At 58.9% G+C, this 168,216-nt stretch carries 153 protein-coding genes, 1 tRNA gene and 3 pseudogenes (1 of these 157 running past the window's edge); 83 read left to right on the top strand and 74 right to left on the bottom strand.

Features of this window, described 5'->3' with window-relative positions:
* The first annotated feature begins 160 nt into the window (after window positions 1-160).
* Together SR908_RS16720 and SR908_RS16715 are read left to right on the top strand one after the other, a co-directional pair.
* Window positions 161-1,432: an ATP-binding protein gene (locus tag SR908_RS16720; RefSeq protein WP_097023744.1), complete on the top strand. Its 1,272-nt coding sequence runs from the start codon at window positions 161-163 to the stop codon at window positions 1,430-1,432.
* A 17-nt stretch (window positions 1,433-1,449) separates the two neighbouring features.
* Window positions 1,450-1,989, top strand: a complete 540-nt coding sequence (locus SR908_RS16715; RefSeq protein ID WP_040243412.1) for a response regulator transcription factor — start codon at window positions 1,450-1,452, stop codon at window positions 1,987-1,989.
* Between the two features lie 12 nt (window positions 1,990-2,001).
* On the opposite strand, the gene SR908_RS16710 is transcribed toward SR908_RS16715, so the two are convergent.
* Complete coding sequence (locus SR908_RS16710) at window positions 2,002-2,778, bottom strand: 3-hydroxybutyrate dehydrogenase (RefSeq protein WP_246923658.1); 777 nt, start codon at window positions 2,776-2,778, stop codon at window positions 2,002-2,004.
* A 151-nt stretch (window positions 2,779-2,929) separates the two neighbouring features.
* Between SR908_RS16710 and SR908_RS16705 the strand changes: the two genes are divergently transcribed.
* From SR908_RS16705 to SR908_RS16695, 3 genes are all read left to right on the top strand, one after another.
* Window positions 2,930-3,772: an inositol monophosphatase family protein gene (locus SR908_RS16705; protein ID WP_246923655.1), complete on the top strand. Its 843-nt coding sequence runs from the start codon at window positions 2,930-2,932 to the stop codon at window positions 3,770-3,772.
* A 112-nt stretch (window positions 3,773-3,884) separates the two neighbouring features.
* Window positions 3,885-4,157 (top strand): GrxA family glutaredoxin, encoded by a 273-nt coding sequence (locus SR908_RS16700; RefSeq protein ID WP_246923652.1) that lies wholly within the window; start codon window positions 3,885-3,887, stop codon window positions 4,155-4,157.
* A gap of 159 nt (window positions 4,158-4,316) precedes the next feature.
* On the top strand, window positions 4,317-5,078 hold the full coding sequence (locus SR908_RS16695; protein ID WP_246923649.1) for a VOC family protein: 762 nt from the start codon (window positions 4,317-4,319) through the stop codon (window positions 5,076-5,078).
* Here SR908_RS16695 and SR908_RS16690 read toward each other — a convergent pair.
* Window positions 5,075-6,421, bottom strand: a complete 1,347-nt coding sequence (locus SR908_RS16690; RefSeq protein ID WP_246923647.1) for an MFS transporter — start codon at window positions 6,419-6,421, stop codon at window positions 5,075-5,077. The genes SR908_RS16695 and SR908_RS16690 overlap by 4 nt on opposite strands.
* Before the next feature lie 482 nt (window positions 6,422-6,903).
* Between SR908_RS16690 and SR908_RS16685 the strand changes: the two genes are divergently transcribed.
* From SR908_RS16685 to SR908_RS16665, 5 genes are all read left to right on the top strand, one after another.
* A complete protein-coding gene (locus tag SR908_RS16685) occupies window positions 6,904-8,853 on the top strand; it encodes an acetoacetate--CoA ligase (protein WP_246923644.1) in 1,950 nt (649 codons plus the stop codon).
* An 85-nt stretch (window positions 8,854-8,938) separates the two neighbouring features.
* Window positions 8,939-9,826, top strand: a complete 888-nt coding sequence (locus SR908_RS16680) for an acyltransferase (protein ID WP_246923641.1) — start codon at window positions 8,939-8,941, stop codon at window positions 9,824-9,826.
* Window positions 9,757-10,674 (top strand): LysM peptidoglycan-binding domain-containing protein, encoded by a 918-nt coding sequence (locus SR908_RS16675; protein WP_246923638.1) that lies wholly within the window; start codon window positions 9,757-9,759, stop codon window positions 10,672-10,674. The genes SR908_RS16680 and SR908_RS16675 overlap by 70 nt, the downstream gene beginning before the upstream one ends.
* Window positions 10,675-10,805: 131 nt before the next feature.
* Window positions 10,806-11,963 (top strand): glycosyltransferase family 4 protein, encoded by a 1,158-nt coding sequence (locus tag SR908_RS16670; RefSeq protein ID WP_246923635.1) that lies wholly within the window; start codon window positions 10,806-10,808, stop codon window positions 11,961-11,963.
* Window positions 11,935-12,501, top strand: a complete 567-nt coding sequence (locus tag SR908_RS16665) for a phosphatase PAP2 family protein (protein WP_097023752.1) — start codon at window positions 11,935-11,937, stop codon at window positions 12,499-12,501. Before SR908_RS16670 ends, SR908_RS16665 begins: the two co-directional genes overlap by 29 nt.
* Window positions 12,502-12,567: 66 nt before the next feature.
* On the opposite strand, the gene gcvT is transcribed toward SR908_RS16665, so the two are convergent.
* Both gcvT and SR908_RS16655 read right to left on the bottom strand, forming a co-directional pair.
* Window positions 12,568-13,683 (bottom strand): glycine cleavage system aminomethyltransferase GcvT, encoded by a 1,116-nt coding sequence (gene gcvT, locus SR908_RS16660; RefSeq protein WP_097023753.1) that lies wholly within the window; start codon window positions 13,681-13,683, stop codon window positions 12,568-12,570.
* 56 nt (window positions 13,684-13,739) lie between these two features.
* A complete protein-coding gene (locus tag SR908_RS16655; protein ID WP_097023754.1) occupies window positions 13,740-15,125 on the bottom strand; it encodes an alanine/glycine:cation symporter family protein in 1,386 nt (461 codons plus the stop codon).
* Window positions 15,126-15,624: 499 nt separating this feature from the next.
* On the opposite strand from SR908_RS16655, the gene gcvH reads away from it, so the two are divergent.
* Both gcvH and gcvP read left to right on the top strand, forming a co-directional pair.
* Complete coding sequence (gene gcvH / locus SR908_RS16650; RefSeq protein WP_246923632.1) at window positions 15,625-16,020, top strand: glycine cleavage system protein GcvH; 396 nt, start codon at window positions 15,625-15,627, stop codon at window positions 16,018-16,020.
* Between the two features lie 107 nt (window positions 16,021-16,127).
* Entirely contained in the window at window positions 16,128-19,028 is a 2,901-nt protein-coding gene (gene gcvP, locus SR908_RS16645; RefSeq protein ID WP_246923629.1) for an aminomethyl-transferring glycine dehydrogenase, read from the top strand.
* A 101-nt stretch (window positions 19,029-19,129) separates the two neighbouring features.
* Here the strand turns inward: gcvP and SR908_RS16640 are convergent, their stop codons facing one another.
* On the bottom strand, window positions 19,130-20,053 hold the full coding sequence (locus SR908_RS16640; protein WP_040243441.1) for a LysR family transcriptional regulator: 924 nt from the start codon (window positions 20,051-20,053) through the stop codon (window positions 19,130-19,132).
* Window positions 20,054-20,354: 301 nt separating this feature from the next.
* Here SR908_RS16640 and ppnN point away from each other — a divergent pair, with 301 nt between their 5' ends.
* Entirely contained in the window at window positions 20,355-21,719 is a 1,365-nt protein-coding gene (gene ppnN, locus SR908_RS16635) for a nucleotide 5'-monophosphate nucleosidase PpnN (protein WP_179000211.1), read from the top strand.
* A 193-nt stretch (window positions 21,720-21,912) separates the two neighbouring features.
* Window positions 21,913-23,046: an alkene reductase gene (locus tag SR908_RS16630; protein ID WP_246923626.1), complete on the top strand. Its 1,134-nt coding sequence runs from the start codon at window positions 21,913-21,915 to the stop codon at window positions 23,044-23,046.
* 107 nt (window positions 23,047-23,153) lie between these two features.
* Here the strand turns inward: SR908_RS16630 and SR908_RS16625 are convergent, their stop codons facing one another.
* The 12 genes from SR908_RS16625 to SR908_RS16570 all read right to left on the bottom strand — a co-directional run bounded on the left by SR908_RS16625 (window position 23,154) and on the right by SR908_RS16570 (window position 34,278).
* Window positions 23,154-23,534 carry a hypothetical protein gene (locus tag SR908_RS16625; protein ID WP_246923624.1) on the bottom strand — a complete coding sequence of 127 codons (381 nt, stop codon included), beginning with the start codon at window positions 23,532-23,534 and terminating at the stop codon, window positions 23,154-23,156.
* A complete protein-coding gene (locus SR908_RS16620) occupies window positions 23,531-23,992 on the bottom strand; it encodes a flavodoxin domain-containing protein (RefSeq protein ID WP_246923621.1) in 462 nt (153 codons plus the stop codon). The genes SR908_RS16625 and SR908_RS16620 overlap by 4 nt, the downstream gene beginning before the upstream one ends.
* A 163-nt stretch (window positions 23,993-24,155) precedes the next feature.
* Entirely contained in the window at window positions 24,156-24,464 is a 309-nt protein-coding gene (gene ihfA, locus SR908_RS16615) for an integration host factor subunit alpha (RefSeq protein WP_040243453.1), read from the bottom strand.
* A gap of 28 nt (window positions 24,465-24,492) precedes the next feature.
* Window positions 24,493-26,874: a phenylalanine--tRNA ligase subunit beta gene (gene pheT, locus SR908_RS16610; RefSeq protein WP_246923619.1), complete on the bottom strand. Its 2,382-nt coding sequence runs from the start codon at window positions 26,872-26,874 to the stop codon at window positions 24,493-24,495.
* Window positions 26,875-26,900: 26 nt separating this feature from the next.
* Window positions 26,901-27,920, bottom strand: coding sequence for a phenylalanine--tRNA ligase subunit alpha (pheS, locus tag SR908_RS16605; RefSeq protein WP_246923616.1), 1,020 nt, complete (start codon window positions 27,918-27,920; stop codon window positions 26,901-26,903).
* A 147-nt stretch (window positions 27,921-28,067) separates the two neighbouring features.
* A complete protein-coding gene (gene rplT, locus SR908_RS16600; protein WP_040243460.1) occupies window positions 28,068-28,421 on the bottom strand; it encodes a 50S ribosomal protein L20 in 354 nt (117 codons plus the stop codon).
* Window positions 28,422-28,473: 52 nt separating this feature from the next.
* The gene (gene rpmI / locus SR908_RS16595) at window positions 28,474-28,668 is read right to left on the bottom strand and encodes a 50S ribosomal protein L35 (protein ID WP_097023764.1); all 195 of its coding nucleotides are present in this window, start codon (window positions 28,666-28,668) and stop codon (window positions 28,474-28,476) included.
* An 82-nt stretch (window positions 28,669-28,750) separates the two neighbouring features.
* Window positions 28,751-29,290 (bottom strand): translation initiation factor IF-3, encoded by a 540-nt coding sequence (infC, locus tag SR908_RS16590; protein WP_257125275.1) that lies wholly within the window; start codon window positions 29,288-29,290, stop codon window positions 28,751-28,753.
* 37 nt (window positions 29,291-29,327) lie between these two features.
* Window positions 29,328-31,223, bottom strand: a complete 1,896-nt coding sequence (gene thrS / locus SR908_RS16585) for a threonine--tRNA ligase (protein ID WP_246923613.1) — start codon at window positions 31,221-31,223, stop codon at window positions 29,328-29,330.
* A gap of 269 nt (window positions 31,224-31,492) precedes the next feature.
* Complete coding sequence (locus tag SR908_RS16580) at window positions 31,493-32,374, bottom strand: OmpA family protein (protein ID WP_097023766.1); 882 nt, start codon at window positions 32,372-32,374, stop codon at window positions 31,493-31,495.
* A 260-nt stretch (window positions 32,375-32,634) separates the two neighbouring features.
* Window positions 32,635-33,789 carry an amidohydrolase gene (locus SR908_RS16575; RefSeq protein ID WP_097023767.1) on the bottom strand — a complete coding sequence of 385 codons (1,155 nt, stop codon included), beginning with the start codon at window positions 33,787-33,789 and terminating at the stop codon, window positions 32,635-32,637.
* 21 nt (window positions 33,790-33,810) lie between these two features.
* Window positions 33,811-34,278 (bottom strand): DUF2489 domain-containing protein, encoded by a 468-nt coding sequence (locus SR908_RS16570; RefSeq protein WP_246923609.1) that lies wholly within the window; start codon window positions 34,276-34,278, stop codon window positions 33,811-33,813.
* A 200-nt stretch (window positions 34,279-34,478) separates the two neighbouring features.
* On the opposite strand from SR908_RS16570, the gene SR908_RS16565 reads away from it, so the two are divergent.
* Window positions 34,479-35,924 (top strand): SLC13 family permease, encoded by a 1,446-nt coding sequence (locus tag SR908_RS16565; RefSeq protein ID WP_246923607.1) that lies wholly within the window; start codon window positions 34,479-34,481, stop codon window positions 35,922-35,924.
* A gap of 126 nt (window positions 35,925-36,050) precedes the next feature.
* Here SR908_RS16565 and SR908_RS16560 read toward each other — a convergent pair whose 3' ends face one another.
* Both SR908_RS16560 and SR908_RS16555 read right to left on the bottom strand, forming a co-directional pair.
* A complete protein-coding gene (locus tag SR908_RS16560) occupies window positions 36,051-36,779 on the bottom strand; it encodes an LrgB family protein (RefSeq protein WP_097023859.1) in 729 nt (242 codons plus the stop codon).
* Between the two features lie 2 nt (window positions 36,780-36,781).
* A complete protein-coding gene (locus SR908_RS16555) occupies window positions 36,782-37,165 on the bottom strand; it encodes a CidA/LrgA family protein (RefSeq protein WP_097023770.1) in 384 nt (127 codons plus the stop codon).
* A gap of 248 nt (window positions 37,166-37,413) precedes the next feature.
* On the opposite strand from SR908_RS16555, the gene SR908_RS16550 reads away from it, so the two are divergent.
* Together SR908_RS16550 and SR908_RS16545 are read left to right on the top strand one after the other, a co-directional pair.
* Window positions 37,414-37,490 (top strand) — tRNA-Pro (locus tag SR908_RS16550).
* A gap of 143 nt (window positions 37,491-37,633) precedes the next feature.
* Entirely contained in the window at window positions 37,634-37,837 is a 204-nt protein-coding gene (locus SR908_RS16545; protein ID WP_097023771.1) for a hypothetical protein, read from the top strand.
* 89 nt (window positions 37,838-37,926) lie between these two features.
* On the opposite strand, the gene SR908_RS16540 is transcribed toward SR908_RS16545, so the two are convergent.
* The 3 genes from SR908_RS16540 to SR908_RS16530 all read right to left on the bottom strand — a co-directional run bounded on the left by SR908_RS16540 (window position 37,927) and on the right by SR908_RS16530 (window position 39,254).
* Complete coding sequence (locus tag SR908_RS16540; RefSeq protein WP_257125250.1) at window positions 37,927-38,061, bottom strand: hypothetical protein; 135 nt, start codon at window positions 38,059-38,061, stop codon at window positions 37,927-37,929.
* 78 nt (window positions 38,062-38,139) lie between these two features.
* Window positions 38,140-38,571: a hypothetical protein gene (locus tag SR908_RS16535; protein WP_097023772.1), complete on the bottom strand. Its 432-nt coding sequence runs from the start codon at window positions 38,569-38,571 to the stop codon at window positions 38,140-38,142.
* Window positions 38,568-39,254 carry a TetR/AcrR family transcriptional regulator gene (locus SR908_RS16530; RefSeq protein WP_246923593.1) on the bottom strand — a complete coding sequence of 229 codons (687 nt, stop codon included), beginning with the start codon at window positions 39,252-39,254 and terminating at the stop codon, window positions 38,568-38,570. Before SR908_RS16530 ends, SR908_RS16535 begins: the two co-directional genes overlap by 4 nt.
* Before the next feature lie 248 nt (window positions 39,255-39,502).
* Here SR908_RS16530 and xdhA point away from each other — a divergent pair, with 248 nt between their 5' ends.
* The 12 genes and pseudogenes from xdhA (at window position 39,503) to SR908_RS16470 (ending at window position 53,906) form a co-directional block, all read left to right on the top strand.
* The gene (gene xdhA / locus SR908_RS16525; protein ID WP_246923589.1) at window positions 39,503-40,945 is read left to right on the top strand and encodes a xanthine dehydrogenase small subunit; all 1,443 of its coding nucleotides are present in this window, start codon (window positions 39,503-39,505) and stop codon (window positions 40,943-40,945) included.
* Complete coding sequence (xdhB, locus tag SR908_RS16520; protein WP_246923586.1) at window positions 40,929-43,328, top strand: xanthine dehydrogenase molybdopterin binding subunit; 2,400 nt, start codon at window positions 40,929-40,931, stop codon at window positions 43,326-43,328. The genes xdhA and xdhB overlap by 17 nt, the downstream gene beginning before the upstream one ends.
* Window positions 43,325-44,191, top strand: a complete 867-nt coding sequence (gene xdhC / locus SR908_RS16515) for a xanthine dehydrogenase accessory protein XdhC (RefSeq protein WP_246923583.1) — start codon at window positions 43,325-43,327, stop codon at window positions 44,189-44,191. Before xdhB ends, xdhC begins: the two co-directional genes overlap by 4 nt.
* A 53-nt stretch (window positions 44,192-44,244) precedes the next feature.
* Entirely contained in the window at window positions 44,245-45,603 is a 1,359-nt protein-coding gene (gene guaD / locus SR908_RS16510; protein ID WP_246923581.1) for a guanine deaminase, read from the top strand.
* Between the two features lie 138 nt (window positions 45,604-45,741).
* Window positions 45,742-47,124 (top strand): uracil-xanthine permease family protein, encoded by a 1,383-nt coding sequence (locus SR908_RS16505; protein ID WP_246923578.1) that lies wholly within the window; start codon window positions 45,742-45,744, stop codon window positions 47,122-47,124.
* A gap of 47 nt (window positions 47,125-47,171) precedes the next feature.
* Entirely contained in the window at window positions 47,172-48,398 is a 1,227-nt protein-coding gene (gene hpxO / locus SR908_RS16500) for an FAD-dependent urate hydroxylase HpxO (protein ID WP_246923575.1), read from the top strand.
* Window positions 48,399-48,496: 98 nt separating this feature from the next.
* On the top strand, window positions 48,497-49,102 hold the full coding sequence (locus SR908_RS16495; RefSeq protein WP_075368753.1) for a hypothetical protein: 606 nt from the start codon (window positions 48,497-48,499) through the stop codon (window positions 49,100-49,102).
* A 56-nt stretch (window positions 49,103-49,158) separates the two neighbouring features.
* Window positions 49,159-49,821, top strand: coding sequence for a response regulator (locus SR908_RS16490; protein WP_246923572.1), 663 nt, complete (start codon window positions 49,159-49,161; stop codon window positions 49,819-49,821).
* Entirely contained in the window at window positions 49,818-51,221 is a 1,404-nt protein-coding gene (locus SR908_RS16485) for an ATP-binding protein (protein ID WP_246923570.1), read from the top strand. Before SR908_RS16490 ends, SR908_RS16485 begins: the two co-directional genes overlap by 4 nt.
* A 154-nt stretch (window positions 51,222-51,375) precedes the next feature.
* Window positions 51,376-52,749 (top strand): MFS transporter, encoded by a 1,374-nt coding sequence (locus tag SR908_RS16480; protein ID WP_246923567.1) that lies wholly within the window; start codon window positions 51,376-51,378, stop codon window positions 52,747-52,749.
* 18 nt (window positions 52,750-52,767) lie between these two features.
* Window positions 52,768-53,139, top strand: a pseudogene (locus tag SR908_RS16475) (YkvA family protein); the annotation flags it as partial.
* A gap of 218 nt (window positions 53,140-53,357) precedes the next feature.
* Window positions 53,358-53,906, top strand: coding sequence for a cytochrome b/b6 domain-containing protein (locus SR908_RS16470; RefSeq protein WP_179000153.1), 549 nt, complete (start codon window positions 53,358-53,360; stop codon window positions 53,904-53,906).
* Window positions 53,907-54,217: 311 nt separating this feature from the next.
* On the opposite strand, the gene SR908_RS16465 is transcribed toward SR908_RS16470, so the two are convergent.
* Together SR908_RS16465 and SR908_RS16460 are read right to left on the bottom strand one after the other, a co-directional pair.
* Entirely contained in the window at window positions 54,218-55,870 is a 1,653-nt protein-coding gene (locus tag SR908_RS16465) for a phosphoethanolamine transferase (RefSeq protein ID WP_075368758.1), read from the bottom strand.
* 13 nt (window positions 55,871-55,883) lie between these two features.
* Window positions 55,884-56,624 carry a phosphatase PAP2 family protein gene (locus SR908_RS16460; protein WP_246923564.1) on the bottom strand — a complete coding sequence of 247 codons (741 nt, stop codon included), beginning with the start codon at window positions 56,622-56,624 and terminating at the stop codon, window positions 55,884-55,886.
* 159 nt (window positions 56,625-56,783) lie between these two features.
* On the opposite strand from SR908_RS16460, the gene SR908_RS16455 reads away from it, so the two are divergent.
* Genes SR908_RS16455 through SR908_RS16445 form a run of 3 tightly spaced genes read left to right on the top strand, consistent with a single transcriptional unit; the run spans window position 56,784 to window position 59,536 of the window.
* A complete protein-coding gene (locus tag SR908_RS16455; RefSeq protein WP_178999940.1) occupies window positions 56,784-57,542 on the top strand; it encodes a glycosyltransferase family 2 protein in 759 nt (252 codons plus the stop codon).
* Window positions 57,535-57,822, top strand: a complete 288-nt coding sequence (locus SR908_RS16450; protein WP_246923552.1) for a lipid-A-disaccharide synthase N-terminal domain-containing protein — start codon at window positions 57,535-57,537, stop codon at window positions 57,820-57,822. Before SR908_RS16455 ends, SR908_RS16450 begins: the two co-directional genes overlap by 8 nt.
* A gap of 4 nt (window positions 57,823-57,826) precedes the next feature.
* The gene (locus SR908_RS16445; protein ID WP_246923549.1) at window positions 57,827-59,536 is read left to right on the top strand and encodes an ArnT family glycosyltransferase; all 1,710 of its coding nucleotides are present in this window, start codon (window positions 57,827-57,829) and stop codon (window positions 59,534-59,536) included.
* A gap of 35 nt (window positions 59,537-59,571) precedes the next feature.
* Here SR908_RS16445 and SR908_RS16440 read toward each other — a convergent pair whose 3' ends face one another.
* Window positions 59,572-59,952: a hypothetical protein gene (locus SR908_RS16440; protein WP_246923546.1), complete on the bottom strand. Its 381-nt coding sequence runs from the start codon at window positions 59,950-59,952 to the stop codon at window positions 59,572-59,574.
* On the opposite strand from SR908_RS16440, the gene SR908_RS16785 reads away from it, so the two are divergent.
* Window positions 59,894-60,412 (top strand): phosphatase PAP2 family protein, encoded by a 519-nt coding sequence (locus SR908_RS16785; RefSeq protein WP_378075902.1) that lies wholly within the window; start codon window positions 59,894-59,896, stop codon window positions 60,410-60,412. The two genes, SR908_RS16440 and SR908_RS16785, sit on opposite strands and share 59 nt — an antisense overlap.
* A gap of 10 nt (window positions 60,413-60,422) precedes the next feature.
* Here the strand turns inward: SR908_RS16785 and SR908_RS16435 are convergent, their stop codons facing one another.
* Window positions 60,423-60,794: a diacylglycerol kinase gene (locus tag SR908_RS16435; RefSeq protein ID WP_178999936.1), complete on the bottom strand. Its 372-nt coding sequence runs from the start codon at window positions 60,792-60,794 to the stop codon at window positions 60,423-60,425.
* A 110-nt stretch (window positions 60,795-60,904) separates the two neighbouring features.
* Complete coding sequence (locus SR908_RS16430; RefSeq protein WP_246923543.1) at window positions 60,905-62,317, bottom strand: mannose-1-phosphate guanylyltransferase/mannose-6-phosphate isomerase; 1,413 nt, start codon at window positions 62,315-62,317, stop codon at window positions 60,905-60,907.
* A gap of 148 nt (window positions 62,318-62,465) precedes the next feature.
* On the opposite strand from SR908_RS16430, the gene SR908_RS16425 reads away from it, so the two are divergent.
* On the top strand, window positions 62,466-63,170 hold the full coding sequence (locus tag SR908_RS16425; RefSeq protein ID WP_246923541.1) for a protein kinase family protein: 705 nt from the start codon (window positions 62,466-62,468) through the stop codon (window positions 63,168-63,170).
* 28 nt (window positions 63,171-63,198) lie between these two features.
* Window positions 63,199-64,275, top strand: a complete 1,077-nt coding sequence (locus SR908_RS16420) for a glycosyltransferase (protein ID WP_246923538.1) — start codon at window positions 63,199-63,201, stop codon at window positions 64,273-64,275.
* Between the two features lie 9 nt (window positions 64,276-64,284).
* Here SR908_RS16420 and SR908_RS16415 read toward each other — a convergent pair whose 3' ends face one another.
* On the bottom strand, window positions 64,285-65,184 hold the full coding sequence (locus SR908_RS16415; protein ID WP_040243512.1) for a LysR substrate-binding domain-containing protein: 900 nt from the start codon (window positions 65,182-65,184) through the stop codon (window positions 64,285-64,287).
* Window positions 65,185-65,333: 149 nt separating this feature from the next.
* Between SR908_RS16415 and SR908_RS16410 the strand changes: the two genes are divergently transcribed.
* Window positions 65,334-66,281, top strand: a complete 948-nt coding sequence (locus tag SR908_RS16410; RefSeq protein WP_246923535.1) for a YeiH family protein — start codon at window positions 65,334-65,336, stop codon at window positions 66,279-66,281.
* Between the two features lie 51 nt (window positions 66,282-66,332).
* On the opposite strand, the gene SR908_RS16405 is transcribed toward SR908_RS16410, so the two are convergent.
* The 3 genes from SR908_RS16405 to SR908_RS16395 all read right to left on the bottom strand — a co-directional run bounded on the left by SR908_RS16405 (window position 66,333) and on the right by SR908_RS16395 (window position 69,268).
* Window positions 66,333-67,673, bottom strand: a complete 1,341-nt coding sequence (locus SR908_RS16405) for a UDP-glucose dehydrogenase family protein (protein ID WP_246923533.1) — start codon at window positions 67,671-67,673, stop codon at window positions 66,333-66,335.
* 62 nt (window positions 67,674-67,735) lie between these two features.
* Window positions 67,736-68,737 (bottom strand): NAD-dependent epimerase, encoded by a 1,002-nt coding sequence (locus SR908_RS16400; RefSeq protein ID WP_246923530.1) that lies wholly within the window; start codon window positions 68,735-68,737, stop codon window positions 67,736-67,738.
* A 75-nt stretch (window positions 68,738-68,812) separates the two neighbouring features.
* A complete protein-coding gene (locus SR908_RS16395) occupies window positions 68,813-69,268 on the bottom strand; it encodes a hypothetical protein (RefSeq protein WP_246923527.1) in 456 nt (151 codons plus the stop codon).
* Between SR908_RS16395 and SR908_RS16390 the strand changes: the two genes are divergently transcribed.
* Complete coding sequence (locus SR908_RS16390; protein ID WP_281505057.1) at window positions 69,267-69,398, top strand: hypothetical protein; 132 nt, start codon at window positions 69,267-69,269, stop codon at window positions 69,396-69,398. The genes SR908_RS16395 and SR908_RS16390 overlap by 2 nt on opposite strands.
* 68 nt (window positions 69,399-69,466) lie before the next feature.
* Here the strand turns inward: SR908_RS16390 and SR908_RS16385 are convergent, their stop codons facing one another.
* Window positions 69,467-70,441, bottom strand: coding sequence for a LysR family transcriptional regulator (locus SR908_RS16385; protein ID WP_246923525.1), 975 nt, complete (start codon window positions 70,439-70,441; stop codon window positions 69,467-69,469).
* A 162-nt stretch (window positions 70,442-70,603) separates the two neighbouring features.
* Between SR908_RS16385 and SR908_RS16380 the strand changes: the two genes are divergently transcribed.
* Complete coding sequence (locus SR908_RS16380) at window positions 70,604-71,737, top strand: iron-containing alcohol dehydrogenase (RefSeq protein ID WP_246923522.1); 1,134 nt, start codon at window positions 70,604-70,606, stop codon at window positions 71,735-71,737.
* Window positions 71,738-72,068: 331 nt separating this feature from the next.
* On the opposite strand, the gene merA is transcribed toward SR908_RS16380, so the two are convergent.
* The 5 genes from merA to merT form a co-directional block, all read right to left on the bottom strand.
* Window positions 72,069-73,718 (bottom strand): mercury(II) reductase, encoded by a 1,650-nt coding sequence (merA, locus tag SR908_RS16375; RefSeq protein ID WP_008957401.1) that lies wholly within the window; start codon window positions 73,716-73,718, stop codon window positions 72,069-72,071.
* Entirely contained in the window at window positions 73,711-73,956 is a 246-nt protein-coding gene (gene merF, locus SR908_RS16370; RefSeq protein ID WP_008957402.1) for a mercury resistance system transport protein MerF, read from the bottom strand. The genes merA and merF (SR908_RS16370) overlap by 8 nt, the downstream gene beginning before the upstream one ends.
* Window positions 73,957-74,029: 73 nt before the next feature.
* Window positions 74,030-74,287, bottom strand: a complete 258-nt coding sequence (merF, locus tag SR908_RS16365; RefSeq protein ID WP_008957403.1) for a mercury resistance system transport protein MerF — start codon at window positions 74,285-74,287, stop codon at window positions 74,030-74,032.
* A gap of 2 nt (window positions 74,288-74,289) precedes the next feature.
* The gene (merP, locus tag SR908_RS16360; RefSeq protein WP_006911918.1) at window positions 74,290-74,586 is read right to left on the bottom strand and encodes a mercury resistance system periplasmic binding protein MerP; all 297 of its coding nucleotides are present in this window, start codon (window positions 74,584-74,586) and stop codon (window positions 74,290-74,292) included.
* 13 nt (window positions 74,587-74,599) lie between these two features.
* Window positions 74,600-74,950 (bottom strand): mercuric ion transporter MerT, encoded by a 351-nt coding sequence (gene merT / locus SR908_RS16355; RefSeq protein WP_008957404.1) that lies wholly within the window; start codon window positions 74,948-74,950, stop codon window positions 74,600-74,602.
* 73 nt (window positions 74,951-75,023) lie between these two features.
* Between merT and merR the strand changes: the two genes are divergently transcribed.
* Both merR and SR908_RS16345 read left to right on the top strand, forming a co-directional pair.
* Window positions 75,024-75,470, top strand: coding sequence for an Hg(II)-responsive transcriptional regulator (gene merR / locus SR908_RS16350; RefSeq protein WP_246923520.1), 447 nt, complete (start codon window positions 75,024-75,026; stop codon window positions 75,468-75,470).
* A 78-nt stretch (window positions 75,471-75,548) separates the two neighbouring features.
* Window positions 75,549-76,850, top strand: a complete 1,302-nt coding sequence (locus tag SR908_RS16345) for an ISL3 family transposase (RefSeq protein WP_008957405.1) — start codon at window positions 75,549-75,551, stop codon at window positions 76,848-76,850.
* A 154-nt stretch (window positions 76,851-77,004) separates the two neighbouring features.
* On the opposite strand, the gene SR908_RS16340 is transcribed toward SR908_RS16345, so the two are convergent.
* A complete protein-coding gene (locus SR908_RS16340; protein ID WP_152478303.1) occupies window positions 77,005-77,637 on the bottom strand; it encodes a peroxiredoxin in 633 nt (210 codons plus the stop codon).
* A 221-nt stretch (window positions 77,638-77,858) separates the two neighbouring features.
* Between SR908_RS16340 and SR908_RS16335 the strand changes: the two genes are divergently transcribed.
* Window positions 77,859-78,581 carry a cytochrome c biogenesis CcdA family protein gene (locus tag SR908_RS16335; protein WP_224420028.1) on the top strand — a complete coding sequence of 241 codons (723 nt, stop codon included), beginning with the start codon at window positions 77,859-77,861 and terminating at the stop codon, window positions 78,579-78,581.
* 157 nt (window positions 78,582-78,738) lie between these two features.
* Here SR908_RS16335 and cadR read toward each other — a convergent pair whose 3' ends face one another.
* On the bottom strand, window positions 78,739-79,173 hold the full coding sequence (gene cadR, locus SR908_RS16330; protein WP_152478302.1) for a Cd(II)/Pb(II)-responsive transcriptional regulator: 435 nt from the start codon (window positions 79,171-79,173) through the stop codon (window positions 78,739-78,741).
* Window positions 79,174-79,271: 98 nt separating this feature from the next.
* On the opposite strand from cadR, the gene SR908_RS16325 reads away from it, so the two are divergent.
* The 10 genes and pseudogenes from SR908_RS16325 to SR908_RS16280 all read left to right on the top strand — a co-directional run bounded on the left by SR908_RS16325 (window position 79,272) and on the right by SR908_RS16280 (window position 89,439).
* Window positions 79,272-80,168, top strand: a complete 897-nt coding sequence (locus tag SR908_RS16325) for a cation transporter (RefSeq protein WP_152478301.1) — start codon at window positions 79,272-79,274, stop codon at window positions 80,166-80,168.
* 110 nt (window positions 80,169-80,278) lie between these two features.
* Window positions 80,279-81,040: a ZIP family metal transporter gene (locus SR908_RS16320; protein WP_224420027.1), complete on the top strand. Its 762-nt coding sequence runs from the start codon at window positions 80,279-80,281 to the stop codon at window positions 81,038-81,040.
* Between the two features lie 193 nt (window positions 81,041-81,233).
* Window positions 81,234-82,772, top strand: coding sequence for an apolipoprotein N-acyltransferase (lnt, locus tag SR908_RS16315; RefSeq protein ID WP_246923517.1), 1,539 nt, complete (start codon window positions 81,234-81,236; stop codon window positions 82,770-82,772).
* A gap of 53 nt (window positions 82,773-82,825) precedes the next feature.
* Window positions 82,826-83,347, top strand: coding sequence for a signal peptidase II (gene lspA / locus SR908_RS16310; protein ID WP_008930575.1), 522 nt, complete (start codon window positions 82,826-82,828; stop codon window positions 83,345-83,347).
* Between the two features lie 128 nt (window positions 83,348-83,475).
* Window positions 83,476-84,286 (top strand): annotated as a pseudogene (locus tag SR908_RS16305) (ISL3 family transposase); the annotation flags it as partial.
* Window positions 84,287-84,494: 208 nt separating this feature from the next.
* Window positions 84,495-85,472 (top strand): tripartite tricarboxylate transporter substrate binding protein, encoded by a 978-nt coding sequence (locus SR908_RS16300; protein WP_246923514.1) that lies wholly within the window; start codon window positions 84,495-84,497, stop codon window positions 85,470-85,472.
* Window positions 85,473-85,485: 13 nt separating this feature from the next.
* Window positions 85,486-85,953 (top strand): tripartite tricarboxylate transporter TctB family protein, encoded by a 468-nt coding sequence (locus SR908_RS16295; RefSeq protein ID WP_246923512.1) that lies wholly within the window; start codon window positions 85,486-85,488, stop codon window positions 85,951-85,953.
* A 3-nt stretch (window positions 85,954-85,956) separates the two neighbouring features.
* Window positions 85,957-87,465: a tripartite tricarboxylate transporter permease gene (locus SR908_RS16290; RefSeq protein WP_246923509.1), complete on the top strand. Its 1,509-nt coding sequence runs from the start codon at window positions 85,957-85,959 to the stop codon at window positions 87,463-87,465.
* The gene (locus SR908_RS16285; protein ID WP_246923506.1) at window positions 87,462-88,529 is read left to right on the top strand and encodes an Ldh family oxidoreductase; all 1,068 of its coding nucleotides are present in this window, start codon (window positions 87,462-87,464) and stop codon (window positions 88,527-88,529) included. Before SR908_RS16290 ends, SR908_RS16285 begins: the two co-directional genes overlap by 4 nt.
* Window position 88,530: 1 nt before the next feature.
* A complete protein-coding gene (locus SR908_RS16280) occupies window positions 88,531-89,439 on the top strand; it encodes an NAD(P)-dependent oxidoreductase (protein WP_261506413.1) in 909 nt (302 codons plus the stop codon).
* A gap of 58 nt (window positions 89,440-89,497) precedes the next feature.
* On the opposite strand, the gene SR908_RS16275 is transcribed toward SR908_RS16280, so the two are convergent.
* Together SR908_RS16275 and SR908_RS16270 are read right to left on the bottom strand one after the other, a co-directional pair.
* On the bottom strand, window positions 89,498-90,466 hold the full coding sequence (locus tag SR908_RS16275) for a GntR family transcriptional regulator (RefSeq protein WP_246923501.1): 969 nt from the start codon (window positions 90,464-90,466) through the stop codon (window positions 89,498-89,500).
* A gap of 78 nt (window positions 90,467-90,544) precedes the next feature.
* Window positions 90,545-92,074: a UxaA family hydrolase gene (locus SR908_RS16270; RefSeq protein WP_246923498.1), complete on the bottom strand. Its 1,530-nt coding sequence runs from the start codon at window positions 92,072-92,074 to the stop codon at window positions 90,545-90,547.
* A 315-nt stretch (window positions 92,075-92,389) separates the two neighbouring features.
* Between SR908_RS16270 and SR908_RS16265 the strand changes: the two genes are divergently transcribed.
* The 5 genes from SR908_RS16265 (at window position 92,390) to SR908_RS16245 (ending at window position 98,265) form a co-directional block, all read left to right on the top strand.
* Complete coding sequence (locus SR908_RS16265; RefSeq protein WP_246923497.1) at window positions 92,390-93,706, top strand: L-fuconate dehydratase; 1,317 nt, start codon at window positions 92,390-92,392, stop codon at window positions 93,704-93,706.
* A gap of 204 nt (window positions 93,707-93,910) precedes the next feature.
* Window positions 93,911-94,981 (top strand): TRAP transporter substrate-binding protein, encoded by a 1,071-nt coding sequence (locus tag SR908_RS16260; RefSeq protein ID WP_246923494.1) that lies wholly within the window; start codon window positions 93,911-93,913, stop codon window positions 94,979-94,981.
* 101 nt (window positions 94,982-95,082) lie between these two features.
* Window positions 95,083-95,565 carry a TRAP transporter small permease gene (locus tag SR908_RS16255; protein ID WP_246894552.1) on the top strand — a complete coding sequence of 161 codons (483 nt, stop codon included), beginning with the start codon at window positions 95,083-95,085 and terminating at the stop codon, window positions 95,563-95,565.
* Window positions 95,562-96,818, top strand: coding sequence for a TRAP transporter large permease (locus SR908_RS16250; RefSeq protein WP_246923492.1), 1,257 nt, complete (start codon window positions 95,562-95,564; stop codon window positions 96,816-96,818). The genes SR908_RS16255 and SR908_RS16250 overlap by 4 nt, the downstream gene beginning before the upstream one ends.
* A gap of 25 nt (window positions 96,819-96,843) precedes the next feature.
* Window positions 96,844-98,265, top strand: a complete 1,422-nt coding sequence (locus SR908_RS16245; protein WP_075370376.1) for an FAD-binding oxidoreductase — start codon at window positions 96,844-96,846, stop codon at window positions 98,263-98,265.
* A gap of 35 nt (window positions 98,266-98,300) precedes the next feature.
* Here SR908_RS16245 and SR908_RS16240 read toward each other — a convergent pair whose 3' ends face one another.
* Entirely contained in the window at window positions 98,301-99,056 is a 756-nt protein-coding gene (locus SR908_RS16240) for a FadR/GntR family transcriptional regulator (protein ID WP_075370375.1), read from the bottom strand.
* Window positions 99,057-99,217: 161 nt separating this feature from the next.
* Here SR908_RS16240 and SR908_RS16235 point away from each other — a divergent pair, with 161 nt between their 5' ends.
* The 8 genes from SR908_RS16235 to SR908_RS16200 all read left to right on the top strand — a co-directional run bounded on the left by SR908_RS16235 (window position 99,218) and on the right by SR908_RS16200 (window position 107,759).
* Complete coding sequence (locus tag SR908_RS16235; RefSeq protein ID WP_246923489.1) at window positions 99,218-99,958, top strand: SDR family oxidoreductase; 741 nt, start codon at window positions 99,218-99,220, stop codon at window positions 99,956-99,958.
* A 40-nt stretch (window positions 99,959-99,998) separates the two neighbouring features.
* The gene (locus SR908_RS16230) at window positions 99,999-100,841 is read left to right on the top strand and encodes a fumarylacetoacetate hydrolase family protein (protein ID WP_246923486.1); all 843 of its coding nucleotides are present in this window, start codon (window positions 99,999-100,001) and stop codon (window positions 100,839-100,841) included.
* Window positions 100,842-101,060: 219 nt separating this feature from the next.
* On the top strand, window positions 101,061-102,110 hold the full coding sequence (locus tag SR908_RS16225) for a zinc-binding alcohol dehydrogenase family protein (RefSeq protein ID WP_075370372.1): 1,050 nt from the start codon (window positions 101,061-101,063) through the stop codon (window positions 102,108-102,110).
* The gene (locus SR908_RS16220; protein ID WP_246923484.1) at window positions 102,107-103,747 is read left to right on the top strand and encodes a UxaA family hydrolase; all 1,641 of its coding nucleotides are present in this window, start codon (window positions 102,107-102,109) and stop codon (window positions 103,745-103,747) included. Before SR908_RS16225 ends, SR908_RS16220 begins: the two co-directional genes overlap by 4 nt.
* The gene (locus SR908_RS16215) at window positions 103,744-104,880 is read left to right on the top strand and encodes a mannitol dehydrogenase family protein (protein WP_246923481.1); all 1,137 of its coding nucleotides are present in this window, start codon (window positions 103,744-103,746) and stop codon (window positions 104,878-104,880) included. The genes SR908_RS16220 and SR908_RS16215 overlap by 4 nt, the downstream gene beginning before the upstream one ends.
* 38 nt (window positions 104,881-104,918) lie before the next feature.
* Entirely contained in the window at window positions 104,919-105,905 is a 987-nt protein-coding gene (locus SR908_RS16210) for a C4-dicarboxylate TRAP transporter substrate-binding protein (protein ID WP_075370369.1), read from the top strand.
* A gap of 90 nt (window positions 105,906-105,995) precedes the next feature.
* Window positions 105,996-106,463 carry a TRAP transporter small permease gene (locus SR908_RS16205; RefSeq protein ID WP_246923479.1) on the top strand — a complete coding sequence of 156 codons (468 nt, stop codon included), beginning with the start codon at window positions 105,996-105,998 and terminating at the stop codon, window positions 106,461-106,463.
* A 12-nt stretch (window positions 106,464-106,475) separates the two neighbouring features.
* On the top strand, window positions 106,476-107,759 hold the full coding sequence (locus SR908_RS16200) for a TRAP transporter large permease (protein ID WP_246923476.1): 1,284 nt from the start codon (window positions 106,476-106,478) through the stop codon (window positions 107,757-107,759).
* 53 nt (window positions 107,760-107,812) lie between these two features.
* On the opposite strand, the gene SR908_RS16195 is transcribed toward SR908_RS16200, so the two are convergent.
* The gene (locus SR908_RS16195) at window positions 107,813-109,003 is read right to left on the bottom strand and encodes an ROK family transcriptional regulator (protein ID WP_246923473.1); all 1,191 of its coding nucleotides are present in this window, start codon (window positions 109,001-109,003) and stop codon (window positions 107,813-107,815) included.
* Between the two features lie 305 nt (window positions 109,004-109,308).
* Between SR908_RS16195 and SR908_RS16190 the strand changes: the two genes are divergently transcribed.
* The 6 genes from SR908_RS16190 to SR908_RS16165 all read left to right on the top strand — a co-directional run bounded on the left by SR908_RS16190 (window position 109,309) and on the right by SR908_RS16165 (window position 118,107).
* Complete coding sequence (locus SR908_RS16190) at window positions 109,309-110,046, top strand: SDR family NAD(P)-dependent oxidoreductase (RefSeq protein ID WP_097023823.1); 738 nt, start codon at window positions 109,309-109,311, stop codon at window positions 110,044-110,046.
* Window positions 110,047-110,092: 46 nt separating this feature from the next.
* Window positions 110,093-111,499: a sugar porter family MFS transporter gene (locus tag SR908_RS16185; protein WP_246923470.1), complete on the top strand. Its 1,407-nt coding sequence runs from the start codon at window positions 110,093-110,095 to the stop codon at window positions 111,497-111,499.
* A 78-nt stretch (window positions 111,500-111,577) separates the two neighbouring features.
* Complete coding sequence (locus SR908_RS16180; protein ID WP_246923468.1) at window positions 111,578-112,468, top strand: SMP-30/gluconolactonase/LRE family protein; 891 nt, start codon at window positions 111,578-111,580, stop codon at window positions 112,466-112,468.
* A gap of 340 nt (window positions 112,469-112,808) precedes the next feature.
* Window positions 112,809-113,516 carry a FadR/GntR family transcriptional regulator gene (locus SR908_RS16175; RefSeq protein WP_322527402.1) on the top strand — a complete coding sequence of 236 codons (708 nt, stop codon included), beginning with the start codon at window positions 112,809-112,811 and terminating at the stop codon, window positions 113,514-113,516.
* A gap of 331 nt (window positions 113,517-113,847) precedes the next feature.
* Window positions 113,848-116,055, top strand: coding sequence for an alpha-galactosidase (locus tag SR908_RS16170; protein ID WP_246923465.1), 2,208 nt, complete (start codon window positions 113,848-113,850; stop codon window positions 116,053-116,055).
* A gap of 69 nt (window positions 116,056-116,124) precedes the next feature.
* Window positions 116,125-118,107 carry a beta-galactosidase gene (locus SR908_RS16165; protein ID WP_246923462.1) on the top strand — a complete coding sequence of 661 codons (1,983 nt, stop codon included), beginning with the start codon at window positions 116,125-116,127 and terminating at the stop codon, window positions 118,105-118,107.
* 94 nt (window positions 118,108-118,201) lie between these two features.
* Here SR908_RS16165 and SR908_RS16160 read toward each other — a convergent pair whose 3' ends face one another.
* The 5 genes from SR908_RS16160 to SR908_RS16140 all read right to left on the bottom strand — a co-directional run bounded on the left by SR908_RS16160 (window position 118,202) and on the right by SR908_RS16140 (window position 127,052).
* Window positions 118,202-119,794, bottom strand: a complete 1,593-nt coding sequence (locus tag SR908_RS16160; RefSeq protein WP_246923460.1) for a solute:sodium symporter family transporter — start codon at window positions 119,792-119,794, stop codon at window positions 118,202-118,204.
* A 396-nt stretch (window positions 119,795-120,190) separates the two neighbouring features.
* Window positions 120,191-122,311, bottom strand: a complete 2,121-nt coding sequence (locus SR908_RS16155) for a methyl-accepting chemotaxis protein (protein ID WP_246923457.1) — start codon at window positions 122,309-122,311, stop codon at window positions 120,191-120,193.
* 4 nt (window positions 122,312-122,315) lie between these two features.
* A complete protein-coding gene (locus tag SR908_RS16150) occupies window positions 122,316-123,569 on the bottom strand; it encodes an ABC transporter substrate-binding protein (RefSeq protein WP_246923455.1) in 1,254 nt (417 codons plus the stop codon).
* A gap of 180 nt (window positions 123,570-123,749) precedes the next feature.
* Window positions 123,750-124,994 (bottom strand): NAD(P)/FAD-dependent oxidoreductase, encoded by a 1,245-nt coding sequence (locus tag SR908_RS16145; protein WP_246923452.1) that lies wholly within the window; start codon window positions 124,992-124,994, stop codon window positions 123,750-123,752.
* A 48-nt stretch (window positions 124,995-125,042) separates the two neighbouring features.
* Entirely contained in the window at window positions 125,043-127,052 is a 2,010-nt protein-coding gene (locus SR908_RS16140) for a sensor domain-containing diguanylate cyclase (protein ID WP_246923449.1), read from the bottom strand.
* 186 nt (window positions 127,053-127,238) lie between these two features.
* Between SR908_RS16140 and mntA the strand changes: the two genes are divergently transcribed.
* The gene (mntA, locus tag SR908_RS16135) at window positions 127,239-127,652 is read left to right on the top strand and encodes a type VII toxin-antitoxin system MntA family adenylyltransferase antitoxin (protein ID WP_246923446.1); all 414 of its coding nucleotides are present in this window, start codon (window positions 127,239-127,241) and stop codon (window positions 127,650-127,652) included.
* Window positions 127,645-128,091 (top strand): type VII toxin-antitoxin system HepT family RNase toxin, encoded by a 447-nt coding sequence (gene hepT / locus SR908_RS16130; RefSeq protein ID WP_246923444.1) that lies wholly within the window; start codon window positions 127,645-127,647, stop codon window positions 128,089-128,091. The genes mntA and hepT overlap by 8 nt, the downstream gene beginning before the upstream one ends.
* Window positions 128,092-128,359: 268 nt before the next feature.
* On the opposite strand, the gene SR908_RS16125 is transcribed toward hepT, so the two are convergent.
* From SR908_RS16125 to SR908_RS16040, 18 genes are all read right to left on the bottom strand, one after another.
* Window positions 128,360-129,577: a hypothetical protein gene (locus tag SR908_RS16125; RefSeq protein WP_246923441.1), complete on the bottom strand. Its 1,218-nt coding sequence runs from the start codon at window positions 129,575-129,577 to the stop codon at window positions 128,360-128,362.
* A 9-nt stretch (window positions 129,578-129,586) separates the two neighbouring features.
* A complete protein-coding gene (locus SR908_RS16120) occupies window positions 129,587-130,225 on the bottom strand; it encodes an HAD-IB family hydrolase (protein WP_246923438.1) in 639 nt (212 codons plus the stop codon).
* On the bottom strand, window positions 130,222-130,977 hold the full coding sequence (locus tag SR908_RS16115; protein ID WP_246923436.1) for an SDR family oxidoreductase: 756 nt from the start codon (window positions 130,975-130,977) through the stop codon (window positions 130,222-130,224). Before SR908_RS16115 ends, SR908_RS16120 begins: the two co-directional genes overlap by 4 nt.
* Window positions 130,974-132,275 (bottom strand): FAD-binding oxidoreductase, encoded by a 1,302-nt coding sequence (locus SR908_RS16110; RefSeq protein ID WP_246923433.1) that lies wholly within the window; start codon window positions 132,273-132,275, stop codon window positions 130,974-130,976. The genes SR908_RS16115 and SR908_RS16110 overlap by 4 nt, the downstream gene beginning before the upstream one ends.
* The gene (locus tag SR908_RS16105) at window positions 132,272-133,243 is read right to left on the bottom strand and encodes a lysylphosphatidylglycerol synthase transmembrane domain-containing protein (RefSeq protein WP_246923429.1); all 972 of its coding nucleotides are present in this window, start codon (window positions 133,241-133,243) and stop codon (window positions 132,272-132,274) included. The genes SR908_RS16110 and SR908_RS16105 overlap by 4 nt, the downstream gene beginning before the upstream one ends.
* Window positions 133,240-134,112: a decaprenyl-phosphate phosphoribosyltransferase gene (locus SR908_RS16100; RefSeq protein ID WP_246923426.1), complete on the bottom strand. Its 873-nt coding sequence runs from the start codon at window positions 134,110-134,112 to the stop codon at window positions 133,240-133,242. Before SR908_RS16100 ends, SR908_RS16105 begins: the two co-directional genes overlap by 4 nt.
* A 185-nt stretch (window positions 134,113-134,297) precedes the next feature.
* Window positions 134,298-136,067 (bottom strand): asparagine synthetase B family protein, encoded by a 1,770-nt coding sequence (locus SR908_RS16095; protein WP_246923423.1) that lies wholly within the window; start codon window positions 136,065-136,067, stop codon window positions 134,298-134,300.
* 51 nt (window positions 136,068-136,118) lie between these two features.
* Entirely contained in the window at window positions 136,119-137,240 is a 1,122-nt protein-coding gene (gene galE, locus SR908_RS16090) for a UDP-glucose 4-epimerase GalE (RefSeq protein ID WP_246923660.1), read from the bottom strand.
* Window positions 137,240-138,385, bottom strand: coding sequence for a glycosyltransferase family 4 protein (locus tag SR908_RS16085; protein ID WP_246923421.1), 1,146 nt, complete (start codon window positions 138,383-138,385; stop codon window positions 137,240-137,242). The genes galE and SR908_RS16085 overlap by 1 nt, the downstream gene beginning before the upstream one ends.
* A gap of 168 nt (window positions 138,386-138,553) precedes the next feature.
* Window positions 138,554-139,588: a polysaccharide deacetylase family protein gene (locus SR908_RS16080; protein WP_246923418.1), complete on the bottom strand. Its 1,035-nt coding sequence runs from the start codon at window positions 139,586-139,588 to the stop codon at window positions 138,554-138,556.
* Complete coding sequence (locus tag SR908_RS16075) at window positions 139,585-140,733, bottom strand: glycosyltransferase (protein WP_246923414.1); 1,149 nt, start codon at window positions 140,731-140,733, stop codon at window positions 139,585-139,587. The genes SR908_RS16080 and SR908_RS16075 overlap by 4 nt, the downstream gene beginning before the upstream one ends.
* 53 nt (window positions 140,734-140,786) lie before the next feature.
* Entirely contained in the window at window positions 140,787-141,749 is a 963-nt protein-coding gene (locus tag SR908_RS16070) for an acyltransferase family protein (protein WP_246923412.1), read from the bottom strand.
* A gap of 54 nt (window positions 141,750-141,803) precedes the next feature.
* On the bottom strand, window positions 141,804-142,793 hold the full coding sequence (locus SR908_RS16065; protein ID WP_246923409.1) for a hypothetical protein: 990 nt from the start codon (window positions 142,791-142,793) through the stop codon (window positions 141,804-141,806).
* Window positions 142,794-142,829: 36 nt separating this feature from the next.
* Window positions 142,830-143,936 carry a glycosyltransferase gene (locus SR908_RS16060; protein WP_246923407.1) on the bottom strand — a complete coding sequence of 369 codons (1,107 nt, stop codon included), beginning with the start codon at window positions 143,934-143,936 and terminating at the stop codon, window positions 142,830-142,832.
* A complete protein-coding gene (locus SR908_RS16055) occupies window positions 143,933-145,357 on the bottom strand; it encodes an oligosaccharide flippase family protein (RefSeq protein ID WP_246923404.1) in 1,425 nt (474 codons plus the stop codon). The genes SR908_RS16060 and SR908_RS16055 overlap by 4 nt, the downstream gene beginning before the upstream one ends.
* 130 nt (window positions 145,358-145,487) lie before the next feature.
* A complete protein-coding gene (locus SR908_RS16050; protein ID WP_246923400.1) occupies window positions 145,488-147,692 on the bottom strand; it encodes a polysaccharide biosynthesis tyrosine autokinase in 2,205 nt (734 codons plus the stop codon).
* A gap of 90 nt (window positions 147,693-147,782) precedes the next feature.
* Complete coding sequence (locus SR908_RS16045; protein ID WP_246923396.1) at window positions 147,783-148,949, bottom strand: polysaccharide export protein; 1,167 nt, start codon at window positions 148,947-148,949, stop codon at window positions 147,783-147,785.
* A 476-nt stretch (window positions 148,950-149,425) separates the two neighbouring features.
* Window positions 149,426-150,778, bottom strand: a complete 1,353-nt coding sequence (locus SR908_RS16040) for an exopolysaccharide biosynthesis polyprenyl glycosylphosphotransferase (protein WP_246923394.1) — start codon at window positions 150,776-150,778, stop codon at window positions 149,426-149,428.
* Window positions 150,779-151,320: 542 nt separating this feature from the next.
* Here SR908_RS16040 and SR908_RS16035 point away from each other — a divergent pair.
* From SR908_RS16035 to SR908_RS16015, 5 genes are all read left to right on the top strand, one after another.
* Complete coding sequence (locus tag SR908_RS16035; protein WP_246923370.1) at window positions 151,321-153,306, top strand: right-handed parallel beta-helix repeat-containing protein; 1,986 nt, start codon at window positions 151,321-151,323, stop codon at window positions 153,304-153,306.
* A gap of 206 nt (window positions 153,307-153,512) precedes the next feature.
* Entirely contained in the window at window positions 153,513-154,811 is a 1,299-nt protein-coding gene (locus SR908_RS16030) for a DUF3100 domain-containing protein (RefSeq protein WP_246923367.1), read from the top strand.
* 28 nt (window positions 154,812-154,839) lie between these two features.
* The gene (locus tag SR908_RS16025; RefSeq protein ID WP_246923365.1) at window positions 154,840-156,009 is read left to right on the top strand and encodes a M20 aminoacylase family protein; all 1,170 of its coding nucleotides are present in this window, start codon (window positions 154,840-154,842) and stop codon (window positions 156,007-156,009) included.
* A gap of 172 nt (window positions 156,010-156,181) precedes the next feature.
* The gene (locus tag SR908_RS16020) at window positions 156,182-157,114 is read left to right on the top strand and encodes an NAD(P)-dependent oxidoreductase (protein ID WP_246923361.1); all 933 of its coding nucleotides are present in this window, start codon (window positions 156,182-156,184) and stop codon (window positions 157,112-157,114) included.
* Window positions 157,111-158,661 carry an aldehyde dehydrogenase family protein gene (locus SR908_RS16015; protein ID WP_246923359.1) on the top strand — a complete coding sequence of 517 codons (1,551 nt, stop codon included), beginning with the start codon at window positions 157,111-157,113 and terminating at the stop codon, window positions 158,659-158,661. Before SR908_RS16020 ends, SR908_RS16015 begins: the two co-directional genes overlap by 4 nt.
* A 42-nt stretch (window positions 158,662-158,703) precedes the next feature.
* Here the strand turns inward: SR908_RS16015 and SR908_RS16010 are convergent, their stop codons facing one another.
* Window positions 158,704-159,630: a LysR family transcriptional regulator gene (locus SR908_RS16010; protein WP_246923356.1), complete on the bottom strand. Its 927-nt coding sequence runs from the start codon at window positions 159,628-159,630 to the stop codon at window positions 158,704-158,706.
* Between the two features lie 286 nt (window positions 159,631-159,916).
* Here SR908_RS16010 and SR908_RS16005 point away from each other — a divergent pair, with 286 nt between their 5' ends.
* Window positions 159,917-160,207 (top strand): type II toxin-antitoxin system TacA family antitoxin, encoded by a 291-nt coding sequence (locus tag SR908_RS16005; protein WP_035412682.1) that lies wholly within the window; start codon window positions 159,917-159,919, stop codon window positions 160,205-160,207.
* On the top strand, window positions 160,159-160,707 hold the full coding sequence (locus SR908_RS16000) for a GNAT family N-acetyltransferase (protein WP_246923353.1): 549 nt from the start codon (window positions 160,159-160,161) through the stop codon (window positions 160,705-160,707). Before SR908_RS16005 ends, SR908_RS16000 begins: the two co-directional genes overlap by 49 nt.
* Window positions 160,708-160,819: 112 nt before the next feature.
* On the opposite strand, the gene SR908_RS15995 is transcribed toward SR908_RS16000, so the two are convergent.
* The 3 genes and pseudogenes from SR908_RS15995 to SR908_RS15985 form a co-directional block, all read right to left on the bottom strand.
* The gene (locus tag SR908_RS15995) at window positions 160,820-161,260 is read right to left on the bottom strand and encodes a low molecular weight protein-tyrosine-phosphatase (RefSeq protein WP_246923350.1); all 441 of its coding nucleotides are present in this window, start codon (window positions 161,258-161,260) and stop codon (window positions 160,820-160,822) included.
* Between the two features lie 179 nt (window positions 161,261-161,439).
* The gene (locus tag SR908_RS15990) at window positions 161,440-162,126 is read right to left on the bottom strand and encodes an Rpn family recombination-promoting nuclease/putative transposase (protein WP_322527375.1); all 687 of its coding nucleotides are present in this window, start codon (window positions 162,124-162,126) and stop codon (window positions 161,440-161,442) included.
* Window positions 162,127-162,301: 175 nt separating this feature from the next.
* A pseudogene (locus SR908_RS15985) lies at window positions 162,302-162,493 on the bottom strand (Rpn family recombination-promoting nuclease/putative transposase); the annotation flags it as partial.
* A gap of 273 nt (window positions 162,494-162,766) precedes the next feature.
* Here SR908_RS15985 and vapB (SR908_RS15980) point away from each other — a divergent pair.
* On the top strand, window positions 162,767-162,997 hold the full coding sequence (vapB, locus tag SR908_RS15980; protein WP_246926125.1) for a type II toxin-antitoxin system VapB family antitoxin: 231 nt from the start codon (window positions 162,767-162,769) through the stop codon (window positions 162,995-162,997).
* Complete coding sequence (gene vapC, locus SR908_RS15975) at window positions 162,997-163,407, top strand: type II toxin-antitoxin system tRNA(fMet)-specific endonuclease VapC (protein ID WP_075370570.1); 411 nt, start codon at window positions 162,997-162,999, stop codon at window positions 163,405-163,407. The genes vapB (SR908_RS15980) and vapC (SR908_RS15975) overlap by 1 nt, the downstream gene beginning before the upstream one ends.
* Before the next feature lie 96 nt (window positions 163,408-163,503).
* On the opposite strand, the gene SR908_RS15970 is transcribed toward vapC (SR908_RS15975), so the two are convergent.
* The 3 genes from SR908_RS15970 to SR908_RS15960 all read right to left on the bottom strand — a co-directional run bounded on the left by SR908_RS15970 (window position 163,504) and on the right by SR908_RS15960 (window position 166,824).
* On the bottom strand, window positions 163,504-164,484 hold the full coding sequence (locus SR908_RS15970) for an Rpn family recombination-promoting nuclease/putative transposase (protein ID WP_246926083.1): 981 nt from the start codon (window positions 164,482-164,484) through the stop codon (window positions 163,504-163,506).
* A gap of 158 nt (window positions 164,485-164,642) precedes the next feature.
* Window positions 164,643-165,617, bottom strand: coding sequence for a glycine betaine ABC transporter substrate-binding protein (locus SR908_RS15965; RefSeq protein ID WP_246926086.1), 975 nt, complete (start codon window positions 165,615-165,617; stop codon window positions 164,643-164,645).
* Between the two features lie 226 nt (window positions 165,618-165,843).
* A complete protein-coding gene (locus SR908_RS15960) occupies window positions 165,844-166,824 on the bottom strand; it encodes an Rpn family recombination-promoting nuclease/putative transposase (RefSeq protein WP_322527374.1) in 981 nt (326 codons plus the stop codon).
* Between the two features lie 273 nt (window positions 166,825-167,097).
* On the opposite strand from SR908_RS15960, the gene vapB (SR908_RS15955) reads away from it, so the two are divergent.
* A complete protein-coding gene (vapB, locus tag SR908_RS15955; protein ID WP_246926125.1) occupies window positions 167,098-167,328 on the top strand; it encodes a type II toxin-antitoxin system VapB family antitoxin in 231 nt (76 codons plus the stop codon).
* Window positions 167,328-167,738, top strand: coding sequence for a type II toxin-antitoxin system tRNA(fMet)-specific endonuclease VapC (gene vapC / locus SR908_RS15950; protein ID WP_322527373.1), 411 nt, complete (start codon window positions 167,328-167,330; stop codon window positions 167,736-167,738). Before vapB (SR908_RS15955) ends, vapC (SR908_RS15950) begins: the two co-directional genes overlap by 1 nt.
* A gap of 113 nt (window positions 167,739-167,851) precedes the next feature.
* Here the strand turns inward: vapC (SR908_RS15950) and SR908_RS15945 are convergent, their stop codons facing one another.
* On the bottom strand, window positions 167,852-168,216 hold the 3' end of the coding sequence (locus SR908_RS15945) for an ISL3 family transposase (protein WP_246925810.1). It continues 886 nt past the right edge of the window; 365 of the gene's 1,251 nt are visible here — the last part of the coding sequence; its start codon lies beyond the right edge, outside the window; its stop codon occupies window positions 167,852-167,854.

Raw genomic sequence — 168,216 nt, 5'->3', positions numbered from 1 at the left:
GCCGGCGCGAATGCAAGGGGTTTCATAAAGAGTAGAGATGACACTCTCTCGGCTTGTTATATCGTGAGTGCTGGGTGCGGCATTATTACCCTCCCCGTGTGGCTGTCGCTCTTCCGTCTATCGGTTATCATGCCATTCGTATCGCACGCCGGGAGCCTCCATGCATCAGCCCTTACCCCTATCTACCCCCAACCGCAATCTGGTGCGGTTGACCATCGTGCGCGGTATCACGTGGACTGGTTTTCTAGGGGCGATCATTTTCGGGATAGAAGTACTGAGCTTTCAGCTACATGTGCTGCCCGTCATCCTGGTCATCATTGCCATGGGGTTGGTTAACGTCGCCACTTGGTGGCGGCTGGGTCGCCCAAGGGCCGTGACTGACATCGAATATCTCGTGCATCTATTGATAGATGTGGTCGGCTTGAGCCTCTTGTTTTACTACACGGGCGGATCCACCAACCCCTTCATCACCTACTATCTCGTCCCGGTAACCATCGCCGCAGCAACACTCCCTTGGCGTTTCGCATGGGTCATCGCCGTTGCCTCCTTGGCCAGTTACACCACCATGATGCTGTTTTACGAGCCTGTCCCACAGTTAAGCAATGGATTCGTGGGCACAGGTATTCGCCTGCACATCATCGGTATGTGGCTGAACTTCAGCCTGTCCGCCGGTCTCGTGACATTCTTCATCTTCAAGATGGCACACGCATTGCGGCGACGCGACCTCACACTCTCACGTACCCGCGAGACGGCATTGCGCAATGAACAGGTGCTCGCCGTGGCCACACAGGCCGCCGGCACCGCCCACGAACTGGGCACGCCTTTGTCCACCATGGCAGTGCTACTCAGCGATATGCGAGAGGAAGTGCGCGACAACACCCTGCTCGTGGAGGACATCGATTTATTGCGACAACAAGTCGACACCTGCAAGGCGCGCCTACAAACACTCGTGGCCAATGCCGATAGACGGCGCTTGGCCAAGCCTGAGATCGCCGCAGCTGAAACGTGGCTACGCAATGTTCTGCAACGCTGGCTGGTATTGCGTCCCGACGTGAGCCATCGCATCGATATACAAGGTAAGCGTGGCACTCCTTATATCGCCACCGATACCACCCTCGAACAAGCGATCATGAACCTTCTCAACAACGCTGCCGACGCCAATCCCATGGATATTTCCATCTTGCTCGACTGGACACAGGATGACGTCATCATCGACATCCGCGACCATGGGCCTGGGGTCTCGATGAATATTGCCGACCAACTGGGCGAAACATTCATTTCGACCAAGAGCAAAGGCATGGGTATCGGCCTGTTTCTGACCCACGCCACGATCAACCGCTTCGGTGGCGGCGTCAGTCTCTACAATCACGAAGAAGGCGGCACGCTTACAGAGGTCAAGCTGCCACGAGCGACAGCAGGCGACCCTGCCTGAAAGCAACGGAGAACACCATGTCAGCAGATGCCGAACGGCTATTGATCATCGACGATGACGAACAGTTTTGCTTTGTCATGGCGCGCGCCATGCGACGGCGGGGATTCGAGGTCACGACCGCCATGACCGAAGAAGAAGCGCTGGCCAGCGTACGCCAGGCGCCACCGCACATGGCAACACTCGACCTGAAGCTCGAGTACTCCTCAGGACTTAAGCTGCTTCCTGAGCTGCTGGCACTTGCTCCATCATGTCGTGTGGTCGTGCTGACCGGTTATTCGAGCATCGCAACCGCAGTGGAAGCCATCAAACTGGGCGCCGTCAATTATCTATGCAAGCCAGCCGACGCCGACGAGATACTGACGTCGCTGGAGCGAGAAGGCGGTGATCCCGATATCGACATCGCTGACAGCCCGCCTTCAGTGAACCGGGTGACCTGGGAGCATATCCAGAAAGTGCTACAGGAGCACGATGGCAATATCTCTGCTACCGCACGTGCACTGGGTATGCACCGCCGAACGCTGCAGCGAAAACTGCAAAAGCGCCCCGTGAAGCGCTAGTCGACATATTCATTACTGCGCGGTCCATCCGAGATCCATGTTCCAGCATGCCCCGGTTACCGCGCCGGCCTGTTCCGACGCCAGATAGCTGACCAACGCCGCCACTTCGTCGGGCTCGATAAGGCGCTTGATGGCGGCGTTTTTCAACATGACCTCCTCGATCACCTGTTGCTCATCCATGCCATTGAGACGCGCCTGATCCGCGATCTGGCGTTCCACCAAAGGCGTGCGCACGTAGGCAGGGCAAAGAGCATTGACCGTGATGCCTGCCGCGCCACCTTCCAGCGCCGCCGTTCGCGTCAGCCCCACCAAACCATGCTTGGCACTGACATACCCCACTTTGCCCGGCGATGCGACGCTAGCATGGATCGATGCCATGTTAACGATCCGCCCCCACTGCCCCTGACGCATATAGGGCCATACCGCCTGCGTCAGCAAGAAAGGAGCCGTCAACATGAGATCGATGATCTGGCGCCATTTCGCTTCGGGGAAATCTTCCAGTGTCTCCACGTGCTGAATGCCCGCGTTATTGACCAGTATATCGACATGCCCAAAACGTTTGATGGCCTCCATCACCGAGCCACGGCAAGCCTCCGGGTCGGTGAGGTCTGCTTGGTAGAAGACGGCACCCGCAGCTTCTGCGATATCCACGCCTTGCGGATTGGCATCCACCGCCAAAACCTGCAATCCCTCTTGGCAAAACTGTTTGACCACCGCTTCGCCGATACCGCTGGAACTGCCGGTCACGATTGCGACACGCGGATGGCCCAGTGTGGAAGGGGCTGCCATGGCACTCTCCTCAATGACGAGACGAACTATGCTCAGCATAAGACGTGAGTTGCGAGGTATGCCAGCAAGGCGCATCACTTACGCCATTCAGCAGGCCTGTTAGACTAACGCCAAGATTGCAGGTAGCAACGCATTGACCCGAGGAGACCGCATGGAGCCTTCCCAACGGCTTGCCGAAGCCGAGCGTATTGCACGGCTAGCAGGAGAACGCATCGTGGCGGCGCGCGAGTCGCAAGCGTTTCAGCAACGCTACAAAAGCGGTGACGAACTCGTGACAGACGCCGATGTCGAAATTGATCGGATCATCGCTTCCGAGCTTGATGCTCATTTTCGAGACGATGCGCGTCTCACGGAGGAAATTTCTCCAGACCGCGATGTTCTCGAAGACAATGACGCCGTATGGATCGTCGACCCCATCGATGGCACGGTGAATTTTGCTTATGGACATCCCCATGTAGCGGTGTCCATCGCCTGGGCATCGGAGGGGAAGCTACGCCTGGGTGTCGTTCATGCCCCCTTCCTGGGAGAAACGTTCACGGCGCTACGCGGAGAAGGCGCCTGGCTGAACGGCGAACCCATTCAGACCAGCAATGCGAGTGAATTGTCACGCAGTCTGGTTGCTACGGGATTCCCCTATCGCCGCGATGCGCGTGCTCCCTTGTTTCGCCGTCTCGCCGGCGTGCTCACCAGTTGTCGCGACATACGCCGCAACGGTTCAGCCGCACTGGATCTATGCCACGTCGCTTGCGGCCGCCTCGATGCGTATTATGAAAGTGTCTCGCCTTGGGATTTTGCCGCTGGCTTGTTGATCGCGCGTGAAGCCGGCGCCAAGACGGGGCATCTCTATCAGTGTCCCGACCGTATTCCGTCCGAACTGTATGGGGAGAACATACTGGTAGGCTCACCGGGGATATACGGTGCGCTGCGCGATATCCTCTTGAAAGCCGATGAGGGTCGGCTCGACGAGATCGAGGCACAGATGGATTTGCCATAGAGCACTCCAATAGCATATGTAGCAAGACTCTATTGGCACCCTATGAGCCATTCCGAAACAATGACACCATCAATTTCATGGCATACAAATCCCTTAACTCAAGGAGAACCCTATGTTGGCAGTGATTTTCGGCCGCCCCGGCTGCCCTTTCTGCGTCCGTGCCAAGGAACTCGCTGAACAGATCAGCGAAGCGCGCGAAGACTTCGGCTTCCGTTATATCGACATCCACGAAGAAGGCATCACTCAAGCCGATATGGAAAAGACCATCGGCAAGCCTGTCGAAACGGTGCCGCAGATCTTCCTCGATCAGACCCATATCGGCGGCTTCACTGAGTTCGACCAACACGTTCGCGATAATGAACTGATTCCCGCGACACAGAGCTAACGATACTTTCAGCGCCAACCCCACCGTCACGGGCGTTGGCGTTGCCTCCCTTTACCATCCTTCCAGAAACACGCGACAAAGAACGTTGAATTCGCATCCGCCCACGCAATGAGAAAGCACTACACTGAGTGCATTGCGACAGGAGGCGAGGTGTTAGTCATGCAACGCGATGAATTCCTGCAGCAACTTTGGCTCGACTATATCCATTGCCATCCCGATATAGGAGCTTTATCGCTCTGGCCGCTCGACAACCGCGCCGAGTATTGCGTGCTGGTGACACTCAACCGTGCGCCTTACCAAGCACAGCACTTGCTTCCAGCGCTTTATCATTTCGGTTATCGACGCGTGGGTCGCCACGCCATGGCCGACCGAGGCATACTGGCCAATGTGCTAAGCCCAGGCAATGGCGATGCATGGATTGTGCTCATCGAACTGCAACTGGACACGCTGACACCAGCACCACGCCAGCATTTGGAAGCGCTCATCAGCCGGGCTCACCCACAAGACAGCCAGGGACAGAATCTTCTTTCTCGAGGCCGCCCTTGGCCAATGCCTGATTGGGCAACTTACCAACAACTGCATGAAGCCCACCCACTCGCTGCTTGGTTGGCAATCATGGGCCCTCGCATGCATCACATCGGCTTCGATTGTCAGCGGCTGGGACACGATATCGCTGAATATGCCGACATGATTGCCGACGCGGGGCTGAAGCCAGCAGATCAGACACTGCTTCCTATCTCTCCCCTGCTCGACCACCATTACTATGCCTGCTGTACACAGCGTGCCGTCTTCGCCGCCGGCGATGAACATCGCATCACTACCGGTGGCCTTGCACTCGTACAGAAGCGACTGTCAGGAACCCATGAGCGCGCAGCAGAACTCTTGTTGCCGCAGCACACGCGTTGCGAGCTCAGCGCCTAGAATCGTGCCTCTTCTTCCGCCTCAGGCTGTGGCTCACTATTGTCATACGCCGCCCAGTCATCTGCGTAGGACGGCTCGAAATCGAGCTCGAATTGCTGAGGCTCGAAACGTGGGTCCATCTCACTGAGATAATGCGTCGACTCCACCATGGGCACTGCCGCCACATAAGGCTCTTGCTCCACTTCCGGAGAACCCCCTTTATAGCTATAGAGCCTCACCATGACGAACATTGCCAAGGCCAGCGCGGCACCTCCCAAGAACAGCCACAGCCCATCCGGGCCAGACACTTCCATGATCACAGAAGCGCTATAAGGCCCGACGACAGAGCCAATGCCATACCAGATCAACAGCTTGGCATTGGCCTGAATGGTTTCTTCGGGCTCAAGCCAGTCGTTGGTGTGCGACAGGCTCAAGGAATAAAGCGTATGCAGCATCGCGGTATGAAAGCAGGCCACCACGAGCAACACCCAGAAATCGAACCGTGCCGCCACCGAAATCATGGCACCGGACACTGCCATCACCAAGGCCATACATAAGATTACTTTGCGGCGATCCAGACGGTCGGAGATACGCCCCAGCGTCCATTGGGCCACCAGTGCCACCAGGGTCGTAATCGCCATGAACTGTGCCGTTTGCGCGGTCGAAAGGCCAATCTCCTGTCCGTAGTAGGGCGTCATCGCAAAAAAGGACTGAACCATCAGCCCCGCCGTGAAGGCGCTGACCAGCCCGACCGGTGCGCGGCGATACAATTCTCGCAGCGAGATCTTGCTGGAAACCTCATGCGACGAACGCGTCGGCCCCTGAATCCGGTAAATCGACAACGGTACCAGCGACAGCGTAAACAGGATTGCCGAGACCGAAAACAGCACGAATGTCGCCGGGTCGGCGACATTGAGCAGCCACTGGCCGACGGCCAGGGACGAGGTGGAAATGACCAGGTACCAACCCAGCACCCGTCCCCGGTTATCATTCGTCGACTCACCCGAAACCCACGACTCCATGACCATCAGCAAGCCCGCAGTCGCCGCACCGCCGAATAGGCGCCACACCAACCATGCCCACGGATCCACCCATAACCCATGCAGCATCGCCGTCACCGCCAGCACGGCCGCACAAGCCGCAAAGACGCGAATATGCCCCACCGAGCGGATGCGCTTCTCGATCAGATAGCTTCCGATCACGAAACCCAACGAGAAGCTCGACATCAACAAGCCCGCCATCTGCGAGGGAAATCCCTCCAGCGACATACGCACCCCAAGCAAGGTCATGATTAGGCCATGGCCGAGCAGGAAACTGATTTCACTGAGAAATAGAATAGGTAGGGTTGCGGGCAAGCTGCGCAAATCGACCTCCTGGCGATAGTGGCGTATGAGTTCGGCATGCTCTTTGAGACACGCCCTGGCAATGTGTCGGACAAGCGCACTAGTCTAACTGTTAGCGGGCATGACGACATCCACTCCTCCCAGGATATCGCTGACCTCCGTCCAGCATAGAAGGTCAGATATGTCCTGTTCAGGGGATGAGAAAAACCATCCACAAAAACTGTGGATAACGCTGTGCATGAGAGGCGTCGAAGACACTACTCCGGCTTGTCGCTTCCCACCTCGCCTTGGATTGGTCAGATTTTCATCATCCCACTGTCATCATGACGCCGAGTGCACACGCCGCGCTATCACATTCCCCCTTTCGTCGAGTGGACAGCACGTTACCGACTTGTTTTTAATAACCGCATGGTGCAATGCCACATCGTCGCGCGGCGTCCCCATGCCGCCCCAGATGGCGTCGACCTGAAGGCAGGTGGCGGCATAGATGACTCGGAGGTCACATGACCACGCCCCTTTGGGAGCCGTCGACGACGGCCATACAAAGCACGCAAATGTATGCCCTGATGCAGCGCATCAACCGTGAGCATGGCACATCGCTAACGGACTACGAGGCACTGCATGCCTGGAGTGTCGAGCACCTGGACGCGTTCTGGGAGCTCCTCTGGGATGAATTCGACATCGTCGCTGAACGGCGTGGCGATGACGTGCTGGTGCGTCCCGATGCCATGCCCGGCGCGCGGTGGTTTCCGCAAGCACGCTTGAATTATGCCGCCAACATGTTGCGGCGGCGTGACGAACATCCCGCCTTGATTGTGCACGATGAACGTCTGCGACGGCGCGTCATCAGCTATGCCGAGTTATACGACAATGTCGCCAGGCTGGCCTACGCACTCAAGGCGAGCGGCGTCACGGAAGGTGATCGCGTGGCGGGCTTCGTACCCAATAGCGAACACGCCATCATCGCCTTGCTTGCGTCGGCCAGCCTCGGTGCAGTGTGGTCTTCTTGCTCGCCGGAATTCGGATTCAACGGCGTATTGGATCGCTTTGGGCAAATCGCCCCTAAAGTATTGATCGCCACCGATGGTTATACTTGGAACGGCAAGGCCATCGACACTCGAGAGCGCATCGCCGACATCGCCAATGCCATAGACTCGCTCAAGCATGTCGTAGTCTTCCCGTTCCTCGAAGACGCTCCGGCTCTCGATGGTATCCCTCGCGCCATCGCCTGGGCCGACTACCTGGATAACAACGCCAGCGAAATCGATTTCCAAGCACTGCCCTTCGAGCACCCGCTTTACATTCTCTACTCCTCGGGCACCACGGGTGTCCCCAAGTGCATCATCCACTCGGCAGGCGGCACCCTGTTGCAGCATCTTAAAGAGCACCGCCTGCATACCGATATCGACGCCGACGATGTCTTTTTCTATTACACGACCTGTGGCTGGATGATGTGGAACTGGCTTGTCTCCGGACTCGGCTCCGGCGCCACGCTGTTGCTCTACGATGGGTCACCGTTTGCGCCAAACCCCAACACTTTATGGCAAATCGCCAGCGATGAGGGCGTCACGGTTTTCGGCACCAGCGCAAAGTACCTCTCAGCCTGTGAAAAGGAAGGTTTGGCGCCCGGCAAGCAAGTGGACCTTTCACCGCTACGCGCATTGCTCTCCACTGGATCGGCCTTGCCCCATGAGTCATTCGATTACGTCTATGCCGAGATCAAGCGCGATCTCATGCTGGCCTCGATCTCCGGGGGAACGGATATCGTGTCCTGTTTTGCCCTGGGGTGTCCGATTCGCCCTGTCTACCGTGGCGAACTGCAATGTCGTGGACTCGGCATGGCCGTCGACGTTTTCGATGACCACGGACAAAGCGTCACCGGTAACAAGGGCGAACTCGTCTGTACACGCCCCTTTCCTTGCATGCCCACCGGCTTCTGGAACGATCCCGATGGAGAGCGTTATCGCGACGCTTACTTTTCGACCTTTCCAGGTATCTGGGCGCATGGTGACTATGCCGAACTGACATCCCACGGCGGTGTCATCATCCACGGGCGCTCGGATGCCGTTCTCAACCCCGGTGGCGTACGTATCGGCACCGCTGAAATCTACCGACAAGTCGAAAAGGTAGACGGCGTGCTCGAATCGCTCTGTATCGGCCAAGCCTGGCAGAACGACGTTCGCGTGGTACTTTTCGTCCGCATGCGCCCCCATGTCGTGCTCGACGAAGCCAAACGCGACGAAATCCGGCGCATGGTGCGCCCGCATACGACTCCACGGCACGTACCTGCCAAGATCATCGCTGTGGAAGATATTCCTCGCACGCTGTCGGGCAAGATCGTCGAAATCGCCGTGCGCAACGTCGTTCACGGCGAGCCCGTCAAGAATCGCGATGCGCTGGCCAACCCCGAAGCCCTTGAGCTTTTCGCCGATCTCCCTGCACTTGCCGAGTGACACACATGCCATCGCCGTGTCCGAGACTGGGCAGCTGCTACACGATCCAGTAGCATAAGTTGCCAAGTCATTGAAGGAGAACGGCATGGCGACCCTCAAGGGGCTGACAAGCGTGCTGTGGCTGATCGCCAATACGCTTTTCTGGAGCGTGCCGCTTTATCTGCTGACGCTCCTCAAGCTCGTGATGCCGACGCGGCGGTTACGCCTACGCGTATTAGCGGGACTCAACGCCATCGCCCTGGCCTGGATCGCCACCAATAATTGGTGGATTCGTCATTGGGTCAAGCCAAACATCACCGCGCACTTACCCGAGGGGCTGTCTCCCAGCCAGTGGTGGCTGGTCATCGCCAACCACCGCAGCTGGACGGATATCTTCGTCATGCAGTACGTGCTGTACGGACGGACCTCGATGCCCAAGTTCTTTCTCAAGCGTGAGCTGATTTTCATTCCCATCATCGGCCTCGCCTGGTGGGCGCTCGAGTTCCCCTTCATGCGCCGCTATGCACGCAGTGAGCTTACCCAGCGGCCAAAGTTGGCAGAACGCGATCGCCGCGCAACACAACGCATGTGCGAGCGCGCGCGGGAAATGCCGATGACGATCTACAATTTCGTCGAAGGCACGCGCTTCACCCCCGCCAAGCGCGACCGGCAAGCGAGTCCGTTTCGGCACCTGCTGCGCCCCAAGGCCGGCGGCACCGCGCAGGTAATACGTCTAATGGGTGATCGCCTGAGCGGCATTCTCGACGTCACGCTTCATTACCGCCATGCAACCCCCAACTTTTGGCACTTCCTATGTGGTCGTGAAACTCCCATACACATGGAGGCACGCCGACTCAACGTGCCCGCCTGGATGGGCAATGGCGACTATCATCTGGACCCGCATTACAAGGAACGCTTCCATTCATGGCTGAACGCGCTATGGGAGGAAAAGGATCATGCGCTCGCATCGTTTCCCTCCTCCTCTTTGTCCTGATACTCGCCGGCTGCGCTGGCGGGCCTGGCGCCGGTGGCTATCGTGGCGGCAATATCGCTGGCAACTGGGTCTCCATCCAACGCGGCGACACGCTAGGACAAATCGCCAAGCAGGCAGGTATCCCGTTGCTGCGTTTGCAACGCTTCAACCCGGGTATCGATGCCCGTCGACTGGCCATTGGTCAACGCATCCTGGTGCCGACCCAGCGCGAACGCGCGCCTGGGAGCGGCCCCTATCGCTACCAAGTGCGCCCGGGTGACACCTATTCGAGTATCGCCAAGCGCTTTGGCAGCACTGCGCAGCGCTTGCAAACGGCGAATCCCGAGTTTTCGGCCAACGCCCTGGATGTCGGCCAGTTAGTCAAGGTTCCGTTAGGAGGCTCTACATCGACCACCGCCTCAACGACCCAGTCCTCGTCGTCCAAGCCCGCGACGCGAAGTCGCACGCTGCCCGACCCAGGCGCGTTGCCCGGTAGCGCCCAGACATGGCACTGGCCACTCAAACAATATGAAATCGCACGTGCCTACGGCACCGATGCACGCGGCACCCTGCAGCCGATGTTGCTCTCGACCTCCGCCGACACCCAGGCACTTGCCGTGGCCGACGGCACCGTTCGCTTTGCCGATAGTATGCGTCAGCTTGGACGTGTGGTGATCATTCACCACCGCGACAACATGCAAAGCGTTTATGCCCTATGCGAGCGGCTACTCGTCGAAGATGGCGATGAGGTCAAACAAGGCACGCCCGTTTGCGATGTCGGTTACCGACACGATACAGGGCGTTATGACCTGCTGTTCGATATCCGCCATGGCGGAAAACCCGTCGACCCCAAACAGGTGCTACGCTAAACAAGAAATATTTGACCCATCAACAACACGGCAATCCCGGTTGATGACATCGTATCGTCACGATGATGTCGCACTGCTGTCATGAGGATGCTTGAACCTGGCACTGTCTTGATAGGCCACGGAGGTGCATCATGCGAGTCGCATTGGTCAGTGAAACCTGGGCACCCGAAATCAACGGTGTGGCACACACGCTGGACCAACTGGCCCATCACCTCGCCACCCGCAACGTCAACCTGCAGCTAGTGCGCCCTAGGCCCCAACAAGGCGGCCGAGAAGGACGCGCCGAGCGTGACATGCAAGTTCGTGCGTTCTCCCTACCTGGTTATGCCGATGTAAAGGTCGGCTTGCCGGCCTGGCGGCGCTTATCAAATTTGTGGCGAGAGTCACGTCCCGATGTCATCTATATCGCGACTGAAGGTCCGCTGGGCTGGGCCGCGCTGGCCACGGCGAGCCATTTATCGATTCCTGTGGTCGGCGGTTTCCACACCAATTTCGACCAGTACGCGGCGAACTATCACTTGCGGTGGGCCAGCGGCATCGTGGGCGCGGGATTGCGCTACTTTCATAACAGCTGCCAGATGACGCTCGTGCCCACCCGCGCTCAGGCCGAGCGTTTATATCAACGTGGCTTCCAGCGCGTGAACGTATTGGGACGTGGCATCGACGCTCAGCGTTTTTCCCCGGCCAGGCGCGACGCTCATCTGCGAGCTCAATGGGGGGTCGATGGCGACCAGCCCGTGGCCCTCTACGCGGGACGCCTGGCCGGCGAAAAGAATACGCCGCTACTTGTGCGTACGCTACGCGCAATGCAGGAGGCACACCCAGGGCTACGGACTGTGCTAGTCGGTGATGGCCCCGAAAGGCAGCATCTGGAGCACCAGCTTCCCGAGGCGATTTTTACCGGCTTTCTAAGCGGGGAAACCTTGGCACGCCACTACGCCAGCGCGGATATGTTCCTCTTCCCATCGCACTCGGAGACATACGGCAATGTGGTCCCCGAGGCCATGGCCAGCGGACTTCCCGTGGTAGCTTTTGATCAGGCCGCTGCAAGCGAACTGATTACAGATGGGCGCGAAGGACGCTTGATAGAGGCGACGGACGATGACGCTTTTGTACAAGCCGCCGTGAGCCTCTGCCAAAATTCGAATGCCAGAATCCGCGCAGGTGTCGCGGCCAGGGAGAAAGTAGTCGATCTGGGTTGGGATGTCATCGGCGAACGCTTCTTGACTTATTTGATCATGGCGACTCAGGAGGCCCCGTATGCGATCTCGTCCCCCGGTCACGTTTGAGCGCCTGGACTCCCTCGAATGGCAGCTCTGTCAGCGCATCGCTCTGCTCAGCCAGCGAAGGTTGGTATACGGCTTGTTCCGGTTTTGCAGCCGTATCGGCGACTGGCCAGCCTGGGTGGTCTTGGCATTGATGCAGCCGATCATATATGGGCGCGAAGGCTGGCGCCTGACACTACTTTGGGGGCTATGCGCGGCGATAGGCGCCCTCTTCTACCGCTTGGTCAAGACGCGCCTCTGCCGTGAACGTCCCTATATCACGTTCTCAAGCATCCCATGCACCATGCCACCCATGGATCGTTACAGCTTTCCCAGCGGGCATACTTTGCACGCCGTCATGTTCTGCACGTTTACTGCAGCGACGTCCCCATGGTTACTCGTAGTCGTTCTTCCCCTCGCAGGACTGATTGCCGCCTCACGCGTCATACTAGGCTTGCATTACCTCAGCGACGTTGTCGCAGGGGCAATACTGGGATTCACCATCGCCCGACTAGGGCTCTGGGGGGCGACTTATGGGCAATGGTCTCCTGCTTTGAGCTAGAACGTTAAACAAAAACCTCGAGCTTTACTCGAGGTTTTAAGGTAACGGTATAAAAAGGCAGGGTATTTAACCGCGATAGTACTTGGCCTGCACGAACGGCATTCGCGACACCTGCATGGGCAGGCGCTTGCCACGGACATCGGCATACAGAGTCGTTTCCAACGCCGCGAATTCTATATCGACATACCCCATGGCGACCGGCTTCCCCAGGGTCGGCCCGAAACTGCCCGATGTCACACAGCCCACATGACGATCCTCGGCGCTATAAAGCTGGGTTCCTTCTCGCACCGGCGCTCGTCCTTCACCAAGCAGACCGACACGCTTACGAGTGATCCGCTTGGTATCGATCTGGGGCAGAATGACATCGGCCCCCGGGAACCCCCCTTCTCGTTCACCTCCAATGCGCCGAGGTTTGCCCACGGCCCAGATAAGGCTCGCTTCGGCGGGCGTCGTCCGGGTATCCAGGTCATGTCCATAAAGGCACAGTCCGGCTTCCAGACGCAGTGAGTCGCGTGCCCCCAGGCCAATGGGCTCGACCTCGGGCTGCTCTAGCAACCACGTCGCGAGGCGCTCGGCGGCATCCACAGGCACGGAGATCTCGAAACCATCCTCACCGGTATAACCGCTGCGGCTGATCCACAACGAGGTCCCAAGCGCTTCGAATTGACCATGATGCATGAACACTAGATCACAAGCATCGGAGCACAGGCGCGCCATGACATCTTTGGCCTGTGGCCCTTGCAACGCCAGCAAGGCACGGTCAAGCACCTCCACCTGATGCTCGGCATCGAGCCCGGTACGCAGATGCGCCACATCCTGATCTTTACAAGCAGCATTGACGACGACATACAGATCTTCGCCGCGATTGACGATCATCAGGTCATCGAGCAGCCCCCCTTCATGGCTGGTGAAGAGCGCATAACGCTGCATACCTGCCGGCAACCCAACGATATCCGCCGGCACTAGCGTTTCGATGGCACGCGCCGGTGACGGCCCCGAAACGATGAGCTGTCCCATGTGCGATACGTCGAATAAGCCGCACGCATGGCGGGTATGTTCATGTTCTTTTTTGACACCCAAGGCGTATTGCACCGGCATGCTGTAACCGGCAAAGGGCACCATCTTCGCACCATGCGAGACATGCATGTCATGCAACGGCGTATGGTGAAGGTCGTCGGACATCGTCGCTTCCTCGTCGTTATCCGTGAAGGGGCGACGATTGCCGCCCCCAAGACAGCTCAGCGTTTATCGTCCAAGTCTTCGCCAGGCAAGATGGTCTTGCCGGCAAAGTGATCATTGGTGAGCTTGAAGACCACCGGCGAGAGTAGAGCCAGTGCAATCAGGTTGGGGATTGCCATCATGGCATTGAAGACGCTAGCCATCAGCCAGACGAATTCCAGCGGCGCGACGGCCCCGACGAGAATCGCCAGGATATAAACCACCCGGTAGATCTTGATCGAAGCGACGCCGAACAGATACTCGAAGCACTTTTCGCCATAAAAAGCCCAACCGAGGATGGTCGTGAAGGCGAACACTGCCAGCGCGAAGGACACGACATACTGGCCGATGCCCGGCAGCGCACCGTCGAAGGCCATGGCGGTCAACGCGGCTCCAGTCTCGCCGGATGTCCACTCGGTACTGGTCAAGATTGCCAACGCAGTGACCGAGCACACGATGATGGTATCGATGAACGTCCCCAGCATCGCCACCAGCCCTTGGCGAACCGGATTCTTGGTCTGTGCCGCGGCGTGGGCAATCGGCGCACTACCCAGCCCTGCTTCGTTGGAAAATACGCCTCGCGCCACGCCGAATTGAATCGCCTTGGCCACAGCGGCACCCGCAAAACCACCCGCGGCGGATACAGGTGTAAAGGCATGGCCGAAAATCAGACCCAGCGCGGCACCGACCTGATCCATGTTGATAATCAGCACCAGCAAGCCGCAGACGATATAGGCAATCGCCATGACCGGCACCAGCTTGCCAGCCACCTTGGCAATACGCTTGATCCCGCCGAGAATCACGGCACCCGCCAGTACCATGATGATCATACCGGTCAGCCAATGCGGCATCCCCAATGACTCACTGAGGCCATCGGCGACCGAGTTGGATTGCACGGTATTGCCAATCCCGAAGGCAGCCACAGCACCGAAAAACGCAAACAAGCCACCCAGCCAGGCCCATTTCTTGCCCAGCCCATTGCGGATGTAATACATCGGCCCACCGACATGATCGCCCGCTGCATCGACTTCACGATAACGAACCGCCAACACCGCCTCGGAAAATTTAGTGGCCATGCCCACCAGTGCCGTGATCCACATCCAGAAGACGGCCCCCGGGCCACCCAGAAAGATGGCAGTGGCGACACCCGCAATATTACCGGTACCAACAGTGGCCGAAAGCGACGTCATCAGCGCATTGAAGGGAGAGATCTCCCCCTCATCCTCATCGCCCTTTTCGGTTTTGCGTCCTTTCCAGAGAAGACTGAAGCCCGCTCCCAGCTTGCGAATGGGCAGCAACTTGAGCCCCAGTTGCAGATATACGCCCACCCCCAGCAACAAGATGAGCATCAAGGGGCCCCATACAACATCATTAATAGCGCTGAATACCGCGTTGAGTGTTTCCACGAGATGTCCTCCCAGACATTTATTGTTATACAGCGCAAGGTCTGCGCTATCGTCGACGGCGTTAGGTCACGAAGATAAACGCCAAACCATCCCGACTTTAGCGGATTGGCTTGCCATTTCTCCATACCCGCCACGCGAAAGAGCGCTTCAGGGATACTGGCAGTAAATGCATTGATGCCCCGCTCGGCCATGCAAGCACAGCACGAGCACAACAAGTTTCTTATTAGAAACGGAGGCTAATCGCTGTTCCCGGGCTTGGCAACCAAAAGACAAGCCCTCGGTTTCTTGTTGGACGCTAAGCATCAGCCTCGCACCAGGCCCGGGCGACAGGCGATAAGCTTTTTGCTGGACGCTCGCCGGTATCCTGTCCACCCTTACTAGGCGGTCGAGCCGAATGGCATGAAGAAATGCATGATGACGATGCCAAGGGCGAATCAATGAGGCATAATGGCACTCATATTCCCCAAATCAGAAAATCTTTTCGTATAGGAAAATCACGATGAGTCACATCCCTGCCAATCTTCACTATACCGACAGCCACGAATGGGTCCTCGACAACAACGACGGCACTGTCACGATCGGTATCACCGATCACGCCCAGGAATCCCTGGGAGATGTCGTCTTCGTCGAGCTACCCGACACAGGCCGTCAACTCGACGCTGGAGAAGAATTCGGTGTCATCGAGTCCGTCAAGGCCGCCTCCGACCTGTACCTGCCATTGAGCGGTGAAGTCGTTGCCGTCAACGAGTCGCTCGAAGACTCTCCCGAATCCGTCAACGACCACCCCTACGAGGACGGCTGGATCATCAAGCTCAAGCTCGCCGAGCCCGACGCGCTCGAGGCTCTGCTCGATGCCACTGCGTATGACGCACTCGTCAGCGCCGAGGCAGGCTGACACGTCCCGCACGTTGCACTTGTCCTGTTCTGCCGGCGGCATCGTCGTTATGTGTCGCCGCTTCGTGTCGAATCGGGCTCGACCGCCCGCCACCGCTTGAGGGTTTCATGGCAAACGACAACCGCAGCCTGGCCGAATTGGCCAATCACGACGACTTCTTGACGCGTCACAATGGGCCTGACGAGGACGATGTCCAGCATATGCTGGCGACATTGGATCTTCCCGACACCGAGTCGCTGATGGCCAAGACGCTTCCTGGCGATATTCGCCTGGAGCGTAACCTGGCCCTTGAAGAGCCCCGTGGCGAAGCGGAAGCGCTGACCTACCTCAAGCAGTTGGCACGTCAGAACAAGACCTTCAAGAACTACATCGGCCAAGGCTACTATCCCACGCATCTACCGGCCGTCATCCAGCGCAACGTACTGGAGAATCCCGGGTGGTACACCGCTTACACGCCCTATCAGCCGGAAATCGCCCAGGGACGCCTGGAAGGCCTATTGAACTTCCAGCAGGTGGTCATGGACTTGACCGGCATGCCGGTCGCCAATGCGTCCCTGCTCGACGAAGCGACGGCTGCCGCCGAAGCCATGGCCCTGTGCCGTCGCGCCAACAAAAAGGCCAAGACCGAGCGTTTCTTCGTGGCTGACGATGTGCTGCCCCAAACCCTCGATGTCCTGCGTACCCGCGCTGCCTATTTCGGTTTCGAGCTCATCGTCGCGCCCGCCGAGACCCTGGTCGATCACGATGTTTTCGGGGCATTGCTGCAATATCCGGGGGCCACCGGTGAAGTACGCGATATTACGGAGCAACTCTCAGCGGCCCGGCAACGACGCATCATGACCTGCGTCGCCACTGACCTGATGAGTCTGGTACTGCTCAAGGAACCCGGTGCGTTGGGCGCGGACATCGTCGTGGGCAGTTCCCAGCGTTTCGGTGTACCCATGGGGTACGGTGGTCCGCATGCGGCGTTTTTCGCCGCTAGCGATGCCCTCAAGCGTTCGCTTCCCGGGCGCATCATCGGTGTTTCCAAGGACAGCCGTGGTCAACGTGCCCTGCGTATGGCCATGCAAACGCGCGAGCAGCATATTCGTCGCGAGAAAGCGACCTCCAATATCTGTACCGCCCAGGCATTGCTCGCCAACATCGCCGGCTTTTATGCGGTCTATCACGGTGCCGAGGGACTACGCACCATCGCCACGCGGATCCATCGGCTCACGACCATTCTCGCCGAAGGACTCAAGCATCACGGCGTGACACTCGCCCACGACAGTTGGTTCGACACGCTCACGCTGGCGGGTCTCGATCACGATCAAGTGCATGGCCGCAGCCTGGCACACGAAATCAACCTGCGTTATGACACCGATGGCCATATCGGCATCAGCCTGGATGAGACCACCACGGCGGCAGACGTCACCACGCTGTTCGACGTGTTACTGGGAGACGAGCATGGACTTTCAGTGCGCGAGCTCGATCGCCACGTCCAGACACAGGGCATAACCGGTATCCCCGGTGCTTGCGCGCGGGAAAGCGATTTCCTCACCCATCCCACGTTCCGGCGTTACCGCAGCGAAACCGAGATGCTGCGTTACCTCAAGCGCCTCGAAAACAAGGATCTCTCGCTTACCCACGCCATGATCCCCTTGGGCTCATGCACTATGAAGCTCAATGCCACCAGCGAGATGATCCCCATCAGTTGGCCGGAATTCGCCAATATCCATCCCTTCGCGCCGCAGGACCAGGTCGCCGGTTACAAGCAGATGATCGACGAGCTCTCGGCGTTTCTCGTCGAGATCACTGGCTACGATACGATTTCCATGCAGCCCAACTCAGGCGCGCAGGGCGAGTACGCGGGCCTGGTCGCCATTCGGCGCTACCAGAAATCACAAGGCCAGGGCCACCGCGATATATGCCTGATTCCCAGCTCAGCCCATGGCACCAATCCAGCCTCTGCCGCCATGGCACAGATGAAAGTCGTCGTCGTCGAGTGCGATGACGATGGCAACATCGACATCGACGACCTGCGCAGCAAGGCTGACAAGCACCGCGAAGTGTTATCGGCCATCATGCTCACCTATCCATCGACACACGGTGTGTTCGAGGAAAGCGTGAGCGAAGCCTGCCGTATCGTGCACGACAACGGCGGCCAGGTGTATATCGATGGTGCCAATATGAACGCCCAGGTCGGGCTCTGCCGACCGGGTGATTTCGGGGGTGACGTTTCGCACCTCAATCTGCACAAGACATTCTGTATTCCGCATGGCGGTGGCGGTCCCGGAATGGGGCCGATTGGTGTCAAAGCGCATCTAGCCGCGTTCGTGCCCAACCACGTCATCACGCCTCTGCCGGGTGTCGAAACGGATTCCGGCGCGGTCTCGGCAGCGGCCTACGGCTCGGCGTCGATCCTGCCGATCTCCTGGGCCTATATCAAGATGATGGGCGGGCGCGGCATGAAACTTGCCACGGAGCTGGCGATACTCAACGCCAACTACATCGCCAAGCGTCTCGAAGCGCACTACCCCGTGCTTTATAAAGGACGCAACGGCACCGTCGCTCATGAATGCATCTTGGATGTCCGCTCTCTCAAGACGGCTTCCGGCATCAGCGAGGAAGATATCGCCAAGCGCTTGATGGATTACGGCTTCCATGCTCCGACGATGTCCTTCCCCGTGGCCGGCACCTTGATGGTCGAGCCGACCGAATCGGAATCGCGCTATGAAATCGATCGCTTCTGCGATGCCATGATCGCCATTCGTGACGAAATCCGGCGCGTGGAAACCGGTGAATGGCCAGCGGATAACAATCCCTTGTCCATGGCGCCACATACGCAAGCGGACCTGATGGCAGACGACTGGGAACGGCCGTATTCACGTGAACTGGGCGCCTTCCCCACCGAGGCCACCAAAGCCGCCAAGTATTGGCCGACGGTCAATCGCGTCGACAATGTTCATGGCGACCGCAACCTCATCTGCAGTTGCCCGCCCATCGAGGCATATCGTGATGGCGACTGAGCTCGATTAGCGCCCACGACGCCATACGCAAAAAGGCCCCACCAAGGCAAACCTTGAGGGGGCCTTTTCAGGCGCGATGGTCACGCTCGAGGCGTCTCACGTCAGGCGTCTTCCTCGAGAGGCGGTGCCTCGGCGTAACCATAGAGCACATTGCGGCGCTGCAACCGAAACTCACCAAGCAGTTGCTCGTAACGGCGTGGCATCTCGACGCCGCGCTTGGTGACGACATACAGCGTTTCGTATACCGACTCCGTCACAGGCAGTTCCTTGACCTGACGCTGCCAAGGCGACGTCTCGAGTACAGTCCGGGGAATCACGGTAAAGCCCAAACCACGCGCCACCGCATCCAGCACCATGCTGATCTCGTTGGAAAAGCCCTGCTGTGGAAAGTGGCTCATCGAGCGAAATTCGCCGGCAAAATTGCGCCGCAACAGCAAGCTGGCGTTGTTGATGCCATCGGAATAGTTCATGAAGCCCAGCGCCATGAGTTCGCTGATCGTGGTGCCGGCGAAGTCCGCAGGGACGACCAGGCATAGTGGCTCTTGGTGCCAGGGCTCGAAATTGAGATCGGGATGCTTGGTAATGTCGGTGACGATGCCCACATCAAAACGCCCAGCCAGCACCGCATCGACGATCTCACCATTGAAGGCGAAATCATAGGTGACCGTCAGGCCCGGGTGCATCTGCTGATACCCCAGAATGAACGGATAAAACATCAACCCCACGCTACCCGGCGATGCCACGCGGCATTCGCCGGTATCCGGCGAGTCATTGTCCAACGAGTGGCGAAACTGTTCATGCTCGGCAAACAGCTTGACGGAATAGTCATAGGCACGCCGGCCCGCCTCGGTCAGCGTGAAACGGCGTCCGTGCCGCTGCAGCAAGGATTTGTCGAGATAGCGTTCCAGCTTACGTATATGTTGACTGACTCCGGGCTGAGTCATTTCCAGCTTGCGCGCGGTATGCGTGAAGCTACCCGTTTCGACAAGCGTGATAAAAGTACGAAAATATTGCGCGTTGAACATGAAGTGAGGGTCCACCGGCTGGCGTTTCGGGGCAGCTGCTTATGTGTCGAAGCCATGACACGATCAACGAAGGTTAGCGTGGCAATAACCGTGGCTTCGGGGGTTGTGATAACGACATCATAGCAAATTATGCTACACCTCACATCGCTGCGTGGCCGAAGATCGCGTGTTAGCATCGAAACATGAATCAGCTCCCAGCTCGTGTCGTGACCGAGTCAGATGCAAAGCGCGCCAGTGGCGTTCGGCACGACGCCCCATATGGAGCTTTCTCCGGCTTTCGGGCCGCCACAAGGATGCGTCAATGCCCCAGAAACTTTCTACCATCATCTCTCCCGAAGGGAGCCTGGAAGTCCTCTCGCAGCAAGAGGTCAACCGCCTGCGTGACACCTCCGCCAACGGCCTGCACGACTTATTGCGACGCTGCTCACTGGCCGTGCTCAACTGCGGCAACCCTACCGATGACAGCCGTGCGCTCATGCAGGCGCACCACGACTTCGAGATCGAAGTATTGCAGCAGGACCGCGGCATTCGTCTCAAGCTCGACAACGCACCGCACAGCGCTTTCGTCGATGGCCAAATGATCCGCGGGATTCGCGAGCACCTTTCCGCCGTGCTACGCGATATCGTCTACGTTCATAACGAAATCCAGCACACGCCCAAGTTCGACCTTCAGCGTGGAGATGGCATCACCAACGCCGTTTTCCATATCCTACGCAACGCCGGGACGCTAAAGTCGGCGCGCGAACCCAGCCTAGTGGTGTGCTGGGGCGGTCATTCCATCACCCGTGAGGAATACGATTACAGCAAGGACGTGGGCTATCACCTAGGACTCCGCGATCTCGACATCTGCACGGGATGCGGCCCCGGCGCCATGAAAGGTCCCATGAAGGGCGCCAACGTCGCACATGCCAAGCAGCGTCGTCACAATGGCCGTTATCTAGGTATTTCCGAACCCGGCATCATTGCCGCCGAATCGCCCAATCCCATCGTCAATGAACTAGTGATCATGCCCGACATCGAGAAGCGCCTCGAGGCCTTCGTGCGGGCCGGTCATGGCATCGTGATCTTCCCTGGCGGCGTGGGAACTGCCGAGGAAATCCTCTATTTGCTGGGCATTCTTCTACACCCAGACAACGCCGACGTCCCCTTCCCGGTCATCTTTACCGGCCCCCGCGACAGCGCCGACTACTTCAAGCGCATCGACGAGTTTCTGGCCTTCACCCTCGGAGAAAAGGCCCGTGAACGCTATCAGATCATCATTGACGACCCCACCGAGGTCGGTCGTGCCATGCGCCGAGGCGTAGACGACGTGGGCGCGTTTCGGCGCAGCCAGAACGACGCGTTCTATTTCAACTGGCGCCTCAACGTGGATGCCGGCTTTCAATTGCCTTTCGAACCCACCCACGAAAGCATGGTCGAGCTTGCCTTGCATCGCGAGCAGCCCGTCCATGAACTCGCGGCCAACCTGCGGCGCGCGTTTTCGGGCATCGTCGCCGGCAACGTCAAGGAAGAAGGTATTCGCGCCATCGAGGAGCGCGGCCCCTTCCATTTGCATGCCGAGCCGGAACTGATGGCACATCTCGACGCGCTCTTGACCTCATTCGTCGCCCAGGAACGCATGAAATTGCCGGGCAGTGAGTACGTCCCCTGTTATACGCTGGGCTGAGCGTCGACAAACGACAAAACCTTGCATGCAGGAAATGGCGCTTGGCGCTAGATAACCTTTGCTTATGGGCTTGATCGTCTCATGCAATTGTTAAAAGGCTAACAGTCCTCTAGACTTTCGAACGTACGCGAGCCCCGTCCTGTGGCTCGCGTCTTCTTTTCCATTCACCGCCTGCCCGCAAGGAGAGCATCGCATGGCTTCACTCTTCGAATCCTTCGATCTCAATGGTACGCGCTTGAACAACCGCATCGTGATGGCCCCCATGACGCGTTCACGTGCGCCCGAGGACATCCCAACCGAGATGGGCGCCCTCTATTACCGCCAACGTGCCAGCGCCGGGCTGATCATCTCCGAAGGCACCCCCATTTCGCGGCAGGGTCAAGGCTATCTCTACAATCCCGGGATTTTTGGCCCCGACCAACTGGCCGGCTGGGCCAAGGCCACGCGCGCCGTGCACGAGCGCGGCGGTATTTTCTTCGCTCAGATCTGGCACGTGGGGCGCGTTTCCCATACCACAGTGCAGGTTGCAGGTGCGTCACCTGTCGGCCCCAGTGACAAACAAGGTGGCATGGCCTTTGGCTATAACGACAACGGTCAGCCAGATATGCTCAACGCTAGCCAGCCTCGGCGTCTCGATACCCATGAAGTACACGACATCGTGCGCGACTTTGCTCAGGCTGCCGTTAATTCGCGCGAGGCCGGCTTCGATGGCGTCGAGATCCATGGCGCCAATGGTTACCTGTTCGAGCAGTTCCTGAATCCCGGCGTAAACGACCGTGATGACGAGTTCGGCGGTTCACGCGAGAATCGTTGCCGCTTACTTCTCGACGTCGTCGATGAAGTTAGCAAGATGATCGGTGCACGGCGTGTCGGGGTGCGCCTGTCACCTTTCGGCACACTTTTCGATATGCCGGAATACGACGACAACGGCGAAACCTATCTCTACCTAGCACGCGAATTCAACAAACGCGACCTCGCCTACGTGCACTTGCACGACCAAGGCGGACAAGGCATGCCCCCGATGCCGCGCGATTACTTGCGCGAGTTCCGTGATGCCTATCAAGGCACTCTGTTGCTCGCCGGCAACCTCGACCAAGCAGAAGCCGAGAAGCTCGTCAACGAGGGCACCATCGATCTACCGGTCTTCGGACGTTATTTCACATCGAATCCCGATTTGGTCGAACGGATGCAAAACGGCTGGCCTTTGGCGGACTTCGATGCCAACACGTTCTATGGAGGCGATGCGCGCGGCTACGTCGACTTCCCCACCTATCCCGAGGAACAGGAACGCCTGGCGCGCGAAGAGATGATTAGCGAAAAATCCTGATCGGACAGAGACGCGCTATAGAGAAGAAAAACCCCCGGTCCATTGGACCGGGGGTTCGTGTTTAAACCCAGCGCAACTCAAGATGCGGCATGGCGCGCAAAGAAGACTCACCGCCGCGCGCGCCAACCTGTCAAGATAGCGTGAAGCAGCAAGCCCGCCGTGGCACCATGCGACAGCACGGTCGACCACCCAGCTAGGGTGCTTGCAATGCCATAATGCCAAGTGGCCATCACCACTCCTCCGACCACGAATGACATGGCCAACCACTTGAGTCGTATCGGGAGCAGACGACGCTGTTTTTCGGTCATGCGTCGCCAATAGGCGATGATGACGACAGCCAGCGCCACGGCGACCATGACCAACAAACCACTGTGGGTGTCATAACCCCCTAGTTGATAGCGCGGCCAGGAGCACAACGTCACGAGCAAAAGACCGACCATGACGCTCAAGCGTGCAGCGGAGGGTGACGCCGTAGTGTCATTTGTCACGTGGCCTGCAGCCCTTGCTCTTCGATCCATGATTCGACCCAAGGGATGGCGGCATCATCGGCCATGAAAGTCTCCATGGCGTCGATTTCCAAACGCTCGCCCAAACGTTGAGCGCCCAGACCCTCAAGCAAGGCATCCAGTGACCGCCCCGCACCGCAGAACGTCTCGCCATAGGAGCTATCTCCCAGGGCAATCAGCCCATAGCGACACTGGTCCAGCGCAGGTGGCGATTCACGGAGATCACGCGCGAAGGGCACGAAATTGCCGGGGAAATCACCGCTACCGGTAGTGGAAACGCAGAATAAGGCAAGATCAGGCAAAGGATCGAGATCGTCGAGAGTGGGCTGCTCAAGGATCGCCACCTCATAGCCCACTTGCTCGAAAAGCGGCGCCACCTGCTCGGCAACGTCCAGGGCACCACCGTACATGGTGCCTACGAAGATTTTGATGCTTGGCATGCAGTTCAGTCGTCGATTTAACGGTAAAATGTGCGCGCCATGTTAGCACATGCATGACACGTCGTTAGCGTCTCGAATGAAGATGAACGACACAATCTCGGGTACTCGCAAGTACCCGAGATCACCCGAGAGTGCGTCATCGTATGGGCGGAACGCTGCAGCGTCAGTGAATGACGTCCGCGTCGTCGAAATCCTCGACCCGCGCCTTGAGCTTCTGTCCAGGACGGAACGTCACGACACGACGCGCCGAAATCGGAATTTCTTCGCCGGTCTTGGGATTACGCCCCGGACGTTCACGCTTGTCGCGCAAATCGAAGTTTCCAAATCCGGACAGTTTGACCTGCTCGTTTTCGCGTAGGCAGCTGCGAATTTCTTCGAAGAAGGCCTCGACCATCGACTTTGCTTCGCGCTTGGAAAAACCCAGCTCAGCATGCAGATGTTCGGCCAAATCCGCTTTGGTCAGCGCCCCCATGCTTTCATCCTCGTAACGGCTGATGGGATTAACTCCTCAGGACCGCCGCGAAGCGCGTTTTCGCCTCGCCGACGATGGCATCGACTAACTGATTGATTTCATCGTCATTCAGCGTGCGCGAAGGATGCTGCCAGGTCAAGCCCAAGGCAATACTCTTGTGGCCTTTTTCGATTCCCTCGCCTTGGTAGACATCGAAAAGTCGCATGTCGACCAGCCATTCCCCGGCCTGCTCGCGCATGACGTCCATCAAAGCCATGACCGGCACATCGTCACTCACGACCAAAGCCAGATCGCGACGCACATCCGGATGACGCGATAGCGGCGCGAAAGCCGGCAGATTCCCCTGAGTCAGTGCTTCCAACTCCAGCTCGAATACAAAGGCATTGGTCTTGATGCCCAAACTGGCACGCACCCCGGGATGCAAGGCACCGACCCAGCCCACATGACGACCGTCACACATGATGCGGGCCGTCTGGCCGGGGTGAAGCCCCGGATGCTCGCCAGCCTCGAAACGCCATGCATCAGGCTGTTGAGTCAGCGCCATCAGGCTTTCCAGATCACCTTTGAGATCAAAGAAATCGACACTCTCGCGAGCAGAAGACCACCCTTCTGGTTGTCTCGGCCCACATACGATCCCGCCGAGCATCGCCACTTGGTCAAGATCATCCAGCTCGCCACGGAACACGAGCCCTGTCTCGAACAGGCGGATACGTGATTGCTGGCGGTTGAGGTTGTGACTCAACGCCTTGACCAGCCCAGGTAGCAAGCTCGCCCGCATGACCGACATATCGGACGAGATGGGATTGGCCAGATAAGGCGCCACCGCGCTAGGGGTCAACGCCTCTTGCAGCTCGGGTGCGACGAAGCTGTAAGTAATCGCTTCTTGATAACCGCGTGCCACCAAGTGTCGACGCAGACGTGACAGCGGCTGGCGGGCTTCGTTGGCGGCTCTTAATGTCAGGCGCGCGGAAGGACGCTGCACGGGGACCCGGTCGTATCCATGAATACGCGCCAGTTCCTCGATGAGATCTTCTTCCTGCGCGATATCGAAACGCCAGCTAGGTACTGTCACCCGCCAACCCGAATCGAGGGCATCGACGCGCATACCCAGGCGCGACAGGATATCCACGACATCGTCACCGGCCATGATCAGGGCCAGGCATTGATCGAGACGCTCGCGGCGCAAGACGACTTCCTGCCCCAGCGGCAAATGATCGGGGCTCATGACGTCGGTCACGGGGCCCGGTTCACCGCCGACGATGCTCAACAGCAGCTGCGTGGCCCGCTCAATGGCGACTTGCGCCAATTGCGGGTCGACGCCACGCTCGAAACGGTGCGACGCATCAGTATGCAGGCCATAAGAACGCGCCTGCCCTGCCACTGCTAGTGGCGAGAAGAACGCCGACTCCAGGAAAATATCCTGCGTCGAGGCATTAACACCGGAGGACTCGCCGCCCATGACCCCGGCAATCGCCAACGGTTGCTTGGCGTCGGCGATCACCAGAGTACCCTCGTGCAAGGCAATATCTTGGCCGTCCAGCAGCGTCAAACGTTCCCCGTATTGCGCCTCGCGCACCACGATAGCGTCATTCAAGCACGCCAAGTCGAAAGCATGCATGGGCTGCCCGAGCTCGAGCATCACGTAATTGGTGACATCGACGATCGGGTCGATGGCACGAACGCCGCTGCGACGCAGACGTTCGGTCATCCATAGCGGTGTACTCGCCGAGACATCGACACCCCGAATGATGCGCCCCGCATAACGCGGGCATTTCACTGGCGACTCGACACGTACCGGAAACGACGCTTGATGCGACGCCAGGACCATGTCGGTATCCGGCGTCGTTACCGGCAGACGACTCAACACGCCAACTTCACGCGCCAACCCATTGAGGCTCAAGCAATCGCCACGATTGGGTGTCAAGTCCACTTCGATGGCATGATCATCCAATGCCAACCAATCGCGCAGGGACTCGCCGATGGGCGCCTCACCGGGCAACACCAAGATGCCCGCCGAGGTACCTTCTTCCAGTTCGAGTTCAGAGGCCGAGCAAATCATGCCGCGCGACTCCACGCCGCGCAGCTTGGCTTTCTTGATCTTAAAATCGCCGGGGAGCGTTGCATTCACCCGCGCGAAAGGCACCTTCTGCCCGACCGCCACATTGGGCGCGCCACACACGACTTGCACCGGCTCATCGCCACCATCATTGACCTGGCAGACATTCAGCTTGTCGGCACTGGGATGAGGTTCTTTAGCGACCACTTCGGCGACGACAACGCCCTCGAATTCGCCAGCCACCGCCTCGATGGCATCGACTTCCAAACCAGCCATCGTGATCCGGTCAGCAAGCGCCTGCGTCGTGAGTTCGGGTGACACCCAATCGCGCAACCATGTTTCGGAAAATCTCATGTTTCTTCCTGTGTCCTAGTCGCAGATCAGCCGAACTGGCGCAAGAAGCGCAAGTCGTTCTCGAAAAATAGCCGCAGGTCATTGACGCCATACCGCAGCATGGTCAAGCGCTCGGCCCCCATGCCGAAGGCAAACCCCGTATAACGCTCAGCATCGATACCCGAATGTCGAAAGACTTCGGGATGGACCATGCCGCAGCCCATGACTTCCAGCCAGCCACTATGGGAACAGACGCGACAGCCCTCACCACCGCACATCACGCACTGGATATCGACTTCGGCGGAGGGCTCGGTGAACGGAAAATAGGACGGACGAAAGCGTACGGAAAGCGACTCACGTTCGAAGAAAGCCTTGAGGAAGTCCTCGATGGTGCCTTTGAGGTCAGCGAAGCTGACACCTTCATCAACCAGCAAGCCTTCCACCTGATGGAACATCGGCGTATGCGTGAGATCAGAGTCGCTACGATACACGCGCCCCGGGCAGACGATGCGGATCGGCGGCGCCTGTTCCTTCATGGTACGCACCTGCACCGGTGACGTGTGCGTACGCAACAATCGCGAAGCATCGAAATAGAAGGTGTCAGCCATGCCCCGCGCCGGATGGTGCGCAGGAATATTGAGCGCTTCGAAATTATGATATTCGTCTTCGATTTCGGGACCCACGGCCACGTCGAAACCGATATGAGCGAACAGCGACTCAATACGCTCAAGCGTACGCGTGACCGGGTGCAAACCGCCCGACGGCTCACCACGGCCAGGCAAGGTGACGTCGATGCGCTCTCGCGCCAGGCGCGCGTCGAGCTCGGCATCTTTAAGCGTTTGCTTACGCGCGTCGAGCTCGCCCGATAATATCTGCTTGGCCTCGTTGATCTGCTCACCCGCCTTGGGGCGTTCCTCAGGCGGCAGTTGGCCAAGACTTTTGAGAAGCGCGGTAATCTCGCCCTTCTTGCCCAGAAAATGCACTCGAACCTCGTCGAGCGCCTGGACATCCTGCGCGCGCTCGATGGCGGCGCGAGCCTCGGCGACCAGTTGTGGGAGGTGGTCCATCCGTCTAGCTCCGATGCTAAGTGCCCATGATAGACCATCGCATATGAAATGATGGCCCAGACAAAAAAACAGGGGAAGAGCGGCTGCTCTCCCCCTGCGGCTTCATGCGCATGATGAGACACTCATGAAGAACGTCTCACCCGGCCATTACTGAGCAGCCTTGGCCTTGTCGACGATCGCGGCAAAGGCAGACTTTTCATGGACGGCGAGATCGGCCAGCACCTTGCGGTCGATCTCGATACCGGACTTCTTCAGACCGGCAATGAAGCGGCTATAGGACAGACCGTTGGCACGAGATGCCGCATTGATACGCGCGATCCACAGCGCACGGAACTGACGCTTACGCTGACGACGGTCACGATAGGCGTACTGACCTGCCTTGATGACCGCCTGCTTGGCAACGCGAAATACGCGAGAGCGCGCGCCATAATAGCCTTTGGCCTGCTTCAGAATCTTCTTGTGCCGACGACGAGCGACGACACCACGCTTAACACGAGTCATGGCTTACTCCTGACTTTTAAAATCGACAACCTGTACTTTTGAATACAAGTACTTAGAGGTTCGGCAGCATGCGTTGAACCAGGTGCTTGTCGGCATCATGAATCTGCTTCATGCCGCGCAGCTGACGCTTACGCTTGGTCGACTTCTTGGTCAGGATGTGACTGCGGAAAGACTGCTTGTGCTTGAAGCCATGGGCAGTCTTCTTGAAGCGCTTCGCAGCGCCACTGTTACTCTTGATTTTAGGCATGAGGGAAAACTCCACTCGGTTTCTTCAGAAAACCCGGGGCCGGCAGCCGGCGATACCGACTGCCCGTTCAACCGCCAACGGATCACTTCTTTTTGGGCGCCAAGATCATGATCATCTGACGGCCTTCCATCTTGGGGAAGGACTCGACAGACGCCATGTCTTCGAGGTCAGCCGCAATCCGTTCCATCAGCTTGCGGCCGATGTCCTGGTGCGCCATCTCACGACCTCGAAAACGTAGCGTGACCTTACCCTTGTCGCCCGCTTCGAGGAAACGAATCAGGTTTTTCAACTTCACCTGATAATCGCCCTCGTCAGTACCGGGCCGGAATTTGACTTCCTTGACCTGGATCTGCTTGGTTTTCTTCTTCTGAGCAGCTTTTTGCTTTTTCTGCTCGAAGATGAATTTGCCGTAATCCATGATCTTGCAAACGATCGGGTCGGCATTGGAAATCTGTACGAGGTCCATACCCTCCGCTTCGGCACGCTCCAAGGCATCGCTGGTCGGCACGATACCAAGCTGTTCACCGTCGCTGGCGATCAAGCGAACTTGATCTTCGGTAATCCGCTCGTTCATTGGTGGGCGCTTTTCCTGTGGGCGCCCTCTTGGGTTGCTTCTCTTGATGGTTCCGTCTCCACTTTTGCCTTGGAAGATGTCGCTATTACCGCTCGGCCTGCACCTTGTCGATGAAAGCGTCCACCGTCATACTGCCTAGGTCTTCGCCGCCGCGCGTACGCACAGCTACCGAGTCGGCCTCGACTTCCTTATCTCCAACCACAAGGAGATAGGGGACCTTCTGCAACGTATGTTCGCGAATTTTAAAGCCGATCTTCTCATTCCTCAAGTCTGTCTTGACACGCAGACCGAGTTTCTGCAAACGCTGCGACACCGACTCGGCGTGATCACGCTGGGCATCCGTGATATTCAGGACCACTGTTTGCAGAGGCGACAGCCACAACGGCATGGCCCCTGCATAGTGCTCGATGAGGATGCCAATGAAACGTTCCATTGAGCCCACGATAGCACGATGCAGCATGACCGGCGCCTGACGAGACCCGTCTTCGGCCACATACTGCGCGCCCAGACGGGTCGGCATCATGAAATCGACCTGCATCGTGCCCACCTGCCACTCGCGCCCCAGGCAATCACGCATATGATATTCGATTTTAGGGCCGTAGAAAGCCCCTTCACCGGGAAGTTCTTCCCATTGTACGTCACAGCGCCCCAAAGCGGTACGCAATGCCTCTTCGGCTCGATCCCAATTCTCGTCGCTCCCCAGACGCTTCTCGGGGCGTAACGCAATCTTGACGGCGATCTCATCAAAGCCGAAATCACGATAGACTTCCAAAGCCTGACGATGGAAGGCCGTGACTTCCGACTCAACTTGCTCTTCAGTGCAGAACACATGGCCGTCGTCCTGGGTAAAGGCGCGGACACGCATAATGCCATGCAAGGCGCCTGAAGGCTCGTTGCGATGGCAACCACCGAACTCGCCATAACGCACCGGTAGCTCGCGATAACTGCGCAGTCCCGAATTGAAGACTTGCACATGGCCAGGGCAGTTCATCGGCTTGAGCGCATACTCACGCTTTTCCGATTCGGTGAAAAACATGTTATCGGCGTAATTGTCCCAGTGACCGGACTTCTGCCACAGCGAAACATCCATGATCTGCGGACACCGAATCTCCTGATACCCGCTGTCTTGGTAGACCTTACGCATGTACTGCTCGACAGTCTGCCAGAGCGTCCAGCCTCGCGGATGCCAGAATACCATGCCTGGCGCTTCTTCCTGCATGTGAAAGAAGTCGAGCTTGCGGGCCAGCTTGCGGTGATCGCGCTTCTCAGCTTCTTCCAAGCGCTGGAGGTAAGTCTTCAGCGCCTTCTTGTCTGGCCAGGCCGTACCGTAAATGCGCGTCAGCATCGGCTTGGTGGCATCACCCCGCCAATAGGCGCCCGCCAACTTAGTCAGCTTGAAAGCTTTCAGGTGCCGCGTATTCGGGACATGTGGCCCACGGCACATATCGATGTATTCTTCATGATGGTAGAGACGAACGGTCTCACCATCGGCGATACCTTCGACGATTTCCTGCTTGTATGGCTCATTACGTTCGGCGAAGGTCGCCAGGGCCTGCTCTTTAGTCACGTACTCACGAACGACATCGTATTCACGTTCGATTAGCGCTTTCATACGCTTTTCCATCGCGTCGAGGTCGTCCGGCGAGATTGACTGGCCGAAATCGATATCGTAATAAAACCCATCGTCCACGACCGGCCCAATCGCCATTTTAGCGTCGGGATAAAGCTGCTTGACGGCATGCCCCAGAAGGTGGGCGCAGGAATGGCGGATAATCTCCACCCCTTCATGATCGCTCGCCGTCAGGATACTAACCTCGGCGTCACGCTCGATCAGATCGGCTGCATCGACGGCAACGCCATCTATCTTTCCCGCCACACAGGCCTTGGCAAGCCCCGTGCCGATAGATTCGGCGAGCTGCATGACGGTCAAGGGTGAATCGAAAGTTTTCTGACTGCCATCAGGCAGGGTCACGATGGGCATGCAGGATCCCTTATATTCAGTGGTGGCCCATACCAGGGACCACATGAAACGATGAAGATGAAAAGCAATGGGGAAATATATCAGCCACCTTCCCCCTGCGTGTCATACGCCTGCAGCCCCGCGACTGAGTGGGAAGGCAACACAAACGCATGAAACGACGAATTGCGCACACTAGCAAGCGCGCGGAATGCCGTCCAGTCGTGCTTGTGGCACAAATAAAAAGAGGCGCCCGAAGGCGCCCCTTTCTTCGATCATGAACCGAGCAATCGTTACTCTTGCTCGCCCATTTCAACGCGACGGTTTTCAGCACGGCCTTCAGCCGTCTCGTTGGTGGCGATCGGGTCCTGCTCGCCATAACCCATGGTCGTGATGTTGTCACCATCCACGCCCTTGGAAACCAAGTAATCCTTCACAGAGTCGGCACGACGCTGAGAGAGATCCTTGTTGTAGGAAGCGCTACCGACGGAATCGGTATAGCCTTCCAGACGAACGTTGACGCTCTCGTTGGCAGCCAGCTTCTCGGCAACACCATCGAGAATGCCTTCTGCATCGCTGGTAAGCGTGGCAGAGTCGAACTCGAAGTTCACATCATGCAGCACCAAGTCTGCCGGGCAGCCTAGCGCATTGACTTCTTCGCCTGCCGGAGTGTCAGGACACTGGTCCTGATAGTCCGGAACGCCATCGCCATCGCTATCCAGCGGGCAACCCTGAGCGTTCACTTCGACACCTGCCGGTGTTCCCGGGCATTCGTCTTTGTAGTCCGGAACGCCATCACCATCGCTATCCAGCGGGCAACCCTGGGCGTCTACCGCAACGCCAGCCGGCGTGTTAGGGCACTGATCGCGATCATCGGGAACGCCATCACCATCGCTGTCCACTACCTTGTCGGAATAATCAGCGCAAAGCAAAGCCCCGGCCGTCGCACCGCCGACGCCGCCAAGTGCAGCACCGGTATCTTCGTCCGAGTCACTGCTCGATGCATAGCCAATGCCGCCGCCGATCAAGCCGCCAGCCAGGCCACAGACAAAGGGGGACTTGTACCACGCTTGATCATCGGAATTGGACATGGACTGAGAGCCCGAAGTGGCACAGCCTGAAAGGCCGACCATCAACGCAGAACCGAGCAGCAAGCCAGTCGTAGATTTTTTCATATGTAAGACTCCTTCTTAACACAGCGCTAGTCGTAACGGGACGTTACCCAGCGGGGTCCGAGTATAGAAGCGGTTCCCGGCAGGAGAAAGGCTTTTCGCCCTTCCCTTATTAAAAAAGAAAGCACAAAGCCTTTCTTTTAGCCAGTGCTTTACCCTTCACCAGCGCTTCTACCGATGAATTCGCCTTCATCATTATGCATTATCGGAATTGATGCAAATCCAAATGAATGGATGAGGCTCTGGTGTTTCATTTTGTACAACTATCGCGCACCGCCCTGGTAGCGTCTGGCCAAGCGCTCGAACAAATCAATACCCGGTGTCAGCATGGCATCCGGGAAGTCATAGCTGGGGTGATGTAAAGGGCGGCATTGCTCGCCACTGCCCAAGGTCAACAACGCTCCCTCGCCTTGTGCAGCTAGCCAACCAAAGTCTTCCGACCAGCGGTGTGCTGCGGACAACTCACGCAGCGGTAATGCCAAGGCATTGGCCTCCTCACGGATTGCCTCGACGGCACGGGGATGATTGTGGGTCGCTTGAAAGACATCGCACCAATCGATTTCAATGCCCAAGTCATCCTCCTCGGCCTCGACCCGTGCCAGCGATACGGCCGCTTCCGCCAGAGCACGCATCATCGCATCGTCTTCGGTACGCAAGGTGGCCATCACCTCGGCCTGCCCCGGCGACGTACCGAAGGCGACTTCCCCCAGACGCGCATGAATCAGCGTCACCATGACCAGCCCTTGATCGTCTGGCAATTGCTGCGGCAGACGCTTCAATCCCTGCAGAATCCGGCACATTGCCAAGGCCGGATTACGGCCCTGCTCGGGATGGGCCGCATGCGTGCACAACCCATTGAGACGTACGATCAACCCTCGCGAGGCGCACGTGAATGCCCCCGCCCGTACTGACACCTCACCTAACGGTTCACCTGGCAAGTTATGCAGCGCGAAGACATGATCGGGGGCGATTTCCTCGAAACGTGACGACTCTACGACACCCCTTGCGCCTCGCCCCGTCTCCTCGGAGGGCTGGAAAAGCAGTACCGTTTCGCCATACGCTGGCGGATTTTTCGACAAACGCTGCGCAAGCCCGAGCAATGTCGCCATATGACCATCATGGCCGCAACTATGTGCCACATGCTCACACTTCGACCGCCATGCCACCTCCCCGGTCTCACCAATAGGAAGCGCATCGAGCTCGGCACGAAACATCACCCGCGGCCCGGGACGCTCAGCGGCGAAAATACCCGCTACGCCATGCCCTCCCAAGCTGGTCACGATGCGTGTCGCCCCCGCCTCCTCAAGCCACTCGACAATGCGCCGCGACGTAGCGACTTCTTGTCCCGACAACTCTGGTTCAGCGTGCAAACGGTGGCGAATTTCAGCCGGATCAAGCGACATAAATCGATCTCCCATGCTCTTCTCCTACCTCATGGTTCACTGCAAGCCTGCCGGCCACTCCCGCTTGAGCACCAGAACCTGCCGCGCAGCCTCGTGGAGCTCCGCATAGCGCTCTTCCTGAAGCGCGATACGCTCACGATCCTCCGCAAAGCGTTGCTTGGCCGACAAATCCTGGCGCGAAGAATGCGTGTGCAGATGCTCCGTGCGCCGATAAATCTCAGCAAAGACCTTGAAGTCTTCGCGCTCAAGCAACGCGGGATCGATGATATCGAGCATCACCTTGCAGCGAAGCGCCCCCTCCACCAGGTCGACTTGGTCCCCTTGCATAGCCGTCGCGATCGCCTCGAGGCTCTCGAGACAATTACGATGAGCCCGCGCGATTTCCTCACACTGCAAGGCCTCTCGACGCTGCACTTCTCGCCATAACCGCCATGCATATCCCACCAAACCAGCGACGACCAGCACCGCCAGCACCACCAAGCTCCAGCCCACCACTACGGACATGGTCGCACCTCAATAAAATACGTTTAGTTAATCGATAACGGACGCGGACATTACCGAGCTTGCCGCGTTGCAACAAGCCACGCCGGAAAGGCCGGACAAGCGACTTAGACCAATGGCTAAGCTATCGAGCCTTAATACCTTAGTAGTATGGCGAGTATCGTAAGCCAATTAATCATTCGCCGCCTGCAAGGAGGCAATTCATGAGCGAGACCACTCACGACGCACGCAGCCCAAGCGCCGCGCAAATCGGTCTATGGCTGGGGCCCCTATGGGTCATCCTATGCCTGGTCGTGCCCGCACCGGCCGGCATGTCGTCACCGGCATGGGCATGTGTCGGCTTTGCATTGCTGATGGCCACATGGTGGGCCACCGAGGCCATTCCCATCCCCGCGACCTCGCTTCTGCCCATGGTGCTGGCCCCCGTACTGGGCATCGACGAACTCGATGCCGTAGCAGCCAGTTACGCCGACCCTATCATCTATCTCTTCCTGGGGGGCTTCTTACTAGGCATCGCGATGCAGCGCTGGAACCTCCATCGACGCATCGCCTTGAAGGTTCTCAGCATCGTCGGCCAGAAACCGCGCCAGCAAATCGCGGGTTTCATGATCGCCACAGGCTTCATCAGCATGTGGGTCTCCAACACGGCCACCAGCATCATGATGCTTCCCATTGGCATGTCCGTCGTCAGCTTGCTGGGCGATGGCGACTCACGCGAGGTCTCGCGCTACGCCACCGCCCTGCTGCTCGCCATCGCCTATTCCGCCAGTATAGGCGGCGTCGCCACGCTCATTGGCACCCCGCCCAATGCCTTGCTCGCAGGCTACCTCGCCGGCGAAGGTATCGATATCGGCTTCGCCCAATGGATGACCATCGGCTTGCCGGTCAGCATCGTGATGATGGCCGTGACATGGTGGTGGTTGACCTACAAAGGATTCGATTTGCAGCAAAGCGACGATGGCGGAGAGATGATTCACCGCGAACTCGAATCGCTCGGCACCATGACCGCCGCCGAGCGCCGAGTCGGCCTGATCTTTCTCATCGCTGCCGCCACCTGGATGCTACGCCCTCTCTTGAATCAGGTAGGGCTCGACTGGCTATCGGATACCACCATTGCCCTGGCCGCCGGCATTGGGCTATTTCTCGTTCCCAGTGGAGACAAGGCACGCGGCGCGCTACTCGACTGGGATAGCGCCAAGGAACTGCCTTGGGGTGTACTGCTGCTCTTCGGCGGCGGGCTGGCGCTGGCGGGAATGATCAAGAGCTCCGGCCTGGCCGAATGGATCGCTCAACAGCTTTCGATCTTCAGCGTATTCCCGTTGTTGATGCTGGTGGGCATCATCGTGCTGGTCATCATCTTCCTGACCGAAGTCACCTCGAACACGGCCACGGCAGCGGCCTTCCTACCGCTTCTCGGCGCGCTCGCTATCTCGCTGGACATGGACCCGCTACTGATCACGGTCCCCGCGGCCATTGCCGCCAGCTGTGCCTTCATGATGCCGGTAGCGACCCCACCCAATGCCATCGTGTTCGCGACGGGACATATGAAGATTCAGTCGATGATCCGCGCCGGACTGCTACTCAACATCGTCGGCACTTTGCTGATCACGCTGATCACCGTGACCTTGCTTCGCCTTCTATGGGCTTGACCGCTTCATAGGATGGGCGATCTGACATATTGAAAATAGACGTATGGCAACGCCCAATGGGGCGTTGCCATCTTGGTCACCGTTTCTTAGCTTTATAATGACCAAAAAAGATAACGGTATAAAACTTTAAAGACCGAACAGATGTACCAGAGGTGGCAAGATAAAGGCGGTTAGCAACCCCGTCAGCCCCATCGCCAGTCCCGCAAAGGCACCCGCGACTGCGCCAATCGAAGAAAAGGAATACGCCGTTCCGAACCCATGCGCCGCCAAGCCCATGGTGAAGCCTTGAACACTGGGGTCGCGCACCCTGACCAGGCGGAAGATGACAGGTCCCAGGGCACATCCGAGGGACCCCGTGATCAGCACCATCCCCGCCGCCAGCGACGGAATGCCGCCCAGCTTCTCTACAATCCCCATCGCAATGGGCGATGTCACCGACTTGGGTGACAGCGTCAACACGGTTTCGCGGCTGGCCCCCATAAGCATCGCGACCCCCACCGCTGAAGTCACCGCCGTCACGATCCCCGCGACGCAGCTGAGCAATATCGGCACCAGCATACGCCTGACACGCTCCCGGTAGTCATATAGAGGGATCGCCAAGGCAACGGTGGCGGGCCCCAAGAGGAAATGGATGAACTGAGCGCCCTCGAAATACGTCGCATAATCGGTGTCCGTCAGCGTCAGAAAGCCAATGATCAGCGCGATGGTGAGCACGACCGGGTGCAAGAAAGGCGTGCCTCCCAGGAGACGATTGAGATAGCTCGCCCCCATGAAGGCCAGAAGCGTCACCAGCAAGTGCAATAACGGGCTGGCGGAGAGATATACCCATAATTGATCGAGCGCAGGAACGGGCATGCTCATGGACGTTCCTCCCGCCATTCGTCGCGCGGATCTCTGGGCATCGAGCGCGTCAACCACGACATTACTTTTGCGGTGACAGCCAAGGTCAAGGCGGTCGATACCACAAGCGTGACGATGATGGGCCAGAAGTCCGCCTTTATAAGATCGAAATGCACCATGATACCAACCCCGGCGGGCACGAAGAGCAAGGTCAAGTAGCGCAGCAGCCCTTCACCACTCGTACGTAACCCCGTAGGTACGCGGCCATTGATCATCAATCCCACCAACAGTACCACCATGCCCACGACGGGCCCTGGCACAGGAAGCTGAAGCCCATGCACCAGGATTTCGCCGAGAAACTGGCACCCCAACAGCACGCTCATTCCTGCAATAAGAGGCATTGCGTCATCTCCACATGAAACGGCCACATTCTACATCTTTCGTCTAACCCATGCCGCCGTTCACCTTGGCTCATGGCGTGTCGCCACGCTGGCTTAAACCTCTCATCGGTGGACATTCATCATTGCCGGGCACTGGCAAGCAGTTGAAAAAAAAGCGCTATCAAGGGTTTTCATTTCCTGGAAGCCAAGGTAGTATACGCAGCGTTCCACGGGCGGCACCTATTTGGAGGCCTTCCGGAAAACGTTAACGGAGCGTGGCGCAGCTTGGTAGCGCGCTGCAATGGGGTTGCAGAGGTCGCTGGTTCGAATCCAGTCGCTCCGACCAAGATTATCAAGAAAAACCGCCGCTTATGGGTCAACCATAGCGGCGGTTTTTCGTTGTGTTAGCATCGTGGTGATGGTTGCTTGGAACACTCGTTGACATGACGAGTCCCACGTTCAGTTACCGCCATTCCAGTGAGGCCCAACATGCTGCATGACGCCATTGAGATACGGAAAATCGCCGGCCCCGACGAAAACGACGTCCGCTATGAAGTCTACGATAGCGACACGGGCGTGAGCCTGGGGCTTTACCAAAGTATGGAACATGCCGAAGCCGAGCGTCAGCGAATGAAGGCGTCCGACAATGAGGTCAAAGCAGGCGACGCGGACGACGACCCTAGCGTGGAATGATCATTCCAAAATGGCTTGGCAATCTCTGCCAAGCCATCTCGACTGCACGCGCAAGAAGCTCCAGCGCCAAGCAGGCAGGCATGACGCCTTTACCGATTCCGCCACAGATCCCACCCGATTCCGCCAGCGATGCCAGCAATGACGCCTACCAGCACATTGCCCACCACCAGCCACGTGACCAGCCCGACCATGATGCCGAGCAGTGCTCCGGGAAGTTCCTTCATGGCGTCTCCAGACAGAATTTGAGTTACATAGGGCTGAACGCATCATGATGCACACAGGCCCATGCATCCCAATACCCGTCAAGCCATCTGCTGCCACTCGATCAAAGCCGCTGCCACGGCGTTAGGGTCCCATCCGCTACGATGCAGGCTCGAGGACATGATCGCGGCCTGCGCACCTTGGCGTGTCACGAACAAGCGATACCCCAGATAATCGCCACGCTCGCAACGTGCATTGACTTGCCCGCACACCACGCGATTGGAAGGGCCTCCGACGCGGGGGCCGACGGCTCGGATATCGCGAAAAACCGCGGTGGCAGGATACTTGAGCAGTTTTCTAACGCTCGCCTGGGCCAGATACATCTCTTCATCGGTGGCCGACGCCCATTGCAAGTGATCGCGTGCAATCTGCGCCGTGATCGCCCCTGGCTTATCAGGGGGCTGCGCCGGCAGCGACGATGAATCGTCGAGCAAGCCGCCGCTGACCAGGAGCAAGATGCCCCAAAGTTTCATGTTGTCTCCTTATCTTGGATATCTCGGTAATGAGGCTCGCTATCACCGTCGGATGGCCGTCGAACGCCACATCCCTTGAGAATGACATGGCACAAGAAATCGGTGATCGCACGATAATCATTTTCTCCAAGCGCCGACTGATCGGTAATGCCCAGTATCTGAGCCTCGAAATCCGCATAATGCTGGGTGGCCGACCAGATCAAGAAGATCAGCCATACCGGGTCGACGGGATCCATCAAGCCCTTTGCCGACCAGCGCTCGAAGACACGCGCCCGCGAGCGCACCCACTCGCGTAGTTCGCCGTGCAAGTATTCCTGCAGAAAAGGCGCGCCCTGAAGCACCTCGGCGGCGAACAACCGAGAACCTTGGGGATGTTGGCGTGTCAGGCGCATCTTGCTGCGAATGAAGCCTTCCAGCACCTCGCCCGGATCATCGTCCTCGCCGATATCGTCGAGCATGGCGTTCCAGCGCGCCATCATACGCTCGAGCAGTGCCACGTACAGTTTGCGCTTGCTGCCCACATAATACAGCACGTTGGATTTAGGCAGCCCAGCCGCTTCAGCGATGGCCTGCACGCTCGCGCCTCGATAACCATGGCACGCAAACACGCGCTCGGCCGCCTCGAGAATCACGCTTTCGTTATGCGCCCGCCTTCCCAGTTCGGGCGAATTCATCGATGTCATGGCCGCTCTCTTCGTCTGCCGGTATGGAAGTCTGCCCCAGCGAGCGTCGCCAGTGCAACGCACACCAACGCCCTATGGCGCCGCAGTCCAGTCATCGCTCAAGCTCACCTAGGCGCACTACAAACAAGCGCAAAAGGGACTTGTCATACGCGCCATTTTGATTAAGGCTTAACAGAGTTGACCATATGGTCATATCGACATGCGCGGTGCGCACCTCGGACCACAACGACAACCCGATGGACACTCCGATGATCGAGTTTTATCTCAATGGCGAACCGCAACACTGCGCCTCGCTAGCACCCGACACCAGCATTCTGGAGCTCTTGCGCAACGATTTGCAGCGAACCGGCACCAAGGAAGGCTGCGCCTCGGGCGACTGCGGCGCGTGCACGGTCGCTATCGGCGAGCCGGACCACGACGGTCGTCTTCACTATCACAGCACCAATGCCTGCATCACCCCAGCCCATCAACTGCAGGGCCGGCATCTCGTCACCGTTGAGGGGCTCTCCCGCGGCGACGCCTTGCATCCCGTCCAGGCCGCCATGGTCGAATGCCATGCCAGTCAGTGCGGCTTCTGCACCCCCGGCATCGTCATGTCACTATTCACACTCCACGAACGCCAGCGCCAATCACCGATAGCGCTCGACGATGCATGCCTCGAGGCAACGCTGGGTGGCAACTTATGCCGTTGCACGGGATACCGCCCCATCCAAAAAGCCGCACGCCATATGGCAAATCAGCCCGACGTGCGCCCGCCCTGGGCGGATGACCCAAAGCTTGACAACGATACCGCCGCCCTGGGGAATACGCTCGAGGCCACCGGCTACGCCATACCGAACACATTGGCGACCTTGCATGCGCTACGTCGCCAATATCCGACGGCGCGCCTGGTGGCCGGTGCCACCGACCTGTGGCTCGAGGCCACTCAACGGCTCGAAGCCTTCGAGAACCTGATCGACATCAGCCGTGTCGCCGAATTGCAGGCAATCGACGAGACGCCCGACGGCTGGTGGATCGGTGCTAGCGTCACCTACGCGCGCCTCGAACCACTGCTCGACGAAGTTTACCCCGCGTTCGCACGGCTATTGCGGCGACTGGGCTCCTCACAGATCCGCAATCGCGGCACTCTGGGCGGAAATATCGCCAATGCTTCGCCCATCGGCGACACGCCACCCATATTGCTCGCGCTCGATGCCCATTTGGCACTGGAAGGCCCCGAGGGCGCCCGAAAATTGCCTTTGGATGCTTTCTTTCTCGACTACAAGCGTACCGCCCTCGAGCCGGGCGAATTCATCCGCGCTATCTTTTTGCCACGCCCCGAAAGTGACCAGCATCTCGAGGTCTGGAAACTCTCCAAGCGCCGTGAGGACGACATCTCGGCGGTGCTCGGGGCCTTTGCCTGGCGCGAGGAAAATGGCTGCCTGCACGATGTTCACCTGGCTTTCGGCGGCATGGATGCCACGCCACGGCGCGCCCAGGCCACCGAAGCCGTCCTCGAGGGACACCCCGCTGATATGGCGACATTCGAGGCGGCTCGCCAGGCGCTCGAGCGTGACTTCCAGCCACTCGACGACGTGCGTGGCTCTGCCGCTTACCGTCGCCTCGCAGCCGCCAACTTGCTCGAACGCCTGCGCTTGACGATCGACCATGATGCTGCCCAGGAGGTCTGCCTCGATGCGTACGCTCACTGATCTCTCACGCCCGCCGGCCGGCCCTGAAACAACCGACCGGCACACCGCACCGGCAGAACCCCGGCAAGCCCCCGCGCATGACAGCGCCACGTTGTATGTCACCGGCCGCGCACGATATCTCGACGATCAGCCCTCACCGGCGGATGCGCTACATGTCGCGGTGGGGCTGAGCCCGACCGCACGTGGCCGGCTTACGCAGTTGAATCTCGACGCGGTTCGCCGTGCCCCCGGCGTCGTCGATGTAATCACCGTCACCGACATTCCCGGCAAGACCGACGTCGGCCCCGTATTTCCGGGCGACCCGCTGCTCGCCGATGCCGAGGTGCGCTACGTCGGGCAGCCGCTATTCGCAGTGGCCGCCACCGATTTCAAGGCAGCCCGCCGTGCCGTGGCACTTGCCGAAATCGAGATCGACGCTCAGCCGGCGCAGCTCGATCCCGTCGCCGCCGCCGAGGCCGAGGAATGGGTCCGTCCGCCACATGTTCAGCAAAGCGGCGACTGGCAACAGGCACTGGCCGGAGCCGTGCATGTGCTCGAGGCCAAGCAATTCGTCGGTGGGCAGGAGCACTTCTACCTCGAGGGGCAAGCCTGCCTGGCGCTTCCTAACGAGGACGACGGCGTCATTGTGCATACGTCAAGTCAGCACCCCAGCGAAGTGCAGAAACTCATTGCCGAGGTGCTGGGCGTGTCGTTTCATGCCGTGACCGTCGAAGTGCGACGCATGGGCGGCGGCTTCGGCGGCAAAGAGACCCAGGCTGCACCATGGGCGTGTCTGGCCGCGCTGCTGGCCCGCCGCACCGGGCGTGCCATCCGCATGCGCCTGCCGCGCGGCGATGACATGCGCGCCACCGGCAAACGCCACCCTTTTCATAACCGCTACCGATTGGGATTCGACGCCCAAGGCGTGCTGACGGGAGGTGATATTACCGTCATCGGCGACTGCGGCCACTCGCCGGATTTGTCCGAAGCCATCGTCGACCGCGCCATGTTCCACGCCGACAACGCCTACTCGCTGGGTGATGCTCGGGTCACCGGGATTCCCGCGCGGACTCACAATCCGTCCAATACCGCTTTTCGCGGCTTCGGCGGCCCTCAGGGCATGATGATCGTCGAGCGCGCCATGGACGATATCGCCCGGCACCTGGGTGAAGATCCACTGACGATCCGCAAGCGCAACCTCTATCGCCCAGGCCGCGACGTCACCCATTACGGACAACGCGTCGAGCAGACCGCGCTGCTGCATGAGGTCGTCTCGCGGCTCGAAACCGACAGCGACTACTGGTCACGACGCGATGCCATCCGCGCCTACAACGCCAACAGCCCGATTCTCAAGAAGGGCCTGGCGCTGACACCGGTAAAATTCGGCATTTCGTTCACCGCCAAGCACCTCAATCAGGCTGGGGCGCTGTTGCACGTCTATACCGACGGCAGCGTGATGATCAATCACGGTGGCACCGAGATGGGCCAAGGCTTGCACACCAAGGTCGGGCAAGTCGTAGCCCGCGAGCTGGGACTCGACAACAGTGCCGTGCGCATCTCCGCCACGCGCACCGACAAGGTCCCCAACACCTCGCCGACGGCGGCCTCCAGCGGCGCCGACCTCAACGGCATGGCGGCTCGCAACGCAGCCATTGAGGTGCGCGAGCGGCTTTGCGAGTTCGCCGCCGAGCACTACCAGTTGGATCGCGAAGACCTGCATCTTATGGATGGAGAGTTGGTGGCAGGCCGCGGCGAGAGCGAACGCCGCATCGCTTGGGGAGAGCTTGTCCAGGCCGCTTACCTGGGGCGTGTGTCGCTCTCGGCAACGGGGTTCTATGCCACGCCGTTGATTCACTATGACCGCACCACGGGCCAGGGCCGTCCCTTCTATTACTATGCCCATGGCGCCGCCGTCTCGGAGGTCGTCGTCGACACGCTGAGCGGCGAATATCGCGTCACGCGCGTGGATATCCTGCACGACGTCGGCGACTCGCTGAACCCAGCGATCGACACGGGCCAGGTCGAAGGCGGCTTCATTCAAGGCATGGGTTGGCTGACCAGCGAGGAGCTCAAGTGGGATGCCTCCGGTCGTCTGCTGAGCGACGGACCGGCGACCTACAAAATCCCCACCATCGGCGATACACCGCCCGACTTTCGCGTCTCCCTGCTCGAGGGACACCCCAATTCACAGGCCAGCCTGTACCGCTCGAAGGCGGTGGGCGAGCCTCCCTTCATGCTGGCGATTTCGGTATGGTCGGCGCTCCGCGACGCACTATCAAGCCTCGCCGATTATCGCGTGAGCCCCGCCCTGGATACCCCGGCCACGCCGGAGCGCGTGCTCTTCGCCGCGCAGACTTTGCGCCAGGCCCCTGAAACGAGGACGCCAGCGGAGACGCCACAATGAGCGCCGAGACCTGGCACAGCGCCTTGCACCACCTGCAAGCCGGTGCCGCGCCCCATGTACTGATCAGCGTCGTTGGCGCCGAGGGCTCCACGCCGCGCGAGCCCGGCGCCAAGATGGTGGTGACCGCCGACGCCTGCCACGACACGCTCGGCGGTGGCCACTTCGAGTACCAGGCCATCGCTTGCGCACGCGAGATGCTCACTGCCAGCACCCGTGGTGAGCAGGCAACCACGCCGCGTCTAGAAGCTTTCCCCCTGGGCGGACGCAGCGGGCAGTGTTGCGGCGGGCATGTCAGTTTGCTGTTCGAGTGCTTCGCGGGCGCCGAGAAGCACATCGCCATATTCGGTGCCGGCCACGTCGCACAGGCTCTCGTGCCCTTGCTGGCACCGCTCCCATGGCGGGTACACTGGTTCGACAGCCGCGACGATGCCTTTGCGGCACTTGCGCCCTCATCTCGCGTCGATTGCCACCGCCTCGATGAGAACGCCATTGCAATGGCACTCGCGGGGCTCCCGCACGATGTACATGCGCTCGTCATGACCCATGACCACGCCCAAGACCGCCGCCTCGTCGATGTCTTGCTCAGCCATTCCGGCGTGGCCTCTATCGGCTTGATCGGCTCGCAAAGCAAGTGGGCGAGTTTCCAGCGCCCCTTGCGCGAGGCCGGACACGACGCGACTGCACTCTCGCGGGTACGCTGCCCAATCGGTGTTCCTGGCGCGGGCGGCAAACGCCCCTACGAGATCGCATTGGCCATCGCCGCCGAATTACTGACCCTGGCCCCGACCGAGGCCCATGCGCCGCAGCGTGGGGTGATGCCCGCCACTTGGCGCCACGTCACCGGCCAAGATGTATGCCTCTGAGACCGGGCGCCGGAGCTCCTTTTCCGTCATTTTCTGTTTACAAGAGCGTTTCCATGACCCACTCCCAACTGCTACGCGGCACCGTGCTGACCTTCGACGCCGATCCCGGCGAGGCGCCTACCCCAGACGCCGATAGCCTACGCTATTGGGAAGACGGCGCCGTGTGGGTGGAAGGTGGCCGCATTCGCGCCGTCGACGACTTTTCGGCCCTCACCCCGCATGTGCCCGAAGAGGTCGAGATCGTCGACTACCGCGGCAAGTTGATCATGCCCGGCTTCATCGACAGCCATGTGCATTATTCGCAGCTCGACATCATTGCCTCGTTCGGTCGCGAATTGCTCGACTGGCTCAACGACTACACCTTTCCCGCCGAATGCCGCTTCGCCGAACGGGCGCACGCCGAGGAAGTCGCCGAGCGATTCCTTGATGAACTGCTGCGCGGCGGCACAACCACTGCTCAGGTATTCTGCACCTCGCATCCCGGCTCGGTGGACAGCATCTTCTCCGCCGCCCAGCAGCGCCGGCTGCGCTTGCTGGCGGGCAAGGTGCTGATGGACCGCCATGCCCCGGAGACGCTCACCGACACCGCGACCGGCGGCATCCGCGATAGCGAACGGTTGATCGCCGACTGGCACGGCAAGGATCGTCTGGCGTATTCGCTGACGCCGCGTTTCGCACCGACTTCGAGTCGCGAACAACTCGATGCCGTTGGCGGCGTTCTGCGCAACGACGCGAGCCTGTATCTACAAAGCCATCTCTCGGAACACCGGGGCGAACTCGCCTGGGTCGCCGAGCTGTTTCCCGAGTGTCGGGACTATCTCGCCGTCTACGAACGCTACGGCCTGGTCGGCCCGCGCAGCACCTACGCACACGGTATTCATCTCTCCGAGGACGAACGCGCGCGACTTGCCGATGCCGGTGCCAATATCGCCTTCTCGCCGACATCCAATTTGTTTCTGGGCAGCGGGCTTTTCGATCGCCTCGCCACCCGTGACGCCGGTGTCGTCACATCCCTGGCCAGCGATGTAGGCGCCGGCACCGGGCTATGCGGGCTGACAACACTGCAAGGTGCCTATCAGGTCGGCGCCCTGCTTGGCCAGCCGTTGACCGCTTGGCAGGGGTTTTATCGGCTTACGCTTGGCAATGCCAAAGCGCTGCACCTCGATCATCGTATCGGACGAATACAAGCCGGGTACGAAGCCGACATGGTCGTCCTGGATTTGGCCGCCACGCCCCTATTGGCACGCCGTACCCAAGTGGCCGAAACATTCGGCGAGTGCCTCTTCGCGATGATGATATTGGGTGACGACCGCTGCGTGTACGCTACCTGGGCCGACGGCCGCCTCGTGCACCAGCGTGACGCACACGATCACCATGAAGCACCACAGAAGCGCGCGCCCGCATCTTCGTGAGGCGTCGACCCTCGCCAGCCCCCATGCATACGGCGAGCCTGGCGATAACACACACTTGGCACTCCTATTGCTTATGCATTGCAGCGTGATTTTGTATACATAAAGCCCGCCGCACGATGGGGCACAAGGAGCCAAGCCATGTCAGTCGATCAACCCCTCTATCGCCTCGAGGATCGTCCCGGGCCTCTGGCCTCGCTGCTCGCTGCCGTACAACACGTACTCGCCAGTTTCGTGGGCATTATCGCTCCCAGCCTGATCGTGGGCAGCGCCTTGGGGCTCGATCAGTACATGTCATATCTGATCAGCATGGCGCTGTTCGTCTCGGGCGTGGCGACATGGGTGCAGTCCCAGCGTCTCGGGCCGCTCGGATCGGGACTCCTGAGCGTCCAGGGCACGAGCTTCTCGTTCGTGGCCGCGCTGATTGCCGCCGGCGAAACCGCTCGTGCCGGCGGCGCCAGCGACGAAGCCGTCATCGCGACGTTGCTCGGCGTCTGTGCCGTAGGCAGTTTCATCGAGATCGCCCTCGGCGGCATGCTGCATCGTCTCAAGCGCATCATCACGCCCACCGTCACCGGCGTGGTCGTGACCTTGATCGGCCTCTCGCTGGTCAAGGTCGGCGTCACCGATATGGCCGGCGGGGTCGGCGCCGAAGATTTCGGCAGCCTTGCCAACCTGGGTCTGGCGGCACTGGTAATCGTCGTGGTACTGGCCTGTCAGATGTCGCGATACATCTGGCTGCGCATCGGCTCGGTCTTCTTCGGGCTGGTGACCGGCTGTCTCGTGGCCGCGCTCACCGGCCAGTTCGAGGGCCGTCCCGAGGCACTTGAATGGTTCGCCCTACCGCAACCGCTGCGCTTTGGCATCGGCTTCGACTGGACAGCCTTCGTTCCCGTGGCATTCATCTTCCTGGTCACCGCCATCGAGACCGTAGGCGATCTCACCGGCACGTCACGCGCCTCGGGCGAACCCGTCAGCGGCCCGGTTTATCAACGCCGGATACGAGGCGGCGTGCTGGCCGATGGCGTCAACTCACTGCTCGCCGCCCTTTTCAACACCTTCCCCAATACCACCTTCAGCCAAAACACCGGCGTGGTGCAGTTGACTGGCGTAGCTAGCCGCCATGTGGGGCGCTACGTCGCGGTCATCCTGCTGCTACTGGGGCTCATCCCCGCACTCGGTACTCTGCTGCAGTTCATCCCACGTCCCGTGCTCGGCGCCGCGACGACTTTGATGTTCGGCCTAATCGCCGTCTCCGGCATCCGCATCCTCAGCGACCAGGAGATGACCCGCAAGACGATCATGACTATCGCCGTTTCGGTGGGAATGGGGCTCGGCGTCCAGCTCGTTCCCGAAGCCCTATCAGGGCTTCCCGAAACCGCCGAACGCATCTTTTCCTCGCCCATCACCACCGGCGGGTTGACCGCCATCCTGTGCACCCTGTTGCTGCCCGGCAGTACCGGGGACGCTGAAGAAACCGCCGACACGACGCCGCGTGCCACAGCGCCGCATCAGTCTTCGTAACTCATAACAATCTCGTAACCCATAACAATCGATTGAAGGAGTTCGCCATGTCTCGCTCAGCACCACACGCTTCCCCCTTGCACGTCCTCGTCGTCGGCGCAGGGATGGGCGGCCTGAGTGCCGCACTTGCCTTTCAACACCAGGGGCATCGAGTCACCGTCGTCGAGCGTGTCAACGAGATACGCCCAGTAGGCGCAGCCATCTCCCTATGGCCCAACGGGGTAAAAGTGATGCACCGCCTAGGGCTCGGCGAGACTATCGAGCGATTAAGCGGCGAGATGACCCGCATGCGCTACCTCAACCACCATGGGCAGACCTTGACCGATTTTAGTCTTGCGCCACTGTTCGAGGATGTTGGGCAACGTGCCTGCCCCATCGCACGCGCCGCCTTGCAGCAGACCTTGTTCGATGCCGTGGGGGCCGAGCACATTCAGTTGGGGCGGCGTTGCCTCGACTATACCCAGGACGACGAAGGCGTCACGGCACATTTCGAAGATGGCGGCAGCCTCCACGGCGACTTGCTGGTGGTCGCCGACGGCACGCATTCACGGCTGCGCGGAAAGCTCACGGGGCACCCCGTGGAACGTCAGTACGTAGGGTACGTCAACTGGAACGTGCGCGTACCCGCCGATGATGATCTAGCCCCGCTGCATAATTGGGACCAGTACGTGGGCGACGCCAAGCGGGTTTCCTTGATGCCTATGGGTAGCGGCGGCAATGACCAGGGCGCGCCGGAATTCTACTGTTTCTTCGACGTGCCATTGCCCGCCGGCACGCCCAACGACTCCCAGCGTTACCGTGACGAACTGCGCGAACACTTCGCCGGCTGGGCCGAGCCGGTACAAGCCGTGATCGAGCGCTTCGATCCCGAGCGCATGGCGCGCCTCGAAATCCACGATATCCCGCCCCTCGACACCCTCATCGCACCTCGTGTGGCACTCCTTGGAGACGCCGCGCACGGCATGGCGCCGGATCTCGGCCAGGGCGGCTGCCAAGCCATGGAAGACGCCTGGGTGCTGGCCGACGCCGTGCAGCACGCCCTCACTGAACACGCTGACACCTCGAAAGCGATTGCCACCGCACTGACCCACTACGACGTCGCGCGTGTCGAGCGCGTCGGCGAGATCGTCTCACGTGCCCGCAAACGCGCGGCGATGATCCACGGCCTCGACCCCGAGCAAACTCATGCCTGGTATGACGAACTCGCCCACGAAGATGGCGACGCCATCCTCGCAGGACTCAAGAAGACCGTTGTCGGCGGGCCACTGGGGTAAACATTGGGACTGGCGTCTCCGCGAGCGACGTAAGCATCTCTTAAGCGTTACCGTGCGAGCGTTGCGATTCTTTCATCTCCGCCATCGGCAGGTATCTCATGGATTGGTCGGAACGTCGCATTCTCATCACAGGCGCTGATACACCTTTCGCGGAAACCCTCATCGATTGGTTGCTACCGCGCGGCGCCTTGTTATGGACGTTGGGCGAGAACCAGGCCGCACTCGAGCGACAGGTGCGCGGCATGCCGACGCGCGTCCAGCCCATGGCGGCCACATGTCAGACACAACAAGCATGCTGCCGTGAGACCGTCGCGCGCGCCGGCATCGAGATGCTGATTCATGTGCGATCGACCGACACGAATGACGCTATGAGCGTCGAGGGTGCACTGCATGTCGATATCGGCCTCGTCACGGCAATCGAAAGTCGGTCACGGCGCCAATGTGTCTCGCGGGTGCGGGAATCGTCGCGGCCAGACAGGCTCGTACTTAGCGTCGACCCCGCCCCGAAGCGCGCCCGCTATTCGCACCTAGCGCCCGAGGACATTCCCCATGTCCATCACTTGACGGCGCTACACCACGCCGCACGGCGCGTGATACAGGCCATCGAGCGACACAATCATCCTTCCCTTGCAGCCCAATGGCGAGGCCACATTCATTCCTATCAGCGTCGACGTGCGGCGGCCGATGGTTTCACCCCGCCTTAAGAAAGACTTAAGCTTTACGCATCATGCTACGCTGGCGCCAATACCGAGGAGGCCCCATGCGTATACTCTTGGTCGAAGACGATCCGCTTCTGGGCGATGGCATCAAGACCGCGCTTACCCGCGAAGCCTATACAGTGGATTGGTTCACCGAAGGCCATCATGCTATCGAAGCTGCCCAAAACGAGGCATTCAGTGCCATGATCCTCGACCTGGGGCTGCCCGACATGGATGGCATGGCAGTGCTCCAGCATCTACGCCAAGCTTCCGGACTGCCAATACTCATCCTCACCGCACGCGACGCCGTCGAAGAACGCATTCGTGGACTCGATGCCGGCGCCGACGATTACGTACTCAAGCCCTTCAACCTACAGGAGTTGCTGGCACGCCTGCGCGTCATCACGCGGCGCGCCGAGGGCCGCGCGTCACGCACCCTGACACTCGGCGCCTTGAGCATCGACGAAGCCAGTCACAGCGTCAGTTGGCAAGGACAAGACATCGCGCTGGGGCGCCGCGAATACGCCCTATTGCTCGAACTGGCACGCCACCCCGACAAGGTGCTCTCGCGCCCCCGGCTGGAAAGCCTGCTCTACGGCTGGGGAGAGGAAGTCGCCTCGAACGCAGTGGAGGTCCACGTTCACCATCTGCGCAAGAAACTCGGCAAGTCGCTCATCATGACCGTCCGTGGTATCGGTTATCGCCTGGATCGTCGCGCAGTATGACGTCCATTCGCTATTACCTGCTCCGCACGCTGACGCTAGTACTCGTCGTGTCCGGTGGCGTGGCGGTGCTTGCCTCGTATTTGATCACCGATCACGAGCTGGAAGAAGTGCTCGACACCCAACTCAGCCTCCACAGCCGCATTGTCGCCGGCCAACTACCGGAAAACGCCAGCGATGACGCGTTCAAACGACTGGCCAACCAGCTCAGTATCCCCGATTACCCGGCGCGCCTCTATCACGATGGCCAGCCCGTCGCACTCGATGGCGATGACACCACGCCGACCAAGCTTTATCACGAGGAAGAACGCAAACTTGCGCTGGGCCTATGGAAGTCCGACAAAACACCACGCCTACTCCAGGGAAAATGGACACAAGATGGATCTTTCCCTGCCCCCGATGAAGAAGGCTTTCGCTGGGTCGACTATGCCGGCCATCGCTGGCGCGTCTTCAGCATGTTCGACGAACGCCACGACCTGTGGCTCAGCATGGGCCAACGCAGCAATTTTCAGCGCGAAATAGTCGAGCGCATCACCTGGAACAACCTCATCCCAATGGTGGCTCTGTTGCCGCTCATGCTGTGGCTGATGAACCGCATCATTCGCCGTGGCCTGACTCCGATTCGACGCCTGTCGGATCAGGTGCAAGGACGGCATGCCCGCGATCTTCGGCATATCGAGCTCGACGTGCCCCGTGAGTTGGAGGGATTACACCAGTCGCTGAACGACTTCATCGACCGGCTGGGCGAAACCTTGGAACGCGAACGCCGTTTCACCGCCGACGCCGCGCATGAACTGCGCACCCCGCTGGCCGCGTTGCGTATCCACCTAGACAATGTCCAAGCTGGGGAGACAGCATCGCTGCAAAAGGCTTATACCGGCGTCGAACGCCTGCAACGCGTCGTCGAACAGCTGCTGGTCCTGGCGCGGCTGGATCGCACACCGGATAGTCGCACCGCTCCGATCGACCTCTACCCCATCGTCATCGACCTCATGGCCGACTTGTGGCCCCTCGCTCATGAGCGCCAACAGCAATTGACGCTCGAAGGTCTCAAACAGTTGCGCGTTCATGCCGATGAAACCGAAGTCGGCATTCTTTTCCGCAACCTGCTCGACAACGCCCTGCGTTACACCCCGGAAGGCGGCCATGTAGAGGTCGAGCTCGGCGAGACCACGCAAGGGGGCGCACAAATCCGCGTCCGTGACAGCGGCCCCGGCATCCCCGAAGACCTGCTCGAGAAGGTGACCGAGCGTTTCCGTCGCGCCTCAGACCAACGCACCACCGGCAGCGGGCTGGGACTCTCCATCGTCGTCGAACTGGCTCAGCGTCAGCAGGCGACACTCCAACTGCGCAATCGTCCTGAACATGGGTTGGAGGCCACGATCACCTGGCAGGCACAATAAGTTGCATCAGGCTCGTCAAGGCTAGGCTTATGTACTACATCTTCCATTGATTTGAACACCACAAGGTCTTACCAAGACAAGCAACAGCACATCCCCCTGACTTTTTACTACACATGCCGCCTGTAACCGACCGCCACGCCGCAAGGAGAGTCGCATGCTCGAAGTGCTGAGTCACCGTCGCTATCGCCATTTGTTCCTGGCCCAGGTCACCGCCCTCGCCGGCACCGGGCTAACGACGGTCGCCCTGGCATTGCTGGCCCATGACCTAGCGTCCGGGCAGGCAGGAGTCGTGCTAGGCACGGCACTAGCGATCAAGATGTTGGCCTATGTGGGCATCGCACCGGTGGTCGGGGCCTACGCCTCGCGTCTGCCGCGCCGCACTCTGCTGGTCAGCCTGGATCTGCTGCGGGCGTCCGTGGTCTGCGCGCTGCCCTTCGTCACCGAAATCTGGCAGGTCTATGTGCTGATCTTCCTGCTCAACGCCGCCTCGGCGGGCTTCACCCCGGTCTTCCAGGCAACGATTCCGGACCTGCTCCAGGACGAGGGGCAGTACACCCGCGCGCTGTCGCTGTCGCGGCTCGCCTATGACCTCGAGAACCTGCTCAGTCCCATGGCCGCCGCGGCGCTATTGATGGTGATGAGCTTCGATGTATTGTTCCTGCTCAATGGCCTGGCCTTCCTGGTCTCGGCCGGCCTAGTGGTCTCGGTGATGTTGCCGTCGCCCAAGGCAACGGAGGACGAGGTACCAAGCGTGTGGCGCAAGGTCTCCCACGGCATGCGGATCTACCTGAAGACGCCGCGACTGCGCGGACTGCTGGCCCTGAACATGGTGGTCTCGGCGGCCGGGGCCATGCAGATCGTCAACACTGTGGTCTACGTGCGTTCTTCCCTGGGCCTGGGCGCGCAGGCAGTGGCCATGGCTTTCGCGGCAGTCGGAGGCGGCTCGATGCTGGTGGCCCTGCTGCTGCCGAAAGTGCTGGAGCGCACGCGAGAACGTCCGCTCATGCTCGCGGGCGGCGTTCTGATGACACTAAGCCTCTTTCTTGGCCTGCTGGCACCCGGGTTCGTGGGGCTACTAGGGCTGTGGTTCTTGCTGGGTGCCGGCGCCTCGCTGGTCATGACGCCTACTGGGCACCTACTCAAGCAATCGTGCCAGCCCGAGGACCGTCCGGCGTTGTTCGCCGCGCAGTTCTCGCTATCGCATGGCTGCTGGCTGGTCTCCTATCCGCTGGCCGGCTGGTTCGGGTCGCAGGCGGGCCTGATCGAGACCTTCGCCCTGCTAGGGGCGATCGCGCTGGTGTCTACGACACTCGCGATCCGTGTCTGGCCATCACGGGACCCGGTGGCGCTCGAGCATGGCCATGCTCCTGTGGAGCACTCCCACCTGCATTACCATGACGACCACCACCAGCATGAACATGAGGGCTGGGAGGGACCTGAACCGCATCGCCACTCTCATCATCACCCAAGAGCTCGACATCGTCATGCCTTCGTGATCGATCATCATCACCCGCAATGGCCTAGATGAGTGATGGTCTTTATAACAACAAAGCTATTGCTGAGCGCCCAGCAATGGGCGCGCGCACTCAAGCGGGACGTACATGCGATCTGGCTTGCCGCGCACGACCCGCGCACACCGTGCGTCGTTAAAATTCTAGCGCTGGTTGTCACTGCGTACGCGGTGTCACCCATCGACTTGATCCCGGATTTCATCCCAGTGCTTGGCTATCTGGACGATCTGGTGATCGTGCCCCTCGGGATCCTGATAGTCGTCCGACTCATCCCCTCCAGAGTAATGGAAGAGCACAGGAAAGCAGCCGACAAAGCAATCGCTAGACCAGTCAGTCGCCTGGCGGCTGGTGTCATCATTGCCACCTGGGTCGCTTGTGCCGCGCTCTTGGTCAGGCTTTTCATGTGAATATATAGCCATCATCACATCACTTAAGCGCCATGACTGCCTGTTCAAGAGGGGGGCTCGAACCGAGATAACACGCTATCCAACCTTAACATAGAACCACCGCGCTCTTTAAGTAAGGCATCAGAATATTTTCTTACCATATAACCTCCAATAGCTTCTGCTTAATCAATAGACCAAACCTATTGGCTTTTGCTTCATACCAAGAATGGAGAAACCTGATGGCGCATAGAGAAGAACATCCACAAAAGTTAAAGATCTGGGACCCAATAGTAAGGATACTTCACTGGACATTGGCTATAGCATTCATGACAGCCTGGGTGAGCTCTGGCCAATGGCAGACACTACATGAATGGGCAGGGTATACAGTAGGCGTAGCAATAGTATTACGAATCATATGGGGAATAATAGGGACTCGACACGCACGGTTCATCAATTTCACTTACTCACCAAAAGAAATATTTCAACATTTACGAAACATGCGACATGGGCATGAACGACATTATGACGGCCACAATCCCGCCGGCAGCGCCATGGTCTTTTTACTATTAGGAGGACTTGGCCTGCAAGCAATATTGGGCTGGCTTCTAACAACGCACACCTTTCAAGAAAACACACTGATAGAAACTGTACACCCAATATTAGGAAACGCCCTTCTTATTGCAGCAATACTACATGTTGTTGGTGTAACAATTTCAAGCAAGTTAACAAAACAAAATCTTGCCAAGGCAATGCTTACTGGTAAAAAAACAAAAAAACGCCAAGAATAATTGAAAGAGCCGCCTCAAGGCGGCTCTTTCAATTCACGCCCCTCCGCCGACCTTCGCAAGAACATACCTGACGATCTTATAAAAACCAAGCGCCAGTGCAAAAGGCACAACGAGTGTCCCAATAAAAATGTATAAAGTAAAAATACAGGCCTCGAAAAAGAAACATCTAAAGAGAGCCTCGCCAGCTATACTACGGACGGCCTTGGCTAAGTTTCTTATAATCCGAAAAGGCCTTGCTAACACGTCATACTGAAACCTATAAACCATCATACACTCCCCAGCTCGGTGCCACTGCAGGTAAGATTTTAAAGTCATGCACGACACGCCGATGTTATGTCTTGATCGGGCTTATAGACCGATGTTGCTACTTGCATCAACCCCAGAATGCTTGAAAACAAATTGCCATGACTATATTTGCCGTCTGCATTTTTATATAAACAATCATCATTCAGTCCCGTGGAGCCAATAAAATCCTTATCCAACCACCACGTCATGGGTACATGCGTTTGTTCTTTCGGTGCGATTGAGTAAGGCAATCCATGTAAATAAACACCATTTTCACCTAACGACTCACCATGATCGGCCACATACAACATGGCAGCCGAATATTGAGACTGAGATTTTAAGGCGGCAATCATACTATCTAAGACACTATCGGTGTAAAGAACGCCATTGTCATATGCATTTACAATCTCATTTTTTTGACATTTATTTAAATCAGCAGTTTCACATACCGGGGCAAACCTGCTAAAAGCCTTAGGATAACGCTGGTAATAACTAGGACCATGATTACCTAACTGGTGCAACACAATGACTTTATCATCGTTAGAACCCGAAGTTTTCTTCAACTCATCTTTTAAACGCTCGGCAAGAGCCTCATCATAGCAGCGGCCCGATGCACAAAGACCAGGAAAACCCTGCTGGGACAGTGTCTCATTTTTAACGCCTTCGCAGACTCCTTTGCATCCCGATTGGTTATCAATCCATTCCACATCGATACCGGCATGCTTTAACACATCAAGAAGTGACTCATGACTTTTAATATAGCGCTCGTCATAGTCATCGTGACCAAGCGGAGAGAACATGCAAGGTAAAGAAACTGCCGTGCTTGTGCCACAAGATGTTACATGAGGAAAATTGATCACGTTGCGATCATTCAACTTCGGTGTTGTCTGCCTCTCATAGCCATTGAGACCCCAATTGGCAGCCCGCATCGTCTCCCCGACCACAATGACGAGCAGCTTAGGCTTGCTATTGCCATTCGATGCCGCGTCTGCCAGTTTCGCATCGCTCTCAAGCGGAATTTTCTTATCAGGCAGAGGAGCTTGTGCAGGAGCTAAAGCTTGAACAGCAGAGACTATCGCGTTACCCGGAGTGACCAAGAAACGCAGCTCATGATGCGTCCTCATCAAAGCCGACACGCTTTGAAATGTCAGTAAAATGAAGCCGCTCAATACCAGGGTGCTTGCTAGCACCACCACTGCGCGTCTCAAAACAGACCTCAAAAGGCTCTCTCTTTTTATACGCACCCAGATAACAAACAGTGAAGGAATAGCGGCATAAACAATCATGTATCCAAGGAACCCCCAAGTAAACAGCTCACCAGCTTCCTTGGTATCCGTCTGCAGAACGTTGTTCACCATATCGGTATTGAAGTATACGCCATAACGGCTTGTATAAAAGTTAACGGCCGCTGCCAAACATATTATGGCGACAAGAAAAGGTTTCGCCAGCCAACGATTCACTAAAAAGACAAATACAAAAAACTGCAAAAAAGTAAGAACAACCCCATACTCGAGCAAAAGCAACCAGTCCATTATTCCTGCTGGAGAGATATAATCAAAAACCTCACCCCAAAAAGGCGTATTATAAAACAATGTAACACCAAGGCTCACCAAAAAGGTCAGGAAGTCCGTCGTCAAAACCGGACGCAGGAAGCTCAGCCTTGAAAATAAATTATACATAAACGACCTCACCTCAAGAATTAACAAGATCACCAACAGCGACTTTTCGATTTTTAATTAAACCAAAAAACAGATACGCCAATATTCGGGAAACACTAAAACTAATCATCAATGTCCACAAATCATGCGACAAAAAATGAGCCCCACGAACTTGCTGATCAATACCAAAAAGAAGGCCCATAGACATAGCACCCCCTGCACCTAAACGTCTCCACTTAGAAGAGACAAAGAGGTAGTCGAAAAAGAAGTACAAGGCAATCCAGGCATAACCCGCACTAGCATGCCCGGCAGGAAAGCATGCAATATCTGGAAACTTAGAAGGCCACTCTTGGAAAAAACCAACGTAAGGAATATTCCCTCCGTAGCGTACTAAATCCCAAGGACATGCCACATTAATGCTGTTCTTTATAGAAGAAACTATTAATGCGGAAAGTGCAACTGATACAAAGAGATACACCAAAGGACGACGCAGACTTTTCATTGCCCCTACAAAGAAGGTTGCAACAATTGCCACCAAGACCACTACACCTATAGATATACTAAAGCGTTTCCCTATATCATGCAGAACATACTTAGTCAGCCAGAAATCCGATAACGTCCAATCACCTCCCTCCATCGTGTAAACGGCATCAGCCGTCCTAAAATCTAATTTAAAATAAGCTATTGCAATAATTAACAGGGTGAATAAAACCCACATCTTCAACAAGGGCACCCAAGGTGATTCACTGTATTTTAAAAAAGTTCTGGGGAGCATGTGCACATCAACTTTATATATAACAAGGATACTTCATGATGTCACCCCACTTCTTAAGTCATGCTTACGCGCAACAAATAAATTCATCAAAAGGCTTAAGAATACCTTAAGAAAAAATATTTATAATCAAGACAAAGCCACTACTTTATATATGCAATCATGCGACCAAAAACACTATCAGTCATCATTCCTGCAAAAGATGAAGTTGAAAACTTACCAACGTTGCTTGATGAAATTGATCAGGCACTTGTTTCAATTGAACACGAAATCATCGTTATCGATGATGGCTCTATAGATGACACCCAAAATTGGCTTGCAAATGAAGCCAGGAAAAATCCACGGCTACGCGCATACCGCCACCACAAAAGCTCCGGACAAAGCACGTCTATCTGGCAAGCGGCAAGGCTAGCGGAAGGGGATTGGTTGGCGACTATCGATGCCGATGGACAAAACGACCCGGCAGACATACCTATCCTTTATCAATATGCGAGCACTAACACAGTCACGGTAATTGCTGGGCACCGCAATAAAAGACGTGATATTTGGCATAAGAGGTTTTCTTCAAAAATCGCCAACCGTATCAGGAGCAAACTACTGAATGATTCAACACCCGACACCGGGTGTGGCCTTAAATTAATAAACAAAAATGCGTTTCTTAAACTGCCATACTTTAACCATATGCACCGCTTTATACCTGCGCTTATTCAAGCGCAGGGAGGGACCTGTATTTCTATGAATGTAAACCACCGAGAACGTCAAAACGGACACTCACACTATGGTTTACATGACAGACTTTGGGTAGGAATTATAGATATTCTAGGTGTCATGTGGTTGCGCCGCCGATCACGACTACCGGCAAATTTAATGCCGCTGGTGGATTCATACCCTACTGACAACGACTCCGGCAAATATGTTTAAAAACGACTTAATCTGGATGATTATTGGATTTCTTGGACAAGGCTTTTTTTCGGCCCGTTTCTTGGTCCAGTGGATTGCAAGTGAGAAGGCGCGACGCAGTATTGTGCCCAACGCGTTTTGGATATTAAGTCTAGGCGGAGGCGCTACGCTTTTTGCTTATGCAATTTATCGACAAGACCCCGTGTTTATCGTTGGCCAAGGAGCAGGGCTTTTTATCTACATGCGTAACATGATTTTAATCCGTAATGAAACACACATGAAATCAACGAAAAGTGAATAGCTTTATGCGTTTTTCGCTCTTGCCAATAACGGTGGCTCGCCATACCCGATTTTTTTGGTGCCTTTTTTTTCTGGGCGGTTTTGTGATTTTAGCGATTGGACTGGGGTTACGTGATCCATGGCCAGCAGATGAACCACGCTTTGCACTCAACGCACTCGAAATGCTTAAGACGGGTCAGTTTTGGTTTCCTCATCGCGCCGGCGAAATTTATCCCGACAAACCCCCTGTTTTCATGTGGGCAATGGCAATAGGTATTGCTCTAACTGGCTCGGTACGTTGGGGATTCATGCTCCCGTCTCTACTTGCTGCTTTCGGAACTCTCTTTTTAGTAGCAGATTTAACGAAAAGACTCTACGGTATACGCATCGCACTATTAGCCGGCGTTGCCCTGTTGAGCACGTTCCAATTTGCTCTTCAAGCTCGGACGGCACAAATAGATATGTCTCTCACTTTTTTTACTACGTTAGGGGCTTACGGGTTTCTACGCTATTCATTAATTGACGCCAAGAATATCTGGTGGTATGTCAGTTGGATCGCAATGGGCATCGGTATATTGACCAAGGGGGTAGGCTTTCTGCCCTTGGCGTTAATACCCGGCTGGATATTATTCTATAAACAAGGAGTAGTGCATCACCCTACATGGAAACAGTATATAAAGGGTTTTTCATTACTTATCTTGACGGTTAGCTTGTGGGTCGTGCCCATGGTCTTGATCGCCACATTTGGAGACGATTCAAGTCTCACAGCTTATCGGGATAATATCCTTTTCAAACAGACGGGCGAAAGATATGCCAATTCATGGCATCACTTGAACCCTTGGTATTACTATCTAGCCAGTGTCATTCCTTGGGCATGGCTACCTCTAATACTGGCCTTCCCATGGCTTATTAAACACTGGCAGCGTCGATTGAGAAGACGCGATGCTAAGATTTGGATGCCTTTAAGCGCAATATTGCTGATCCTTCTGTTTTTTTCGTTGTCGCCAGGCAAACGAGGCGTTTATATATTGCCTACAATCCCATTGTTAATATGGGCGGTCGCGCCGTCCATACCCGGCCTATTGCAACAAAAGGGTCTCAATTATCTGGCAACATTTACTATCATTGCCATTTCAGGCACTTTACTAACTGCAGGAGTCTTAGGTGGTTATGGAGTCAGTAGCCTAAACGAATTATCGCAGCACTATGGAGTAGTGCCTTGGAATTGGTGGATGACGATTGGTGCGCTGTCTATCCCCCTCATCCTCTGGTTAAAACCGCACCGTGGAATGTTGATATTTGTAATATGGATGCTGGCCTTCTGGGTTTCATGGTCTACATGGGGCTATGTACTAATGAATACGGCCAGGTCGCCTCACGATATGATGCAAAATGTTCAGCGCATAACAGGAAAAAACGCTTCATTGGCGCTCCCGGATTTCGATGAAGAATTTGTGCTACAAGCACAACAACCCGTCGTGCAATTCGGCTTTAAAACCCCATTAGAAAAACAATTACAACGTGCTTACGCATGGGTTAAACAGTCTCCCGATGAGCGTTGGATATTAACACGAGCAGATCAGGCAAAAGGGGAAGCTTGTATCGATCAATCCGAAAAGCATGATCTGGGTATTCAAAACAGTGATCATTGGTGGCTTCTTCCCGGAAGCGCTTTTTCTCAGTGCCCAGGAAATAAAAAATCTGCGCCGCTATACGAAGCTCCCACGACAAAATAGTCATCACCACCCTAAAATCCCGTCAAAGAGAGGCTTTAAGCCTCTCTTAACATTATAGAAACAAAACCCCTTAACACCTCCAACCTGAGCTTTAAAATGAAAAAGACAATCGCTGTATCTGGCAATTCATCAAGATCACCAAGATCTTTCTTGATACTTTCAGCAACATGCTTTTCACTCTTCTTGATACTATCATTGATAGTTAAAACTACTAATTGGTTTACTGGAATAAATGGAACCATACACAACCTCTTTGCACAGCACCAGAGTTCTTTTCTATTCAACTTCATGCTAAGCATAACTGAACTTGGTGATGGCATCGTAGTGGGCATAATATCCTCAGCAATAGTAATATCCATGCTCGTAAGGAAAGAAAAAGCACCCGCTATACTTTTAGCCTTAACCATGACCAGCATATCTTTAACGGTTCCTCTACTGAAGTTTTTAATACATGAAAGTCGCCCAATGGTGGGGCTGTATGAAAACTGGGAGACTTTTTCTTTTCCGAGTGGTCACACCACATTAAACATAACGCTCTACTTGTGCATCCTCCTCCTATTTACTCATCACTTTAATGTTAAACACAGAATATTGACTGGCCTCACCATCTTTTCATTACTGTTCCTTATATGCTTTTCTAGAGTTTATCTGAATGCGCACTGGTTAACTGATATTGTCGGCGGGGTGTTTTTAGGGACAGGATGGGCTTGCCTTTTTTTCTATCTATTTTTGCACCAATTTTCTCAGCACCAAACCAATAAAAGCTCTTCCATTTACTTCGCAATACTTATTGCAAGCATTTTAACAGTATGGCCGCTTCACTCCTTTAAAGTCTTTCAAAGTGACGTAACAAGGTACACTTCAAACGACCACTAGATGACTGAAATCACTTCATTAAAATATTAAACCAGACCCAAACAACAAGCAAAAATGTCATAAAAACCGATGCTGACCCAAGATCCTTGGCTCGGCCGCTTAATGTATGCCATTGCGTTCCCACGCGATCCACAACAGCTTCAATAGCTGAATTTATAAGCTCCACTACCAATAGCAAGATGAGAGATGCCCCCATCATCGCTTTTTCTATAGGCAAGTAATCCCCAAAGGTAGGAATTGGCATCAACAATGCAAGGACCACTAATTCTTGACGAAATGCCGACTCATGCACCCAGGCAGCACTCAAGCCTTTTAGAGAACAAAAAAGAGCTTTATTTAAACGTACGAGACCTGTTCCATTCCATTTATCTAGATCAGCCATTTTGTCAACACGTCCAAATTTACAAAGAAGCTAGTAGGATAGACTCGATACCTTAAGGGCTGATTAAGTCTCTCCGCTTGATCATGGCTCCTGATACAAAACGTTCTCTATCAGTCGCGCCGATAATCGTCATCGAGGCGCACGATATCGTCCTCACCGAGATAGGCACCGCTTTGCACTTCGATGAGTTCCAACTCGATGCGACCGGGGTTTTCCAGACGATGGGCGATGCCCAGAGGAATGTATGCGGACTGGTTTTCACCCACCAGGAAGACCTCGTCCCCCCGAGTAACACGCGCCGTGCCCGAGACTACGATCCAGTGCTCGGCGCGATGATGATGGCGTTGCAGCGACAGCCGGGCGCCAGGATGTACGCGAATATGCTTGACCTGAAAGCGTGCACCCTGTTCGACGCATTCGTAGCTACCCCAGGGGCGATAGGCACGTCGATGAGCGATACCCTCCTGACGCCCGAGCGATTGCAGACGCGCGACCAGGGTTTTGACTTCCTGAACGCGGTGACGATCCGCCACCAGCACGGCGTCAGCGGTTTCGACGACGACCAGATCCGAGATCCCGAGCGTCGCGACCAGGCGCGACTGCGATTGTACCCAGGCGTCTCGCGTATCTTCCGCGATGACGTCGCCGCGCAGCAGATTGCCGTCATCGTCTTTCGACGCGACGTCCCACAGTGCCTGGTAGGACCCGACATCCGACCATCCCGCCGCCAGGGGGATGACGACACCGGTCCGGGTATTTTCCATGACGGCGTAGTCGATGGATTCGGCCTCGCATTCGGCGAATGCGCCCGCCTCGGGGCGTAGAAAATCGAGATCTGTGCTGCGCCCGGCCCATGCCTTCTCCACCGAGGCATGCATGGCCGGGCGCCAATGTCTCAGCTCTTCGAGGTAACGATCACCGCGTAACAAGAACATGCCGCTGTTCCAGAGATGATGGCCGTCATCGGCAAATTCACGTGCGCGGGCGGCATCCGGTTTTTCCACGAAGCGTATAAGCGGCTGCAAACCCGCCGTGACATCGGCGACTTCCAGATAGCCATAACCGGTTTCCGCTCGCGTCGGCACGATGCCAAACGTCACCAAGTCACCTCGCCCCGCCGCCGGCAGCGCCGTCTTCAATGCTGCGTGGAACGCCGCCACCTCGTCGAGATGATGATCGGAAGGCAATACCAACAGAGGCGCGCTTCGGTTCGCACTGTCTTCACGCGCCTGCTGGCAAAGCGCCGCCATGGCGATAGCCGGCGCGGTGTCGCGTCCCTCGGGTTCGAGCACGATATCCGCCTCACAGTCGATTTCACGCAACTGCTCGGCGACCAGAAAACGATGCGCATCCGCGCAGACGACGATGGGACGCGCCACCTCGAGCCCTTCCAAGCGCAAAAGCGTCGCCTGCAGCAGGCTCCGCTCGCCAAGCAGGGCCAGGAATTGCTTGGGCGTATCGCGTCGCGACAGTGGCCACAGGCGCGTTCCATTACCGCCAGCGAGAATCACGGGCGTCAGCATGGCATCTTCCTCATCCGGGGATATCTCTGATCGTACGGTAACCAGCCGCCACGACAGGCGCCAGTCCTGTCATGACATTGCCTTGACAACCTTCCCCCGCTTCCCGAGGATTAGCGCCTTGTTTCCCGAACGAGGCAGATCGCCACTCATGCCGTTGTATCGTGTCTCGCTCAATGGCGTTGCGCGCTGGTATTACATGCGCACACGCTTTGCGTTCACTTCCCGCCTCACGTTGTCGCAACCCGGCACGACACGACAAATGGAAGCGGTGGGCAGCAGTCGCTTCTTTCTCGATGCGGCGTCGAATACGCTATTCAAACTGGTGGCCGACAAGTACACGGTACGGCGCCACCCTATCAAGTGGTGGATTCGCGACATCCTGGAAAAACGCCTGCTGGGCGGTTTCGATGCCCTCAAGGAATGGCGAGCCAATGCCTGCATCCGCCGGGCCGGGCTACGCGCCATCGAATGCCGTGGAGTCGGCGTGGCCTTAAACCCCTTCAACCCGCTGGGGTCACTGTTGGCCATGGAACACCTCGGCCGAGGCGAGTCCGGTGCGGATTACTTTCGCCGCCAGGAAGAAGAAGCACGCTTGGCGTTCCTGCAACGCGTCTGTGACGACGCCGTGGCCCTGATTCGTCACGGCTACTATCATCGCGACTTTCATTATGGCAACTTGCTGCTCGATGACACTGGCGAGATCGTCTGGATCGACACCCACGTCAAACGCCTGCCACAAGATGCGAGCCAACGCCGCCAGACCATTGTAGCCATGCTCAGCCCCACGAAATTGCAAGGCGAGCGTTACCGGGCCTTCGCCGAAGCGTACCTGATTCGCCAACTCGCACTATAGGGATTAGCCCCCACCAGGGAAGACATTCATGCCAACGCCCAAACGCTTTGCCTTCGTCATTGCCGATCTATACGGCGGCGGCGCAGAAAAATCGCTGCTTTATACGGCCGACGGTCTTCGCCAGCGCGGCCATGTCGTCAAGGTCTTCATCCTGCGCAACAAGATCGAACATCGTCTGCCGGAAGGATTGGAGATCGAGAATCTCGGGGTCATCAACCGTTTCAGCAAGATGTTGTCGACGCCGCTGGTGGAAAAATGGCAGGCCGCGCGTATCGCACACGCATTGAGCGCTTTCGGTCCGGATGTCGTGCTGTCATGTTCTTGCGACAAGATCACTCGACATCTGACATTCCCCAACCTGTGGTTCTGGATCAAGAGCGATATCTCGGCGAAATTCAGCGATTCCGACCAGCGCGCCAAGGCATTCGCCAAGGTGCATCGCTTCTATAGCGGACGCAACGTCGTCGCTGTCTCACAGGGCGTCAAGGATAACTTGCTCAACGTCATCGGACTGCAACCGGCCGAGATTCGCGCTATCTACAACCCCTATGAGCGAGAGCCCTTCCTGCGCATGGCCGAGGAATCGGCGCCAGTGCCGGACGGCGAATACCTGATCAATGTCGGCACGTTTGAAGCCCGCAAGCGCCATGACCGCTTGCTGCGCGCCTACAAGGCCAGCGGCGTGACGACCCCGCTGGTCCTGCTGGGCAAGGGCAAGGGCGACGAAGAAGCTAAGCTCCGCGCGATGATCGAGGATATGGGACTCACCGAGCGCGTCATCCTGCCCGGCTACCAGACCAACCCCTATCCGTTCATTCGCAACGCCAAGGCCTTGATTCTGACCTCGGACGCCGAAGGGCTACCACGCGCGCTCATCGAATCGCTGCTGCTCGACACACCGGTGGTCAGCGTCGACTGTCCCTCCGGTCCGCGTGAAATCCTCTCCGGCGAACTCGCCGATTTCTTGGTCCCGCTTGAAGACGAAACGGCGCTGGCCGACGCCATCGCTCGTATGGATGCCAACCCGGTCCGCGTGACCGAGGCGCATTACCGCCCCTTCCTCAAGGAGACCGTGCTGCCGCAGTTCGAAGCCTTGGCGAAGTAACGATACGCCTTACACAATTGAGCTCGCGTCCTGAAGAAACACCTTGAACGCCTGCCATAACGGGCTGCGATAACGCTCAGGATGCCACAATAGCGAGAAGTCACGGACCAAATGTAGTGGAGTCTCCAGCGCGACGAGTTCGCCGCGCTCGAGTTCGCCCGCCACGCTGAGCCTCGATAAACAACCAAGACCGAGGCCAGCCCGCACGGCCTGCTTGATGGCCTCGTGTTGGTCGAGTTCCATGCGCACCCGCAAGCGTGCTACATGAGGCCGAATCGCCGCTTCGAAGATCGCGCGAGACCCCGAACCGCCCTCTCTCAGGACCCATTCGGCGGCCTGCAGATCCTCAGGCGACAACCGCGACTGAGCAGCGAAACGCTGTGTCGGAGCACAGACAATCACCATCTCGTCGCGACACCAGAACTCACTGGACAGACGCGGTTCAGTACACTGCCCTTCCACCAGGCCGAGATCGGCGTCGTATTGCAATAAGTCGTCGATCACGCCTTGCGTATTACGCAGCCGTAGTTGGAGGTCCGTCTCCGGATGAACCTCGCTAAAGCGACCCGCCAGCCGCGGCAACAGATAAGTACCCACGGTGGCACTAGCCGACACTTGCAAACGCCCGCGTAATGCCCCTTGCGGCTCACGCGCCGTTTCCACCAGTACCGTTAACCCCTCTAACAACTGCTCAGCCTGTGGTAATAACCGCCGGCCGGCATCGTTGAGCGCCAGACGACGCCCGAGACGCTCGAACAGCGCTACGTCAAGCTGGTACTCAAGATCGCTCAATGCCTGACTGCTCGCCGACTGTGAAAGATGCACGCGCTGAGCGGCGGCACTCACAGAACCAGCGCGCGCCACATTCACAAATACATCGAGTTGGCGGAACGTTACCTTGGATGTCATATCGGATTTACTTAAATGGCTTATCGTTATTACTCGATATGAGGTTACACGATGCACGCCTACCCTGTCCTCTTCATCGGCATTCGAGAGGAAACATCATGTGGCAGGGGCTCAGTTTATGCATCGCATTGACGCTAGGCGGGTTCGCCATGGCTAGATTGCCAGGCATCGCCTCGAGCGGCGTCAGTCCGCTAGTGTTTACCTTATTGCTAGGACTGATGGTGGGCAATTTACCCCTGGCACGACGCTTGTCTGGCGTGGCACCAGGACTCCAGTTCGCGACCCGCTGGCTGTTGCGCAGCGGCATCGTGTTGTTCGGCCTTTCGCTGACCTTGCAGCAGATCGTGGGGCTAGGGCCAGCCATCATCGCTCTTGATGTCCTTGTGGTAAGCGTCGTCCTGGTGACTGGCTATCTGATCGGCACGCAAATACTAAAGCTCGACCGCGACACCGCCTTACTGACAAGCGCCGGTAGCGCGATTTGCGGAGCCGCCGCAATCCTGGCTACCGAAAGCATGATTCGTGCTCGTCCCGCCGCTACATCAATGGCGGTGGCTACCGTCGTGCTGTTCGGTTCGCTATCGATTCTAGTCTATCCGCTGATCTACCCTCTTACGCAGATGCACGAGGGCCTATTTGGCATCTATATTGGCGCCACCGTACACGAAGTCGCCCAGGTGGTAGCCGTCGGCGATGCAATCGGGCCCGAAGCGCTAACCAACGCAGTGATCGTCAAGCTGGTACGCGTCATGCTGCTAGTACCCTTTCTGCTAGTGATCGGGCAGTGGTGGCATCGCCGTCAGGTTCGCGACGGTGAATTCCCGGCAACCCGAGGTTCGCTCGTCATTCCTTGGTTCGCCTTCGGCTTTCTCGCCATGGTAGTCCTCAATAGCATCGTGGCTCTGCCCGCTCTCTTGCATCAGGGTCTCGTGACGAGCGGGCAAATCACCCTAGCGATGGCCATGGCCGCACTGGGATATGAAACACGATTAGAGAAACTCCGCGCTCTGGGAATCAAACCCTTCCTGCTGGCATTAATGCTGTTCGTGCTCTTGCTGATCGGCGGCGGATTGATAACACCTTGGCTCATGCGCTGAATTCGCAACGTAAAACGGCGCCCGAGGGCGCCGTTTGGTCATGAGCGAGCTTCATTCCGTATGCAAGGAATCCCCCCGGCCCACGGCGAAGTACAGCAACCCCGCGCGCTTGACCGCCTGCGGGTCGAATAGATTACGCCCGTCGACCACCACCGGCATGCGCAGGGTCTCCTTGAGCCAAGCGAAATCCACGCTGCGGAAGGTCTTCCATTCAGTGCAGATCACCAGGGCGTCGGCCCCCTCGATGGCTTGCTCGCGATTCTCGACCAGCACCAGATCGTCGCGCTGGCCGTAAATCCGCCGGCATTCGTCCATGGCTTCCGGATCGAAGGCCTGCACCCGGGCGCCGCACTCCCAGAGCGCTTCCATCAGCGCACGACTCGGCGCTTCACGCATGTCGTCGGTATTGGGCTTGAAAGCCAATCCCCACACGGCGACCGTCTTGCCCGTGAGATCACCATCGAAGGCCTGGGAAAGCTTGGTGAAGAGCGTGGCTTTCTGGCGCTGGTTGACGCCTTCGACGGCCTCGAGCAGTTCGGCACGATACCCGATCTCGCCGGCGGTGCGCGCCAGCGCCTGTACGTCCTTGGGGAAGCACGAACCGCCGTAGCCGCACCCCGGGTAGATGAAGTGATAGCCGATGCGCGGATCAGAACCAATACCACGACGAATCTGCTCGATATCGGCGCCCAGGCGCTCGGCGAGATTGGCAATCTCGTTCATGAAGCTGATCTTGGTGGCGAGCATGGCATTGGCGGCGTACTTGGTCAGCTCGGCACTGCGAATATCCATGAACATCAACTTTTCATGGTGACGGTTATAAGGACCGTAGCACTCGCGCATGATATCGCGCACGCGTTCGGCATCGGTGCCGACGATGATCCGCGCACCATGGGTGAAGTCCTCAATGGCGGCGCCTTCCTTGAGGAATTCGGGATTGGAGCAGACATCGACGGTAAGCGCAGCGCCCCGGGCGTCGAGCTCGCCCTGTACGGCACCGCGCACCTTGTCCGCCGTCCCCACTGGCACGGTCGACTTGTCGACGACGACCTTATCGTCGCGCATGTGTTGGCCGATGCTGCGCGCCACGGCCAGCACATATTGCAGATCGGCACTGCCATCCTCATCCGGCGGCGTGCCCACGGCGATGAACTGCAAGGGAGCAAAATCCACGGCGGTGGCGGCGTCGGTGGTGAAACGCAGGCGCCCTTCGCTCACGTTTTGACGCACCATGGCGTCGAGCCCCGGCTCGTAGATGGGGATCTCGCCGCGCTCGAGCCGCGCGATCTTGTCGGCATCGACGTCCATGCACATGACCTCGTGCCCCACATCCGCCAGGCAGGTCCCGGTGACCAAGCCCACGTACCCCGTGCCGAAGATACTGATCTTCATCGTGTGTCTTCCTTTACATGTCATTTCATCAAAAAAGCGTAGGCGTCAAACCCGCGTGGGTATCAAACTTGATAGAACGCGCGATACCACTCGACGAAGCGTGCCACGCCTTCCTCGACGCCGACCGCCGGGCGGTAACCGACCGCGTCGAAAAGCGCCTCGGTGTCCGCCCAGGTACGCGGCACGTCACCGGGTTGCATGGGCTGATAGTTGCATTGCGCGGTGCGCCCGGTCACGCGCTCCAGGGCGCGCACGAAATCCATCAATGCCACGGGGCTGCCGTGACCAATATTGTAGAGTGCAAACGGCGCGGTACTTTGATCCGGCGCCGTCGCCTGCCGCTGGGGATCGCCTTGGGGGATCACATCCTGAATGCGTACCACGCCCTCGACGATATCGTCGATATAGGTGAAATCCCGCGATAGATCGCCATGGTTGAAGATCGGCAGCGGCTCGCCAGCAAGAATCGCCCGAGTGAACTTGAACATCGCCATGTCCGGGCGTCCCCACGGGCCATAGACGGTGAAGAAGCGAAGCCCCGTGGAAGGAATGCCGTACAAGTGGGCGTAGCTATGCGTCATCAGCTCATTGGACTTCTTGGTCGCGGCATAGAGGCTGATGGGATGATCCACGGCATCGGCGGTCGAGAACGGCACATGCGCATTCTGTCCGTATACCGAGCTCGACGAGGCATAGACGAGATGCGGCACCTGCTGTTGGCGGCAGCCTTCCAATACGTTGAGGTGGCCGACGAGATTGGACTGCGCGTAGACATGCGGGTTATCGAGCGAGTAGCGCACCCCGGCCTGCGCGGCGAGATGAATGACCCGCTCGAAGCGCTCACCAGCAAAGAGCGCTTGCATGGCCGCCTGGTCGGCGAGGTCCATGCGCTCGAAGCGAACATTGGGGTACGCGGCCAGATCGTCGAGGCGCGCCTGCTTGAGCGCCACCTCGTAGTAATCGTTGAGATTGTCGATGCCGACGATAGTGTGGCCATCGGTCGCCAGGCGCTTGGCCACGGCATGACCGATGAACCCGGCCATGCCCGTAATCAGAATATTCATGGGGTTACCGGTCTCTCCTGTGATGGCGCGCACTATAGCATGGCGCTTGAGACGCGCCGATCCATGCATCGCGCTTCATTGACGAGGCGCAAGCCAAGCGACGATACCCACGAACAAAAGCACCAGGGCGAGCAACGAAATACCATCGAGCACGTTTGCCAGCGACGGCAAGCGCGGATCATCCGCAGCCGCCTGATGCGCATTGTGCATGCCTTGCAACGCCAGTTGCCCCACGGCCGCGATCAGCGTCAGCATCATGCCTAACGGCAGGCTGGCACGCAGCCATGTCGGCAAGCGCGGGAACGACAATCGAAGACGAGAGGATGACTGTTTCTGCTTCTGCGTCTTGGCGCTGGCTTGAGAAGAACGTTTGCGTGAGGCGGCATTGCCACCCTTGGGCGCGTTCTTGCCGCGTTGCTTTCCGGCAGACGACGTACGTCGCCCCATCCAGCGATAGACCAGCATGGTAAAGGCGGCTGTCAGCGCCACCGCAGAAATCAGTATGGAAAGGAACAAGGAAAGCGAGGCCATGGAATCCCGTTATCTTTCGAAGAAGAGTAACGACAAGGATACCAGCGATGGCCTCGCGGTTCAGGCACGACACGGAGCCAATGCCAACGTATCAGCGCATCGGGTCAAGGCATCAATTGCCCGCCGTTGACCTCGACGATCTGGCCGGTGACATCACCGCTCAAGGATTTCAGATCGTCGCGTTCCCGGGCATTAGGCTTAGGTGTCGTGCGTGACGCCCGTCGGCAACAGCGCCTCGCTGGCCAACTGCCGCAGATGAGTGATCAGCTCGTCGGCGGCGGCGGAGTGTGGCTCCTGACGACGCGTGATGATGCCGTAGTAGTCCAGCGGCTTGCCGATCACACGCTCGAGCACCACGTATTGCCCACCCGCCAGCGGTCGCCGCATGACCGAGCGCGGCAACACCGCCAGCATGTCCGAGGACTGCAGCAATTGCAGAGTTGCCTGAATCGAAGTGGTTTCGACCACATTGGCGGGCGTGGCGATGCCCTCTTCCGCCAAGGCCGACTCGAACACCCCACGCATGGGACTCGACAGCGGATGCAGTATCCATGGCCATTGGCTCAGTTCATCCAATCCCGGGGCGTGGTCAAGGCGCGTCAAAGGGTGATCGCGGCGCACCACGACCCGCAGAGGCTCATCCAGTAGTGGCTCGAAGTCGAATACATTGTGCTGACTGACATGCGTCAAACGCCCGATGACGACATCCAGGCGTTTGTGCTCGAGCTCGAGCAGCAGGCGATCGCTCGTTTGCTCCTGCAGGCTCACTGATAGACGTGGCCGGTCCTGCTTGAGCCGAGCAATCGCCGCCGGCAGGATTTCCGGAGCGGCAGCGGCGATGGCACCGATCAGAAGCTGGCCATAGCCCCCTTCACGCAGGTCATTGATGTCATCTACCAGGCGTTCCATGTCGTTGAGCAGGATCCACGCATGGCGGATGACCTGCTCGCCCAGCTCGGTGGGCTGCATGGCCCGTGGCAAACGCTCGAAAAGCGCGAAACCGAAATACGCCTCCAGGTCGCGCAACATCTTGCTCGCCGCCGGCTGACTCAGATGCATGACCCGCGCCGTGGCATGCATGTTGCGGCTCTCGGCCAAAGTGGTCAGCAACATCAGATGCTTGAAACGCAACCAGGCACACAGATGTGCATGTGAAAGCTTGCCCGCCGTCATGATCGCCCTTCCTGATAACCAGAACGAATCACAATGCCATAAACTTCGATTGGATTGTGATTTCAATGCGGCCATAGCCTGATCGATAAGACAACATCACGCGTTGCACCACTGTGAACAACAATCACCGCCTTGGTCGCCAAGGCACATAGGGAGAGCGGTATGAGTGCGACCATCAATTACCTCACCAAGATACGCTTCGGCGACGATGCCCTGGAGGACCTGGCCGACGAATTGACGCAGCTCGGTGTCGCCACGCCCTTGATCGTGACCGATGCCGGGCTCACCGCCAGTGGCCTGGTCACGCGCGTTCAAGAGGCCATCGGCGGTACACGCCCAGCCGCAGTCTACGACGGCACGCCCGCCAACCCCACCGAGGACGCCATCGAGGACGCCGTGGCCTGCTACCGCGAACATGCCTGCGACGGCATCGTCGCGCTGGGCGGTGGGTCGAGCATCGATCTGGCCAAGGGCGTCGCCCTGCTGGCCAGCCATCCCGCACCGCTGCGGCAATACGCGGTAATGGAGGGCGGCGCAGCCCGTATCGGCGGCCAGGTGCTGCCGCTGGTCGCCATTCCCACCACCGCGGGCACGGGCAGCGAGGTCGGACGCGCCGCCCTGATCAGCATGCGTGATGAGCGCAAGCTCGGTTTCCTCTCGCCACATCTGATCCCCGACGTGGCGATCTGCGATCCATTGCTGACCCTCTCGCTGCCGGCGCACCTGACAGCCGCTACCGGCATGGACGCCATCGCGCATTGTGTCGAGACGTTTCTCAGCCCACGCTTCAACCCACCCGCCGATGCCATCGCCCTGGATGGATTACAACGCGCCACACGTCATATCCGCACTGCCGTAAGCGATGGTAGCAACCTGGACGCACGTCGAGAGATGTTGATGGCCGCCACGCAAGGCGCCTTGGCGTTCCAGAAAGGCCTCGGCGCAGTGCACTCTCTGTCCCACGCCCTGGGCGGCTTTCATGATCTTAAGCTCCATCATGGCACGCTCAATGCCTTGCTGATGCCCATCGTACTGCGCTTCAACCAGGACCATTGCGGCGACAAGTTCGCCCGGCTGCGCGATGCGATGGGGCTAGCCCCCGGCACGGATGTCGTCGAGGCCTTCACTCAGCTCAACATCGACCTGGGCTTGCCCATGCGCTTGAGCGACCTGGGCGTCACGCGCGAACGTCTGGCACCGGTTGCCCAATGGGCGTTGGAAGACCACTCCACCGCCACCAATCCGCGTGCCCCGACGCACGACGATTTTCAGCGCATGCTATTGGAAGCGCTATGAAGATCGCTTTTAAAAAAATGGGTATCCGGATTATCTGGTTGGTATGCGAGAGCGAAAGGTGGCCGACAAACTCAACCCACAACGGATTAGCTGGTTGATGGCTCGCTGAGTACGCTCACTTGCTAGAGAGCAGATACTTCACCAAACAGGCGATGCCCAGGACCAGTAGCAATAGTAGGGCAATTCCGATCACTGGCATTATCCAGCCCATCGCCCCCATCATCCCGCAATCTGGTAGTGTCGTGTTCATCGTGACAGGGCTCCCTGTGGTGTCCATGCCCAAAACCCGTGGTGCCGCCGCCCAGTGGCACCACGGTCGCGCTCATATCGTTCACCCGGCACAGCAGGACAACTGCGTCACATCCTTGGTGAAAGTCTGGGCACAGAGCTTGAGCCCTTCCACCATGGTCAGGTAGGGAAACAGCTCATTGGCGATGTCGTGTACGGTCATGCGTGCGCGTAGCGCCATCACCGCCGTCTGGATCAGCTCACCGGCTTCCCCCGCCACCGCCTGCACCCCCAGCAACCGGCCCGAGTCGCGTTCGGCCACCAGCTTGATGAAACCACCGGTGTCGAAATTCACCAGCGCACGCGGCACGTTTTCCAGGTCCAGCTCACGGGTATCGACGCTGAAGCCTTGCTCGATGGCCTCGGCTTCCGTCAGGCCGACGGTGGCCACCTGGGGGTCGGTGAAGATCACCGCCGGCATGGCGCTCAGGTCCAGGGTGGCTTCGCCCCCGGTCATGTTGACGGCAGCCCGGCTGCCCCCGGCGGCGGCGACATAGACGAACTCCGGCTGATCGGTGCAGTCACCGGCGGCATAGAGCCCCGGCACCGTGGTGTGCAGATGCTCATCGACCAGAATAGCCCCATGTGCGGTTTCCACGCCGAGGCTCGCCAGGTTCAGGGCCTCGGTATTGGGTGTCCGTCCGGTGGCCACCAGCAGTTGATCCGCCCGCAAGGTGCCGGCGTTGGTGTCGACAATGAATTCATTGTCGGTGTAGTCCACACGGCTCGCCTGGGTCTGCTTGAGGACCTCGATGCCCTCGCGGCGAAACGCCGCCTCCACCGCATCCCCTACCGCCGGGTCTTCCTGGGAGAGCAGGCGGCTGCGGGCCAGCACCGTGACCCGGCTGCCCAGCCTGGCGAAGGCCTGGGCCAGTTCCAGGGCCACCACCGAGGCGCCGATCACAATCAGCCGCTCGGGAAGAGTGTCCAGGGCCAGAGCACTGGTAGAGGTCAGGTAGGGGGTGTCGGCAAGACCCGGGATCGGCGGTACTGCCGGTCGGGCGCCAGTACCGATGAAGGCGCGGTCGAAGTGGACGACCTGCTCGCCGCCCTCGTTCAGCTTGACCATCAGGCTATGGGCATCGATAAACCGGGCCTCGCCGTGCAGGACAGTGATGGCCGGGTGGTCGCGCAGAATCCCCTCGTACTTGGCGTCACGCAGTTCCTCGACACGTCGCTGCTGCTGCTCGAGCAGCTTGGCCCGATCCACCACCGGCGCCTGGGCGCTCAGGCCTGCATCGAAGGGACTTTCCGTACGCAAGTGGGCAATATGGGCCGCGCGAATCATGATCTTCGAAGGCACACAGCCTGTATTGACACAGGTACCGCCGACGGTGCCGCGTTCGATCAGGGTGATCCGGGCGCCGCGCTCGGCGGCCTTCAGGGCCGCCGCCATGGCGGCGCCGCCGCTGCCGATCACCGCGATGTGCGGGGCGTCTTCATCACGGCCCTTGGACACCGATGCGCCTGCCGGGGAAGTGGGCCCACTGTTGGCCAGTCGAGCTTGGTAGCCAAGTCGGGTCACGGCAAACGTCAACGCCGAGGCCGGTGTCCCCGGATCAACGGCTACCGATGCCGTCCTCTGAGGATAGGATACCTCCACCGACTGCACGCCGGGCAGCTTCTCCAAGGCTTCCCTGACATGATCCGCACAGCGGTCACAGGTCATGCCGCTCACGTTGAGTTCAATCATCACGTTTCTCCGAGTCTTCATTAGTAAAGCCGGCATCCTGCTTCCGCTTGTGGTATCGCGCGTAGAGAGGTAAGCCGATGACGATGGCCAGGACGGCAAACAGCAGGTAATCGAGATAGCCTGCCAACGCGGCCAGGCCCGCCGTACCGAATAGCACCAGGGCGATTGGCCCGGCGCAACACAGCACCATCAACCCGGTGCCAAGCACGACGCTTATAAATTTCTGCGAATCTTTCACGCTTATTCCTTCACCGTGACGGACAAGCTCGTAAACAACTCACCCGATGACCGCGATGTGCAGCTGCTTGATGTCACTCAGGGGGCGTATTCCTTGATTTGATAGAGCCGTTGTCACAACAGGCGTCGAACTGCTTCTTACGCCAAATCGCATAAATGGTCAGGCCGATGAAGAAGGCCAGGGCCGGCAATAACACAACGTCGAGATAGCCCGTCAGCGCCGCCAGGCCCACCGTGCCAAGCAGGATCACCAGGATCGGCGTAAAGCAGCACAATGCCACCAGGACGGTGCCGATCACGCTCACGCGCAGCAGGGTCTTGGGATTCTTCATGATCACTCTCGATCCGCTTGCGAGGATGTCGGGGTTGATGGATACCCAGCGTTGGTGGTGGCCTCGGTCAATGCCTCCACCGACGTTCGGGCGTCGTCAAAGGTGACCACGGCCTCGAGATCCGCGTAGCTCACGTCGACTTGCGAGACGCCGTCCACCTTGTTGAGGGCGGCCTTGACGGTGATCGGGCAGGCGGCACAGGTCATGCCCGGCACCGACAGCTTCACGGTCTGCAAGGCCGCTAAGGCGGGCGTGCTGAGCAGGGCGAGTAGCGCGATGAAGGCGAAACGAGCTTTCATGGTAGATCTCCTTTTAATAGAACAAGGGCAAGACGTAGGGGAATACCAGGGCGATTAGCACCAGCAGCGATACGAGCCAGAAGATCGCCTTGTAGCCCGTCCTGACCCGTGGCACGGCACACACCTCTCCCGGCTGGCACTTTTCCACTGGCCGAAAGACGCGACGCCAGGCGAAGAACATCGCCACCAGCGCGACGCCGATAAAGAGCGGGCGATAGGGCTCCAGCGACGCCAGATTGCTGATCCAGGCGCCGGAAACGCCCAGCGTGATCAGAACCAGCGGGCCGAGGCAACACGCCGAGGCCAGGAGGGCCGCGACTCCTCCGGCGGCCAGGGGCCCTCGCCCCGTTTTAGGTGTCCGCATTGACGATTCTCCTTTCGGGATGGGGGGAGCTACGATAAGGTTACTTCCGTAGCTTGGTACGGAGTCAAGCATCATGAAGAGACATGCAGATAAAGTGGCGGACACCATGACCATTGGCGGCCTGGCCAAGGCGGCCGGCGTCAATGTCGAGACAATCCGCTATTACCAGCGACGAGGGCTATTATCGGAGCCCGAACGACCTCCCGGAGGTATTCGACGCTATAGTGCCGCCGATATCGACAGGTTGACGTTCGTGAAAACGGCGCAGCAGCTGGGCTTTAGTCTGGATGAGATCAGTGACCTACTTCAGCTGGAAGATGGCGCCCACTGTCAAGAAGCCAGTGCTCTCGCAGAGCACAAGTTAGGGGACGTTCGCGAGAAGATCGACAGGCTTGAAAGAATTGAGAAGGTGCTGAGCGAAATGGTCGACCGATGCCATGCACAACAAGGCAATATCACTTGCCCGCTAATTGCGTCATTGCATGAAGGGCTCAGAGAAGCAGAAGACCCAAGGGAGTAAATCACCTTCAGTTCGTAGAAAACAACGCGGTCAAAGAGTCGCAATCATCTATGGACCATGTCGACAAGGAAAGTTTGCATGACCAGCTTGCCTGACAACATCCTGCACCTTCCCGAGTACCACGTCCTAGCCACCAAGATGGAAGAGCATGATCTCCACTACCAGGTCGAAGCTCCTGAGCCTCTAGCTTGCGAGGAATGCGGCGTTGAGAGTGAGTTTGTCAGGTTCGGCAAGCGCGATGTGGCCTATCGCGACCTACCCATCCACGGAAGGCGGGTCACCCTCTGGGTGGTCCGTCGCCGCTACACCTGCCGGGCGTGTGGAAGGACGTTCCGGCCAGCTCTTCCGGAAATGGTAGACGATCACCGCATGACGCGGAGGCTTTACAACCACGTCGAGAAGGAAGCCTTCAATCACCCCTACGCCTACGTGGCTGATACCACGGGCCTCGACGAGAAGACTGTCCGCGAGATATTCAAGAAGAAGGCTGAGTTCCTGGCAGCCTGGCATCGCTTCGAGACACCCCGCTGCCTGGGGATCGACGAGCTGTACCTGAACCGCCGCTACCGCTGCATCCTGACCAACCTGGAGGAGCGTACCCTACTGGACCTGCTGCCCGGTCGCCAGCAGGACGCGGTGACGAGGCGCCTCATGAGCATGACCGAGCGCCACCAGGTCGAGATCGTCAGCATGGATATGTGGAAACCCTACCGCCGTGCTGTCCAGGCGGTGCTGCCGCAGGCTCGCATTGTGGTCGATAAGTTCCACGTCGTGCGAATGGCCAACGAGGCCTTGGAAAAGGTCCGCAAGGGGCTCAGGAAAAAGCTGACGTCCAACCAGCGCCGAACCCTCAAGGGTGACCGGAAGATCCTGCTGAAGCGCGCTCACGATGTCTCAGATCGCGAACGGCTCATCATGGAGACCTGGACAGGGGCATTCCCCCAGCTCTTGGCGGCCTACGAGCACAAGGAGCGGTTCTTCCACATCTGGGACGCCACAACCCGGCGTGACGCCGAGAAGGCGCTGACTGCCTGGATTGACGACATCCCACAGGGGCAAAAGGAGGTCTGGAAAGATCTCGTCAGTGCTATCAGTGGCTGGCATGAGGAGATGCTGACCTACTTCGAGACCGACATCCCGATCACCAACGCCTTCACGGAGTCAATCAACCGGCTGGCCAAGGATAAGAACCGCGATGGCCGTGGCTACTCATTCGAGGTGATGCGGGCCCGGATGCTCTACACCACCAAGCACAAGAAGAAGGTGCCGCAGACCAAGGAATCCCCCTTCCTGGGCAAGGCCACCATGACCTACAGCATGGGTCTTCCCGAGCCTGAGAAAAACTACGGCGTCGATCTATCAACCTTCTGGAAGAGTTAAGGGTTCGAAGGAGCAAGGGGCTCCATCTACCACTTAATCCGGATACCCGCCTTAACTAGTCAGGAACTTAGCCATCCATGCGCTTCCTCAAAACCTTACCTCAGCGAGACAACGGGCAGCCCGGCTTACCCGGGCTGCCAAAGGATTCCGCTAGTTATTTAGGCTGTCGCACAACACGCAGATACGGTGTCTTCTCGTCCCAGCCTTCGGGAAAGCGCTCTTTGGCTTCATCACTCGATAGTGAAGGGGAGATAATGACGTCCTCACCGCTCTGCCAATCCACGGGGGTCGCCACCTTGTGCGTGTCGGTCAGCTGAAGCGAGTCGATAACCCGTAGGATCTCGTCGACGTTGCGCCCGGTACTCGGCGGATAGGTCAGCATCAGGCGTATCTTCTTGCTGGGGTCGATGATGAAAACGGTGCGTACCGTCACCTTGGGATCGGCTTTGGGATGAATCATCCCGTACAGCTCAGCGACCACCTGATCGTCGTCGGCCAGCAACGGGTAGTTCAGCGCCGCACCCTGGGTGGTCTCGATATCCTTGGCCCAGCCGGTATGCGAATCCAGCGGATCGACGGACACACCGATCAGCTTGGCGCCACGCTTGTCGAACTCACTTTTGCGCTTGGCAAACGCGCCAAGCTCTGTCGTGCAGACAGGCGTATAGTCGGCCGGGTGAGAAAATAGCACGGCCCAGCTATCACCAAGCCATTCGTGGAAGCTGACGGTGCCTTCCGTTGATTCGACCGTGAAATCGGGGGCTGTCTCTCCAAGTTGCAATGCCATCACGCTATCCTCAGGTTAGATATTTGGAAGATGCAGCTTAAACGCTAATCCTTATACCCACCATAAGGTCAAGCCTCTTTTGAAAAGGCTACAGCCCAGCAGTCTGGCGTGTAGCTAATCAAACGATGTGCTTGCCTTAGGGCCAGATTAGGGTTTTAGAATCAAGGGCTGGACTCAGCCGGCCGACTCATGGCCCTCACTACCTCAGGAAGCGATAGCCCTTGGAATCTCTCTCTTCTATCGGTCTGATTGGCGCGTTTGCAGGTGGCTTGATCTCCTTCTTCTCGCCCTGCACGTTGCCGCTCTTGCCGGGCTACCTTTCCGTCGTCACGGGCGGCAGCGTCAACAAACGGGACAAGAAAATCGAGGCGCTGATACTGAGCGTTTTCTTTGTGACTGGCTTCACACTGGTATTCATCATCCTGGGGCTAGGTGCCAGCTCACTCAGTCAGCTCCTGCGAGGCTACCGTCAGGAGCTCAACTGGATCACAGGCTCGGTGGTCATCCTGCTAGGGGTCTTCATGACCGGCCTGTTCAACGTCCCGATCTTTCAGCGTACCTTACAATTCAATCCTCGTTTTCAGGGCGGATCGCCGCTGTCGGCCACGGCCTTCGGCGTATCGTTCGCCATTGGCTGGACGCCCTGTATCGGCCCCATCCTCGGTGCGATTCTGATGGCTACCTCCAATGCCGCCAGTGCACAGCATGGAATGATCTATCTGAGCGTGTACTCCGCCGGGTTGGCGTTGCCCTTTCTGGCGAGTACGCTCTGCGTCAACAGCCTCAGCCGCCATAGCAAAAAGCTTGGCAGGTGGAGCGCCTACACCCGGCCGGTCGCCGGTATAATCCTGATTCTCATGGGCATCGCCATCGTCTCGGGCACCATGACACGGCTCTCCAGCTTCATGATCGGCCTGTTTCCCTCCCTGGCGACGCTGGGATAAGCGGGAATAGCGAAGCATGGCGGAAGCGAAACGTCTGACAGGGCGATACTGCGGTTGCAGCAGTAACCCAAGCTCGCATGCCGAGAAGCGCAATGAGTCGCCGCGACCAACACACCATGCATTCACAATGTCGCTGCAAGGTCCGGCGTGTCTCTGCTCAGCGCTTATTGCCTGAGCCAGCCCTACATAGTTGTTGTTTGCTCTCCTCGCTGATACCCGCCAGGATGCCGCAGGCACTGATTTCTCGTCCATCATTGCAACTCGCCCTCAGGGCAACGAGCTGTTTCTCAAGCGTCTGCAGTGCGGTTATCTGCGACCGCACATGAGAGATGTGGTCATCGAGCATGGCGTTGACGGCGGTACAAGGCTGGTGAGGGCCGTCCTGATAGCTCTGTAGCTCGCGAATCTCTGCCAGTGACAGGTCCAGGATTCGGCAGCGACGGATAAAGGCAAGCTGCTCGATATGCCGCTTCGTGTAGATACGGTAACCATTCTCCTGCCGGTCTGGCAATGGCAACAGGCCCCGCTGCTCGTAGAAGCGGATCGTCTGGGGGTCGACACCCGCTATCTGTGCTAACTGACCAATGCGCATCAGGCTTTCTCCTCAACGAATCATCTGTCCCATTGACCTTATGGTGGCTATATGGTTTTTAATACTAGCAATCTATGTTGGTTAACTGGAGCCGTATCGTGAGTAAATCCTGTGATGGCCCATGTGGCTGCGATGCAACGCCTGCAGCGGATACCGATATGCCGGTCTCTTCCGAAGCGTCAGGGGAATGGGTCAGCGTGTATGCCGTGCCGAAGATGGATTGCCCCTCAGAAGAACGGATGATCCGCTTGGCGCTGAACGGCTTTGATGAGATTCGAACGCTGTCCTTCGACTTGTCGAACCGTCGGTTGGAGGTCGTGCATGACGGCGAGGCTGAGCCCATTACCGCGAAACTAGCGACCTTGGGGCTAGGCGCCTCTCTTCAGGAAACCGTCATTGCCGACCCAGAGACAATCAGGGCCGCTGAGAGCTCGGCGGCTTCTGCCGCGCAAGAGTCCGGCACCCTGCGTTGGTTACTCGGTATCAATGCCGTCCTGTTCGTGGTGGAAATGACGACCGGCCTGATCGCGCACTCCACCGGCCTGATTGGAGAATCCCTGGACAATTTTGCCGATGCGGCCGTGTACGGGCTCGCCCTGTATGCCGTAGGGCACAGTGCGAAGATGCAGGTGCGTGCCGCGCATCTGGCAGGGGTACTGCAACTGATTTTGGCTATCGGCGTACTCGTCGAGGTGGTGCGACGCTTTGTTTTCGGTAGTGAGCCTGAATCGCTGATGATGATGGCGATTGCATTCGTCGCACTGATTGCCAATACCACCTGCCTGCTGATGATATCCAAGCATCGCGAGGGCGGTGCGCATATGAAGGCAAGCTGGATATTCTCGGCCAACGACGTGGTGATCAACATGGGCGTCATCGCCGCAGGCGCCCTGGTGGCGTGGACCGGATCCAATTATCCGGATCTGATTATCGGCAGCATCGCGGGGGTCATTGTGCTCAACGGTGCCAGGCGCATTCTGGCGCTCAAGGCGTGAAGCTGCGCAGCGCGTAGCTATCGCGATTAGAATTCTCGATCGAAGCGACTTTACGATCGATGCGCTAGGCCTGAACGCCGACGAGTAGCGCGAGGTCCGGAGCCAGGAAGATGATGGATAGTATCTGGCTGGTACTCGGCCTGGCGCTGCTTCCCGCGTTGGGAAACTTCAGTGGTGGGCTCGCTGCGGAGGCCTCCCGAACTACCGGGCGCCGTCTCAATTACGCCCTTCATGGCGCCGCCGGCCTCGTTATTGCGGTAGTGGCGGTGGAAATCATGCCACGCGTGCTGGAGGGCCTTTCAGCCTGGGTAATCGCCCTCGCTTTCGCGCTGGGTGGCATTGCTTACGTAGGCATCGAGAAGCTCGTTGAGAGTCTCCAGAAGCGGCAAGGTCAGCAGGGAGAAGGCGGTCAGACGAGTGTCTGGATGATCTATATCGCCGTGTCCATCGACCTGTTCAGCGATGGCCTCCTGATCGGGGCGGGGTCGGCGGTCTCACCGTCGGTCGCGATAATCCTGGCGGCGGGTCAGGTGCTCGCGGATGGCCCTGAGGGGTTCGCGATGATCGCCAACATGAAAGACAAAGGGATTCCCCGCAGCAAGCGCTTGCTGATCTCTGCCTCCTTAGCGGTTCCCGTACTCTCGGCAGCCGTCTTTGCTTACTTCGTACTCAGGAACCAGCCGGAGGCATTTAAGCTAGCGGCACTGACGTTCACGGCAGGCCTTCTCACGGTCGCTGCCATCGAAGATATGGTCTCCGAGGCTCACGAGAGCGGTGACGATACGCACATCTCACCGCTGGCTTTCATAGGCGGCTTCGTCCTGTTCGTTCTGGTATCAGCGGGCTTGGAAGGGGTGGTATCGCAAAGCTAACGTACTGCTCCCCAACACAGCCACTGTCGTGCTGGCCGAATACGAAGCAGCTCCCAGCTTACGGCGCACCTAGTCGAGTCCAGAAACATTCACTTTGCCACCCTGGCCAGCCGGCCGAATGAATTGACGCAGCTTGATTAAGCGGAGCAAGAAAGCATGAGCCACAGGGTTGATCCTGGATTCGGAGGCGAGAATGGCGGGTGATAAATACGCGCTACCCTCTGGCCTATACATTGGCGTGCGCCACAAGTCGCTTCTAACAGGGGTGATGGCCCTGCTTGCCGGAGGCGCCATGCCGCTTGCCTTTGCCCCTGTGGGCTGGGCATGGCTGGCGGTAATTGCTCTGGCAGCATTTTTTGCCCTGACCTCGCAGCCCTCAAGACGTCAAGCTCTATGGTCGGCCTACCTCTTTGGCCTTGGTTACTTCGGCGTAGGAATCTCCTGGGTCTTTATCAGCATCAGCCAGTACGGCAATGGCCCCGTGGTGGCGGTGTTAGCCACGGCGGCCTTTGTCTCGCTGCTCGCCCTCTTTCCATGGGGCGTCGTGTATCTCGTGCGCCGCCTGCGCCCTGAGATGGACGCAATGACGCTCTGGCTAGGACTACCGGCGGCATGGGTGCTGAGTGAATGGATGCGCACCTGGTTCTTGACCGGCTTTCCCTGGCTCTTCATTGGCTACAGCCAAACCGACACCACATTTGCCACCATCGCCCCCGTCTTTGGCGTACTTGGCGTGAGTTTTCTGGTGGCGCTGCTCGCTGGCGGGCTTGCCTGGGTTATCCTGGGGCCAAGCCTGCGCCGTGCTGCGGTAGTCGGTGCCGTGTTAGTCGCTACCCTCGCCGGCTTGCAACTGCTGGATCGTGAATGGACGCAGCCAGCCGCTGACCCAATCGATGTCGTCCTATTGCAAGGAAACATCGCGCAAGACAAGAAATGGGACCCGAGCTACCGGGACATCACACTTGAGCGCTATCAGGCGCTTACCGCGCAGCATCTCGGGGCCGACATCGTGATCTGGCCAGAAGCGGCAATCCCGATGTGGCATGACCAGGCCAAAGAGTATCTTGCTGAGCTTGAGGCGTTAGCCGATCAGGCAGGCACATCGTTAATGATTGGCGTCCCGGTACGCGAGGCGGAGGGCCGTACCTACAACGCCGTGGTAAGCCTCTCCGATCCCTCAGGCTTCTACTACAAACGCCACCTGGTGCCCTTCGGTGAATATGTTCCGTTTCGGGATCTTTTGGGGTCGGCCCTCGACGTGCTCGGGGCGCCCATGTCCGACTTCACACCGGGACGGGAAGCGCACGTCCTGAATGCAGCAGGGGTGCCCGTAGGGGCACTCATCTGCTACGAGGCGGTCTTTGGTGCCGAAGTCACTGAGCTTCTGCCCGAAGCGCAGTTACTGGTGAATGTCAGCAACGATGCCTGGTTCGGCAGCTCGCTCGGCCCCCTCCAGCATTTCCAGATGGCACGCATGCGTGCCATCGAAACCGGACGTGACCTTCTTCGAGCCACGAACACCGGTATCACAGCAGCCATCAATCATGAGGGCAAAGTGCTCAAGCGTGCTCCGCAGTTCGAAGTGGCCACCCTCAGCGCCGAAGTGACACCGCGAACTGGCGCGTCCCCTTATGTGCGCTGGCGGGATTGGCCTGTCCTTGGCCTGACCGCACTCGGACTCGGCCTGCTCCTGCTCCGTCGAATTCGTCGGCATCATCGGTTGGGTACATGACGCTTGTTATTTAGCAGCGAGCAAATTCTAGATTGGGTCAGGAGGAAGGGGATATGTCTACTTATGGCAGTCGGCTCGCAGAGAAAGCCCACGAGCCGGGAAAGGCGATGCGCTGGCTGTGGCTCTCGCTCCTGTTACTGTTTGTCGATCAGGCGAGCAAGTACCTTGCCAGCACCATGCTAGCGCATGGTGAAAGCGTGCCTGCCGCACCCTTCTTCAATTGGGTCCACCGCCACAATACGGGGGCGGCCTTCAGCTTTCTCGCGGATGTCGGCGGTTGGCAGCAGCCGCTTTTCATCGGACTGGCCCTGGTTATCTCGATATTACTGGTGTACTGGCTTTGGCGTTCACCACGCGTACTGAGTTATCGGCTCGCCCTCAGTGCGATCCTCGGCGGCGCGTTGGGCAATGTCGCAGATCGCTTGCGGTTAGGCTACGTAGAGGATTTTCTCGATTTTCACTATGCCCAGTGGCACTGGCCATCGTTCAACCTAGCGGACGTATGGATCTTCCTCGGTGTCGCCCTCTTTATTTGGGCGGAAATACGACATCAACCAGGCAGCCGCCGCCGCTGAATCGCCTAGCGTCTTCGCTATCGCATGCTTGACTTCCGGAATAGGCGCGTCCTGGGCCTTGATAAGGCGGCACGCCTTCATGAGCCAGCTGTACGTTCCTGATGCACGACTGCTGCCAAGGGCTCTGCTGCATCCTAACCAATCTGGAAGAGCGCACCCTGCTGGACCTGCTACCCGGTCGTCAGCAAGAGAGGGTGACAAGACGCCTCATGAGCATGGCCAACCGCCACCAGGTCGAGATCGTCAGCATGGACATGTGGAAGCCCTACCGCCGCGCCTTCCAGACGGTGCTGCCACAGGCCCGTATCGTGGTCGATAAGTTCCACGTCGTGCGCATGGCCAACGAGGCCTTAGAGAAGATCCGCAAAGGCCTAAGGAAGGAGTTGAAGCCCAATCAGCGCCGGACCCTCAAAGGTGACCGGAAAATCCTGCTGAAGCGCGCTCACGACGTTTCAGACCGCGAACGGCTCATCATGGAGACCTGGACAGGAGCATTCCCCCCAGCTCTTGGCGGCTTACGAGCACAAGGAGCGCTTCTACCATATCTGGGACTGTACCAATCGGCGTGGTGCCGAACAGGCTCTCGCCACCTGGATTGACAACATCCCTCAGGGGCAGAAGGAGGTTTGGAAGGATCTCGTCAGCGCCGTCAGTGGCTGGCGTGAAGAGATGCTGACCTACTTTGAGACCGACATCCCGATCACCAACGCTTTCACGTAGTCGATAAACCGCCTAGCCAAGGACAAAAACCGTGATGGCCGGGGCTATTCGTTCGAGGTAATGCGAGCCCGGATGCTCTATACCACCAAGCACAAGAAGAAGGCGCCACAAGTCAAGGAATCCCCGTTTCTGGGCAGAGCCACCATGACCTACAACATGGGACTCCCCGAGCCTGAGAAGAACTTCGGTGTCGATCTATCAACCTTCTGGAAGGACTAAGGGTTGGATGGGGCTGGAAGGCCCATCAACCACTTAATCCGGATACCCAAAAAAATCTAATTAACTGAAAAAAGAGGAGATTCGCCTCACTCGATAGACCAAAGTATAGATAAATGAATATTGCGCACAATGTTCATTAAGAACTAACTTGAAAGACGCATCTCATGCACGACCACACTTCATGACACGCCAATAACAAGGAACGATCATGCTCAAACTGCACAATAAAGCCGGACTCGCCAGCATCGCCGTCCTGCTCTCCGCATTCGCCGGCCCGGCTCTCGCCGACTACCCGGAAAAACCCATTACCATCATCGTCCCCTGGGCTGCCGGCGGCGGTACCGATGCCACCGCGCGGACCATCGCCAAGGCCATGGAAGAAGAACTCGGTGCGACAATCAACGTCGTCAACCGTACCGGCGGCAGCGGCGTGGTGGGCCACAGCGCCATTGCCCGCGCCAACCCCGACGGCTACACGCTCGGCTTGGTCACGGGCGAGATCAATATGATGCATTGGCAAGGCCTCACCGATCTGACCTACCGGGATTACACCCCCATCGCACAGATCAACTACGACTACGCGGGCGTTCAGGTCGCCACCGACGGCCCCTTCGAGGACCTCGAAGACCTGGTACAAACCGTGGGCGAACAGCCCAAGGGCACTTATAACGCATCCGGCACCGGCCAGGGCGGCGTCTGGCACCTGGCGTTCGCCGGCTTCTTGATGGATCAAGGCATGGAACCCGATCGGGTCACCTGGATTCCCAGCCAAGGCGCGGCGCCTGCCATGACCGAACTTGCCGCCGGTGGCATCGACATCGTGCCAAGCTCGGTACCCGAAGGGCGTTCGATGATCGAATCCGGGCGTGCCGCCAGCCTGGGGATCATGGCGCCCGAACGCCTCGACAGCTTCCCCGACGTGCCCACGATCCAGGAGGCCATCGGCAGCGACTACCAGATCGGTGAATGGCGCGGCATCGCAGGCCCCAAAGGCATGGATCCCGAGATCGTCTCGACACTGGAAGACGCACTGGAAGCCGCCTACAACAGCGACACCTACCAAGGGTTCATGGCCAAGCAAGGCTTCGGTACCGAATGGCGCAATGCCGAGGACTTCGGCCAACTGATGGAGGACATGGACGAACGCTTCGGCAAGATCGTCGAACAAGTCGGTTTGGCCAAATAGCCGGGAGGCCACGATGAAAGACTTCCTTCTCGGCCTCGCGTTCATGGCAGCGGGCGCTATCGTCTATCTCGTGGCCCAGCAGTTCCCCACCATGCCGAGCCTGCAGTATGGGCCTTCACTGTTTCCCTCCCTCATCGGGGGAGGGTTCATGATAGGTGGCCTGATACTCGCAATCAGTCATGTCGGGGCACTCAAGGGCATCGGGCACGGTATGACCTGGCGCATGGACCGTGAGCAGTTGCGCAACACGCTGCTTTCTACCCTGCCGGGACTCGCCATCGTTTTCTATATTCTCGCCAGCGAGTGGTTGGGCGCCCTGCTCAGTCTCGCCTTGATCATGTTCGTATTGATGCTGGCACGACGCACGTCGCCTCTGCTGGCATTTGGCGTTTCCCTCGTCGCAGCGCTGATCATCGATCTTCTGTTCTCTCGCTATCTGCTCATTCCCCTTCCCGAGGGCGTTTTGAGCATCTGGGGGTAAGCCATGGATGCATTTCTGCAAGGCCTGGCGCTGGTCTTCAATTTCCAGACGCTGCTGGTGATCGCCGGCGCGGCCATTTTCGGCGTCTTCGTGGGCGCCGTGCCCGGGCTGACCGCCACCATGGCCGTCGCCCTGCTGGTCCCCATCACCTTTTACATGGACCCGACGCCAGCCATCGCGGCTATCGTCACCACGTCGGCGATGGCGATCTTTGCCGGCGACATTCCCGGGACCTATCTCAATATTCCCGGTACGCCCGCCTCGGCTGCCTATGTCGGCGAATCGCACCAACTGGCACGACAAGGGCGCGCACGCGAAACGCTGGGTACCAACCTGGTGTGCTCGATGTTCGGTGGGTTGTTCGGCACGCTGGTGCTGGTCTTCGTATCGCCTTCACTCGCCGAGGTCGCGCTCAAGTTCAGCTCGTTCGAGTATTTCTGGCTGGCCTTGCTGGGTCTGAGCTGCTCGATCTTCATTTCCATCGGTTCCAAGACCAAGGCCTTCCTGTCCTTGCTGGTGGGGCTGCTGCTTTCCACCGTAGGCCTCGACATGATGAGTGGCGCCCCGCGTTTCACGTTCGGCATTCCGGATCTGATGGCAGGCATCAACTTCATTCCGGTGATGATCGGCATGTTCGCGCTCAATGAGCTGATGAGCTTCTACGGCTCGAGCAACGAGGGCCGCAACGTCCCCGCGGTACACAAGGACGAGGTCTTCAGCAGCGTTCCCAAGCATCTCAAACGCTACTGGCGCAACCTGTTACGCGGGAGTTCGACCGGCACCCTGATCGGCGCGCTGCCCGGCGCCGGTGCGGACATCGCGGCGTGGATTTCCTACGCCATGGGCAAGAGCCGCTCGAAAAACCGGGACGCCTACGGCACCGGCCACATCGAAGGCATCGTCGATGCCAGCTCGGCCAACAATTCCGGCATCAGCGGCGCCTGGGTGCCGGCGCTGGTCTTCGGCATCCCCGGGGATTCGATCACCGCTATCGTCATCGGCGTGCTGTACATGAAGGGCATGAACCCCGGCCCCACCATCTTCATGGACGGTGGCGGCCTGGTCTACGCCCTGTTCACGGTGTTCTTCATCGCCAACCTGATCATGCTGCCCATCGGCTATATCGCCATTCGCTCGGCCAAGGTCTTCATCCTGACACCGCGTAAGATATTGATGCCGATCATCCTGTGTTTCTGCATCGTCGGCGCCTTTGCCATCAACAACGCCGTTACCGATGTGTGGATCATGCTGATCATTGGCTTGGTCGCGTTCATCCTGGCACGCAATGACTTCCCCATGGCCCCCGCCATTCTGGGTCTGGTACTCGGCGGCACGCTGGAGAACAACTTCATGAGTTCGATGCTCAAGAGCAACGGCGACCTGCTCAGCTTCTTCTCGCGCCCGATCAGCGCGGGCCTGGGCGCCATGGTCATCCTGATCTGGTTCCTGCCGTTGTTCATTCGTCTCTATCGCCGTTATCGCGGCGCCGCCCAATCCCCGAGGACGCCATGACCACCTACTCATCTACACAACTTCAGGAGCTCTTGACGGCCCTCTTCGAGGAGGCCGGCGCGCATCGAGAAATCGCCGACGCTACTGCTGACGTGCTGGTCGAGGGCGATCTTCTCGGTCACCACACACATGGCATCAAGCTCGCGAATGGTTATCTCAAGGACCTCAAGGCCGGTAAAGCGAGCGGCGACCCCGACACGCTAGAGATGACGGAAAATAGCCCCGTGGCCGCCGTAATCGATGGACACTATGTGTTAGGACCGTACCTGGTCAGGCGTACTCTGGAACACGCACGGCAAGCGGCCGAGGGCTTTGGCATCGGCATCGTCACGCTCAAGCGCTCCCATCACATCGCTTGCCTGGCAGCCTATCTGCGCCCCCTCGTCGAACGCGATCTGGTGCCCATCGTGCTCAGCTCGGACCCCGCAGTGGCCTCGGTCGCGCCCTATGGCGGGGTAACGCCCGTGTACACACCGAACCCGCTGGCCATCGGCATCCCAGGCCGCGACAACCCCATGCTGATCGATGTCAGCATGTCGAGCATCACCAACGGCACCGTCAACAAGACACGTGCCGAAGGCGGCAAGCTCGCGCACCCCGCCATCCTCACCAATCGGGGAACGGTCAGCGACGACCCCGAGGATTTTTTCACCACCCCGCCCGGCAGCATTTTGCCGCTCGGCGGCCAGGCCTTCGGCCACAAAGGGTTCGCCCTGGGCTTGATGATCGAGGCGCTGACCTCGGCTCTCGGCGGCTTCGGTCGCAAGGACGCCCCGACCCAATGGGGTGCATCGGCAACGGTGATGGTCATCGATCCGGCGCGTTTCGGGGGCATTGATGCCTTCGTCGAGGAAACCGACTTCCTCACCCGGCGCTGTCTCGATGCGGAGCGCGCCGACCCCGAGGTCGCGGTACGCCTACCCGGCCAGTCCGGCCTCGCCAAGCGTCAGCGGTATCTACGCGAGGGAATTCCACTACCCGATGATGTCGTCGACTCGCTACGCCAGGCCGTCGCCGGCTCGACATTGGCAGACGGTTCGTTGAGTCGCGCACTGGGGTTATGAAATGAAACAAGGTAAACGCATGCAAGGCATCAAAACCATCGGCGTCATCGGCACCGGCCTCATGGGCGCGCCGATGGCCCGCCGTCTCGCCGAGGAGGGCCATCGGGTCCGCGCCTGGAACCGCACGCCCGACAAGACAGAGACACTGCGCGAGTACGGTATCGAAATAGCCCATTCGGCGAACGATGCCGCCACCGACGCCGACCTCGTCATGGTCATGCTCAGCTCGGGACCGGTATGCGATGACGTCTTGCTAGGCGACGACGGCGTAATCGCCCACATGGCGCCCGATGCGATTCTGGTGGTGATGAGTTCGATCCCGGTCGAGACCGCCAGGGGACAGGCCCAGGCCGCCAAGGCAGCGGGCGTCGGCTATCTGGATGCACCGGTGTCCGGTGGCGAGCGCGGCGCCATCGACGGCACGCTGGCGATCATGGTCGGCGGCGAAGCGGACACCTACGCGCGAGCGCGGGCGCTATTCTCCCCCCTCGGGCGCGACGTACATGTCGGCCCCGTCGGGAGTGGCCAACTTGCCAAGCTGGCCAATCAAACGATCGTCGCCAATACCATCGCCACGGTAGCCGAAGCCTTGCTGCTCGCCGAACGCGGCGGCGCCGACCCTGGCAAGGTGCGTGAGGCCTTGCTGGGCGGCTTCGCCGATTCGACGATCCTCCAAGTCCACGGCGAGCGCATGCTCAAGGAAGATTTCCGCCCCGGCGGGCCCGCCAAATGGCAGTGGAAGGACACGCAAACCGCCCAAGCACTCGCGGATGAGCTATCGCTTGAGCTTCCGGTATCGCGCCTGGTGGACGGCCTATTCGCCGATATGGTCGCGCACGGCGACGGCGAGCTGGACCATAGCGCTCTGATCCGCGAATTGCGGCGGCGCAACGGCGAACGCCCGAGCTGATCGCTACCGAGCCGTTACGCCGAGGGCAGATTTCAGTACCGAGTGTTTTGTCATGCGCTCAGGAAGGCTCGACCTCGCGCAGATAATTCGGCACTTCAAGCGCACCGGCATCGCGGAAATCGGCCAGGCGCGTCTGCACCTGGGATTCGGAGCGTGCCAAGTGTTCTTCGAGGGCGCGCCCCGCCGCTTCGCCGTGACGGGCCCGAGCCTTTTCGAACACATGCCGATGCTCGTCGAAGAACGGTGCCACGCTGGGCAATTCGATCGACGAGCCCAATAGGTGCTTGCTGATCAATAGAATTGGCCGCGTGCGACGCAACATGGTCATGATTTCGGCGTTGTTGCCCCGCATCAGCGCCTCATGGTGCAGATCATTCTCGAGGGCATCGAGCAATGCGCTGGGCACCCGAGGATAATCGCGTGCGGCATCGTCCAGGCGCGTCAGGTAACGCTGTATGTCCGCGTCACTCAGCGTCTCGGCGGCACGGGTCATCATGAACGGCTCTAGCTGACGCCGTGCCTGGTAAAGATCGTGCAGGCGCGTGTCATCCAGCGGCACCACCGTCCAACTGCTGTACTTGACCTTTTCCACCACCCCGATGCTTTGCAGATACAGCAGAATGCGATGCGTCAGGGTCCGGCTCACCGACAACGAGCGCGCCAGCTGCAGTTCATTGAGTTCGAAGCGCCCTTTCATCGAGCACAGCACCACGTCGCGCTCTACGCTTTCGGCATGCGCACGCCAGGTATCCGTGCGTTCGATACGCGAGGCGCGAAAATCGCCTTTACCCAGCGAGCGGCGCACCGCATCGCCGGGTTGCGCCCCCACCTGGTAGCCACGCCCTTCGAAGCGACAGATTCGGCCTTCCTCGTGGAGGCGAGCCAAGGTCTGGCGTACCGGCGAACGGCTCATCGCAAAATGCTCGGCGAGATGTCCTTCCAGCAGCACCAATCCTGGCTCGAGACGCCCATCCTCGATGGCCTGGCGGACTACCCGGTAAAGTTGCTCCTTCAACGATCTGGCCATGCGGCTGTCGTACTCCCCCGATTAATGCGTGCACGCGTGGTTCGAGCGCCCATGAACGTGATGGAAGCGCAGCGTTCTTCAGGTGATCGCGCCAACCATCCAAGGCACGAATTCATTGCTGCCATAGCCCAGCGATTCGCTGGCACTGGCGTCGCCGGACGCGACGGCGACGATCCGTTCGAAGATCGCCTCGCCCATTTCCTCCACCGAGACTTCACCGTCGATGATGGCCCCGCAGTTGAGATCCATATCCTCATGCATGGTCTCATACATGTGCGTATTGGTGGCCAGCTTGAGGCACGGCGCCGGCTTGAAGCCGGAGACCGAGCCACGCCCGGTGGTAAAGCACACCAAGGTCGCCCCCGAGGCAATCTGGCCGGTAACCGAGACCGGGTCATAGCCGGGACTGTCCATGAAATTGAAGCCTGGCACCTTGAGCGGCTCGGCGTACTCGAGCACATCGTTCAAGCTCGATGCCCCACCCTTGGCCACCGCGCCCAGCGATTTTTCCAGAATCGTCGACAGGCCACCGGCCTTATTACCCGGCGACGGGTTGTTATTGAGTTCCGCGCCGTTGATCTCGGTGTAATGCTTCCACCAAGCGATACGTGCCAGCAGCTTACGCGCAACGTCTACATTCACCGCGCGATCCAGCAGCAGATGCTCGGCGCCGTAGATCTCCGGCGTTTCGCTCAGGATCGCGCTGCCCCCATGACGCACGATCAGATCGGCGGCGTGCCCCAGCGCCGGATTGGCAGTGATCCCCGAGTAACCGTCCGAGCCACCACATTGCAGCGCTACGCTCAAGTGATGGAGCGGCGCGGGGCGGCGCTCATCGCGTTCATGACTACGCGCCATGTCCAGCACCTTGTCACACGCCATCTGGATGCTCGCGCGCGTACCGCCGACCTGCTGAATGTTGAAGTAGGCCAGGCGCGCGGCATCTTCCAGCCCCGACTTCTCCACCAGTTGCTTGACCTGGTTGGTCTCACAGCCCAACCCGATGATGACCACGTGCGCGAAGTTGGGATGCCGCGCATAGCCCGCGATGACCCGCTCGAGAAATGCAAAGCCCTCGGACTCGGTATTCATCGCGCAGCCCGAGCCGTGGGTAATCGGCACCACGCCATCAAACCCCAACGCCGCAATCTCACCATCTGCATTGAGTCGTTCGGCGGCGACCTTGGCCACGGTCGCCGAGCAATTCACGGTCGACAGAATACCGATGTAGTTGCGCGTACCCACCTGACCATTGGGGCGGTGATAGCCCATGAAGGTGCGCCCCGAATCACTCACCTGCGTGCGCGGAAAAGGCTCGAAGCCCTCCAGCGCCGTATCGCGCTCGAGCATAGCAACATTATGGGTATGCACGTGTTCGCCGACGGCGATCTCGCGGCTCGCCCGGCCGATGACCTGACCGTACTTGATGACGTTGTCACCCTCAGCGAGCGGTATCAGCGCCACCTTGTGCCCAGCATCGATATTATGACGTGCCACGCACTCGTCGACACCGAGCGGCAAGCCTTCCGGAACGGCACGCGTGGCGACCCCCACATTATCGACCGTGTTGAGTCTGATAACCGGCGGAGTCGTGTTGATGAGTTGCATGATGGACCTCGGTAACAAGGACACGCCTCGCCGCCACGGTGGGGCGCATCGATTTCGGGACATAGCCTGGGACTTACTCTCAAGCGCCGTTCAGGAAACGTCGATTAGACCAACGTCACAATATTGAATATTGCACACAATGTTCAATTAAAATCTTAACGCACCAACAGCAGCCCCGCGAGCCATCTCATCACGCGATAACCAGAAGAAATCGGCACAATAAAATTGCGATTGGCCTGTTATTGACGGTTAGCCTTAGCCTGATACCCGACATCCCCGAGCGGCGTCAGCCGCTCTCTTTCAGGACGCTAACTCATGACCACGATTACCCACCTGCAAGCGCGCGATATTCGCTTTCCCACCTCTCGGCAGCTCGATGGCTCGGACGCCATGAACGCGGCGCCGGATTATTCGGCCACCTACGTGACCCTGACCACCGATGCCGACGATGCCCATCAAGGTCATGGCCTGACCTTCACCATCGGGCGTGGCAACGATGTCTGCGTCAAAGGCGTCGAGGCGCTGGCCTCGCGCATCGTGGGACGCGACCTCGAGACAATCACCGCCGACATGGGCACCTTCTGGCGCGACCTTACAAGCGGTGATAGCCAACTGCGCTGGTTGGGCCCGGAAAAGGGCGTCATGCACCTGGCGGCAGCGGCCATCGTCAACGCCGTATGGGACCTATGGGCCAAGCGCGAAGGCAAGCCGGTCTGGAAGCTGCTGGCGGACATGTCCCCCGAGCAATTGGTCCAGTGCCTGGATTTCCGTTTCGTCACCGACGCTCTGACGCCGCAGGAAGCCATCGCCTTGCTCAAGCGCAAGGAAGCCGGCAAAGGCGAGCGCGAAGCCCACATGCGCGCCGAGGGGTATCCCGGCTATACCACTTCCGCTGGCTGGCTCGGCTACTCCGAGGACAAGATGCGGCGCCTGGCGCGCGAAGCGCTGGCCGAAGGCTGGACGCATTTCAAGCAGAAGGTCGGCGGCAACCTTGAGGAGGATCGCCAGCGCGCCCGCATCCTGCGCGAGGAAATCGGCTGGAACCGTGAGTTGATGATGGACGCCAACCAGATGTGGGACGTGGACGAAGCCATCGCCAACATGCGTGATCTGGCGGAATTCGATCCGCTGTGGATCGAAGAACCCACCAGCCCCGACGACATCCTCGGCCATGCCGAAATTCGTCGCCGGCTCGATCCCATGGGCGTCGCCACCGGCGAGCACTGCCATAACCGCGTGATGTTCAAGCAGCTGCTACAGGCCGACGCCATCGACTATTGCCAGATCGATGCCGCACGGCTGGGTGGACTCAACGAAGTGATCCTGGTGCTGCTGATGGCCGCCAAGTTTGACGTGCCGGTCTGCCCGCACGGCGGTGGCGTGGGGCTGTGCGAGTACACCCAGCACATCTCGCTGTTCGACTATATCGCCGTCTCCGGCTCGCTGGACGGCCGTATCCTGGAATACGTCGACCACCTTCACGAGCATTTCATCGATCCGGTGCGCATTCACCGAGGCCGTTATCAGGTCCCTGAAGCCCCCGGTTACAGCATCACCATGCATGACGACTCACTCGAACGCCATCGCTACCCCGACGGAGAGGCCTGGCATGCGGCTTCCAACGAAAATTAATTGGTCATCTACGACTAACGATGAAGTCTCAACAAGGGGTATTTAGGTGTATGTTCAACATTCAGGTGTTCAAGAGCAGACACACCATCTGCCCAGGACATCGAGCGACCTATCAGTAGCAAGGGTTTCTGGTGCAGGTCGCGATGATACCGGTGTCATGCGTGACACACATGCCAGCACTACCATCAGTTCCAGGAGGACAAGATGACAACAACCACAACGACACGCTTTGTTTCGGTCGTCGGCGGCGCCTTTATCGGCTTGACCGCACTGAGCGCCTCCGCGGCGACCGAAATGCCCCCGCTGCCCGATGTCAAAGGCGACAAGGTGCAAGCCGATGGCGACTTCAAGATCAAATTCAGCATCGGTACCACAGAATCCGGCGCGCAATACCGCGGCCTTCAATATTTCGAGAAGATCGTCGAACAACGCAGTGACGGGAACATCCAAGTAGATCTCTTCCCCGGCGCTCAGTTGGGCGATGATCGCGAAGCCACCAGCGCACTGCAGGCGGGGACGCTGGAAATGACCATGCCGTCTACCTCACCGCTGGTGAACATGTTCCCGCAGTTCGCCGTCTTCGACCTGCCGTTCCTGTTCCCTCAGCCGGAAATGGCGGATGCCGTGCTCGATGGCGAGATCGGCCAGCAGATGCTCGAAGATGCATCCTCTCAGGGCCTGGTCGCCATCGGCTGGGGCGAGAATGGCTATCGTCAGTTGACCAACAGCCAGCAACCCGTCGAAAAGCCGGAAGACCTCGATGGCTTGAAGATCCGCACCATGGAAAACGATCTTCACCTGGATATCTGGCGGACACTGGGCGCCAACCCCACGCCGATGTCCTTCGCGGAATTGTTCACGGCGCTTGAGCAAGGTGTCGTCGATGGTCAGGAAAACCCCTGGATCACCATCGAATCGTCCAAGTTCAACGAAGTGCAGGACTACGCCACCGAAACCAACCACGTCTACACGCCGTTTATCACCCTGGTCTCCGCTCGCTTCTGGGACCGTCTGCCGGAAGACTATCAAGAGCTGGTTCGCGACGCGGCCACCAAGATGGGCGACTACCAGCGTGAAGTCAGCCGTACGCTGAACGATCAGATCAAGCAGGACCTGAAAGATTCAGGCATGCAGATCACCGAGCTCAGCCCCGAGCAGGTCAAGGTCTTCCAGGACACACTGGAACCGGTCTATGAAGATTGGCGCGACCAGATCGGCGGCGAGCTGATCGATGATATCCGCGGGCAGGTGCAGCAGGCACAAGAGCAAGAATAAGCACCACACATCCTCAGTAGCACACGTACGCAGGGAAGGTCGGCCACGCCCTTCCCTGCTTTTGGCATCAACATGCTAAGCATCCCCTCCTTGGAGGCTTCATGAAGTCACGTTCGGGTAACGCCTACTTGAACAAGCTGATAAGCGGATTGGACGTCATCATCGGGCTCCTCGTCATTGGCGTGGTCGTTACCGTCTCGATGAACGTCTTCGGGCGCTTCATATTCAGCTACTCCTTTGCCTGGGCAGCGGAAATTTCACGCTTGTTCTTCATCTGGATGGTGCTACTCGGCGCGGGCATCGCCAGTCTAACCAACGAACATGTCGCCGTGACCTTATTCAAGGACAAGGCGCCTCCCATACTGCAGAAGATTTTCGCCCTGCTTGCAGCAGCGATCATCTATGCCGTTTGCATCAGTATCTTCCTCGGTTTCAACAACATCATCTCAGGCTATGTGGGGACGACCCCCTTCCTGGGCATTTCCAAGACCGTCCTCTATAGCGCGATGGTGGTCATGGCAGTACTCACCATCATCGGTAACACGATTTTTCTCTATAAAGTCTTCAAGCGAGGTGCGGCATGATCCTATGGAGCATTCTCTTAGGGCTGTTCGCCTGCATCGTGATCGGCATGCCGATCTCGTTTGGCCTGGCCGCGATCTGCCTGTTCATCTTCCACTTCGCCGACTACGGCCTCTCCTCGCTGGTATCGGAAGCCGTCAACGGGCTTGACTCGTTCCCCTTGCTGGCTATCCCTCTATTCATCCTCGTTGGCGAGGTCATGAGCTCGGGCGGCATCGCCAAGCGCCTAGTACGCCTGGCCAGCGCCATGGTCGGCTTCGTCGCCGGCGGTCTGGGCCAAGTGACCGTGCTGACCTCGATGTTCTTCGGCGGCATCAGCGGCTCCGCCGTGGCGGACGCCTCCGCGGTGGGTAGCATGATGATCAACCCCATGAAGCAACACGGCTATTCGGGGCCGCGCGCCACCGCCATCGTCGTCGCTGCCTCGGTGGTCGGCATCATCATTCCGCCATCCATTCCGATGATTCTCTTCGGGGTCGTGACCGGCACCTCTATTTCGCAGCTGTTCATGGCCGGTATCGTACCGGGGATTCTGATCACCATGGGCCTCGCCATGGCGACGTATTTCCAGTCCAAGAAGACCGGCTCCGCGCAGCCATTCGACTTCAAGGAACTGATCGCTGCCCTCAAGGACTCGGTACTCGCGTTGCTGCTGCCGATCATCATCGTTGGCGGAATCTTGAGCGGTGTCTTCACACCCACAGAAAGCGCCGCGATCGCCCTGCTGTACGCCGTGGTGGTTTCGATGTTCGTGTATCGCAGCCTCACCTTGAAAAGCTTCTTCGCCCTATGCGTTTCCACCGGCCGCTTGACCGGGGTGGTCTTGTTGTTGCTGGCATTTGCCAGCGTCCTGGCATGGCTTTTGACCGCCAACCTGATTCCACAGCAGATCGTCGTCATGCTCTCTGAGCTGTCCCAGAACAAGTACTTCATTCTGGGTATTCTGACGCTGTTCCTGTTGGTCGTAGGCTTCTTCATGGACCTTACCCCGGCCATGGTCATTCTGGCGCCGTTGATGACGCCCGTGGTGGTCAAGCTCGGCATCGACCCGGTCTACTTCGGGGTCATGATGTCGTTCATTCTCGGCATCGGTCTGATCACGCCACCGGTGGGCACCGTGCTCTATGTCGGCTGCGGGGTCGGTAAGGTCAAGCTCGAAGATCTGGTCAAGAGCCTGCTGCCCTACTACTTCACGCTGATCGCGTTGCTCATCGCATTCCTGGCCTTCCCCGGCCTGGTGCTCTGGTACAAGTGATATGAGAGGACAACGAGACGACACGATGCCAATCGATACCGCCGAGCTACATCGTTTTCTGATCGAGCTGCTGGGCGCTAGCGGGGTCATAGACGACCCCGCGGAGTTTGCTCGCTATACCACCGACTGGGCCGGCGACAAAGGCGGCGATCCCTTGATGATCGCCCGTCCCGGCACTCCCGAACAGGTCGCCGACATCGTCGCGTTCTGCCACCGCCACCAGATCCCCATGGTGGCGCAGGGAGGTCATTCAGGCCTCGTCGGCGGCGCGCAACCCGATCCCGAACGCGGCGAACTGATGATCAGCCTCGAGCGGCTGAACCGGATTCGGCATCTCGATCCCATCAATTTCAGCATGAGCGTCGATAGCGGCTGCATTCTACAGAACGTCAAGGATGCCGCCGAAGAGGCGGATTGCTACTTCCCGCTCGCCCTGGGCGCCCAAGGGAGCTGTCAGATAGGCGGCAACGTCTCCACCAATGCCGGCGGGCTCAACGTATTGCGCTACGGCATGATGCGCCAACTGGTGCTGGGGCTCGAGGTCGTGCTGCCCGACGGTCGTCTGTGGAACGGCATGCACGCCCTGCACAAGGACAACCGCGGTTACGACCTCAAGCAGTTGTTCATCGGTGCCGAAGGCACGCTGGGCATCGTCACCGGCGCGGTGCTCAAGCTTGCACCTCGGCCGCAGACCAGCCGCACTGCGCTGATCGCGGTGCCCGATGTCGCGTCGGCATTGGCGCTTTACGCCCAGGCACGCCGTAGTTGCTGCGACCTGCTCTCGGCGTTCGAGTTGATTCCTCGCGTATGCATGGAACTGGCATTCGAAGCGGCGCCGGATCTCCCCGACCCGCTCGACGAAGCGCACCCGGTCTATGTCTTGATGGAAGTCTCGGCCAGTGGTCCGGCGGATCTCGATACGATGATCGAGCATCTCTTCGAGACGGGCTCGGAGCAGGGGCATGTGCTGGATGGCGTACTCGCCAGCAGCGAGACGCAGGCGGCCCAGCTATGGCAGATACGTGAAAGTATGCTGGAAGGTCAGCAGATGCGGGGTGAACACCTGCGTACCGATATCTCGCTGCCCATTTCGTCGTTGACGGCGTTCTGTGACGCCGCCAATCACGCCATGGCCCAGCGCTCACCGGAGACACAGGTCATCGCCTACGGCCACATCGGCGACGGTAACCTGCACTTCAACCTGCTACCGCCCGCGAATCTTGAGCTCGAGGCCAAGAAGGCGCTGCTGCATGAACTGGAAGAAGTCTTGTTCGATCTCGTCGATGCGCACCATGGCAGCATCAGTGCCGAGCACGGCATCGGACGCATCAAACAGGCACCTTTCCTCGAGGATTTAGGCGAGACCGAGTACACGCTCTTGAAAGGTCTCAAACACCTCTTCGACCCGGAGGGACTCATGGCAGCCGGCCGCATCCTGCCGCGTTGATCTCGAGGAAGCCCGGTATCCGGGAAACATGACAGCTACTCCGCGAAGAACACTCGCAGCACATGATCGAGGTGGACTTCCATGGCCTGCCTCGCCGCTGCGGGGTCGCGCGCCTCGATCGCGGCCACCAGGCGCTCGTGATCTTCCTGCGAGCGCTGCGGCATGCCGGTCTCCATGAATAGCTCCTGTAGGCGTCGGAACATGACGCCGTACTGGTGGCCCAGCAGGTGCTTGATCAACAGCGCATAGGCCGCATTGCCCGAGGCTTCGGCGATGCGAATGTGCAAAAGCCGGTCACCTGCCAGGTTTCCCCCGCCGTGGTTGTTGTCGTAGACGTTGCGCTCCAGCGCCGCGCGTATGGCACTGAGATCCTCGTCACTGGCGTTCATCGCCGCCAACGCCGCATTCTCGGGTTCCAGGTAACGCCGCGCCTGCAACAGGGAAAACGGGGGTATTTCCTCGTCGAGATTGAGTTCGATCTCACTGGCGAACTCAGGATCGAGCGCCCATGGCTCCTTGCGAGCCGCGGCCTGCATCACCGAGCCCGGTGGCATGGCATCGACTTCCTTTACCAATACCCCATGCCCCACGCGCACCTCGACGATGCCCACGACTTCCAGCGCGATCAGCGCCTCGCGCACCGAGGCGCGGCTGACGCCCAGCTGCTGCGCCAGATCCCGCTCGGGCGGTAATAGTGACCCCGGGGGAAACTCACCATCGCGAATCAGTTGTTGCAACTGATCGGCGATCTGCCGGTACAGGCGCTGTGAGCGAATGGTTTGAATCGGCATCGCGTCGTCTCTCCGTACCGCGTTGCGACTAAAGTTGATGGCAATTGACTTGCCGCCGAGACCTAGCCCAGTAGATGATGGCCCAATCATTGGTCAGGCCTCTGGATCTTCGAATGGCTGGCCGCGTCATGTTCCCACGTTCAGTAGGGATTCGCCACACCATGAGACTTCAAAACAAGACGGCACTGGTTACCGCCGCTGGTCAAGGCATCGGCCGCGCCACGGTGGAGCGCTTTCTCGCCGAGGGCGCCAGCGTCATCGCTACCGATATCGATACCAGCCTCCTCGCCGACCTCGAAGGCGCCAACGTGTATCGGCTGGATGTCACGCAACGCGCTGACATCGACGCGCTGGCAAGTGAACTTGGCGAGATCGATATTCTGTTCAACTGTGCCGGCATGGTCCCAGGCGGCTCGATACTGGAATGCGACGACGCCACCTGGGAGCGCAGCTTCGGCCTCAACGTGACCGCCATGTTCCATATGATTCAGGCCTTCCTCCCCAGCATGCTCAATCGAGGCGGCGGCAGTATCGTCAACATGGCTTCTCTGGCATCCAGTATCAAAGGCATCCCCAACCGCTTCGCCTACGGCACCACCAAGGCCGCCGTCATCGGCTTGACCAAGTCGGTGGCCGCCGACTACATGACGCAAGGCATCCGCTGCAATGCTATCTGCCCCGGCACCGTCGAATCGCCTTCGCTGCATCAACGTATCGAGGCCCAGGCCCGGCAGCAGGGACGCGACAAGGCGGCGGTATTCCAGGAATTCATCGACCGCCAGCCCATGGGGCGACTCGGCAGACCGGAAGAAATCGCCGCGCTGGCGACGTTTTTGGCCTCCGACGAAGCAGCCTTCATCACCGGCACCGCCCAATTGATCGACGGCGGCTGGGCCAACTGACACCCGACATACATAGCATCGACCCACACGAGGACACTTCATGAAACTGCTACGTTTCGGCCCCTCGGGCCAGGAAAAACCCGGCCTGTTGGATGCCAACGGCAAGATCCGCGATCTTTCGTCGCTCATCAAAGATGTCGCCGGCGAGTCGCTTTCCGATACCGCCCTGGCCCACATCGCACAAGCCGACCCCGAAAGCCTGCCGGAGGCCCCCGAGGGCACGCGCCTGGGGCCCTGCGTGGGCCAGGTCGGCAAGTTCATCTGCATCGGCCTCAACTACTCCGATCATGCCGCCGAAACCGGCGCCGAGGTGCCGCCGGAGCCGGTGGTCTTCAACAAGTGGACCAGCGCCATCTGCGGCCCGAACGATGACGTGGAGATTCCGCGCGACTCGCACAAGACGGATTGGGAGGTCGAACTGGGCGTGATCATCGGCAAACCCGGGCGCTATATCGACGAGGCCGATGCCATTGATCATGTCGCCGGCTACTGCGTGGTCAACGATGTCTCCGAGCGGGAATTCCAGCTCGAGCGCAGCGGCAGCTGGGACAAGGGCAAGGGCTGTGACACCTTCGGCCCACTCGGCCCGTGGCTAGTCACCCGCGACGAGGTCGCCGACCCCCAATCGCTCGACATGTGGCTGGAAGTCGACGGCAAGCGCTACCAGGACGGTAACAGCCGCACCATGGTCTACCAGATCCCCTACCTGGTGGCATACCTGAGCCGCTTCATGAGCCTGCAGCCCGGCGATGTCATTTCCACCGGCACCCCTCCCGGCGTGGGCGCTGGCCAGAAACCCCAGGTCTTCCTCAAGTCCGGTCAGACCATGCGCCTGGGCATCGAAGGCCTCGGCGAGCAACGCCAGCTCACCAAGCAGGCGTGATCTCGCCAGAGACCGCCCTCGCGGCGGTCTCAACCTTCATATCGTGGCGTTAGACCAAAGACGACCACGACCTATGTCTACCCCCCCGTCACCACTAAAACGCTTGAAGTCAGGTCCATCGCTTGGGCATCTTGTTAGTCAATTGGCCTGACCTCTAGATCAAAATACCGCTGGGCGATTGGCCTGACCATCTTGCCTGGCGATGCACGAGGAAACCCTATGCACACGATCGTCTGCACACAGCCTCAAGACATGGAATTGCGCGACGTGCCCGAGCCGCAGTGCGCGCCCGGCGAGGCCATGCTCAAGATTCGTCGCGTGGGTATCTGCGGTACCGACATTCATGCTTACGGCGGCAATCAGCCCTACTTCACCTACCCCCGCGTGCTGGGCCACGAGCTGTCCGGCGATATCGTCGACGTCGGGGAAGGCGTCGATGAAGCGCTCGTCGGCCACAGCGCTTATGTCATTCCTTATCTCCATTGCGGCGAATGTCGTGCTTGCCGGCAGGGACAAACCAACTGCTGCCAGCACATGCAGGTCATCGGCGTGCATCGCGATGGCGGCATGGCGGAGTATCTCAGCGTGCCCGTGGATCACCTGGTCACCTCGAGCACCCTCGACGCCGAGCAGTTGGCGCTGGTCGAGTGCCTTTCCATCGGCGCGCATGCCGTACGCCGTAGCGGCACCGAGACCGACGAGCTGGTCGTGGTGGTCGGCGCCGGGCCGATCGGCATCGGTATCGTGCAAATCGCCCAGAGCCGTGGTGCGCGGGTGCTGGTGGTGGACACCAACCGTGACCGCCTGGCCTTCTGCCGCGACACGCTGGGCGTGGATGGTGTGCTGCACGCGCTGGAGGACGACGTGGAAGCTGCCATCGAGCGCCACAATGACGGCGCCCTGGCCGACGTCGTATTCGACGCCACGGGCAATCCCGCCGCCATGAATCGCGGCTTCGACTTTGCCGGCCACGGCGGGCGCTACGTGCTGGTGAGCGTGGTCAAGGCCGACATCACCTTCAACGATCCTGACTTCCACAAGCGCGAGCTCAGCCTGCTGGGCAGCCGCAATGCCACGCGTGAAGACTTCGAGACGGTCGCCCGCCTGATGGAAGAAGGCCGCATGCAGTCGACGGCCATGATCACGCATCGCGGCCGTTATACCGACCTGCCCTCGTTGATGCCGCAGTGGTGCGACCCGGCGACCGGCGTCATCAAGGCGATGGTGACGTTCGATGACGCCACCGCCCAAGGAGGTCGCTCGGCATGACCCAGACCATCGCCTCCGACCAGCTTCAGCAGCCCAGTCTGCGTGTCCATGCCCACGACAACGTGCGTGTTGCACTGCGCGACCTGCCCGAAGGCATGGAGATCGACGACAACGGCCACCGCCTGTGTCTGTCCGAAGCCGTACAGCACAAGCACAAGTTCACATTGCACGCCATGCAACCCGATGAACTCATCGTAATGTATGGCGTGACCGTGGGACGTGTCGTCCAGCCCATCGCCGCGGGCGCCGCCATCACCACGGCCAACGTCGAGCATTCCACCTCCAATGCCAAGCCTCAAGGCCACCGCGAGCATTGGGATGCCCCCGATGTCAGTGCCTTCACCGGGCAGACCTTCGATGGCTACCACCGCCCCGACGGGCGCGTGGGCACCGCCAACCATTGGTTGGTCATTCCCCTGGTCTTCTGCGAGAACCGCAACATCGAGGTACTACGCCAGTGCGTCGAGGACGCCATCGGCGACGATCCCTACCGGGATTACAAGCACATGGCCCGCCGCATGCTCCACGGCGACACGCAAGCGGCCCCAGCCCCGACGCCCGACGCGTCCCTGTTCCCGAACGTCGACGGCGTGCGCTTTCTGACCCATACGCTGGGCTGCGGCGGCACCGACGACGACGCCCAGTCGCTGTGCCAGCTACTCGCCGGTTACATCTGTCACCCCAACGTGGCCGGCGCCACGGTCCTCAGCCTCGGGTGCCAGAAGGCCCAGATCGAGATGCTCAAGGCAGCGGTAGCCAAACGCGACCCCGAGAGCCTGCGTCCCGTTCACTACTTCGAGCAGCAGGCCACCAACACGGAACCCGAGCTGATCCGTCAGGCGCTGGGCAGCATCTTCGACGGCCTCAAGGTCGCCAATGCCGTCGAACGGCGCCCCGCGCCGCTTTCCGAGCTCACCATCGGCGTGGAATGCGGCGGCTCCGACGGTTTCTCCGGCCTCTCGGCCAACCCGCTGGTCGGTGCCGTCATCGACCGCCTGGCGGCCTTGGGCGGTAGCGGCATCCTGAGCGAGTTCCCCGAGCTATGCGGTGTCGAGCATGAATTGCTGGCGCGTTGCCGCGACGACGCCACGGCCTCGCGCTTTCAGGAGCTCATGGAGGCCTATCAGCGTCACGCCGCCTCGGTGGGCGCGCACTTCTCGATGAACCCCTCACCCGGCAACATTCGCGACGGTCTGATCACCGACGCCATGAAGTCCGCCGGCGCGGCCAAGAAAGGCGGCGACAGCCCCATCGTCGACGTGCTGGATTACACCGAGCCCCAGGTACGCAAGGGCCTCAATCTGCTCTGCTCGCCGGGCAACGACGTCGAGTCCACGACCGCCCTGGTCGGCTCCGGCGCCAACCTGGTGATGTTCACCACCGGCCTCGGCACGCCCACCGGCAACCCCATCACGCCGGTCTTGAAGCTCGCCAGCAACAGCGAGCTCGCGCGCCGCATGCATGATGTCATCGACTTCGACGCCGGGCCCATCATTCGCGGCGAGGCGGACATCGCCGAACTCGCCGATGAACTCCTGCGCCTGTGCATCGACACCGCCTCGGGACATTACCGCACCAAGGCCATGCGTCTCTCGCAGCTCGATTTCATCCCCTGGAAACGCGGAGTCTCCCTGTGACAGCGCCAACGCTCGCCGATGCCGGTATCGTGCAATTCGGCACCAGCCGCTTTTTGCTGGGCCACGTGGCCGCGTTCGTGCACGCCTCGCGGGAGGCCGGCCACACGCGCGACGGCATCCTCGTGGTCCAGACCTCGCCGCGCGAGGCCGGCAAGCAAAAAGCCCGCGACCTGGACACGCACCGAGAGTATCCGCTGGCGATTCGCGGTCGTCGCGACGGCCGCGACATCGACACCCGCGAGACTATCACCAGCGTCGCCGGCTGCCTGATCGCCGACGAACAGTGGGAACCGCTGGAACGGCACTTCGTCGAGCATGCCCGTTTCGTGGTGTCCAACACCGGGGACAGCGGCTACCACGTCGACGACGACAGCGCCCTGGCAGAGGTGCCGAAAAGCTTTCCGGGCAAGCTCACCAAACTGCTGCACGCGCGCTACAGCGCGGGGCGCGAGGGCCTCACCGTGCTGCCCTGCGAGCTGGTCAGCCGCAACGGCGAGCAGCTCCAAGCCCTGGTGTTGGAGCTAGCGCAGCGCGACTACGCCGATGCCGACTTCGACACCTGGCTGACGACACGCTGCCTATGGGCCAACACTCTCGTCGACCGCATCGTTTCAGCAGCGCTGGAACCGGTCGGCGCCGTTGCCGAGCCGTACGCGCTTTGGGCCATCGAGGACCAGCCCGGCCTCGAACTGCCCTGCCAACATCCCGATGTGCAGTGCGTGACGTCCCTGGCCCCCTACGAGATGCGCAAGCTGCACATCCTCAACCTGGCGCACACCTATCTCGTCCACCGTTGGCAGCGCGAGCCGCAACCGCGCATCCGCTTCGTGCGCGAGGCCATGGACGACCCGGCATGGGCGGAGGAGCTGCGCCAGGTACTCGACGACGAAGTGCTGCCCACTCTGGCGGAACACCTCGAGCGGCCCTCTCTCGAAGCCTATCGCGACGCCACGCTCGAGCGTTTCGCCAACCCTTATCTCGACCACGCCCTGCAGGACATCGCTCAACACCACGCCATGAAGTGCCAGCGACGCCTGCAACCCGTGGTCGAATCGGCGCGCCGACGAGGCGTCGCCACGCCGCGACTCGATGACGCCATATCGAGCGCACAATCCACGACGCATTCCCAGTAACCCGACTGCACGACCGACAACAACCAAGGAGCACGACAATGCGTTTCAAGAAACTCACGCTCATCGCCACCAGCCTCTCCATCGCCGGCCTCGGCGGCTTGAACCTCGCTCAGGCCGCCACTGAAATCCGCGTCGCCTACGGCAACCAGCCAGGCGAGCCGGTGGATGTCGCCGTCAAGGAATGGGCGGAAAACGTCGAACAAGCAAGCGATGGCGAACTCACACTCAGCGCGTTCCCCGCCAGCCAGCTCGGCTCCGAGACGGATGTCATGGAGCAGGCACGCTTCGGCTCGCCGATCATCACGATCACCGCCTACAGCAACTTCATGAGCTCGGTGCCCGACCTGTCGGTACTCGACGCGCCCTACCTGGCCGACAGCTTCGACGACAAGCTCAAGGTCTTCGAATCCGAGTGGTTCGCCGAGCAGAGCCAAAAAGTCGAGGAGGCCGGCTACCACATCGTCATCCCCAACACCGTGTACGGCACGCGCCACCTGCTCTCGCGCGAGCCTGCCACTACGCCCGAGGAACTCGACGGCGTGAAGATCCGGGTACAGAACTCACCGATGTACGTCGAGGCCATGCGGTCGATGGGCGCCACGCCAACGCCAATGTCGCTGGGCGACGTCTATCCGGCACTGGCCCAGGGCATGGTCGACGGGGTCGAGAACCCCACGCCGGTACTATTCGGCGGCAAGTTCCACGAAGTCGTCAAGCACCTCAACCTGACCGGCCACATGAACACCGTGGCGCCATTCGTCACCGGCCAAGCGTTCTGGGACCAGCTCAGCGAGGAAAACCGGCAGATCCTGACCGACACTGGGCAAGACATGGCCGCCCATCTGCGTGAACTGGTCGAGAAGGAAAGCGACGTCGCCCTGCAGAAACTCAAGGATGCCGGCGTCGAGGTCCACGAAGTGGATACGCAGCCGTTCCGCGAACGCGCCGCAGAGCAAGTGCCCGCCGCCTTCCCGAAGTGGAGCGACGGCCTTTACGAGCAGGTTCGCCAGATCATCAACGGGTAAACGTTGACCGACCGCCGGCGCCACGCGGATGGCGCCGGCACGCGCATCACGCATGGCAACGCCTGCGTTGTCATGCCCGAGGAGCCTCACATGAAACGCATATTCCATTGGTTCGACCGCATCATGCGTCTCGATGAAGTGTTGGCCAGCGCGGCGCTCTTCGCGATATTTCTCGTTGCCATCAGCAACATCTTCATGCGTTATATCTTCAACACGCCGCTGGCCTGGACCGAGGAGGTCCTGCAGCTACTGATGGTATGGGCCACCTTCCTCGGCGCCAGCGCCTTGGTACGGCGCAACGAACACGTGCTCATCGGCATACTGTCGGAAAACCTGCCGGCGTCGCTCGCCCGCTGGAACGACCGCCTCTTCAATGTCGGCATGGTTTTGATCGCCGCCATCGTGCTCGGCTACTGGGGGCTGCAACTGCTGCCCTACTCCAATTTCCGCAGCACCCCCATGCTTCAGATCCCGTACATGTGGATCCACGTCGCCATCCCGGTCAGTGCCGTCGTCATGGCCTACCACTGCCTCGTACGTCTGGCTCGCGATACCTAAAGGATACTCCCCATGGCCGTAGGCATAGCACTCGCAGCGCTGTTGCTTCTTTTCGTGCTGGGCACCCCCGTCGCCTTCGCACTGTTCCTGTCGACGTTTGTGTATTTCCTGTTCGGCGCCGACCAGCCCACCATGCTGCTCATCCAGCGCCTGGCCGGGGGACTGGAGTCCATCTCGCTGCTAGCGATCCCGTTTTTCATCATGGCGGGGGTGTTCATGAACTACTCCGGCATCACCGACCGTCTGCTCAAGCTGGCCGAACTCATGACCCGGCGCATGCATGGCGGCCTGGCCCAGGCTAACGTGCTGCTGAGCACCTTCATGGGCGGGCTCTCCGGCTCCAACATCGCCGACGCCGCCATGAACGCCAAGCTGCTCGTGCCCAGCATGACGGCAAGCGGCTATCCCAAGCCGTTTTCCACCGCCGTCACCGCCGCCTCCTCGCTGGTGACCTCGACCATTCCGCCGGGGATCGCGCTGATCGTCTACGGCTACGTCAACAACGTGTCGATCGGTCGCCTGTTCCTGGCCGGCGTGGTGCCCGGGGTACTGATGGCGGTATGCATGATGCTGCTGGTATCGCGCCAGTGCCGTCGGCTCGGCTACCAGCCGCCGCGCAAGGAGCGGGTCTCGCGGCATGAATGGGTCAGCGTGACGCGCGCCGGCATCATTGCCTTGCTGCTGCCGGTCGTGGTCATCGGCGGCATCCGTGTCGGCGTCTTCACGCCCACCGAAGCCGGCGCCATGGCCGTACTTTATGCCTTGATCGTGGGGATGTTCGTCTACAAGGAAATGAATATCGGCAACGTCGCCGTGGCCACGCGGGAATCGCTTTTCGCCTCAGTCAACGTGCTGTTCATCATCGCCGTGGCCTCGGGATTCGCGCGCTTTCTGACCTGGGAGCACATCCCGCAGGACATCGCCATGCTGCTCTCATCCGAGGTGGGAAGCGCGGTGGCGTTCCTGTTGCTCGCCAACTTTCTCCTGCTGACGCTGGGCATGTTCCTGGAAGGCAACGCAATTCTCATCGTGCTCTCGCCCCTGCTGGCGCCCGTGGCGGCACAGTTCGGCATCGACCCGGTGCATTTCGGCATCATCTTCATCCTCAATGCCTCCATCGGTACGATCACGCCACCCCTCGGTACGGTAATGTTCACCACCTGTAGTATCACCGGCGTCAGGGTGCCCGATTTCATCCGCGCCATCATGCCTTATTGGCTACTCCTGGTCGGCATACTGTTGATCGTAACCTTCGTGCCTGCCGTATCGATGACACTGCCCAACGTGATTTTCTAAACACGGGCACTGTCTAATACACAGGCCTTTTCTGAACACAGACACAGCCAGCCTCACGCCTCCAACGCCGCCTTGGCCATGACCTGGGCGGCGGCTCCCCGCGCGGCGGTGAAGGTACTGTCGTGAATGATTTTGACGGGAACGCGTTGTGTGCCTCGCAGCAGATCGTTCTGATGCGCCTCGAAGTACTCCAGCGCCGGCTTGATCAGCCGCTCGCCTAGATGCATTAGCGATCCGCCGAGCACCAACATGGCCGGGTTGAGCGTGTGATGCAGGTTGAGCATCAGAGTCCCCAAGGCTTCTCCGGCACGCCGCAGGACAGCATTGACATCGGGGTCGTCGCCGCGTGCCGCTATCGCCGCCTCGAGGTTTTCATCATCGGCGATCCCCAGTGCAGCGCGTATCGCCCAGCCACTGACCAGGGTCTCGGCGCACCCCCGATTGCCGCAATGACAATACAGCCCGCCTGGCTGCACGATGGTGTGACCGATCTCACCCACCAGCCCTTGCATGCCACGCGGTACCAGAGGGTAATTGTCGCCGGTGACCAGTCCGCTGCCGATACCGCTGGCGGCGCTGATATAAACGATGGACTCGGGCGGGATACCATCATGGAAATAGAACTCGCCGAACGCTGCGGCGTTGGCTTCATTATCCAGTAGCCAGGCACCGTCGAGCTCCGGCAGGTGCGGGCGAAGCAACTCAAGGAAGACAACATCGACCCAGCCCAGGTTGGGCGCGAGCCGCAGGATGGGCTGCTCCGGGGCGACCGGGCCCGGCACCGTCACACCCAAGCCCAAACAGTGCCGGTCGGCGATGACAGGGTCGTCGCGCAGGGTACGCAGCATGCCGGCCAGACGCACCGCTGTGGCCTCGGGGGTGGTGGGTGGCTCGGTGACATAACGCTGGAGCAGAACTTCGCCCCCGAGGGTGCACGCCACCACGCGCAAGCCCCGCACCCCGATATCCGCCCCCAATAGCACATGATGAGCGTCGTCCAGATACAGGGCCCGCCCCGGACGTCCTCCGCCCCGTGGCTGCAACTCACCTTCCCGCAACCAGCCGCGCTCCAGAAGCGCTTGCACCACGCCCCCCACGGTAGCCTTGGTCAGCTGCGTGCGCGCCGCGATATCGGCACGTGTCGCGCCGGGATAGCGGCGCACGGTGCCCAGAATCGAACTGCGATTGAGCTTCTTGAGAAAATTGAGATCACCGGCGGCTTGGGGGGCAAAGGTACTAACCATGGCAATACTAGGTGCCTCGCTGAAATGCGGATCGAATTCCGCAATATACCAAATTATCGCCCCTTCCCGCCGTGACGCGACGAAATTGAAAATGCAGCGCCAGCGTGTTCATAAAAGTACCAGCCATTATCACTTCTAGGCCTACTTCATGTGAGATTCATGGCCTTTTATCAGCCAAGCGTATGACTATCGTCGCATGGAAATCACCGTCTCTCTGAACGATCATTCACTTAGTTAAATCTATTAACTAAAGAACGAAAGATCGCCTAGCGACAGCCCGCTCCCCAATGCGATAGAGGTCCTGCATGAGTTCCGCAATTTACCCAAGCCTCAAAGGCAAGAAAGTGGTCATCACCGGCGGTGGTTCCGGTATTGGCGCCGGTTTGGTCGAAGCCTTCGTCAACCAGGGTGCGGACGTCCATTTCCTGGATATCACCGAGACGCCTTCTCGTGAGCTGGTCGACAAATGCGGCGGCGCACCGCATTTCCATCGTTGCGATCTGACCCAGCCCGATCAGCTTAGTGCCACGCTGAGCGCCATCGGCCACGTCGACGTGCTGATCAACAACGCCGCCAACGACGACCGCCACAAGCTCGAGGACATCACGCCCGAGTATTGGGACGACCGCATGGGCGTCAACCTGCGCCACCTGGTGCTTGCCGCCCGTGAAGTGGCACCGGCCATGCGACGTCAAGGCCAGGGAGCGATCATCAACCTGGGCTCGATCAGCTGGCACCTGGGGCAGCCCGACATGCTGCTCTATGAAACCGCCAAGGCCGGAATCGAGGGCCTGACTCGGGCCTTGGCGAGCGATCTGGGCGGCGATGGCATTCGCGTCAACTGCATCATTCCCGGCAACGTCAAGACGCCGCGTCAATCGCGTTGGTATAGCCCCGAAGACGAGGAACAAATTGTCGAAGAGCAAAAACTCAAGGTCCGCATACACCCGCATCACGTGGCAGCTATGGCGCTGTTCCTGGCCTCGGATGACGCCGCTGCCTGTACCGCCCATAACTACTGGGTCGATGCCGGCTGGATGTAATCTCTAGCCGCTTGCGCCCGCGCCACCAACAACAACGGAGCACACCATGCCAACATATAGTGATTCGCAACGTTCCCTGATTGTCTTTTTAACATGCTGTGTCGCCGCCATAGGCGGCTTCCTGTTCGGTTTCGACAGCGGGGTCATCAACGGCACCGTCGATGGCCTGCAATCCTCGTTCAATTCCGACAGCGTCGGTACCGGTTTCAACGTCGCCTCCATGCTGCTGGGTTGTGCAGTGGGGGCCTTCTTTGCCGGTGGCCTGGCTGATAAGTACGGCCGCCGAACCCTGCTGCTGGTCGCCGCCATCTTCTTCATCGTCAGCGCCTGGGGCTCGGGGGTCGCTGGCGGCTCGCTGGAATTCGTCATCTACCGGATTCTCGGCGGCCTGGCCGTGGGTGCCGCGAGTGTCATGGCGCCGGCCTACATCAGCGAAATCGCTCCCGCACATTTGCGTGGACGCCTCGCCACCATCCAGCAAGTCGCGATCATTTCGGGGCTGTTCTTCTCGTTTTTGAACAACTATCTGCTGGCCAACGTCGCCGGCGGCTCTACCTCCGAACTGTGGTTCGGCATTACCGCCTGGCGCTGGATGTTCTGGATGGAACTGATCCCCGCGACGATCTTCCTGGTCGCGCTGTTGTTCATCCCGGAAAGCCCGCGTTACCTGGTCAGTGCGCGTCGCGATGAGCGTGCCGAACGCGTGCTGCACATGATCTACAACGAAAGCGACGCCAAAGAGCGTCTGGCTCAGATCCGCGACTCGCTATCGGAGCAGCGCAAGCCGCGCTTTAGCGACTTGATCAATCCCAAGACCGGCAAGGTGATCAGCCTGGTCTGGGTCGGGATCGGCCTCGCCGTGTTCCAGCAATTGGTGGGGATCAACGTCGTCTTCTACTACGGTGCCGTTCTCTGGCAAGCCGTGGGCTTCTCCGAAGGCGATGCCTTGCTGATCAACGTCATCAGTGGCGCGGTAAGTATCGCCGCGTGCCTGGGCGCCATCGCCTTGATCGACCGCATTGGGCGCAAGCCGCTGCTGTGGGGCGGTTCTGTGGGCATGGCAATCACGTTGGCCATTCTCGTCTACGCGTTTTCGACCGCCGAGATGGTCGATGGCAGCCTGAAGCTCTCCAATAACAACGGCGTGCTCGCGCTGATCGCCGCCAACGCTTATGTGTTCTTCTTCAACAGCTCCTGGGGCCCGGTGATGTGGGTCATGCTCGGCGAAATGTTCCCCAACCAGGTACGTGGTTCAGGGCTTGCCATCGCAGGGCTTTTCCAGTGGGTCGCCAACTTCGCCATTACCATGACCTTCCCGATCATGCTCGCCTCCATCGGCCTGACCGGCGCTTATAGCTTCTACGCCATCTGCGCGGTCATCTCGATCTTCTTCGTCATCAAGTTCGTCCGCGAGACGAAGGGTCGTGAGCTCGAGGACATGGCTTACGCATAATGGTGGTCAGCCGGTGTCGGAGGAAACTCCGGCACCGGTTTTTTGTTTTTGGCCCCATGACGTTCCCAGGAGATAACAATGCCTTCACTCATAGCTCCGCATGAAAAACCCCGTGTCGCCCATCCGGCTGGCAATATCCTAGGTGAAGGGCCGCTATGGGACGAAACGGAACAAGCGCTTTACTGGGTGGATATCAAAGGCCACCAATTACAGTGTCTAGCCAACGGCAACGTGCGCCAGTGGTCGCTCGACGAGGAAATCACCAGCGTGCATCGTCACGCCGAAGGTGGCTTCATCGTCACGTTGCGACACGCCATCGCGCGTCTGCAGCTGCCAGAAGGTACGCTTGAAAAGTGGCTGACGCCCGAGCCCGAGCTGCCCGGCAACCGTTTCAACGATGCTGTCGTCGACGCCCACGGCAATCTATGGTGTGGCACCATGGACGACGCCGAGAGCCACGCCAGCGGTTCGCTCTATCGCGTGCGGCCCGACGGCGACTGCCAACGCCAGGACAGCGGATACATCGTCACCAACGGCCCGGTGCTCTCGCCTCAGGGTGATTGGCTCTACCACACCGACACGCTGGAACGCCTCATTTATAGGTTCGCCGTGGATAAACATGGCAACCTCTCAGGGCGGGAACCCTTCATCCGCATCCCCCAGGACCAGGGCTGCCCCGATGGCATGACCACCGACCGCGACGGCAACCTCTGGGTCTGCCAATTCGGCGGCTGGCGTATCAGCGTCTTCGATAGCCAAGGTCAACTACACGAAGAAATCCCCATGCCCGTCGCCAATATCACCAGTTGCACCTTTGGTGGCCCCGACCTTTCCACTCTCTACATCACCACCGCCCGCAAGGGCCTCGATGACGGCGCCCTGGCCGAGCAACCCGATGCCGGTGCGCTATTCGCAATCGAAACCCAAACCCACGGCGCGCCTACGCCGGCCTTCGCCACACAGGCGTAACCCATCTCTAGAAGACAAACGGCCCCACTGTCTTGGCAATACGCCTTGGCAGTGGGGCCGTCGTTTATCCGTCGCTTGGCAAGTCGTTAAGGCCTCCCCTCAAGACTGAGATAAAGCGCAAGCTGTTTTTTGAAAGCCCTCAGTTTGCATTGATGCAGCACATCTAGTTTTTTAGCACTCCAAGTATAATACCAATGTCTAGTCATAATGGAGAATATGTGGTTGGAATAAACATCAGACATTATATACATTAATATCATACATTTTAGAGACCATCACGATGACGCTAACACGCCTTCCGATTCCCCCAAATGCCGGTGGGGCTAAGGCCTTGGCTAACGTGCTAGCACATGCAATCTTGGCGGGTGAGTGGGTCAGCGGTGAGACATTTCCGCGTGAAATCGACTTGTGCGAGCACTTCGCGGCTAGCCGCAATCGGGTGCGAAATGCTCTTGCCGAACTCAGCAATAGTGGTTTGATCGAACGCACCGCCGGGCGCGGTACAGTGGTGCGCGATATCGAGGAGTGGCATCTGCTTGATCCGCAGATGAGCGAATGGATGTCGGAACTGGAGTCACCTCATCCCCAATTGGTTAACGAGGTCTTCGCATTTCGTTTATCCGCCGAACCTTTTATTAGTGAATTATCAGCCCTGAATGCGACTGCACAAGACTTGGCACGCATCGAAACAGCCTTCGACGGCATGTGGGCGAATGCGGACGATCCGGCAAGGCGCGAGGTGCACACCGAATACGACGTAGCCTTTCATGACGCCATCTATCGTGCCAGTCACAACCTCGTGTGGAGGCAGATGGGGCTGTTATTGCGACCCTCGATCGTGGCACTAATCCATCATTCTCATCATCAGGTGAACTCACTGGACGACAGCCTAGAGCGCCATCGCCAAGTACTTGAGGCCATTCGCATGCGCCAGCCGGACGCAGCCCGAATGGCCACCGAGCGAGTCCTGGAGCGCACCGCCTCCGATCTCGGCGTCGACAACGGGGCGCGCAAACTCAGGCGCCCAAACCAAGCTCTCCGACGATGAAGCCTTGGCGCATAACTAAACGTCAGCTGACAAATACCGCTCTCAGGATGTCGCCTCTACGCACTATCCGACACCGAGACCGGAGGAGGCACCGACATTTCCTCCATCTAAAGGATCCAACGCATGAAATCACACTACTCAAGTCCCGGCGGATACTGCCGCGCTGCCAGTCTCTCCAGGCCGATGCTGACTGCTATGGCTGGGGCGTATCGGTGGTCGAATGATGCTTACTTGAACCTTGAGTGAATCTTGTCCAAGTAATACCAGAGCACTGGTCGAAGGCTTCCTATGAAGAGACCGACGCAGGACTCAAGCCCGAGAGAGTGAACGCATGACCACCACCGATTCGACCTCAGCGCCTCACAGCCAGCACCTGCAGGAGGCGCGGTGGCTGACCCTGACCGCCGCCGGCGTTCAGCTGCAGCTAGACCTTGACCAGGACAGGCCGCGCATCGCGCATTTCGGGCATACGCTGGCGGTCGATCCCGCGACACAGCGACTGATGGCCAGTGCCGCGACTCCCCAAGCGAGCCTCGACCAACTGCCGCCCAATACGCTCTTCAATGACGCAGGAAGCGGTTTCGCTGGCCAGCCGGCATTGAGTGGCGATCGCGACGGCCAGGACTGGCTCAGCGACCTACAGCTGGCCGACGTCGGCTGTCGCCACGATGCGCAGGCCGCCCACGCCCATCTGACCCTGCGCGACGAGCTCAGCCAGTTGGAGGTGCGCCTCTCGCTTCAGCTGACCGCCGAGGGTGTGCTGCGCCAGCAGACCACTCTGAGCAACCAGGCCAGCCGCCCCTATCGCCTCGAGTGGCTGGCCGCCGCCTGCCTGCCGCTGCCGGTGCGCTACGAGGAATGCCTGACCTTCGGCGGCCGCTGGGTGCAGGAATTCACCGAGACCCGTCATGCCATCGGCGAGGGCATGTTCGCCCTGGAAAACCGCCGCGGCCGCGGCTCGCACCAGCGTGTACCGTCGGTGATCGTCGGCACTCGGGGGTTCAGCGAGCAGCGTGGCGAGGTCATCAGCGCCCACCTGGCCTGGAGCGGCAACCATCGCGTGCTGGTCGAGCGTCAGTTCGACGGCAGCACCCAGCTGCAGCTGGGCGCCCTGCTGCTGCCGGGCGAACAGACCCTGGCGGCCGGCGAATCGATCACCACCCCGGAGGTGGTGCTGGCCTGGTCCGACAGCGGCATCAACAGCGCCAGTCAGCGCCAGCATGCCGCCCTGCGCGCACGCCTCGACTGGCCGCAATCGCACAAGCCGCGCCCGGTGCACGTCAACACCTGGGAAGCGCTCTACTTCGACCACGACGCCGCCCGTCTCGATGAGCTGGTGGTGGCCGCTGGGGACGTGGGTGCGGAACGCTTCGTGCTGGATGACGGCTGGTTCGTCGGTCGCGACGGAGAGCGTGCCGCCCTGGGCGATTGGTATCTCGACGAGGACAAGTACCCCAACGGCCTCGATCCGCTGATCGCGGCGGTCCACGCCCAAGGCATGGAGTTCGGCCTGTGGGTCGAACCCGAGATTGTCAACCCGGACAGCGAGCTCTATCGCCGCCACCCGGATTGGATCCTCGGCCTGCCCGGCCGCGACCAGCCGCTGGGCCGCTACCAGTGCGTACTGGATCTGACGCGTCCCGAGGTCGGCGACTACCTGTTCGCGCGCCTCCATGCGTTGCTCGCCGAGTATCCTATCCGCTATCTCAAGTGGGACATGAACCGCGACCTGACCCATGCGGCCAGCCAGACCGGCGAGCACGCCGGTCGCCCGGCGGCTCATACCCAGGTCGAGGCGCTCTATGCCCTGCTGGCCCGGCTGCGCGCCGCGCATCCCGAGGTCGAGATCGAGAGCTGCGCCTCGGGCGGTGCCCGCACCGATCATGGCATCCTGCGCCACACCCATCGGGTCTGGACCTCGGACTGCAACGACCCTCACGAGCGCGTGCATATCCAGCGCGGCGCCGGGCGCTTCTTGCCACCGGAGCTGTTGGGCGACCACATCGGGCCCGCGCATGCTCATACCACTTCACGCCGCACCAGCCTGGCCTTCCGTGCCAGCACCGCCCTGTTCGGGCACCTAGGGCTTGAGCTGGATGTCAGTCGGCTCGACCACGACGAACGCGCCGTGTTGAGAGGCTGGACCGAGCGCTACAAGGCACTGCGCGGCCTGCTGCATGGTGGCATTAGCTGGCGCCTGGATTGCCTCGACCCGCACCAGCAGGCGCATGGCGTGGTTAGCCCCGCCGGTGATGAGGCGCTCTTCAACGTCAGCCAGCTCGCCATGCCACGCCACGCCTTGCCGGCATCTCAGCCACTGGCGGGACTCGACCCAACGCGGCGCTACCGGGTCGAACTGCTCAAGCTCCCCGAACACCCCGAGCGGCGCATGAAGGCCCTGCCGGCCTGGATCGATGCCCAGCTCAACCAAGGGGAAACACTGGAAGCGAGTGGCGAGCAGTTGATGATGCTCGGGCTGGCCCTGCCGGTGCTTGACCCCGACCAGGCCTTGCTGCTGCACCTGCGGGCCTGCGACTAGGCCAAGACAACTACCTGAACCAACAGACTTTCTTATGTAACCGCCCATTTATAACTAAGGAGTAACGTCATGCAGCTAGGCGTTTGCTATTACCCCGAGCATTGGCCCCGCGAGCGCTGGGCACAAGATACACGAGACATGCTCGCCGCGGGCATAAGTACCGTGCGCATTGGTGAATTTGCCTGGAGTCGGCTGGAACCCCGCCCGGGTCAATTGGACTTTACCTGGCTGGACGATGCCGTGGAGGTGCTAGCAAGCGCTGGCCTTAAGATCGTTATGGGCACACCAACTGCCACGCCTCCGAAGTGGCTGGTAGATGCGCACCCAGAGATTCTCGCCGTCGATGAAAACGGCGACGTCCGCGGCTTCGGATCTCGTCGGCACTATTGTTTCGCCTCACCGGTCTACCGGGAGCTTAGTGAGCGCATCGTGCGCCTGATGGCTGAGCGCTACGCAGGCAACCCTGCTATCACGGCTTGGCAGACCGACAATGAATACGGCTGCCATGACACCATCCTCAGCTACTCGGCTGCTGCTCGCTCACGTTTTCCAGAGTGGCTCGAAGCCCGTTATGGCACCGTCGATGCGCTCAACGACGCCTGGGGCACAGTATTCTGGAGCATGGAGGTCACGGCTTTCGACCAGGTCGAGGCCCCGGTGGGAACCGTCACTGAGCCGCACCCGGCTATTGTGCTCGATTACCGCCGTTTCTGCTCCGATATGGTAGCGGAATACAATCGTCTGCAGGTCAATACACTTCGCGCGGCGGGCGTGAACGTTGATATCGTGCACAACTTCATGGGCCTCTTTACCGAGTTCGACCATTTCGACGTATCCAAGGATCTCGATATCGCCAGTTGGGATAGCTATCCCCTCGGCTTCCTCGAGCGGGGTGCCCACGATGATTCGACCAAGGCCTTCTACAGGCAACAGGGCCATCCGGACTTTGCCGGCTTCCATCACGATCTCTACCGCGCCATGTGCAAAGGTCGCTGGTGGGTCATGGAGCAGCAGCCGGGGCCGGTCAACTGGGCGCTAAGCAATGCCGCGCCACTCGATGGAATGGTGCGACTTTGGAGCCATGAAGCCTTTGCCCATGGAGCCGAACTGGTCTCCTACTTCCGGTGGCGACAAGCGCCCTTCGCGCAGGAACAAATGCACGCCGGCCTTCTACGGCCCGACGGCAGTCAGGCCGCAGCTTGGCAGGAAGTCATTGCGGTGCGCGACGAAATCAACGTAATGGCAGATGCCGCACCTGACCTAGCCGCCAGCACGCAGTCCCCGGTCGCATTGATGTTCGACTACACGGCCATCTGGGCCTGCCAGATTCAGCCACATGCCGAGCATTTCGACGCTCTCGAGCTTCATCTGCTCTGGTACAGCGCACTACGGCGACTCGGCCTGGATGTGGATATCGTCTCTTCACAAGACGACTTAAAAGGCTATTCACTGATCGCACTGCCTTGCCAGGTGATCGCCGATGATGCCTTGGCGAAGCGGCTGGAAGAAGCACGTGATAGTGGTAGCCGCATCATCATCGGTGCGCGCTCCGGCTCGAGAACGGTGGACTTTCGTGTCCCCGAACAGCTGTCACCCGGTGCACTGACAGGGCTGACCGGCGTAACGGTGGATCGTGTCGATGGCCTGTGTCCTGGTGCAGAGCCAGCACTTACCCTGGCAAACGGCCATAGAGGTCATGCCCTTCGATGGCGGGACCTGCTCGACTCGGAGCGTCAGCAAGCCAAGATCATCAGCGTCTTCGATGATGGTGAGCCCGCCGTCACCGAGCATCACTCGGTGACCTATCTGACAGGTTGGCTGAATGAGGACAGCATGGTCGCACTATTCGAGGGCGAATGTCGCAAGGTGGGTATAGCCGTCAACCCGATGCCGAGTGGCGTTCGGCTACGGCGTCGCGGACCGCTCTGCTTCGCCTTCAATTATGCGCCCGAGGCGCGTCGACTGCCCGAGAGCCTGGTACCAAGCGATGGCTACCTTGTGGGCGCCACGCGACTGCCCTCGGCAGGGGTAAGCATCTGGCGCGACGCGTAAGTCGCTTACTCTAGCGTATGCCAAAAGCGTAACGACAATGCCCAGGCCAAGTGCCTGGGCATTGTCATTGAGGGGTCAACGCTGGGATGAGGCCCTAAATGAAAGCGATATAGATACCCAATACCAGCATCAGCAGCACGACGCTGGCTATTTTAGTGCCTGCCCAAGGCGTCATGTCGATAGCACCAACGTCTTTCTGAATCCATGGTACTTCTCGAGGCGCCACCTTACCGATGATCAGCATCATCGACACGAGCACCACTAGCACGATGGCGATGAAGTGGAAGTTGTGAACCGCATCCACCAGCTTGGCCAACGGCGGCACGAAATAGAACAGGCCAATCAGGGCGCAGCCCAACACCAGTGCCAAGTTAGCAGCGATGGCTGGCACACGCTTGGATACCAGCCCCACCACGATCACCGACAGCAGCGGAATGTAATAAATGGAGTTCACTTTCTGCACATAGACGAACAGGCTTTCTTGGCTAGCCATCAACGGGGCGATGGTCATGGCCGCGGCGGCCATGATCCAGCCAGCCCACTTCGAGATCCTCACCACCTGCTCGTCACTCGCCTCACGGTTAAGGCGTGCCTTGTAGACATCCAGACTAAACAAGGTAGCAGTGGAGTTCAGTGCCGAGTTGAAGGACGACAGGATGGCGCCGACCATAGCGGCGGCGAAGAAGCCGGTCAGCGGCGCCGGCAATACATCGTATACCAGACGACCATAAGCGGCATCGGCCTTGATGCCCTCCCCAGCGTAGAGCTGAAAAGCAATGATCCCTGGCAACACAAGATAAAGTGGACCAAGCAGCTTGAGCAGCCCGGTCAGCAGCACGCCCTTCTGGCCTTCGGCCAGGGTCTTGGCGGCAAAGGTACGCTGAATGATCTGCTGGTTGGTGCACCAGTAGAACATGTTGAGCAAAAGCACCCCGGTGAACAACGTCGAGAAGGGCACCGACTGGTCCTCGTTACCCAGCGAGCGCAGCTTTTCGGGGTTAGTCGCCTTCAGTTCTTCCCAGCCGGCCATCACCCCCTGACCATCGCTCACCGCATTGAGGCCGAAATAGACGATCAGCAGCCCGCCAATCAGCAGACCGATACCGTTCAGGGTGTCAGAGATGGCGATCGAGCGCAGCCCGCCGAACAGTGCATAAATTGCACCACCAAGCCCTACCGCGACGACTGTTCCGATCAACAGTGTATACGTGGACTCGATACCGGTGAGTGCCTTGAGATCCAGCAGCCCCATCAGGCCTAGCGCCCCCGAGTACAAAATACTCGGTAGCAGAATCACCGCGTAGGCGACCATGAATATGATGTTGGCCAATAGCTGAGTCGTTCGATCAAACCGCAGCGCTAAAAGCTCTGGCAACGTGGTGATACCGCTCTTCAGGAAACGCGGCAGAAAGAACATGGCCATCGCCACCAGCGAAACCACCGCGACTACCTCCCAGGCCATTACCGAGAGCCCATCGGTGAAGGCAGCACCGTTAAGACCCACCATCTGCTCGGTGGAGAGATTGGTCATCAAAAGTGAACCGGCGATGACCGGGAAGGTCAGGCTGCGCCCCGCCAGAAAATAGCCTTTGGAGTGCCGGTGATCATCATGTCGGGTCATTCGCCAGGTGATGAAAGCCACCAAGCCGGTGAAAAAAACGAAGGAAAGTAATGTCAGTGAATTCATGAATTGTCCTTTTTGTGGACGCAGGCAAGTACTCGCGATGGAGCTGATAGCCAGTCTAACGAGTCAAGTAACCGACACCATTAACCATTTGTCTCACATTAAAAACTAAATGTACGATAAATTGAGACATTTCTTTGACATGCCAGTAGTATCGACTCTCAAATCAATCTGATGAACGCCGCAGTTAACATAACGTGAGGCCGTATTCTATGCATCGCGCTATGCCAGGAAGCACGGTTCGGCCTGATGAATGCAAGCATTAAGAGCACCTTTCAAAACACTGATGGCGCGGATGTCGGGGCATCAGTGTTCTTCGGTACCACCAAAAACGCCTTCACCGCTCTAGGCAGTGAAGGCGTTTTTCATGCCAGCCCGGACGGGGCTGGCAAGCTACGATCACGTTGCGGGTAACGCCTTGGGCGAGGCGCTGTCGTCCGTGTCGTCGTCTTCCTCGTAAGCCGCATTGCTCACCTTGAAGCGTCCCACCAGCACATGCATGTCGTTGGCCCGTTCATCCAGCGACATACTGGCCGAGGAGCCATCCTGAACCAGTGAGGCATTCTGCTGGGTCACCTGGTCGAGCTGGGCAATCGCCTGGTTGATCTGGTCGATCCCCGTCGATTGCTCTTGCGTGGCTTCGGCGATTTCGGAGACGAACTGCGATACCTTATCGACGCTATCGACGATCTCGCGCAGATGTCCCCCCGTCTCTTCGACCAGATTTGCGCCCTCGCCGACCTTGGCCACGCTGTCCTTGACCAGGTGGCGAATCTGCTCGGCTTCATCGGCACTGCGGCTGGCAAGACGGCGTACCTCGTCGGCGACGACGGCGAAACCACGGCCGTGCTCGCCAGCGCGGGCCGCTTCCACTGAGGCATTCAAGGCCAGCAGATTGGTCTGGAAGGCAATGGAATCGATCGCCTCGACGATCGTGGAAATCTTGTCGCTGGACTCGCGAATCTCCTGCATCGCGGTATGCGTCCGATCTCCCACGTCGCCCGCTTCACGGGCGCGCTGACCGACCCCGTGGCTCATGTCGCGCGCCTGGTGAGCATAGTCGGCGGTTTGCTTCACGGTCGCGGTGATTTCCTCGAGACTCGCCGCCGTTTCGGCCAGTGACGAGGACTGCTCATCGGTACGTTGCGCCAGGTCCTGATTGCCCGAGGCGATCTGACGGCTGCTGGACGCCACCGACTCGGCCCCGTCGCGAACCTGCGCAATCAGCCGCTCGAAGGTTACCATCATCTGGTTGAAGGCCTGCGCGGTATGCCCGATTTCATCGCCGTGGCGCACCTTAAGGCGCATCGACAGGTCACCGGTCTGCCCCGCGGCGCCGCTGATGCTTTCCATCTGGCGACGCATTTCACCGATGGGCTTGAGCACGCGTGTCATCACGCGCCAGCCCACCGCCGCCAGAATCACGATCACGATCAACAACACAACGAGCTGCAATACGCGACCGGCCTGCGCGGTCGCGGCGGCTTGGTTGGCGGCGTCATCGGCGCGCTCGGCAGCATAGGCTTCGACGCGCTCCAGGCTCTCGCCCATGCCGTCCATCGCCTGGGAAACGCCAGCCAAGGCCTGTTGAGAGCGCTCGCGCAAGCCAAGCTGACGATCGCGCAATGCATAAACGGCGTTGTCGCTCGTCAGCATCAATTCATTGAGTTCGGTCACGACATCTTCCAACTGACCGGCACTTTCCTGCTGGGCCGGCGTCGCCCCTACCGCGCCCTCGATACTCGCCAACGCCTGTTGAATCCGCGAAATCTGCTGAGCGATCTGGTTATAGCGCAGATCGACCAACGCATCGTGGCTGTCGACCTGCATCAGTTGCCGCCCCTGATCGGCCAGTTGTGCCACCAGCATCTGCACGTCGCTGCTGAGCCCAGCGATGTTGGCACGCTGTTCCGTCAGCGTATCGAGCATCGACATCGGCACCATCGACATCCCATCGTCCTGCATCGACTGGACGCGTCCGATCAGGGCGCGTTGCTCACGTACGTCCTCGAGGGTCGCACGTCCCGCCATCGATTCGGCGTCGGTCAATACTTCGCCGATCTTGTCCTGCATCTCGTCGATACGCGCGCGCATGGAAGCGGTCAGCGCTACGTCCTCGCGGCGCACTTCTTCCAGCGCGGTATCGGCCTGGCGCAAGTCGGCGTAATCACTTTCCAGTGTCTCGAACAACGCCTGGTTATCGTCGCCGATCAATGCAGCGAGCCTGTCACGCCCCGCCGTGAAGGCTTCATCGGCCTCGGCCTGGTCAATGACGTCATCGAAGGCAGCCTCGCTGTCGGCGGCAAGCAGACCCGACTGGCGTTGACGATAACGCGTCAACGCATCGCTCATGTCACCACTGGCCGCCTGCTGCGGCAGTATTTCATCGGTAAACAGGCTCTGCGCCTCGATCAACCGCTGGTTGGACAAAAACCCTGCCGCCGCGGGAATCAACGCCCCCAGCACCGCGGCCACGAACAACCCGATCAACATCGCCCGTAGGCTCAAACTCTTTTTCATGGGGTTACTCCTTGGCCGCGCCATCATCGAGCAGGGTGAACCAATCGACCAACTCGAATTGGCCGTCGTGAATACGCGTGGCCCACACGGCATTGCTCGCTTGATGATCCTTGGAACCCAACGTCAGTGGCTTGCCAATGCCAAGATCGATGTCGCCCAAACCTTCCAGGCCATCGACGAGCGCCTCGCGGTCGGGATCGGTGCCGGCCGCTTCAAGCCCTTTGATGAACAGCGACGCCGCCAGATAGCCCTCCAGCGACACGAAATCGCCGTCGCTGTCGGCGCCATTGGCCTGCAAGGCGGCGCGATACGCCTCGACACCCGGCAGATCCGAGGTATGGGGTGGCACTACCTGGGTCACGATCACGCCTTCGGCGGCGTTGCCCAGTTCATCGAGCAGCGCCTGGCTACCCACGAAGGAGACATTGAGAAACAACGCATCGGGCAGGTCCTTGCGGGCTTCGCGGATGAAATCCGCCGCCGGCCCGTAGGTGCCCACGATGATCACTGCTTTAGGCGTCACGGGTGCCTGCAAGACAGTGGCGAGCCCGCGATGCACATTGCGCGTGCCGCGCGTGTAGCGTCCATGCGCCAAGCGTTCGGGGTGGGAATAACCATGATTGGCCAACGAGCGCAGCGCGCCTTGGTAACCGGCATCGCCGTAACCGTCGGCCTGAGTAAAGAAGGCGATTTCCTCGGGCGCGATGCCGGCCATCAGCAAGCCCTCGATCATCGTCGCGGTTTCCTGGGCATAACTCGCGCGATAGTTGAAGACATAGCGATCCGGCGGGGACTGACGCAAGATGCCGCTGCCGGTGAGCGCACCTATCAGCGGCATCTTATGGTCAAGCAGAATAGGCAGGTTGACGATTGCAGTGGGCGTACCGACGTTGCCCAGCATCGCCAATATATCGTCGTCTTCCAGAAGCTCGCGTGTTGACTTGGCCGAGCGCAACGGCTCATAACCGTCATCGCGTGTCACCAACGTCAGCGTCTCACCATTCACACCGCCCGACTCGTTGGCCTCGGCGAAGCGCGCCTCGATGCCCTGCCGCATTCCCTCCCCGAGCGATGACGCTGCCCCGCTGAAGGGCGCGACCATACCGACCTTGACCTCTGCCATGGACGGCGTCGCCATCAACGCGAGCGACACGACAAGTACCAACGACGTCACATTCACCAACGACGCCATTCTCACCAACGACGCCACACGCACTGGCGACCCTAGGCCCGCCAGCCACCTGCAATGAACCTTCATGTATCCCTGCCTCTTTATAGTGATGCACGCTCACGCGGGGATGATCAGCTCCCCCGCACGCTTATGCAGATACCTATCGGCAGTGGATCAGAAAAGTTGAATCGAGACACCCGACTCAACGTTGGGCTTCACAGGAAGACGTTGGGCTTCACAGGAAGACGTTGGGCGTTACAGTAAACGTTACAGGAAACGCTCAGCGCTGAAGGGCTCCATCTCGATGGCCGGCACCTCACCTTCCATCATCGAGGCAAGGAGTTGCCCGGTCGCCGGTCCCAGCGTGAAGCCCTGATGGGCATGACCGAGGGCGAACCAAAGGCCCTTGTGACGCGGCGCGGGACCGATGATGGGCTTCATGTCCGGTGTACACGGGCGTGCGCCCTTCCAGGGACGCGACTCGAGACGCTGCCCGAGCGGGAACAAACCACGCGCCGCCGTTTCCGCGGCCTCGAGTTGCGCATAACCCGGCGGCGCATCACGCGGCGCCAGCTCCGCACCGGTAGTCAGACGAATGCCCGCACGCATCGGCGACAGCAGATAACCGGTTTCGGCATCCAGCAACCAATGGTGCAATGTCGCCTCGTCACGCATGGCGTAATGCATGTGATAGCCACGTTTCACGAACAGCGGCAGGCGATACCCTAGCGTCGCCAGCCACTCATCCGCCCAGGGACCCAGCGCCAGCACGATATCGCGTGCCTCGAAGGCGCCGGTGTCCGTGGTCACGCGCCAGCCTTCACCGTTGCGTGTAATCGCTTGGATCTCGCCTTGCAGGCATTCTCCGCCTTCGGCCTCGAAAGCCCGCGCGTAGGCGTCCACCAAGGCGCCGGGATCGGCCACGCTCCAGGGATCGCGCCAATGCACGGCCCCGATGGCCTGGGCGTCCAGATCGGGCTCACACTCGCGTAATTCACCTGCACTCAAGGTGTCATGCGCCAGACCGAAACGCTCGCTCAATGCCCGCGCCTCGCTGAATCGCGCTTCTAGTGCCCCCGACGTACGAAAGACTTCCATCCACCCATCGCGGCGAATCAACGCATCGGCGTCCGCCGCCTCGATCATCTCCGCATGTGTCGTGATCGACAACGCGATCAGCGAGGCATATTCGGGGACGATCCGCGCATAGGCCTCGGGCGCGCTGTGCTGCCAGTACTGCCACAAGGCACGCCCCGCCTGCATCACGCCACGTGGCGTGTAACGAACATCCACGCCCTGGTTACCCAGCACACGCAAAAGCGTGTGCATGTCACGTGGAAAGGCATGCGGCGCCACCGCTTCACGCTGGATGATACCGGCGTTGCCGTAGGAGGTTTCACGGCCTGGCGCGCGGCGATCCAATAACCCCACCCGGCGCCCACGCCGCGCGAGGTGGTACGCCACGCCTACACCCACCATGCCTGCGCCCAACACCAGGGTATCGTGTTTCATCGTCGTGCCTCTCTGGTTGCATACAGGTGTTTTGCATCAGGCGCGGCATCATTCGCAACGCGCGTCAGCCACCATCCGGTTCTTGCCCTGCGCCTTGGCCTCATAACTCGCGGCATCGGCACGCTTGACCATCGCTTGCGCCTCGCTGTCATCGGCTGCCAGGCACGACACGCCCAGGCTCGCCGTGACGCAGTAATGCTTGCCATTATGCGTGACCGAAAGCGCCCCCACCGCGTGACGCACCTCTTCGGTGATACGCACGGCCTGCGCGTTCCCACAACCGGGGAGTAAAATCGCGAACTCATCGCCACCCAACCGGGCTAGATGGTCGTCGCGACGCACACAACCTTCCAGACAGCGAGCAATCGCACAAAGCATCTTATCGCCCAGGGCATGACCGCCGTCGTCATTGATGGGTTTGAAACTATCCAGATCGAACAGGATCAACGAGGCGTTCTCACCGCGCTCCCGGAAGACATGAAAGGTCTCCTCAAGGCGTCGTTCGAAGCCACGCCGGTTGAGTAGCCCGCTCAACGGATCGTGTTCGGCTTCCCAAAGCTGACGCTTCTGTTGTTCACGTAGGTGGGTGATGTCCTTGACGAAACCCACTACCCCCTGCGGCTGGCCGTCGTTCATCACCTGGCTGGTGTAGAGCTCCAGCCACATCATGCCCCTCTCTCCGCAGGCAAAACGCATCTGACGATGTAGCTCATGGTCCCCGTTCACCGCATGCCGCCACAACGCAAACAACACTGGGCGATCGTCGGGATGCAAGCGGCGCAGCCATTCCCGACGCTGGAATGCCGACGCCGACAGTCCCGTCAGGACCTCCAGGGCTGGATTGACGTAACTGATACGGCCGTCCAGGTCGGCCAAAAACATCGGTAACGGCGAGGAACTCAACACCGCATCAAGATAGGCTTGGCGACGTTGACGCTCCGTACGTTCTTGACCGCGTGCGTGTTCTACATCGTTGAAGGTCTGCGCGATACGGCGCAATTCCTCCAGCGAGGTATCCAGGGAAATGCGCGAAATCTTGCCCTGCCCCACCAGCGCGATCTGACGCGCCAAGCGCCGCAGCGGTGAAAGCCCCAGATGCAGCAACCACCACAACAACGGCAGCATCGACAGCACTACGACCACGGCCACCCACCACTGGCGACGCACGTAATCGATAATCGGTTGGCGCGTTTGACTTTGCGGCAGAAAGACACCCACGACCCAGTCCGGCTCCCAAACCTGGTGGTAACTCATCAACGCCGGCTCACCGTTGATGAGATGACCGGTACCGGTGCCCTGCCAGCCATCCAGAGCCTGTTCGAGCACCGGGCTCTCCAGCGTGGAAGGGATATGCTGCATGATCAGTGAGCTATCGGGATGGCTGAGCACCGTCCCATCACTGGTCATCAACACCGCATACCCCTCCTTGCCGATGCGCAGGCTGCGCAGGTCGAGGAAGAAGCGTCCGTCGCGCAGATTGACCACGCCGCCCAGCATGCCTGTGAATCGGCCCTGCGCATCCGTGAGCGGCACCCCTATCACCACCAGCGAGCGGCTATCGTGGAGCTTGCTGATGATCGGACGGCCGACGAAGGGTCGACCCACCTCTTTAATGAAGCGAAAATACTCACGGTCGGCCACATTCAAGCCCACGGCACCCGGCAACGACGGCGTGAAGCCCATGACATCCCCCTCGGCATCGACGACGAATGCCGAATCGAACAGCTCCAACAGCGCCGTGTGATCGCTCAAGCGCGCCTGTACGTCTTCATAGCTGTCCTCGACCAACGGCACATCGCCCTGCAGCGCCCCCGCTTGCGAGGAGGCAATAGTGCCCAGCGTATCGAGCCGCAGCGAAATGGATTGCTGAATATCGCGGGCGATCAGAGACGCTTCGTAATCCAGATGCGCCCGATTGATCTCCTCGGCGAGACCGCTACCGCCGCGCAGCGACACCCACAGAATGGCGATGACCAACACACTCCAGCCCACCCCGGTGCCGAGGATCAAACGCCCCAGCAGCGTTTTGGGTAGCAATGTCTTGAAGAATCGTCCCATGCGATTTGGCCATATTCGCATTATGCCTCGCCGGCCCCGCGTCATTAGTTAGTGGTGGGCGACAAGCGTATCCCAGCGGCTCCAGCGAGCAAACCCCGCGCGCCTCACAGCCCTTTGCGCGACGCTGTTTTCCTCGCATACTGAAGGCACACAGCCCCAAGGGCCTGGATGAAAGGATGCAACATCATGCCGAACGCTGCGCTACTGGACGATACCGTGCTCAATGCCCTGCGTGATCAGGCCGAAGAACGCGCCGACCTCGCCTCGCTGTGGCTTTACGGTTCGCGCGCACGCGGTGCCCATCACGCGCAAAGTGACTACGACATCGCGGTTGCGTTCACCGATTGGCAGCATGATCCACTCGAAAGGCGCCTGCGTCCCGAGCTAATGGCGCTCGACTGGCAGGCTTCTCTGGGGCTCCCCGAAAACGCACTGAGTATCGTCGATATCGCCATCGCCCCCATTCCCCTCGCCTGGACCATCATCAGCGACGGGATATTGCTATGGGATCGCCACCCATCCCTGCGCATGCAACAAGAATCTCGCATCATGTCGCGCTGGGAGATCGATTACCTTCATTCACGGAAGCACTATGACTAACGGCACAGGTGACAAAGGCCCCGGTTACGCCTATCTCAGAGCACTCAGCGAGCATATCGATAATTGCCGTAACGATCTTGAGACATTACGCGAGATCTTGGTCACTCGGGACTGGACGCGACTCGAGCAGACTGCTGCGGAAAGAACCCTGCAAGTACTCATTGAAAGCTGTATCGGTGCCGCCAAACACTGGGCTCGGCTCGAAACCGGCAGCATGAGCGGTGACGCCATGACCGCTTTTCAGCGTCTCATGGATAAGGGCGTCATCGGCAGGGAAGTCCCTTGGCGCAAGATCGTGGGCCTACGTAACGTGCTCGTTCATGATTACCTTACCGTCGATACCGATATTGTCCGCAGTGTCATCGAGGCCCATCACTACCAAGCATTGCTCACCTTTGCCCAACAAGCCCATGAAGCGCTTTACGAGGCAACCCTATAAATAAAAACGCCGGTGCACGAGGCACCGGCGTCAGGGGCAGACCCGGTCGAAGGGTGAGGCGTCAGTTCGGATGGTCGAATGCAGAGACCGATAGTTATCCTCTACTGGCAGCAAGAGAGCTTCTACAGCAGGCCATTCGGGAGCAGAAATTCTACAGTTAGGCGAGTGGTGGAGAGACTCAGCAACCGACCGGGGCATCGGACGCCGGCACAAGGGTTTACGGGCGAACACTCAAGCACTGAACACTACGAGTGCTGCAGTTATTCTATCACCCAGGAACAATAGACCCCACAAATCTTGCTGCATATACAACCACATCAAAACTTTCTGTAACACCCAAAGGGCCAGACACAAAACCAAACAGTACAACAAAGGCAACTAGCCTCACCCTATCTTCGAAGAATGACAGTACACCATTTCGAATAGCTTTGTCCTTCAAAACAATAAAGCATATTGACAGTATAATATTTGTTATAGCCAACGACCACCACCGAAAATGATCTTGACCCAGGGGGTAAAGGGCTAAAGGAGATAGTGACACTATAAAGATAAGCTTAACCCTTAAATCAACCTGTCCACGTATTGACATGTACAGCTTATACATCATATACGCAAAAGGCATCATAAAGAAAACCATAGCCCCATGATGCACTAAGCGTGGAAAACTAAACCCAAGCCTTATTGTTCTATCGACATTTTCTTCAAGAGAAGAGTTATGAATAACAGCAAGAGAACTACTAACCACCCTATCACCATAAACACCTCTCAAGGCTTCCAGGTGATCTTCAAACCCAAGCGCACTATATCCTCCGCGCGTAGAAACCAAGAATGTCATAAAAAAGATAGCTGCAAAACTAATGCCTTGAAAAACAAAACCTTTTTTAGAGGGGTCAATGTAGTTCCAAAAAACAAGAGCAAGAGGCAATACCATAAAAAATGCGGCTTCATGCACTAGGACAGAAAAAGATAGACCTGCAACAACAGTAGCAAAAGTTGCATAAACACTTCTTTCGGCAAGAAACTTTATTGATAAAACAACTAGTATAAAAACTATATATATAATAAGATCAAACCTTCCAACATCAAAGGCAAAGTGTTGCAAAGTCGCTGGAGAGGTAGCAGCAAAGATCATGAGCAAAAAGGCACCCAACCTCCCCCCATAACCTACGTAAGGCTTCGAAACAAACAAAAAAAACAAAAAGGAAAGGCCCCCTAGGAATACATATGAGACAAAATTAACAAAGTCATATGAAACATGGCCTACAAGGGTCTTTAGGAAATCCCCGACAACCCCTCTTTTTACAAATCCATCGTCATAATTAAAAAGGTAATGGGTGTAAGCCCAATCACTCAAGTAACTCGTGCCATTTAAAAAAAGATGGGGGTTCGACCTACCCCAGACAACCAGCGCCACAAAAGAACACACCAGAAACAAACTTACTTTTCCGGCATCCCTAACACCCCAAGCATTTAATTTAATATCCACTCTTCCCACCTAAATAGAAGAAACAGAAAAAGCGCCCCTTTCGAAAACAAACCCATGATCCACCAACTTAAGCATAGGCCAGTCTCCCTTAGAGTCTCCATACGCATATGTTAACCTTCTGCTATTCAGCTTAGAAACGACTATTCGCCGCGCCTTTTCATCCCCATGACAATTCTTTCCCTGAATCTTCCCTGATACGTGGCCCTTCTGACCAACTTCTAGCGCTGTGCAGATCACATCCGAAAAACGCTCTCGCTTAGCCCAAGACTCCAGGTAAACATTCATCGAGGCACTCACCAGTACGCACTCATGGCCTTGGGCCTGGTGCCATCTGAGACGCTCCATCCCTTCTAGGCGCAGCATGGTGGGGATCACCTCTTCACTGAAACGCTCCCCAAATCTAAAGAGCTCATCAATGTGATACCCCCCTAAGTACTGTTTGAGTACGATTTGTTTGGCGATGTCGTTACGCAGTAGCTTTGCATAATAAGCACCGAGTACCGGGCTCAGCAGCGCAAGCTTGGCGTAATAGGTCGGTTTGCCAACGACGAACTTGAGAAACGGCATCAAAGTATCACCAGTCGTCAAGGTGCCATCGAAGTCAAAAAAGGCGACGGGACGAGTATCGAACTCAGGAAGCTGATTCATAACGACATCCGTTTGAAGATAGCTTCAGGGATATGCTTGATGATCAGCATGATGCCCCACCAGAACCACGGCAGGTACACCTCCCCCTTGCCCTTCTGCATGGCCTTGATGATGCCCGTGGCGATCTGCTCGGGTTTGGCCCACAGCGGCCCGCCTTTATCGAGCTCGGCGGTCATGGGGGTATCGACGAAGCCGGGCTTGATGGTCACCACGTCCACGCTGGCTTTGGCCAGCCGGTTGCGTAGTCCCTGTAGAAACAACGTGACCATGCCCTTGGCGGCGCCATAGACATAGTTGCTCTGCCGCCCCCGATCGCCGGCCACCGAACTGATCACGGCAATCACGCCGTGCTGTTGCTGCTCGAGGCGGTTGGCAAGCAGGGTCAGCAGACTGATCACGCTCAGGGCGTTGGTCTCGATCTCCTGGCGGGTCTTGTCGACATCCGCCTGGCAGGCCTGCTGGTCCGGCAGAGTGCCGTGGGCGATCAGCACGCCATCGATGCCGCCCAGCGCTCGCTCGCCAGCGTCGATAAGCCGAGCATGTTGATCACTGTCGGTCAGATCGGCCACGCACCCATCGATCTGCTGTTGGTCGCTGGCCCGTACCTTGAGGTCATCAATAAGGGCCATGAGCTTGTCGCGGTTGCGCCCCACGCAGTAGAGAGAGGCTCCCTGGGCAACCAGCTGCCGGGCGGTCTGCTCGGCAATGGCGGAGGTCGCCCCGAAGAGGATTACACGATTGAGAGAGTTCATGAGGTCACACGCTGCCAGAATCGGGAAGAAAAGCCGGGGTCGATATAATCGCTGAAGGCTTCCCATTGGGGGTAGCCGGACTGAAACAGGCTCGCCGGCATACGGGCGTCCTTGCCGGGGTAGAGGGTGCCACCGGCCTCACGCACGATGGCATCCAACTCCTCGAGAAGGCGCAGGGTCTTGTTGCCCCGGTTGGGGAAATCCAGGGCCAGGGTCGTGCCGGGGCGCGGAAACGACAGCATGCCCAGCGAGGGCTTGGTCCCGAAGGTCTTGAGCACGGCAAGAAACGACCCCTCCCCGCGCCTGGCGATGGTATCGAGCAGTGCCGCGGTAGCGGCCTCGGCCTCGCGGGGCGGAATCACGCACTGGTACTGGTAGAAGCCACGCCGCCCATAGATGCGGTTCCAGTCCTGAATGGCGTCGAGCGGGTAGAAGTACGGCACATAGTGAGTCAACGTCCCCTGGGGTTTCACAGACTGTCGGTAATAGAGAGTATTGAAGGCGCGCAGACTCAGGCCATTAACCAGCGAGAATGGTGGATCGACGGGGATCCGCTTGCCGCCCTCCTTGAAGGCCGGAAATTCAGCCTGTGACGCCGCATGCTGGCCGGCCAACAGGATGCCTCGGCCTTGGGCCTTGCCCTTGGCCAGGCAGTCGATCCAGGCCACGGTATAGGGCCAGCGAGCCTCGGCACGACGGTTGAGCGCCCAGAACTCGTCGAGGTTGGCGAAGCGCTGCGACTCGACCCACATCCAAGGGTTCTGGATGGGCATCAGCTGCAGCTCGACCCAGCGAATCAGCCCAGTCAGGCCCAGCCCGCCGATGGTTGCCGAGAACCAGCCATTGTCGTCCTCGGGCCGGCACACGATAACGCTGCCATCGCTGCGCCATACTTCCAGAGCACGGACGTGGTGACCGAAGCTGCCCACGGCATGGTGGTTCTTGCCATGCACATCGTTGGCGACTGCGCCGCCCACCGTGGCCAGGCGCGTCCCAGGCGTGCTGGGCAGAAACCAGCCTTGGGGCACCACCAGGGCAAGGATCTCGGCAAGGGTAACGCCCGACTCACAGCGCAACACACCACGCTGCGGGTCGAACTCAATAAAGCGGTCGAGCCCTCGGGTGAGCAGCAGCGTACCCTGTTCGGTCAGGCACACATCGCCATAGCTGCGCCCGCTGCCATAAGCCAGCAGCGGCCTGGGCAGGCTGTCCGGCACGCCGGCGGAGCGTTGGGTCAGCGCATGGACCGCGTCGGGAGCCACGCGCGGTAGACGGTTCCATGAACGTGGGGCGGTCATGCTGTCTCCTCCGCAGGCGCTTCACCATGACGGCTGCGGACCAGGGCCACCAGGCCGATCATCACCGCAAACCACAGCGTTGCCAGGCGAATGAATACCGTCGCCGCAATGGCTGCAGGCATAGTCATGCCCTTGAGGATCAGCAGCGAAACCATCACCGCTTCGGCGCTCCCTAGGCCGCCCGGCAGGAAGCTCAGAGCGCCGGCCAGCATCGACAGCGCATAAACGAAGATGGCAAACGACAGTGATATGTCGGCATCGAGCCAGCCCAACATCCAGTAGAACGCCAGTGCCTCCGCCCCCCAGGCGATCACGCTGATCACGGTAGCGACGCCCAGCAGGCCGGGACGATGGCAGCGGCGCGCGCCCCCCAGCATCTCGCTGACATGGATAACCAAGGCCATCAGCTTGCCCTGGCGAGCCGAGGCCCAACGATGCAGCCTGTCCAGCAGGGTCTTGCTCGACAGGCAGGCCAGCACCACCACGATCCCCAATACCCCGGCAAGCACAATGCTCCGCGCCTGGGGGTATTGGGCCAGCCCCACCAGGGTGAGCAGCACGATGGCAACGAGGTCGGAAAGGCGCTCGCTGATGAAGGCAGCGAAGGTCGCCGGGAACGGTACCCCACGTTGCTTGAGGAGTACGCCCCTGAAAGCCTCCCCCGCCTTACCAGGCGTGGTCGTCAGGGCAAAGCCACTGAGATAGATTCGCAGGCTCGGCGGCCAGGCCACGCGATGCCCCAACTGCGACAAGTAGAGCTGCCAGCGCCAGAACCGCAGAGCGTAGTTCAGCAGCGACAAGCATAGGGCGATCAGCGTGCCTATCAGGCCTATCCGCACGAAGGCAGCTACCACCTCATTCCAGCCTCCCCACAGGGAAAACGCCAGGTAGCCGGCGGTGGCGGCCACGATGGAGAGGATCAGCGCCCGCAGCCGCCACCCTTCCAGGTAATTCACCTCCGCCATCATGTTAGGACCCACAGGGTCGACCCCACCCAGCCCACGACCGTCGCCAACAGATGGTGGTCGATGACCAGGTCCTTGGCCGTATCATTGCCTTTGGACTGTTGATGCAGCAGGTAAAGATAGCGAAAGATGCCATACACCACGAAGGGCAAGGTGTAGATCAAACCATCACTTCCATGCAGGGCGATCGTCTTTGGGGAAACAGTATAGAGGCCGTAGGCAAGGACCGTGCATGCAGCAGTGACAGCAATGAACTGCTCAAGCATGGCCGGACTATAATCATCCAACACACGGCGGGTCAGCCCTCCGTTACAGTGCTCGTTACTCTCGAGCATCAGTAGCTCGGCGCGTCGCTTGGAGAAGCCCAGGAACAATGTGACCATCAGACCGCACAGCAGCAGCCACGCGGACGGCGCGATGCCTAACCCCACCGTGCCGGCCAGAATGCGCAGCATGAAGCCGGACGAGATCAAGAATACATCGAGGATCACGATGTGCTTAAGGCGCCAAGAGTAAAAGATGTTGATGACAAAATAAGTTGCTACAAACAGAGTGACCCAGCCGCTAACCAACATTGCTAGCATCATCGATGCGGCTATCAGTCCACCAAGCAGCTGTTTGGCCGCACGCGGGGAAATGGCACCACTAGGCAAGGGACGACGACACTTCACCGGGTGGGCCCGATCCGCCTCGATATCCATGATGTCGTTGAGCACATACACCGCACTCGCCATGCAGCAGAACGCCAGAAAAGCCAGCAGCGCTTGAGAGAGTGTGAAAAGATCCCACTGATGGGCAAATAACGGCCCGACTAGCACAAAACCATTCTTGAGGTACTGGTGTGGCCTCACCAGCTTTATAACCGAATGCATATATGGAATCCCTGCGACGAGACATGGACTTGCTATCTTATTTAATAGACCCCGAACCTCTAGAAATCCGCTCACATTAGCCTCGTTATCATTGCGTGAAATCGAATTCGCTGGAGCTTTATAAAGTAGATCACCTGATCCCCGGATATTAATCAGCGAAGCTTTAACCAGACTTTAACTAGTCTTTAACCAGTAGCAGCGCGTGCCTCGTCTGTCGCACGGTATTGCAAGTTGGCCGCTTTCGAAGAGTCAGAGGTTAACATCTTATGCATTTTTATAACCATAAAGACTCTAAATGCAAGGACGTTACCATCGACTGATGGGCGAGCGACCGTATCACGCAGTCGGTTCTTTATTGAGATCGGCACAAACGAACTTACCAGTCCTTTCATGCTCCGTTTCCTCAACTCATCCTCCCCAACTTTTATTCCACTAATAATTTTATCTGCAAAACCAGGCCCGAACAGATCAGACGAATAATTGCTACTAATCTCTGACCTCATAAGGTCGACGCACGCTTTCCCTCGGAGTATGTCTTTAGGGTTAGCATTTGCGACTTTAACGGCAAATGGGACTCTCGGCTCCATAGATTCAACGATGTTCTTTAACAGATGCTTATCCGTCCTAAGATTGTCGGGAAAGCTTCTAACGGCATCTAGCACTGACCTGGAAAGCAAAGGGTTTATTTGCTCTAAATACGAGTATTTGATATCCGACAGGGCCGCAAGAACGGTGGGAATACGATATTCTTGGTGAAGTCGATCTCGCCATGCGTAAAATGCCTCCCCTTCTTTTTGGCGTAATTCAACTGGCATTTCTTGAGGGGAAAATCCAAACTCATTAATAACTTTCGATAAGTTTTTGTAGTCGGAACACAAACCACAACCGGCTAAATGCCTAACGGCCAACTCTGATGAAGCTGGGTACTCTCCAAAACCTTCATCACCCCTAATGACTCCATTCACCCCCTCATCATGGAGTTGTTTCCAGATATCCATACCATCCATGTACCCAGCAATATGGTCAACACGACCTTCACTGCAAAAAAGGAATCGATCGAAAACCACCTCAAGCGGCTCTGGAGAGATATCTGTATGATAGTATTTATGCTGAACTCCTACGGAACGAGCTAGCTCCTTAGCCACATAAGCATCATTGTCTTTTTCATTCTGCGATTTTTCTAAACCCCACGTTATCGCCTTCAGATTATCTGGTGCCCCTATAGTATTTTTTATAGATAACAAGATTCCTCGACTATCATAACCCCCAGATAGCGGTAGCACCCATCGCTCAAAATCGACACTCTCAAGAGACTCCATAGTTTGACTGATCGCATCAGTCAATAACTTCTTATGGCCTTCCCTCTTACGACTAACCACAGAAAAGTTAATGGGTGTTTGAGTGACAGAGGTGCGCCATGACTTCTTGTCAAGCGATAAAGAACTATCGACTGGCAGGCGCTTGATTCTTTTATCCCAAGAAAACTGCGGACCCAGCGAGCCTGTCGATAGCATCCACGGAACCACTCTTTCATCAAATTCAAATGTCCCAAGGAACATAATTATTGCGCGTTGCGATGTTGATGCAATAAAAATCTCTTCATCATGGTAATACCAGACCGTTCTAGTCCCAACACAATCGCTCACCACTTCAAGCTCGGCCTCATCAACCCTAAACAAGGCATAATTACCATCTGGATAGTTTTTCCCGGGTTCATCCCAGCGCACTTTGTGTTTCTCATATAGAAACCCAAGAAACAAGCTCATCCGGGACTCTTGGAGGGCGCCACTATCCATGCATACAGCATATGCCAAATCATCTTCGACACGTACTACATGAGGTTTCGGAGCATCGATATTGTCTGGAACAAGCTGATTACAAATTTCATTCAGCTTTTCCTTGGTACTATAACTGAAACCTGATTTTCGACTGCAAGCGTATAAAACTTTGGACATAAGGCTTCTTCCTGGTGCTGAAAATTGACTGCTAATTGGTAGGACAAACCGTCACGAGGCCGCCCGGTTGGCACGTGCGGTGTCGATGAGGTAGATCTTCGGCAAGGCATTGGCCACGCCGCCGGGCTTGCCGAGGCTGTCGCGTCGCACCACACTTTTGCTTGGGTAACCTTCGGGATTGCTCGACTGCCAGCGCCAGGTATCGGCGATCATGTCGGTTAGGCCCCGCTGAGCTTTCCAGCCCAACTCATGCGCGGCCAGCGAGGCATCCGCCCAGCATTCGGCGATGTCCCCGTCGCGGCGCGGCACGATGCGATACGCCACGTCGCGCTGCGAGATCATCTCGAAAGCCCGCACCATCTCGAGCACGGAATACCCCTGACCGGTGCCCAGGTTCCAAACATTAACCCCCGGACGATCCGCCAGCACGCGCATCGCCGCCAGATGCCCCTCGACCAGATCCATGACATGGATATAGTCGCGCACGCCGGTACCGTCGGGCGTCGGATAGTCGTCGCCGAAGATCGACAACGCCGGCAGACGCCCGATCGCCACCTGGGAGATAAACGGCAGCAGGTTATTGGGCTTACCCGACGGGTCCTCGCCGATGAGCCCGCTGGGATGCGCCCCCACGGGATTGAAGTAGCGCAGCAGTGCTATCGACCAGCGTGGATCGGCCCGCGCCAACTTGCGCAACACCTCCTCAACCATCAGCTTGGAATGCCCGTAGGCATTGGTCGGCTGACCGGTGGGCGCGCTCTCGCTCAACGGCATGTGCGTAGCATCGCCGTACACCGTCGCCGAGGAACTGAACACCAAACGGTAAACTCCCGCCGCCATCATGGCCTGGCACAGCGTGATGGTGCCCGCCACATTATTCTCGAAATACGCCAACGGCTCGTTGACGCTCTCCCCCACGGATTTGAGTCCGGCAAAGTGCAACACATCGCTGATCTCGAAATCCGCAAAAACGTAATCCAACAGCGAGCGATCGCGGATGTCGCCCTCGATGAAGGTCACTTCTTTGCCGGTCAATTGTGAGACGCGCTCCAGCGACTCACGCGAGGCATTGCAGAGGTTGTCGATCACGACCACGTCGTGGCCGACCTCCATGAGTCGCAGCACCATATGCGAGCCGATGTAGCCGGCGCCGCCCGTCACTAATATCGCCATCATGCCTCCATTTTCATGTGTTGGTGATTCATCAGATCGGCCTCGAGACAGGCCAGATATCCCGCCACGACGATGTCCTGCGAGAATTCCTTTTCGGCGCGTCGACGTGCCGCCACACCTACGCGGGAAAGTGCCCAAGGCGTCATTACCAGGCACGCACGCATGCGCGCCGCCAGCGACTCGACGTCCTTGACGCGACACAGCCAACCGGTTTCACCGTCAGTCACGGCATGGCGACACCCCGGCACGTCGGTGGCGATGGTCGGCCGCCCCATCGCACCCGCCTCCAATACGGTGGTCGGCAAGCCCTCGCGGTAGGACGGCAGCACCAGTACATGAGACTGGGCGAGCCAGGGCCGCACATCGTCCTGGGCACCGACGTATTCAACGACCCCCCGCTCGCGCCAAGCCTCGATCTCCTCGTCGTCGATCGCCGTGCGATTGCTGACGCCCTTGGGCCCAACGATCAAAAAACGCGTCTCGGGATTTTCCAAACGCACTTGCTCGGCCGCCGCGGTGTACTCACGCACGCCCTTGTCGCCCAGCAGTCGCGCGATCAACACAAAGGTGAAGGGCCCTTCCTGAGGCAACGGCGTGAACGCAAAGCGCGTTACATCGACCCCCGCGCCCGGCAGCATTCCCCAGTCGACTTTTTGCAACATGCCTTGGCGCTCGAAGACAGCACGGTCATCGGGGTTCAGGAAGAACACCCGCCTCGCCCCGGCATTGGCGAAGCCGTAAAGCCGTCGCACTTGGCGAAACAAGGGGCTGTCATGCAGGAAGGCCGTCCCAAGTCCGGTGATGGTATTGGCATACGGAATTCTCAGGGCACGGCAAGCCAGGCCCGCATAGAGATTGGCCTTGATCGTAAAGTTGAAAACGAAGGCGGGCCGCAGCTCGCGCAACTGACCGTACAACCAGAACAGACACTTTCCCTCCCGCGTAGGAGAAGTGCTCTTGCCGTCCATGGGCATGCTGTGCAGGGTGACGTCGAATTCATCGAGCAAGCGTTGCGAATAGTCGTCGTCGGGCACCAGACACACCACACGAAAGCCGCGTCTTTCTAGCGCCCTCAAAAACCCCTGGCAGAAGTTGTAGAGAGACCAGGACGTGTTGGAAACCAGCACAATCGTTTTATCGTTCATGGAAACAAATCCTCTGCAGTGGAGAGCGTCTGTGGGGCATCTTGAAAGCCCGTTTTTGAAGACCCGTTCTTGAAGTGAAGACAAAGCCTCCCCGGCCCTCGCGCGAAAGCGCGTTGGCAAGCATTGATCGAGTGTCTTGAAGACGTGCGCCGCGTGTGCGGTTAGGTGCTAGGTCGTCGAGGGGGCTGTCGTGGCCTGTTCGTGACGCATCAAGACGTCGCCCATCGACATCGAGCGCATGCCGTATTCGATGGAAAGCGACTGGAAATAGCCGATGATAGCGGCGAGATCACGCAGGTTGGCATCGGTATCCCCGCCAAAGTTGTGTGGATGCCACCACAGATGGAATATCTCGCCACGCTTGGCGGCACGACGCATGGCGTTCTTGATGCGTCTCAGCCGTAGCGCATCCAACTGCGGCACCCCACGGCGGGGACGCAGAAACATGCTAGCCGGGATATCCAGTGGGTCGCCCTTGAGATCGCGCCACTTGATGCCGTGGTGCCCAGTCAAATCGACGTAGCTATCCAGCAAGCGCAGCGCGCCTCGAAAGGTTGCGTCGCGTTGATGACGCGAGAATCCCGCGCGCTGCGGATTGCCGCGATAACAACGAAAGCCCACCTCACGCATTGGCGCCAGATAGTCCTCGTCGACCTGATTACGCGGCAAGACCAACGAACTCGGGCGATGCCCGACATGCTCAGCGATGGCCATCGCCGCCGCGAGATCGGCCTTGAAGTCTTCCGGCGTCTGGCCTTCTTCATGGCAGTAGTAATGCGAGAAGGTATACGAGGCGATCTCTTGGCCCGGCGTCTGCGCGATCAGATCGACCAGCGAACGGGCGTAATGCAGCGGATCGCTGGCCTCGTCGTCCCCAATCTCCAGCCGATAGTTATCACGCGCCGGATTGGCGTAATGCGGGCGCCGCGTGGGCGAAAAGCGCTTCAGCGTCGCGCGGTCCTCGGCGAACAAATAGCCCACCGTGGCCCAAGTCGCGCGAATATGGCGCTCGCGGAACAGGTCGAGCATCGCCGGCACCGCGCGTCGCGCGCCAAGCAACTGGCGCACATACGGGTGCTCGGGTGTAGTTACGATGTCTGACATCCCCCAGTGCAGCTCGAAGTCCAGGGAAATAACGAAAGCCGGTGGACGCAGCGGCTCGCCCTCGGCACGCGCTAAACGTGTCATCCAGTTAGCATTCATACGTGACCCGCCTGATGCCAAACCGCGCTGAAACCATCAATCATGCGTTGTACGCTAAAGGTATCGACGACGCGTTGCTGCGCGCATTGCTGGCGCACCTGCCAAGCCGCCGAGTCGGCGTGCTCGCCCAGCACCATGGCCAATTGATCCGCCAGCACCCGCGAATCACTGGGCGGCACGATCCAACCGGTATCGCCGACGATAAAGGCAGCATCGCCAACATCGGTGGAGACGCACGGCGTACCGCATGCCATCGCCTCAGCCAATACATTGGGAAACGCCTCACCAAAGCTGGACGACAGTACGTGAACGTCAAGGGCATTCATTACCGCCGGAATGTCGCTGCGACGCCCCATCAGCAGCACCCGATCGCGTACCCCATGCTTCTCCAGCAGTTGAAGAAGCTCGGTGTTGTCAGTATCCAGCCCGGTGCCGATCAGCGCACAGCGAAAGTCCCAACCCAGCCCTTTGAGCTGAGCCAAGGCAGCGATCAGATTGGCGTGGTCCTTTTGCGGATCAAAGCGCGCGACCATGCCGAATAACGGCATATCGCCTTCGACCTCCCACTCCGCACGCAACCGGGCCCGTGCCTCGGTATCAGGGGATAGCAGTGACAGATTGTAGCCATTGGGCACGACTACGAATTTCGTAGCCGCATAACGCAGTTGACGATGAACCTCCACCGCATTTTGTGAACAACTCACAATACTATGCGGCACCACGCTCGACAGAGAGCCACAGGCCTTGGCGACCCAGATCGTACTGCGCCTGGACACGCCGGGCACCAAGTTACTGTTGCGAATGCCCCAGCAGACCGCCTTGACCCCGGCCAGACGCGCCATCACGCCGCCGACCAAGTCGGCGTGATACATCCAAGTTTGCACCACATCCGGCCGGAACGCGTGAATGGCCCGCCACAGTCGCCACAGGCCGGAGATCGTCACGCGGCCGCTCGGCATGTACAAATACACGACCTCGATACCCGCCGCGTCGAAGCGCGGGCCGTATTGGCCAGCGTCCATCAAGCACACCACAAGGTGCACGTTACAGCGATCATTATAACAAAGCCGATAAAGCGAGCTCTCGGCCCCCCCCTCGTCCAGGCCCGTGATGACATGCAGAACATTCAGCGGTTTGGCTAACATAAGCTATTGCATCCTTGAATCGACGTAATCGTCATACGTTGTGCGGCGCACGATCATCCACCGAAGGCAAACCCCAGGCGCTTACGACTTCTTTTGAGCAACACCACGGCCGCCAGCGACGATGCCAGTGCCAATAACGCCAGCATGTTGCCGGGCCGATACGAGAGTGCCTCGAAAAGCGAGATGAAAAGCGGATGAATGAAGTACAGCGCCGTCGCGTAATACGCCAGGGACGTGCTGTCGCCAGGTACCTGCATCGACGAGACCCAAAGGAAAAGCCCGGGGCAAAAGATCAGCAGACTCAGATACATATCGAAATGTGGCAGCCCTTCGAGACTGACATAATTGAGATAGGATTCCCCCAGTAACAGGAGCGCGCCCGCCAGGCTCCAAATCGCGTAATAACGGCGATTTAGCTGGCGCGCCCCTTCCCCAGATCGCAGCAAATATCCGATACAGAAGAAAGGGAAGCCGAAAAATAAGAAGTTGCGATAGGACCAGGCTTCATGGAACAGCTTGTCCAGCACGCTGCCGGCAAACAGATGGTAATTACCGGCATACATGAAGAAAACGCCCATGCCATAGAGCATCAACGCCAATACAAGCAGGAATTTAACGGAGCGATTGCGCAGCATGTACAGTAAAATGGCAGCCCCGATCAGTGCCGAGAGAAACCACAGGTGGTGATAGCCCATGACCGCCACGCGCAAAAGCTTGAGAATTTCATAAGGTGTCGTTGACGGAATATCCCACCAGAAATAAACATACACCAGCATCCAGAAGGCATACATCACCACGACCTTCTTGAGCCAGATAACGAGCGATCTCGAGCGAATCACGCTGATGAAAAAATATCCGCTTACGATCATAAAAATGGGCACCACGATACGAAACAACCCCTCCACGGTCAGTTGATAGCCCAATTCGCTATATCCCCACAACACCCCAGCATGTGAAATCACCACGATAACAGCCAATATCAGCTTAAGAATATCCAATGGAATATTACGCTGCATCTCACCTCCCCCTGATATATAAATCCTGACGCAGGATCATTATTATAAATAACGTTATATCGCGCTTTCGATCCCCCAACCATAGCCTGGAAGCCCTAAAAGTGGATACCACTGCATGCAGAAATAAAAGGCGTACAGCGTATACGCCGCGTAGCGTCGCCAATCGGTCAACCCCAGCGAAGCTAGCAACACCACCAGCATGCCGCTTTCGAAAACACGCGCCGTCACGGGCAGTAAAAAGTAAGTCGATAAATAAAAAATAAGAATGGAAACTGCAAAGAAATTGTTTTTGAGAAAGGCTTTGCCTTCCATAAATAAAACTACGGTAAACACGATCCAGAACAAGAAAGCCAATCCCGTACCGCCCGCGCCCATTCCGCTGTACATGGCATTTCCGCCTTGTCGTGCTCCAAGTGCGTCGGCCAGCCAAATCCCCATCACCCCCAGCACGACGCCCACTCCCAAGGTGTAAACCACGCGCCACACGATGGAGACCGAGAACGTCGAAAACGCGATATTGAGCAGGAACAAAGCATTAATGAAGAAAAATGATGCATGTACAAGAGGTGCCAAGCCGATAAATAATATCCGCAGAGGCAGATAACGACACCACCACCCTAGAAAGAAAAATGTAATACCTAACCCTTGACGCAAGTGTATAATGTTATTTTTAAGAACCTGAGGCATAAGAATAAACAGAACCAATACAAAAGCATATTTTGGATAACTTCTCAAAACCAAAAATGAAACCAAAAAAGATGAAAAGAAAATAACAACCCGCAGCGTATCTTCAGGTGTAAAATGCTCAGACAACCAAATATTAAAAAGCAACCATAACGGCTCGTTAGTAAGCATCTCACTGAAGCCATTGGCGGCATACATCGCGAACACTTCTTTGGAATACTTGGCATAGACAAGGTAATTCGCCCGGTCGATATAGCCATCGATATCCAACCCCATCAAAAACCAGGCATAAATACCCGCCAGGGCCAGACACATGGCCTTGTAACCAAACGAGCCTTGAGTAGGTATCAGTAGTTTCATCACTCGTCTCACTAGCGTCGCGCTCAGCGCTTGATGTCAGATGGGCTGGCGTTGCACAACTTGTAAATAGGCGCTTAAGGCCTGGTCCAGGCCGAAACTCCGCGCGCGGTGGCACACGTCGGGATGCGTCTCGTCATTGAGCGTCTCGGATATAGCCCGCACCAATGCCGGGGCATCGCCCACCGGTACCAACCGCCCCCATGCACCGTTTTCGAGAACTTCCGCTGGCCCGCTAGGGCAATCGGTACTCACCACCGGCGTGCCGCAGGCCATAGCCTCGGCGAGTACATTGCCGAAGCCCTCCCAGGCCGACGACAGCACGAACAGCGAGGCCTGGCGCATCCAGGCATAGGGATTGTCGACGAAGCCCAGAAAAGCGACGTCTTCCGCCACCCCCAATCGCGCTACCATGGCCTCCAGTGTGTCGCGTAACTCGCCCTCGCCGAGAATTACCAAGCGCGCGTCGCGGTGGGCACGCAAGGCGGCGAAGGCCTTGAGCAAGGTAGGATAATCCTTCTGCGCGGTTAGCCGCCCCACGGCAAGAATCACCGGCGGCTGGCCGGGCGCGAGCCACGGATGCGCCAACGGTAAGACACTCAACTCGCGTAGTCGCTCGGTCACTGCGGGGTTGTAGACGACATCGATTCGCTCTCGCGGCAACGCCAGGGTCTGCGCCAAATCATCGGCTACCCCATTAGAGACTGCGATGATCGCGTCCGCAGCGGGATAACTCAGACGCATCAACCACGGCAATCCTCGCTTGAAACGACCACTCGACATGGCACTCGACAAGTTATTGCGCTCCGAGACCACTAGCCGGGTCTTGGTCCGCGCCAATGTGCGTGCCCACAAGGCGATGATGTTGGCGTAGTTGAGGGCCGAGAGTAAGGCTTCCGGACGCTCACGGCGCAAATAGCGTACCAGCGCCGGTAGGCTGAACAGCACTCGAGAGGCGCCGAGCTCCACCAGGCGCACATCCGGCGAGACATCTTCCAGATACGCCCCCTTGGCCGCTACCACGACAAGGTCTACCGACACGCCACGTGCGGCGAACCCATTGGCGAGTGTCACCATCACTCGCTCCGCGCCCCCCCCCACCAACGAAGGCAAAAACACTGCAATGCGTTTGTCGTCATCTTTCATTTTACAGTCCGTCGCTTGGCGAACATCAGCTCTCGTACATTCGCTACGTTCATCGAAAATGCGCTAACGGTATAAACCGCCGCCCCCAACAGCACTTGCTCAACCAGGGCCCATGTTCCGCTTGCCTCGCGCAGTGGCCACAGGCACGCCACCATAATGGCGCCGCACAGCAGTACCTTGAGGTTGTCACGCGTGACCAGGGAGACCGCAAACAACCGCCGCCCCAACAACACACTCAGCGCAAGTGCCACGCCATACGCGATCACCGTGGCGTAGGCCGCCCCCATCAAACCAAACGCCGGGATCAGCAACAGATTGAGCACCACATTGATCAAGGCCGCGCCACCGTTGATCCACACCTGATAGAGCGTCTTTTCGCTCAACTGAAACGCCAGATCGAAATGGAAGGCTCGGATGCAGGACATGAAGACCCCCAAGGCGACCCACGGCACTAGCTGCGTGGCCCCCTCGTGGAACGCCCCTCCCAGCATTAAGGCGACGATCTGCGGCGCCAGCACGATAAAGCCCAGCGTCACCGGTATCCCGATCAACAGCAGCAAGCCCCCATTGCGGTCGAGCTGCTCGCGGGCCGCCTCGCGTCCGCGCTGCTCGAGCGCGCGCACCACCAACGGATACCCCGCCAGGTTCACGGTCATCAGCAGCAGATCGATGACGTGCGCGACCAGGTCGTAGCCGGCGGTGTAGATACCCACCGCTTCGTTGTTCAACAACGCCGCCAACAAAAAGCGGTCGGAACTCGAGACCACGAATCCCAGGGCGAAGGTCGCGGTCAACGGCAGCCCATAGCTCAGCAAGGGTTTGAGGTCCGGCAATAGCGCCAGCGACGGCCGTGCCCCGCGCCACAAGGATGCTCCCAGCGCCACCACGGCAGCGAGCATACCCACCAGCATCGCCAGCAAGGGCCCGAATGCACCGAAGCCCCAGGTGATCAACAACACCCCCAGCCCCAATGCAATGACTGCTTTCACCCCCGCCATCAAGCCGTAACGCAACGGGTTGAGCTGGCTGCGCATCAACTCGAGGCTCAGCTCGAAGCCGGCCTGAACCCACACCAGCGGCACCGCGATCAACACCAGCGAGCGTACCGCCGTATCGTTCACCGCCAGCAGCACTCCCACGCCCACCACGCCGGTGGTCAACGCCACGCTGGTATATGCCAGTAATAGCGTGCTCAACAAGCGCCGTGGGTCGTCCAGGTTCGCCGGGAAGAACCGCAGCAACGAGAGCCGGATCCACTGGAAACACACCACATTGACCAACCCCACCCACACCACGACCAGGGCATAAATCCCGTAGTCGCTGGGCGAGAGCAGCCGGGTGTAGATCGCGATTGCCAGGAAATTCAGCAAGCCCGGCACACCCCGCGCCAAGCCGTAATAAGCGGTATATCGAATCAGCAAGGTTTACTCCTCGAACACGTCCCGCGTACGTCATGGCGCCACTGGATTGGTTAGCGGTGTGCATGGTGATGGTCAGCCGCACGAACGTTAGTGATACGCATGGGATTGATATACATGTCATATATTAGTATTAGCTATATGAATAATTATAATAGCCATAGGTGTACGCCGTGGCCGCTTTGCGCTCGAGCCCATTAAGTATCGAGCCCTTGACGCGTACCCCGCCGGTATCCAGGCGCCGCATTGCCAGCTCGACTTCCTTGGGCGGATTGAGCTGGAAGCGCGCCACCATCAACGTCGTGCCCACGCGCTTGCCAATCACCGTGGCATCAGTTACCGCCAGCACCGGCGGCGAATCGACGATTACCAGGTCATAGCGCTCGCTGGCCTTGGCCAAGAGCTCGGTGAAGCGCGACGAGGCTAGCAACTCCGAAGCATTCGGCGGCACCACCCCGCGCGCCAGGTACTCAAGGCCCTCGATGCTCTCCACCGGGCGCGCCATTTCCTCCAGTGAATGGCGACCAGAGAGGATCTCGCTCAAGCCATCCTCGGAGGGGCCCTTGAAGATCTTGTGCATCTGGCCCTTGCGCATGTCGCCGTCGATCACCAGGACACGCTGGCCGTTCTGGGCACACACCGCAGCCAGGTTGGCGGTGATGAAGCTCTTACCCACCCCCGGGCTAGGGCCAGAGATCATCAAGCGGTTGTCGGTGCTATCCAGCATCGCGAAGTGCAGACTGGTGCGCAGGCTGCGCATTGCCTCGATGGAGACATCCAACGGGCGATGCCAGGCCAGCAGCCCCGCCGGCACGCTCTGCAAGTGCCCACCCCGGCGAATGCGACGGCTGAGCCGGCCCTGGTCGTCCGACTTGGGCACGATGGCATAGACCGGCAGGCCCAGTTGCTCGAGCTGATCGGGGCTTTCCAAGCCACGATTGAACATTGCTCGCAGCATCACCAACGCCACCGCAAGCGCCGCACCTAGCAAGGTAGCAAGCACAATATTCATCATCTTGTTGGGCGCCACCGGCAGTGGAAACGGCTCCGCTTCATCCAGCACCCGCACATTACCCACGGTGCTGGCCTCCGCGATCTGCATTTCCTGCACCTTGTTGCGCAACTGCACATAGATTTCTTGATTGACGGAAACATCGCGCTGCATGCGCAGCACTTCTTGCTGGGTTTCCGGCATTCCGTCGATACGATCCTCAAGCGCACTCAGCTCTTTATTAAGCTGCGCCTTTTTTTCCAGCAACGCCGCATAGGTCGGATGGCTAGGCGTAAAGCGTCGCGAGATTTCAGCTTCGGAGAATTCGAGTTCGTTGAGCTGGCTTTCCAAGTTGACCACGCGATCGAGGATCGATTGAGTCTCCATGGAAAGATCCACGCTGTCGTGTTCGGTACGATAGGCGTTGAGCTGTTGCTCGGCACTGGCAAGTTCACCGCGTACCTCGGGCACCTGCTGGCTCAAGAACTCCAGGCTCTTGCGCGCCTCTTCCGACTGACGCTGGATATTCTGCGTGACGTAGATATCACCGATGGTGGACAATATTCGCTCGGCCACTGCCGGCGACGGGTCGGTCAGGGTCCAGGCCAGAATGCCCGTGCCATTGCCCCGCTCAGCGATGCCGAAGTTATCGCGTAGTTGATCGACGGCCACCACGCGCTGTGCATGGGTTAGATTGAAGGTCGCGCCCGGCGCCGCCGCGATCGACTCGACCTCCACGCCCACCGCACCGCCGAGAAAGCTCGCCTCCTCGCCGACGACGCCCTCGCCCAGACGCTCGCCACGGTAGTGCAAGGCATAACGAGTCTCGTCGAGTACTTTGAGGGTGAAGGTCTGTCCCAAGTAATCGTCAGCCACCGGCATACCAGCGACCTGAATACGATCATCGCCCCAGGCATACCCCCAGTCCTGGGCGAACTCAGGAGCAGCAATACCTTGGCGTTGCAGAAAGCCGCCGATGACTGGCACGTGCACCGGTTCGATGCGCAGATCAAGATTGAGCAGATCCACCGCACGGCCGAGCACCATGCGAGATTGCATGATCTCCATTTCCGAACGCGACGGCGGCACTTGCGAAAGCATCGACGTCGACGCATCCGCCAATGGGTTATTGGGACTCTTGGTTTCCACCTGGACCAGCGACCTGGCCTGAAAGATCGGCGTCGTGAGGAAGGCATACGCCGCCCCCAAAAACGCGAACAGTACAATCAGGCTGATCACCAAGCCCTTGGCGTCGAACAAGAGGCCTAAAATGCGCCCCAGCTCCATGTCATTGCCATTGCCATTGTCGGTTTTATTGGTTTGTGGGGCAGGTACATTGAGATTCATAGAATTCCCACTCCATGAGAATGTGGGTATCGAGGGCCGCCGCCAGCCTTCTTCAATGGGTGCTAGCGACGGCCTCATAACAATGACGTCTTAGAAGTCGTCGTTGAGGTCCTTGATGTTACGTGTGGCCTGCGACAGCTCGTAGATCGCCGTCACACTGGGCAAGATCTGGCTGATGACGCGGTTCCAACGCGCGATTGGCGCGGCGGTGACATACACCACATCGGTGGGCTGCAGGATGAATTCCGACCCCAGTGCAAAGGATATCGCGCTCTCGGCGTTGAGCTGGTAAACAGTCGCGTAGGTTTCGCTGTCGACATCCTGATTGCGGCGAATCACGAAGATGCCGGAGGCGTCAGCGCTGTTCTCGTTGATGCCCCCGGCCTGTGACAAGGCATTGGTCAGCGAGAAGCGCGCATTCGGCATCGACACGGCGGTCGGTGCATTGACCTCGCCCATCACGTAGACCTGCTTATTGCCGACAACCGGCACATGCAACACGTCGCCATCCTGTAGCAACAGGTTCTGATCAAGATCACCATTGACCAGCATGTCGTACACCGACAAGTGCCGCTCGACGCCATCGCGGGTCAGCACGACGTCATGCCAGTCGCCGCCCTGCGTCAGACCACCGACGCTGCTGAGCGCATCCAGCACTGTAAGCGGCACATTGGTGATCGGCTCCGCTCCCGGACGCTCGACCTGGCCGGTGACATAGGCCTTCTGCGCGTTGAAGGCAGCGACTTTCACGTCCACCTGAGGCTGCGCGATATAGCCTTCGAGGCGACGTTGAATCTCCCCACGAACATCGCGCACAGTGCGCCCCGCGACCTCCACCGTGCCGATGTAGGGATAGAAGATGGTGCCATCCGAATGCACCACGTTGCCCGACTCTTCCGCGCTCCGTTCACTCCCGGCGGGAATCGTCAACTCAGGGTGGTCATACACCACGACGCTAAGCACATCACCGCGCCCGATTATGTAGTCGTAACCGATCTCGAATTCGGGCACCGCATTCTCAGCGTAATCAAACAACGAGTCGCGCAAATCGTCTTCCGTCGCCGCCATCGTCTTGATGAGACTCGGAGTAATGGCCTTGACCTCGATGTTGTCGGAAATGTCCTCTCCCTGCGAATCAGCTTCATAATCGATATTGCTGCCGGGCGCGAACGCACAGCCCGATAGCGCCACCATAAAAGAAAGCCCCAGCAGCGGCTTTCTCCATCCCGAACGAGAATCGTTGCGGCGTAACGTCATGCCGTTTCCCTCACTCATGTGATCAGATAATTGTTTTGGCCACGCTACCGCCCTGGAGCAACACCGAATCTCCTGGGCCATAACCGTTAACTGTCAAAACGCTTCATCGCTGTGCACTTAATGCATACTTAAAAGCGCACGCTGATAGAAACTCACGCAACTACAGGTACTTCTCAGTAAGTGATTGCGCGTTCCCTGAACTTCATTCTATGCACTATGTAACGTTTCATAGTCTGAATTTACACAATGCTTACATTGGTTTTTACTCGTCGCTCAGCCCCATTTTTTACTTACTAATCTCATCTTGCTGAGCATGAGGAATCTCATATCCTGTATTTCGTATCGAGCGGGCTTCTCAAGGTCGGGAGAAATTTGGCCCCGAGTAATTGGCAACATATGAGTATTCGAAAATACAAAAAACGCCCCCATCGGAAACGGAGGCAGTATCTAACTAACAAACATGCCAGGTCGTGAAATCAGCGCGAACCGACGCCGGTGCTGACTGTTCTCAACGTCCGAAACAGAATCAGCAAGTCGAGCCACAGCGAGAAATGTTTGATGTAATAAAGGTCGTACTGCAGCTTAACGACCATTTCATCGATTTCCGCCGCATAGCCCTGCTCGACCTGGGCCCAGCCCGAGATTCCCGGTTTGACGGCGCGCCGATAACTAAAGAACGGGACGTCTTTTTCATACCCCTGCGATAGATCCACAAGTTCGGGGCGTGGACCAATAAAGCTCATGTCCCCCTTGAGCACATTGAAGAGCTGCGGCAGCTCATCCAGACGATACTTGCGGATGACTTTGCCCACGGGGGTGATACGCGGATCGCCTTTGGAGGAAACGCCCTCGCCCTCACGGTCGCAGTACATGCTGCGGAACTTGTAGATGCGAAACGGCACGTCGCGATGCCCCAGGCGCCATTGCACGAAGAGCACCGGGCCCGGGCTGTCACGACGTACGGCCCAGGCCGTGGCCAGCATGATCGGCGCCAGTAGCGGCAACAGCAGCAAGGCACCGCATATATCCAGCCCACGCTTGCAGATGCTATAGAGCGGTGAGGGCAGCAACGAGGTGAGCTCCGTATCCGCCAAGTGTTCTAACTTGACGCGTCCGGTACGCGATTCATCGAGCTGCTTGAGTTGATAAACCGGGATCCCATGCAGCATGCACTGAGTCAAAAAACGCATCCACTCACTGTTGAGTGCGTCGCTGTGCAGATCGGCGACGATACCGTCGATACGCTGTGATCCTAGGCGCGGCACTTCGAGGCGGTGCATATCCCCTCCATCGGCCTGACCGAGGTGGCGCGCCTCACCCAACGGCACCACGGCAAAACGTGGACGCCGAAACCGCTGCACCGCAGCGTAGCCGATGAAGAACCACAACAGGCTCGCAACGTAGCCGCCCAACAACACGCTTTCGTCAAAACGTTCCGCGCCAAGCAAGAATGCCCAAACCGCCACGAAAACCGCACTGACCAGCGGTACGACATACACAGATGCCTGTGTACCGGGGAAACGCGCCATCCGGTGCAAAACGAACAGAGTGATCAGAAATGCCGCGCCCACCGCCCATAACGTGGTGGTAAGTCCCGGCGCCAGGTCGCGCCAAAAACCCTCACCATGCACCATCAACGGCGGCACCATCACGACCGCCGGCAACCCCACGATGAAGTGGAATGGCATGCCCATCAGGCACTGCTCGTACCAGCGCGAATGACGGCGCTCGTAACGTGTATCGAACGCTTTGACACTAGATACTAACGACTCGCTGCCTCCCCACGCCGAACGATCCAACTTATCGAGCACTTTATGCTTATTGAACATGATTGACGCCACCTTATTCAGTGTCCCGTGTCGCCCGTCAAAGGACGCCTAAAACTCGGGTATTCGCCAAACAAGCTACAAAGTTTCTATTTTCGTATCCAGACGGTTTTAGTAGTTACAACGCTCTATATTTTTCATTAAAAAACACGCCAAACAATACGTAAAAACCCAGTCGTATATTCTCGGTACGTCATCTCATCAAACAGCATCAGGCCATCTAGCCCTAACAACCTAAACTCGACCATCTCGACCATAAAGAAAGAACATTAATCATAAAGACGATAAATTTAAAACCTCACAATGATGAATTTCATCTTTTTACCTACTTAATGTCATCTACGATGGCCAAATATGACGGGAGTAAGTAAATGGATACTTCGAAAAGACGCCTCTTGGCTCGCCTGCTTCAAGGCGGTGCCGTTTTGACTGCCGCCGGTCTATTGCCCACTCATGCAGTAGGCATGGAAAAAAATGCGGCAAGCATGGAAAAGAAAGAAAGGAAGGGACATACCACACAGGCAGGAAGGGTGGGCACGCGACATGTGGCCTCCATCAAAGAGATGCAAGCGCTGGATGTGGCCCAACTACGGGATGGAGAACATATTACGGTAGCGGGTTATTACCGCGGAGAGGCGCTTGGCGGCGGCACCTTCATCTGGTACGCCCATGAGCAGCGAGCATCAGACGGCGGTACCTGTTTTTGTGCCCATGGCCAGGCCAATGGGCGCTTTCTGCGGCGCCTCGACGACACGCTTACGCCCGGTATGTTCGGCGCGCGAGGGGATGGTAGTGACCAATACGTCGCCTTGAAGCAGCTTGCCGACGCCGCGAGCGCCCAACAGCGCGATGTCATCTTTCCTGAGGGCGATTACGCCTCATCGGGTACCGGGTTACGTTTCAAGGGTATTCACGTTACCGGTGCAGGAGTCGAGCGGACCATCATTCGTTATACCGGTGACGCCCGGGGTACGCTGGTCGAAATCCACGACGGCGCCACCCTCTCTGGCATGACTCTGGATGGCAACGTCAGTGACGACCCCGATCACTGGAGCGCCTCCAACTACGATACCTTCACCGGTGGCCTACCTCTAGACCTTACTGGTCACAACGTCACCGCTCACGACGTCGTCTGCCGTCGCTCTCCACTCGCCTGCCTCCGTGTTGGGGCACGGAACTTCGTGCTTCGCGATGTCGTCGCCGAACATTCGCGCGGCAACTTCGGTGACGGCATCTTCATCGCCGACGCAAGCGATGGCCTCGTCGAACGCTGCCAAGCACGTGACTTCACGCGCATCGGCTTCGTCTCCGACACCTATGGCAGTAGCCCGGAACACATACTCAGCGAGCGCATCGACTTCATCGACTGCCTCGCCGAAAAAGGTCATCACGCCAGCGTCGATTACGGTGGCATCGAATTCAACGCCGGTTACTGGGCCGAAAATAGCGACGCGGTACGGTTCATCAATTGTCGCTCACGCGATACGACGCATTATGGCTTCGTGGCCACCACCGGACGCGTCCCGTCGCTGGGTGTTGGACATTTTACGTTGCGTGGCTGCATCGCCGAGACCACCAACATCGGCTTTTACCTCAAAGACCTACATGGCACGCCCGTGCGTCACATTGTCGACGACTGCCTGTCACGCGACGTCGACAGGGGGCTTTGTATCGAGATGGATCTCGCAGCCAGCCATCTCACTGGCCAGCGCTTCACCACGGTACTACGCGGTTCCCAACGCAGTGGCAGCTCTCTATTGCTCACAGGCGATGGACATATCGATATCCGCCATTTCGACGAAACCTGGCAAGTATTCAACGACCGACGCCATGACAGCATGCGCGCCAGTTACGCCTCCATCGTCTCGGCGAGCGGCTTCAAGGGCCACTTGCAGCTTGCTCATTTCACCAGCCGGCACGCCGACTCCCCCGAATCGGCCGCCCCCGTAGGTTTCAAGCTCCTCGGTCAATCGCACCTGCGCGACTTCACGCTGAGCGCCACGCGGGCGCGGCTCTTTCACGTACCGGCCGAGCGCATCAGTTTGCATGACTGCGAGATATCCGCCGGCTGGGTCAAAGCCTTCGAAGCGCTCGATGTAGACGCCTGCCGGCTCGGCGACGGTGTGCCACGCTTCGATATCTTCGACACCACGCAGCATCACCGTTACCGCCACTGCCAGTTCGACTTCACTCCCGGCGGCGGGCATCTCTACCTGCACAACAGCGACAAACGCAATTCACGGCATGTGGTGCGCTTCGAGCGGTGCCGTTTCAAGAAAGACCTCGCCCAGCACGGCTCCATGATCACCCTCGATGCCGCGCCCGGTGTCTTCATGGCCGATGAAAGCAACTATCTGACCTTCCGCGACTGCACCTTCGAAAACACCGGCCAGGCCACCGATATCCCCGCGATACGCACTCTCCAGCGCCCACCGCAAGCCTCACTGACCGGGTACGGCAACCGCAAAAACGACGCCATTGGCACCCTTACCGCCTTCGAACTCGACGACGACCTCATGGCCGACGGCTAACGCAGCGACAACCCCGCTCCGGAAACGCAAACGGCCCCAAAAGGGGCCGCTTTGCACGATCTATTAATTAGAACGCTTTTCTTCTTTTATTCGAACACTACCCCCTTCGATACTCAAGGTGACGGGGAAGATGGGCAGCCACCACTGGCGACTGTTCATCGTTTCCGCCATGACAACGTCTTTTATTACAACAACAGGACAACATCATGAAACTCTCCCTGCTCCTCGACTGGCGCTTGCACGTCTTGGTGGCGGTCGCTTCCCTGATCTCGGAAGCCATCGGCATCATCAAGATCCCCCTCGGGCCCGGCAGTTTGCTGCTGTTGCCGCTGTTTTACGCCTTCATCATCGGCCTTTTGGTCAACCCTCACCTCTTTTCGGCGACCTCACGGTTGGTGCCGGTGAAGCTGAGCGAGGCGGCGGCGCCGATCATTCTGCTGTCGATCATGCCGTTTATCGCCCGGTTCGGTTCTACGATTGGCCCGGCCATCGAACAGATCATCAGCGCGGGTCCCGCCCTAATCCTTCAGGAACTGGGCAACCTGGGCACCATGCTGATCGCCATGCCGTTTGCGGTGCTCGTCCTGAAGATGGGGCGCGAGGCCATCGGCGCGACGTATTCCATCGCACGCGAGCCCAACATCGCCATCATCTCCGACAAATACGGTCTCAAGGGCCCCGAAGGCATCGGGGTCATGGGCGTCTATGTCGTGGGCACCATGTTCGGCACCCTGTGGTTCGCCCTCATGGCTGGGTATCTGGCGACGCTCGACATCTTCGATCCCCGCGCATTGGCCATGGCCTGCGGCGTGGGCAGCGGCAGCATGGTAGCGGCCTGCTCAGGCGCCATCGCCGGAGCCTTGCCGGCCATGCGGGATGAACTGCTGGCCTTCGCCGGCGCCAGCAACCTGCTGACCTATGCCACCGGCCTGTATATCTCGTTGTTCATTGCCTTGCCGCTGGCGGAGCGCATCTTCAAATGGTGTTCCGGCCGGCGCGTGGCGAAATCTGCGGGAGCCAAGGCGACGGTAGAGCCGGATCTTGCCACGCCCCCGAGCGAGGAAGAGCGCCCCGAGCGTCATCTCGGCCAGACCGCCATCGTGATGGCTGTGGTATGCGTGGTGGCCTGGGTCAGCAACACCATCAACGGTGGCTCTCTCCTGGAAGCTTTGCCGGGCATGGTGATCCTGTACGCCATGACCATGCTGGGGCTGCTCATCACGCGCTTCGCACCCTTCTATCTGCCCGGCGTGGCCTGGGTATCGCTGGTCAGTATCGCCGTGACCCTGCCCTGGTTTCCGGGCAACGCCTGGATCGTGGCACAGCTTCAATCCGTGAGCTTCCTGGCCATCGTGACGCCGGTACTCGCCTATGCGGGCCTGGCGCTCTCGCCCCGCGAGTTCACCATGTTCCGCCAGGTGGGCTGGAAGCTGGTCATCGTGTCGCTGCTGGTGTTCACGGGGACCTTCATCGGCTCGGCTGTCGTCGCTCAGGCGCTTTTGTAACGGAATGCAGGCAGACAAGGAGGCTCTTATGACGACCGTCACCCCCACATTATTGAGCGAATGGCGTCATGAATTTCATCGCCAACCGGAAACCGCGTTCGAGGAACAGCGCACCAGCGCACGCATCGTCGAGATTCTCGAGGACGCCGGTATCGAGAAGATCACCGGCCTCGGCGGCGGCACCGGTGTCGTCGCCTGGGTGGACGGTCGCCATGGCGGCGAGCGCGCCATCGGGTTGCGCGCCGACATCGACGCCCTGGACGTGCTCGAAGCCAACGACGTAGACCATGCCTCGAAGACGCCCGGCAAGATGCACGCCTGCGGGCACGATGGCCATACCACCATGCTGCTGGGCGCGGCCTATGCCCTGGCCGAGGCGCCCGACTTTGCCGGCCGGGTGTACTTCATCTTCCAGCCGGCGGAAGAAAACGAAGGCGGCGGACGCGTCATGGTCGAGGAAGGCCTGTTCACGCGTTTCCCAATGGAAGCCGTCTACGGCGTGCACAACTGGCCGGGCCTGTCGGTCGGCGAAGCCGCCGTCCACGACACGGCGGTCATGGCGGCCTTCGATATCTTCCGCGTGAAGCTCACGGGGCACGGCTGCCATGCCGCCATGCCGCACCTGGGCAAGGACGTGGTACTGGCAGCATGCCAACTGGTCAATCAACTGCAGGGCATCGTCAGCCGGGAAACCCCGGCGCACCAGACCGCCGTGTTGAGCGTGACCCAGTTTCACGCCGGAGATGCCTACAACGTCATGCCCGAAACGGTGGAGCTGTGCGGCACCGTGCGCTGCTTTGATCCCGAGCTGCGTGATCACCTCGAAAAGCGTTTTCGGCAGGCGATCGCGGCCATGGCCACCTTCCATGGCCTAGAGGCCGACATCGATTACCAATCGCGCTATCCGGCCACCTTCAACACCCCCGCGCACGCCGTGCGCTGTGCCGAAGTGCTGGAGACGCTGCCGGACATTCGCCAGGTTCATCGCGACCTGCCGCCTTCCATGGCATCAGAGGACTTCGCCTTCATGCTCCAGCAGCGCCCCGGCGCCTATATCTGGCTGGGCAACGGCGAGGACAGCGCGTCGCTGCACAACCCGCATTACGACTTCAACGATGCCCTGGCGCCCATCGGGGTGGCGTATTGGGCGGCGCTGGCGAGAACACTACTCGGCGACGGTAGACAAGACGAACGCTGACGAGGCGTTCATACCCAACGAACACAACGTTTTTCCATGCCATTTGCCATGCCTCGCGGGGCATGGCCCGGAGCCCCGATGCCCGTTTTCGTCGCCGGCGACACGAACGACCACTATGCAATCAACAACGACGTGAGCAACCCATTCGCAACAACGACAACCTGGAGCTGGCATGAACAAAGTTGGCATGAACACAGATGACATGAACATCGTCGTGATCGGTTTAGGACAGATGGGCGGCAACATGGCGATGACCCTGCATGCCGCCGGTTTCACCGTCACGGGGACGGACGTCGCCGACGCGGCGCGGGACAACCTGGGGGCCCGCGGCCTGGCCGTCACGCCCATGGATGCCCTGCCCGAGGCTGACGTCTACCTGCTCTCGCTGCCCACCTCGGCCCATGTCCGCGAGGTCATCGAAGCCTCGCCCGGGCTCCTGCAGCGGGCCCCGAAGGGCAGCATCATCGTCGATACCTCGACCAGCGACCCGGCCGTCACCCGTGAGCTGGCCGGGAAGGTGGTCGGGGCCGGTCTCGAATGGCTCGATGCGCCGGTGAGCGGTGGCCCGTCGGGCGCGGCGTCCGGCGCCCTCGGCATGCTGCTGGGCGGGGAACCGGCCACCATCGAACGGCTCGTCCCCATGCTCGAGGCGATGTCGGCGCGCTATACCCACGTCGGCCCGGCGGGCAGCGGCCATGTGGTCAAGCTGGCCAACAACTATCTCTGCGCGGCCCATCTTCTGACCACGGCCGAGGCCGTGACCCTGGCGGCCCGCGCCGGCGTCGATCCGGCCGCCTGCCTGGCCGGGCTGAACAGTAGCTCCGGGCGCAGCGCCGTCAGCGAGGTCAACTTTCCCAAGTGGATTCTATCCGACGCCTTCGACTCGGGGTTCACCACCGGCCTGATGCGCAAGGACCTGCGCCTGGCACGCGATGCCGCCAGCGACATGGGGCTTCCGCTGGAACTGCTGGAACGGGTCGTGGCGCGCTGGCATGACGACTCGGCCGGCCTGCCCGACGCTGCCGACTTCAACCGCATCACCGACACCATCCTGGCCCAGGCACGAACGGATACCCCCTTCTCGAATCAGGAGAAAACGCGATGAACGCTCTCAATACCACGGCCGTCGAACGCCTCACCGAGCTGCTGGCCACGCTGGGCATGCAGGCCGACACGCCCCTGAGCAACTGGATCGCGGGGGAACTCGCACCCGGCCAGGGCGAGCGCATCGAACTGCTCGACCCCGTGACCGGGCTGCCGCTGATCGAGTATCGCGATGCCGGCGCCGAGCGGGTGGCCAGCGCCGTGGAAGCGGCCACCCTCGCCCAGCAGGAATGGATGTCGCTGACAGCCAGCGAGCGTGGACGGCGCATGACGGCGGCGGCCTGGGCGCTACACGGCCATGAAGAAACCCTCGCACAATTGGAAAGCGTGGTCGCGGGCAAGCCCATTCGCGACTGCCGGGGCGAGGTGAACAAGGTCCGCGAGATGTTCGAATACTATGCCGGCTGGTGCGACAAGCAGCACGGCGAAGTGATCCCGGTACCGACCTCGCACCTTAACTATGTGCGTCATGTGCCGTATGGCGTGGTCGGTCAGATCACGCCGTGGAACGCCCCCATGTTCACCTGTGCCTGGCAGCTGGCACCCGCGATTGCCGCCGGCAACGGGGTCGTGCTCAAGCCATCGGAAATGACGCCCTTCTCGTCAGTAGCCATCGCCATGCTGATGGAACGCAGCGGGTTGCCCAAGGGGCTGATCAACATCGTCAACGGCGTCGGCCCCACCACGGGCGCGGCACTCACCGGGCATGACGGCATCAGCAAGCTGGTGTTCGTCGGCTCTCCCGAGAGCGGCCGCCGCATCGCCCAGGCCGGCGCCGAGCGGCTGGTGCCCAGCGTGCTGGAGCTGGGCGGCAAGTCGGCCAATATCGTGTTCGACGACGCCCGGCTCGACGATGCCGTGGCCGGCGCACAGGCCGCGATCTTCGCCGCCGCCGGGCAGAGTTGCGTCGCAGGATCGCGCCTGCTGGTGCAGCGCGAGGTGTTCGATGTGGTCTGTGAGCGGCTGGCACGCGCCGCGGGAGAGATCAGCGTGGGGCTGCCCAGCGACGAGGCGACCCAGATGGGTCCGGTACAGAATGCCAAGCAGTACCAGCACATCACCTCGATGATCGAAGCGGCCCGGCAACACGGTGCTCGTCTCTTATGTGGCGGGCAACGCCCGACGGGATTGCCGGCGGAAGCCGAGGGCTATTTCCTGGCGCCTACGGTACTGGCGGATGTCACGGAAGAGATGGCGATCGCCCAAGAGGAAGTGTTCGGCCCGGTGCTGGTGGTCATGCCGTTCGATAGCGAAGAAGACGCCGTGCGGCTGGCCAATGCCACGCGCTTCGGCCTGGCCGGCGCCGTCTGGACCCAGGACCCGGCACGCGCTCATCGCGTCGCGGCGCGCTTGCGAGCAGGCACGGTGTGGATCAACAGCTACAAAGCGATCAATGTCATGTCGCCGTTCGGCGGCTTCGGCGACAGCGGTTTTGGGCGCTCCAGTGGCATGGAGGGACTCAAGGAATACACCGTGGCACAGAGCGTATGGGTGGAAACCGCCCCGTCCGCCAGTGTCGCCATGGGCTATGGCAGCGGCGTGGGATGACAACGGGGAGCAGGCAGTCAGGTGCGCTTCTGGCTGCCTGCCTTACTGGCCATTCCCCCGACGTGAATTGAAGGCCCGCATCCAATGCTCGAGATGCCGCAGCAACTGCAGGCCCGCCTTCGGCATACGCCGTCCGACCCGGGTAATGATATGCGCATGCGCCTGACGAAAGCGCTCACAGTCAACAGCACGAGCTACGAGCGCCCCATCTTGAAGCTCCCGGGCTGCCGCAAAGGCAGGTAGCAGCGTGAGTGTGAGTTCCGACCTGGCAGCATGCAGCAGCACCGAAAGCGAGTTGGTCTGCATCGTGACGTGCTGCCCCAGCCCCGCCTCGCGAAAGCCCTCGTCGACCAGCTGACGAACTCCGTGGCCGGTACGCCACAACGCCATGGGATGCTCACTTAGTACGGCGAGAGACAGGCCATCCTCTACAGCCGCCAAGGGGTGCGATGGCGACATCAAAGCCACCAGCGGCTGACAGCTGGAATGCCAGAAACGTAGTTGCGGATGCAACCGCTCGTGGTACATCAAGCCAATATGGGCCTCATCTTCGACAACCGCCTCGATGATGTCGCTGGTACTTCCCGTATTCACATCCAGACGCACCCCGCGATAACGTTCGGTAAATGTCCGCAAAGGCGTATCGAGAAGATCCCCGACGAATCCCTCCCCGACCGTCAGCGAGAGATGGCCGGTTTCCAGGCGCTGGTAAGCATCGAGCGCTTCACTGAAGGTATCATCGAGTGCCGAGCGTTTGCGGCAGTAATCCAGCAGCATCTCCCCCACCGGCGTCGGCACCACGCCTTGCCGCGAACGCTCCAGCAGCGGCGCGCCAAGGGCCTCCTCGATCAATGAAATCTGACGACTGACCGCCGACGGCGCAATGTCCAGCCGCGCAGCCGCCTGACGTACCGAGCCCGCCTCGATCGTTACCTGGAAATACACTAACCGTTGGTGGGGAATATCCATTACTCATAGCCCGATCGGTTGCATGGCGGAACGCTGACGTCAGTATCTCAGTGTCAGGCACCGCCGTCACCGCCACGCCGGTACCGACGCCCGCCCCGGCAACGCAAACGCCCCCAGTAAAGGGGCCGCTGTACAGGTGCATTGACAGAAGCATTTATACGATCAAGAACGAGCCTTTCGCCCCATGTATAGCTTATAGCGTTACAGTGTAGACAGGGGCGTTACACCATGCCAGAATGTGCTTGTTCAGGCAGTAATTCATATCTTCATCATACAGGTAATGAACATGAGCCAAGTTGTAGAGGCGCGCACTAAATTGTTGCCTCTCAATATGCGCGTTGAGAGTAGAAAACGCGCCCTCATCGACAGGGCCGTTGCAGAATGTGGCGGTGATCGAACCAGCTTCGTGCTGGATGCTGCATGCCGTCGAGCCGAGGAAATTCTAATGGATCGGCGCATGTATGTGATGGATGACCGCTCGTTTGAGGCCTTCGAGAGAGCACTAGAGACCCCTATCGAGGAAAATCCGTGTGTAATGAAACTGATGAATCGCAAGAAGCGCTGGGACAAGACGTAATCGAGGTGGCGGATATTGAGCCTCCCGTCGTTATCAATGAGCATCACGACGTCGATAAATTTGACTGTGGCCGTAACAGCCTCAACGATTTCTTGAAGGCTCGGGGCCTGAAAAACACCAAGCGCCAAGCCACGACGACATATGTCGTTTGTTACGCAGGAATGAACCAAGTGGCGGGCTATATCTCGTTGGCGACGGGGTCGGTGCTGCGGGAAGAAGCCCCCAAGAGCATGCGGCGCAACATGCCCACCGAACTCCCTGTCATCAAGCTGGGAAGACTGGCGGTAGACCATCCTTGCCAGGGGACGGGGCTCGGTAAGGACTTGCTGGCCGAGGCCATCGAGCGGTCCTTGCTCGCGGCTGGACATGTTGCAGCGCGTGCCCTGGTCGTTGACGCCCTCGACGAGGACGTGGCGGCTTTCTATAAGAAGCATGGCTTCGTCGAAAACCCTGACAATCCCCTGATGCTGTTCGTTTCGCTGAAGACTCGAGGCGAATGACATGCCCCATCCGGGCGAAAAAAGCCCACAAACACAAACGGCCCCAAAAGAGGGGCCGTCAGCATTTACGCGTCACTGCACTGTTCAGTACGTATAATTTCTCAATACCAGGCTACAACTTCCCCGCCCACGCCTCGGCCGCGTTGACCAATTGCCGATGCACGTGCGTGAACGCTTCATCGCTCTTGCCGTAGGGGTCGGAAATTTCCGGGTTGGCCAGCCAACGCCCGAACAGCATGGTCTTGCCGAACGCCGAGGGTAACAGCTCCCCCACCGCGCTACGTTGGCGTTCCGTCATTACCAAGACCAAGTCCGCTTCGCGCAGCATCGTTTCATCGATCTGGCGTGCCTTATGCGCCTTGAGCGCATTGGCGAGCTCCGGCTTTTCGGCCTCCGCCAATGCGCGCGAATGCGTCTCGACGCCCTCTCCCACACGCGCGCCAAGGCCCGCCGTGGCAATCATCCGATCAGGATACTGCCGCTGTAACAGCGCCGCCGCCACTGGGCTACGACAGATATTGCCCGTACACACCACCAGAATACGTTTAAACATCAATGCCGAGCCCCATTTCGCTTTGCACAACACCCTATCGTGACGCCAAAGCGCACCCACCGGAAGATGAAAAGCCTCGCCATCCAAGCATGGGTGTGCTCATGCCCCGGCCACAAACAAAAACGGCCTCATAAGAGGCCGTCATTAAACATCAGTTCATGGTCAATTAAACGAGGGGGTCAGTGCTTATTCTCGGAGCGCAGCTGGCTCACTTCCTCGATGGCCAGACCAGTAATCTCCGCAATCATCTGATCTTCCAGCTCGGTGCGAGCGATCAGGTTGCGAGCGGTATTACGTTTATCTTCCAAAGCGCGTTGCTCAGCTTCTTGACGTCCTTCCTGAAGTCCTTCCTGACGACCTTCTTGCCGCTCTTTCTGGGCCCAGGTCTGTAAGTTTTCTGCCAACATGTCTTTATCCTCCACCAAACTGTTGAGCCGATCCAGGTTGACCTCCGCTCCGAGTCGTTGAAGGTGGCGCTTCAACCAGCGGGTGATGATCGCGTCGGTACGGTCCTTATTCGGATCAGCCTGCATGATCGCCACGACCCGGTCCACGGCTTGCTGGAGGCTCCGGCGATCCTTGGACGCCTTCTCAACACTGAACACCCCGCTCAGCGGCGTCTGGACCAATCCCAACTCTTCGTCAGTATAGCGCCCTTCATCGACCAAGTAATAGCGCAAGTGTGGTTGGTAGACCTGCAGAAAGCTCGGCGGTTCCGGGGCAATCATGCGATAGACATCCAACGGTGCCGCCCAGCGGTCCACGCCATTGTAGAGCACCACCGGAAACACCGGCGGCAGGCCTTGGCGGGGCGTAGTGACCTTTTGCTTGAGTAGCTCGCTGTAGAAGCAAGCGACATAGTGCATCAACCGGATCGGCATGGTGCGATCCACCGACGACTGAAACAGATGTGCGCCATCCATGGCGCCCACCCTTCGGGCGCACTGAAGTGCGCCCAAATTCATTCCCGATGAATTTGTCCAGCAGGATGTACAAATACACCTCTTGCGTCACGCCGTCCCAAGTCACTTCCACCGACCACACTACATCCTCGATCCTTTCTTCGAACATCGGCGTGATGTAATGGCCGTTGTGCTGCTTGAGCGTCGTGAAGTCCATCAGCGTGGCGATCTCGGCTGGTGCAAAGCCTTCGATCAGCTGCTGCACGAATTCCGGGTAGCTGAACAGCTCCTTGTAGCCGGTATCGTGATGATTGGAAGTCGTCTCGGCCATGCGCGCTCCTGTCTCGATCTGGAAGCCTACCGCGTTGCGGGCACCTGCGACAGGGACTATCGGGAATAAATTCGCTCCCACTAATATCTTCTCACAACCTGGGTGGGCACTCTATGCGGCGTATCTTGTGGGAGACCTTCGCGAGAGGCACGCACTGACGCCCATCTTGCCTTTCTTCCTGGGGGCCACAAGGCTTCGATTCATGCACATTGACAGCCTTCTTGAGCCTCACTACATTGGGATATACATAAAGAATATCCCAAGGTGGCTGTCATGCCTCAAGGTTCCGTTTTCCAATCCAATCGCAATCAAGCCATACGTCTCCCCAAAGCAAGCGCCTTTCCTGAGGGTGTAAAGCGTGTCGAGATCATCTCCATCGGCAGGACGCGCATCATCGTCCCAGCGGGAGAATCATGGGATAGCTGGTTCGACGAACCTGGCGCCACGGCGGATTTCATGTCCACGCGCGAGCAGCCAGAGGATCAGCGGCGGGAAGCATTCTAATGCTGAAATATATGCTCGACACCAATATTTGCATTTATACGATCAAGAACAAACCGCCCTCAGTGCGGGAGATCTTCAAGCGCCATCACAGCCAGATGTGCATTAGTTCCATCACGCTGATGGAGCTCGTCTATGGCGCGGAGAAATCCAGTAACCCCGAGCACAACATCGGCGTCGTCGAAAGCTTCGCAGCGCGGCTGGAAGTTCTGCCTTACGATAACGATGCCGCTGCCCATACTGGCCAACTAAGAGCCGAACTCGCGAAAGCGGGTACCCCTATAGGGCCTTATGATCAGATGATCGCGGGTCATGCACGCTCGCAGGGCCTGATTGTCGTCACCAATAACCTACGTGAATTCGAGCGCGTTTCGGGGCTGCGTCTGGACGACTGGACGACTCATGCCCCATGAGACACCTCGCCGCCCACGCGCCAAACTCGGCCACAAACAACAACGGCCCCAAAAGGAGCCGTCTAAAACGTAGTTCATGATCCATTCGCTGCAGGATCACTGCGTGTCTTCTTCGCGCAGCCCTTCCACGTCGGCCACCGTCAGCCCTGTGGCCTCGGCGATCTGTTCATCACTGAGTACCCCCAGCTTGATCAGGTTGCGGGCAGTCTTCTCGATGCCCCGTTGTTCGCCTTCCTGGCGACCTTCTTGACGTCCTTCCTGGCGGCCTTCCTGGCGGCCTTTTTCTTCCCACCGTTCAGGCCATTGCTTGATGCGTTCTGCCAGCATGTCGTGTACCTCGTGTAGATCCTGCAACTCATTGAACTCGGGCAGTTCCATCCCCGGCGCTCGGTTGGGCAGCAGTACGCGGCGTATCCACACCACGAAGGCCCGTCGTAGCCCGGTTTGCTCGGGCGCCTTGAGCCACTCGACCAGCGTGCCCAGCACCTCCAGCATATCTTGCTCGTCGCGATTGTGCTCCAATCGAAAGAGCGCAGCAGCCACGTTGCGCATGTGATCCGACCACTCAGGGTCGCTGATGACCGCCCCTTCGTCGAGAAGCAGATAGGCCAAGTCCGGCCGATAGCGTTCGAGCCCTCCGGGTACCTGTTCGACCAGGTCCGCCACGTTTTGTGCTGCCGTCCAGCGCTTCTCCCCATTATAGAGCACAATCGGCAATACCGGCGGTAGCTTGCCATTGGGAGTAAAGGCCCCCTGACGAATCAAGTCCTGATAGAGCAGCCCCAGGTAGGTCATCACTCGCACGGCCATGAATCTATCGACGCTCGACTGGAACTCGAGCAGCAAGTAAACATAGAGCCAGTCGTCGCCCCAGCGCACTCGCCAGATGACGTCGTCCTCGCGATCCCGCAGATCTTCGGTGATATAGGAGCCGCTGACCTTCTCCAGTGTCGAGAAGTCGAGTTGTTCCACCCAGGCTTCCTTGACGAACCCGGTCAATAGATCTCTCACCATCTCGGGGTGAGAGAACAGCAACTTATAGCTGTGGTCGTGAGGGTGGTGGGGTTGACTCGCCATGCGTGCTCCTGTCTCGACCCTGGAAGCTTACCGCGTTGCGGGCACCTGGGACAGGGACTATCGCGAATAAATTCGCTCCCACTAATATCTTCTCACAACCTGGGTGGGCGCCATGCCTCGGCCGTGTTGACCAATATGCAAACTCCAAGAAGCAAACTTCAGGGAGCGGGCTTCGCCAGATCGCTGATTTTTTCGAGGTCGTAGCGCTGCGCGGTCTCAGCGGTGACCACGAAGCCGTTCTTGTCTTGCGCAGGGGCTGGCTCGAAGCCCACCAGGTCGCGTTCGGGCAGCAATGCCGAAAGGGGTTGTCCGCTTGTGTCGGCGAGCGTGTTCAGCCAGCCACCCAGACTGCCGGTGTATTCCGGAAACAAGTCGATTTCGCCGCTTTCGAGCAGGGGCAGATAGGTGGCGCGGTTGCCGATTTCCTGCCGATGCCGGGTGGGGTATCCCGCCTGATCGAGCGCCTGGTGGTACATTTCCGCCAGGATGATGCTCTCGGCGAAGTTGCCGGAGCCGACCACGATGGTGGGGCCCTCTTTTGTCGGCGCACTTTCCGAAGGCGCGGGCGCTCCGTGCTCCTTGAGCCACTCTCGGGCGATGGTCTCCGCGTCCACCCCGTCGAGCGCGAAGCGTCGATTCATCTCGGCCAGCTCCGGGGTCGTCAGGGCGGCGCTGAGCGGATTGAGTACCTTACCGATCTCAGGGTAGGCGTCGGCGATGGACTGGTGGGCCACCGGGATGACGTTTTCCGCCGGCTGGGCGTTACGGTCATCCTCCAGCAAGACGAAACGGTCAGTGGCGAGATACCCATTGGTGGTGAAGAGCACGCCGATCTGGATGTCTCCGTTCACAAGCGCCTCTCGCGTGCGTGGCCCACCGGGGTCGGTGACCACGAAATCGGCGAAGTGCAAGCCGTACTCTTCCTCGAGCGCGGGCAGGCAGTACGGCTCATGGGGACACTCCTTGCCGGAGCCGAACACGAACTGGTTGGCGATGGTTTCCGGCCCGCTCTTGTTGGCCGACTCTTCCTGCTCGGCCTCACTGGCCGACAAGGAAGGCGCTGCCAGAAACAAAGCGGCCAAGGCCGTGCTGAACATCAGGGAGCTGCGTCCGGTCAGTAGCTGGTTGCTCAATTCGATCACCCTGTAATATTGAAGTTGTAAGTCAGATTGTCAGGCATTGTCGAGGCGCCGAGCCCCATTGCCGGCATCGACGTTCGACACAAAATGTACACACACCCTATATAGCTATCGCTGTCGTTACAAAACCTGGACGTCGTACATCGCCTCGCGCACAACAAAAACGGCCTCATAAGAGGCCGTCATTAAACATCAGTTCATGGTCAATTAAACGAGGGGGTCAGTGCTTATTCTCGGAGCGCAGCTGGCTCACTTCCTCGATGGCCAGACCAGTAATCTCCGCAATCATCTGATCTTCCAGCTCGGTGCGAGCGATCAGGTTGCGAGCGGTATTACGTTTATCTTCCAAAGCGCGTTGCTCAGCTTCTTGACGTCCTTCCTGAAGTCCTTCCTGACGACCTTCTTGCCGCTCTTTCTGGGCCCAGGTCTGTAAGTTTTCTGCCAACATGTCTTTATCCTCCACCAAACTGTTGAGCCGATCCAGGTTGACCTCCGCTCCGAGTCGTTGAAGGTGGCGCTTCAACCAGCGGGTGATGATCGCGTCGGTACGGTCCTTATTCGGATCAGCCTGCATGATCGCCACGACCCGGTCCACGGCTTGCTGGAGGCTCCGGCGATCCTTGGACGCCTTCTCAACACTGAACACCCCGCTCAGCGGCGTCTGTACCAATCCCAACTCTTCGTCAGTATAGCGCCCTTCATCGACCAAGTAATAGCGCAAGTGTGGTTGGTAGACCTGCAGAAAACTCGGGGGTTCCGGGGCAATCATGCGATAGACATCCAACGGTGCCGCCCAGCGGTCCACGCCATTGTAGAGCACCACCGGAAACACCGGCGGCAGGCCTTGTCGGGGCGTAGTGACCTTTTGCTTGAGTAGCTCGCTGTAGAAGCAAGCGACATAGTGCATCAACCGGATCGGCATGGTGCGATCCACCGACGACTGGAACTCCAGCAGGATGTACAAATACACCTCTTGCGTCACGCCGTCCCAAGTCACTTCCACCGACCACACTACATCCTCGATCCTTTCTTCGAACATCGGCGTGATGTAATGGCCGTTGTGCTGCTTGAGCGTCGTGAAGTCCATCAGCGCAGCAATTTCACCCGGCGCAAAGCCTTCGATCAGCTGCTGCACAAACTCCGGGTAGCTGAACAGCTCCTTGTAGCCGGTATCGTGATGATTGGAAGTCGTCTCGGCCATGCGCGCTCCTGTCTCGATCTGGAAGCCTACCGCGTTGCGGGCACCTGCGACAGGGACTATCGGGAATAAATTCGCTCCCACTAATATCTTCTCACAACCTGGGTGGGCACTCTATGCGGCGTATCTTGTGGGAGACCTTCGCGAGAGGCACGCACTGACGCCCATCTTGCCTTTCTTCCTGGGGGCCACAAGGCTTCGATTCATGCACATTGACAGCCTTCTTGAGCCTCACTACATTGGGATATACATAAAGAATATCCCAAGGTGGCTGTCATGCCTCAAGGTTCCGTTTTCCAATCCAATCGCAATCAAGCCATACGTCTCCCCAAAGCAAGCGCCTTTCCTGAGGGTGTAAAGCGTGTCGAGATCATCTCCATCGGCAGGACGCGCATCATCGTCCCAGCGGGAGAATCATGGGATAGCTGGTTCGACGAACCTGGCGCCACGGCGGATTTCATGTCCACGCGCGAGCAGCCAGAGGATCAGCGGCGGGAAGCATTCTAATGCTGAAATACATGCTCGACACCAATATTTGCATTTATACGATCAAGAACAAACCACCCTCGGTGAGAGAGATCTTCAAGCGCCACCACAGTCAAATGTGCATCAGTTCCATCACGCTGATGGAACTCGTCTATGGCGCGGAGAAATCCAGTAACCCCGAGCACAACATCGCCGTCGTCGAAAGCTTCGCAGCGCGTCTGGAAGTTCTGCCTTACGATAACGATGCCGCTGCCCATACTGGCCAACTAAGAGCCGAACTCGCGAAAGCGGGTACCCCTATCGGGCCTTACGATCAGATGATCGCGGGTCATGCACGCTCACAGGGCCTGATTGTCGTCACCAACAACCTACGTGAATTCGAGCGAGTTTCGGGGCTGCGCCTGGATGACTGGACGACTCATGCCCCATGAGGCACTGGCAAGGGCGGATGCAGCTTCTGAGCGCAACACCGTCAATGTGTTGATGCCGGAGCCTCATGGTACTGCGCCATCAGTTCGCTCATCATCTCAGGTTCTTCGTCACTTCACGTGGATTTGGCCTGATCGAGCAGGTGCCCCACTGGGCTACCAATCAGGTAGATCATGGCGATGAAGTTGGCCTCGTTCCGGTAGCCGCGTGCGCGTGACCTGGCCGCCTGGAAGAGCCCGTTCATGCCTTCCAGGCGCGCGTTGGTCAGTCCCGAGATCCAGCGCCTCACTACCTGCTCGGCATGCCGTTCAAGAGTAGTCAGGGCCTTCGCCATGGGCTTGAGCAGTGGCTGATCGGTGACCGCCTCCCGCATCACCTTGAGGTAATTTGTGATGCGCCACCGGGCGGCACGCGGCGTCGCAGCCTCCTGGATCCAGCGCAGCTTTTCCTTGATCACCCAGGCATCGGCGGTGGCGCCTC

Origin of the sequence: Chromohalobacter canadensis (assembly GCF_034479555.1) — a bacterium.
Classification (GTDB): domain Bacteria; phylum Pseudomonadota; class Gammaproteobacteria; order Pseudomonadales; family Halomonadaceae; genus Chromohalobacter; species Chromohalobacter canadensis.
Note: the sequence above shows the minus strand (reverse complement) of the source record. Positions and strands in the feature narration are given on the sequence as shown.

Bases quoted from the DNA above. Each gene is read 5' to 3' on its own strand.
- SR908_RS16390 (WP_281505057.1), top strand. From the start codon at position 69,267: ATGGAATCCCGTTATCTTTCGAAGAAGAGTAACGACAAGGATACCAGC.
- SR908_RS16560 (WP_097023859.1), bottom strand. From the start codon at position 36,779: ATGCCCGTTCCTGCGCTCGATCAATTATGGGTATATCTCTCCGCCAGC.
- pheT (WP_246923619.1), bottom strand. From the start codon at position 26,874: ATGAGATTTTCCGAAACATGGTTGCGCGATTGGGTGTCACCCGAACTC.
- SR908_RS16445 (WP_246923549.1), top strand. From the start codon at position 57,827: ATGCGTTTTTCGCTCTTGCCAATAACGGTGGCTCGCCATACCCGATTT.
- xdhC (WP_246923583.1), top strand. From the start codon at position 43,325: ATGAGCGCCGAGACCTGGCACAGCGCCTTGCACCACCTGCAAGCCGGT.
- rpmI (WP_097023764.1), bottom strand. From the start codon at position 28,668: ATGCCTAAAATCAAGAGTAACAGTGGCGCTGCGAAGCGCTTCAAGAAG.
- SR908_RS16255 (WP_246894552.1), top strand. From the start codon at position 95,083: ATGAAGTCACGTTCGGGTAACGCCTACTTGAACAAGCTGATAAGCGGA.
- SR908_RS16695 (WP_246923649.1), top strand. From the start codon at position 4,317: ATGCAACGCGATGAATTCCTGCAGCAACTTTGGCTCGACTATATCCAT.
- SR908_RS16180 (WP_246923468.1), top strand. From the start codon at position 111,578: ATGCCTTCACTCATAGCTCCGCATGAAAAACCCCGTGTCGCCCATCCG.
- SR908_RS16685 (WP_246923644.1), top strand. From the start codon at position 6,904: ATGACCACGCCCCTTTGGGAGCCGTCGACGACGGCCATACAAAGCACG.
- vapB (WP_246926125.1), top strand. From the start codon at position 162,767: ATGCCTCAAGGTTCCGTTTTCCAATCCAATCGCAATCAAGCCATACGT.
- SR908_RS16230 (WP_246923486.1), top strand. From the start codon at position 99,999: ATGAAACTGCTACGTTTCGGCCCCTCGGGCCAGGAAAAACCCGGCCTG.
- SR908_RS16080 (WP_246923418.1), bottom strand. From the start codon at position 139,588: ATGAATGCTAACTGGATGACACGTTTAGCGCGTGCCGAGGGCGAGCCG.
- SR908_RS16015 (WP_246923359.1), top strand. From the start codon at position 157,111: ATGAACGCTCTCAATACCACGGCCGTCGAACGCCTCACCGAGCTGCTG.
- SR908_RS16235 (WP_246923489.1), top strand. From the start codon at position 99,218: ATGAGACTTCAAAACAAGACGGCACTGGTTACCGCCGCTGGTCAAGGC.
- gcvH (WP_246923632.1), top strand. From the start codon at position 15,625: ATGAGTCACATCCCTGCCAATCTTCACTATACCGACAGCCACGAATGG.
- SR908_RS16700 (WP_246923652.1), top strand. From the start codon at position 3,885: ATGTTGGCAGTGATTTTCGGCCGCCCCGGCTGCCCTTTCTGCGTCCGT.
- SR908_RS16620 (WP_246923621.1), bottom strand. From the start codon at position 23,992: ATGCCAAGCATCAAAATCTTCGTAGGCACCATGTACGGTGGTGCCCTG.
- SR908_RS16160 (WP_246923460.1), bottom strand. From the start codon at position 119,794: ATGAATTCACTGACATTACTTTCCTTCGTTTTTTTCACCGGCTTGGTG.
- lspA (WP_008930575.1), top strand. From the start codon at position 82,826: ATGTCTACTTATGGCAGTCGGCTCGCAGAGAAAGCCCACGAGCCGGGA.
- SR908_RS16265 (WP_246923497.1), top strand. From the start codon at position 92,390: ATGACCACGATTACCCACCTGCAAGCGCGCGATATTCGCTTTCCCACC.
- SR908_RS16250 (WP_246923492.1), top strand. From the start codon at position 95,562: ATGATCCTATGGAGCATTCTCTTAGGGCTGTTCGCCTGCATCGTGATC.
- SR908_RS16030 (WP_246923367.1), top strand. From the start codon at position 153,513: ATGAAACTCTCCCTGCTCCTCGACTGGCGCTTGCACGTCTTGGTGGCG.
- SR908_RS16205 (WP_246923479.1), top strand. From the start codon at position 105,996: ATGAAACGCATATTCCATTGGTTCGACCGCATCATGCGTCTCGATGAA.
- SR908_RS16555 (WP_097023770.1), bottom strand. From the start codon at position 37,165: ATGCCTCTTATTGCAGGAATGAGCGTGCTGTTGGGGTGCCAGTTTCTC.
- SR908_RS15990 (WP_322527375.1), bottom strand. From the start codon at position 162,126: ATGCACTATGTCGCTTGCTTCTACAGCGAGCTACTCAAGCAAAAGGTC.
- SR908_RS16300 (WP_246923514.1), top strand. From the start codon at position 84,495: ATGCTCAAACTGCACAATAAAGCCGGACTCGCCAGCATCGCCGTCCTG.
- SR908_RS16395 (WP_246923527.1), bottom strand. From the start codon at position 69,268: ATGGCCTCGCTTTCCTTGTTCCTTTCCATACTGATTTCTGCGGTGGCG.
- rplT (WP_040243460.1), bottom strand. From the start codon at position 28,421: ATGACTCGTGTTAAGCGTGGTGTCGTCGCTCGTCGTCGGCACAAGAAG.
- SR908_RS16540 (WP_257125250.1), bottom strand. From the start codon at position 38,061: ATGAAGGAACTTCCCGGAGCACTGCTCGGCATCATGGTCGGGCTGGTC.
- SR908_RS15970 (WP_246926083.1), bottom strand. From the start codon at position 164,484: ATGGCGAGTCAACCCCACCACCCTCACGACCACAGCTATAAGTTGCTG.
- SR908_RS16530 (WP_246923593.1), bottom strand. From the start codon at position 39,254: ATGACATCGATGAATTCGCCCGAACTGGGAAGGCGGGCGCATAACGAA.
- SR908_RS16225 (WP_075370372.1), top strand. From the start codon at position 101,061: ATGCACACGATCGTCTGCACACAGCCTCAAGACATGGAATTGCGCGAC.
- SR908_RS16680 (WP_246923641.1), top strand. From the start codon at position 8,939: ATGGCGACCCTCAAGGGGCTGACAAGCGTGCTGTGGCTGATCGCCAAT.
- guaD (WP_246923581.1), top strand. From the start codon at position 44,245: ATGACCCACTCCCAACTGCTACGCGGCACCGTGCTGACCTTCGACGCC.
- SR908_RS16640 (WP_040243441.1), bottom strand. From the start codon at position 20,053: ATGTTCAACGCGCAATATTTTCGTACTTTTATCACGCTTGTCGAAACG.
- SR908_RS16440 (WP_246923546.1), bottom strand. From the start codon at position 59,952: ATGCTGGTCATGGTTAAGGCTAAAAGTATAGCGGGTGCTTTTTCTTTC.
- SR908_RS16630 (WP_246923626.1), top strand. From the start codon at position 21,913: ATGGCTTCACTCTTCGAATCCTTCGATCTCAATGGTACGCGCTTGAAC.
- SR908_RS16435 (WP_178999936.1), bottom strand. From the start codon at position 60,794: ATGGCTGATCTAGATAAATGGAATGGAACAGGTCTCGTACGTTTAAAT.
- SR908_RS16025 (WP_246923365.1), top strand. From the start codon at position 154,840: ATGACGACCGTCACCCCCACATTATTGAGCGAATGGCGTCATGAATTT.
- SR908_RS16665 (WP_097023752.1), top strand. From the start codon at position 11,935: ATGCGATCTCGTCCCCCGGTCACGTTTGAGCGCCTGGACTCCCTCGAA.
- SR908_RS16075 (WP_246923414.1), bottom strand. From the start codon at position 140,733: ATGTTAGCCAAACCGCTGAATGTTCTGCATGTCATCACGGGCCTGGAC.
- SR908_RS16565 (WP_246923607.1), top strand. From the start codon at position 34,479: ATGAGCGAGACCACTCACGACGCACGCAGCCCAAGCGCCGCGCAAATC.
- SR908_RS16260 (WP_246923494.1), top strand. From the start codon at position 93,911: ATGACAACAACCACAACGACACGCTTTGTTTCGGTCGTCGGCGGCGCC.
- SR908_RS16155 (WP_246923457.1), bottom strand. From the start codon at position 122,311: ATGAAAAAGAGTTTGAGCCTACGGGCGATGTTGATCGGGTTGTTCGTG.
- mntA (WP_246923446.1), top strand. From the start codon at position 127,239: ATGCCGAACGCTGCGCTACTGGACGATACCGTGCTCAATGCCCTGCGT.
- SR908_RS16140 (WP_246923449.1), bottom strand. From the start codon at position 127,052: ATGGGACGATTCTTCAAGACATTGCTACCCAAAACGCTGCTGGGGCGT.
- SR908_RS16505 (WP_246923578.1), top strand. From the start codon at position 45,742: ATGTCAGTCGATCAACCCCTCTATCGCCTCGAGGATCGTCCCGGGCCT.
- SR908_RS16450 (WP_246923552.1), top strand. From the start codon at position 57,535: ATGTTTAAAAACGACTTAATCTGGATGATTATTGGATTTCTTGGACAA.
- SR908_RS16245 (WP_075370376.1), top strand. From the start codon at position 96,844: ATGCCAATCGATACCGCCGAGCTACATCGTTTTCTGATCGAGCTGCTG.
- SR908_RS16280 (WP_261506413.1), top strand. From the start codon at position 88,531: ATGAAACAAGGTAAACGCATGCAAGGCATCAAAACCATCGGCGTCATC.
- SR908_RS16290 (WP_246923509.1), top strand. From the start codon at position 85,957: ATGGATGCATTTCTGCAAGGCCTGGCGCTGGTCTTCAATTTCCAGACG.
- SR908_RS16270 (WP_246923498.1), bottom strand. From the start codon at position 92,074: ATGCAACTCATCAACACGACTCCGCCGGTTATCAGACTCAACACGGTC.
- SR908_RS16455 (WP_178999940.1), top strand. From the start codon at position 56,784: ATGCGACCAAAAACACTATCAGTCATCATTCCTGCAAAAGATGAAGTT.
- galE (WP_246923660.1), bottom strand. From the start codon at position 137,240: ATGGCGATATTAGTGACGGGCGGCGCCGGCTACATCGGCTCGCATATG.
- SR908_RS16065 (WP_246923409.1), bottom strand. From the start codon at position 142,793: ATGAAACTACTGATACCTACTCAAGGCTCGTTTGGTTACAAGGCCATG.
- SR908_RS16485 (WP_246923570.1), top strand. From the start codon at position 49,818: ATGACGTCCATTCGCTATTACCTGCTCCGCACGCTGACGCTAGTACTC.
- SR908_RS16570 (WP_246923609.1), bottom strand. From the start codon at position 34,278: ATGTCCGTAGTGGTGGGCTGGAGCTTGGTGGTGCTGGCGGTGCTGGTC.
- SR908_RS16195 (WP_246923473.1), bottom strand. From the start codon at position 109,003: ATGGTTAGTACCTTTGCCCCCCAAGCCGCCGGTGATCTCAATTTTCTC.
- SR908_RS16105 (WP_246923429.1), bottom strand. From the start codon at position 133,243: ATGATGGCGGAGGTGAATTACCTGGAAGGGTGGCGGCTGCGGGCGCTG.
- merT (WP_008957404.1), bottom strand. From the start codon at position 74,950: ATGCGGACACCTAAAACGGGGCGAGGGCCCCTGGCCGCCGGAGGAGTC.
- merA (WP_008957401.1), bottom strand. From the start codon at position 73,718: ATGATTGAACTCAACGTGAGCGGCATGACCTGTGACCGCTGTGCGGAT.
- thrS (WP_246923613.1), bottom strand. From the start codon at position 31,223: ATGCCCATCGTGACCCTGCCTGATGGCAGTCAGAAAACTTTCGATTCA.
- SR908_RS16380 (WP_246923522.1), top strand. From the start codon at position 70,604: ATGAGTGCGACCATCAATTACCTCACCAAGATACGCTTCGGCGACGAT.
- SR908_RS16005 (WP_035412682.1), top strand. From the start codon at position 159,917: ATGAGCCAAGTTGTAGAGGCGCGCACTAAATTGTTGCCTCTCAATATG.
- SR908_RS16580 (WP_097023766.1), bottom strand. From the start codon at position 32,374: ATGAAAAAATCTACGACTGGCTTGCTGCTCGGTTCTGCGTTGATGGTC.
- SR908_RS16785 (WP_378075902.1), top strand. From the start codon at position 59,894: ATGCTCGTAAGGAAAGAAAAAGCACCCGCTATACTTTTAGCCTTAACC.
- SR908_RS16430 (WP_246923543.1), bottom strand. From the start codon at position 62,317: ATGCTGACGCCCGTGATTCTCGCTGGCGGTAATGGAACGCGCCTGTGG.
- pheS (WP_246923616.1), bottom strand. From the start codon at position 27,920: ATGGACCACCTCCCACAACTGGTCGCCGAGGCTCGCGCCGCCATCGAG.
- vapB (WP_246926125.1), top strand. From the start codon at position 167,098: ATGCCTCAAGGTTCCGTTTTCCAATCCAATCGCAATCAAGCCATACGT.
- SR908_RS16675 (WP_246923638.1), top strand. From the start codon at position 9,757: ATGGCTGAACGCGCTATGGGAGGAAAAGGATCATGCGCTCGCATCGTT.
- SR908_RS16465 (WP_075368758.1), bottom strand. From the start codon at position 55,870: ATGTATAATTTATTTTCAAGGCTGAGCTTCCTGCGTCCGGTTTTGACG.
- SR908_RS16285 (WP_246923506.1), top strand. From the start codon at position 87,462: ATGACCACCTACTCATCTACACAACTTCAGGAGCTCTTGACGGCCCTC.
- SR908_RS16060 (WP_246923407.1), bottom strand. From the start codon at position 143,936: ATGAAAGATGACGACAAACGCATTGCAGTGTTTTTGCCTTCGTTGGTG.
- SR908_RS16110 (WP_246923433.1), bottom strand. From the start codon at position 132,275: ATGACCGCCCCACGTTCATGGAACCGTCTACCGCGCGTGGCTCCCGAC.
- SR908_RS16535 (WP_097023772.1), bottom strand. From the start codon at position 38,571: ATGAAACTTTGGGGCATCTTGCTCCTGGTCAGCGGCGGCTTGCTCGAC.
- SR908_RS16020 (WP_246923361.1), top strand. From the start codon at position 156,182: ATGAACAAAGTTGGCATGAACACAGATGACATGAACATCGTCGTGATC.
- SR908_RS16085 (WP_246923421.1), bottom strand. From the start codon at position 138,385: ATGAACGATAAAACGATTGTGCTGGTTTCCAACACGTCCTGGTCTCTC.
- merR (WP_246923520.1), top strand. From the start codon at position 75,024: ATGAAGAGACATGCAGATAAAGTGGCGGACACCATGACCATTGGCGGC.
- SR908_RS16185 (WP_246923470.1), top strand. From the start codon at position 110,093: ATGCCAACATATAGTGATTCGCAACGTTCCCTGATTGTCTTTTTAACA.
- SR908_RS16670 (WP_246923635.1), top strand. From the start codon at position 10,806: ATGCGAGTCGCATTGGTCAGTGAAACCTGGGCACCCGAAATCAACGGT.
- SR908_RS16340 (WP_152478303.1), bottom strand. From the start codon at position 77,637: ATGGCATTGCAACTTGGAGAGACAGCCCCCGATTTCACGGTCGAATCA.
- SR908_RS16715 (WP_040243412.1), top strand. From the start codon at position 1,450: ATGTCAGCAGATGCCGAACGGCTATTGATCATCGACGATGACGAACAG.
- SR908_RS16490 (WP_246923572.1), top strand. From the start codon at position 49,159: ATGCGTATACTCTTGGTCGAAGACGATCCGCTTCTGGGCGATGGCATC.
- SR908_RS16200 (WP_246923476.1), top strand. From the start codon at position 106,476: ATGGCCGTAGGCATAGCACTCGCAGCGCTGTTGCTTCTTTTCGTGCTG.
- SR908_RS16170 (WP_246923465.1), top strand. From the start codon at position 113,848: ATGACCACCACCGATTCGACCTCAGCGCCTCACAGCCAGCACCTGCAG.
- SR908_RS16575 (WP_097023767.1), bottom strand. From the start codon at position 33,789: ATGGGAGATCGATTTATGTCGCTTGATCCGGCTGAAATTCGCCACCGT.
- ihfA (WP_040243453.1), bottom strand. From the start codon at position 24,464: ATGGGGGCGCTGACCAAAGCGGATTTGGCCGAACATCTGCATGCTGAG.
- hepT (WP_246923444.1), top strand. From the start codon at position 127,645: ATGACTAACGGCACAGGTGACAAAGGCCCCGGTTACGCCTATCTCAGA.
- SR908_RS16240 (WP_075370375.1), bottom strand. From the start codon at position 99,056: ATGCCGATTCAAACCATTCGCTCACAGCGCCTGTACCGGCAGATCGCC.
- SR908_RS16150 (WP_246923455.1), bottom strand. From the start codon at position 123,569: ATGAAGGTTCATTGCAGGTGGCTGGCGGGCCTAGGGTCGCCAGTGCGT.
- SR908_RS16210 (WP_075370369.1), top strand. From the start codon at position 104,919: ATGCGTTTCAAGAAACTCACGCTCATCGCCACCAGCCTCTCCATCGCC.
- SR908_RS15995 (WP_246923350.1), bottom strand. From the start codon at position 161,260: ATGTTTAAACGTATTCTGGTGGTGTGTACGGGCAATATCTGTCGTAGC.
- SR908_RS16115 (WP_246923436.1), bottom strand. From the start codon at position 130,977: ATGAACTCTCTCAATCGTGTAATCCTCTTCGGGGCGACCTCCGCCATT.
- SR908_RS16720 (WP_097023744.1), top strand. From the start codon at position 161: ATGCATCAGCCCTTACCCCTATCTACCCCCAACCGCAATCTGGTGCGG.
- merF (WP_008957403.1), bottom strand. From the start codon at position 74,287: ATGAAGAATCCCAAGACCCTGCTGCGCGTGAGCGTGATCGGCACCGTC.
- SR908_RS16470 (WP_179000153.1), top strand. From the start codon at position 53,358: ATGGCGCATAGAGAAGAACATCCACAAAAGTTAAAGATCTGGGACCCA.
- gcvP (WP_246923629.1), top strand. From the start codon at position 16,128: ATGGCAAACGACAACCGCAGCCTGGCCGAATTGGCCAATCACGACGAC.
- SR908_RS16705 (WP_246923655.1), top strand. From the start codon at position 2,930: ATGGAGCCTTCCCAACGGCTTGCCGAAGCCGAGCGTATTGCACGGCTA.
- SR908_RS16050 (WP_246923400.1), bottom strand. From the start codon at position 147,692: ATGAATCTCAATGTACCTGCCCCACAAACCAATAAAACCGACAATGGC.
- SR908_RS16120 (WP_246923438.1), bottom strand. From the start codon at position 130,225: ATGAATCAGCTTCCTGAGTTCGATACTCGTCCCGTCGCCTTTTTTGAC.
- SR908_RS16345 (WP_008957405.1), top strand. From the start codon at position 75,549: ATGACCAGCTTGCCTGACAACATCCTGCACCTTCCCGAGTACCACGTC.
- SR908_RS16190 (WP_097023823.1), top strand. From the start codon at position 109,309: ATGAGTTCCGCAATTTACCCAAGCCTCAAAGGCAAGAAAGTGGTCATC.
- SR908_RS16400 (WP_246923530.1), bottom strand. From the start codon at position 68,737: ATGAATATTCTGATTACGGGCATGGCCGGGTTCATCGGTCATGCCGTG.
- SR908_RS16295 (WP_246923512.1), top strand. From the start codon at position 85,486: ATGAAAGACTTCCTTCTCGGCCTCGCGTTCATGGCAGCGGGCGCTATC.
- xdhB (WP_246923586.1), top strand. From the start codon at position 40,929: ATGCGTACGCTCACTGATCTCTCACGCCCGCCGGCCGGCCCTGAAACA.
- SR908_RS16100 (WP_246923426.1), bottom strand. From the start codon at position 134,112: ATGCATTCGGTTATAAAGCTGGTGAGGCCACACCAGTACCTCAAGAAT.
- hpxO (WP_246923575.1), top strand. From the start codon at position 47,172: ATGTCTCGCTCAGCACCACACGCTTCCCCCTTGCACGTCCTCGTCGTC.
- SR908_RS15960 (WP_322527374.1), bottom strand. From the start codon at position 166,824: ATGGCCGAGACGACTTCCAATCATCACGATACCGGCTACAAGGAGCTG.
- cadR (WP_152478302.1), bottom strand. From the start codon at position 79,173: ATGCGCATTGGTCAGTTAGCACAGATAGCGGGTGTCGACCCCCAGACG.
- SR908_RS16480 (WP_246923567.1), top strand. From the start codon at position 51,376: ATGCTCGAAGTGCTGAGTCACCGTCGCTATCGCCATTTGTTCCTGGCC.
- SR908_RS16410 (WP_246923535.1), top strand. From the start codon at position 65,334: ATGGCTAGATTGCCAGGCATCGCCTCGAGCGGCGTCAGTCCGCTAGTG.
- SR908_RS16320 (WP_224420027.1), top strand. From the start codon at position 80,279: ATGATGGATAGTATCTGGCTGGTACTCGGCCTGGCGCTGCTTCCCGCG.
- SR908_RS16415 (WP_040243512.1), bottom strand. From the start codon at position 65,184: ATGACATCCAAGGTAACGTTCCGCCAACTCGATGTATTTGTGAATGTG.
- lnt (WP_246923517.1), top strand. From the start codon at position 81,234: ATGGCGGGTGATAAATACGCGCTACCCTCTGGCCTATACATTGGCGTG.
- gcvT (WP_097023753.1), bottom strand. From the start codon at position 13,683: ATGTCCGACGACCTTCACCATACGCCGTTGCATGACATGCATGTCTCG.
- SR908_RS16145 (WP_246923452.1), bottom strand. From the start codon at position 124,994: ATGAAACACGATACCCTGGTGTTGGGCGCAGGCATGGTGGGTGTAGGC.
- SR908_RS16275 (WP_246923501.1), bottom strand. From the start codon at position 90,466: ATGGCCAGATCGTTGAAGGAGCAACTTTACCGGGTAGTCCGCCAGGCC.
- ppnN (WP_179000211.1), top strand. From the start codon at position 20,355: ATGCCCCAGAAACTTTCTACCATCATCTCTCCCGAAGGGAGCCTGGAA.
- merP (WP_006911918.1), bottom strand. From the start codon at position 74,586: ATGAAAGCTCGTTTCGCCTTCATCGCGCTACTCGCCCTGCTCAGCACG.
- vapC (WP_075370570.1), top strand. From the start codon at position 162,997: ATGCTGAAATATATGCTCGACACCAATATTTGCATTTATACGATCAAG.
- SR908_RS16070 (WP_246923412.1), bottom strand. From the start codon at position 141,749: ATGCAGCGTAATATTCCATTGGATATTCTTAAGCTGATATTGGCTGTT.
- SR908_RS16425 (WP_246923541.1), top strand. From the start codon at position 62,466: ATGCCGTTGTATCGTGTCTCGCTCAATGGCGTTGCGCGCTGGTATTAC.
- xdhA (WP_246923589.1), top strand. From the start codon at position 39,503: ATGATCGAGTTTTATCTCAATGGCGAACCGCAACACTGCGCCTCGCTA.
- SR908_RS16405 (WP_246923533.1), bottom strand. From the start codon at position 67,673: ATGAAGATCAGTATCTTCGGCACGGGGTACGTGGGCTTGGTCACCGGG.
- SR908_RS16010 (WP_246923356.1), bottom strand. From the start codon at position 159,630: ATGGATATTCCCCACCAACGGTTAGTGTATTTCCAGGTAACGATCGAG.
- SR908_RS16710 (WP_246923658.1), bottom strand. From the start codon at position 2,778: ATGGCAGCCCCTTCCACACTGGGCCATCCGCGTGTCGCAATCGTGACC.
- SR908_RS16040 (WP_246923394.1), bottom strand. From the start codon at position 150,778: ATGTTCAATAAGCATAAAGTGCTCGATAAGTTGGATCGTTCGGCGTGG.
- SR908_RS16545 (WP_097023771.1), top strand. From the start codon at position 37,634: ATGCTGCATGACGCCATTGAGATACGGAAAATCGCCGGCCCCGACGAA.
- SR908_RS16495 (WP_075368753.1), top strand. From the start codon at position 48,497: ATGGATTGGTCGGAACGTCGCATTCTCATCACAGGCGCTGATACACCT.
- vapC (WP_322527373.1), top strand. From the start codon at position 167,328: ATGCTGAAATACATGCTCGACACCAATATTTGCATTTATACGATCAAG.
- SR908_RS16460 (WP_246923564.1), bottom strand. From the start codon at position 56,624: ATGCTCCCCAGAACTTTTTTAAAATACAGTGAATCACCTTGGGTGCCC.
- SR908_RS16095 (WP_246923423.1), bottom strand. From the start codon at position 136,067: ATGTCCAAAGTTTTATACGCTTGCAGTCGAAAATCAGGTTTCAGTTAT.
- SR908_RS16045 (WP_246923396.1), bottom strand. From the start codon at position 148,949: ATGACGTTACGCCGCAACGATTCTCGTTCGGGATGGAGAAAGCCGCTG.
- SR908_RS16420 (WP_246923538.1), top strand. From the start codon at position 63,199: ATGCCAACGCCCAAACGCTTTGCCTTCGTCATTGCCGATCTATACGGC.
- SR908_RS16385 (WP_246923525.1), bottom strand. From the start codon at position 70,441: ATGACGGCGGGCAAGCTTTCACATGCACATCTGTGTGCCTGGTTGCGT.
- SR908_RS16165 (WP_246923462.1), top strand. From the start codon at position 116,125: ATGCAGCTAGGCGTTTGCTATTACCCCGAGCATTGGCCCCGCGAGCGC.
- SR908_RS16220 (WP_246923484.1), top strand. From the start codon at position 102,107: ATGACCCAGACCATCGCCTCCGACCAGCTTCAGCAGCCCAGTCTGCGT.